General features: G+C 48.1%; 160 protein-coding genes and 1 other RNA gene (2 of these 161 running past the window's edge). 54 read left to right on the top strand and 107 right to left on the bottom strand.

The annotated features are described in order from the left end of the window. The 5 genes from eat to LQ567_RS09440 all read left to right on the top strand — a co-directional run. On the top strand, window positions 1-1,166 hold the 3' portion of the coding sequence (eat, locus tag LQ567_RS09420; protein WP_231004251.1) for an ethanolamine permease. Its footprint begins 148 nt before the window's first position; only the last 1,166 of its 1,314 coding nucleotides appear in the window; the start codon falls outside the window, past its left edge; its stop codon occupies window positions 1,164-1,166. Then, window positions 1,163-2,518: a glutamine synthetase family protein gene (locus LQ567_RS09425; RefSeq protein WP_231004252.1), complete on the top strand. Its 1,356-nt coding sequence runs from the start codon at window positions 1,163-1,165 to the stop codon at window positions 2,516-2,518. The genes eat and LQ567_RS09425 overlap by 4 nt, the downstream gene beginning before the upstream one ends. A gap of 221 nt (window positions 2,519-2,739) precedes the next feature. Continuing rightward, on the top strand, window positions 2,740-3,888 hold the full coding sequence (locus tag LQ567_RS09430) for an iron-containing alcohol dehydrogenase (protein WP_231004253.1): 1,149 nt from the start codon (window positions 2,740-2,742) through the stop codon (window positions 3,886-3,888). 3 nt (window positions 3,889-3,891) lie between these two features. Further along, window positions 3,892-4,587 carry a gamma-glutamyl-gamma-aminobutyrate hydrolase family protein gene (locus LQ567_RS09435; RefSeq protein WP_231004254.1) on the top strand — a complete coding sequence of 232 codons (696 nt, stop codon included), beginning with the start codon at window positions 3,892-3,894 and terminating at the stop codon, window positions 4,585-4,587. Between the two features lie 4 nt (window positions 4,588-4,591). Next, window positions 4,592-5,959, top strand: a complete 1,368-nt coding sequence (locus LQ567_RS09440; protein ID WP_231004255.1) for an aldehyde dehydrogenase family protein — start codon at window positions 4,592-4,594, stop codon at window positions 5,957-5,959. A 6-nt stretch (window positions 5,960-5,965) separates the two neighbouring features. Here the strand turns inward: LQ567_RS09440 and LQ567_RS09445 are convergent, their stop codons facing one another. Further along, complete coding sequence (locus LQ567_RS09445; RefSeq protein ID WP_231004256.1) at window positions 5,966-7,225, bottom strand: DUF445 domain-containing protein; 1,260 nt, start codon at window positions 7,223-7,225, stop codon at window positions 5,966-5,968. Between the two features lie 241 nt (window positions 7,226-7,466). Here LQ567_RS09445 and LQ567_RS09450 point away from each other — a divergent pair, with 241 nt between their 5' ends. After that, complete coding sequence (locus LQ567_RS09450; protein ID WP_231004257.1) at window positions 7,467-8,804, top strand: MATE family efflux transporter; 1,338 nt, start codon at window positions 7,467-7,469, stop codon at window positions 8,802-8,804. Between the two features lie 18 nt (window positions 8,805-8,822). Continuing rightward, window positions 8,823-9,326 (top strand): hypothetical protein, encoded by a 504-nt coding sequence (locus LQ567_RS09455; RefSeq protein WP_231004258.1) that lies wholly within the window; start codon window positions 8,823-8,825, stop codon window positions 9,324-9,326. A 351-nt stretch (window positions 9,327-9,677) separates the two neighbouring features. Here LQ567_RS09455 and LQ567_RS09460 read toward each other — a convergent pair whose 3' ends face one another. Continuing rightward, window positions 9,678-12,122 carry a bifunctional YncE family protein/alkaline phosphatase family protein gene (locus tag LQ567_RS09460; RefSeq protein ID WP_231004259.1) on the bottom strand — a complete coding sequence of 815 codons (2,445 nt, stop codon included), beginning with the start codon at window positions 12,120-12,122 and terminating at the stop codon, window positions 9,678-9,680. A gap of 330 nt (window positions 12,123-12,452) precedes the next feature. On the opposite strand from LQ567_RS09460, the gene htpG reads away from it, so the two are divergent. Next, complete coding sequence (gene htpG / locus LQ567_RS09465; protein WP_231004260.1) at window positions 12,453-14,339, top strand: molecular chaperone HtpG; 1,887 nt, start codon at window positions 12,453-12,455, stop codon at window positions 14,337-14,339. Between the two features lie 342 nt (window positions 14,340-14,681). Here htpG and LQ567_RS09470 read toward each other — a convergent pair whose 3' ends face one another. The 8 genes from LQ567_RS09470 to LQ567_RS09505 all read right to left on the bottom strand — a co-directional run bounded on the left by LQ567_RS09470 (window position 14,682) and on the right by LQ567_RS09505 (window position 25,725). After that, entirely contained in the window at window positions 14,682-15,875 is a 1,194-nt protein-coding gene (locus LQ567_RS09470; protein WP_231004261.1) for an FN3 domain-containing metallophosphoesterase family protein, read from the bottom strand. Window positions 15,876-15,936: 61 nt separating this feature from the next. After that, window positions 15,937-16,740 carry an endonuclease/exonuclease/phosphatase family protein gene (locus tag LQ567_RS09475; protein WP_231004262.1) on the bottom strand — a complete coding sequence of 268 codons (804 nt, stop codon included), beginning with the start codon at window positions 16,738-16,740 and terminating at the stop codon, window positions 15,937-15,939. Between the two features lie 295 nt (window positions 16,741-17,035). Next, the gene (locus LQ567_RS09480; RefSeq protein WP_231004263.1) at window positions 17,036-18,799 is read right to left on the bottom strand and encodes a RagB/SusD family nutrient uptake outer membrane protein; all 1,764 of its coding nucleotides are present in this window, start codon (window positions 18,797-18,799) and stop codon (window positions 17,036-17,038) included. Between the two features lie 13 nt (window positions 18,800-18,812). Continuing rightward, window positions 18,813-22,259: a SusC/RagA family TonB-linked outer membrane protein gene (locus LQ567_RS09485; RefSeq protein WP_231004264.1), complete on the bottom strand. Its 3,447-nt coding sequence runs from the start codon at window positions 22,257-22,259 to the stop codon at window positions 18,813-18,815. Window positions 22,260-22,772: 513 nt separating this feature from the next. Next, complete coding sequence (locus LQ567_RS09490; protein ID WP_231004265.1) at window positions 22,773-23,810, bottom strand: FecR family protein; 1,038 nt, start codon at window positions 23,808-23,810, stop codon at window positions 22,773-22,775. Window positions 23,811-23,876: 66 nt separating this feature from the next. Further along, complete coding sequence (locus LQ567_RS09495; protein ID WP_231004266.1) at window positions 23,877-24,464, bottom strand: RNA polymerase sigma-70 factor; 588 nt, start codon at window positions 24,462-24,464, stop codon at window positions 23,877-23,879. Between the two features lie 111 nt (window positions 24,465-24,575). Then, on the bottom strand, window positions 24,576-24,962 hold the full coding sequence (locus LQ567_RS09500; RefSeq protein ID WP_231004267.1) for a DUF3037 domain-containing protein: 387 nt from the start codon (window positions 24,960-24,962) through the stop codon (window positions 24,576-24,578). After that, window positions 24,940-25,725 carry a HipA family kinase gene (locus LQ567_RS09505; protein ID WP_231004268.1) on the bottom strand — a complete coding sequence of 262 codons (786 nt, stop codon included), beginning with the start codon at window positions 25,723-25,725 and terminating at the stop codon, window positions 24,940-24,942. Before LQ567_RS09505 ends, LQ567_RS09500 begins: the two co-directional genes overlap by 23 nt. A gap of 222 nt (window positions 25,726-25,947) precedes the next feature. Here LQ567_RS09505 and LQ567_RS09510 point away from each other — a divergent pair, with 222 nt between their 5' ends. From LQ567_RS09510 to yiaA, 4 genes are all read left to right on the top strand, one after another. Continuing rightward, window positions 25,948-26,688, top strand: coding sequence for a hypothetical protein (locus LQ567_RS09510; protein ID WP_231004269.1), 741 nt, complete (start codon window positions 25,948-25,950; stop codon window positions 26,686-26,688). 43 nt (window positions 26,689-26,731) lie between these two features. Further along, a complete protein-coding gene (locus tag LQ567_RS09515) occupies window positions 26,732-27,151 on the top strand; it encodes a hypothetical protein (RefSeq protein WP_231004270.1) in 420 nt (139 codons plus the stop codon). Window positions 27,152-27,418: 267 nt separating this feature from the next. Next, window positions 27,419-27,982: a Crp/Fnr family transcriptional regulator gene (locus tag LQ567_RS09520; RefSeq protein ID WP_231004271.1), complete on the top strand. Its 564-nt coding sequence runs from the start codon at window positions 27,419-27,421 to the stop codon at window positions 27,980-27,982. A gap of 81 nt (window positions 27,983-28,063) precedes the next feature. Further along, window positions 28,064-28,519, top strand: a complete 456-nt coding sequence (gene yiaA / locus LQ567_RS09525; protein WP_231004272.1) for an inner membrane protein YiaA — start codon at window positions 28,064-28,066, stop codon at window positions 28,517-28,519. A gap of 221 nt (window positions 28,520-28,740) precedes the next feature. Here the strand turns inward: yiaA and LQ567_RS09530 are convergent, their stop codons facing one another. Both LQ567_RS09530 and murB read right to left on the bottom strand, forming a co-directional pair. Then, window positions 28,741-29,421 carry a porin family protein gene (locus LQ567_RS09530; protein ID WP_231004273.1) on the bottom strand — a complete coding sequence of 227 codons (681 nt, stop codon included), beginning with the start codon at window positions 29,419-29,421 and terminating at the stop codon, window positions 28,741-28,743. 151 nt (window positions 29,422-29,572) lie between these two features. After that, window positions 29,573-30,589 carry a UDP-N-acetylmuramate dehydrogenase gene (gene murB, locus LQ567_RS09535; RefSeq protein WP_231004274.1) on the bottom strand — a complete coding sequence of 339 codons (1,017 nt, stop codon included), beginning with the start codon at window positions 30,587-30,589 and terminating at the stop codon, window positions 29,573-29,575. 35 nt (window positions 30,590-30,624) lie between these two features. On the opposite strand from murB, the gene LQ567_RS09540 reads away from it, so the two are divergent. After that, entirely contained in the window at window positions 30,625-31,311 is a 687-nt protein-coding gene (locus LQ567_RS09540; RefSeq protein ID WP_231004275.1) for an NAD(P)H-binding protein, read from the top strand. Here the strand turns inward: LQ567_RS09540 and LQ567_RS09545 are convergent. Then, a complete protein-coding gene (locus LQ567_RS09545; RefSeq protein ID WP_231004276.1) occupies window positions 31,300-32,511 on the bottom strand; it encodes an MFS transporter in 1,212 nt (403 codons plus the stop codon). The two genes, LQ567_RS09540 and LQ567_RS09545, sit on opposite strands and share 12 nt — an antisense overlap. A gap of 81 nt (window positions 32,512-32,592) precedes the next feature. After that, entirely contained in the window at window positions 32,593-33,513 is a 921-nt protein-coding gene (locus LQ567_RS09550; RefSeq protein ID WP_231004277.1) for a helix-turn-helix domain-containing protein, read from the bottom strand. Between the two features lie 163 nt (window positions 33,514-33,676). On the opposite strand from LQ567_RS09550, the gene LQ567_RS09555 reads away from it, so the two are divergent. Beyond that, window positions 33,677-34,267, top strand: coding sequence for a DUF4126 domain-containing protein (locus LQ567_RS09555; protein WP_231004278.1), 591 nt, complete (start codon window positions 33,677-33,679; stop codon window positions 34,265-34,267). On the opposite strand, the gene mnmD is transcribed toward LQ567_RS09555, so the two are convergent. From mnmD to LQ567_RS09570, 3 genes are all read right to left on the bottom strand, one after another. Beyond that, entirely contained in the window at window positions 34,247-34,939 is a 693-nt protein-coding gene (mnmD, locus tag LQ567_RS09560) for a tRNA (5-methylaminomethyl-2-thiouridine)(34)-methyltransferase MnmD (RefSeq protein WP_231004279.1), read from the bottom strand. The genes LQ567_RS09555 and mnmD overlap by 21 nt on opposite strands. Beyond that, the gene (locus tag LQ567_RS09565; RefSeq protein ID WP_231004280.1) at window positions 34,939-36,789 is read right to left on the bottom strand and encodes an outer membrane protein assembly factor BamB family protein; all 1,851 of its coding nucleotides are present in this window, start codon (window positions 36,787-36,789) and stop codon (window positions 34,939-34,941) included. Before LQ567_RS09565 ends, mnmD begins: the two co-directional genes overlap by 1 nt. A 61-nt stretch (window positions 36,790-36,850) precedes the next feature. Beyond that, window positions 36,851-37,570 (bottom strand): HAD family hydrolase, encoded by a 720-nt coding sequence (locus LQ567_RS09570; protein ID WP_231004281.1) that lies wholly within the window; start codon window positions 37,568-37,570, stop codon window positions 36,851-36,853. Between the two features lie 181 nt (window positions 37,571-37,751). On the opposite strand from LQ567_RS09570, the gene LQ567_RS09575 reads away from it, so the two are divergent. Then, window positions 37,752-38,375, top strand: a complete 624-nt coding sequence (locus tag LQ567_RS09575; RefSeq protein ID WP_231004282.1) for a hypothetical protein — start codon at window positions 37,752-37,754, stop codon at window positions 38,373-38,375. Window positions 38,376-38,490: 115 nt separating this feature from the next. Further along, window positions 38,491-38,868, top strand: a transfer-messenger RNA (tmRNA) gene (gene ssrA / locus LQ567_RS09580). A 219-nt stretch (window positions 38,869-39,087) separates the two neighbouring features. Here ssrA and LQ567_RS09585 read toward each other — a convergent pair. From LQ567_RS09585 to LQ567_RS09600, 4 genes are all read right to left on the bottom strand, one after another. Next, a complete protein-coding gene (locus tag LQ567_RS09585) occupies window positions 39,088-40,203 on the bottom strand; it encodes a hypothetical protein (protein ID WP_231004283.1) in 1,116 nt (371 codons plus the stop codon). A gap of 39 nt (window positions 40,204-40,242) precedes the next feature. Further along, a complete protein-coding gene (gene rseP, locus LQ567_RS09590; protein ID WP_231004284.1) occupies window positions 40,243-41,598 on the bottom strand; it encodes an RIP metalloprotease RseP in 1,356 nt (451 codons plus the stop codon). A gap of 236 nt (window positions 41,599-41,834) precedes the next feature. Continuing rightward, on the bottom strand, window positions 41,835-42,989 hold the full coding sequence (locus LQ567_RS09595; RefSeq protein WP_394800358.1) for a 1-deoxy-D-xylulose-5-phosphate reductoisomerase: 1,155 nt from the start codon (window positions 42,987-42,989) through the stop codon (window positions 41,835-41,837). Window positions 42,990-43,070: 81 nt separating this feature from the next. After that, entirely contained in the window at window positions 43,071-44,567 is a 1,497-nt protein-coding gene (locus tag LQ567_RS09600) for a GH3 family domain-containing protein (protein WP_231004286.1), read from the bottom strand. A gap of 154 nt (window positions 44,568-44,721) precedes the next feature. Between LQ567_RS09600 and rplU the strand changes: the two genes are divergently transcribed. The 4 genes from rplU to LQ567_RS09620 all read left to right on the top strand — a co-directional run bounded on the left by rplU (window position 44,722) and on the right by LQ567_RS09620 (window position 47,468). After that, window positions 44,722-45,021 carry a 50S ribosomal protein L21 gene (rplU, locus tag LQ567_RS09605; RefSeq protein WP_231004287.1) on the top strand — a complete coding sequence of 100 codons (300 nt, stop codon included), beginning with the start codon at window positions 44,722-44,724 and terminating at the stop codon, window positions 45,019-45,021. Between the two features lie 91 nt (window positions 45,022-45,112). Next, entirely contained in the window at window positions 45,113-45,373 is a 261-nt protein-coding gene (rpmA, locus tag LQ567_RS09610) for a 50S ribosomal protein L27 (RefSeq protein ID WP_018630198.1), read from the top strand. Between the two features lie 115 nt (window positions 45,374-45,488). Beyond that, window positions 45,489-45,704 (top strand): hypothetical protein, encoded by a 216-nt coding sequence (locus LQ567_RS09615; RefSeq protein WP_231004288.1) that lies wholly within the window; start codon window positions 45,489-45,491, stop codon window positions 45,702-45,704. 81 nt (window positions 45,705-45,785) lie between these two features. Continuing rightward, window positions 45,786-47,468: a helix-hairpin-helix domain-containing protein gene (locus LQ567_RS09620; RefSeq protein WP_231004289.1), complete on the top strand. Its 1,683-nt coding sequence runs from the start codon at window positions 45,786-45,788 to the stop codon at window positions 47,466-47,468. 154 nt (window positions 47,469-47,622) lie between these two features. Here LQ567_RS09620 and LQ567_RS09625 read toward each other — a convergent pair whose 3' ends face one another. From LQ567_RS09625 to LQ567_RS09720, 20 genes are all read right to left on the bottom strand, one after another. Beyond that, complete coding sequence (locus LQ567_RS09625; protein WP_231004290.1) at window positions 47,623-51,468, bottom strand: sensor histidine kinase; 3,846 nt, start codon at window positions 51,466-51,468, stop codon at window positions 47,623-47,625. A gap of 1 nt (window position 51,469) precedes the next feature. Beyond that, a complete protein-coding gene (gene mazG, locus LQ567_RS09630) occupies window positions 51,470-52,255 on the bottom strand; it encodes a nucleoside triphosphate pyrophosphohydrolase (RefSeq protein ID WP_231004291.1) in 786 nt (261 codons plus the stop codon). A 42-nt stretch (window positions 52,256-52,297) separates the two neighbouring features. Beyond that, window positions 52,298-53,119 carry an alpha/beta hydrolase gene (locus LQ567_RS09635; protein ID WP_231004292.1) on the bottom strand — a complete coding sequence of 274 codons (822 nt, stop codon included), beginning with the start codon at window positions 53,117-53,119 and terminating at the stop codon, window positions 52,298-52,300. A gap of 120 nt (window positions 53,120-53,239) precedes the next feature. Beyond that, a complete protein-coding gene (locus LQ567_RS09640; protein ID WP_231004293.1) occupies window positions 53,240-54,145 on the bottom strand; it encodes a polysaccharide deacetylase family protein in 906 nt (301 codons plus the stop codon). A 204-nt stretch (window positions 54,146-54,349) separates the two neighbouring features. Then, window positions 54,350-55,240 (bottom strand): YARHG domain-containing protein, encoded by an 891-nt coding sequence (locus LQ567_RS09645; RefSeq protein ID WP_231004294.1) that lies wholly within the window; start codon window positions 55,238-55,240, stop codon window positions 54,350-54,352. After that, complete coding sequence (locus LQ567_RS09650) at window positions 55,237-55,878, bottom strand: DUF2306 domain-containing protein (protein ID WP_231004295.1); 642 nt, start codon at window positions 55,876-55,878, stop codon at window positions 55,237-55,239. The genes LQ567_RS09645 and LQ567_RS09650 overlap by 4 nt, the downstream gene beginning before the upstream one ends. A gap of 28 nt (window positions 55,879-55,906) precedes the next feature. Beyond that, complete coding sequence (locus tag LQ567_RS09655; protein WP_231004296.1) at window positions 55,907-57,019, bottom strand: glycoside hydrolase family 76 protein; 1,113 nt, start codon at window positions 57,017-57,019, stop codon at window positions 55,907-55,909. Beyond that, window positions 57,009-57,425 (bottom strand): methylmalonyl-CoA epimerase, encoded by a 417-nt coding sequence (mce, locus tag LQ567_RS09660; RefSeq protein WP_231004297.1) that lies wholly within the window; start codon window positions 57,423-57,425, stop codon window positions 57,009-57,011. Before mce ends, LQ567_RS09655 begins: the two co-directional genes overlap by 11 nt. Before the next feature lie 31 nt (window positions 57,426-57,456). After that, window positions 57,457-58,263, bottom strand: coding sequence for a DUF4249 domain-containing protein (locus tag LQ567_RS09665; protein WP_231004298.1), 807 nt, complete (start codon window positions 58,261-58,263; stop codon window positions 57,457-57,459). A gap of 6 nt (window positions 58,264-58,269) precedes the next feature. After that, window positions 58,270-60,591: a TonB-dependent receptor gene (locus tag LQ567_RS09670; protein ID WP_231004299.1), complete on the bottom strand. Its 2,322-nt coding sequence runs from the start codon at window positions 60,589-60,591 to the stop codon at window positions 58,270-58,272. A gap of 53 nt (window positions 60,592-60,644) precedes the next feature. Then, window positions 60,645-62,660 carry a site-specific recombinase gene (locus tag LQ567_RS09675; RefSeq protein WP_231004300.1) on the bottom strand — a complete coding sequence of 672 codons (2,016 nt, stop codon included), beginning with the start codon at window positions 62,658-62,660 and terminating at the stop codon, window positions 60,645-60,647. Between the two features lie 88 nt (window positions 62,661-62,748). After that, window positions 62,749-63,630: an aldose 1-epimerase family protein gene (locus LQ567_RS09680; RefSeq protein ID WP_231004301.1), complete on the bottom strand. Its 882-nt coding sequence runs from the start codon at window positions 63,628-63,630 to the stop codon at window positions 62,749-62,751. A 103-nt stretch (window positions 63,631-63,733) separates the two neighbouring features. Then, window positions 63,734-65,164: an arylsulfatase B gene (locus LQ567_RS09685; protein WP_231004302.1), complete on the bottom strand. Its 1,431-nt coding sequence runs from the start codon at window positions 65,162-65,164 to the stop codon at window positions 63,734-63,736. Further along, the gene (locus LQ567_RS09690; RefSeq protein WP_231004303.1) at window positions 65,124-69,221 is read right to left on the bottom strand and encodes a hybrid sensor histidine kinase/response regulator transcription factor; all 4,098 of its coding nucleotides are present in this window, start codon (window positions 69,219-69,221) and stop codon (window positions 65,124-65,126) included. The genes LQ567_RS09685 and LQ567_RS09690 overlap by 41 nt, the downstream gene beginning before the upstream one ends. A 5-nt stretch (window positions 69,222-69,226) precedes the next feature. Beyond that, a complete protein-coding gene (locus tag LQ567_RS09695; RefSeq protein WP_231004304.1) occupies window positions 69,227-70,636 on the bottom strand; it encodes a sulfatase in 1,410 nt (469 codons plus the stop codon). Between the two features lie 52 nt (window positions 70,637-70,688). Continuing rightward, window positions 70,689-72,056 (bottom strand): sulfatase family protein, encoded by a 1,368-nt coding sequence (locus LQ567_RS09700; RefSeq protein ID WP_231004305.1) that lies wholly within the window; start codon window positions 72,054-72,056, stop codon window positions 70,689-70,691. 11 nt (window positions 72,057-72,067) lie between these two features. Then, on the bottom strand, window positions 72,068-73,393 hold the full coding sequence (locus tag LQ567_RS09705) for an alkaline phosphatase family protein (protein ID WP_231004306.1): 1,326 nt from the start codon (window positions 73,391-73,393) through the stop codon (window positions 72,068-72,070). Between the two features lie 3 nt (window positions 73,394-73,396). Next, entirely contained in the window at window positions 73,397-75,451 is a 2,055-nt protein-coding gene (locus tag LQ567_RS09710; RefSeq protein ID WP_231004307.1) for an arylsulfatase, read from the bottom strand. Between the two features lie 50 nt (window positions 75,452-75,501). Next, the gene (locus tag LQ567_RS09715; protein ID WP_231004308.1) at window positions 75,502-77,190 is read right to left on the bottom strand and encodes a RagB/SusD family nutrient uptake outer membrane protein; all 1,689 of its coding nucleotides are present in this window, start codon (window positions 77,188-77,190) and stop codon (window positions 75,502-75,504) included. A gap of 29 nt (window positions 77,191-77,219) precedes the next feature. Beyond that, window positions 77,220-80,378: a SusC/RagA family TonB-linked outer membrane protein gene (locus LQ567_RS09720; protein WP_231004309.1), complete on the bottom strand. Its 3,159-nt coding sequence runs from the start codon at window positions 80,376-80,378 to the stop codon at window positions 77,220-77,222. Between the two features lie 433 nt (window positions 80,379-80,811). Here LQ567_RS09720 and LQ567_RS09725 point away from each other — a divergent pair, with 433 nt between their 5' ends. Continuing rightward, entirely contained in the window at window positions 80,812-82,179 is a 1,368-nt protein-coding gene (locus LQ567_RS09725; protein WP_231004310.1) for a sulfatase, read from the top strand. A 12-nt stretch (window positions 82,180-82,191) separates the two neighbouring features. Continuing rightward, window positions 82,192-83,277, top strand: coding sequence for a glycoside hydrolase family 43 protein (locus tag LQ567_RS09730; protein WP_231004311.1), 1,086 nt, complete (start codon window positions 82,192-82,194; stop codon window positions 83,275-83,277). A 143-nt stretch (window positions 83,278-83,420) separates the two neighbouring features. Here LQ567_RS09730 and LQ567_RS09735 read toward each other — a convergent pair whose 3' ends face one another. The 4 genes from LQ567_RS09735 to LQ567_RS09750 all read right to left on the bottom strand — a co-directional run bounded on the left by LQ567_RS09735 (window position 83,421) and on the right by LQ567_RS09750 (window position 88,753). Beyond that, entirely contained in the window at window positions 83,421-84,830 is a 1,410-nt protein-coding gene (locus LQ567_RS09735) for a sulfatase (protein WP_231004312.1), read from the bottom strand. 78 nt (window positions 84,831-84,908) lie between these two features. After that, the gene (locus LQ567_RS09740) at window positions 84,909-86,939 is read right to left on the bottom strand and encodes a sulfatase-like hydrolase/transferase (RefSeq protein ID WP_231004313.1); all 2,031 of its coding nucleotides are present in this window, start codon (window positions 86,937-86,939) and stop codon (window positions 84,909-84,911) included. Window positions 86,940-87,023: 84 nt separating this feature from the next. Further along, a complete protein-coding gene (locus LQ567_RS09745; protein WP_231004314.1) occupies window positions 87,024-87,833 on the bottom strand; it encodes an endonuclease/exonuclease/phosphatase family protein in 810 nt (269 codons plus the stop codon). Between the two features lie 8 nt (window positions 87,834-87,841). Further along, window positions 87,842-88,753, bottom strand: a complete 912-nt coding sequence (locus tag LQ567_RS09750) for an AraC family transcriptional regulator (protein WP_231004315.1) — start codon at window positions 88,751-88,753, stop codon at window positions 87,842-87,844. Between the two features lie 217 nt (window positions 88,754-88,970). On the opposite strand from LQ567_RS09750, the gene LQ567_RS09755 reads away from it, so the two are divergent. Continuing rightward, a complete protein-coding gene (locus LQ567_RS09755; protein ID WP_231004316.1) occupies window positions 88,971-91,277 on the top strand; it encodes a DUF5703 domain-containing protein in 2,307 nt (768 codons plus the stop codon). A gap of 93 nt (window positions 91,278-91,370) precedes the next feature. On the opposite strand, the gene LQ567_RS09760 is transcribed toward LQ567_RS09755, so the two are convergent. The 10 genes from LQ567_RS09760 to LQ567_RS09805 all read right to left on the bottom strand — a co-directional run bounded on the left by LQ567_RS09760 (window position 91,371) and on the right by LQ567_RS09805 (window position 105,815). Next, window positions 91,371-94,196, bottom strand: coding sequence for a glycoside hydrolase family 95 protein (locus tag LQ567_RS09760; protein ID WP_231004317.1), 2,826 nt, complete (start codon window positions 94,194-94,196; stop codon window positions 91,371-91,373). A gap of 149 nt (window positions 94,197-94,345) precedes the next feature. Then, the gene (locus LQ567_RS09765) at window positions 94,346-95,896 is read right to left on the bottom strand and encodes a glycoside hydrolase family 28 protein (protein WP_231004318.1); all 1,551 of its coding nucleotides are present in this window, start codon (window positions 95,894-95,896) and stop codon (window positions 94,346-94,348) included. 129 nt (window positions 95,897-96,025) lie between these two features. Beyond that, window positions 96,026-98,734, bottom strand: coding sequence for an alpha-d-galacturonidase (locus LQ567_RS09770; protein WP_231004319.1), 2,709 nt, complete (start codon window positions 98,732-98,734; stop codon window positions 96,026-96,028). Between the two features lie 187 nt (window positions 98,735-98,921). Beyond that, on the bottom strand, window positions 98,922-99,995 hold the full coding sequence (locus LQ567_RS09775; RefSeq protein ID WP_231004320.1) for a Gfo/Idh/MocA family protein: 1,074 nt from the start codon (window positions 99,993-99,995) through the stop codon (window positions 98,922-98,924). After that, complete coding sequence (locus LQ567_RS09780; protein ID WP_231004321.1) at window positions 99,970-100,998, bottom strand: L-rhamnose/proton symporter RhaT; 1,029 nt, start codon at window positions 100,996-100,998, stop codon at window positions 99,970-99,972. The genes LQ567_RS09775 and LQ567_RS09780 overlap by 26 nt, the downstream gene beginning before the upstream one ends. Window positions 100,999-101,005: 7 nt before the next feature. After that, complete coding sequence (locus LQ567_RS09785; RefSeq protein ID WP_231004322.1) at window positions 101,006-101,857, bottom strand: amidohydrolase family protein; 852 nt, start codon at window positions 101,855-101,857, stop codon at window positions 101,006-101,008. Between the two features lie 43 nt (window positions 101,858-101,900). After that, window positions 101,901-103,076, bottom strand: a complete 1,176-nt coding sequence (locus LQ567_RS09790; RefSeq protein WP_231004323.1) for a CaiB/BaiF CoA transferase family protein — start codon at window positions 103,074-103,076, stop codon at window positions 101,901-101,903. Then, on the bottom strand, window positions 103,077-104,219 hold the full coding sequence (locus LQ567_RS09795) for a CaiB/BaiF CoA transferase family protein (protein ID WP_231004324.1): 1,143 nt from the start codon (window positions 104,217-104,219) through the stop codon (window positions 103,077-103,079). Then, window positions 104,216-105,373, bottom strand: coding sequence for an ABC transporter substrate-binding protein (locus tag LQ567_RS09800; protein WP_231004325.1), 1,158 nt, complete (start codon window positions 105,371-105,373; stop codon window positions 104,216-104,218). The genes LQ567_RS09795 and LQ567_RS09800 overlap by 4 nt, the downstream gene beginning before the upstream one ends. Beyond that, entirely contained in the window at window positions 105,366-105,815 is a 450-nt protein-coding gene (locus LQ567_RS09805) for a MaoC/PaaZ C-terminal domain-containing protein (RefSeq protein ID WP_231004326.1), read from the bottom strand. The genes LQ567_RS09800 and LQ567_RS09805 overlap by 8 nt, the downstream gene beginning before the upstream one ends. Window positions 105,816-106,136: 321 nt before the next feature. Here LQ567_RS09805 and LQ567_RS09810 point away from each other — a divergent pair, with 321 nt between their 5' ends. Beyond that, window positions 106,137-106,682, top strand: coding sequence for an ORF6N domain-containing protein (locus tag LQ567_RS09810; RefSeq protein ID WP_231004327.1), 546 nt, complete (start codon window positions 106,137-106,139; stop codon window positions 106,680-106,682). Between the two features lie 173 nt (window positions 106,683-106,855). Here LQ567_RS09810 and LQ567_RS09815 read toward each other — a convergent pair whose 3' ends face one another. From LQ567_RS09815 to LQ567_RS09935, 25 genes are all read right to left on the bottom strand, one after another. Next, window positions 106,856-109,141, bottom strand: a complete 2,286-nt coding sequence (locus tag LQ567_RS09815) for a GH92 family glycosyl hydrolase (protein WP_231004328.1) — start codon at window positions 109,139-109,141, stop codon at window positions 106,856-106,858. A gap of 387 nt (window positions 109,142-109,528) precedes the next feature. After that, the gene (locus LQ567_RS09820; protein ID WP_231004329.1) at window positions 109,529-110,686 is read right to left on the bottom strand and encodes an alpha-hydroxy acid oxidase; all 1,158 of its coding nucleotides are present in this window, start codon (window positions 110,684-110,686) and stop codon (window positions 109,529-109,531) included. 242 nt (window positions 110,687-110,928) lie between these two features. After that, entirely contained in the window at window positions 110,929-111,786 is an 858-nt protein-coding gene (locus tag LQ567_RS09825; protein WP_231004330.1) for a sugar phosphate isomerase/epimerase family protein, read from the bottom strand. 162 nt (window positions 111,787-111,948) lie between these two features. Continuing rightward, window positions 111,949-113,346, bottom strand: a complete 1,398-nt coding sequence (locus LQ567_RS09830) for a DUF4974 domain-containing protein (RefSeq protein ID WP_231004331.1) — start codon at window positions 113,344-113,346, stop codon at window positions 111,949-111,951. Window positions 113,347-113,424: 78 nt separating this feature from the next. Continuing rightward, on the bottom strand, window positions 113,425-114,366 hold the full coding sequence (locus tag LQ567_RS09835; RefSeq protein ID WP_231004332.1) for a dihydrodipicolinate synthase family protein: 942 nt from the start codon (window positions 114,364-114,366) through the stop codon (window positions 113,425-113,427). A gap of 301 nt (window positions 114,367-114,667) precedes the next feature. Further along, window positions 114,668-115,789, bottom strand: coding sequence for a sialidase family protein (locus LQ567_RS09840; protein WP_231004333.1), 1,122 nt, complete (start codon window positions 115,787-115,789; stop codon window positions 114,668-114,670). Window positions 115,790-115,977: 188 nt separating this feature from the next. After that, the gene (locus LQ567_RS09845; RefSeq protein ID WP_231004334.1) at window positions 115,978-116,628 is read right to left on the bottom strand and encodes a DUF3826 domain-containing protein; all 651 of its coding nucleotides are present in this window, start codon (window positions 116,626-116,628) and stop codon (window positions 115,978-115,980) included. 63 nt (window positions 116,629-116,691) lie between these two features. Next, window positions 116,692-119,421: an alpha-L-rhamnosidase gene (locus LQ567_RS09850; RefSeq protein ID WP_231004335.1), complete on the bottom strand. Its 2,730-nt coding sequence runs from the start codon at window positions 119,419-119,421 to the stop codon at window positions 116,692-116,694. After that, the gene (locus tag LQ567_RS09855; RefSeq protein ID WP_231004336.1) at window positions 119,418-122,195 is read right to left on the bottom strand and encodes a glycoside hydrolase family 2 protein; all 2,778 of its coding nucleotides are present in this window, start codon (window positions 122,193-122,195) and stop codon (window positions 119,418-119,420) included. Before LQ567_RS09855 ends, LQ567_RS09850 begins: the two co-directional genes overlap by 4 nt. A 205-nt stretch (window positions 122,196-122,400) precedes the next feature. Next, window positions 122,401-123,849, bottom strand: a complete 1,449-nt coding sequence (locus LQ567_RS09860; protein WP_231004337.1) for a sialate O-acetylesterase — start codon at window positions 123,847-123,849, stop codon at window positions 122,401-122,403. Then, on the bottom strand, window positions 123,849-125,372 hold the full coding sequence (locus tag LQ567_RS09865) for an MGH1-like glycoside hydrolase domain-containing protein (protein WP_231004338.1): 1,524 nt from the start codon (window positions 125,370-125,372) through the stop codon (window positions 123,849-123,851). Before LQ567_RS09865 ends, LQ567_RS09860 begins: the two co-directional genes overlap by 1 nt. Before the next feature lie 6 nt (window positions 125,373-125,378). After that, complete coding sequence (locus tag LQ567_RS09870; RefSeq protein ID WP_231004339.1) at window positions 125,379-127,217, bottom strand: exo-alpha-sialidase; 1,839 nt, start codon at window positions 127,215-127,217, stop codon at window positions 125,379-125,381. 44 nt (window positions 127,218-127,261) lie between these two features. Beyond that, complete coding sequence (locus tag LQ567_RS09875) at window positions 127,262-128,245, bottom strand: glycoside hydrolase family 43 protein (RefSeq protein ID WP_231004340.1); 984 nt, start codon at window positions 128,243-128,245, stop codon at window positions 127,262-127,264. A 681-nt stretch (window positions 128,246-128,926) separates the two neighbouring features. Beyond that, window positions 128,927-130,327: a glycoside hydrolase family 140 protein gene (locus tag LQ567_RS09880; RefSeq protein ID WP_231004341.1), complete on the bottom strand. Its 1,401-nt coding sequence runs from the start codon at window positions 130,325-130,327 to the stop codon at window positions 128,927-128,929. 559 nt (window positions 130,328-130,886) lie between these two features. Beyond that, window positions 130,887-133,991, bottom strand: coding sequence for a DUF6298 domain-containing protein (locus tag LQ567_RS09885; RefSeq protein ID WP_231004342.1), 3,105 nt, complete (start codon window positions 133,989-133,991; stop codon window positions 130,887-130,889). Between the two features lie 229 nt (window positions 133,992-134,220). Further along, window positions 134,221-135,882 (bottom strand): polysaccharide lyase domain-containing protein, encoded by a 1,662-nt coding sequence (locus LQ567_RS09890; protein WP_231004343.1) that lies wholly within the window; start codon window positions 135,880-135,882, stop codon window positions 134,221-134,223. A 530-nt stretch (window positions 135,883-136,412) separates the two neighbouring features. Next, window positions 136,413-138,044: a polysaccharide lyase gene (locus LQ567_RS09895; protein WP_231004344.1), complete on the bottom strand. Its 1,632-nt coding sequence runs from the start codon at window positions 138,042-138,044 to the stop codon at window positions 136,413-136,415. A 189-nt stretch (window positions 138,045-138,233) separates the two neighbouring features. After that, on the bottom strand, window positions 138,234-140,132 hold the full coding sequence (locus LQ567_RS09900) for a RagB/SusD family nutrient uptake outer membrane protein (RefSeq protein ID WP_231004345.1): 1,899 nt from the start codon (window positions 140,130-140,132) through the stop codon (window positions 138,234-138,236). Between the two features lie 112 nt (window positions 140,133-140,244). Then, window positions 140,245-143,580 (bottom strand): SusC/RagA family TonB-linked outer membrane protein, encoded by a 3,336-nt coding sequence (locus tag LQ567_RS09905; RefSeq protein ID WP_231004346.1) that lies wholly within the window; start codon window positions 143,578-143,580, stop codon window positions 140,245-140,247. 39 nt (window positions 143,581-143,619) lie between these two features. Next, window positions 143,620-144,312: a DUF3826 domain-containing protein gene (locus LQ567_RS09910; RefSeq protein ID WP_231004347.1), complete on the bottom strand. Its 693-nt coding sequence runs from the start codon at window positions 144,310-144,312 to the stop codon at window positions 143,620-143,622. 225 nt (window positions 144,313-144,537) lie between these two features. Further along, window positions 144,538-146,943, bottom strand: coding sequence for a glycoside hydrolase family 2 TIM barrel-domain containing protein (locus LQ567_RS09915; RefSeq protein WP_231004348.1), 2,406 nt, complete (start codon window positions 146,941-146,943; stop codon window positions 144,538-144,540). Between the two features lie 35 nt (window positions 146,944-146,978). Further along, complete coding sequence (locus LQ567_RS09920) at window positions 146,979-148,082, bottom strand: glycoside hydrolase family protein (protein WP_231004349.1); 1,104 nt, start codon at window positions 148,080-148,082, stop codon at window positions 146,979-146,981. Then, window positions 148,079-150,766: a family 78 glycoside hydrolase catalytic domain gene (locus LQ567_RS09925; RefSeq protein WP_231004350.1), complete on the bottom strand. Its 2,688-nt coding sequence runs from the start codon at window positions 150,764-150,766 to the stop codon at window positions 148,079-148,081. Before LQ567_RS09925 ends, LQ567_RS09920 begins: the two co-directional genes overlap by 4 nt. A gap of 12 nt (window positions 150,767-150,778) precedes the next feature. After that, the gene (locus LQ567_RS09930) at window positions 150,779-154,297 is read right to left on the bottom strand and encodes a malectin domain-containing carbohydrate-binding protein (RefSeq protein WP_231004351.1); all 3,519 of its coding nucleotides are present in this window, start codon (window positions 154,295-154,297) and stop codon (window positions 150,779-150,781) included. A gap of 182 nt (window positions 154,298-154,479) precedes the next feature. Further along, window positions 154,480-155,241, bottom strand: a complete 762-nt coding sequence (locus tag LQ567_RS09935; RefSeq protein ID WP_231004352.1) for a hypothetical protein — start codon at window positions 155,239-155,241, stop codon at window positions 154,480-154,482. 200 nt (window positions 155,242-155,441) lie between these two features. Between LQ567_RS09935 and LQ567_RS09940 the strand changes: the two genes are divergently transcribed. From LQ567_RS09940 to LQ567_RS09970, 7 genes are all read left to right on the top strand, one after another. Then, window positions 155,442-156,329, top strand: a complete 888-nt coding sequence (locus LQ567_RS09940) for a dienelactone hydrolase family protein (RefSeq protein WP_231004353.1) — start codon at window positions 155,442-155,444, stop codon at window positions 156,327-156,329. A 145-nt stretch (window positions 156,330-156,474) separates the two neighbouring features. Beyond that, window positions 156,475-157,359, top strand: a complete 885-nt coding sequence (locus LQ567_RS09945) for a glycoside hydrolase family 43 protein (RefSeq protein ID WP_231004354.1) — start codon at window positions 156,475-156,477, stop codon at window positions 157,357-157,359. Between the two features lie 556 nt (window positions 157,360-157,915). Continuing rightward, window positions 157,916-158,317, top strand: coding sequence for a helix-turn-helix domain-containing protein (locus LQ567_RS09950; RefSeq protein ID WP_231004355.1), 402 nt, complete (start codon window positions 157,916-157,918; stop codon window positions 158,315-158,317). A gap of 35 nt (window positions 158,318-158,352) precedes the next feature. Further along, entirely contained in the window at window positions 158,353-158,748 is a 396-nt protein-coding gene (locus LQ567_RS09955) for a VOC family protein (RefSeq protein ID WP_231004356.1), read from the top strand. Window positions 158,749-158,880: 132 nt separating this feature from the next. Next, entirely contained in the window at window positions 158,881-159,336 is a 456-nt protein-coding gene (locus LQ567_RS09960) for a helix-turn-helix domain-containing protein (protein WP_231004357.1), read from the top strand. Between the two features lie 47 nt (window positions 159,337-159,383). Next, a complete protein-coding gene (locus tag LQ567_RS09965; RefSeq protein ID WP_231004358.1) occupies window positions 159,384-159,812 on the top strand; it encodes a VOC family protein in 429 nt (142 codons plus the stop codon). A 70-nt stretch (window positions 159,813-159,882) separates the two neighbouring features. Beyond that, complete coding sequence (locus tag LQ567_RS09970) at window positions 159,883-160,341, top strand: DUF1569 domain-containing protein (protein WP_231004359.1); 459 nt, start codon at window positions 159,883-159,885, stop codon at window positions 160,339-160,341. A gap of 152 nt (window positions 160,342-160,493) precedes the next feature. On the opposite strand, the gene LQ567_RS09975 is transcribed toward LQ567_RS09970, so the two are convergent. After that, window positions 160,494-160,655 (bottom strand): hypothetical protein, encoded by a 162-nt coding sequence (locus LQ567_RS09975; protein ID WP_231007332.1) that lies wholly within the window; start codon window positions 160,653-160,655, stop codon window positions 160,494-160,496. On the opposite strand from LQ567_RS09975, the gene LQ567_RS09980 reads away from it, so the two are divergent. Genes LQ567_RS09980 through LQ567_RS09990 form a run of 3 tightly spaced genes read left to right on the top strand, consistent with a single transcriptional unit; the run spans window position 160,626 to window position 162,489 of the window. Continuing rightward, window positions 160,626-161,102, top strand: a complete 477-nt coding sequence (locus LQ567_RS09980; protein WP_231007318.1) for a Crp/Fnr family transcriptional regulator — start codon at window positions 160,626-160,628, stop codon at window positions 161,100-161,102. The two genes, LQ567_RS09975 and LQ567_RS09980, sit on opposite strands and share 30 nt — an antisense overlap. Next, entirely contained in the window at window positions 161,099-161,674 is a 576-nt protein-coding gene (locus tag LQ567_RS09985; RefSeq protein WP_231004360.1) for a Crp/Fnr family transcriptional regulator, read from the top strand. Before LQ567_RS09980 ends, LQ567_RS09985 begins: the two co-directional genes overlap by 4 nt. Before the next feature lie 59 nt (window positions 161,675-161,733). Continuing rightward, window positions 161,734-162,489: an SDR family oxidoreductase gene (locus LQ567_RS09990; protein WP_231004361.1), complete on the top strand. Its 756-nt coding sequence runs from the start codon at window positions 161,734-161,736 to the stop codon at window positions 162,487-162,489. 207 nt (window positions 162,490-162,696) lie between these two features. Here LQ567_RS09990 and LQ567_RS09995 read toward each other — a convergent pair whose 3' ends face one another. Next, entirely contained in the window at window positions 162,697-164,118 is a 1,422-nt protein-coding gene (locus LQ567_RS09995) for a glycoside hydrolase family 125 protein (RefSeq protein ID WP_231004362.1), read from the bottom strand. 242 nt (window positions 164,119-164,360) lie between these two features. On the opposite strand from LQ567_RS09995, the gene LQ567_RS10000 reads away from it, so the two are divergent. From LQ567_RS10000 to LQ567_RS10025, 6 genes are all read left to right on the top strand, one after another. After that, the gene (locus LQ567_RS10000; protein WP_231004363.1) at window positions 164,361-165,011 is read left to right on the top strand and encodes a TMEM175 family protein; all 651 of its coding nucleotides are present in this window, start codon (window positions 164,361-164,363) and stop codon (window positions 165,009-165,011) included. An 81-nt stretch (window positions 165,012-165,092) separates the two neighbouring features. Beyond that, window positions 165,093-165,302, top strand: coding sequence for a putative signal transducing protein (locus LQ567_RS10005; RefSeq protein WP_231004364.1), 210 nt, complete (start codon window positions 165,093-165,095; stop codon window positions 165,300-165,302). 226 nt (window positions 165,303-165,528) lie between these two features. Continuing rightward, window positions 165,529-165,879 (top strand): hypothetical protein, encoded by a 351-nt coding sequence (locus LQ567_RS10010; protein WP_231004365.1) that lies wholly within the window; start codon window positions 165,529-165,531, stop codon window positions 165,877-165,879. A gap of 134 nt (window positions 165,880-166,013) precedes the next feature. Further along, a complete protein-coding gene (locus tag LQ567_RS10015; protein WP_231004366.1) occupies window positions 166,014-167,099 on the top strand; it encodes an efflux RND transporter periplasmic adaptor subunit in 1,086 nt (361 codons plus the stop codon). A gap of 86 nt (window positions 167,100-167,185) precedes the next feature. Next, window positions 167,186-170,350 carry an efflux RND transporter permease subunit gene (locus tag LQ567_RS10020; protein ID WP_231004367.1) on the top strand — a complete coding sequence of 1,055 codons (3,165 nt, stop codon included), beginning with the start codon at window positions 167,186-167,188 and terminating at the stop codon, window positions 170,348-170,350. Further along, window positions 170,340-171,788 carry a TolC family protein gene (locus LQ567_RS10025; protein ID WP_231004368.1) on the top strand — a complete coding sequence of 483 codons (1,449 nt, stop codon included), beginning with the start codon at window positions 170,340-170,342 and terminating at the stop codon, window positions 171,786-171,788. Before LQ567_RS10020 ends, LQ567_RS10025 begins: the two co-directional genes overlap by 11 nt. A 5-nt stretch (window positions 171,789-171,793) precedes the next feature. Here LQ567_RS10025 and LQ567_RS10030 read toward each other — a convergent pair whose 3' ends face one another. The 7 genes from LQ567_RS10030 to LQ567_RS10060 form a co-directional block, all read right to left on the bottom strand. Beyond that, window positions 171,794-174,805 carry a glycosyl hydrolase gene (locus LQ567_RS10030; RefSeq protein ID WP_231004369.1) on the bottom strand — a complete coding sequence of 1,004 codons (3,012 nt, stop codon included), beginning with the start codon at window positions 174,803-174,805 and terminating at the stop codon, window positions 171,794-171,796. A gap of 127 nt (window positions 174,806-174,932) precedes the next feature. Then, a complete protein-coding gene (locus LQ567_RS10035) occupies window positions 174,933-176,123 on the bottom strand; it encodes a hypothetical protein (protein WP_231004370.1) in 1,191 nt (396 codons plus the stop codon). Window positions 176,124-176,299: 176 nt separating this feature from the next. Beyond that, complete coding sequence (locus LQ567_RS10040; RefSeq protein ID WP_231004371.1) at window positions 176,300-176,902, bottom strand: histidine phosphatase family protein; 603 nt, start codon at window positions 176,900-176,902, stop codon at window positions 176,300-176,302. A 105-nt stretch (window positions 176,903-177,007) separates the two neighbouring features. Then, window positions 177,008-178,450: an FGGY-family carbohydrate kinase gene (locus LQ567_RS10045; RefSeq protein WP_231004372.1), complete on the bottom strand. Its 1,443-nt coding sequence runs from the start codon at window positions 178,448-178,450 to the stop codon at window positions 177,008-177,010. Beyond that, window positions 178,451-179,893 carry an FGGY-family carbohydrate kinase gene (locus LQ567_RS10050; protein ID WP_231004373.1) on the bottom strand — a complete coding sequence of 481 codons (1,443 nt, stop codon included), beginning with the start codon at window positions 179,891-179,893 and terminating at the stop codon, window positions 178,451-178,453. 2 nt (window positions 179,894-179,895) lie between these two features. Continuing rightward, window positions 179,896-180,876 (bottom strand): 2-hydroxyacid dehydrogenase, encoded by a 981-nt coding sequence (locus LQ567_RS10055; protein WP_231004374.1) that lies wholly within the window; start codon window positions 180,874-180,876, stop codon window positions 179,896-179,898. Between the two features lie 73 nt (window positions 180,877-180,949). Beyond that, a complete protein-coding gene (locus tag LQ567_RS10060; protein WP_231004375.1) occupies window positions 180,950-182,230 on the bottom strand; it encodes an MFS transporter in 1,281 nt (426 codons plus the stop codon). A 148-nt stretch (window positions 182,231-182,378) separates the two neighbouring features. Between LQ567_RS10060 and LQ567_RS10065 the strand changes: the two genes are divergently transcribed. Beyond that, complete coding sequence (locus LQ567_RS10065; RefSeq protein ID WP_231004376.1) at window positions 182,379-183,143, top strand: DeoR/GlpR family DNA-binding transcription regulator; 765 nt, start codon at window positions 182,379-182,381, stop codon at window positions 183,141-183,143. Between the two features lie 163 nt (window positions 183,144-183,306). Here LQ567_RS10065 and acs read toward each other — a convergent pair whose 3' ends face one another. Further along, window positions 183,307-185,253: an acetate--CoA ligase gene (acs, locus tag LQ567_RS10070; protein ID WP_231004377.1), complete on the bottom strand. Its 1,947-nt coding sequence runs from the start codon at window positions 185,251-185,253 to the stop codon at window positions 183,307-183,309. A 154-nt stretch (window positions 185,254-185,407) separates the two neighbouring features. Here acs and LQ567_RS10075 point away from each other — a divergent pair, with 154 nt between their 5' ends. The 5 genes from LQ567_RS10075 (at window position 185,408) to LQ567_RS10095 (ending at window position 190,314) form a co-directional block, all read left to right on the top strand. Further along, window positions 185,408-186,934, top strand: a complete 1,527-nt coding sequence (locus LQ567_RS10075) for an MFS transporter (RefSeq protein WP_231004378.1) — start codon at window positions 185,408-185,410, stop codon at window positions 186,932-186,934. Window positions 186,935-186,959: 25 nt separating this feature from the next. Continuing rightward, window positions 186,960-187,196: a DUF6814 family protein gene (locus tag LQ567_RS10080; RefSeq protein WP_231004379.1), complete on the top strand. Its 237-nt coding sequence runs from the start codon at window positions 186,960-186,962 to the stop codon at window positions 187,194-187,196. Window positions 187,197-187,442: 246 nt separating this feature from the next. After that, window positions 187,443-187,799, top strand: a complete 357-nt coding sequence (locus LQ567_RS10085) for a hypothetical protein (RefSeq protein WP_231004380.1) — start codon at window positions 187,443-187,445, stop codon at window positions 187,797-187,799. Between the two features lie 149 nt (window positions 187,800-187,948). Then, window positions 187,949-189,637, top strand: a complete 1,689-nt coding sequence (locus tag LQ567_RS10090; protein ID WP_231004381.1) for a SulP family inorganic anion transporter — start codon at window positions 187,949-187,951, stop codon at window positions 189,635-189,637. Window positions 189,638-189,672: 35 nt separating this feature from the next. Beyond that, window positions 189,673-190,314, top strand: coding sequence for a carbonic anhydrase (locus LQ567_RS10095; protein ID WP_231004382.1), 642 nt, complete (start codon window positions 189,673-189,675; stop codon window positions 190,312-190,314). A 132-nt stretch (window positions 190,315-190,446) separates the two neighbouring features. On the opposite strand, the gene LQ567_RS10100 is transcribed toward LQ567_RS10095, so the two are convergent. Both LQ567_RS10100 and LQ567_RS10105 read right to left on the bottom strand, forming a co-directional pair. Beyond that, the gene (locus tag LQ567_RS10100; protein WP_231004383.1) at window positions 190,447-191,889 is read right to left on the bottom strand and encodes an AAA family ATPase; all 1,443 of its coding nucleotides are present in this window, start codon (window positions 191,887-191,889) and stop codon (window positions 190,447-190,449) included. Window positions 191,890-192,126: 237 nt separating this feature from the next. After that, window positions 192,127-194,397 (bottom strand): aconitate hydratase, encoded by a 2,271-nt coding sequence (locus LQ567_RS10105; RefSeq protein ID WP_231004384.1) that lies wholly within the window; start codon window positions 194,395-194,397, stop codon window positions 192,127-192,129. Between the two features lie 373 nt (window positions 194,398-194,770). On the opposite strand from LQ567_RS10105, the gene LQ567_RS10110 reads away from it, so the two are divergent. Continuing rightward, window positions 194,771-194,992, top strand: coding sequence for a PspC domain-containing protein (locus LQ567_RS10110; RefSeq protein ID WP_090393376.1), 222 nt, complete (start codon window positions 194,771-194,773; stop codon window positions 194,990-194,992). A gap of 38 nt (window positions 194,993-195,030) precedes the next feature. Here LQ567_RS10110 and LQ567_RS10115 read toward each other — a convergent pair whose 3' ends face one another. Continuing rightward, entirely contained in the window at window positions 195,031-196,461 is a 1,431-nt protein-coding gene (locus tag LQ567_RS10115) for a sensor histidine kinase (protein WP_231004385.1), read from the bottom strand. Window positions 196,462-196,568: 107 nt separating this feature from the next. Here LQ567_RS10115 and LQ567_RS10120 point away from each other — a divergent pair, with 107 nt between their 5' ends. The 3 genes from LQ567_RS10120 to LQ567_RS10130 are packed head-to-tail and all read left to right on the top strand — an operon-like array spanning window position 196,569 to window position 198,724. After that, window positions 196,569-197,126 (top strand): RNA polymerase sigma factor, encoded by a 558-nt coding sequence (locus LQ567_RS10120; protein WP_231004386.1) that lies wholly within the window; start codon window positions 196,569-196,571, stop codon window positions 197,124-197,126. Beyond that, window positions 197,119-197,850, top strand: coding sequence for an anti-sigma factor (locus tag LQ567_RS10125; protein ID WP_231004387.1), 732 nt, complete (start codon window positions 197,119-197,121; stop codon window positions 197,848-197,850). The genes LQ567_RS10120 and LQ567_RS10125 overlap by 8 nt, the downstream gene beginning before the upstream one ends. Further along, a complete protein-coding gene (locus LQ567_RS10130) occupies window positions 197,825-198,724 on the top strand; it encodes a DUF4097 family beta strand repeat-containing protein (RefSeq protein WP_231004388.1) in 900 nt (299 codons plus the stop codon). The genes LQ567_RS10125 and LQ567_RS10130 overlap by 26 nt, the downstream gene beginning before the upstream one ends. A 118-nt stretch (window positions 198,725-198,842) precedes the next feature. On the opposite strand, the gene LQ567_RS10135 is transcribed toward LQ567_RS10130, so the two are convergent. The 6 genes from LQ567_RS10135 to LQ567_RS10160 form a co-directional block, all read right to left on the bottom strand. Next, the gene (locus tag LQ567_RS10135) at window positions 198,843-199,463 is read right to left on the bottom strand and encodes a response regulator (RefSeq protein ID WP_231004389.1); all 621 of its coding nucleotides are present in this window, start codon (window positions 199,461-199,463) and stop codon (window positions 198,843-198,845) included. Window positions 199,464-199,489: 26 nt separating this feature from the next. Next, the gene (locus LQ567_RS10140) at window positions 199,490-202,333 is read right to left on the bottom strand and encodes a sensor histidine kinase (protein WP_231004390.1); all 2,844 of its coding nucleotides are present in this window, start codon (window positions 202,331-202,333) and stop codon (window positions 199,490-199,492) included. Between the two features lie 348 nt (window positions 202,334-202,681). Continuing rightward, window positions 202,682-206,023 carry a vitamin B12-dependent ribonucleotide reductase gene (locus tag LQ567_RS10145; RefSeq protein ID WP_231004391.1) on the bottom strand — a complete coding sequence of 1,114 codons (3,342 nt, stop codon included), beginning with the start codon at window positions 206,021-206,023 and terminating at the stop codon, window positions 202,682-202,684. Window positions 206,024-206,286: 263 nt separating this feature from the next. Beyond that, on the bottom strand, window positions 206,287-206,862 hold the full coding sequence (locus LQ567_RS10150; RefSeq protein WP_231004392.1) for a DUF1543 domain-containing protein: 576 nt from the start codon (window positions 206,860-206,862) through the stop codon (window positions 206,287-206,289). Next, window positions 206,849-208,912 carry a thioredoxin domain-containing protein gene (locus tag LQ567_RS10155; protein ID WP_231004393.1) on the bottom strand — a complete coding sequence of 688 codons (2,064 nt, stop codon included), beginning with the start codon at window positions 208,910-208,912 and terminating at the stop codon, window positions 206,849-206,851. The genes LQ567_RS10150 and LQ567_RS10155 overlap by 14 nt, the downstream gene beginning before the upstream one ends. Window positions 208,913-209,113: 201 nt before the next feature. Then, window positions 209,114-209,923 carry an alpha/beta hydrolase gene (locus tag LQ567_RS10160; RefSeq protein ID WP_231004394.1) on the bottom strand — a complete coding sequence of 270 codons (810 nt, stop codon included), beginning with the start codon at window positions 209,921-209,923 and terminating at the stop codon, window positions 209,114-209,116. 344 nt (window positions 209,924-210,267) lie between these two features. Here LQ567_RS10160 and LQ567_RS10165 point away from each other — a divergent pair, with 344 nt between their 5' ends. Then, window positions 210,268-211,206, top strand: a complete 939-nt coding sequence (locus tag LQ567_RS10165; RefSeq protein WP_231004395.1) for an ATP-grasp domain-containing protein — start codon at window positions 210,268-210,270, stop codon at window positions 211,204-211,206. Between the two features lie 138 nt (window positions 211,207-211,344). Then, window positions 211,345-212,454 carry a carboxylate-amine ligase gene (locus LQ567_RS10170; protein ID WP_231004396.1) on the top strand — a complete coding sequence of 370 codons (1,110 nt, stop codon included), beginning with the start codon at window positions 211,345-211,347 and terminating at the stop codon, window positions 212,452-212,454. 117 nt (window positions 212,455-212,571) lie between these two features. Here the strand turns inward: LQ567_RS10170 and LQ567_RS10175 are convergent, their stop codons facing one another. The 5 genes from LQ567_RS10175 to LQ567_RS10195 form a co-directional block, all read right to left on the bottom strand. Further along, window positions 212,572-214,011, bottom strand: coding sequence for a glycoside hydrolase family 10 protein (locus tag LQ567_RS10175; protein WP_231004397.1), 1,440 nt, complete (start codon window positions 214,009-214,011; stop codon window positions 212,572-212,574). A 62-nt stretch (window positions 214,012-214,073) separates the two neighbouring features. Next, on the bottom strand, window positions 214,074-215,528 hold the full coding sequence (locus tag LQ567_RS10180; RefSeq protein ID WP_231004398.1) for a DUF4623 domain-containing protein: 1,455 nt from the start codon (window positions 215,526-215,528) through the stop codon (window positions 214,074-214,076). Window positions 215,529-215,556: 28 nt separating this feature from the next. Then, complete coding sequence (locus LQ567_RS10185; protein ID WP_231004399.1) at window positions 215,557-217,356, bottom strand: RagB/SusD family nutrient uptake outer membrane protein; 1,800 nt, start codon at window positions 217,354-217,356, stop codon at window positions 215,557-215,559. A gap of 34 nt (window positions 217,357-217,390) precedes the next feature. Further along, window positions 217,391-220,807 carry a SusC/RagA family TonB-linked outer membrane protein gene (locus LQ567_RS10190; protein ID WP_231004400.1) on the bottom strand — a complete coding sequence of 1,139 codons (3,417 nt, stop codon included), beginning with the start codon at window positions 220,805-220,807 and terminating at the stop codon, window positions 217,391-217,393. Between the two features lie 20 nt (window positions 220,808-220,827). Then, the gene (locus LQ567_RS10195) at window positions 220,828-221,577 is read right to left on the bottom strand and encodes a DeoR/GlpR family DNA-binding transcription regulator (RefSeq protein ID WP_231004401.1); all 750 of its coding nucleotides are present in this window, start codon (window positions 221,575-221,577) and stop codon (window positions 220,828-220,830) included. Window positions 221,578-221,854: 277 nt separating this feature from the next. Between LQ567_RS10195 and LQ567_RS10200 the strand changes: the two genes are divergently transcribed. Together LQ567_RS10200 and LQ567_RS10205 are read left to right on the top strand one after the other, a co-directional pair. Further along, on the top strand, window positions 221,855-224,701 hold the full coding sequence (locus LQ567_RS10200) for a DEAD/DEAH box helicase (RefSeq protein WP_231004402.1): 2,847 nt from the start codon (window positions 221,855-221,857) through the stop codon (window positions 224,699-224,701). 324 nt (window positions 224,702-225,025) lie between these two features. Then, window positions 225,026-225,457, top strand: coding sequence for a hypothetical protein (locus LQ567_RS10205; protein WP_231004403.1), 432 nt, complete (start codon window positions 225,026-225,028; stop codon window positions 225,455-225,457). Window positions 225,458-225,690: 233 nt separating this feature from the next. On the opposite strand, the gene LQ567_RS10210 is transcribed toward LQ567_RS10205, so the two are convergent. The 3 genes in view from LQ567_RS10210 to LQ567_RS10220 are tightly spaced (at most 30 nt apart) and all read right to left on the bottom strand, a layout consistent with a single transcriptional unit that may run on beyond the window. Then, on the bottom strand, window positions 225,691-226,542 hold the full coding sequence (locus LQ567_RS10210; protein ID WP_231004404.1) for a hypothetical protein: 852 nt from the start codon (window positions 226,540-226,542) through the stop codon (window positions 225,691-225,693). 30 nt (window positions 226,543-226,572) lie between these two features. Then, window positions 226,573-228,435 (bottom strand): SusD/RagB family nutrient-binding outer membrane lipoprotein, encoded by a 1,863-nt coding sequence (locus LQ567_RS10215; RefSeq protein WP_231004405.1) that lies wholly within the window; start codon window positions 228,433-228,435, stop codon window positions 226,573-226,575. A gap of 10 nt (window positions 228,436-228,445) precedes the next feature. Beyond that, window positions 228,446-230,686, bottom strand: the 3' portion of a protein-coding gene (locus tag LQ567_RS10220) for a SusC/RagA family TonB-linked outer membrane protein (RefSeq protein WP_231004406.1). The gene runs 855 nt beyond the window's last position; 2,241 of the gene's 3,096 nt are visible here — the last part of the coding sequence; its start codon lies beyond the right edge, outside the window — the gene reads right to left on this strand; the stop codon is at window positions 228,446-228,448.

A 230,686-nucleotide genomic window follows, 5' to 3' on the forward strand; every position in this document is an offset into this window, starting at 1 on the left:
TGTTCATCGCACTTATGTATGTTGCCTTCACCTTTAGTTATACAGAACTTGCCTGTGCCATTCCAAAGGCCGGTGGCGCCTTTGATTATGCCGGCCGAACAATGGGAAAAGACCTGGCTTTTTTTGCCGGCATGGCCCAAAATATTGAATTCATCTTTGCACCTCCGGCTATCGCCTTTGCCATTGGCGCCTATTTTAATTTATTCTTTCCGCAGTTGCCGGTGCTGGGCATTGCCGTTGCCGTCTATATTATTTTTACAGCCCTGAATATTTCCGGTGTAAAAGCGGCCGCCACCTTTGAACTGGTGATCACTATTATGGCGGTGGGCGAGCTGTTATTATTTGCCGGTATTACGCTGCCGCATTTCGACACCGTGCATCTTAAAAAAAATGCACTGCCGGCAGGATGGACTGGTATCTTCCCCAGCATCCCGTTTGCCATCTGGTTTTTCCTGGGTATTGAAGGCATTGCAAATGTGGCGGAAGAAACCAAGAACCCGCAGCGTACCATTTTAAAAGGATTTGGTTCTGCGATCCTGACGCTGGTAGTGCTTTGCGCACTCACCTTTATCAGCTCGGTAGGTGTGGCCGGCTGGGAGGCAGTGGTATACACGAAGGAAGGCACCACATCAGACTCGCCGCTTCCGCTGGCCTTATCGCATATTGTTACCAATAACGCCTTCCTGTATCATATGCTGATTACCGTTGGGCTGTTCGGGCTGGTTGCCTCCTTCCACGGTATTATACTGGCTGCAGGCCGGTCTTCATTCGAATTCGGAAGGGCCCGCTTTGCACCGCAGTGGCTGGGAAAAGTAAACCGCCGGTTCCAGACACCTTCCAATGCCCTCATTGCAAATATGGTGATCGGTATCATTGCGCTGCTTACCGGCAAAACCGGGGAGATCATTATCCTCTCGGTATTTGGCGCATTAACCCTTTATATCATTTCCATGATTGCCGTGATCCGTCTCAGGCGGAAAGAACCTGCGCTGGAGCGGCCTTTTAAAGTGCCCTTCTATCCGTTGTTCCCTTTTATTGCATTGATCCTTGCCTGCATTTCATTTATTGCAGTGATCGTTTATAATTTCAAACTCGGATTGGTGTATCTGGGCCTGCTGCTCATCAGCTATATTTTATTCAGTCTTTTCTTCAAGAAATCGTTATGACCACCAAAGAAATTTTACAGTACGTTAAGAACCACGAATCGGGAAAAGTAAAAATCGCCTATGTGGATATTGACGGTATCCTTCGCGGAAAATACATTTCTGCAAAAAAATTCATGGGCATCGCAGAAAACGAAACCTCTTTTTGTGATGTGATCTTCGGCTGGGACTCCGGTGACGTGTCCTATACCAATTGCAACTATACCGGCTGGCATACAGGCTACCCGGATGCACCCGCGCGGATCGATCTCAGCACCTTTCGTAAGATCCCCTGGGAAAATGGCCTCCCTTTTTTCCTGGGAGAAATCATCGACAACAAAGGAGCCCCGGCCTATGTTTGCCCGCGGCAACTTTTAAAAAAAGTGCTTGCCGACGCATTACAGCAGGGACTTAAACCATATGCAGCGCAGGAATTTGAATGGTTCAATTTTGCCGAAACCCCGCAAACGGCCGCTGAAAAGGGCTTTCAGCAACTCACCCCACTTACACCGGGCATGTTTGGCTATTCCATTTTAAGAAGCTCACTCAACAACCGCTTCTTCACCGCGCTGTTTGACCAGCTCCGGGACTTTGACATTCCCATCGAAGGCATCCATACTGAAACAGGGCCCGGCACCTACGAAGCCGCCATCGAATATTCCGATATCCTTACCGCTGCCGACCGGGCCGTGTTGTTTAAGACCGCGGTAAAGGAGATCGCGTATCAGCATGGCATCATGGCTACGTTTATGGCAAAGATCCATGAAAGTCTGCCGGGTTGCGGCGGACATGTACATCAAAGTCTCCGCGATAAAACCGGGAAAAAAAATGTGTTTTATAATGGCAAAGACAAGCAGCAAATAAGCACCACCCTCCGGCATTATATAGCCGGGCAGCTGTATTGCCTGCCGCAGATCCTGCCGATGTTTGCCCCAACCATCAACAGCTATAAGCGCCTGGTAGAAGGCGCCTGGGCTCCAACGACCATCACCTGGGGCATCGATAACCGCACCGTAGCCCTGCGGGTATTGCAGCAAAGCGAAGCAGCCTGCCGGCTGGAAACAAGGGTGATCGGTGCCGACGCCAATCCCTACCTGGCTATCGCCGGCGCTATTGCATCCGGTCTTTACGGCATCCGGCATAAACTGGAGCTGCAGGACGCCGTAACCGGCAACGGGTATACGGACGAATCTCATGGTGTATTGCCGCGTACGCTGGAGCAGGCAACCGCCGCAATGAAAGCATCCGCAGTAGCCCGGGAATTATTTGGCGAAAAATTTACCGAGCATTTTGTAACCACCCGCGAATGGGAATGGAAACAACATTTAAAAACCGTAACAGACTGGGAGCTGAAGCGCTATTTTGAGATCATATAAAAGGAACCCGATCCATTGATGAGGGTCACAAATCCTCCCTAAAGACTCCAATAGTCACCGGAAGGATTTTAGAATTGTTCATGAATAACAATGCTTAGATGCTGAACTGTTCACCGCAGGCCGGCTGGTTCAGATTGACATTGTCCAACATGACGAAAAGATCATTGATCCGTCATCCACTTTACCTCATGATACAACTAATTTATAATTAATTTTACCAAATGGCATTTGACAAAATTTATCAATACAATTTTCCAACCACCATTCGTTTTGGTGCGGGATCCAGTAATGAACTGGGTGATTATTTAAAAAAACATGCGCTGGACCGCCCGTTGATTGTAACGGACCCGGTGATTGCACAACTGGACTTTTTTAAGAAAATTGTGGCTACACTCCGGGCGGGCGGGGCCTCGGTAGAAGTATTTCATGACATTCATAAAAATCCCGTAAAATCAGATGTATACCGGGGAACCGACCTGTATGATGCCACCGCACGGGATGCCATCATTGGCATTGGAGGCGGTGCTGCACTGGATGTGGCCCGGGCTGTTGTACTGCGGATACATCACCGGGAAGACCTGTTCAAATACGACGATCTTATCGGCGGAGACATTTATGTAACCAATGATGTGCCACATTTTATTACCATTCCTACCACGGCGGGAACGGGCAGCGAAGTTGGCCGCAGTGCCATTATTGCTGATGATGAAACCCATCAAAAGAAAATACTGTTTTCGCCCAAACTGCTGGCAAAGGTTGTTTTTGCAGATCCGTTGCTTACGATGGACATTCCACCCGCCATTACCGCCGCTACCGGCATGGATGCGCTTACCCATAATCTGGAAGCCTACCTGGTAAATATGGAACATCCCATGTGCGACGGTATTGCCCTGCAGGGTATTTCGCTGATCGGCGAATCAATCGCAACCGCCGTACATAAACCGGATCTTGAGTCACGGAGTAAAATGCTGATCGCCTCCCTGATGGGTGCGGTAGCTTTTCAGAAAGGATTGGGCGTGGTCCATTCGCTCGCGCATCCGCTTTCGTCCCTGCTGGATACCCATCATGGCCTGGCCAATGCGGTTAACCTGCCCTATGGCATGCGCTTCAACATAGAAGGGCAGGAACAGAAATTTAAAAAAATTGCCGCGGCTTTAAACCTGGCAGGATCAGACGGAAAAGACGTGGTGGATTACCTGTTTGAATTGAATACCACCATCCATATTCCGCATCATTTATCTGCGATCGGTGTGAAAGAGGAACATGTGGAAACCCTGGCCGATCTTGCCATTGCAGACTTTGCACATCCCAACAATCCCAAACCGGTATCGAGGGAGCATTTTAAACAACTTTACCTGGAGGCTTTATAAACAATGAAGATCGGATTAACATATACCGGGTCAGAACCCAAACACATCAACTATGTCAACTGGCTCAAAGGAGCGGATACCATTGAAGTGATTACCCTTTCAGCGGCCCTGGACAACCTGGATGCCGTAACCGGTTGCGACGGCATTGTACTTTCCGGCGGCGTGGATATTGCTCCGGAATATTACTCCGGCAAGGCCGGCTATGCCAACGCGCCGGATCATTTCCAGGAAGAACGGGATGCTTTTGAAACGGCCGTTTTCCGGAAAGCCCAGAACGAGCAGATACCTGTATTGGGTATCTGCAGAGGAATGCAGCTCATCAATTGCATTTATGGCGGCACCCTGGTACAGGACCTCGAAGTAAAAAATGAAGTACACAAAGTAGCCGACAACCTGGACAAGGTACATGGTATCCGTGTTAAGTCGGGCAGTATCTTACACGAGGCTATCGGCAGCGAACAATGTGCTGTAAACAGCGCGCACCACCAGGCGATCGGTAATCTTGGCCGGGGGTTACAGATCACCGCCACGGCACCGGATGGGGTTGCCGAAGCAATGGAACGTACGCAAACAGCCGGCCATCCGTTCCTCCTGTGCGTACAGTGGCACCCGGAGCGGATGTATCAGTTCGGACTGGCACAAACAGCATCATCCAACGGAATACGAGAAAAATTTTTAGCAGCCATACAAAGCAAATAATAACATGGAAGTCATTAACCCCGCTACAGAAGAGCGGATCGCAACACTTACAGAAGATAATACACAAACCCTCCAGGAAAAATGGCAGCAGTTGAAAGCCGCCCAGCCCGCCTGGCAGGCACGTCCGCTGGAAGAACGGATCACCGTGGTAAAACGGTTCAGCGAATTACTGGAAGCCAATACCACCAGGCTTTCGCAGGTATTGACCAGCGAAGTAGGAAAACCACTGAGCCAATCTGCAAACGAGATCCGGGGCGCTGTCGGCCGCATCAGCTGGCTTACCGGGAATGCCGTAAAATATCTTAGTGACGAGGTTATGAATGAAACGGCCGATATGGAAGAACGCATTGTATACGAGCCCCTGGGCGTAATTGCAAATATTTCTGCATGGAACTATCCCTACCTGGTAGGCGTTAATGTATTTGTGCCTGCCCTGCTGGCAGGTAATGCCGTTTTGTACAAGCCCTCTGAATATGCCACCCTTACCGGACTGGAAATTGAACGGCTGTGGAACGAAGCGGGACTGGATGCCGGATTGTTTTTGACGGCCATCGGTACCGGCAGTGTAGGAGCAACGCTTTTAGATATGCCTTTTGACGGTTATTATTTTACCGGCAGTTATAAAACCGGCAGTTTTATTTACAACAAAGTGGCGGCAAAAATGGTACCCTGCCAGTGCGAACTGGGCGGCAAGGACCCATTGTACGTTGCAGACGATGTAACGGATATTGCAGGAATAGCAGCAGCCACCGCAGACGGCGCGTTCTATAACAACGGACAGAGTTGTTGCTCCGTAGAGCGGATCTATGTACATGAAAACAAATACGACGCTTATGTGGAAGCATTTGTAAACGAAGTACGCTCCTGGAAAACCGGGGCACCTACAGATGAAGGCGTATATTTCGGTCCGCTTACACGTAAAGAACAAATTGCAACGCTGGAAGCACAGGTTGCAGATGCGCTTGAAAAGGGAGCCACGCTGCTTACCGGCGGGAAAAAGGCAGCCGGAAAAGGCTATTATTTCCAGCCTACGGTACTTACCGGTGTAACGGCCGACATGAAGGTGATGCGGGAAGAGTCCTTCGGACCGGTGATCGGCATCATGAAGGTACAGGATGATGCAGCAGCCGTTGCACAAATGAAGGATACGGAATACGGACTTACCGCATCTGTATACAGCAGTAACCAGGCAAGGGCCACCGGCATTCTGGAACAGGTAGATGCCGGAACGGGGTATTGGAATTGCTGCGACCGTGTTAGTGCCGCTCTCCCCTGGAGCGGCCGGCAACACTCGGGATTTGGAGCTACACTCTCCCACTCCGGGTTAAGGGCATTTACCAAACCCAAGGCGTATCATTTCAGAAAACCGTAATATGCTTTATAACAGTCTGCTTATCGTGTAGATGAGCAATCCTACAATACCACCCACCAGGGTGCCGTTGATGCGGATAAACTGAAGGTCTTTTCCCACTTCCAGTTCCAGTTTATTGCTCAGCTCCTTCCCTTCCCAGTTACCAACGGTATTGCTGATAAGGGTACCTGCCTGCTTTGTATTGCGCAGGATGTAGTAATACGCATTATAACGGATCCAGCGATCGATCTTTGCACGCATTTCGGCGTCCTGCTGCAAACTGGCTGCCAGTTCTTCTACCGTTTTTTTAAAATACCGGCCCAGTGCCGAATCCGTTGCAGAAAGATCCTGCAGCACCTGTGCCTGCAACCGCTTCCAGATATCTCCGGCATATTGCTCCAGCTTGGCGGGTGTAAGCAGGTCGTTCTTTAACCGTTCCAGGTCGCGTTGCCATTCAGGACTGGTTTTGAGCGTTTCTGTAAATACCAGCAGTTGCTTGTTAAAGTCTTTCCGGATCTTATGCTGCGGATCTTTTTCAATCTCCTGCAAATAGTTTGCAATACCGGCCGTAAGTTTAGTGGCAATATAATTATTTACAAATCCCGGAATCAGGAAATGGCTTCCCTCTTTTACCCGTTGCTTTACCAGGGCTTCATTTTCTACCACATAATGGCGTACTTTTCCCAGCACAAAGTCCAGTACGCGTTCATGGTCACCCCGTTCAACGATCAGTTCCAGGCCTTTGGCCACCACCTCATTCAAACGTACACCATCCAGCAGCTCGCCTGCTTTCCGGGCAATAAACCCCGTGATCATCGGGGCATCTGAAGTTTCAATCATCCGTTTCAGCAGCCTGGAAGCCTCGGTTACCAACAGCTGTACATTCTGGGGTTTAACCAGCCATGCAGCGGCTACCGAACTCAATTCAAGCCGTTCGATATAGGGCCGCAGCGTTTTCGCGTTCAAAAAATTGGTCACCACAAAATTCCCGAGGTTATCTCCGATGCTTTTCTTGCTGTTTTCAATAAGATTGGTATGAGGTATAGGCAGGCCCATGGGATGATGAAACAATGCCGTTACGGCAAACCAGTCGGCCAGTGCGCCCACCATCGCCGCTTCTGCAAACGCCTTTACATAGCCGATCCATACATCCGTCCGGGTCTTTAACAGCAACACACAACCCAGGAACACCAGGGTCATCAGTATAAACAAACCGGTAGCCAGCGCCTTATGTTTTTTAAGTTGCGCCGTTTTTACCGCATCCGCCGATTGTATTCCGTTATTCATTTTTATTTTATTGGGGGCATTGAGATATGAGATATAAGATGCCAGATTTGAGATTCCAGATACCAGACCTGCAATGCTGAATATCAAATCGGAATGCCGGATACCCGGCTCTGAGCACTGAATGTCCGATTCTCAAATCTCATATCTCGTATCTCAAATCTGAATCCCACTCCCCGAAAGTATAAAAAATTATGCCGTTTAAATGTGATCCCTCATTTATGAATGCTAATTTTGCCCGTCTATGAATTACAAGAAAGAAGCCAGAAATACATTACTGCTCGCATTCCCCATTATTCTCGGTGAAATTGCGCAGATTTCCCTGCACCTGGTAGATACCGCAATGATCGGTGCGCTGGGATACAAGGAGCTGGCGGCTGCTGCCCTGGTACTCAACGTGATCAATATCCCCTTTGTATTGGGCATCGGGGTAACGATTTCTGTGGCGCAGATGGTTTCACTGGCTCATGGAAAATATGACCGTCAGCTAATCTCGCATTACCTGTATAACGGTTTTATTCTTTGTACCCTTGCCGCCATCGTTATTGCGGCGGGCATCATTGCAGGCACCGAAGTGCTCTATCACCTGGATCAGGATCCCGAAGTGGTGGCCTATGCCGCGCCGCTGATGCGGGTTATGGGCATCTCCATTATACCGATGATCCTGTTTATGACCCTGAAACAATTTGCAGATGGCCTGCAGTATACCAAAACGGCCATGGTGCTTTCCATAGCCGCCATACCGCTGAATGCGCTGCTTAACTGGGTCTTTATTTACGGACATTGGGGCTTTCCGGAATTCGGACTCATCGGTGCGGGCTATGCCACACTCATTACCCGTACGGCCATTTTTGCAGCCCTGGCCCTCGTGATCCTCAATCACCGCGTGTTCCGGCCTTATATGGCCGTTGCCAGGAACCAGTGGAAACTGAATGGCGCCACCTTCCGGCAATTATTAAAGATCGGCATTCCCAGCAGCCTCCAGATCGGAATGGAAGCCGGGGCTTTTGCCGTTTCAGGTATCTTAATGGGTACCATTCATGCCACCACGCAGGCCGCGCACCAGATCGCGTTGAGCTGTGCTTCTTTTACGTTCATGGTATCCATGGGACTTTCGCAGGCCGGTTCCATCCGTGTAAGTACGGCCTTTGGGGCAAAGGATATGAGGCGTATTTCCGTGATTGGCAAAAGCACGATTGTGCTGGCGCTGATCTACGGATCCTTTTGTTGCCTGCTCTTCATCCTGCTGCGCAACCAGTTGCCGCAGCTCTTTAACAAGAATTCGGAAGTGCTTTCACTAGCAGCAACCTTCCTGTTGCTGGCGGCTGTTTTCCAGATATCCGATTCCATCCAGGCCATCAGCGCCGGTTTGCTGCGGGGTATTAAAGATGTAAACATCCCCACTATTTTTATTGCCATCGCTTACTGGGCACTGGGTATTCCCATCGGATGTCTGCTGGCCTTTCATTTTAATATGGGTGGTGTGGGCATCTGGCTGGGACTGATCGTAGGGCTTACCGTTTCAGCATTGTTTTTAACGCTGCGGTTTCTGAAGAAGGCAAAAAGCCAACTGATTGTGTAATTTTAGCTATACATCATATTGAAACGGGAACCTTTTGAAGCAAAACAGCAAACAACTCCTATCAGCTGGGCACATATCCTGATTTGCGCCATTCCCATTCTTGGTGTAACCTTAAGCATTATCCTGGATCCGGAGAATGAGCTGAAAACGGCGCGGGGAAGCCTCGCAGTCATCCTGCTATTAGCCCTTATGCTGTCTACAGTTGTCTTTCTTATTGTCCGGAAAATAAAGCCCCCGGTAACGGGTACCTATCTCTCTATTTCGTTCAAAGGCATCCGGTACCGGAGATTAAAACTGATTGACTGGGACAAGATCTGGTACTTATATATCGAGGAAATACGCGGAGAAACAAGCATGAAGCTACTCCGGATTAAAATCCTTGACCAGGAAAAAGAGGTCGATATTCCGATAGCCGGTCTTGATAAGAACGAAGATCAGATCATGGACGCCATCCGTTATTTTTCTGAAGGAAAACAGCTCCAGATCCTTCACAAGGAAATATTCACAGGCCCGCTGATATGATCCGTTTTTATTTTCACTGCATACTGAGGTTGTTTATAGCCACGAAGACTGGAATACACCAGGAAACACCAGGAATGACATATCATTAGTACATCTTCGTGCCTTAGCCTTTGTGGCGGACCGAGTCATTGCGCGAAAAGAACCTGTTTAGCCACAAAAAAACGGAGGCACTAAGGAACACAAAGGGTAATAATCATTATGAGAAGCAAACGCTTTATATGCATGAAGCTTTCGGAACCGAAATATTAGAACCGGCACTGCGTCGTTGCGCGCAATAAGAACCGTACTACTGCTCTCTGATGCTGCTTTATGTCTTCATGCCTTTGTGGCTGACTAATTATCCGCAGCTCATCAATCATCATCGTCGTCATCCCCTTTCTTCTTCTCCGGGAATTTTAAAAACGCAGCCCGCACCGGAGAAGGTGCCGGTGTGCCTTTGATGCCCATCCAAAGGATATCATTGAACACCAGGTCCGGAACAGCATCTTCCTTCGACCAGTCGAACTGTTCGCTCCAAGCGGCCAGTGTTCCTTTTGAGGGATTGCGTTCGGATAAATTCACGTTTGCGGAAAGGTGGTCAAAAGGTGTAAGATCCGGAGTGGCGGCAAAACAGCGCCACATAGGCGTTGCAGCAGCATCATATTGCGTCATCGGCGGCATACCCAGGATCAGCTCTATCGTACGCAGCATGCCGGAAGTGGAATACATCGTATGGTCTACCGAACGCCGTTTTACGTACGGGCTGATCACATAAGCGGTGCTCCGGTGGGCATCCACATGATCCGGTCCGTTTTGGGCATCATCCTCAAGGATAAAGATGGCACACTCCTTCCAGACAGGGCTCTTGCTGATATAATCTACAAACATGCCCACTGCCAGGTCATTGTCGGCCACATGGGCAAAGGGAGTTTTCCGGCCGGCACGCATGCCTTCGGTATGATCGTTACCAAAACGCAATGTTGTTAGCTGCGGAAGCGCATTGGCGGCTACTAATGAGTCAAAATCCTGCTTCCATTGCCGGAAACGGGTGGTATCGGCCACCCCCAGGTCATAACCGGAATAGCCCATGGCAAAATTACCTTTAAGCACATCCAGTTTTGCCTTCCCATTATCTACAAACTCCCCGTAGGTACGGAAAGACACGTTGTTCCGCGCAGCATGATCCCATATAAAGCCGTCGCGGTTGTTGGCAATCTTGCGCTCTCCTTCCCCGCCATAAGTGCCCCCCCTGCCGCCATAGCTCGAGGGCCATGTTTTTTCCAGGTAGTCAGTGGCATAAGCGCCCATACTCCAGTTATGTCCGTCTGCACTTACTTCCGCATCTACATAAAAGTTATCCAGCAATACAAAATTGTTTACGATCTTATGCTGGTTAGGTGTGATCTTTTCACCAAAAAGACAAAGACTGCTGTCGCCATTTCCCTGCGTCACATCTCCCAGCACCTGGTCATAAGTGCGGTTTTCCTTAATCACATAAAATACATGTTTGATGGGAGAAACTGCGCCAACCTTCATGGGTACCGGGTTCCCCGGTTCTCCCTGGGCCGTTAGCTCTTTATCTTTTGAATAAGGTGTATTCTGATAGACCGCATGCGAATAAACGGCCAGTTGCGCCGGTGTGGGAGTATTGATAAAACTTAAGGTACCTCGAAACAATCCCGCAATGTACTGTACCTGCGCCGGACGGCTGCTGTCGCCGGCGTGCCGCAATACCACTTCTTTTTTATTCACCGGGTTAGGGCCATAGGGATTGGCCATTGATGACATACCCTTGCCGTTGGTAACCAGGATCTGTTTTCCTACAACCTTTACATTGGTAGGATACCAGCCTACGGGGATAAATCCCCTGGAAACCGATTTTGAAGGCACGGATACATCAAATACCGCCAGGCAATTATTATCTGCGTTCGCCACGTACAAGACCTTCTCATCTGCTGAAAGCGCTACCCCGTTACTGGTAGAACCGCTGGGTGCGTTGGGATAAAGGGCAGCGTTTAATGTTTCGATAACCTTGTTTGTAGCCGTATTGATCACCGACACGGAATTATCATTGGCATTGGCTACATACAGCAGTTTGCCGCTTTTGCTGATACAGATCTCGTTCGGGTGGTTGCCCGTGGCAATAGTGGCCGTGATCTTTTGGCCGGCAACATCCCATACCAGTAGTTTACGATCGCCCCAGATGCTGATATATAATTTTTTCCGGTCGGGCGACAGTTTGCAGGTGTACGCCTCTGATCCCAGGCCCGTTTTACTTTTTATTTTTCGGGTAGCCAGGTCAAATATATACAGGCTGCTGTCTTCCCGGGTAACCACAAAAAGCTGGTTGCTGATTTTATCATCCACATCCAAACCTGCCGTGCCGATACGGTTCGGCCATTTTTCACCCAACACAAAGGAGTCTTTTAAAGCCAGGCGGTTATTTTGTACGTCATACCGTTTTACAACATTATCATGCCCGCCTGATGCATACAGGTAGCGGTCATTGCTGCTGAAGGCGAGTCCGTACCAGGATTTGGAGATTACGACACTATCGATCCTTTTTTTTGCCGCCACGTCAACCAGATCGATTGTCTGCGTGCTCTGCCCATTATTGGTTACGGCTGCCAAACGCCGGTTATGGCCTATTACCAGGTTCAGCGGCAAATCGCCCAGGGATACCTGTGCACCGGCAGGAGTCAGCGACCAGCCATTTGGGAGCAGTATTTTATCACGTTCAACCCGGGGCTGGGCAAAAGCGGGAACAATCATTATGGCAAGTGCTATTACAGCAATAAAGCGGGATAACAGGTTCATATTACAAATTAATCGTTTTTGGCTTTAACGGCTGCAGGTAATGGCGATAAATAAGGTAAAGTTAATATGGAATTTGAAGATGTGGAAATGCGGAAATGAAGACCAGTGTGTTTGATGATCTTTTCTTCGGCAAAAATCCCCAGTCCTCCTGGCCCCCAAAAAGCCCAACCGGAAACAGGCCTTCAGCATTTAGCTTTCAGACCAGACTAGCATCAAACAGACCTCACCTGGAACTTTAAACCTGGAACCTGCCCTGCCCAACTGACAAAATGACCTTACCGCCCGCGATGGTATTGCATTTGATGTACAAAGAAAAAATTTCTACGAACTATGATACAAGAAAAAGGCTCCATTTCCATTCATACGGAGAATATATTCCCTATTATTAAAAAATTCCTTTATTCAGACCATGAGATCTTTCTTCGCGAATTGGTTTCCAATGCGGTAGATGCCATTCAAAAAGCAAAGCGCCTGGCGTCCCTGGGCCAGTTCAACGGTGAGATTGGTGCGCCGCTGGTAGACGTAAAAGTAGACAAAGCGGCAAAGACCATCACCATTTCCGATAACGGGATTGGGATGACGGCTGAAGAGATCAAAAAATATATTAACCAGATCGCTTTCTCCGGCGCGGAGGAGTTCATGGAAAAATTCAAAGAAGCAAAGGATGCTTCGGAAATCATCGGCCGCTTCGGGCTTGGTTTCTATTCGGCATTTATGGTGGCCGATCGCGTAGAGATCCAGACCCTGAGTTTTCAGCCGGGTGCAACCCCGGCAAAATGGTCCTGCGATGGCAGCACGGAATTTGAGATCAGTGAGGGCAGCCGCACTACCAGAGGTACCGATGTGATCCTGTATGTAAATGATGAAAACCAGGATTTCCTGGAAAGCCACCGTATTGAAAGCATCCTGAACAAATATGCAAAATTCCTTCCCGTACCGGTTCAGTTTGGTACCAAAACAGAAAGTGAGCCCGATGGCGAAGATGAAGAAGGCAAACCCAAATATAAAAGCGTTGAGGTTCCCAATATTATCAATACAAGCGTGCCTATCTGGACAAAGGCACCCAGCGAACTGAAGGATGAAGACTATCTGAACTTTTACCGGGAGCTGTATCCGATGAGTGAAGACCCGCTGTTCTGGATCCACCTGAACGTGGATTACCCCTTCCATCTGACCGGGGTATTGTATTTCCCCAAGATCAAAAACGATATCGAACTGCAGCGTAACAAGATCAAGCTATACAGCCGCCAGGTATTTATTACCGACGAGGTAAAAGATATCGTGCCTGAATTCCTGATGCTGCTGCACGGGGTGATCGATTCACCGGATATCCCGCTGAACGTATCCCGCTCTTTCCTGCAATCGGATGGTAATGTAAAAAAGATCAACACCTATATCACCAAAAAAGTAGCGGATAAACTGGCGGAGCTCTTCAAGAACGACCGCAAGGGCTACGAAGAAAAATGGAACGATATCGGTGTGTTTGTAAAATACGGTGCCATCAGCGAGCCGAAGTTCTGGGAACGGGCAAAAGACTTCGTACTGCTGGTCAATACCAAGAAAGCGCATTACACGCTGAATGAATATAAAGATTATGTGGCTCCGGCCCAAACAGACAAGGACGACAACCTCGTATACCTGTATACGCCCAATGCGGAGAAACAGGATGGATATATACAGGCTGCCAACCGGAAAGGATATGATGTATTGCTGATGGACAGTCCGCTCGACAATCATTTTATCAGTCACCTGGAGCGCGACCTGGAAAAAACACAGATCAAGCGGGTGGATGCAGATGTGCTGGAGAAACTGATCGACAAAGGAGAAACGATCTCCAGCAATTTATCCGAAGAGCAGACCCAGGAAATCAAAGAAGTGTTTGAAAAAGCCATTACCAAACCAGGTATGGATATAACCGTGGAAACCCTTTCTGCGGAAGCCATGCCGGTAACCGTTACCATGGATGAGTTTATGCGCCGTATGAAAGATATGGCGGCCATGGGCGGAGGTATGAGTTTTTACGGAAGCCTTCCCGACAAATACAAAGTGGCCATCAATGCCAACCACCCGTTGGCAACAAAGATCCTGGCGGAAACCAATGCAGATGCCCGGCAGGCACTGGCACAACAGGCCTTTGACCTGGCGCTGCTGGCACAGGGTATGCTTACAGGCGCAGAGCTTACTTCTTTTGTGGAAAGAAGCGTGAAGATGATCTGAACCGGCTTCCGGGTGCAACCGGTTTAACTGAAAAAAGGCGGTCAGCGGCCGCAAGCAATAGATGCTATTTTTGCAGAACGTCATTTGTTCCTCCGGACCGAATGACGTTCTGCTTTTTTAAGCACACTGACACCTGCGGTATGCATGCACATACGATCCAAACAAATCGGAGCATCTGCAGCTATGAAATAATTATAAAGGGAAAACCAATACCCGGGTTTCAACGCCGCTGACGCTGGGCTTGTACACCTGATACCCTATTTCATCTCTCTATTTAAGAGCCCAACAAAACAACTGCGCATCTGCAGCTATACCCCGCCGGAAGGCTGGCTGCCGGGTCTTTTATTTAGGTTTTACAGAAAGCTCATCCACCAGCTTGCCCGCCGGATCAAAAATGCGGAAACGGGCTTCCTTATCATGAATGTTTGCCTTGATGATGTTGTTATTCGAATTCACGATAATGGGGAACCCTACAGCATCGGATACCTGCTGAATGCGGTGCCGATGTTCGTGCGCGCTCAGCATTACCTGGATACCGGCTTCGTTAAGAATGGGCAGCCACTTTTTAGTAATCTCCTGGTTGCCATGCCAGCCACTTGCCGGTGGAATATGACAAATTGCAATTTTGTACCTGGCTTTCCGGTAGACATCCGTTTGTACAATAGTGCGCAACCATTTTGCCTGCTCGGTCCGGTAGGCATCCATATCGGTAATACCGCTGTATTCAATATCCGAATCCGGTTTATCTTCGCCGCCGTCCAATACAATAAAACAGGCATCTCCCCGGGTAAACATATAATAGAGCGTTCCGGTGTTGCCCGGAAAGTATTCGGGGAACTGCGCGGCAAACGGGCCCCTGGTTTCATGATTCCCGCGCGCATAATACATCGGTATCTCACTGGCAAATAATAATGTGGCGGTATCCATAAAACCGCGGAACACCTGTTCTTCACTCAGAGAGCTGTTTACCATATCCCCGTTAAATACAACAAACGCCGTGTTTGAGAAATCGACCTGTCCCAGCAACTGCTTCAGCACCGGGTTCCGCTCGTGAATGTCGTTGACCACCGCAAACTCAAAAGGGCCGGGCTTTCCGTTGGTGCGGAAGGTAAGCGGCTTTTTCTGGTATACCGCCGTAGCCACTACTTCGCCGTACTGTACTTTCACCCATTCATGTTTCAATACTTCCTGGCTGTACACCCGGTAGCGGTAACGGGTATCGGGGGTTAAGCCGTTCAGCGTTACCCGGTGTATGGTGCCCTCTTTCTTCAACCCGTTGGCGGCACTAAAATATTTAGGCCGCTCCTTCTGGTAAAAATGACTGTCATCATCCGGTGCCAGCTCTACCCAAGCGGTTGCAGGTTTGTTCGTGGTCCATACAATGGATACACTGGAATCGGTCATTGCCTGCAGGTAAGGCCCATGTGTAATCTTTATTTTCTCCTGTGCGTTACCGCAAAATGAGGCTGCAAGAAAAAGTAAACAAAACCCCATTTTTACCGGGAGGGTCCATCCCCGGGATTGCGTCAATTTCATAAACATCTGTTGTTTGTTCAAAAATACCGGGAATATCCGCTGCAAGGAACCCGCAAGCGTATTATTTTACCAGCTCCAATGTAACCAATACCGGTTTATGATCCGAAGCATCTTCGTTACCGATCACCTCAACCTTTTTCACATTCCAGGTTTTTCCCTGGTTCAGAAAAATATAGTCTAACCGGATCTTTGGCTTGGTATAAGGAAACGTGAGTTGCGGATTTCCAAACCGTACCGCAGCATCGTCCATGGTTTTGGTAATGATGCCGTATGCTTTGGATTCCGGCGTGATATTAAAATCGCCGCCAACCGCTACCGGAAGGTTCATCCCCAACAGGATATCCGTAACGGCCTGCGCCTGTGCCTGCCGGTTTTCATCAAACTCATGGCAAAGATGCGTTCCCGCAAATATCACTTTTTTACCATTTGCAAACCGGTGCTCAATAGTGATCAGGGCTCTTCCTTCGCCTCCGGCGGGGGTAGGTAAATGATGTATTACCGGTTTGGCCGGGTAGCGCGATAACAATCCTTCTCCGTATCCGCCTTCACTGTAATCCATTGCCTTTCCAAAGTAGCCATACATACCGGTCATCTTCGCCAGTTCGGCTACCAGGTCTTTTTTTACACCGCCATTAAAAGAAGCGGTTCTTTGGGTCATACTGTCCACCTCCTGCATGGCTACAAAATCCGGTTTGTACCGGTTAATGACCGCGGCAATTTTTTTCAGGTTGCTTTTCCCGTTGGCGTAATGTTCTTCCCCATGATAAATATTATACGTGAGCACCTTTATGGTTTGTGTATGGCCGGCAGTACTGCCTATACAGCCCAACAAAAGCAATACGGCAAATAAATAATTTCTTTTCATCGTTATATTATTTTGTTTTTTTATAATCACTCTTTACGGGACGCTCCCGGTAAACATCCGTTTCCTTCAAAAAGCGAAGATGCCGAATAAAACGGAAACAGATCCGTCGGATATGGCTGCCAATAACCGGTGATATTGCCTGCTGAGATCCATCATACGTTCGTCATGCCGTTACCAATCAATAGGAACAACATGACGAACGCATAATGGAATGTCAATGCCTCTTTTTGGCGATCTGTTATTTGCTTTTCGAGATGCACCATCCTTCTGTGCGCGCAATCTGTACCACCCCTGTTTATTTCCAGTTGGGGTTTTGTACCAGGTTGGGATTTAACTGCATCTCCTGCACCGGGATCGGCTCCAGGTAGTCCCGGCTTTCGTTAAACACCTTCGCAACCTGGGGATTTACCAGGATGGATCCTCCGTTGGCATTATTCTCCAGGATAACCTCGCTGCCCAGTTTGAGGTATTGCGGGCCGCTTTCCGGAGGTCTTGTTCCGGTATAAATATACACATCCACTTTACCATCACCATCCAGGTCATAAGGTCCTACGCCCGGGAAATACATGCCCTTAAACTGCTCTGCAAACAAGTGCCCTTCCTTCCATCTCAACAGATCCCGGCGACGGAAACTTTCCATCACCAGTTCAATCCTTCTTTCACGGCGGATCTCCAGGATAATGCCCTTGTTGGCACCTGAAACCTGGGTATACTGCGCAGCCAAATAACTATCGGGAGTTGCGTTGGCCGCTACCAGGTTCATATTCGGCATGCTTACGCGGTCGCGCAATAGTTTTATGGACTTGTCAATATCCGCCTGTGTTAATGTGCCCAACTCAGCTTTCGCTTCTGCAAAATTCAACAGTACTTCCGCATAGCGTACCACAGGCATATCGTTGGTAGACCGGTTATAAAAATCTTCCGCCTCTGATGTAACGAATTTTATCAGCTGGTACCCGGTAACGGTTCCGGTAAAATCCGGAGGCAGTTTTTTTGTATTGCCGATGCGGGTATAGCCGGGGGTACGGATCGTTTGAGACAGCCGTGGATCACGGTTCTGCACTTCGTTAAAAAACGGCTGTGTACTATAATCTGCTTTGTCTGTAAACCGCGTGCCGTCCTTCATCAGATAACTGTTCACCAGTTTTTTTTCAAGGCCCGGACGGCCATAGGATGCCGTTATTGTATAGTAATTCACATTATGCCATATCTGCAAATCATTACTGAACCGGCGCGTAAGGATCACTTCCTTATCAATGGCGGCCTTCGACGAAAACAGCTCCTGGTAGGCTTTATCGGGCGTACTGGTGTTTAAACCGTAAGCACCGGAGTTAATCAATGTTTCTGCTGCCTTAGCCGCTTCCTGCAGGAATTTATCAGCACCCGGCAGGTTAAACTCAGGATGATACTTACGGAACGTTCCTTCAAAAAGGCAGATCCTCGACTTAAAGGCAAGCGCCGTCCACTTATGCACTTTCTCCACTTTATCCGGCATTCCTTTCGGTTCGCTCATCCAGCTGATCGCCGTATCAAGATCGGCCAGTACACTGTCCATCACCAGGGTACGCTTATCCCTGGGGCGGTTCAGCAGCGAAGAATCCTGGATATCGATCACGGCGCTGTACCAGGGCACATCTCCAAACGTTGCTACCTTATCAAAATAAAAAAGTGCCCGGAACAGGTGCGCTACACCGCCATAGTGTTTGGCTCCCGGCAGCTGTACCTTGTTATAGTTTGCGAGGAAATAGTTGATATTTCTTAAATGATACCAGTTCCAGCTTCCCCCCGAAACCGGAACCACCCGTTTGCCGGTTAAAAAATCACTTAGGCTGTTTTTTATCACATTATCATCATCTTCATTATAAACCCCTTCGGCGGTAGGTATCACCGCAGTATTGGCATAGAAGGAATTGGTATACAATTCCAGGTCTTTTTCCGTATTAAAAAAGATCCCGGGAATGATTTCACTTTGGGGCGTCCGGTCCAGGAATCCCTTTTTACATTGAACCAGGAATCCCGATAAAAAAATGAACAGAACGATTACCTTATATTGCTTCATATCATTTGAATTTTTAAAAAGAAAGATCCAGACCAAAAGAATAGATTTTGCTGATCGGATAAATCCGTCCGTTCGCTTCTGCTGCCGCCATTTCCGGATCAATGTATTTTGTTTTAAGCTTGGTAGCCGTAAAAATATTGTCGCCGCTTATGTAGATCCGGCACCTGGAGATCTTTGCTTTCGATAACAACCCCGCCGGCAGCGAGTACCCGATGTTCAGGTTCTTCAGCCGGATATAGGCCAGATCCTGCAGATAGCGATCGTTAGGTGCATTCAGCGACCCGCCCGCATTCAATGCTTCATATCCACGCAATTTTGGAAAATAAGCATCCGGATTGTCTTCACTCCAGATCTTTTCCTCGAAATCAATTGGCAAAAATGAATAATACGGCCGGGAATAAGGGCCCCAGAATTTATCGGCGTTCGCACCGGGATACCAGTGTTGTTTGGCAATTCCCTGAAGGAATACAGACACATCAAAGCCGTTCCAGTCGGCACCCAGGTTAACACCAAAAGTATACCGGGGTTGTTTATTTCCTATTTTTATAAGATCTCCGTGATCTTCCAAGGTATTCTTCCCATTGTTTACAATACCGTCACCGTTCACATCAATGAATTTCAGATCACCCGCCATCAGCTTTGACCAGTTACCCGGTGCCCCAAGTCGCTGCTTGTTTACAAAATCCTGGTTAACGGTTTTCTGGTATGCAGTAGCTTCCTCATCGGTTTTAAAGAAGCCTCCGGTTTTGTAGCCCCAGATCTCGCCCAGCTCCTGTCCTACATAGTAGTTGCTTAACAGGTTTTGCGGATTATCGAAACGCGTAATTTTTGCCTTATAATCGCCAACGCCCACGCTTACATTATAGTTGAACGGCTTGCCTGCTACTGATGCATGATCACTCCAGGCTACCAGCAATTCCCATCCTCTTGTTTGCATATCGCCGGCATTGGTCTTGGGAGATGCTTCTCCATAAACAGCCGCCAGGGTCTTTCCGGGAATGAGCATATCCAATGTATTCCGTACATACCAGTCGTAGGTGATCGTAAGCCGGTTATTTAATATGCCCAGGTCGGCACCAAAGTCAATCGACTTTGAACGCTCCCAGGTGAGGTTTTGCACAATCGGTTTGGGCACTGCAAGTGATTGGGCCTTTGCCCCGTTAAAGATATAGTTCAGGGTTTCGCGACGCATGGTAAGGATATACCCGTAAGGGTCTGCCTCCTGCTGGTTGCCGAGCGATCCGTACGAAGCCCTTAATTTAAATTCATTCACCGCTCCTTTTAATGCATTCCAGAAAGGCTCCTGGCTCACCCGCCATCCTCCGGATATAGAAGGGAAAAAGCCAAAGCGCTGGCCCTGGGGAAAGCGGGAAGACCCGTCATAGCGGCCATTAAATTCCAGCAGGTATTTTCCCTTGAAATCATAGTTCAGTCTTGAAAAATACCCCTGCAGGGCCCACTCTTCCGCCTGTCCGTCAAGCGTCGCCTGCCCGGTAGCCAACCTGAAATCATTCAGGTCTTCGGAAAGCAGGTCCGTATTCCTTGCGGAGATCATTTTGAACGTACGCAGCTCCTGGTTATAGCCGGCCATGATCTTCACGTTATGATCTCCCAGTTTTTTTCCATAACTGCCAAACAGGTTTACCGCCTGATATTGCACCAGGTTTACGGATTCTGCCAGGTAATCATTCCCCACAAAGCTGATCACCCCGGGGTTGATGGACCAGGGCGCCTTTGTTCTGCGCTGCATGGTAGAATACGGGTTAAACGTGTAGGAATAATTCCCGGTGATCTCCATTCCTTTAATGGGCTTAAAGGTGGCGCCAACCAGGTTGATCAGCTCCATCCGTTTTTCATCGCCCTTGGATTTCCCGTGCAACAGGTCTGCAAAGATGCCATCGCCGATGGAATAGCTGTTCAGCCCCGAGCTATAGGTGGCCATACCGTCCGGGTTCAACGGAACATAGGAAGGCAGGGCATGTACCGTAATGGACACAAAATTGCTGTTCCATCCCCAGCCCGGGTACGTATACTTGCTGGTATTGAAATAGGTATTGGTAAACAACTCCAGTTTGTCGGATAAACGGGCCGTGATCTTTGCCCGGAAATTATAGGAAGTATAATTATCCTGGTTGATCTGCATCATGCCATCTTTGCCATATGCCCTCCCGGAAATAAGAAAGTCGATTTTCTCCGAACCACCGGTAACCGTTAACGCATGTTCCCTGGACGGCTGCCAGTCGCGGAACATGGTATGCCACCAGTCTGTATTCCCGTAATACATATACTGATCCTTTCCGCTGCGATTCGTGATCACCACGCTGGGTAAGGATTTATCGGTCTGTCGTTTTTTTAACTCCTCATAATCTTCCTCTGTGTACCGGGTATAGGTATTGCCGGTAGCCCGCAAAAAAGCCTCGTCATTCAGCTTTGCCGAAGTGTAGCCATCAGTAATAAAATCGGTACGGGTGGTTAAACCGGCCCAGCCGAAGTTGTTGGAATAGTTCACCGTCATCTTTCCCCTTTTCGCCTTTTTGGTGGTCACCAGGATCACCCCAAACGATCCGCGGGCGCCGTAAATAGCTGCCGAGGCAGCATCTTTCAGCACGCTGATATTCTCTACATCCCGTGGGTTAATATTATTGAGGTTCCCGGGTACTCCGTCGATCAGGATGAGCGGCGCACCACCGCCGTTGATCGATGTATTGCCCCGGATATTGATGCTCCCCTCTGCCCCCGGCCTCCCGGTGTTAAAATTGATATTCACATTCGGGATGGCACCTTGCAACGCCTGTGAAATATTGGCCACCGGCCGGTTCTCCAGGGCTTCGGCTCCTACCTGGCTTACAGCCCCGGTAAGGTTCACTTTCTTTTGCGTACCATATCCCACCACGATCACTTCGTCCAGCTTATTTTCTTCCTTCTTCAGTACAATGCGAAAATCGCGTTGCGCCTTTACAGCAATTTCCTGGGCCACATACCCGATGGTAGATGCGATCAGTACCGCATTTTCATCCTTTACATTCAGGGAGAAACTTCCATCCTCCGCTGTTGAAGTACCATTGGCCGTGCCTTTTTCAATAATGCTGACCCCTGCCAGCGGGCTGCCATTTTCATCGGCCACATTACCCTTTACCTGCAATGCCGCAATACCTGTAGGCTGGCCAATGATCACCACAAGACCGTTATTCATTTTTTTGTATGAATAGCCGGTTAAACCCAGCAGCTGCTCCATCACATAATCGATGGTTGCATTTTTGGCCAGCAGATCAATCTTTTTATTATTAAGCCCCAGCTCATCCGTATAAAAAAACCGGTATTCATACCGGGATTGTATCCTATTCAGGATCGCCGATATCGAAGTATTTTTTACTTCCATAGTAATCCTGCTCTGGGATATGCCATTAATTGAAAACGCCTGGAAGGACGTGGCAAGCAGCACAACAAAACTGAGCTTCATCAACAATAGATATTTGATAATCAAATGCCCTGGCATAGCGCTCCCAGGGCAATCACTTTTTTTCATATTTTTGTTTTAAGGATGAGATAGAAAAAATGATTGCAGATCCTGCAATTATGTACTGTCTTTCGATGGGGAATGTTCCAGCATTTCCCATTTTTTATGGATTATGTTGTATGTATCATAGCATTCATTTTTATTAACGTTTGATTTAGTTTACAATGATATCCGGAGGTAAGTTTCAGGGATCCGAAACGGCTTTATTGGAGGTGTGCGGGCGAAGGTAATATGGAATACCTGAATTCACATCATCCGGAAGCGCGCTTAAAAATTATTTAATATGGACTCTCCTGCGCTTCCCCTATAACCCGTTCTGCATGCCATAGCAGCGCCCCGGAGCTGCTTAAAACCCCGTGCTGTCGTGCATTTCAGGCAAACGAACACGCTCATGTAATCAATATCGGACCGGCTTACACTGACCGGACTCCGCCAAACCTACCAGTTTTCAAAATACTAATAGAAGGTTACGACTTCTTTTTCGATTTTATATCTGATGCCTGCAGACAGTTGCAATGACTGTAATACGTCTTCAAGCTTATCGTTTTCAAATGTGCCACTAAACGTCTGAGTAACGGGCTTATTCCTGCACACTATTTTTATATTATACCATCGTTCCAGCACCGGGATGATCTGTTCCAGATGATCCTTGTCAAATACCAGTTTATTGTTGACCCATTCCGTTTCTGCCGAAAAAGAATCCACCGGGTTTGTCTTTATGGCCAGCAACTCAATCTGGGGAAGATGTTCCCGGCCTTCCTGTAACGGTTGTTCCGGATAGGCGTTCTGAACCACCAGCTTCTCCCCCGGCGCCAGCATGATCTTTTTATCCTTTGCATGCTTCAGGCTTACCTGAACCGAACCTCTTATCAATGTCGTTTGGGTGCTGGGCTCATCCGCATAACTCCTTACATTAAACACGGTACCCAAAACCCGTACATCAATATTGCTGGTGTGCACAATAAACGGACGCTTCGCGTCGTGTACCACATCAAAATAAGCTTCCCCCACCAGTTCTACTTCCCTTGTATCCTGGCCAAACGACGGAGCATAAACCAGCCGGCTATCTGCATTCACCCAAACCTTTGTGCCATCTGGAAGTACAATATTGGTTTTGTTCCCTTTTTTTGTAGCCACCAGGTTCGGCACGGTGTTACCGGCATCCCTGCTCCGGTAATAACCAATGCCGGCGAGTACCAGGATCAGCACTGCAGCCGCCACACGCCATCCCCAACGGTTCATCCGGAAATTCCGGGCACCTTTTCTTTTCCGTTCGATTTTCTGCTGCACCCGGCTGATAAAATCATCCACTGCTTTCTCAGAAACCGCCTCCGGATAAGAAGTGGGCACGGTCATCAACGCTTCCAGCACCTCAGCAAAAGACTGGTCACCCGGATGTTCTTTCAGCAGCTGACCCAGTTCGATCTGCTCCTTCAACGTGAGTTCACCCGCGCTCCTTCTACCCAATAGTTCCAATAACCGGTCGTTACGCATATAAAGCCTTCATCTTATATAGTGTGTTTTTTTTTGAGAAACCCCTAAACGGGCCGCACTTTTTTTTTAAGAAGATCCGGATTTTTTTGAAAAAAATTTATCCCGGTACTCAGGGAACACGGCCTTAAGGCTTTCGGAAAGTGCGCGCAGGGCAATCGTCATCTGCGCTTCCACGGTTTTTACGGAGATGTCCAGGATACTGGCTACCTCGCTGTATTTCAGACCTTCATCTTTTATAAGCCGGAAGATCAGTTGACAGCGGGGCGGCAATTTGTTGATAGCCGCTGTAATGTGTTTTAAGCTTTCTTCGCTAAGGATCTTTGAATCGGATTTTGTGTACGCCATTACAAGCGATTCACCCAGGTCGCCATAATGGATCCGCTTCTTTTTCGTTAACTCGGCAAAACAAGCATACTTTACCGCCCGGTACAGGTAATTGGATAAATTATTGATGGCCGGAAGTGTTTTTTTATTTTCCCAGATCTGTACAAAAATGTCCTGGATCACTTCTTCGGCAAGTGCCCGGTCGGCGAGGATAGAGTTGGCAAACGATAACAACCCGGGATAGTAATAGCGCATTAATTCATTGAATGCCGGCTCATCGCTTTCCCCCGAGATCCGTTTGATCAGATATGGCAACTTCTCTTTTTGCATCCGCGGGCTAAAATAGGTAAGTATACGGTAAAACCAAAAAAAGAAGCCGCAGCGATACCGGTTCACCCCGGCGGCGCTCACAAGCAGTTACCAGTTGCGGGGGGTATCTTCTTATAAAACAAACCTTTTGAGTAGCAGGTCCGCCACTCCATCCATAACCGCCGCCCTTCCCGGATGCACTTTTGAACATTGGATCATGGTGCTGCGGGTAGCCGTCAGCCAGCGAAAACGGGAAGGCGCATCCAGCTGTGCGATTCCGGAACCCGAGCTTTTATCCCCCGCTGCAATTTCCCTGAACGCTCTTAAGTTGGCCTCAATACTATCCATATCGATCTCCGGGTTCAGGCAGTGCAGCTTTTCACGGTTTACGACAACCAGCGTTTCCAGGAATCGCGTTTTTTTACAGAAAACGATCACGCCCACATTCACAAATTCCTCGCGTTCTACCCGCGGCACTACGCGGATCACCGCATACTCATATACCAGCCACTCTTGCATCCAGCGCCGTTTTTAAAAAGACAGAAGAATTGTTTAACCGCCAGGTGAGGAATTTCAGATACACTTCACGCGCCGCTTCCGGATCGCCGAGTGTTTCCTCGTACATCAGCCATTCCATCGGAATCCTGTTTACGATTTCATGCAACCGCTGCTCCGTAAGCAACCCTTTACAGTATGCATCCGCGGCTTCCAGTTCGGAAGCGCTTTTCAACAGGACATGATCTTTGATCAAAGGAAAGGCACTCTTCATTTGTGTGGGCCAATGCTCCCAGTTGTGATGAAAATAAAGACAGGCACCATGGTCGATGAGCCAAAGCTCGCGGTGCCACAACAGCATATTGGTATTTCTTACCGTACGATCCATATTTGTAAGAAATGCATCCAGCCATACGATCTTTGAAGCCAAGAGGGGTTCCACCTCGGTTACGGCAGGATCAAACGTCACCGATCCGCTGAGGTAGTGCAAGGCCAGGTTCCAGCCGTGGCTGGCCTTTAACAGGTCCTGGATCTCTTCATCGCCTTCGGTACGTCCAAACGACTCATCCAGGTAAGCGAATACCAACTCCGGAACCTTCAGCTGCAGCAGCCGGGCTACTTCGCCGCCGATAAATTCGGCTACCAGCGCCTTTACACCTTGTCCGGCGCCCCGGAATTTAAGCGCGTATAAAAAGCCATCATCGGCTTCCGCAATAGCGGGCAGTGAGCCGCCTTCCCGCAGCGGCGTCACGTATCTGGTTACCTGTACTGAACGGATATCGGGCATAAATATCGATCAAATTTGGATCAAATGTAGCCAATCTCGTCCATTTACGGCCATCACCTTCAAACGCCTATCCGTCTCCTCTCAGTGCTTTTAATGGTCAGCCCTTTGTATCTCCCGATCAGGACGCGCCGGAGCTCCCGCCAGGCGGCATATATATTTCAGGTACTGTTGCACCGGTGCCTTGTTTTACGTTATACCGGTGAACGCGCTTACTGACACATTATGAAAATGAAATATCCGGCTGTAATCATCCTTTGTTGTACGCTAATCGCCTGCCAGAAAAATGCAGGAAGTATTAAAAAAAACGGCCCGGCGGACCCCCCCGCATTAAGGCTATGGGCCGGGGCCGATTCAACCGTTGCACTCTCTACATGGGAACTGACGGGAAATTCCTTTACCATTTCCAATGATCATCCGGATATTGCACAGGTGACCACCGATCATAAAAACCTGAAGGTACACGCCTATAAACCCGGGAAAGCCACCATTACAATAACGAACGATCAGCAAAAACAGTTTAAGGTACTGGTGCAGCCGGTTGACATGCTCAGTAACAATCCGGGCAATTGGGTTTCGGCGGCAAAAGACGGCATGAAAAGCTATGTTACGGTGATCACAAACAACCAGAAACTTACCGATTCGTTGTACCAGGCCTTATGGAGAAAGCTGGACGACAAGGGAGCCAACGGAATATTCAGATATGCCTTTACCACGGGGCAGTTCTTTTTTACGGCCGCAACAACTCCCCGCGTCGACAAAGAGGGCAGCTGGACCTATGATCAGCTCCGGCTTACATTAACTTATGCCGATTCAAAAGAAATATATCAAATTATACCCCTGCAGTCGATCTATCTTATTGAACTGAGAAGAACATTAACCGCGGAACTGCAACAACAGTTTCCGGATGCCGGTATTACAGAGGTATCCACACATCAATATTTTGCGTACCACCGGTTCCTGTAAGAGTCTTTATTGTTTTGTACTGTTATCATATAAACCATCCTAAATGAATACCGATTCCATTTTTACCATGAAAAAACTGCAATTCACCTTCATGGCTCTCAGCCTCTCTTTTATTTGTATCCAGGCCTGTAACAAAAAGCACCATCCTACAAAAGAAACGGTTATTAAAGACAACGTGCCTACCCAATACCAGGGTTTATTAATGCCCGGTTCGCTGCATTTGAAAAACGATTCCGTTTCCATGGCCTTATACCCTTCGGCGGCACTGTATTACCTCGACTTAAGGCTAAAGGGCAGCAACCAGTATTATACGCTGCTTAAACAAGCCGTAAAAACCAATAAACCGGTGCGCGCCTGGGTTTTCAAGGAAAACAAAAGTCCGGTAGAAGTGGCGAAAATAGAACCCGCCTCAAAGGAAGAGCTTGAACAATGGAAGAAGATGTGGGTTACGCCGGATCAGTAGGTCTTTTGACCAAGCAGTACAGCAGCTTCTGTCATTTTGTTCCAGGTAACGTTCAACGTTCCAGGTCGGATTGCGTTTGATATTTGATTGTATTGGCTGAATGCTAAATGCTGAATGCCGAAAGCTGAATGCTGAACGCCTGCTCCAGGTTTAAGGCACCACGGCCCGGGTCAGATCCGGTTTTCATGTTCGCAATCAATTGCCCATTAACTATTAACTATTGCCTATTAACCACTACCGATTCTTTCCTATATTTATAAGCTCCAAATGAAACTTCTTTTTGATCATATTGAACAGTACTATCCGCTGAGCGCTGCTGCCCGTGAAGCCCTTGCGGAAAATTTCGAGGAACTGGTGCTGGCAAAGGGTAAATTCCTGATTACTGAAGGCAGGGTTTGCAAACAGCTGTACTTTCTGCAGCAAGGCGCGCTACGGGGTTATATCACCGTAGACGGGAAAGAGGTCACCAACTGGTTCGGGTTTGAAGAACACTTTATCACGTCTTTTCACAGCTTCATTACCCAGCAACCGAGTGTGGAAAATATCCAGCTTTTGGAAGGCTGTATTTTATGGCGTATATCGAAAGAGCAACTCACCCGCCTGTTCGACGCCCATCATGAAATAGAACGTCTTGTACGCATCATTTATGAACGATACTATATCCGGCTCGAAGAACGCTATGTGAATGCGCAACTTCGGACGGCGACCGAACGCTATGCACACCTGATTGAAGAAACACCGCACATCCTGGAACGGGTTCCGCTGGGACAGATTTCTTCTTACCTGGGCATCAGTGCCGAAACGCTGAGCAGGATCCGGAGCCGCTTTTAACAATTCAGGAAAAGCTTTTTGATAATTGTCAAAAAAAGGGGCTGTGTTGCCTTATAGATTTGTGTTCATAAAACAAGCATCATGAAACAAACGCAACAACCATCCAATGCTTTTATTGCAGCCTCCTGGTTCTCCTTATTAATCGGAGTAACCGCTTATCTCATCGGTTTATGGAATGCCGCCATGCAGCTAAATGAAAAAGGCTACTATTTTACCGTGCTGATGTTTGGCCTTTTTTCTGCCATATCCGTGCAGAAAGCAGTAAGGGATCAACTGGAAGGCATCCCCGTTACCAATCTTTATTATGGCATCGCCTGGTTTACAACGATCCTGTCTATTGTGCTGCTGGCGGTTGGCCTGTGGAATGCAACACTTGCAAAAAGTGAAAAAGGGTTCTATGCCATGTCCTTTACCCTTAGCATTTTTGCGGCCATTGCGGTGCAAAAAAATACCAGGGACAGCAGGGCAGCAATATCCGATGAATCGAAATTACATAGCCCGGACACACCGGCCGCTCCCAGGAATGATCCTTTTTAATCCTTCATTGAATACACCGCTCCGGCTTTTGTCCAGCTGTCCCGATCAATCGGGATTGTTTCAGTTTCTATTCAACATATCGATCATTCGCAGTTCCCTCCCCGTGTTTGCTGAAAAGAACGCCGGGAACCAACAGCGACCCGTTTTGTCACCGCATCATTTTATCCGCAATAAAAAAGGCCGTAACTGCGTTACGACCTTTTCTTTTATTTTCATCTTCACTAGAAAAACACACCCAGGCGCAATGCCCAGCGGTTCAGTGCTACCTTATCGTCATTCCAGTCCTTGTTTCGGGTGATATCTGTAAAGCCGTTCTCAAAACCCAATCCAAAATACAAGTCTGTTTTTTCAGCCAGCCGGTATTCTCCGCCGGCACCCACCAACAATCCCATATTTACTTTATTGGTTTTCTTCATGGCGTTCACATTGTCTTCAGATTTAGCGCCCGATGTATAATCAAGCCGGGAGCCGATCAGCGCGCCCATATAGGTACCAAATTGTCCCCACCACCGGAGTCCGTTGATGTCATTTGTTTTCAGTTTTACACTCAGGGGAATTTGCAGATACTGCAATTTCAACTTGTACTGTTGATTATCGCTGCCGGAGTACAATCCTTTTGAAGCATCCTTAATGAGGATGGAGGAGGATGCATGTGCTACTTCCAACCCGGTAGCAAAGGCTCCGCGTGTATCCGAAAACTGGATATCAGCCATTAAACCGTAGTTGACACCAAAACCGGAGCCATCTTTTTCCAGTCCGTTTTCCAGGGGGCGCAGGGTATTTACAAATACAGGGTCAACCTTAAATCCCAAACGTATAGGGCGACCATAAAAACTCCTTTGTGCAAACAGGGTTATTCCGGTAAGCATACAGGCCATTGTTAGCAATAACGATCTTTTCATTTTACAAAATTTGCGCAAAAGTAGGCATTTTGATGCGAATGGAAGGCGAAGGCGGCGGCAAGGACTAAATCTTAAGTTTTAAATACTAAATTCCAAACACGGAATCTGAATTTAAAATACTCCCCTATACCAATTACCGGTAACCGGTACTTCAGATAATATTCACTTCCGGATGCAGCTCTACCCCATACTTCTTTATTACGGTATCGATCACCTGGTTGCAAACTTCCAGGATTTCATGGCCCGTAGCCTTTCCATAATTCACCAATACCAGGGCCTGCTTTTCGTGCACTCCTGCGTCGCCCTTGCGGTACCCTTTCCAACCGGCCTGTTCAATCAGCCAGCCTGCCGCCAGTTTCATTGTTCCATCTTCGTTTTCATAAGCAACCATCTCCGGATACACCGCTTTCAGCGCCTCATATTGCTCCCGACTGACCGAGGGATTTTTAAAAAAACTCCCGGCATTTCCGATCACCGCCGGGTCCGGCAGTTTCGAAGAGCGGATATTTATAACCGCCTGCGCGATGGACTGTATCGAAAGTTCCGAAACGTGCAATCGCTCCAGCTCCTGCCGTATGGCTCCGTATTCAATGTGAAACACGGGTTTTGTGCGAAGACGATAGGTTACATCGGTGATTACAAACTGATCCCTGTATACATTTTTAAACACGCTTTCGCGGTATCCGAATGCGCATTCTGCATTGGTAAATGTGCGGGTATATCCTTCATACCGGTGCACGGCGGTCAGCTCCTCAAAAACATCCCGCAGCTCTACTCCGTAGGCACCAATATTCTGCATCGGCGAGGCGCCTACACAACCGGGGATCAATGCCAGGTTTTCGACTCCTGCATACTGATGCTCCAGGCAATGCATCACAAACTGATGCCATACTTCTCCCGCACATACTTTTACAAAAATAAAATCGTCATCCCGGCTTAACACTTCATAGCCCAGCAACTCATTTTTTATAACCAGCCCGTTATAGTTCTCGGTTAACAGTATATTACTGCCTCCCCCGATCACCAGGGTAGGCAGGGTTTGCTTTTGGGCCCATTCCAACGCTTCTTTCAGTTCGGCAACAGAAGTTGTTTGAACAAAATGCCGGGCCTCGGCTTCTATGCCAAAACTGTTATAGGGTTTTAAAGAAATATGATCTAAAATTTCCATAGCTTTAAACTATTGCAAAGTAACGTATTCTTTCTATGGGAAAAAAAACCACAGCAATCATCGGGTCCGGGGGCCTTATCGGATCGCATTTACTGGAGGAACTCATCCACGACCCCGAATATGGCACCGTAAAAACACTGGTGCGATGGCCCTCGGAACCGGTACACGCCAAACAGGAGGTAAAGCTGGTTGACTTCAGCGATGCGGAATCGCTGTTGCTGGCGCTCACGAATGTGGAAGTGGTATTCTGCGCTATTGGCACCACACTGAAAAAAATGGGAGGCGATAAGAAACGTTACTGGCAAATTGATCATGATATTCCGCTGCGGGTATGCCGGATGGCAAAGGAAACGGGATGCAGGAAAATGGTACTGGTATCTGCTATAGGTGCCAACAGCAGCAGCCGCAACTTTTATCTGCAACTGAAAGGAAAAACAGAAGAAGATCTTATCGCTACCGGCATACCGGCATTACATATTTTGCAACCCAGCTTATTGCTGGGGCACCGGAACGAAAAGCGGCGCATGGAAGCCATCAGCCAGCGGATCATGAAACCAGCCTCTGCGCTGCTATCCGGTTCCTGGACAAAATACAAAGCCATCGATGCCGGGGATGTGGCAAAAGCAATGATTGAAGCGGCCCGCAGCAGTGGTGAAGGTGTCTTCCGGTATACCTGGAAGGAGATGATGGACCTTTCGGACCGCTACACCTCAGACCGTTAAAGAACGGGGACTCCTGTTTGCGATAACCGGGTACACCAACAGGAGCATGATGCCTATTAAAAGCGAAAAGATAATATAGCTGGCCGACAAACCGCTCACATCGTAAACATTCAGTACACTTACCAGGCCGTAACTGGCAGTTGCCGTAACCATATAGCTCCCACCGCTGGTAACGCCGCCGGATATACCGGCCATTTGCGGGAACCTCGTCAGGCAGTAGGTAAAATAAGAGTTATAAATATATCCCATCTGAAAATGCAATAAGGCTACAAATACCATCATAAAAACAATATGATGGAAATATGGCGCAGCCAGGTACATCACCATCGCTATTCCCAGCTGTACCAGCAGCCCGTTGCGTAATTTTCGGAAAAAGGGTTTCCGTATCAGCCACTTGCCCAGCAATCCGCCGCCAAGCAGCGCAAGGCCCGATACCAGTGCGCTATACCCGGTTGCTACAGCCGTATAATGAAAGACATTTTCTATAATGAACGGCGCCGCCATGTTAAAAACAATCACCATCGAATAACTAAACCCCAATATAAGAATGCCGTAACTAAAGTCCCGCGCCGTCAGCAACTCCCGGTAGGTGTTTAAGATCAGCGGCAAGCGGAAAGGCCGTCGCTCTTTTAAGGTTTCACCGCTGAAAATGCCTTCCAGCACCAGCAATACCAGGGCATAAATACCCAGGAAATAGAAATTGGACTTCCAGCCCAAAAAGTGCTCCAGGTAACCGCCCAGGAAAGGCGCCAATATAGGGGCTGCGGACCATACGATGGAAAGCATACTGGTATAATGTTTTTGCTTTTCATCTTCATACACATCAATAAAAAATGAACGTTTGGCCACCATAATAAGTGCAATCAAAACCCCCTGGATGGCTCTTATTACCAGCAACCAATCGATGCTGTTTAAAGCCGTGATCACAAAATTGGTCAGCACAAAAAGCGCCAGTGCCGTCATCCCGATACGGTATCTTCCAAAACTATCTACCAGGCTGCCTACAAAAAGCTGGGAAACACCATAGCTGACGAGGTACACCGTCATTGTTAACCGGATAGCTGCCGGGGTCGTATGCAGCGCTTCTACCATCTTTGGAAAAGAGGGTATATACACATCCATGGCCAATCCTGATATGGGAATTAGCAAAAATGCCAGAATGGTCGGCATGCCTGTTTGCCCGTTATTGATTTTCCGCATAAACGATCCTTAATTGAAACGGTAAAACTACCAAATCTGCCGGCGTTCTATGTACCCGATTCAAAGCAATTTATACGAAAATCAAACATGAGCTACAGCGGGTTTCCGGTACTGGCCCGGGCTTTCTCCCCTATGTTTTCGAAAAAATTGCGAAAAATGCTGCACATATTCAAAGCCCAGGCTGTTGCCGATCTCAGAAATATTCCAGTCTGAATTTTTCAGCAGGTCCATCGCCTCCTCCAGTATCCGTTCCCGGATAATATGACTGGTAGATTTGCCGGTCAGTTTCCGTACCGTATGATTGAGATGATTTACATGTACATGCAGGAGGGCTGCAAAATCGCCCGGGTTCCTCAGCCGGATCACCGTATCCGGCGCATCAACAGGGAACTGGCCATTCAGTAACTGAAGAAAACCCGAGACCAGCCGGTCCGGGCGTTCCGATTTTTCATCGCTCATGTCGCGCGCTTTCCGATAGCGGATCGCAGTGTTCATGATCAGCCGCAAAAAACTCAACATCAGCTCCTTTTTGTACGGTAACGTGCTACAGTATTCCTTTTCCATCAACTGAAAATAACTGTAAAGCGTATTGTATTCATCACCGGATAATAACAGGAACGGAAACAGGCGGTCGCCCAGCACGGTTTGTACTTTTTTAAATTCACGTTTCAGATCGGGTGTGAGATACAATTCATTAAAAACGCTCAGGTATCCGCCCTGTGCCTCCCGGTAGGTATCAAAGCCCATTTTAATATCCGGATCTGTAAAACAGATCACCGGCTGGTCGATGGTTACTTCTCCTTCACAGGTACGGAATACGGCCCCTCCGGTAGAAAGGCAGATCTTGTAATAATCCCGCCGGTGAAAGGGCAGCGACCGCAGGCTGTTCTGCCGTTTCAGCACATTAATATGCTGCGATTTCCCGCCTGATTTTATAAGATCATCGGGCACTGCACGGCCGGTGGACCGGTAATATTGTACGATGGTTTCCAGGAATTCCATATTTCAAATGTACAAAATTCAAATATCAATAAAAAGCCCTGTAACCAACCGTTGGCTATTCATCCAACCAGATATTCAGAAGGCATGACTTCGGAGCGGTACATCTTCGTGCAGGCTGTTTCCGAAAAATTCGCCATATGGGCAGAATTTTGTAAATTACTATATGAACTGGGACATACAAACCTTCTCGGCTGCTGCCCTTGGTATTGCATTGGCCGCCTGCTGCGGTTTCAGGGTGTTTGTACCCATGCTGATAGCGGGCATAGCCGGACGGTTTAACCTCTTTCACTTCTCTGAAAGCTTTCTCTGGCTCTCTTCCACCCCGGCATTGATCGCATTAGGCATTGCCACCGCTTTCGAAATTGCCGGCTATTATATTCCGTTTATCGATAATATCCTGGATACCATTGCAACCCCGCTGGCTGCCGTTGCAGGCACCTTACTGGCCACCTCAGTGATCCCGGTTGATAACGACTGGATGAAATGGATCATTGGTATCATTGCAGGCGGTGGCGGCGCAGGGCTCATCGCTTCCGGAACCGGGTTATTGCGCCTTTTAAGCAGTAAAACAACAGCGGGTATGGGCAACAATGTGGTGGCCACCGGTGAGAATGCTGCTGCCGTGGGCGGATCTGTACTAAGCTTCCTGATGCCCGTTATCATGGCGGTATTGTTCATCCTGTTCTTTGTCTGGATCATCAAAAAAATGATCCGGAAAATCCGCGGTAAGCCACTAGTATCCAGAAGATCCTGATACGGCGGTAGCCCGCACTACTTCCCGTTTACCGGGCGGCCCTTTGAGTTTTTCCACTGCAAAACCCGACTCTATGAGTGTTTTGCGTACCATGGATTTGGAGCAATAGGTCACCAACACTCCGCCCTCACTCATATGACTTCGTATTTTCCGGAAAACGCCGGGTGTCCACAGTTCGGGTTGATCATCCGGGGCAAACGCATCAAAATAACAGATATCGTACACCCCTTCCGGCTGGTATGCAACCAGATCAGCCTCGATCTTTTGCAGTAGTAACCCTCCGGAAAGCTGCACTTCCCGGTTCCAGGGCGCCTTCATCAATGGCTTATATAAACCGGTAGCCCGGGTAAATGCATCATAATTGAGCCGGTCGAAAATCTCCTCCGGAAGTGGATACCGGTCTATACCCGTGTAGCGGGCAGGAAGCTCCTGCCCGCTTAACACCTGCGCTGTCAGCAGGGCATTGAGGCCGGTACCAAAACCAATCTCAAGGATGTTGAGCTGCACCGGCCGGTGCCGTTCGATATAATGTTTCAGTCCGTTTTCAATAAACACCTGCATCGACTCTGTGAAAGCACCCCGGGTTGAATGAAAACTGATCGTTGTTCCATGGATTCCCACGCTATCCGAGCCGTCACCGGAATGAATGATATGGTAGGCCGGGTGCTCCATTAATTGCTGACTTGAAGAATCACCACTTTCCCGTCCATGGTGGTTACCGCTATTTTACGGTCGTTTATAAACTGAAGATCGTGTACCAGGCAATTGGCTACTTTATGCATCCATAAAGTAGCACCGGTTTTACGGTCAAAAGCGGCAATTACGCCTTTATCACTGAAAGCATATACACGTCCCTTCCGTTCGGTAATCGTTGAGGGATTCAATTCATAGTTAAACACATTATCGGTTTTCCAGGCTACAACCGCGCTATCGGATCTTGTGTCGATACCCACCAGGTGCCCCTGCATGGTTTTGGCAAATACCAGTTTTTTATCGGCCGAAAGCCCCATCGACTCGCGCACCCAGTGCTCACTCCAGCGGTGTTTCCAGATCAGCTTACCGCTGGCGGCATCCAATACCGTCATATACCGGTCTGGCGCTACTATAAAAATGCGGCCAAAAGCGGCAACCGGCAAACAGGATGCCGGCGAGAGCATGCGGTTGCCGTATCCATCATGAAAAACCCATTCCGCTTTCCCGGTTTTACTATTGAGGGCATACAACTCATTTCCCCAGCTGCCAAAGATCAGCTTGCCTTCGGTATAAAGTGGTACTGCTTTTACAAAGTTTTTTACTGCATCATATTCCCATATGGCTTTTCCATCTGACAACCGGAATGCCCTGAACGCTCCTTCGGAAGAGCCCACAAAAACGGTTCCGTTCTTTATAACCGGTGTGGCAACGATCGATTTCCCTGTGGCCGCAGACCAACGTAAGGAGCCGTTGTCTGCATTTAAACAATAAACGGTGCCATCCGTTGAAGGGATCACCACACTGTTTTTTTCAATAGCAGGTGCTGCATAGATCTTTCCACCTGTTACAAACCGCCATACCACCCGGTTTGCACCGGGATCAATGGCCAGCACCCGTCCGCGACTGTCGGGGGTGATGATCCGGTTCTTATACAATACAAACCCATTGCCGATATCCGAAGAATCCTGGTAACGCCAGATTTCTTTTACCTGCGGGTAACGCTCGTTCACGGCATAGGACGGCCGGGGCCAACGCCGGGTATCCGTATCCAGGTGATGATCTTTTAATGCTACGGTTGCCCATGCTTTTTTTGTTTCCAGGCCCGGTTTCCGCTCGCGGTAAGTGGCAGTTCCGTTTTCAATGGTAATGATATTGTACCCGCCGATGCTGTCTTTTGCCCGGAGGTTCGAACGCCCCATGATACCTGGGATGCCTTCAAAATCATACTTGTGGTTCTGATGCCCGTGCCCGCACATGTACAATTGAATATTGTGTTTCTTTAAGCGGTCTGCGATCTCATACCAGTTATTTAATGAAGAGTCCAGGGGATAATGATCCACAAATATAATCGGTTCCCTTGCCGGAATGGTAGCCAGTACAGAATCTAACCATACGATATTCCCGTAAGGCACCTGGCCCGGACTCATTTTCATATTGGGACCGCAGTTGGCGCCCAAAAAATGAATGCCCCCATAACTGAAGGCAAATACTTCATTGCCAAAGATGCGGTTAAAAGTATTGGTGCCGCTCTCGGACCAGTTATCGTCATGATTACCCGGAACGATATACCAGGGCTTGTTCAGCGAATCCAGTATTTGCTTTGCAAGCTTTATTTCCGCGTCTGCTCCAAATTCGGTGATATCGCCGGAAGCGATCACAAACCGGATGTCCGGATTCGCATTGATATCTTTTACAGTTCTCCGTAGATCTTCATCGGCGTTATTGGAGCCAATATGCAGATCGGAGATCTGTGCAAACTGAAAGGACGACTGAGCTGCAACCAGTTCTACAAAAAAGCAGCAGAAGGCAAAACAAAGAATTCGTTTCATTGGGGCAAGATAGGTAAGATCTGCTTACCGGCAAATCCATCCGTCAAAAAATCAATATCAATTATTCGTTAAGCAGGAACCGGCCGAGGTCTTCTACCGTCTTTAGCAAATGATCTGCCCTATGCTCCAGCAATTCGGCTTCGGTACCGTACCCGTAAAGCACCCCTACGGCTCTTACTTTATTGTTCCGTGCGCCGATGATATCGTATTTCCGGTCGCCCACCATCGTTGTTTTCTCCGCATGCAGCCCCTGTACTTCCAGTGTATACCGGATCAATTCCGTTTTATCCGTCATGGTATGATCCAGCCGGCTACCCGTAATCCGTTCAAAAAAAGGATCCAGGTTAAAATGCGTCAGGATCCTCCGGGCAAATACCTCCGGTTTTGAAGTAACCACAAACAGGCGGTGCCTGCTTCCCAGTTGCTCCAGCATCGTGTTGATACCGGGATAAACCTGGTTTTCGGCCCATCCTATTTCGCTGAAATATTCCCGGTAAAAACCTACGGCCCTGTCCGTATCCTCGTTTGTCAGCCCATAACGGGTACTGAACGTATGATGCAGCGGCGGCCCGATGAAGCCGGACAGTTCACCGGGATATGGTTCCTCTATTGCCATTTTCTCCAGCGCATATAACACGGAATTGATGATCCCGGTTCCGGAATCGGTAAGGGTACCATCCAGGTCAAAGAAAATATTTTGCCGGCCGGTGTGCTCCAAAACCGCACCTACCGCAGTATCACGCGGCTGCTCCTGTCGTTCGTCTGTAAGTGTATGCTGCATCCCTGGTCTGTTTCAATATCGATCGTAAGAGCGCTAAGATAATAAATGACGCGCACCGGCACACCGGCCTGCCATTTTAAAAAATAGTTAGCCCGAGTCCACACTTCTTACTACCTTACAGCGGCTGATCGTATCCTGCTAAGGTATACAACGGCACCTGATAAAACCCAAAAACAACACAATGAGCATTATCGCACAACTGGCTACATCCCTGGGCCGCAAAGATGAAACGCCCAACCTGGAACTGGCCGCACAGATTGCAAAAATCAATAATAAAAAAGCCATCCAGGAACTTGTGGCCAATCTGTCTAACAAAAGCAAAGACCTTCAGCACGATTGCATCAAAACCCTGTATGAGACTGCCAACCTGAAGCCCGCTTTAATTGCAGCCTATTTTAATGATTTTATCAGCCTCCTGGGCAGCAAGAACAACCGGCTGCAATGGGGTGCCATGACTGCTCTGAATTACATTGCTGCAGAAAATTTTGATGCCGCCTTCCACGCGCTTCCGGCAATGGCCGCCGCGGCTGAGGCGGGATCTGTTATTACGCGGGACCATTTTGTAGCCATCCTGATCCGATTGTGTGCGAACAGGCAGTATGCGGCGGATGCTTTTACTCTGTTAAACGAACAATTGCGGCACTGCCCTGCCAATCAATTGCCGATGTATGCCGAAAATGCATTGCCCATTATTAATGAAAGCAATAAAACAGCCATTACCCAAACACTTACCGCACGGCTTAACGATTTTGAAAAAGAAAGCAAGCGGAAGCGGGTAGAAAAAGTATTGAAAAAAATCAGGTAGGCGGCAGATGCTATAAAAAGAAAAAACACCGTTCTACAGCAAACACATTTGAATGCTATAAATCTATTAATTAATCCGTATCTTTGTATGCTGATTTTTGAATGAACAATCGCCAGGGGGCGTTTGGTTTTGACAGCGTAGATCTTTGAAGGTATAAGCATGCCGGGCGTTGTGTAATTAGCCCGTAAATCTGAATACTCAAACTTTAAATGGCAATACTCAGTATGCCATGGCTGCCTAATCAGTGATTAAGTAGTCATTAGGGCCGCGTTGAGCAGGTTGTTCTGTTACCATGCTCCGCCGCCGACTCAACAAACAAAAACAGGATGCTGCTGCAATAGGCTGTGCCTGCAGCAAAAGACCCATACAGCTAAGCGTTCCATTGGTTTGTCCTTTCCCGGTGTTGCGCCGACAATTAATATAAGGAATAAGCATGTAGAAGGCCTTTGGAGGATATGTTTGGACAGGGGTTCGACTCCCCTCGCCTCCACAAGAGACCCAAGTTTTTGAAAACAAATAACTTGGGTCTCTTTTTTATTATATACAGATCCCTTCTGACCGATCATGTGAAACATCTGCACTGAAATTCGCAGATTCCGCCTTATCATAGCTGCTATTGGTGAAATTGGGTAACGGGCTGATATGACGCTATCATACATAACACCCGATTGCAATAGAACAGAAGCTGTTCATCTGTGGTATTCTCAGCCAGTTATTTCACCCGGTTCAGCACCTCCCAGTTATCGCCCTGCTTTTCATTTTCGGTAATAAGCATGCCAATGCGGATCATCAGCACTCCATCGGCCTGCTTCCGGATCCAAACCGAACCCGAAAGCCGGTTATCTACCGTTACCCCCGCATCCTGGTAGCCGTGTGCCCGATAATATTGCGCCAGCTGTGTAAGTTCCTTTCTAAAGCTGGTACTACTTTCAAGGGATTGCAATATTTCCAGTAATAATTCTTTTTTTGCGGCAACACTGCCGGTATCTGTATTGCTATGGGTAATGCCCACTTCAAAATCGAGACGGGTATTATCGCAACCCGATAAACCTGCGATGATACTGGTATCTCCCGCACGCCTTTTCTCTTCCAGTGTTTCGGTAAAATTATGCTCGTCGATGCTGCGTTTCCGTATCACGGTTACCGGTCCCGCATTGAAAATCCGTTTATCCTTCTGTTTCCCAAGCGTGCAGTTGCTGAGATAGCTTGTTTCATAAAGATTGCTATCCTGGTATACAAAACTGAAATCGCGGGATGGCGTTTCATTGGCATCCGGGTAGGCCCTGAAATTTTTTGACAATGAAACGGTTAATACACCTTTATCAAACCGGTAATCTGAAATGATGTTATAAGAAAATGGTGCGTACGTCAATATGGAATGCAGTTGCGCATACTGCAGGCTGTCTTTCATAATGTAATAATCCAGCTGGCTGTTGGTTTGTGCGCTTCCGCCCAGCATTCCTTCCGATTCCCTTCGGATGATATAATCCGGGATCCGGTCCCCGTTCAGGTCTTCGTTTGCAACGATGGAATAATAAACGGTATAAGGCATTCCCTCTTCCTCTAATGCAATATAAAACGGCAGGCTATCCAGGTTGCGCTCCTTGTATGTTCCATCCGGCGCCTCACCCATTACCAATGCCTTTAAAAAACGATAGGATGCAGTGTTGGTATCCGGTACCTGTTGCGATAACCGGGGGGATGATGGCATTGCAACGGCGGTATCCTGGTTGTTGGCTGCCGGCGCTGCCTCCTGCTCCGCCGTATTACAGGCAAAGAGGAATACGGCCATGCAATGGGCCATCGCTTTTCCCAGGTTTGATCGCATATATTGCAGGATTATGATCCTCCAGGAAGGATGCGGCTTCTATTTAAAAAGCCGGAAAATATCAAGTCCCAGTGCATAGGCCATCAGTCCCAGCAACAGTACCATTCCTACCATCTGCGCATACTCCATAAACTTGTCGCCCGGTTTACGCCCCGTGATCATTTCATACAGGGTAAACAGGGCATGACCGCCATCAAGCGCCGGTATCGGCAGCACATTCATAAAGGCCAGGATGATGGAAAACAAGCCGGTCATGGTCCAGAACCGTTCCCAGTCCCAGGATCCGCCAAATGTTTTGCCAATGCTGATGACACTGCCCAGGTTATCACTTACGGCATGTTCCTTTGAAGTGAACAGCAGTTTGATACCTTCAATATATTCCAGCAGCCGGTTTACGCCATATCTAACTCCGGCAGGGATGGACTCCAGGAAGCCGTACTCCTTTTTCTCAAACGTAATAAACTTTAACGGAGACTGGGTGCTGTATCCCACTTTTCCGGCATCACTGAGTTTAGCGCCCACCTGTACCGTATCTGTATTATTACGAAGCACCGTAAGGGTCACGGCCTGGCTCTTGTAGTTTTTTGCCTGCTTTGCAAAATCACTGTAGTATAACGCCGGCGTTCCGTTCAGGCCGATGATCCGGTCGCCTTTCAGCAGCTGGCCGGAAGTAAATTTAGCAATGGACCCATCCACACTGTCTACCACATTCGGAAACCGCACCGAAACAAAATTCTTAAGCTGGTTCCGGCTCAGTTCTTTCAAAAATCCGGGAGGAAAATTGATCACCGTATCCTTGCCGTTTCTTGTTACACTGAGCGCATTTTTTTCATTCAGCAGCAGCCGTTTGGGAAGCTCGTCGAAATATTTCAGTTCCTGATTGTTCACTTTGGTAATAACATCTCCATCGCGCAGCCCTACTTTCAGCGCCATTGAATCTGCAGTAATACCATATTTCATATTGGCCACCGGCAGTTTCTCCTCTCCCCATACAAAAAGGATCATGGCAAAGATGATGAGGGCCAGTACAAAGTTGATGATCACCCCTGCCAGCATAATGATCAGGCGCTGCCAGGCCGGCTTTGAGCGAAACTCCCAGGGCTGGGCGGGTTGTTTCATGGCCTCTTTGTCCATGCTTTCATCGATCATACCGCTGATCTTTACATAGCCCCCCAGGGGTACCCAGCCGATACCATATTCGGTTTCTCCTATTTTCTTTTTCCAGAGGGAGAACCAGGGATTAAAGAACAGGTAAAATTTTTCAACGCGGCAGCCAAACCATTTGGCCGTAATAAAGTGTCCAAACTCGTGTAAAGCAATCAGGATGGAGAATGACAATATAAACTGACCTACATTGGCTCCGAAGGCCGACCAGTTAAATGCTAATAAAACCATGTATTATTAAGATATATCATTTATTAAGATGGCAAAGATAGGATGATAAAACCCTAAATGCTAAATATCAAATTCTAAATTTTAAGCCCTGAGTTTCAAATCCCAAGCCCCAAATTCTAAATTCGAAGCTCTAAATACTAAATTTCTAACGTCTGGACACTATATACTAATTCTGGGCCTCAAATATCCCGTATCCATTCCAAAATACCCGGTGCGTGGCTACAATTAACAATTGCTTATAACCGGATGATGTCGGCCGCCAGGGTGCGGGCTTCGGCATCGCTTTCGAAATAATCGGACAGTGTTGGCTTTTGTACATGTGTTACCTGTGCCATCACCTTTTCGATCACATCGGTCATTTCAAGAAACCCGATCCGGTTTTTTAAGAATGCGTACACCGCAATCTCATTTGCAGCGTTCATGATACAGGGCAGGTTTCCACCGGTTTCCAGCGCTTCTATGGCCAGGGCCAGGTTGCGGAATGTTTTCAGATCGGGTTCTTCAAACGTAAACGTGTTCATGCGTTTAAAATCAAACCGCGGATGATCATTCAGGATCCGCGATGGGAACCCCATGGCATACTGAATGGGCAGCCGCATATCCGGAAGGCCAATCTGCGCTTTAATGCTGCCGTCCTCAAACTGCACCATACTATGAATGGCGCTTTGAGGATGAATGAGTACATCGATCTGATCGGGCTTCAGGTTAAAAAGCCATTTTGCCTCGATCATTTCCAGTCCTTTATTCATCAGGGTGGCAGAGTCGATGGAGATCTTGGCGCCCATTTCCCAGTTGGGGTGTTGCAGGGCATGTTCTCTTTTAACGTTAACGAGGTAGTTGGGCTTCCGTCCGATAAATGGTCCGCCGGAAGCAGTAAGGTATACTTTTTCGATCTTATTGCGGGTTTCCCCGATCAGGCATTGGAAGATAGCCGAGTGTTCCGAATCTACCGGGATAATAGGCACGCGGTTATCCACCGCCATTTGCATTACGATATCCCCCGCCACTACCAGGGTTTCTTTATTAGCCAGGGCAATGGCCTTGCCGTTCTCAATGGCTTTAATGGTCGGCTTAAAACCGGCAAAACCCACAATGGCGGCCAACATCAGGTCGTATACATCCATACCCGCCACTTCTTCCAGCGCATCTTCACCGGCAAAGACCTTGATATCGGTTTTAGCCAATGCATCTTTTACAGAACCGTATTTGTTTTCATCGCCGATGACAACAATATTCGGGTTATACATCAGTGCCTGTTCAATCAGCAACTGATCATTTGAAAACGCCGTTAATACTTCTACAGAAAACTGATCCGGGTTCTTTTCTATGACATCCAAAGCCTGCTTTCCGATAGAACCGGTTGAGCCAAAAATGGCGATTCGTTTTATCATACGTTCGTCTCCCATTACTTTTGTAGTGTTCTTTTCTTAATCGCGGCTAAGATAGGGGCTGTTTCAGGAATAAAAAAATGCTTAATTCCTCAGCCATTGTGCCAGGCCTTCGGCGATCTTCCGGTCGTTGCTCAACCGGGGCACTTTATTCTGGCCACCCAGTTTTCCGATGGAGCGCATATAATCGATAAACCCGTTTTTCTTTACAGGCGTAATGACCAGCTGCTGCAGGATATTTCCTGATATAAGATCATCATAATACGAATTCTTCTCCCGGAGATACCGGTCTACCTTTTGCGAAAAATCGCGCAGGTCTTCGGGGTCATGTTCAAATTCAACAAACCACTGATGATACGATTTGCCGGCATCCGCACTCACATACGGAGCTACTGTAAACTCCGTAATGTGTATATTCTGTTCTTTGGCAGCCCGCAACAAGCTGTATTCCACTTCTTCTCCGATCACATGTTCCCCAAAAGCGGAGATAAAATGCTTGGTACGTCCGGTAACCACCAGCCGGTAAGGGTTCACCGACACAAATTTCACCATGTCCCCGATATCGTATCCCCACAACCCCGCATTGCTGTTGATGATCAGCGCATAGTTCACACCTGTTTCCACCTCTCCCAGCGACAGGCGCCGGGGATTTTCCCTGCCGATTTCCTCAGCAGGAATAAACTCAAAAAAGATGCCGCTGTTGGTATTGAGCAGCAGACCTGGTTCTGTTTGTGTATCCTGGAAAGCAAAAAAGCCTTCAGAAGCGGGGAAGGTTTCGATGCCATCCACTTTCCGGCCGATGCTTTGAAATAATTTTGCCTGATAGGGTTCAAAGTTCACGCCGCCATAAACCATTACTGAAAAATGCGGGAACAACTCTCCCACCGGTTTACCCGACCGGCGGATGAGCTCGTCAAAATACATCTGCATCCACGGCGGAATACCGCTGATCAACGTCATATCCTGCTGGATGGTTTCGTCTACGATCTTTCCTAATTTGGTTTCCCAGTCTTCAATACAATTGGTTTCGTATTCCGGAAGCTGGTTCTTGCGGAGATAGCGGGGTACGTGGTGGTTTACAATACCGCTTAAACGGCCTGTTGGAATGCCCCCCACCCGTTCCAGAACCGGCGAGCCGCTTAAAAAAATAAGCTTTCCATCCGCAAAAGCCGTATTGCCGGTTTCGGCCATATAGCACAATAAAGCATTCCGTGCTCCATTGATGTGGTTATTGATCGATTCTTTGGAAATTGGTATATACTTGGTACCACTTACCGTGCCCGAGGTTTTGGCAAAATAAAGTGGCTGCCCTTTCCAGAGCACATTGTGTTTACCTGCCTTTATTTCTTCTATATACGACTTCAGCTCCTCGTAGTTGCGGACCGGAACAGCCTGTCTAAACTGTTTGTAATCATTTAGTTCCGAAAATTTATGTTCTTTGCCAAACTGGGTGGCCCTCGCCGTCTTAATCAGGTATTTCAGAATATTTTCCTGATCTTCAACCGCCGTTTGCATTCCTTTTTTGATATTTTTGGAAACAATCGATGCAAAGGGCTTGGCCAGGAACGATTTGAATTTCATTGCATTAATTCATTTTTTCGATGCTACCGGAGTAGCGGAACTACAAATATAATGCTTGTTATGGGAGAAGGGATATATATAAGAAGATATATTTAAAGGTTCTGTTTGCAAAATTAAAAAATCTCCTTACCTTTGCCGTCCTAATTTTTAGACAATGATAGCAATTATTAAGGTGGCTGGTCAACAATTTAAAGTTGAAAAAGATCAAACCCTGTTTGTGCCACATATTGAGGGCAATTCCGGTGACGCTGTGAACCTGGAAGTTTTACTGGCGCACGTAGACGGAAACTTATCTGTCGGCGGTAATGTTGCCACAAAAGTAAGCGCGGAAATTGTAGACCATGTAAAAGGGGATACAGTGATCGCTTACAAAACCAAAAGAAGAAAGGGCTTTCACAAAAAGAAAGGACACCGTACGGCATATACAAAAATCAGAGTAACGAATATCGCTTAATAAAAGCGTTCTTTAAATTGAAAGGTAAACGGGCTGACGCATGATCATCCTGTAAGCCTTTTAATAGTATCAACTTTTAAACTTATACAAAATGGCACATAAGAAAGGAGAAGGTAGCGTTAAAAACGGCCGTGATTCAGAAAGCAAGCGTCTTGGAGTGAAAATCTTCGGAGGTCAGCCTGCTATTGCCGGTAATGTTATCATTCGTCAGCGTGGCACGGTTTACCATCCTGGTAAAAACGTAGGCGTTGGAAAAGATTTCACCCTGTTTGCGTTGTCTGATGGCATCGTTGAATTCAGAAAAGGAAGAAAGAACAGAACCTTTGTTTCTGTAAGCGAAGCCCAGGCATAATGATGCTTTTTGCTGTGACTGAATAAATTGTGGAAAAAAAATTTGGCGGCATTAAATAATTGTATAATTTTACCGCCGATAATCCATTATTTACTAATCATTAAATTCAAAAAAAATGGCAGTTAAAAAAGCAGCAGCAAAAAAAGCAGCTCCTAAGAAAGCAGCAGCAAAAAAAGCAGCTCCTAAAAAAGCAGCAGTAAAGAAAGCAGCTCCTAAAAAAGCAGCAGCAAAAAAAGCAGCTCCTAAAAAAGCAGCAGCAAAAAAAGCAGCTCCTAAAAAAGCAGCAGCAAAAAAAGCAGCTCCTAAAAAGGCAGCAGCAAAGAAAAAATAAGAATCTCTTTTCTAAAAGAAATTCAAAAGTCTTCCGAATGGAAGGCTTTTTTTATTGCCCCTCCTTTCCTACTTTGCAGTCATGAATAACAGTACCATTGCCGATCATTTTGAATTGCTTGCCAAATTAATGGACATCCATGGCGAAAATGCGTTTAAGGCAAAAACCTACTCTATTGCCGCGTTCCATATTGAAAGGCTGGAAGAACAGCTAACGGCATTGGACCGCAGCAGTTATGCGGGCATCAAGGGATTGGGCGCTTCAGTGGCTGCAAAGATCATTGAGCTGATGGACACGGGAAAAATGAAGGCCCTGGAAGATCTGCTGACTGACACGCCCCCGGGGATTATCGAAATGCTGGAGCTGAAAGGCATCGGCCCCAAGAAGATCCATATCATCTGGAAGGAAATGGGTCTGGTATCCGTTGGAGAGCTGGAATATGCCTGCATTGAAAACCGGTTGACCCGTTATAAAGGTTTTGGAGAAAAGACCCAGGTAAAAATATTAGAATCGATTCAATTTTATACCCAAAATAAGGGACATTTTCTTTATGCCCAGATCCACGAGATCTTTCCTTCTATTCAAAACTATCTCGAAAAGATCTTCGGAGCGGATAAGGTGTGGAATACGGGTAACTATTACCGGCAGCTGCCCACCCTGCATGAACTGGAATTTATTATCGCCGAAAAGCCAGACACCATTAAGCAAAAATTTCAAACCGCCTATCCTCCGGAACTGCTGGAAGAAACAACCAACAGTATCCTTTATAAATTAAACAACGGACTCCGGCTACGGGTTTATTCGGTATTGGAACAGATCCCCCAGTTTTTATTCAACACTTCCTCGGCTCCGGAATTTTCAGCGGCCTTCCTCCAGCGGTTCTACCCCGGCAACTTTGATACAACCGCTTTTGAAAGTGAATCCGAGATCTTCGAAAAAGCAACACTCCCCTATATCCCGGCCTGTTTACGCGAGTCCGTTTCCATTATCGACCGTGCTGAAAGGAATGAGCTGCCGCAATTGATACAGGTGAGCGACATCAAGGGCATCGTGCACAATCACAGTACCTGGTCCGACGGACTTTTTACAATAGAGGAAATGGCCAAGGCGCTGATCGATAAAAAAATGGAATACCTGGTCATCTCCGACCATTCCAAATCGGCCGCTTATGCAAACGGACTTACAGAAGAACGTATTGTTCAGCAGCAGCAGGCTATTGATGCACTGAATGAAAAACTGGCGCCCTTCAAAATTTATAAGAGTATTGAATGCGATATTCTTGGTGATGGCAGCCTGGATTACAGCAATGAGATCCTTGCAACGTTTGACCTGGTGATCGCCTCAGTACACAGCAACCTGTATATGAACGAAACAAAAGCCATGGAACGGCTGATGCGGGCCATAGAGAACCCTTACACTACCATCCTGGGCCATCTTACCGGACGCCTGCTGCTAAGCCGTAATGGCTACCCTATTGATCATAAAAAGATCATCGACGCTTGTGTAGCAAATCATGTAGTCATTGAGATCAACGCGAACCCGCACCGGCTCGACCTGGACTGGAGCTGGGTTGCCTACGCGATGGATAAGGGCGCCCTGTTGTCTATTAACCCCGATGCACATACCATTGACGGGTTTGATGATATCCGGTATGGGGTGATTGCCGCACAGAAAGGAGGACTGACGCCAGCCTACAACCTGAGCAGTTTTACCCTGGAGCAGTTTGATACCTTTATCCGCGAAAGGAAGGCGGCGATTGGATGAGTTTTGTTTAAGGTTTAAGGCTCCAGGTTGGATACCGTTTGATATTCGATATTGGTTCCGGATATTCAATTCCAGCTATCACGGAGCCATAATGGCATTCACTTTTACATTTAGCATGCCTTATTGGTTGTTCTAAATTCGAAGGTGGGCCTTATTAATATTCGGCGATTACCGGCAGTTTTACAAAGAAGGTGGTACCTACACCCAGCTCTGTTTCAAACCAGATCGCTCCGTTCGCTTTTTCTACAATGCCTTTACACATGGCCAGTCCCAGGCCGGTACCGGAACTTTTAGTTGTAAAATTAGGGGTGAAGATCCGGCCGCGCATAGCCTCAGCGATGCCGGAGCCGTTATCCGTAATACTGATGATAACGGCTTTACCTTCTACCGATTCCTTAACCGTAATAATTCCTTTAGTATTCTTTTCGCAGGCATCGATAGCGTTTACAAAAAGATTGGTAAACAACCGGTTCATCTGGGTTTTATCGGCCCTTACCGTTATTGCTCCCGGCAGCAGGTGCCAACGGAATTCAACATCCGGGTTTTTGCTGTAAATGCTGGCCAGCGGCTGCAATACCTCATGCAAATCAAAGATCATTTCATTTACATGGTTGATATTGGCAAACTGCGAAAAGTCTGCCGCAATCTTTGAAAGATAATCGATCTGTTCTACAAGGGTTTTGGCTACACTGGAAGTGAGCTGCTGTACATTGGAACTATTTTCAGTAATAGCCTTCTGAAGGTACTGAAGGCTCAGCTTCATCGGTGTCAGCGGGTTCTTGATCTCATGTGCCACCTGCCGTGCCATTTCCCGCCAGGCCTCCTCGCGTTCCGACTTTGCCAGGATGTCGGCACTTTTCTGCAACTGCGAAACCATTTTATTGTATTCTTTTACCAGCTGCCCAATCTCATCATTGCGCTCCCAAACGATTTCCTCATTGACCCGTGAAAGACTGATCTCCTTCATTTTGTTGCTGATCACCGTAAAGGATCCCGTAATACGGTTGGTAATCAGCAGGGCCAGTAACCCGGTCAAAAGGAAGATGAATGCATACAGGTTGATCAGCGTTATCAGGAAGTTGGAGATCTCCTGGTTGAGCTCCTGCTGCGAGGCAAAATACGGAATACTGAGATAGGCGTATGGAGCGGCGCTGCTTGCGCCTACCGGTGCATAGATGGTATTATACGATAGTTCAGAGACCTGCTCGTTCTGAATATACTGGGCTCTTCGCAATCGCAATAAACTATAAAAGGCACGGGGCGACATCCGGGTACTTAAAACACCCTGGCTGTATACATCTGACTGGCTGGTAGCCCGCAACTCGCCGGTAAAATCATATACATTCACATCCAGTCCGTGAATATCGGATACCCTTTTTATAACCGCATTGAAGGCATTGGCTTCAAACAAATCCTCGTTGGAGTTATAGTGCCCGCTCTCCAGTATCGTTCTCAGACTGTCGTGCAAAATGATTTCATTCAGCATGATATTCATGGTCCTGCTCAAGCGGTCATTGTTCGACTCTTCAAACCTGTTTACAAAGAAGGAAATGGTTGCCGCTCCTACTACTACAAAGGCCAGCACGTTGATCAGGATAAACGTACCATGGATCTGGCTCCGGATCGTTGGAAAAAAGGCAGAGTTACGCAGCAGTTTCTTATTCATAAATGCGCCCAGCACGATCATTAAAACATTGATCAGCGCCACCAGGAACAGGAAGGAGCAAAAGAGATAAGAAAACAGCGTGGTGGCCTCCAGGAACATTTCGCTCTTACGCGCCATAATGATCACCTTGGAGGCACTGGCGCGGTACCAGACTTCATTATACCCCGCCCGTTCCCGCAGCTCTACTTTTTTTTGTGGAAACTGGCTCTGTGTAAGGGTTGTTGTAAACGGATACTTTTTGGAAACTGAGGAAGAAGTAAGCTGGTTATTGTGATAAATGGCAAACTGGTACACTGCCGAATTCGAAAACTCGCCCTGCTTGAATTGCTTAAACAGCTCCGGCTTTATGTTGGCTACCGCAAACCGGCGGGGATTGGAAACAATATAGACTGTACCGATGAGCCGGCCGGTTTCGGCATTCCGGATGATCCGCCGCGTGATATAAGCAAAATTATCGAAGGCCTCCGACTCATAAAAATACATATCAGACAGAGAGGTGGATCTGGACCGGTTGGCAATGGTGGTATTGAGAGAGGCTACCGTTTGCGGAAACGGGTTGTATAACGGATTATCCAGGCTGTCGAAAATGTACAGGTTAGTTACATAGTTGTTCAGGTACCCGATGTAATTGCGCTGGCGGATGCTGTCTCTTAAATAAGCATTCTGCTCTTCATCATACAGCCGGTAAAAATTATTGCGAAAATAATTACTGTCCAGGTACTTGTTTGCTATGCTGATGAGGCGTTCGCTGGCCGGATCGGTTTGCGTGGCCAATTTCTGGCAATACAATACCCGCAGGTTCATTTCTGCCTTTGTAATTTCATTCAGCATTAACAAACAAAGACTGATGGAAAATATAAAGATCCAGAGTACGGTTCCGGACACACTGAATTTAATAAACCGGTTAATGCGCTCTTCTTTGGTAAAGATAAAGGTATACACCAGCAGCCATAACAACACCGGCAGGCAAAAAGTAACATCCCTGCTGCTTACAAATACGGAAACAGACAGTAACCCCAATACTGCCGTCCAGAGATATACCTGCCAGATATGCGCCCGGAAAACCGCAAAAATGTACTTGTAAAGCGTTCGGCTCAGGTAGTAAAAGCCCAAACAAAGACAGGCCAGGATCAGGAATCCAACAATCGTAAATATGCTCAGGCTGTCGATATTGGTTACATCAAATGAGATCTTCGATTTGGAAATGCAGTCTTTGATCACCCCAGCAATACTGAACGTAGCTGCAATCAGGATTACGAGGCAGCTCACGCCCGCCACCCGGAGCACTTTCCTGGGGTACTTTTCCGTATAAAACGGGCGCGCAGAAAGGCGGTTCCATACAAATACGGCGATCCAGCAGAAAAGCAGGCTATTGATCAGCAAATCCCCAAAAGTGGGCAGCAGAAAACCGGAACTGTACAAATCCGGGTCAAACAATTTGAATTCGGAAAAATTCCAGATATAACCCATTATATATGTTCCCACCCGGAATGCCAGCAGGCAGGCCAGGAGGAACCAGATCTGCAGCCGGTAGCTGGAAGCGGCAAACCGTTTTGCCAGCAGCAGGTAGCAGGAAAGAAAAATGAGGAAAAGGCCAACGATCTTCAACACCACAGAAAGTACCGAATCTTTCGACAGCCTTGCATGGGGGTACGATCCCTGTATATCGGTTGTTACCACATGCTCGGCTCCATCAAGCTTCCGGGCAAACTTTTCATCCGGCTTCATTTTTAAATAAAATACCGGTGTGCCCTTTATTCCCCGGATCGCGTGTGCAGTAGGCGTGGTATCAATATCCATCACATGATCCATGGCCTTGTCGAAAGGATAGGAATCACGCAGGTAATCGGTTTCCACAAAAAAAGACGACTTCATCAGCACCAGGCAAAATGCCGTAAAATCGGGGTGATTGGGCACCGGCTTCCGGATCGCATAATAATAGCCATTCGCTAATTTCACACCCTGCTCCTCCTGTTCGCTATATAAAAGCTCATCTGAAGGCACCACGATCCCGGTATTCCAGAACCGCAGGAACCGTTTGTCCTGATCATTTTTATACAGGTAGAAATAAAAGCGGCTGTCGGGCAAATTCGCAAGGTCCCGGAGCGATTCTCTCGACTGGGTCAGCCGGTCCATCAAGGCAGTATTGGCCAGTACCTGTTCAAACTGATGCACGTTTTTCTTAATCTCCTTCTCAAAGATCTTTGTTTGTGCATCCAGCGATGTGCTTTTGAGGTAGCTGGAGCTTAGTAAAAGTGCTCCCGCAAAAATAACCAGGGCCGCAGATAAAAGCAGCAGCTCCCATAAATACTTATTTCTGCTGCGCCGTTTCATTTTAATGAGGTTCTGTTTTTATCCGGTTCCATAAAGCGTCCATTTCTCCCAGCGTTAGCGCAGAAAGCGCGCTGCCGTTTGCGGCGGCCAGCTGCTCCATGCGGGTAAACCGATGGATAAACTTTTTATTGGTGCGTTCCAGCGCAGCCTCCGCATCTATCTTCAAAAACCGTGCGTAGTTGATGAGGGAAAACAATAAGTCACCAAATTCCTCCTCTATTTTACCGGGAGCTCCCTCTTCCACGGCTTCCAGCAGTTCTTCTGTTTCCTCGGTTACCTTCTCCCAAACCTGCGGGGCTGATTCCCACTCAAATCCTACCTGCCGGGCCTTTTCCTGCAGCCGCATGGCTTTTACCACGGCCGGCAATGAACGCGGCACCCCGCTTAACACGGACGTTTTTCCCTCCTTTAGCTTCAGCTGCTCCCAGTTCTTTTTAACGTCGTCCTCCGAGCGTACCTCTTTTAAACCATCAATCGCCTCCAGTGGCGGATAAATATGCGGGTGCCGTTTGATGAGTTTTTCTGCTATACCGTTGAGCACATCCTCAATAGTAAACTGCTCCTGTTCGGTTGCAATTTTTGAATAAAAAACAATGTGCAGCAGCAGGTCTCCCAGCTCTTCCCGGATATCCTTCCAGTTTTCATCACTAATGGCATCGCCCAGTTCATAGGTTTCTTCTATCGTCATTTGCCGTAACGAATGAATGGTTTGCTTACGATCCCAAGGGCACTGTTCTCTAAGCTCATTCATGATCTGCACCAACCGGTTAAATGCTTCCTGACTCATATTGATAATTTATATTTCGGTTACCGACTGCTATACACCAGCTTATTTCCCTGCATCTGGTTCTAAAAAGAACCGGTTCATAAACAACAACTGATAATAAATGGCGTTTTGCCAGTATGTTGACGTATGTCCGCCCGGCCGGGTAATATAGTCGTGCGGAATATTGCGCAACAATAACTCCTGGTGCAGGTTTTCATTTACCTTGTAAAAAAAGTCTTCGGTACCGCAGTCTATAATTATTTTTAATGTTTTGGGCTCGATCAGATGCAGCATATTGATAACGGTGTTTTTCTCCCAGCGCTCGGGGTTATCCTTGTATTTGCCCAACCGTTTGGCCATATCCCAGTTATTGGGGAAGGGCCGGATATCCACGCCTCCGCTCATGCTTCCGGTGGCACCAAATACATCCGGATGTTTTATGGCAAGATATAAAGCTCCATGTCCGCCCATGCTGAGCCCGGCAATGCCCCGGCCCCTGGAGGACGCAATGGTGGCATAATGCTTATCCACCCAGGCTACCAGCTCACCGGAAACAAAGGTTTCATATTGAAAGGAAGGATCTACAGGACTATCCCAGTACCAGCTGCCATATCCGCCGTCCGGGCATACCAGGATCATCTGGTATAGGTCTGCACCGGCTTGCGCGCCCTTTACACCGGGCCAGTATGCGTAACTGCCGCTGTACCCATGCAGCAGGTACACCACGGGGTATTTTTTTGCCTTTGAATAATCGTCCGGCAGTATCACCGAGGTTTTAATACTTTTTTTCATAGCAGGGCTATACACTTCCAGCGTATCTACTTTTGCCGCCCACAGATTCAAACTCACTAACAGGACGAATCCAATAATCAAACACTTTTTCATTGTTCCGGATGCATTTCGTTTAATACGGACGAATTTATACAAAAAATAGTAAGTACTGCCAACAAATCAAAAAGGCAGGTGGAACTGCCACCTGCCTTTGTCTATATACTTTTTTTATAATCAGAAACGTTTTTGATTAACCAGCGCTTCTTTTACACCGGGATATTCGGTAATTACAGCCAGCTCATAGCCGGGTTTTGCTTTTAACTTCCGGATAAATTCATGCAGTTTCAACGAGTCTGCAGAGGACTTCCACATTTGATCGTGCGCCAGGATAACCAGGTTATCCGGCTTCAGCGTTTTATTCGATGCAAACAGATGATCTACCTGTGCCATCAGCTGATCAGGGCTTTGCAGGGCCTGCGAGTTCTTATGATTAAACTGCCACTCCAGGTCCCAGCCAATAAGTACATAACCGCCTTTGCGCTGAAGTGAGTCAATAACCGATTTGTTCTTTAAAAGATCGGTGCGGCTGATGCTATCGATACGCCAGGCATTGCGGCCGGGCGTGCGGGCGATGGGCTCTTTCAGCATCATCATCGCCTGGGCACGGTTAAAATCGGAAATAACCGAATCCGGATTTTTATAAAACCCGGTAAACCGGTTTCTCCAGGCATGCGAATAGCTGTGATTAAAAAGTTCGATACCCGGGAAGGTTTGCAGCTGTTCCCACATGAGTTTCTGCTCCGGGCTGGCCTTGGTATGTAAGCCGATCAAAAACATGGTAGCCGGTACCTGTTCTTCTTTCAGGATAGTTAACAGGTTGCGGGTGCCCAGGTTCGGACCATCATCGAAGGTCATAAAGATCCGTTTCTTTTTCTCCTGTGTTTTTTCTTTTTGGGGATCCTTCAGATTGATTTCAACGGAATCCGGAATATGAAGATCTGCTCCCAGTTTTTGCCCTTTAGTATCGGAGTCATTACAGGAAAAAAGCAGCGCCGCAGCCAGGAAACCCAATAAGCAATAGCATTTCCTCATAAAAACAGGGTGGCCGTTTTGGGCGGTCCCTTTTGTCAATAGTTTCATATTTATTAAAATCAAAAGAGATTGTAAAACCTTGGGTGCCAGTGGATGGGTCAGCTAAAAGTCAAAAGTCTCCGGAAAAACACCGGCAGAACTTTCCAAATGTGCATTCCATATTATTTTACAATTCGAATGTAAAACTAATCAAAGCACCTATGATTTCAAAAAAATCTTCCAATGATCCTGATCAAGATCTTACGATACCGGTTACCGGCCAAAAGTGTCGTAATTGTCCTGGGCATATTTTTCAAACCGCTTCAGCAAGGTCACATTCTTCTGTTCTACTTCAGTAAGCGCACCGTCAATGGTGTTGGTTACCGGAACATACCAGTCTACCTGGTCAAAGAACTGCCGTACGCCCTTACTTTTAAACGAGTACCCATGCCGTGCAAAAATGGTGTTACGGATGATTTCCAGATCCAGTTTTTTCAGGTTTTTGAGCTGCTTTTCGGTAAGTTCATTTGCAGATCCGTTCAGCTTGTACACTTCTTCGGAAGCCGCCCGGTAAACGTTGTTTATGGACGTATCTACAGTTCCGTCTTCATTCGTGTACAGTTCGGTTTGGGTGCGCCCGTTTTCATAATCCACGTATTCCCAATCTTCCGGAAGCATCAGGTTTGCACTGTACAGAAAGGGTTTTTTCACCAGCGTAAATTCTTTAACCGGGTGCGTTACAGCCGTTGCCTTATACGCCTTCCACCGGCCTTTGAGTGTGTCGCCCACAATGGAAAATTCAAACCGGCCGTCGTGCCGGTCGCTACCGGGTTCATCCATCACAAAGGAGTAGGTGTTACCGGCAAGGGCCAATGTTCCTTTCATTGGCCGGGCATTCCCTTTTACCACGCTCCTGCCCTCCACGCCTTCGGCGGTGATCCGGCTTAACCGGATATTGATCCGGGCCACATCTTCATAATCCGGCGCTCCGTCTGTGATGCTTACAAAGTCGCCCACCCAGTTACCATAAAGCTCCGTATGCAGTTCGGGTGGCAGTTCCTGCGCCGTTGCCGCAGGTTTGCCCGCTGCGACCGGTTTCTTTTTTGAATTACATGCAAAAAGCAGGATCACACAAAACAGGATAAATGGATACGTGTATTTCATCTTGACTTGATTTTATAGACTATATATTCTGCAACCAACCAGTTGGGGATCCATCCCAATCCGGCTACAATTACGTACACATCCATCGGCGCGGGATGAAAGAGCTGTACCAGGATCCACTTCCACAACCGCAGGGTAATGGCCGATAATGTGAGCGCATAACTCCGGATCATTAGGTACCGGTGCTGCCTGAAATCCTTTTTTTTTATGGCCCGCACGGCCTGCAGGGTGAAACTCCACCACAACACCGACAGGATGGTAAAAAACAGCACGGCGATCCATCCGCCATTGGCGTGCATCCCCATTACAAAACCGGTTGGAGCCGAAAAAAGCAGCACGACTATTACATACAGGTATCCCATAGCCCGGTGTACATTCCGCTGTTTCTGGAGCAGGTACGTACTAAACTGGGTGAACCCTGCCACCAGGCAACATATGGAAGTATATACATGTGTGTAAAATACCGGTATGTAATACCAGCGCCCTTCTACCTCAGTCTGTTTTATCTGCAGAAAAGAAGCCGTACTGCTAAACGGGATGTAGCGCAACGTGATCTCCAGCATTAAAAAGCTAAAAAAGCCCAGTAATACCAGGGCAAGGAGCTGTGCAGTTGTTTTATGTTTTTTTGTTAGCTGCAACGCGGAAATTTGACGTAAAAATAGCACATTATTTCAGCACGCCCTGCTTTTGCAGTACTGCCATCTGCGCCAGCAGTTCCAGCATGCCTCCCTGGGGTACCAGGTTCTGGGATTTACCCTCCCTGCCGGCTAAACCTTGTGCTGTTTTATGCGCGATGGCGTGGTCCACAGCGACCCGGAAGGCTTCCAGGTAGCGTGTATTTCCGTCTATGCGCCACAGCCGCAGGAATCCCCTCAGCAATACGGCGTTGAACCAGAAATTATCTTTCAGCTCCTGATTCTTCAGGAAATACGTATCGGCCGCCGCCGCCATTTTTTGAGCGCTGGTAAGATAGGTTGTGTCCCGGGTAATTTCATAAAAAAGCACGCTGGCTTCCAACATGGTTCCGGTGTTATACGAATAAACCCGTTTATCGACCCGGTGTGTTTTTACATTCAGATGGTCATAATACAATCCCTGAGGTGTACGGAGCCACTGGTTCACCCACCGGTACAATGCCGTTGCCGTTTTTAAATAGGTACTGTTGCCGGTTGCCTTATATAGCTGAAGGGCCAGCAGGATGCCGGGGCCGTTGCTACAGGTATTCTTGGTGCGTTTATCCCCTTCCTGCCAGTACAGCCCGCCCCCTGAAACCGTATCCAGTCCGGTCATCATAAAACGGTAAATACCGGTTGATGTCTGTAGCCAATGAGGCTCTTTTGTAGCTTCATACTGACGCATGGCGGTAATGCCGATCCACTGATTGTCGTCATAAAAACGGTCGCCACCTCCCAGCTCCGGAGGATAAGACGCATAACCGGCTGCCGGCGCCCGGTGATCCTCATATTTCCGGATGATCCCGAATGTATGTTCAAAATCCTTTGCCCTGTTTTCCAGAACGGCACCTGCCTGATAGGCTTCAAACAGTGCACAAAGCGGCCAGAGGTAGGAAACCTTCCGGTCGTTGGGTTGTGCCGGAACCTGTTCAATATAATACTTCAGTCCCGGTTTGTAATACTGTTTTACGATCTGTTCTTTAAGCAGGGCATACTCCTTTGCATAGTTGCGCTGCTGGGCGATGGTACCATTTGCAACAAAGAAAAAAGCAATAAGCATCCATCCGCCGCTGTACCGGAGCAGGACATTCCATTTACTTTTCATCGGCTGATTTTGAGCATAGTTCCGTTAGCACCCCGTGCGTGGATTTTGGATGTAAAAATGCAATCTGCAATCCTTCTGCGCCCGGTCGTGGTGCGGCATCAATAAGGTCGATGCCTTTTTCCTCGGCATCCCGTAAGGCCTTGTTGATATTGTCAACAGCAAATGCGATATGGTGTACCCCTTCTCCCTTTTTTTCAATAAACCGCGCCACCGGTCCTTCGGCATCCATCGATTCCAACAATTCGATCTTGGTATCCCCGATCTTAAAAAATGCCGTCCGCACTTTCTGGTCGGCTACTTCCTCTACCCGGTAGCATTGCAGTCCGAATACATCCTCCCAATAGCGGATGCTTTCCTCCAGGTTCCGTACCGCCAAACCAATGTGTTCAATATGTGAAGGCTTCATGGTTTATCGTTTTTATACAGCAATCAAATCGTTATTTAACATAGATCTCTTTTTTATCAAAGGTATTGGCGCTGAAATATCCCAACGCACCACCGCGGATATTTGAGACCGGATTTCCCGGTGAGGCGCTCTGGTTCTGGCCCAAACCGCTTTGGGTTAAGCTGTACCAGAAGTCGTAGTTATCCTTATTGATGCAGCGCATTTCCACCCGCAGGTTATCCCCGCTCTTCAGATCTGACGCCTCATCGCCCGCAAAGATCAGCAATTCATACACCACGTTCCGGCCATCAATCAGTTTATCATTGGTTAAAAAAATCGTGTTCTCTTTACGTCCGTCTACAAACTGCGTAAACCGGTATGCGTTCCCTTCACCCGGCGGATCTTTGAACTCCACGGTTGCAATCAATCGCTGCCGCCCTACAAATACCCGGCTGGTGGTGTACAGGGAATCCAGCTTTACTTTCAGCGGCATCGTGGAACTAGCCGTAAACACTTCACCGCCTATTTTTACCGATAGCTGATACGTAGCCCCGGGTTTTCCCGAAGCATTGGCCCGGTAAAGCCCGTTGCCTTTATGCTGTAGCAACACCGGCACTTTGCCATCTTCAGAAATGGTTACAAGGGCATTTCCCACACCTTTAAAAACATTCGTATCTGATATATTGAGTGTTTGGGAAATGATCACGTTGTACGAATCGTTATTATCCGTAACCGTGCCTTCAATAACATATCGCTTATCAACGCTGTTAATATCTACCTGGATCACTTTCTGGCAGCCTGTTGTAATGAAGAGCAGGAAGCCCAGTAAACCGTAAATAAAAAAGATATTCCGACGCATGTTGCTTTAAAATTTAAAATGCCAGGAAATAGAGGGCACAAAACGGAAAAGGGAGGTTTGTACCGCCTCTGTTATGTCGGTATCCTTATCGTTCTGCTGAAAAGAGATCAGGTACGCATTTTCCCGCCCGTAGGCATTAAAGAGGCTGAAGGCCAGTTCTGAGGAGGTGTTCTTTTTCCTGGTACGCAGCTGCCTCGTAGCGCCCAGGTCCAGCCGGTGATAGGCCGGCATCCGGTAGGCATTGCGCTTTGTATAATAAAAAACGACCTGCTTATCGATCACATATTTTCCGCTGGGAAACGTAACGGCATCGCCGGTATAATAGACCCAGTTGGCAGAAAGATTCCATTTTTTATTGAGCTGGTAATTGGTTACAATCGCCACGTCATGGGTACGGTCCTGCCGGGCATTGTACCATTCCCCGTCATTAATGCCGGCAATCTTCCGTTCGGTTTTGGAAAGTGTATAGCCCAGCCAGCCGGTAAGTCGTCCCTGTTTTTTCTTCAGCAGCAATTCCAGGCCGTAAGCCCTTCCGATACCGGAGAGCAGCTGTGTTTCAATAGCATCGTTGGTATATACATCTGCCCCGGTGCGGTAATCGATCTGGTTCTGAAACGCCTTATAATAGGCCTCGGCGGTAAGTTCATACCGGTTGCCGGAAAGATTCTTATACCAGCCCATCGAATAAATATCTACCAGCTCCGGCTTAATGCTATTGGTACTGGCCACCCATTTATCGGTGGGAAAATTGGCCGCCGAATTGGAGATCAGATGCAGGTTCTGGGCGTTACGTGCATAGGATGCTTTCAGCGATGTGCTGCTATTTAAGATAAAGCTGGCAGCGATCCGGGGTTCCATGTTCCAGTAATTTTTTACAAGCGCGCCTTTCCGGTAGCTTAAGGTGTCGGTGATGGTTCCGTTGCCATCTACTTCATAAAAATCACCGGGTCCAAAAATGGCAAAGGAAGACAGGCGCATACCAAAGGTCAGGTTCAACCAGGAAGCGGCGCTCCAGGTATCGGTGGCAAAAACAGCCGTTTCCCAGGAATACCGGTCCTGCAGGTAGAGATCGTTGTAGCTTGTTTTGCCGGAGCTGGTGATCTCACCCGGAGTGATCGTATGATAAATGGAATTAAATCCAAAGCGGAGCGAATGGCGGGATCCGGCATACCATTGTATTTCCTCCTTCAGATTCAGATCACGGATCTGCGAAAAAATGTTCAGATCATTGTTGGCATTATTGATGGCGATATTGTAATTAAAATCGCTGTAGATAAAGGAGGTATTGGAGAAGAGCCGGTCGTTAAAAATATGGTTCCAGCGTAGCGTTCCGGTCTTGTTTCCCCAGTCCATCCCAAATTGTTTCTCCAGCTTCAGTACATCGCGCCCCAGGTAACCGGAAAGATACAACCGGTCCTTTTCCCCAAGCGTATAATTCATTTTGGCATTGATATCATAAAAAAACAGGCGGGTATTCTTATTCGTAGAATCGCCAAACACGGGCAGAAACAGGTCTGCATAGGTACGTCTGCCGGATACCAGGAAGGAGGACCGGTCTTCCTGTATGGGCCCTTCCACATTGAGTTTTGCCGAAATCAATCCCACACCACCGCTTACCGCATACCGCTGATTATTGCCCTCATTCATTTTCACGTCCAACACCGATGAAAGCCTGCCGCCGTACTGGGCCGGCATGCCGCCTTTATACACCGTTACATCTTTTACAATATCCGAATTAAAGGTAGAAAAGAAACCCATGAGGTGCGAGGCGTTGTATACATTGGCTTCATCCAGGAGGATCAGGTTCTGATCCGTAGAACCGCCTCTTACATAAAAACCGCTGTTGCCATCACCAGCAGATTTGATCCCCGGCAGTAACTGAATGGCTTTTAAAATATCCCGCTCGCCCAGCAACATCGGGATGGTATTGATTTCCTTCATGGTCAGCCGCTCTACACCCATCTGTGTGCCCCGGATGGTACGGCCCTTTGTATTGGCCGTCACCTGCACATCATCCAGGTTTACAACCTGGTCCGGCAGCAATACATTTTGTACTTTATTACCGTTCAGCTGAATGGTTTCCGTTACCGTTTCGTAGCCAACGGCCGAATACGAAACCGTATAACTCCCTTTTGAAAGGGTGAGGGAATAGAAGCCGTACTCGTTGGAAGTGGTACCGGCGGCACCGCCCTGTACCTCCACACTTGCATTGATCAATGTTTCCCCGCTGGCGGCTGATTTTACGGTACCGCTAAGAGTAACTTTTTCCTGCGCAAAGGAAACCAGTGCGAATAATATGGCAATAAAAAGAATACCTGTCTTCTTCATAAATGATGTCATAAACAACCTCAATTCAACAAAAATAGCCGAACTGCGGCAGATTATTGCTGTCCGGCTCCACGGGGCGGAACGATAAAGGATAAGGGCTTTTTAAAGAAATGCCGGATAATGATCCGGATCAATTCCGGATAACGCCGCAATTGAATGCCTCTTGATTTTACGGCTACAAAAAACGCCAGCGAAAAACTCACCAGGAAATTAAAGAACCCGATCCCCAAAACGCCCAGGAATACTGTTAACAGGTAATGCCCAGGCACCGCGCGTATACCCAAACCGTAAACACCAATAGCCATATTGCCCGATGAGATGGTAATATGCCGGATATCGAAGGGCACCCCGAATATTTTACCCACATTGGCGGCCATTCCTAAAAAAAATCCCAGGCTGATGTTTCCGGCATAGGCGCCTGCATTCTTTTCTATAAAACCGGCCCACCATCCTCTTTTTTGGGCAGAAGTACTGCCGTATAATCCCGGGTGATGTGCCAGCCGGCCAGCGATATTGCTAAAGCGGATCTTATTTTGTACATACCCTGCAATGATCCCGCTTAAAAACAAAAACACACCGGTATTGCAGGCATACAACAGCGAAAGACTTTGAAAGGGATGCTGCTCCTGCAACAGCCTGAAGGCCGCTTCTCCGGATACCAGCTTTCGCCCTATTATTTGATGATAGGCCCAGGCAAGCAGGTAGGTGCCCGGAAATACGATGATCAGGTTTCCCACGAAAGAGGCCGTTTGGCTCCGGATCACTTTAGCCACCGTAAAGGCCATGCTTTGAAGATCGGGCTGGCCCAGGCTCTTTTTCGAATCCAGCGAAACGGCCACAGCATTGGCCGTAAAGGCCGGCTGTTTGGTAGCCAGTGTGGATCCGGTTTGGTCGATCAGCACAAACCCGGCACTGTAGTTTACACTGTACCAGAAGCCCTGCCAGAAATAGGCATAATGCAGTTTGCTCAGGATGTTTTTAACAATAGCTACAAAGCAGATGATGAGCCCACCCCACATGGCACTTACCAGCATATTCAGGTAATCCCTGCGGGTAGTGGTAATGTACTTGCCACCCTTTTGCCCTTTATGCTCCGCAATCTGATATGCGATATAACCGACGCCCTGTGAAATAAACTGGCGGATGCTGTTCTTGAGATTTTCATTGCGCACCAGCAGTTTAAAAAGATCTACAAACCGTCCGATATCGAAATGATCATCGTTATCAATTGTGTCCAGCAGGATCTGCATGCGTTCAATACGCGCGGTCAGGATCAGCAGGAGATAGCTCTGGCGGATGCTGGTACCCCGCTGGTCCTGGTGTTCACGGATATGAAGGATCTCATTTTCTATTTCAAAAAGTACGAGTTTCAGCCGGTTCACCACTTCACGGATATGATACGGATCGTTCTTTTCCTGCTGCAGTTCATGTAACAGGCGGCTCTGCAACAGAAAAGGATTTTCCTGTATCGGGTGGATGGGTGCAATATAACCGGCAATCTCCTTTTCCAGCCCATTGTTGGCCACCTGAAACGACAATACCGTCAGCGCATCGATGAGGTGCTCCGTCAAACGTGGATCTTTGGCCTGCAGCGTAAATTGCAGCAATTCAAAAAAACTGATCCAGGTAGCCCGCCGGATCGCTTCGATCCAAACATGATCGTTTTTCCGGTAAAAGACGCGGTCGAGCACATATACAAAATCATTGGTATCCTGCTCCCGGGGAAGCATTTTATGCTTCAGTTTACCCATCAGCTCATCCCAAAAGCCACTGCTGACCGGGATGCCGCTTTCTGTAAACGCCCCTTCCAGCCGGGTATTGATCAATTGTACCAGTATCGCCTGCTGCAACCGGGAAACAAAGGATGGATGTGCTTCCAGGAAAAGGATCATATCCTTCATACGGGCATCTGCCAGGTGTTGTTCATTTTTTGGCGGCCGCAGATCCCCGAAAAAAGCGATCAGGAAATGAAGACTTTCTTCTTTTGTGGTAACATCATAGGCCGATTCATTTTCCAGAACCTTTTCACAAAAGCTTTTTTCTTTTTTTTTCCTTTTAAATAAATGCATCCGCTTTTTTTAACCGGCACCCGGAGGTATCCGGATTAAACTTCTGCTTAAAAATAGCAAAACAACGCTTGTATTCCTGCCGGGTAACCTATGAAATTATTGTTACGGACCAGGTTCGTTCAAAATGCGCACCCGGCTCAAGGATATGGATACCCTCTTTTGTTGTAAGGTCCTGACTGGTTCCTACCGTATCCGCAATACCGCACCAGGGTTCAATACACACAAAATCCGCCCCGGGTGCCGCCCATATGCCCAGGTAGGGAAATCCCTCCCAACTGAAAGCAAATCCCTTGCCGTTCTTATCGGAGCGCAGTGCCAGCTTCCGTGATTTCAGGTCTTTCAATACCACCGCGTCTTTTGCAAACAATCCTTTATTTAAACGCAATATGTTGGTATTGTTAAAAAAGGGAATGGGTTCCTGCGCCAGCAGGCCGCCTTCTTCAATGGGCCATCTTCCGGCATCTTCTTTTTCATCAAATTCGAGGTAGTACTCTACGTAAGCATCTCCTTTAAACAGCGGTAATTTAAATGCAGGATGTCCGCCAACAGAAAACCACATGGTCTTATCACCGGTATTTAGCACGTCATAGGTTACGTTCAGCGTTCTTCCTTCAAGCTGGTATCTGATTTTGAAATCAAATTCAAACGGATATGATTTCAATGTTTCTGCGGTACTTTTCAGCGAAAATACCAGTTCATCGGCCAGCTGTCCTACCGGTGAAAAATCCATTTCCCGCGCAAAGCCATGCCGGTTCAGCTGGTAGCGCTGCCCTTGATACTGATAGGTATTGTCCTTGAGCGCGCCCACTATCGGAAATAACACAGGCGAATGCTTGCCCCATATTTCCGGGTTGCCACCCCACATATATTCCTGCCCGGTACTTCTGTCAATCAGACTTTGCAGTTCTGCACCTTTTTCCGAAACCGCAATCTTCACTACACTGTTTTCTATCTGGTATATTTTTGCCATAGCATGCCAATTTGAACATTAAACGGAAAATATACCATTTTAGTATCTGTTTTTGCAATAAATTCCTGTTTTTCAATGTCTGACAATTGTAAAAAATTCCAGATCATTCCCGGATATCCCAGTCCGCAGGTGCTTTGAATGTTGCCCTTCCCTGCTCATAGGGCGGTACTTTTTCCGCGGGAGTGATTGCCTGGTATTTTTTTGATAGTTCCAGCAGCGCCTTTACCTGCTCCGGATACCGGTCACCCAGGTTTTCTTTTTCATAGGGATCTTTATCCATTGCAAAAAGTTGCGGTACCGTTGCCGCACCTGCAGCCCTGGGCAGTACCAGTTTCCATTCGCCTTTGATCAGCGTGCCGTTTCCAAGATAGAAGGTGCGCGTATCGTTTTTCTGTTCTTTCAGACTTTTTAAAACAGAGATCCCGTCATACGGCTGCGGAGGAGGCGCCTTTATCCCGGCGATCTCCCGGAGCGTGGGCGCAATATCGATATACCCCATTACCTGGTTGGAGGTCCAGCCGCCTTTAAACCCGGCCGGCCAACGGATTACGGCGGGCACCCGCACCCCGCCTTCCCACTCCTGGAATTTAAAGCCCCGCAAGGGCTGATTCCGGCCGCCCTCCTTTTGAGCGGCACCGTTATCGCTCTGGAACAATACCAGGGTGTTTTCATCGATACCTGCCTTTTGGAGCGCCTCCAGGATACGGCCGATACCCGCATCCATTGCCGTAACCATCGCCGCATAGGTTTGCCGGCGCGTATTGCCTCTTCCCATTACACCTTCGGAGCCGGCCTGCTCTTTTCCAAAAACAGGTTTTGATGGATCAAACCCATACGGCATGAGATCGGTTTCTTTGGCCTGTAAAGGGCCGTGCGGTGCGTTGTACGCTACATATAAAAAGAAAGGCCCCTGCTTATTATAATTGTTGATGCATTGTACCGCTTCTTTTGTGATGAGGTCTGTAGTATAGCCGGTGTCTTTTGATGTTTTCCAGTCGTTATGCCAGTCCAGCGCCCCCTCGCGCATATGCGTAAAATAATCAATGGCTCCGTTATAATGCCCGTAAAAATGCGTAAATCCCCGGCTCAGGGGCAGGTATTTCCGCCGGGAATGTCCCAGGTGCCATTTACCGATGGCCGCCCGGTTCTTATAGCCGGCCGGTGCCAGCATTTGCGGCAGGAATTCGGCCGCTGTATCTACGCCGAAATCCAGCCAGGGCGCAATCACGTTCTCCCGTAATCCATAGCGCTCCGGCAGCCGCCCCGTCATAATGCCGGTGCGGGTGGGGGAACAGATGGGGCTTACATAATACCGGTTCAGGACCACACCTTCCCGTGCCAGCTGATCTATATGCGGTGTGCGGATCTCACTGCCATGAAAACCTACATCCCCCCAACCCATATCATCTGCTACAATGATGATTATATTGGGCGGTGCCTGCTGGGCGCAGGACTGACGCAACCAAAAAGAACACAGGAGCAGGAGGCAGGCGCTATGCCTGATCTTTCCGGAAAACGGAATCTTTATATGCATGGTCTGACAGATATTTTTCTACAAATTCACTGGGTGTTACGCCAAACTGAAGCGTAAAACATTTGGTAAAATACGAGGGTGAATTAAACCCGGTACGGTACCCAGCTTCGGAAACATTACACTTGCCGGATAATAATAATTTGGCGGATTCTTTTAAACGGATCACCCGGATGAATTCATTCGGGCTGTTCCCCGAAATCGCCTTTAGTTTCTTATGCAAGGTGGAACGGCTCATGGCTACGGCCTTGCTGAGCTCCTCTACCGACAACTGATAATCATCCAGGCGCTCCTCAATGATCGCAGTGATCTTTTCAATAAACACCTGGTCGCTAGGGTTATTATACAGGGTATCGGCTTCCACAAAGGGATGGGCGCTGAATTTCTCTTTCAGGCGAGCCCTTGTTTCCAGCAGGTTTTTTATCGTTGCCCGCACCTGTTTCCATTTAAAGGGCTTCATGATATATGCATCGGCGCCGCTTTCCAGCGCCTGCAACTCCGCGTCCGTGGTACTCCTGGCTGTAAGCAGCACTACCGGTACATGACTGCTGCTGATCTGTTCCCTGATCCTCCGGCATAGCGTAATGCCATCCATTTCGGGCATCATCACATCCGACAGTACCAGTTCGATCTGCCGGGCCTGCAAAATGCCCAGCGCTTCTTTTCCATTGATCGCACAACAGGTATGATAGCCCTCGGCCTTGAGGCTAGCCGAAATAAAATCCAGCATATTCAGATCATCCTCCACCACAAGAATGGTAGGGCCTCCGGTGTCGCCATCCATTACTGCGTCTGCTTCCCCGGCCGGCAACGCGGACACTTCATCCTTTAAAACGGTTTCAAAAGGGAGAATGAGCACAAACGTCGTAAAGCCATCTTTTCCGTTCACGGCGGTTAATGCCCCCGAATGTTTCTCCGCCAGCGCTTTTGCCAGTGAAAGTCCGATACCCGTACCACCGATATTGTTCAGTTGTCCGCCGGTGCCCGCCACTTTGTAAAAGGGTTTAAACACCGCAGTAAGCTCCGCTTCGGGTATGCCGATGCCATCGTCTTTTATCTGAACGGATACCGAGCCCTGGCCCCTCGCATCCGGTTTCTGCTGGCATACCCGGAGCTCGACAGTTGTGGCCGCGAATTTAAAGGCATTCATCAAAAGGTTATTGAGGATCTTCTGCAGCGCCTCGGGATCTGCATCAATGGTAAGCCGGTCTACATCTGTTGTTAACAGGAACTGCAGTTTCTTTTGCACAGCAATGGCATTAAAACGGGCATACAACGCCTGTACAAAAGAGATCAGCTCTACCGGCTCCTTGCGTATGGTATAGATATCGCTCTCGATCCTGCGAAAATCGAGCAACTGGTTCACCAGCGACTGGAGGCGTTCACTGTTTTCCTCCATCACCTTCAGTTGTTTACGCTGCTCGCTCTGAAGTGCTGCATCCTTCAGGTTCTCCAGGGGCGCCATGATCAGCGAAAGCGGGGTACGTATTTCATGCGCCATGGTGGTAAAGAAATCCATTTTCTGCTGATAGAATTCCTTTTCCCGCTGCACTTTCATTTTTTCCAGCCGCACTTCATTTTTCCGGATCTCGCGCCGTTTATAATAGTTGCGCAATAAGAAAACGGCCGCCACCAGCAATGCTGCGTACAGGATATAGGCCAGATTGGTTCTGTAAAACGGAGGCCGTACCCGCACTCCTACCGATATCTCCTTATCATTCCAGTTACCGTAGATATCGGTGGCTTTTACTTTAAATGTATAGGTTCCGGGGGGCAGGTTGGTATACGTAGCTATCCGCTGCGTGCCTACATTATTCCACTGGTTATCGAAGCCCTCCATTTTGTAGGCATATTTTATTTTGCCTGGATCTTTGAAATCCAAAAGTGCATATTCAAAACTGATGACCGACTGCCTGTACGATAACTGGATTTTATTCGTAAACCCTATTAGCTGTTGCAGAACACTTTTTTTATCATCCAGATCCGGCTCATGATCAAAGATCTTAAAACTGATGAGGATCAGGTTGCTGCCGGATGTTGCTGTGCGGATCTTTTCCGGGTAAAAGGCGTTAAACCCATTGATTCCTCCCAGGAAAATGCGGCCATCCCGTGCACGGTAATAGGCGTTGTAATTATAGAGTTTTCCCTGAAGACTATTGAGCCCGGTATAAGACCATACCTTCCCCTCTTTCTCCGAAAAGCGGAGCAACCCGTTATTGGTAGAAAGCCATAAATAGCCCCGGTCATCCGGCACAATGCCAAACACCACATTACTTATGCCTTGTTCCTGTCCGTACCGTTTAAATTTGCCGGTCCGTTTATCCAGCCTGTTCAGCCCGCCGCCATCGGTACCAGCCCATAATCTTCCTTCCGGATCATCGTATAGCGAAATGATCTTGTTTGAACTGATCGATTCCGTATCACGCACAGTACGGAACTGCTGCCATTTCCCGGTTTTAAAATCTTTCTTTAAAAGCCCGTTTTCATAAGTTGCGATCCACAGGCAGCGGTCGGTATCTTCCCACACTTTATAGATACAGCTGTTGTGCAGGTCCATATCCGTAACCTTTGTAAATTGCTGCTTTGCCGGATCAAAAATATTCAAACCCTTTACGGTTCCGATCCAAACCACCCCACTGCGGTCTTCATAAATGCTGTAGATACTGTTGGAGCTGATACTGCCTGGATCAGCCGGATTGTGATGATACTGGGTAACCACGCCGGTGTTGAGATCTACCCGGTTCAATCCCCCGGAAAATGTGCCCACCCAAAGCCGGTTGCCCCGGTCCTTGTATAAAGCATGGATATTGGAATAGGAAAGCGGTTGCGTGTACGGTGGGAACGGATACTTATAGAATTTACCGGTGGCTGTTTCGAAATAATTTAATCCGCCGTTTTCCGTGCCCACCCAGAAATTGCCCGGGCGGTCCTCCAGGAAACAGCTTACTGCGCTGCCGGAAAGCCCATCCGCACTGCCGTTGGGATAGTACAGCTCAAACGAGGCATCGCCCGGTGAAAAATAGTTCACACCTCCAAAATACGTACCCACCCAAATTCCTCCCTGCCGGTCTTCATAAATAGAATAGATCGCATTGTCACTGATGGTATAGGGATCACCGCGATCGTTTTTATAATTTGTAAAGGTGCCCGTAGCGGTGTTCAATACGTTCAATCCTTTCTCCGTGGCTACATATACCTGGCCCGGCATTGGCTGGTATATGGCGCGCACGATATCGTCGCTGATCGACCCGTTGCCCCCTGCACGAAATACCTGGAAGCGTTGCTCTTTAACGATCCATTGATTCAATCCACCGGAAAGCGTGCCGGCCCATATATTGCCCTGGGGGTCTTTATAAAGCGAAAGGATGAAGTTGCTGGATAATGTTCCTGTTGCGGCCTTATGATGCACAAACCGGTTGGTGGCAGGGTCCAGCACATCAATCCCCTCCCCGAAGGTACCCATCCAGATGTGACCGCTGGCGTCTTCCACCAGTTTCCGTACCTGGTTCAACGAAAGGCCACCAGCAACGGCGCGGTAGTTGAGCACCGTTTTCGTACGGGGATCAAACCGGTATACACCATTGCTGCGGGTAGCCACCCAGGTTTCTCCCCTGGAGGATTTCAGGATATCGAAGATCAGATCCTGCTTAGCAAAGGCGATCCGCGTAAATTTTTCACGGGTCAGGTCAAAGGAATAAAGCCCCTCTTCCGTTCCCACCCAGAAAGTGGTACTGCTGATCTTGCAAACAGAATGGATCAGGCTATTGTCTGCATGATCCTTATCTTCCCGTACCTGGTATATTTTAAAGCTGTATCCGTCAAACCGGTTCAACCCGTTCTTGGTACCGAACCAGATGTAGCCCTGATCATCCTGCAGGATATTCCAGACGGTATTGGAAGACATGCCGTTCCGGACACTGTAATTTTTAAACAGCAACTGCTGAGCACGCAACAAGGGAGACCATAATAACAGCAATAACGCTAAAGCACACAGGCCGCCGTGCTTTATGAAAAGACTGCAAAAGCCATTGCTGCTGGTATTATGTGATACGCCCTTCAATCCATTTATTTTTTTGCTTTCTTTTTCACTACGGTGTCCGGCACTTCTGCATCAACTTCCTTCAGCCACTGATCCAGTTTCTTTTTAAGGTCCGCCGCTTTTCCGGGCATCTGCGCTGCAAGATCTGTTTGTTCTGACGGATCTTTTTTCAGGTTATATAATTCTGTACGATTCGCTTTATAGAAATACAGCAACTTATAGTCTCCGTCCCGTACCGCACTGCACATGCGGTTTACCCAGCGCCCGGTTTCAGATGGATAATGCCAGAAAAACGGTTCGCGTTCCGCAATAGCCTTTCCTTTCAGCAGGGGCACCAAACTTTTGCCATCCAGCAGGTTGTCCTTCCGTTTTTTTGTTTTTGCGAGCTCCAGGAAAGTTGGATAAAAATCAGTAGCCATTACCCGTGTATTAACAGTGGTCTGCGGCCGGATGGTTTCCGGCCAGCGCGCAATCAGGTTTTCACGGATACCGCCTTCATACAGCCACGACTTCCCGGCTCGCAGCGTACCATTGTTCCCCAGGTGCCATACACCGCCATTATCGGAGAAAAAGATCACCAGTGTATTTTTATCGATCCCTGCTTTTTTCAACGTTTCCATTACCGTTCCCACACCGGCATCGATCCGTTCGATCATGGCGGCGAGATACGGATTATCCAGGTGATCGGCCTCATGTCGTTCATTCTGCGGACCAAACAAGGCTTCTGCTTTTCCTGCACCATATTTCGCATCAAACTTCATCTTGTATTTTTTTACCAGGGCCTCAGGGGCATCCAATTTGGTATGTACGCTGTAAAAGGTAAGATAAAGAAAGAATGGCTTAGCCTTGTTCCGCAGGATAAATTCAGACGCTTCACTGCATTGCCGGTCGGTAAGATATTCGCCTGCACTACCGGTATCGAAAGTACTGATTTTGTCATAGGGGTAAAAATAATCTCCGTCGGCAATGTATTTTGTTTCGGAACCGATCACCTCGTTAAAGCCATGCTGCTGCGGGTTTCCCTTTGGATCATTAAATTTTGTATCCAGGTGCCATTTGCCAATAATGCCGGTATGATATCCGGCGGCAGCCAGGGCGCGGTTGACGGTATAGGACTTTGCAGGATCCAGGTAGCGGTCTGCGTTGTTATCCAGGAAATCCGTGATCCGTACCCGGGCCGGGTATTGCCCGGTCATGATACCTGCACGCGAGGGCGAACAAATGGGCGCGGCTGAATAGGCTTGTGTAAACCGCGCGCCTTCCCCGGCCAGCTTGTCCAGGTTTGGTGTTTCGTTAAACGTATTGCCATAGCAACCCAGCTCGGCCGACCCTAGGTCGTCGGCCATAATAAAAATAATATTCGGCCGTTGCTGCGCATCCGCAACTGCGGTCCACAGGCTTACAACCATTAAAACGAGCCATCTTGTTTTTTTCATCTGTTTATGTTCAGGGGTTAAATTTTAAATCTGTTCAGGGATTACGATGGGGTTATTTTCGCTCAAACGGGATATCCAGTGTTGCACCCGGATCTCCCTGTTGTTTCATCCAGCCTTCCAGCTTTTGGCGGTACGCGGCTATCTGTGCTGCATATTTTTTATCGCCGGCCAGATTGTGCAATTCATAGGGGTCGTTTTTAAGGTCATAAAATTCTACGGCAGGCCGGTGAATATTGCGTTCTACCAGTATTTTATCCTTTGGAGATGTTTCCGCTTTTTCCTTCCAGCTCACCCAATACGCATTTTTAGGATTCATCATATACTTAATGTGATAATTTTTACCGGGTGTGAGATTCAGCAATAACTTATACCGGCCGTCGCGAATGCTGCGGATCGGATACGGCGGACCTTCCGGCAGGTTATTGTGAATGCCAAAAGCCACTTCTCTTGCCTGCTGCGTTTTACCCTGCAGTACTCCCAGGAAGCTGCGCCCGTCCAGGTGTGCAACAGGATTACCGCCTGCGATATTAATAAATGTAGGCGTAATATCTTCATACTGTACAATGGCACCGGTAGCCGATTTGGGTTGTACCACGCCGGGCCAGCGCACGATCATGGAGCTTTTTTGTCCTGCATCCCAAAGCGTCCATTTGGCGCCGGGAAACTGGGCGCCCTGTTCTCCAAGAAAGATGAACACGGTATTGTTCTCCTTCCCGGTTTCTTTTACCGCCTGCATCAGCTCTCCTACCTGGTTATCCAGCCTGCGCACTTCCGCCAGGTATTTCTGAAATTGTTTTCTTGTGGGTTTGGTATCTACCCAGTGCGGCGGCAGGATCAGTTGCTCCGGATCAAACTCGGTGGTATCCCCCATCGTCCAGGGTGCATGCGGGTTGATGCTCATTACAAAAAGACAAAAGGGCTTCTGTTGTCCGCTCATAAAAGCTTTTACATCGGTTAGCGAATAATCGTCTGTTGGGGATACGCAATTGGGCTCAAAGCCTTTAATGATTTCGAAGGGAAACACCGTCCGGGGCTTTGTGCTATGGTCTTTGCCGGTTAAGGCAACCGTGTATCCCAAACCGGAAAGGTAATGCCCGATACTTTTTAAAGTATCATATACTGGTTTATGATTCTGGTAAGAGCCATGCCGTACCGGGTACAAACCGGTGAACAGGGAGGCACGGGTAGGCACACACATTGCCTCCGATGCAATCATGTTATTGAATTGCATGCCCTGATCTGCCAGCCGGTCGATATTGGTGGTTTTAAGATTGCGGCCACCATAGCAGCTGAGCTGCCGCGAATCGAGGTCATCGGCCATGATCACTACGATATTGGGCTGTTTGCTGCGCTGCGCCTGGCTTTTAATACCAAAACCTGCTAACAGCAGTACGAACAACAACCCGGTTCTTTTTGTCATATTATCATCTTTTATCGGTTTGAAAAAATATCTGGCAATGCAACGGTACCATTGCCGATGGGGGGAATGCCCAGCAAGCGGCAGATCACGGGTGCAATATCCAGCATGCGCAGCCGCGCCAGCGTACTGCCTTTTTTGATACCATTGCCCGCAGCAATAAACCCGGTATAGATCTCATCAAAATCCGGATAATAGCCATGTGCACCGCCAAGTGGTTTTGTACGGATCAACGGACCTTTTATGGCATTACTGGCCACAAACCCTTTTTTCATGGCCAATGCCAGTTCCACTTCAGGGTTGGCTCCTATCGCTTCAAGCTCTTTCTTTGTAACGATACGGAACCATTGATCGCCGTGGGGCAGCTGACGCAGCAATTGTTCTACCTGTTGGGTCGTGGCCGCATCACCGGCTTTTTTTGTATATAGAAAGGCTGACCCGCCTGTTGTATAAAATTTTGCCTTCCAGTCATCGCCGCTGATCAGCCCATTCTTTTCCAGCAGCACATTCGGAGCTACGCTTTGCGTGGCATCTACAAATCCATGATCCCCGGTTACGATGATTGTTGTATTTGAAGTCTGTCCGGATTCTTCAACGGCAGCAATCACCCGGCCGATCATGCTATCGATCACGGCCACCGCTGTTTTTACTTCCGGCGCATCTCTCCCATGTTCATGCTGGGCATGGTCTGCCTGTATGAAATGAATGGCCAGCAATGCCGGCTGGTACTGCTTAAATATAAAGGCCCCCATCCGGCCAATGGTACGATCCACATCCCTGTATTTAAAGTCATCCGCCGTAACCGTTCCGTTACCGGCGGCCGCCATCTGATCCAGCATGCCAGCCGGAGTAATATACGGCCTGGTTACAGAGAGCTGGTCCGTTTTTTCATCACCGTCGGCACGACGTACCGGAAAATTATAGTCGATCGGTGCACCAACCGTTACCGGCCACATCACCGCTCCGGATGTAAGACCCGCATGCTTAACCGCCTTCCAGAGGGTGGGTGTTTTTATGGAACTGTCTTCCCAGTACCATCGGCCCTTTGGTGCTTCAAAGGGGGTATTGTAATAAATACCATGCTTCCCCGGCGGCTGACCGGTAACAATGGATGTATGCGAAGGATAGGTTACCGTAGGAAACACCCCCACCACCTGGCGGGCATAAACACCCTGTTGTTTTAACTGCCTCAGATGAGGGGCAGGCCAGGCGGGATCCAGGTAAAATTCCGGGCGAAGCCCATCGATACTGATCAGCACCACATGTTTTGCAGACTGCGCCCTTACCTGCAACATTCCACCAAGCGCAAATGCAACAAAAAGTATTCGTTTAACTAACATCATCTATTTTTTTATGGCAACCAGTTCCACATCATCAACCCATAATTCCGAACCGGGTGCCGCTGTTCCAAAATAAAGCCCAACACGGTACATGCCGTTTTCAGGAATGGCTGCTGAAGTAAATTCAAAATCCTTTATACCTGGTTTGATCTGCAATTCCCGGTCAATGATCTTTGAAGCGTCTGCACCGGTACTTTCAAGCCGTACAAAGAAGCGGGTATCCCGGTTGGCTGTTGCTTTCATTTTTATTAAAAACCGTTCTCCCTGCTGTGCTTTAAAAGGCCAGAGCATGGACAGCGCTGCGGGCTTTGCCGCCGGTTGTACCACGGAAATGAGTGCCGATTTTTTCCCGGAGATACGGCTATGGTCATCGATCCTTATCGAGCCATTCATCGCTGCTGCCTGGTGTACATTCCAGCCACCCAGGTTGTCATCGAAATTTCCGTTGATGTTTCTCCGGTAGGCCTGCATCCGCACCCCATACTCCCGTGTGTCGAGGGGAAACGCGCCTATTTTCCGGGCCCATTGCTCCCAGTCGGCATACAATGACTTTACGCGCTCGGGTTCTTTCCGGCTCAGGTCGTTCATTTCTGTAGGATCTGCATCCATATCATATAATTGCAGCGTGTTCATTGAAAACGATGCATCTTCCGGTGTTTTGGCCACCAGCTTCCACTTGCCGTCACGCAGGGCGATATTGGCCTCGTGCTCCCAATAGATCCGCCCCCGGTTATTTGACTGCCCCGAAAAATGAGGCAGCAGGCTTTTGCCTTCCATGGGATGAATGTTATGGCCTTGAAATACCGAAGGGTACTGTGCTCCGGACACCGCCACACAGGTGGCCATAATATCGGTGATATGCCCGTAGCCGGAAACAAACTGGTTATTCAGGCGGGCGGCAATGCCCTTTGGCCAATGCACGATCAGCGGAGTGGCAATGCCTCCTTCATGGGTAAAATGTTTATACTGCTGAAAGGGTGTGTTGCTTACATTTGCCCAGGGCAGCCGGTAGCTTTCAAATGTGGCTTCTGTTCCGTCCACGGCTTTGCTTTTGCCACTGCTGATAAACTCTGCACAGGCGCCGTTGTCGCTGAGAAAAAAGATCAGGGTATTATCCAGTTCATTGTTGGCGCTGAGTGTTTGTATGATCTTCCCGATCCCCTCATCCATGATATCGATCTGTGCCGCATAGATGGCCATGCGACTGCTCATTTCTTCCTGCTCTTTATCCGTAAGCCCGTCCCATGCCGGAACCGTGGCATCCCTCGGCGTACATACAGCCGAAGCCGCAAACAAGCCGATCGCTTTTTGTTTTTTAAAACGGGCGGCCCGTATGGCATCCCAGCCTTTTTTATATTCTGCTGTATATTTTTCAATGGTGGCCTTTAATGCATGCAGGGGCCAGTGGGGCGCCGTATAGGCTACATACATAAAGAAAGGGTCCTGTTTTTGGCTGCGGAAATGATCCTTTAAAAAACGCACGCTGGTATCGGAGATCGCATTGGTTAAATAAAAATGATCGGGGGCCTTATATTTCCGGTTATCACTGTAAAGCACCGGTGTAAAATAATTAGCCCCACCGGGAATAATACCGAAATAACGGTCGAACCCGCGCTGCCGCGGCCAGTTATCCGTTACTTCACCATCGATCTTCCGCTCATTGGTCACGTGCCATTTGCCGGTCATATAAGTACGGTAGCCGGCTGTCTTTAATACTTCGGCGATCGTTACGCACTCGTTGTTCAGGTTGTCCTGGTAAGCAGGGCCGGTGCCCAGGTCCGCTGCTGCCATCCAGCCCATTCCGGCCTGATGCGGGTACAGTCCCGTAAGCAAGGAAGCCCGCGTTGGGCAACACCTTGCCGCATTGTAAAACTGCCGGTAACGGATGCCTTCCTTTGCCAGCTGATCAAGATGCGGCGTCCGGATCTCTCCGCCATAAGCACCGATATCGGAATAGCCCATATCATCTGCCATTATGAGCAGGATATTGGGTTTCGACTGCGCAGCGGCAAATAGTGAAACGCCTAATAAAAATATAAGAACAGAAAAGCGGAACATTCGTTATTTAAATTTAAAGTTAGACCTTCTTTTGATGCATGGGTTTAAAATTACCATCCGGGATTCTGATTGGCCGTTCCGATATTCGGATTTTGCGTAATCTCATCGGCGGGTAACGGGTATAACAGGTTCTTGGGAATCTCAATACTCATTTGTGGCGCGTTAACAGCAAATTCATTGGAATACTTTTTGGTGGTCGTATTATACGTCGGCATCTTCTGCGGGTATTTTAACAGCACTTCTTTGAACTGGTATTCGAACATGGTTTGTGCCGGGCTCAGCGGGCTGCGCATACGAACAAGATCAAACCAGCGCTGTCCTTCCCCCACCAGTTCAAGACCCCGATCGTCAAAGATCTTCATCCGGAATGCATCCCTGGATAACCCAGGTACAATATCGGCCGGTACGGCCCGCTGGGTTCCATTCGCATTCCTTGCCCTTGCTCTTACCTTGTTGAAGGCTTCCAGTGCCGTTGCAGTAGGCCCGTTCAATTCGTTTTCCGCTTCTGCTTTTATCAGGTAGACCTCCGCAAAGCGGATCACAAAAAAATCATTCCCGTTATTGCGACCGTCTTTACCATTGGGATCAATGTATTTGCTGATCAATGGCGTGGTAATATTGCCTTCATCCGCCGCAGGGAGATTGGGGTAAACGGCATAATATTTTTTTTGTGTAACGTTATACCCTTTCTGAAAAAAGGCCCCCTCATTCCGGTAATCGATTACCTTTATCCCATTGATCACCGAATCATAATCGCCGGTGCGGTAATAATCCGCTACCCAGGGCATCACCCGCATAGAGCCATCCCCCGCTCCGTTGGGCGGATTGCCGCAAACCTGGTGCGTATTGGGTGCACCAAAGCGCAGTGCAAACTCTGAACCCGCCGCAGGCTGGGCACGGTCCTGCTGATCTACCATGAACCGCACGCCAAAGATCACTTCGTTATAGGCATCGCTTTCCCGGTTGATATCAAACAGGTCTTTATAATTACCCACCAGCTGGTACTGGTTACTTTGTATCACGGAATCGGCATAGGTGATCGTTTTCCGGTAGTACGCGTTTCCATCCTGCCCTTTTAACGCCAGTTGATTGCCGCACGTTAGTGCCGCCTGGGCATGAATAGCCTGTGCCGCACCTTTGGAAGCACGGCCCAGCTCCGCCGCCGGTATATTTTTTGCCAGGGGCAACAGCGCTGCCGCTTTTTCCAGATCCGAAAAGATCTGGGTATACACCGCCTCCACCGGACTTCGGGGCAGGTAAAAATCGGAACTTACATCGGTGGCATTCAGCCGCAATGGTACGCCGCCATATAAACGAACCAGGTAATAATAACAGAACGCTCTTATAAAATACGCATCGCCGTAGGCACGCTGCTCTGCTGCGGCATCCAGTTCCTTTGTATCGAGCTGGGCGATCAGATCATTGGCACTGCCGATGGTAAAATATAAAACACTCCAAAAGCCGGACACATTTACCGAGGTAAGAGTGCGGTCCGAAAAAGGCAGCAACTCACCGGATGCAGCTGCATACAGATCATCTGCAGAAAGAAACAACATGGCCATTCCTCTGAACTTAAAGGCATTGGAGTTATTCAGGCGGGCGTACAATCCTTTAACCACCACTTCCAGGTCCCGTTCGCTGTTGATGGTAGCCGGCGTGGGTACATCGAGCAGGTCTTCCTTTAAACTGCAGCCTCCCAGTACAACAGCTGTCAGCAGTAATGCAATAATATATTTCATGAATTCTTTTTTATACTATGAATGAATGATCATAAGCCCAGTTCCAATCCTGCCGAGAACGTACGGGGCAGTGGCAACGTACCATAATCCATACCACTGCCGAGCGCATCGCTGTCGAACGCATTGATGTTCGGATCATACCAGGAATAATTGGTAAACGTGTAGAGGTTTGTGGCAGACACAAATACCCGCAGTCCCTGGATGGGCGCCTTCTTTTTCAAATTGAAAGCATAACCCAGGCGTACCGTCTGGATCCGCAGGAAGGAAGCATCCTCCACCATCCAATCGGGGAACCGCTGGGAAAAGCGGATGGTATTGTTGGTAGGCCTTGTATACCGATTGCTGGTCCCGGGGCCCGTCCAGCGCTGATCCCAGGCTTCCTGTGTGGCATTGAAATTACCACTGGTATTGTTGGCGCCCACCATCCACTGGTTCAGGTTGATGAGTTGGTTGCCTTTACTTCCGATGATATTAAAACCAAAGGAAAAATTCTTATACGTAAACTCATGACTCATTCCATAGGTAAAATCAGGCGCCGGGTTCCCTATAATCGTCTTATCATCCTCGGTGATCTGCCCGTCTCCGTTCACATCCACAAACCGCGTCATGCCGGGTTTTGCCTTTCCTTTTTCAGGTCCGGCGTCCACTTCTTCCTGTGTTTGGTAAATGCCGTCGGTCTTATAGCCCCAGAAGGAGGAAATGGGATCACCCACCTTTGCTACCTGCAGAGGCTGACTCAGGATAATGGCCCCGGCCACCACATAAACGCGGCCATAAGTAATGCCCAGCGATCCCATATCCAATACCTTATTGGAATATTTGGAGAAATTAGCGGAGATATTCCAGGTAAACGGTCCTTTGTTGAATACATTGTAACTGGCTTCCACATCCACCCCCTTGTTAAGCACCTCCCCGATATTGGTAAACATATCGCTGTAACCGGAGGAACTGGGCAGGGCGAGGTTGATGAGCAGGTCCGTCGTATTCTTTTTATAGTAATCGATCGAAAGGCTCAGGCGGTCTTTTAAAAATGAAAGATCCATCCCGATATTCAGTTGTTTTGTATTCTCCCAGCCCAGGTTGGGGTTCTGAAAATCGCTGAGCACATAACCAGGCGCAATGCCGCTTCCCAGTACTACATAGTCGATCCCGTACTTGGCCTGCGTGGCACCGATGGCCACGTTCTCATTACCGCTGACGCCATAACTGGCACGGAACTTCAGTGTAGACACTGTTTTTTTCCAGGGTTCAAAAAAGGCCTCATTGGAAGCATTCCATCCCAATCCTACTGCCGGGAAGAAATTCCACTTATTACCGGGTGCCAAACGGGATGATCCATCCGCCCTTCCGGTAAGCATTATCACATACCGCTGGTCATACGTATAATTGACCCGGCCGAGGAAGGACTGGAGCACCTTGTTCCGCGGACCATTGGTGAGGAATCTTCCGGGCGATAATGCACTGTTAAAATTGTAGTAGGTCATCTGGTCCGAAGGAAAATTCATATTGGTTACACTCGTCGATTTATTGACCCAGCGCTGGTAGGAATAACCGGCCACAATATTCAGCGAGTGTTTTTGATCCAGCACCTTCCGGTAGGTAAACAGGTGATCAGCCAGGTAGTTGGTATTGGAATTATCGGCACGCGTAGCATATCCATTGGGAGCCGTATTACCCACAAACGTACCACGCGGATAATATACATTCCGCAGCGAATACATATCGTTCAAACCGGCGCGAAGGGTATATTTCAGGCCTTTTGTAATTTCATAATCCACACTCAGGTTGCTGATCAGCGTGCGGATCTGCGTTTTATCCTTTACCAGGGTGGTTACCAGTACCGGGTTGTTTGCAAAGGTTTCATCCAGATCCCCATCCGCTTCAAAAGGCTCCTGCAGCGGATTGGTAACCAATGCGCCCATCACAGCAGAGGAGCCCATGATGCCCGTCCAGTTCGATTGCTGTCCGTAGTACCGGTCTGCCATTGAAAAATAGTTCTTAATGCTGATCTTCAGTTTATCATTTACCTGCCGCGAAAAATTAGCCCGGAAACCATAACGTTTATACTGGGCATTTTTAATGATCCCCCGCTGGTCTGAATAATTGCCGCTTACCAGGTAGTCATTACGCCCATCCCGGCCGGATAAGGAGATCTGGTGGTCCTGGGACAATGCCGTTTCATAAATTGCGTCCTGCCAGTTCATGCTAACGCCTGCGGCCAGTATCGAGTCCATTACATGTTGTGTATACACCGAATCCTTGCCGTCATTCAGGTTTGCTTCGTTTTTATAGGTCATAAAATCACGGGCACCCAGCATTTTTATCTGTTTGGGCAGGCTGCTCCAATCAAATCGGGTGGTATAGGTGAGTTTATCCCGGCCGTTATTGCCGGCCTTGCCAGACTTGGTGGTGATCAATACCACTCCGTTGGCACCCCTTGAACCATAAATAGCCGTTGAAGATGCGTCCTTCAGCACATCCACGGAGGCAATGTCATTCGGATTCAGGGAGGCCAGCGGATTTGCGGCCGATATATCCAGTCCGCCGTCTACTCCCATACCGGCTTTCGTAGATCCGTAGCTCGATTCCACCGGCTGCCCGTCAATTACGATCAGCGGCTGGTTATCACCGGTCACAGAGGTTTTTCCCCGGATATTGAAGGTAACGCCCCCACCAGGTTCACCGGTATTGTTAATGATCTGTACGCCGGCCATACGCCCCTGCAAGGCCTCCGTCACCGATACAAAGCGGTTGTCCATTTCCTTGTCCAGGTCCAGTTTGCTGATGGCACCCGTCACATCGCTTTTTTTAAGCTGCCCGTATCCCACCACCACCACTTCATCCATATCCGATATGGTGGAATCGAGGGTAATAAACAATTGTGTTTTATTGCGCACTGCTACTTCCACCCGCTTGTACTGTGCATGCGAAATAACCAATACTGCGTTCCCGGGCATATTGAGCGAAAACGTTCCGTCTGGTTTGGAGGTGGTGCCCGCACTGCGGCCCTTCACAACAATGGAAGCATCCGGTACCGGGTCTCCCAATAAATTTTTTATGGTTCCGGTTACCCGGATCCGGTTATCCTGTGCCATTGTACTAATACCTGTAAGCATAACGGCCAACAGGATCAGCAACTGTTTCCGGCATTCTGAAACCCTGCATTTTAATAATCCTACAATTCTCATAATGACATTTTAGCAATTCAATAAAAAGATGGGGTGCGGTGTACCAGCGATATGTGCTGCAATCGTAGCTGCAATATAACAACAGCCGTTGCCGCATACTGTCATTATTGTAGGCATTGCTGTAATAATTGTCTTATCGTTCTCCGGCGGCCAAACAGCCGCGGAACATCCTTTTAGAACAAGAGTCTTCATGTCCGTTTAAAATTGTTTGGTGAAAAATAAAAGTCCACAAATTTAGTAGACTTTTATTTTTTCCACCAAGAAACCAGCCGTCAAAATTGTTTTTTCCACATTTGTTACAGCAGTTGCGACATTTGTTACAGCGGTATGCCCTGTTTACGGAGCCCAGATCAGAAAGAGTTGTTTATATTGCGGGAAGGAATACAGTACGTGCATGCGCTTTTGCCGGTTGAAATATCATATAATCCTTTTTTTGCTTTTGTTGGCCTTTTATTCCAGGGCACAGCAACAGCCCAATATTATCTTTATCCTTGCAGACGACCTGGGCTACAGTGAGCTGGGTTGTTATGGCAACAGCTTTAACGAAACGCCCGCACTGGACCGGCTTGCCCGGGAAGGGATGCGGTTCACCAGCTTTTATGCGGCCGCACCGGTTTGTTCGCCCTACCGCGCGGCATTGATGACGGGGCAATACCCGGCACGCATCGGTATTACAGATTATCTGCGTCCCAGGGCCGCCCGGCACCTGGATACCAGTTATGTAACGCTCGCCGAGCTGTTGAAAGCACAGGGTTATCGTACCGGTATCGTGGGCAAATGGCATTTGTCGGGCTATATCAAAGAAGGTGCCCCGGAAGAAACGCTTCCGGATCAGCATGGTTTTGATGAAGTGCTGGTTAGCGAAAACCGCGGTATCGGCGAAGGAACCTATTTTTACCCGTATGATTTCAACCGTGAGATCCGGAAGCAGCTGCCCGGGCCACAGGAGTTTATTACCGACCGGCAGAACGAGGAAGCGCTCGGATTCATCAGGCGGAACGGGAAGCAGCCCTTCTTTCTCTTCCTTAGTCATTATGCTGTACATACAACGGTACACGGTAAACCCGGGCTGGTGCGGCATTTTCAGCAAAAAAAGAATGCAGGCAGCAGCCCTCCCACCCAACAAAACCCCGGAAATGATCCTTATAACAAATGGCCGGCCGGATCAAAGGCTTCCGGGAACAACCCGCACCTGGCTGCACAGCTGAAAACAATTGATGACGGTGTAGCCGCTATTGTAAGCTTGCTTAAGGAATTAGGACTGGATCAGAACACACTCCTTATTTTTACCAGCGACAATGGCGGGGAAACCACCATCACTACCAATGCGCCGTTGCGCGGCGGTAAAAGTACGTTATACGAGGGGGGCGTTCGCGAGCCCTTTATTGCCTGGTGGCCCGGGAACATAAAAGCAAATGCCGTTTGTAAACAACCACTGGCCAATTATGATATTTATCCCACGTTGATGGCATTAACGGGCGGCGCAGGCAATCATCAGCCGTTGGACGGTATTTCATTCGTGCCCTTGTTCGGGAACCCGCAGGCTGCGTTACCTCCGAGGAATTTTTACTGGCATTATCCGCTGGACCAACCGCATTTTTTAGGCGGACGTTCTGCCGGAAGTATCCGCAGCGGGGCCTGGAAACTGATCTCCTTTTTTGATGACGGGCATAAAGAATTATATAACCTGGACGAGGATCCCGGTGAGCAAACCGATCTGTCTGCAAAATATCCTTCAAGAGTGGCCGGTTTGGACACTGCATTACGCAACTGGCAAAAAAATGTACAGGCATCCCATTAAATTTATTTTATTATGAAACGACTATTCTCCTTTTTCCTCTTGCTCCTGTTCTTCCAGGTAGCGCCGGCACAAAGTAAACCCGGGTTATCCCATAATCCATTGCCCGTGCAATTTGGAGATCCTTATGTATTGCATGTAAAAGGAGATAAATATTATATGTATGGCACCGGCGGTGGTGCAAAAAAAGGATTCAGTGCGTATTCTTCAACCGACCTGGTTAACTGGAAAGCGGAAGGCCAGGTCTATTCCGGCGATAATAAAAACGGTTGGGGCATTCATTCATTCTGGGCGCCGGAGGTTTATGAACGCAATGGAAAATTCTATTTGTTCTACAGCGCGCAATGGAAGGAAAACCCTGCCAATGAGCTGGAAAATTTTAAAATCGGGGTTGCCGTTGCAGACAAGCCAACAGGCCCATTTGTCGATCTGCATAACCGTCCCGTTTTTGATCCTGGGTATCCCATTATCGACGCCAATGTTTTGTTTGAACCTGACGGGAAAATATACCTTTATTATTCCCGTTGCTGTTATAAACACCCGGTAAAAAGTGAGATCGCCGATTGGGCGCGCAAGAAGGGCTGGTTTAACGAGGTTGAAGAGAGCTGGGTATATGGTGTGGAATTGAGGCCGGATTTCAGCGGGGTCATTGGCGAACCTGTGCTGTTGCTGCGCCCGCCCGTTAAAATGAACGACCGGCAGTCGGAATGGGAAAGCCGTTCCGTTACTTCAAAGGAAGTGAACCGCCGCTGGACAGAAGGCTCCTTTATTTTTAAGCACCGGAATCTTTATTATATGATGTATTCCGCCAATTATTTTGGTGGTAAGAATTATGCGGTGGGCTACGCTACTTCCAAAAGCCCGCTGGGGCCTTTTAAAAAAGCAGCCAACAACCCGGTGTTGCAGAAGAATGTGGAATCGGGCGGAATCGTTACCGGAACGGGCCATAACAGCATTACGTTTTCGCCCGATGGTCAACAAATGTATTGCGTATATCATGCCCGCACCAGCAAAACGGGCGATGAGCGGGTGGTGTTTATCGACCCGATGAACATTGATAAAAACGGGGTGCTGAGAGTAGCTGGCCCTACAACAAAGTAGCCGCCGCGAGGTACGGTCTGCTCACGGAACTTCACGGATGCCCACAGCATTTCCAATGCCTCCTATGGAAGTTGTTATACAGCCGCCGTGTAAATCGATGCAGCCTGTGCGAAAATATCCAGCTCCCATTTGCGGAAAAAACTTTATTCCCCCTCTTCGCTGCCTTGTTGATTCAGCTGTTTACGGTCTTTTAGCCGCTGTGGCAGGGGCGCCTTTGTGGTCTGCATCCATTGCAACAGATCATCAAGCAGTTCGTTCCGTTTGGCTTTATTGACCCCGGCCAGGTTCTCATGTTCCCCCTCATCGGTTTTCAAATTGTATAATTCGATAGCGTTGTTCTGGTCCATTGCCGCCCGGCCACCATCCAGCAGCCATTCTTCATGATACAGGTGCAGCTTCCAGTCGCCCTTCCGGATCACGGTAACAGGTCTTGAGCGAAACACCTGATCTCTTCCGCGGATCACCGGCTGATCCAGATAACCGGGGAAATGCCAGAACAGGGCCGGCCGCCGGGTATGGGTTGCGTTCCCTGTCAGCAACGGTAAAAGGCTCTCCCCATCCAGGTTTGAAGCAGGTCCTCCGGCCAGTTCAAGAAAAGTGGGATACAGATCGATATTGATCACCGGTGCAGCATTAGTGCCCGGTTTTATTTTCCCCGGCCAGTATGCGATAAAAGGTTCCCGGATCCCCCCTTCATAATAACATCCCTTATTCCCCCGCAGCGGCTCCTGCGAAGATTCCGGTGTGGCCCCGTTATCGCTGGTAAAGATCACCAGTGTGTTTGACGCCAATCCTGCCGTTTCCAGGTATTGTTTCACGTTTCCGATACTTTCATCCAGGTCATACACACAGGCAGCATACAGCGCCTGCCGCCCGGTTAGCCCCAGGTTCCGGAATCGCTCAATGCTTGCGGGACGGGCTTCCTGTGCCGAATGAATGGCATGATGCGATAGAAAAACAAAGAACGGCTGTTGCCTGTTTTTTTCGATGAAATTTAAAGCGGCCGCCGTCAGGGAAAAGATCCCCTTCGGATCCTCCGGTTCATTTCTTCGTTTATTGGGGTTGGGCAGCCGCGTATCTACATATGCATCAAAACCCTGGGCTTGCGGACCGGTAGCCGTTTCCTTTCCCAGGTGCCATTTGCCAAATAAGCCCGTTGCATATCCTTTTGCCTTTAATGCCTCAGCCATGGTAGTGATACCCGGCCGGAGACTGTTGTTATTAGGAACCGGCAACAAACGCATCTGGTCCTTTGGCCCGCGGACGGTGCTGCCTACCGCATACACACCATGCCGGGGTGTATAAAGCCCGCTCATTAAACAGGCCCGCGACGGAGCGCAGTTTCCCGCAGCCGCATACGCCTGGGTAAATACCATTCCACTGCGGGACAATCCATCGATCACCGGGGTTTGAAAAATCTTACTGCCGGTAAAGCCACAATCCATATACCCCAGGTCATCTGCAAGGATCAGTATGATATTCGGCCGGGTCTGCGCGCCTGCTCCAAGGCAAATGCCTGCAAGCAGCAGCAGTCCGATGGTTCTGCAAAACATATATCGTTGTGTATTTTTAAAAAAGGTTTACCAAATGCACTGGCAATGCAGCCGGAGCACCGTTAATACCACCGCTGTCTAATAAAAATCCGCGGAGGTTAACAACCGCTTTTCAAATCCCGGTCCACTCCAGTATAATTCAGCCTTTGCATTTTGGCCTGCTCTTTTAAACAACAGGCGAATGGGATGAAGTCCGGCTTTAAGTAAAAGTGTTTTGTTTACTTCTGTTCCGGGGGCATAGCCATAATCCGCATCTAACAGGGCAATATCATGTAGCCGCACAAACGCTTTTCCCGTTGTTTTCAGATAAAAAGTATAGGCACCATCAGCCGGTACACGGATATACCCACCGAAGGTACCGGCATCAACATTGGATAAAACATTTTGAATGGTCTTCAGATCACCTGTACCCGATTTTACCGTTTTCAGTACAGCAGTTTTAGGCACCCATAAAAACCTTCCCTTATAAAGTTCGTATCGGAGCCCTTTTTTTACCCCTTTTTCAGAAACGGAAGGAATGGCTACACTGTCATAGGGACGCGGGGCTTCATCAGAGCGCAGCCGCATCTGTAGCACTTTCTCCTTTAATGCTTTTTGCAATTCCGGAAGTTCCGTTGCCAGGTTTTGCTTTTCCTTCGGATCCTTTACTACATTATAAATCTCAAAATCATCATCGCTGCTCCTGATATCATAGCGTACGCCTACATAATCACCCTCCCGGATGAATTGCATCTGGTTCCGCATCCGGTTCCGGTGATTTTGTTCAAAATCGGTATAGCCGGGTGTTTTCCCATCAAAAAAATATTCCGAATAAAGTGTTTGTTGTTGCTGTATGCCTTTACCCGTAAGAGCCGGTAGCAGCGATACGCCGTCCGTTCTCGCAGGAGCTGCCAAACCGGCTGCATCGAGCAGTGTGGGCATCCAGTCTGACAAGAAAGAAGGCTGCAGCACTGTTTTGCCACCATTTATGGTTCCCTTCCACTGTACAATCGTTGGCGTACGCATGCCTCCCTCCCATTGGTCCCGTTTAATACCGTCAAAGGGTCCGTAACCCTGGAAGAACTCGGGCGTATAGTCCTCTTTCAGATACGATTCCTGTGAAGGCCCATTGTCGGAAGTAAAGACTACAATGGTATTTTCATCGATCTTCAGATCCTTCAGCAATTGCAGCAAGTCGCCCACCTGCGCATCTAAACGCTGTATTACCGTAGCATAACGTTTATTCACATCCCGCCAGGGCGTCATTTTACCCGTAGCTTTATCCAGGTATTGCGCATTTTTAAACTCAGGCGCCATCCAGGAATCAATTTCCCCGGAAGCCGTGTTGATCATATGCCCCGGCTTCCCCGTCCACTTCAATCCTCCGGTAAGTCCACCGCCCGCCGGATATGCCTGTGTAGGCAGCTCGATCACTGCATGTGGTGTATCATACGCCAGGTACATAAAGAACGGTGCGCCTTTTTTTCCCTTTTTATAATCAATGATCCATTGCTTGGCACGGGCCGTCCAGAGATCACCTGTGTAACATTTATCCAGTCCTTCCGTAACATTTACCGTGTTATCATACACTTCTTTTGTTTTCCGGTACAACCCTTCTTTGGGATAATGCTCATGCCCGTCACTATGCCGTATGTAACCGTAGTAATTGTCAAAGCCTCTTTTCAGCGGATGTCCCGGCCAGTCATTCTTACCGGTTCCCTGCAATCCCCATTTTCCAATAGCCACGGTGCTGTATCCCACCGCTTTCAGCGTGGATGCGATGGTATAGTTATCCTCAAGTGCCCGGTCAAACTGATTGTTGCGTATCACGGCATGCCCCTGCGTAACACCGGTCAACAACGATGACCGGGATGATACACACACCGGGGCATTGGCATATTGCTGTGTAAATACCGCCCCGCCGGACGCCATCCTGTCCAGGGATGGCGTTACCATAAAAGGCACCGCCGGATCTTTCAATGCCTTCCGCGCATTCTGATGAAAAACACCCACATCTCCGTAGCCCAGGTCATCTACCAGGATAAAAATAATATTGGGCCGCTGTTTAGCAGGTTGTGCCCAAACGCCGAACACCCACAACAGACAGGAAAAAAGAAGTATTTTACGCATAAGAACCGGTTTCATTCCAGACGGGATTGATTTGTACCCATCCTGTATTTTGACGTTGCCCGGGGCAAGTCGTTTAATGATGATTTAAAAACCTATTTTAAGTACGGCCTGTACGGGGCGATGATCCGAAGCATAATCCTCCTCCACTACACGATGAGAAAGCACTGAAAATGCCGTACCGGGTTTATATGCGATAAAGTCGATAGCCTGTTTTTCTTTACCTTCTTCTATTGTGAACGCACAGTTTTTACAGGTGCGGGTAAATGCCTTGTCCAACAGTTGAATAGTCTCACTTTTCTCGGTAGCATTAAAATCGCCGCCAATAATCACCGGCAGCGTTTCATCCGCAAGGATCCGGTTTACTTCCGTCATCTGTAATTTACCATTTGTTTTACCATGAAAATCCAGGTGTGTTGAGGCTACTCTTATTTTTTTTCCGCCCGGCAATGTTACTACCGCCAAGGATAACACTCTTGGTTCTCCACCGGTTGCAGGATCTGTAGGCAATTTATGGGTTGACATATCTGATAACGGATATTTCGAAAGGATCATGATCCCATAATCCCCACCGTCATGATCGATCGATTTTGAAAAGTGAAAGGCATGATACCCGGTCTTCTGCGATAACAGGGCCGCCTGGTTGATCTTGCCGGAACGCCCGGTGTTTACATCAATCTCCTGCAGGGCTACCACATCCGGATTTTCCTTTTTGATTACCCGCACAATCGCATCCAGATCGATAATACCTGGCTTTGACGGTGGATTACAATGATGCACATTATACGACATAAAAGTGATGGCATCCATACCAGCACTCTTTGCAGGCGCACTTTTCCGGGCGCATGATAACATTACCAATACAATAAAGAGTCCGACTACGTTCAATTTTCTCATAACCTTTTTTAATCTTTTTTAATTGCCCTGTATTTTAAAGGGGGCATTCCAATAACCTGTTTAAATCGTTTTGAAAAATAATAAGGGTCGTCAAAACCCATAGTGATAGCAACATCTTTAATCGCCTTATCCGTAAAGTCGAGCAATTGGCAGGCTTGCTGAATTTTCATCTGCATAAAGTAATCCATGGGAGCATACCCCGTCTTTTGCTTGAACAAATTGGAGAAGCGGGACACGGAGTAATTGGAGTGCCGGCTCAGGTCTTTTAGGGTAATGCTTTCCTGCAGGCGTTCCTGCATATATAAAATGGCACTGTCCACGGCGTCCAGCTCTTTTTTTTCCACAACGGGATAATGCCGGCTGTTGTATATAAAATAGGAAAGGAACTGTCGTAGCCCGAGGTTTGCAAAATACAGGTTGTCTGCGCTATAACCCAACTCCAGTGCCTCATACATTTTATTGAAAAGTGCGGGGATCTCCCCGTTGTCTTTTACCCGCGTAGGTTTAAAGCTGTCCTTTACGGCATTCATCTCGTTAAAATAGGGCAGGTTCATTCCGCCGATATGCATCCAGTAAATGCTCCAGGGATCTTTATCAGCAGACCCGTACGCATGGGCTTCATTACAGGGGAGCATAAAAAATTCGTTAGGACCCACATCAAAATGTGCGCCGCCATATTCAAAAAAACCATGGCCATCCACACAATAAAACAACATATTTCCGGGCAGCCCTTTCTTCCGTTTAGTAAAATGCGCCTTGGCATTGGGATAAAATCCCAGGCTGTAGATATATAAGCTATTCAGCAATGGGTCCTTCAGCATTTTATCGCGGAGCACCGGAAACGGGATTTCGATCCGTTTACGTCCGATGCCGTACCAGATATTCTTAAAAGATCCCTGCTTCTTTTCTGCTTGTTCCATATTTGTAGGCAAAAAACCGGGTCAATAATAATAAACTTTTAGCTTACCGTCAACTTTAACGCCGTATTTGTGACAACCGGCAGCAATCGCAATATGATGCGGCTCCGGATGATGAACATCCGGAGCCGGTATCTATCCGCAAAAATAAAGACTAAAAACCGGTATCAAAAGGATATTTGATTTACTTTTATAATTGTATCAATAACAATTATCCATCATGTTTCGCTTTCTCCTCTGTATCAGCCTCTTTACGCTGGCAAACGCCACTACTGCACAGTTAGGGATACAGGATTATGCGGTAGTGTGGAATACACAAAGCAGGAATGCATCGGAGTCTATGCCCGTTGGCGGAGGATCTATCGGCACCAATTTGTGGGTAGAAAATAATGAGGCACTCCTCTACTTTTCGCGCAGCGGTGCCTTTGATGAAAACAATACCTTTTTAAAAGGTGGTCGCCTGCGGATCCGGTTATACCCCGATCTTTTTGCAAATGGATCCTTTCAGCAGCAACTGGACCTGCAAAAGGGATACGCAGTTATCCGGACAAAAAATGTAAAGGGAACTGCAGAACTGAAGGTTTGGGTCTCTGTTTTTCAACCGGTGATCCATATTACCATCAATAGTTCGGTTCCCGTTACAACGGAAGCGGTTTATGAGAACTGGCGGTTTGCCGACCGGCTGCAAAAAGGGAAAGAGAACAATGCCAATTCCTGGAAATGGGCAGGTCATGTAAATGTAATCACTAAAAAAGATACCGTTCGTTTTGATGGAAACCACGTTCTCTTTTTTCACCGTAACGCCGATTCAACCATATTCGATGCGGCGATAACGCAGCAACAACTGAATACTGAAAAACAGGCCTTATTCAATCCGCTCAAAAATCTTACCTCCGGTGGTATCATTGAAGGCCCCGGTTTTATTGCCGCAAAAACGGGTGATGGCATCTACAGTCATACGCCTTTTAAAAGCTGGATGCTGAAAAGCAGCATTGCTAAAAAACAACATGAACTGCGGGTGGTGCTGCACAATGAACAAACCGGTAATATCAATACCTGGTTTAATGCATTACAGCAACTGGTGCAGAAAAGCCGTATGGAGGCAGAAGACCAGGCAGCTACACGGAAATGGTGGCAGCAATTCTGGAACCGCAGTTATATCTGCATCAACCCGGATAAAAAGGGTCCGGCAGATACGGCCTGGCAAATCGGACGTAACTATCAGCTTTTCCGGTATATGCTGGCCGCCAATGCCTATGGTTCCTACCCTACAAAATTCAATGGCGGACTGTTTACTGTAGACCCGGTTTTTACCGATAGCACGATCAACGGCACACCCGATCACCGTAACTGGGGCGGCGGTACCTTTACGGCACAGAACCAGCGCCTGGTATACTGGCCGATGCTTAAAAGCGGGGATGCGGACCTGATGCAGCCACAATTTGATTTTTATAACCGGTTATTGCATACGGCCGAGCTGCGCACCCAACATTACTGGAATCATAAAGGCGCTTATTTTAATGAACAGATCGAAAATTTCGGCCTGCCCAATCCTACAGAATACGGGTGGAAGCGGCCGGAGGGGTTTGATCCAGGCATGGAATACAATGCCTGGCTGGAATATGAGTGGGACACGGTGTTAGAATTTTGCATGATGTTGCTGGAAGCACAGGATTACGAGGGAACACCTGTTGAAGCATACCTGCCATTGATCAAAAGCTGCCTTGTGTTTTTTAACGAACATTACCAGTACCTGGCCAGGCAAAGAGGCAATAAAGCGCTTGACCAGCAGGGCCACCTGGTACTCTATCCCGGTTCCGGAGCCGAAACGTTTAAAATGGCCTATAATGCCAGCTCCACCATTGCCGCCTTAAGCACCGTGACTCAAAAATTACTAAACGCCCCGGTTCATCTCAGCGATGAAGAGCGGCGTTATTTCGAATCCTTTAGGAAAAGGATTCCGCCCATCCCTTATATGCAGTACGGGGGAAAAACCACCATTGCACCGGCCCAGGCTTGGGCACGGGTAAACAATACCGAGTCTCCCATGCTCTATCCCGTTTTTCCCTGGGGCATTTTTGGCGTAGGCCGGCCGGGGCTGGATACGGCGGTTAACACGTATCAGCTGGATACTTTTGCCCTGAAGTTCCGAAGCGCTGCGGGGTGGAAACAGGATAATATTTTTGCAGCCCGGCTGGGGTTAACAGCAGAGGCCAAACGTTTAACGATTTTAAAGCTGAAAGACAGCGGCCGCCGTTTCCCGGCGTTCTGGGGGCCAGGCTATGATTGGGTGCCGGATCATAACTGGGGCGGCTCCGGTATGATTGGTCTGCAGGAAATGCTGTTGCAGGCCGTTGATGATACACTTTATTTGTTCCCGGCATGGCCAAAAGAATGGGATGTATCATTCAAACTTCATGCACCCCGGAAAACAACCGTAGAAGGAATTTTTAAAAACGGAAAACTGGCCACACTTAAAGTAACACCGCAAAGCCGGGAAAAAGACGTGGTAAATCTGCTGCAATGATCATGGCAACGCGCCATATTACCAGGCTACCCGCCGGATGGCATCTGAGATCACAAGGAATTCTTAGACGGTATTGCCGGAACAAATGGATGGTTATAACGCTTCAACAGTTTTAAAACCAGGACTCACTTTATAACTTTCTCCCTTTTTAAAAGCAAAAGGCAATACAACGCCATTATAACGCAAAGTAACGCTTCCATCTGCAATGGCCTTTATGACAAGTGCCGTAAGCTGCATGTTTTCCCATTGCAGATCCAGCACCAATCCGCCACGGGCATGAATGCCATTGATGCGGCCACCGGGTAGTGCATCGGGCAGGGCGGGCAGGATATCTATAAACCCGGTATGCGACTGCACCAGCATTTCGCCGATACCCGCAGCACCACCAAAGTTTCCGTCGATCTGGAAAGGTGGATGTGCATCAAACAAATTGGGATAACTTCCGGCACCTCTGCCTGCCGGGCTCAGCAGCATCTGTATGAGTTTATAAGTATGATTGCCATCCTTGAAACGTGCCCAGAGATTGATCTTCCAGCCCAGGCTCCAGCCGGTGGCGGCATCACCGCGATAGATCAGCGATTGACGGGCAGCTTTCATCAGGTCAGGAGTGGTTTCCCAGTTGATCTCATTTCCCGGGTATACACCCCAGAGATGGGATACATGCCGATGCTTATTTGTAGTGTCATCCACATCCTGCATCCATTCCTGCAGCTGGCCGTACCGACCGATCTTATTGGGTGCAATACGGGAATATTTATCTTCCAGCTCTTTTCGGAAGGCACCATCCCGCTTCAGGATCTTTGATGCTTCAATGGTGTTTTTAAACAGGGCCCGGATGATCTGGTGGTCCATAGTGGGGCCGGCAACCAGTCCACCCTGCTCCGGAGAATTGGAGGGCGTACTGATCAGATAACCGCTTACCGGGTCTTTAACCAGGAAGCTATTAAAGAACAAGGCAGCGTCCTTCATTATGGGATAGGCGGTGTCCCGTAAAAAACGCTCGTCTTTTGTAAATAGGTAACGCTCCCAAAGATGTTCACAAAACCAGGCACCACCGGTAACCCAGATGCCATGATCGGAGGCATTGATAGGAGCCGTTCCCCGCCACAGGTCTGTATTGTGGTGGAGTACCCATCCCGGCGCATGATAATATTCCTTTGCGGTTTCCCGGCCGGATGCAGCTACTTCCTGCGTCATCTTGAAGAAGGCACTGTGCAGGGGCGAAAGCCCCAGCAATTCAGCCGGCCAGTAGTTCATCTCCGCATTGATATTAGTGGTGTATTTGCTTCCCCAGGGTGGTGATAACAGGTCGTTCCAGATCCCCTGCAAATTTGCCGGATAGGTTCCCGGCCTTGAACTGCTGATCAGCAGGTATCGCCCGTATTGCAGGTACAATGCAACAAATTCCGGATCCCCGGAACGTGAAAACTGCGCCAGCCGCCGGTCTGTAGGCAATGCAGCACTGGCATTCTGTACCTGCGATGGGTTAAAGAAATCTACAGAAAGCGTATTAAAATATTGCCGGTACTCTTTTATATGATCATTTAGCACCGAGGTAAATGACTTTTTTCCTATTTTTTGCAATGCTGCTTTACAAAGCGCCGCCGGTTGCCCGGATACATCTTTATAGTTGCGGTAATTGGTTGCCGCCGTTATCCATACAGTAGCTTCATCGGCACCCTTTACAATAATGCGATTATCTTTTATGTCAATACTTCCTTTTCTTGTAGCTACACGCACATAACTTTCGCCGAATAAGGCTCCGTCTTTAACCTGTATGTGCAACGCCACCGTTTGCGGGTCTATTTTTTTGAGTATAAAATTCCGGTGCGGACTGGAAAGTGCCGTTTCAAAATTAATTGCTCCGGCTTTGTCTGCCTGAAAGTTTACCGCAATAACCTGGTCGGGAACACTCGCAATATAAGTACGTGTAAATGTAGTGCCACCACTCTTGTATGAAGTAGTTAATGCAGCATCTTTGAGGTTGAGCGTACGCCGGTATTGTGTCACCAAAGCGGTATCCACATCAAAATGAAAATGGATATCCCCAAAAGGCTGATAGCGCGCCTGGTATTCGCCTACGGGTGGTACGTTTTCGGATTGAATCCAATACTTCCACCGGCCATTTAATGGCAATTTAGCATCCGGTTTTCCGACCGGATATATACCAATTGCTTTACCAGCATCTTTATACCCGAGGATTCCGCCCTTACCGGCAACGTTTAGTACCAGTATGGCGATGCTGTTCTTACCTGCCTTCACCACAGAAGCAGGTACCTTATAGATCCGTGCCTCTCCATTGTTCTGTGCACCTACTTTTATACCATTGACAAATGTGATGTCCTGTTCGGCGATCTTGTTCAGATCCAGTTCCAGTGTTTTACCCTTCCAGTCTGCCGGCAGCTCAAAGCTAGTTCTAAACCAAACAGCACCATCCAGCTCTCCAAGCCCCTCCTTTTCCCAGCCATCGTAATTGGGCACGTGGATTGTTTTCCAGCTCCGGTCGTTATAGATAGCCGCAGCAGGATTATTCTTTTGTTGCAGTATACTTTTTATCTGTGTAGCCCAGGCATTGCGGTCGCCTTCGGCTGATTTCAACCCCAGGAACTCGCGGCCGGCCAGGTTTTCCGCTTCCTGTTGTTTACCGGCAAACAACAACCCTCGTATAGAATCGAGGTATTTATAGGCCCCCTTCCGGTTATAATCCCTCGGACCACCGGACCAGAGCGTTTCTTCGTTAAACTGGATCCGGTCATCCGATACGCCTCCAAAAACCATCGCGCCCAGGCGACCGTTCCCGATGGGCAATGCTTCTACCCACTCGGTTGCAGGCCGGTCGTACCAAAGCTTCAGATGTTGTGCGTTGCCCGGTTGCATGATCGCGACAAAGGCCAATACCAAACAAAAATATTTTTTCATACTTATTCGCCAGCGGACACCAGCATGCCATTTTTTTCCAGTTTTGGCGATCTGGTGACGGTTTTACGTTAAAAACTTTGTTTTCGGTTGCTAATATATGAATAGGTTTTTTCTTCCCCTTATGTTTTTGTTTCTTTATGTCCATGCGCTCAACGCTTAATAACTTCCCCGGCTTTTACTTCCGGATCGATTTGAATAGCTGCATCTTCAACAAGATTGTCCTTTACAACGATTTTTTCTGTAGCCGGTCCTGTGATTCTGGTAAACAATCCCGCTTTTGTAAACGGCCAGCAATCCTGGATCCGTGCACCTTTTACATCATTCAGCCATATCATTGGCGCATCCGCCGGCAATTGTTTGGCCTCCAAATTAATGACTGAAAGCCGCTTCGCAACGTCGGCCTTTAATGCCGGTCCCAGCTGCGTATTCACCCGCACGTTGTTCAACGAAATATCTTCAGCGTTTTTCAGGGTAATACCCCGCTCCGCCTCAAACACCACGTCGTTCAGACTAATTTCGGAAACGGGCATTTCCTTAAGCCCGTTTATATACAATGCCTCTTTGGTATACGCGGTGATATTGCTTAACCGGATATTCCTGAAACGGGGCGTTCGTTCCGACACGGGTTCTTCCGGCACTTTTGCATATTCCATATCCAGCACGATCGCCTGCTCCTTGATGTTTTTCATCACAATATTGCTTACCCTTATATCTTCCACCACACCGCCTCTGCCGCGTGTTGTTTTGATACGGATGCCGCGGTCGGTGCCATCAAAAATACAATTGCTGATCACGATCTTTTTAACACCACCGCTCATTTCGCTGCCGATTACCACTCCTCCATGCCCGCTGAGCATGGTGCAATTGGTGATGGTATAATTTTCCGCGGGACGGGCTTTTGCGCGTCCAGGAGCATCTTTCCCGGATTTAATCGTAATACAGTCGTCCCCTACACTGATATGACAATCGCTGATATGTACATTCCTGCAGCTTTCGGGGTTAATGCCGTCCGTATTGGGAGCATGCTGGCCCGGGTTAATGATCGTAACTGCATGCACCGTTACATTGTCGCAAAATTGCGGATTGATGGTCCAGAAGGGTGAGTTACGGATAGTGATCCCCTGGATAAGGATATTTTTGCAATGCATGAACTGGATAAACGGAGGGCGTAAAAAACCGCGCTTCATTTGCTTTGGATCATCCGGCAATAAGATGTCCTTATTCAAGCGGTCAAATTCCAGTTGCCATTTGGAGCGTGGCTGCCCCTCTTTATAACCCTCTACAAAATCCCACCATTTTTTGCCATGGCCATAAATGGTACCGCTGCCTGTAATTGCGATATGCTCCACCCCGTTTGCATAAAATAACGGCGAAAAACTGGTCACATCCACACCCTCATACCGGCTTTCCACCATGGGCAGGTAGTCATCAAAATGATCACTGAAATGCAGTTCGGCACCCGCATCGATCAGTATCGTGATATTGCTTTTCAAGTGAATGGGACCGGTAAGGTATTTTCCTGCGGGAAAATAAACGGTGCCCCCACCTGCTGCAGCCGCAGCCTTCACGGCCCTGGCAATAGCTGCTGTTGCCTTCGCGCTACTGTCTTTTTTTGCGCCGAATTTAGTAACATCATAATACTGTTGGGCATCGGTGAGCGCGCACACAAAAAAGGCGATAACAACAAAAAAAAACCGCATAAAAGTCTATTATTAAATGATAGAATCAGGTTGCAAACCGCAATGAACAGGGGCTTCCCGGCTGTATGCGAACTACCATCCATTACTGCGATATCGCTGGTGCCTGTACATCATGGCAAAAGACATCCTTTACTCAAACAACCAATCCACCTGCTTTTTATTTCCGCTTTCATACAAACCTGCGTCATACACCTTCACCGGCTGATTGCCGTCGATAAACCCCAATACAACGGCCACCCCTTTTTCGAGTTTAAGCGTATTGATGCCCGGCTTAAATTCGTACATGTGTACATTTAGCTGTGGCATACCCGGTATCACCAGTGCATTGGCGATCTTCGTTTCGGCCTGGCCATAATCATTGGCCAGTGCATTTGTTTCCAGTTCGGGCGCTTTCAGATAAAATGTATCTCTCGAAAAAGCCGACTTCTGCGGTTGAAAAAAGCCTACAAGTACTTTTACAGGCCGGGTATTGCTAAATGTATAAAACGTTCCCCGCTGCAATTGCGCTTTATAAGAAAGTTTCAAACCTTTCAGCCCTTTCAGTTCAGGCGCAAACAACCGGATAGATAATGTGGTATCTGAAAAAGGTTGTGCAAGACTATCTATAAAAAATGACGCCACCGGCTTGTCTTTATTCATTGTTGCCGCCGCAGTGTACGCTTTTGTTTGCACCGTATTCGTCCCCGGATGGTTTTTTAGAGAATCCAGCCTATGTTGAAATACTCCCAGTTCTTTTTCAAACGGGCCCAACACTTCCTTCCATGTTTTAAAAGTGCCGTCTACCCCACGAATGGGGATCTTCCGCTGCTGTGTCTGCATACTGTTGGCATACAGGTAGGTTCCCTCCGTTAGGCGCACCAGTTTTTTGTACCAGTCCACACTTTCTTTTAGCAGCGGCAGCGCTTTTTCCAGGTCCTTTATATCATCCGAATATTTGTACCGCAATATCCACAATGCGGCTTCGGCCTTTGCTGCATAATGATAGGCCAGGGCCCGGTAACAGTCGGCGTCATTTTTAATGCGTGCAAATTCATCCTTGTTTTTTGTCACGCTCCCGATCGCTTTTAAAGCGGCCACTGCAGCATCGCCATGCGCCCGCACTTCAGTAGCCACCTGCACCGGCGTTTCCCCGTGATGGGCGATCTTCTTCCATTCCTTATCGGCATAATCGATCAACATTTCCCCTTCGGGACTCTCTCCTTCATACAACAGGGTAAACAAGCCATAGCGATAGGGATTAATAAGCTGTGTCATCAGCATGCCCAATGTAAGCGTTTGACGATTGCCATCTGTAATGCCAAACCGCCGCAATAATTTGGGAGCAATTTCCCCCATCGCTTCATATGCCTGCAAAACAGCGGCTCCTTTTTCCGGGCCGATTCCAAACTGGTCACCCATCAAACCGCTCCAAAAGCCGATCTCTTCCTGCCGGTTGCGCTTCGATCGCCAGGCATACCGGCTCCAGGCCTTGTACCAGATCCAATCCCTTTCAATCTGCAACAACCGCTTTCCCCCCCCGGTGCTGTCGGCGCTGTAGGGCCAATCCCAGTAGGATGATTCAGGATACAGATGCAACCCGTGCGCGCCCAATACTTCCTGCATTCCTGTTACACTTTGCTGAATAAAATCCGGCGATCCATAACGGAAGGGCTCCAGGTTAGCCAGGATATGTACGTTGGCAATATGCACGCTTCCCAGGCCGCTCAATGTCTGGTGCAGTTTGGCCCATTCGCCCCTCGGCCTTGGAACTGTTAATGCTTCTCCGTTAAATTTCGCTTCCGTATATAAATTCTTATATAAAGGTAATGCGGCCTTCATTACAGCAGGCGCATCGGTATCATGCGCCCGCAATACGATCGGCGGTTCCTCTTTGATGCCCAGAGCTTTCATACCATCCTGTACCCCCGGAATGATGGTCTTTGTAAACCATTCGATATCGTCATTCCCCACGCCTTCCATGGCCTCGCCCAGGCATACCATCAGTCCCACATTCGGATATTTTTCCACAAAGGCAGCGATCGACTTCCGGGTATAGTCCGCAATAATGGGAATGATGGGCCGTTCGCGCTCCTGTGTTTTGAGGTGATGCTTTTCTGCAAAAGGTTTTGATACGATGATATTGTAAAACATCTGTATCACCCAGATCCCCCGCTTATCGGCCTCTGTCGTCAGGAAGCGGTACATTTCTTCATTCTTCTTAAAGGTTGCTGCATCCACTTCCACGGCATAGGGATACTCTTTTAGTTTTACCAGGGAAGCAAAGGGATGCCCGTTCCAGAGATATAGCGAATTCATCCGGTTGTGCACCATGGAATCCAATACCTGTATCCATAGCTTTTTGTCATAAAGCCAGGGAAATGTTTGAGGGGTGTAGGGGTATTCATACACATTGTGCCCGGGCAGATAATAGGGTTTCTGAATGCCGATGCATGCTCCGCGCAGCACCATTTCCGGAACATCGGAAAAGGACAATATTTCCGGCAGGATGCCACTTGCCCTGACACGATCGGATAGTTCCAGGCAGCCGTACAGGACTCCTGAAGCATCTGCGCCTTTTATAATCACCCGTTTATTCCTGGTTTCAATGGAGAAACTTTCTTTCTTTCCTCCAACACCGGTATACAAGCCGATAAAGATTCCGCCAGTATTTTCAGCAGCCGCCGGTGTTACACGAACGGTATAGCCCGCAGCTATCAGCGTATTCTTTAACTGCTCCGCACCATACCTCACCCGTTCCACTGCATCTGCCGGCAGCGCAATGATCACGCTTTCCCTCACCGGCAATGCAACCAACTTCATGGTGATCACCAGCAACATACCTGTTAATAATCCCTTCATGCTTCTATAAATTCAATGATCAATCGTTTGTATAATGTATCGTCATCATTCCCGCAGATGCCCGCCCTGAGCCAATAATGCCGCAGGCTCCCGATACGGCGCTTCCAAGCCTATATAGAATCCGTTAGTATCCCTATAAAACATACCCGAACGAGCAGCCGATCTATCATACCATAACGGTCTGGCTTTATACCGGTGGCAGTTGAACGCCTCCCTGCGCGCTGCTGAGATAGGCCGCCTCCACACATCGCATCGTATCAAAAGCATCATCGATATTATTCTCCGGCTCGGCAATAAAGCCTTTTTTTGCAAGGATCATCTGTTCCATCGTACCCATAAAAGCATGTGGAAACCATGACCCGGCGATCTTCTTCGATCTCCATTCCGGAACTTCACCCGCAGCGGTTGTGATATACTCAAATGTATCGGGGATACCTGTAGGATAATTGATCAGTACACCCAGATTCATTTTAACGGCGCCACTGGTACCTTCAATTTTTATATACGCTTCCTGGTGCTGATACCCAAAATTGTGATGGTGATTGGTATGGATAGTAGCACGTATTAAATCACCATAATCCATGATAATGCTGCTCTTAACAGAAGCCAGCTGTAATGAATCCGGGTGTTTATATGTTTTAGCATATACTCCGGAAGGGTTCCCCAGGAAGGACCGAACCAGATCGATGTAATGGATACTGTGGTAATTGATCTCCATACGTGGCTTTTCAAACAGGAACGACCAGCGGTTCCATGGTGTATGTACATTCACATAAATCTCAATATCAGTAAGCGTGCCGAGCTGCCCGTTACCGATCATTTTTTTTGCTTCCTGGATAAAGGGTGCAAACCGAAGCTGAAAATTAACTCCCGCTCTTATATTTTTTGAATGTGCGATCTCCAATATAGTCCTTGCCTCCTCAATGCTTTCACCCAGCGGTTTCTGAATCAGCACGGTTGCTTCCTCGGGTAACTGCCGCAGTACGCCAATGATTTCAGATGCAGGCAAGGCACAGTCGTAAATAACGTTTTCAGACCGGTCTGCCACCATCGCTTCCAGTGAATCATATACCTGCGGAATGGCAAACTTGTCTGCAATTTCCCGGGCCCGCTGACGATTTCGATCTACAATACCTTTTACACTAAAGCCGGCCATACGGTAAGCCGGCAGGTGCGCATCGTTTACAATACCACCGGCGCCAATCATACATATGTCGATCGCGTAATCATTCATATCAGGCTCCTCCTTTATAATTGCCATATGTTAACAGTATTACCGAAAGCAGTAATACCAGTAATGCACCTATCAGTACCTGTTTTGTACGTCTTTTTGTAAACTTCCATTCTTTCAGCACCACACCCACTATTGCACTGAACAGTACCAGCAGGATCATGTGTATGGCCCAACTGGAAAACTCATACTTACCCAGGTTTACATGACCCAGTCCATAAAAGAAAAACTGTCCGTACCAGAAGATACCGGTAAGCGCCGCCATAAGATAATTAGTGGTCAAGGCGCCGGTTACCGCTGCCCGCCTATATTCTCCAAATGTCCGGTGTTTCCGGTGCAGGTAAGCCGTATAAAACAACGTTGTTAAAAACGCCCCTGAATTAGAAAAAATATAAACAGCATTCACCCGAAAATTCCCGGCACCATGTGTGGCTGCAAGATCAGAAATGGGCTTGCCCGCATTAATAGCAAAACCATAAAAAGCAGAAAGGATACCTGCCAGGATACACAGGGGCAATCCCTTTTTAAACGAATATCCCCGCAGACTACCGCTAAGCTCCTTTTCTTTCATCCACCCGGCAATGCCGCAACATGCGATTCCTATTGCACCAAGAAAAATTCCGGCAAGTATCCAGTTGCCACCGCTGCCTGCGATTACATTACGGATGGAACCATCCATTATGGGTGGAATTAAGGTGCCCAGTACGCATGACAGTCCCACAGAAACAGCGTAGGCTAATGAAAAACCGATGTAGCGGATCGCCATTCCAAAAGCCGTTCCTCCAATCCCATAAGCCATGCCCAGCAGAAAGGATTGCATCATAGCGGTACGTGGCGCTTCCCTTAAAACATCGTCCAGGGATGGCACGGTGATTATTGCTACCACCACCGGCAGAATCAGCCAGCAAACGGCGGCTTGTGCCAGCCAATAGGTTTGCCAGGACCAGCCCCTTACTTTTTTTTCCGGGGTATAACACAGGGCCGCAGATGAAGCACCTACCCCGTGAAAAAATATACCGTTGAATAATTGCATATTAAAATTAATCCAGCTTCAGATCATAAAATCGGATCGCATTGCCTGCGTATACGTTTTGCAGTGCTTCGGCTGAAAGCAACGATGACAGTACCGTTTTGTATACGTCCCAGGTGTATACATAATCTTTTGCCAGCAAGGATACCGGCCAGTCGCCACCGCAAAAGCAACGGTCTGCTCCAAAATGTTCCAGCACAAATCCAATGTAGGGCGTAAGCGCTTCTGCTGTAAACATTGCTGCACCTGCCACTGTTCCCAGGCCGGAGATCTTCGCGTAAATATTCTTATTTTTTGCCACCGCCTGCATTAAATTACCCCATTGGCCGTAGTGCTCCCCCGTGCTGATGGGCGGTGCATTCAGATGATCAAAAACCATCCGCAGTTCCGGAACGAGTTCAGCTACCTTTAAAATGGTTTCAATATGCTCCGGCAGCACCCCCACCACATCATAAGGAATATGGTGAGCCGCAAGTAGTTTCAAACTTTCAATTGCCGCAGGTTGCAATAACCATTGCGGATCTTTTTCATCATGAATCAGGTGCCGCACACCCACAAAATATGCGTCTTTCAGCAGCCGCTGTTCCAGCAACGTTGCCGTACGCTCCGTATCTGCCAGCGGCAGCCAGCTTACCACTCCTTTGATCCAATCGGTGTTCCGGGCCACATCAAGCATATGAAATGAATCTTCCATCTGCACATCTGCCTGTACAAAAATACCAGCATCAATGCCCGCCGCTTTTCTTGCGGTGTCCAGCTCATCTATGGCATACGTTCGTTTTAAGAGCTCCGGAGCTCCTGATAGCCAACTATACGATGATTTGTTCGTGTCCCAGATATGTATATGCGTATCGATGATCATTTTGCTGTTGTTTATTTATATTAATTGCTTTGTTTACAACCAACTAAGATACTACAGCTCCTTCTTTTTGCAATTGATTTAATCCAAATTCTTTATCGATGGCAGCAGTATGTTCACCCAGCAACGGAGCGCCGGTTGTACTGGTGAGCAACTGGCCATCAATTTTAAACGGACAGCGCGTGGTGGTAATGGCTGTTCCATTGCTGTTTTTTACGGTCATTTCCATTTCCAGCGCCCTATAAGCCGGATGTTTCCTCAACGCTTCATAATCCAGTACTTCCGAACACCAGATATCGGCCGGCTCCAGTACCGCCAGCCATTCCCTGGTGGATCGCTGTTGCAAATGCGCCGCCAATACCTGTTTGATCGCATCCCGTTGAGTAAACCATTCATCACTGTTGGTATAGGCCAATAACGCATAGCAATCTGTTAATTGCCCCAGCTGTACAATATCTGTCATCGCCAGCGCCATCCAGGAGTCTGCCGTTTTATAAATACCATAGGGCGCTCCTACATAAGGATGCCCGCCGTTGACCTCGCTGCGTTGCGGCAACTCATGCCCATCGTTATAATAGCAGGTTAACAATTCAAACTGAAAATCGAGTGCACTTTCCAACATGCTTACCTGTACTTCGCCGCCTTCGCCTGAAACCATTTTCTGATACAGCAAGGATAAAATCCCCTGGGCAAGGTGTGCCCCGGATAAAATATCCACAATAGAAACACCCAGCGGAGTGGGATTTTCATGCGCTGTATTGTTTAACAGTGTAATACCGGTTGCCGATTGCAGCAGCAGATCCTGACCGGGCAAATGTTTCCAGGGCCCAGCCGCTCCATAACCACTGATACTCCCATACACAACAGACGGATTGAGTTTTTTAATCGTTTCATAATCCAGGCCCAGCCGTTCCATAACGCCTGGTCGGAAGTTATGAATCACTACATCCGCACGCTTCAGCAGTTTTTTAACTTTAAGGAGATCGATTGCATCCTTCAGATCTGCTGTATAACTTTCCTTGCTACGGTTGATTGCCTGGAAAATCGAAGATTCTCCATCGATAACGATGTCCGATACATACAGTTCGCGGCAGATGTCGCCGGTAACCGGACGCTCGATCTTTATCACCCGCGCACCCAGGTCTGCAAGCGTCAGAGACGCCGATGGCCCCGAAAGGAACTGGCTGAAGTCAACCACCAGAATATCGTTTAGAAAACTCATTTATTCTTCCATTAACTGTTTAATGATCGCCTCCCTGTTGGCTCCCAGTGTCGGCGCCGCTTTTGATGAAACCAATCTTTTCCCGTTTAGCGTAATCGGACACCTGGTTGTAAAGATCCTCTTATCGCCAGCCTGCAATTCCTGCTCCATTTCTAAGATCTTATAACCCTCGGTTTGATCAAGGTCCTTCCAGCTATACACAGCCGCCGCCCATAACCCACTCCGGCGCAGCCGCTCCAGCCAGTACCGGGTTGTATTTGTTTTCAATTTCTTTGCGATCAAGGCTTTTATTTCATCCCGCTTTTGAAAAACATCCCGTTGATCAAAAACGTTCAATTCCTCCCAGTCCAGCGCGGTGGCCAGCTGCTGCAGCTCCATCATGGCCAGGGAAAGAAAATGATCAGCAGTTTTATAAACGCCATAGGGGGCGCCGAGCAACGGGTTGCCATTATTGATCTTACTGCGTTGAATCCCCTTTTTACTATGGAAAAAAGTGGTAAATAACTCAAACTGCATACCGATGGCGGATTCGATCAGGCTCAATTCAATATATGCGCCTTTCTCCTCCCGTTGTCTGCGGATCAGGGCTCCCAGCACAGCTTGCACCAGGTGTATACCGCTGATGGCATCCACTGCAGACAAACCAAAGGGAACCGGGGCGCTGCCGCCATTACCCGTGGTATACGTAAGCCCCGATAATGACTGTACCAGCAGGTCCTGCCCTGGTTTTTGCGCCCAGGGCCCTTTACGTCCAAAACCACTGATCTCCGCATAGATGATCTTTTCATTTATACCCTTGACATCCTTATAAGCAAGACCGATCTTTTCCATTACGCCCGGCCGGAAATTATGCGTGACCACATCCGCCCTGCGGATCAGCTTCTTCACCAGTTCAAGGTCTTCTTTATTTTTCAGATCCGCCGTAAAACTCTCCTTGTTTCGATTGATGGCATGAAAATTCAAGGCATCCCCCTCTACCCATAAATTCTTTACGGCCAGTTTCCGGCAGGGGTCACCTCCCTGCGGCCGCTCTATTTTAATAACCCGTGCTCCAAGATCTGCCAATCGCAGGCCGGCTGAAGGGCCGGAAAGATACTGGCTAAACTCCAGCACAATTAATCCGTTTAATGGTAGTTGGTTCATAAGGGCCTTACCGGTTTTAAGCTTTCCGCATAAAGCGTATTTAATTTAGCAAGTACCGATTGGGGAGAAAGCATATTCCCCTTTAAATATTCCTGGATATAAAAGCCGCCGGCATCCTGAAAATGAAGGTACCCATGATAACGCGGGCGCACATATGCATGTTCCAGCGTGTTGCGGGTATTTTTAAAAAATCCGTTACACACCTGGTCATTCACCGTATCATCATAACCAAAATCATATCCAGGTTGTCCACCGGTAAGCACATACGCTGTTCCCTGCCATTCCGGCGCACATACGAACTGTGCAAAATCCAACGCAACCGACTGATGATTGCCATATGCAGAAACAGCGATACCCGTGCCGCCCAATGTGGTTTGTAAGCGCCGGCCGTTAAATGTAACAGCATTTGTATAGATCAACAAATGCCGGCTGTAATGCTTTCGCGCATAATTGGAGTACCCATACGCAAAGGGGCAATACCAATAATTATTAGTGTTGCTCATTGCTTCCGCAACCGCGATGGGATTCATCAAGAAAAAACGCCGATCCAGCAAGTCGTAAAATTCCTTCATTGTAGTCAATGCCGCCATACCTGTTGCCGCATCAATCACTGCTTCGTCCTGAAATGGATCACCGCCATGTGCCCGGCAAAAGGTATAAAAATTCATCAGCAGGTCGATCGGAATGGCGGGCGCAGCTGCTTTTCCTTTAGCAGCGATCGTCATCACCTCTTCCCAGGTTTGCGGCGCGGATACCTGCTGTTGTTGCAACAGGTCCATACGCATACTGGCTACAGGCGTTGCCGCATCAATGGCCAGGGCCCATTGTTTGCCATCGTATGCATAGCTGTCATGAGAAGCACCTGCTGAGTGTTGTTGCAACTCTTTTAAAAAAGCTTCCGGAAGGTAATCGTTCAACGGTAATACACAATTGGTAACCGAAGCACTCCCTACCCAGGGATGATCGATAATCAGCAGATCATAGGCTTCCGTCAGCTTTTCAATAGAGTAATCGGCAAACGCCTGTAAGCTGCGCTTTTCCCAAAGAATCTGTACATTCGGGTGCAACTCGCTAAAACGTTGCGCCGCCGCCTGCAAGGGCACTATTCCCCTGCTATGATCCCAGGTAATGCCTTTTAAGACTATCTTATCCATGCAGCGCTTTTTTTTCAACCAGTAAAAGATGTTCGCAGACCAGCACCAGCTGTTCCTGCTGATTGTGCACTTCCAGCAATTCCGACACAATACCATACCCCGGCTTTTTATGCGCTTTTTTTTCTTTGATGGTAAGGGTTGTTTTTATCGTATCGTTAATAAACACCGGCGCAATAAACCGCAGCCGTTCATAACCATAGGTCATGGCCGCTTCATTGATTACTCCTGCAGTCAACCCAACTGCTACACTAAAGATCAGGGTACCGTGTGCGATCCGTTGCTTAAAGGGTTGTGTTTTGCACCATTCGGCGTCCATGTGGTGGGGATAAAAATCACCGGTTTGTCCGGCGTGTAAAACAATATCAGCCTCCGTAATGGTTCGTCCCGTGGTAACTCTTCTTTCCCCGGGCATAAAATCTTCAAAGTATATCTTTACAGCCATATGACAGCATTTAAGCGGCTACCGGGCGCAATACTACCTTTTGCCAACAGATCGAAAATAGATCGAATCGCTTTGCCGGAAAATGTTAGGATTCACTAAGCTAATGGAAGATTTTACTATAGATAACAGGGTGCGGGATCGCTATTTGAGGGATAAAAAACCGCCTTTTGTTTTCCTCGCTATTCTTGTTTAACTTTATTACAGGAACCGCTTCCTGACCCGGTTCAATACAAGATGACCGGGATATATCAGAGGCATCATTAACACCTGTAACTGGAACACCTGTAACAAATAGTATCATAACCTTGAAAAACAACATCTATGGCAAAAAAAGAGCTGCGACTCCTGGTAGCCGAACAGAAAATACTAAACCGGATCTATGTTGTCCGCGGCCAAAAAGTAATGCTGGACCAGGATCTGGCAGAAATGTACAAAGTAGAAACCAGACGTCTGAATGAGCAGGTAAAACGTAACCTGAGCCGGTTTCCAAAAGACTTTATGTTCACCCTTAAACAAAAAGAGTTCGATAACTTGATGTCGCAAATTGCGACATCAAGTTTATCACCAGGATGGGGAGGGAGACGGAAATTACCATACGTCTTTACGGAGCAAGGAGTAGCAATGTTATCAAGTATCCTAAACAGCGAAATTGCCATCGAAGTCAACATCCGTATTATCCGGGTATTTTCAAAACTTCGGGAATATGCCTTGAGTCAAAAGGATATAATGGTACAACTTGCGCGGCTTGAGAAAGAAGTAAAGGGAAATTCACGGGATATTGAAAACATCTTTGCGGTGCTGAAAGAGCTAATTGAAAGGCAAAGAAATCCCATACCAAGAAACAAGATAGGATTCAAGCTGGATTAGCCCACAAGCATGATGCTTTCCCTTAAATTAAATATAAGTTAGCAACTTGATGTCGCAAATTGCGACATCAAGTTTATCCGATAACCAGATGAAAGATGTCTTTCATAAAGTAAAGCGTAAAAAAATCCGGCTCCCTCAACGAAAGCCGGATATCTGAATCATTCTCGATTTGATTATTTGTCGTCACGGCTCATAGAAAAAGGCACATCCGTATCCGCTGTACCGCGGGCTTTATTGGGCTGTGCGCCCATATTAAAGTTGATAACGGCTCCCCTCTGCAGCATGCTAAAGCTCAACCAGTTTTTGGTATAGGCCTGGCCATTAAAAGTAGCGGATTGCACATAACGGTTCTTATCACTATTAGCAGGTGCGTTGATGACGATCTTTTTGCCGTTCTCCAGATGTACCGTCGCTTTCTTAAACAACGGGGCTCCCACCACATACTGATCTACCCCTGGTGTTACGGGATAGAAGCCCAGGGCCGAAAACACATACCAGGCACTGGTTTGCCCGTTATCCTCATCACCGCAATAACCATCCGGCGTTGGCTTATACATGCGGTTCATGGTCTCCCTTACCCAATATTGTGCTTTCCAGGGTGTGCCGGCATAGTTATACAGATAGATCATGTGTTGTATCGGCTGGTTGCCATGCGCATATTGTCCCATATTAGCGATCTGCATTTCCCGGATTTCGTGGATCACACCGCCGTAATAACTATCATCAAAAACCGGGGGCAGACTGAACACATTGTCTAGCTGTTTTACAAAATTAGACTTGCCACCCATCAGGTCGATCAAACCCTGAATATCATGAAACACGCTCCAGGAGTAATGCCAGCTATTGCCTTCGGTAAAAGCATCGCCCCATTTATACGGGTTGAACGGGCTTTGAAATTTACCATCCTTGTTCTTGCCGCGCATCAGATTGTGCTCCGGATCAAAAAGATTTTTATAGTTCTGGGAACGTTTCTTATACAGATCCAATTCGGCCTTTGGCCGGCCCAGCGCCTTCCCCAACTGATAAATGGTAAAGTCGTCATAGGCATATTCCAGCGTGCGCGCCGCATTCTCATTGATCTTCACATCATAGGGTACATAACCCAGTTCATTATAATAGGTTACGCCTCTCCGGCCGGTAGCCCTTGGTCCTTCGTTGTTGGCTCCATGCAACAGCGCTTCGTACAGCGTGTTGATATCATACCCCCTCAGCCCCTTTAAATAAGCATCGGATACTACCGATGCAGAGTTATTACCCACCATTACATCTGAATATCCCGGGCTGCTCCATTCCGGCAGCCAGCCGCCTTCTTTGTAATCGTTAACCAAACCCGCCTGCATTTCTTTATTGATAGATGGATACAGGAAATTCAGGAAGGGATACAATGCCCGGAAGGTGTCCCAGAAACCGGTACCAGCGAAACGGTAACCCGAAACGATCTTGCCATTGTGCGGACTGTAGTGCACCACCTGGTTAGCAGCATCCAGTTCATACATTTTTTGCGGAAAGAACAGCGTGCGGTACATAGCCGAATAAAAGGTCCGCTGCTGGTCGATAGAAGCCCCTTCAATCTCGACCCGCCCCAGGCGGTCGTTCCAGGCTTTCTTAGCCTTCGCCATGGTTTGCTCAAAACCATCGGCAGCCAGCTCGCGTTTCAGATTCAGTTCCGCCTGCTCAAAGCTGATAAAGGAGGTACCGATCTTCATATGTACTTTTTCACCCTTTGCGGTTTTAAACCCTACGATGGCGCCACTGTGATCGGAAGTAATTTCCAGTGCCGACGCATTGAGCTTGTTGTCCTCCCAGGTATGCATATTGGCAAACGGCTTATCAAAATAGATTACAAAATAGTTCTTAAAATCCGGCAGCGGTCCGCGGGCATGTTTGGTGGAATAACCGATGATCTTTTTTTCAGCTGGAATAATCTTAATATAAGATCCCTTATCAAACGCGTCGATCACCACAAAAGAACTATCGGTTTTGGGGAATGTAAACCGGAATTGTGCCGCCCGCTCAGTAGGTGTAAGTTCGGTTGTTACATCATGATCGGCCAGGTACACGCTATAATAATAAGGTTTTGAAACTTCCGCTTTGTGCGAGAACCAGCTGGCACGTGCATCCTGATCAAATGCCATTTTCCCTGTTACCGGCATAATGGAGATCTGGCCATAGTCATTCATCCAGGGTGAAGGCTGGTGCGTTTGCTTAAATCCCCGGATCTTGTCGGCATCATAAGTATACATCCATCCATCGCCCATTTTCCCGGTCTGCGCGCTCCAAAGGTTCATGCCCCAGGGCACTCCCACTGCAGGATAGGTATTCCCATTTGAAAGACTGGGTTTGGACTGGGTGCCCATCAGGGGATTCACCAGTTCTGCAGGATCATTTTTCTGAGCATGTAAGAGGAGCGAAAAGCCTCCGGCCAATAATAATAAGGCGTAGCGTGCAATCTTCTTCATGAGCAATAATACTATTTTTAAATAACAAAATCGTTTTTGCAATGCCTTACAAAAATAGCTGCTTTGTGTTAATTTTGCTGTTTTTTACCAATTTCAGGTTTGGCTTGCCGTTTCAGCGGTAATTTGAACAGCCCCATTGCATCGGTCCACTCTCTGAAAAAGCCCGCCAATTCTATTACCATACGGTTTTCGGTCGCGTTTCATCTCTGATATCGATGATCGCATCTCGCTGCGCCTTCATACCGGTTACTTCTTCACTGTATGCTGATCAACCATTGTTACAAAAAAACTCCGGAGTAGCTCCGGAGTTCTATGCACTCATTATCGCATGGCGTCAGTACATTGAATGGTCTAACTATCGTTAACGAGTTGCTCCAAAAATGAACCTTACTGTATCAATGCTTGTGGAAAATCGTGGATCGTCTCGCAGCAAAGCTGCTCCATCACCTGTTTCAATTGAGCTTTGAACATAGCAATGGTGTGATCCCCGCCAGCTTTGCCCAGCGCACCCACCCCATACATAAAGGGCCGGCCCATAAACGTAAAATCGGCACCGCAGGCCAGCGACCGGCCAATATCCGGTCCAGAGCGAAGCCCGCTGTCGATCATTACCTTATATTTATCTTTATATTTTTCTGCCAATCCTTTTAGCGGACGAATGGTCGACTCCCCTGCGTCGATCTGGCGGCCACCGTGGTTGGAAACAATAATCCCATCCACCCCGATCGTTGCACACAGCTCTGCATCCTGTTCGCTTACCACTCCTTTTATGACCAATTTTCCTTTCCATTTCTCCCTTATAGCCGCCACTTTATCCGCATCTACCCTACCAGTAAAAGTAGCATTCATAAACTTGCCCAGTTGCTTCATGTCCATTCCCTTCTTCATATAAGGCTTTAGTGTGGCAAAAGAAGGAATACCCACCCGCAGCGTTTCCAGTCCCCATACGGGGTGCATGGCGGCCTGGACAAAATTGCTGATCGTATTTTTGGGAGGCATAGACAGCCCGGCCTTTATTTCCCGATAGCGTAACCCAAAGGAAGGCACATCGATGAGCACCACCAGTACGGGACAATTCACCGCTTCCAACCGGCGCAGGATATCATCCCGCAATTCGTTTTCCGTAGGATGGTACAACTGGAACCAGAACTTACTTTCCGTAACTTCCGCAATTCGTTCAATGCTGCTGGTAGAAACCGTACTTAAAATGTAGGGAATATTATGTTTCAATGCCGCTTTGGCCAGGATCTCCGGGGCATTGGGCCACATCAGGCCTTGTAACCCTACCGGAGCAATCCCAAACGGAGCGTCGTACATATGCCCGAATAATTCCGTTCGCATATCCACACCCCTGTGCTTTTTAAGATACTGGGGCATCAGGAAAATATGCTTAAAATCTTCCTCGTTCCGCCACACGTTCAGCTCATCATTACATCCTCCTTCCAGGTAGTCGAAAGCAAATTTCGGAATCCTCTTTTTTGCCTTTCTTTTGAGGTCCGCCACGGAAGGATATTGAGGATTATATTGCAGTAAATTTGTACTCATAATTCTGTTCGCAAAGAAAACCGTTTATCAAAAGCACAAGATTAACAAATAAAATCCAGATCCCTATCCTGTGCCATCCGGTAGCGGCCTTTCATGAATAAATTGTTTTATAATTGGTAAAAATGGTTTATTGGAGGGGGACAGAGTAGTAGCAACAGGGGCCTTAATCTCATTATTGTTGCCTGCTTTATGGTTGGGGTGACGGGAGACCTGGGAGACAAGGATTAATGCTTTGCGGTTTGTTATTGAAATACTTTTTTAAGATAGGCTACATTGGCGCCATAATTATACTTTACCTCACGGGGGTGTTGGGCATCGCGGGAACGCTCCACCACCAGCCAGCCGCTCCATTTCATTTGATCCAGGGTCTTTTTCACCTTGTAAAGATCCAGCTGCGGATCGTTCTGCAACCATACACTGTCCTTATTGGTACAATGGATCATGGCGATGTTCTTAGCGCCCAATATGCGAAGTTCTCTATGCAAATCCCGCCCTTCCTTCAAGGGATTAGAGAAATTAAAATAGATCCTGATGGCCGGCGAGCCGATCTCTTTCAGCAGCGCTGCTTCTTCTTTTGCCGGCAGGGCTGTTTCAATAGCAATAACGACTCCGGCATCCTGTGCCATTCTGCCTGCCTCTCTTAATCGACTTACAACCGCAGGTCGTTTCTCTGGATATTTTCTCAGATCGCATTCAGTGCCAAGTGGCAAAAAAGCCGTTTTGATATGCATCTGTTTCATCGTTGCAATACAATCGGCGATCGATTCTTTATAATGCGCCCGGCCGCAGAAGGATTGCGCATAGTAGCCCGTCATAGCGAGGGACGGGATTTCCAACTTCAGCTCTTTTGCCTTCTGAAGGTATTGCTTTCTTATGGAATCAATTGCCAGCTTGTTATCAAAGGTTTCCCGGTTGCCCAGTCCGCCCATATCGATCTCAATTCCATCTGCGTTCAGCTCCTTTGCCAGCGGCAGCGCGCTGAGCTTCTGGCGCTTTAGCAGCATCAGGTCGATCAATGCGATTTTGTAACGTTGTGGTTTTTGGGCCATGCCGGCAAGCGGTAATGCAAGGATTAAGAGATATAAGAATATTTTTTTCATGTTTACAAACTTTATTGGAAAACGCGCGGTCGTTTCCAGCGCAGCCCAGAAACCTTTATGCAGATCATATCAACCAGATAAATCCTAAATTATACATGCCGGGCAACATCCGTAGAAACCCGCTTCGGTCGCCATGAAGATGATGCACAGTGTAACACTGCATTATTTTATTGCCGCTTCAAAAATGGCTGACAGGTTATCAAATCCTTTTACCGCATGCGCCGGTAAGCGTTCGCCATGATCACCAAAGACATACATTTTCTTTTCTTCTTCGATCGTGATTTTTGATTCATCAATTGCGCCCTGACCATCTTCGATGGCGTTGATATCCAGTCCCAGGTATTGGGCCATAAAACGGTATACTGCTGTTCTTTTGCTGATCCCGAAATCGTGTTTTTCAGAAGGCAGGTGTACATTTTGCACATCGCCTTTCTTTCCATACCAGCTGTACATTTTTTGCAGGTAGGGAAAATCATGTTCGGGCATTTTATCCGTCCAGTCGCCCCCATCGCTTACGACCAACTGCGGGCGCGGTGCCGCCATAGCGGCAATCTCCACGTTATCGGTACCACCGGCGCAACTATGAATGTCCATCCCGCTTTCACAAGGGCAGCCGCCATAGAAATAAGAGGATAGCGAAACCACCGGGGCCGACACTTTTATACGATCATCAATAGCTGTCATTAGCACCGTATGGCTTCCACCACCAGAACCTCCGGTAATACCCACCCGGCTGGTATCTGCATCTTTTAATGCTAACAGGTAATCCAGGATGCGGATAGCACCCAATGCCTGTATGGTCATGGCCAGACCGCGGCGATGATCTTCGGTTTTAAACTGCAGCAACGATTCACCCCATGCAAAGAGGTCATAGCTAAAGGCCATGGCCCCCATCTTTGCAAGCGCCGCGCAGCGTAGCTGGCAATCTGCACGGTACCGCTGCTGCGGCCAGTGCCCATCCGGGTTCAGGATCACCGGGATCTTCCCTTTATATTTTGACGGTTTATATAAGGAGCCGTTCACCCATACCCCGGGCAGTATTGCCAAAGCAATATTCGCCACGGTATAGCCATTGTATGTTCTTAACGGGGTTATAATGGGTTTACTGATGGGCCAGGAAGGCAATTTTGCCAGCTGCAATTTTTCAAGAATGCATTGTTTTAATGTCCTTTTCCGCGCTTCCCACTCCGGTGCATTTTTATATTGTGCCGCAATACGATCCAGTTCTGCCCATCCATCTTCCACCGCCCAGCGGTAATATTCATAATCGCCGATCTTGTATTTTTTATCACCGTCTTTTTTTGCTGTCAGATCAAAGGGAGCCAGCACGTTCTTCAGAGTTTCCTCCACATCCGGACGAAAACGCCAGCGGGCATAGTTGAGCAGCTTCCCCTTCACCAATGTATCTGCATAGCGGATGGTAACGCCGTAACGCGTTTCTATTTTCTTTAATACCTGATCCAACGGCTCCGCATACCGGTTATCCGTATTTTCCTGGGCCCGCGCAAAAAAGCCAAGCAAGGTTACCCAAAGTACAAGAGTGCGACGCAAGTAAAGCATAATAGTAGTACTGAAGCTGGCAAAATAATAACAAAATTAATTTATGAAGCGGTACCTGCGGACACGCACCGCGGCAAATTACATTCCCACGGGCTGAATCCCCAACCGGTTGCACCAACCCAGGAACCGGTCATGCAGCGCATCCAACTCCTTTTTCTGATCCGGGGTAAGATGTAGCGCATAGGCCCGGCTGATGGTACGCACCGGCAAACCACGTTTTTCCAGAAAATATTTAGCGCTCATGGGATAGGCCCGATGGATCATGGGATCTACACTTGTGAGCTCAGCCTGCAACCATTTTGCCAGCTCCTGTTGCTCCGGATTATTGGCATTTTTCACCATCCACACCAATACCTCGGGATAAAAATTTCCGGATATGGATGACATGCCCACGGCGCCCTGTTGCATGCTGAACAAGGCATTGGGGGTATGCGCATCATAAAACTCAAGTGTACTGCCGGCGGCGTTTAATACATCCAGCTTGGCTTTTACATTTTCATGCTTGATGGACGTATCCTTGTGATAGACCAACCGGTTGAACTCTACGAGCTGCTTAAAAACATCCGCGCCCAATATGCGTTTGTAAGGTGCCGGGCATTCATAAATACCTAAAGGAATATCACCGGTAAGCGCAAACAGTTTTTCAAAATTGCGCAGCAATACCGCATCGTCTTCCGCTACTTTTGCAAAATGACCGCTGATCATGATCACCGCATCCACACCGACATCATAGATCTTTTTTGTAAACAGCGCCTTGTCTTCCACTGTAAGGCCAAAAGAACCCGTAGCCACTACCGGTACACGACCATTCACACAGTTCACCACATGCCGGGTCAATGCCAACCGTTCTTCCTCTGTGATGCTGAACATTTCACTGCTGAGACAGTTCGCAAAAAAACCTTCTACCCCGGCCTCCAGGTAGAATGCCACCAGCTCCGTTACCGCGTCATAATCGATGCCGGCTTTCAGATCAAAGGGCGTGATCATTACCGGTACAAACTTTCCTGCAATCGCTTTCATGGATCTATTTTTTGAGACCGATAAAGTTTGTATATTTTTTTATTTACAGACTGTAGGATACTACTAACCAGATGTAGGATTTTGCTATTTTTTGAGTGTAGGCAGATGGAGCGACGTGTGCCTGGCCGGCCCAGTTTCCGAAATGAATTCTGGAATTGGGAGATGAAATCGACTGACGACCTTGGGCATTGCGGACCAGAGGCATCGCCCCGGCCAATCATCAATTGCAAACTTCAGTTCGCTGTACAGCGGAGTATCACCGGGCATAGCGCTATAGGATCGGCGCATATAAAACATCGCACTAATCATCCGTCACTACTCCCTTCGCGCTGATGGCGCCCGGCCATTGCTTGTTCTTTATAGCACTCAGCTTCAGTTTTGACGGATCGATCTTTACATATTTTATTTTCTGCCGGCGCCAGGTATATACAATATGCACCATACCATCCTTACCCTGGATTACGGAGGGATAGGAATATTGACTGATGGGCGAATCTTCCAGCACCAGGGCCGCCATCCAGTGTCTCCCATCTTTTGAAAGCGCCACATTCAGGGGTGTACGCGGTCCCTTTCCCTTCTTCCAGGTAGAGTCCGGCAGCACATGATTATACACCAGCAATTGCCGGCCGTCCTTTAATGTAACGGCATCTGTGCCGGAATTATTATTGGGCAGATCCAATGCAGTCATCGGCGACCAGGTTATTCCGTTGTCCTTGCTTCGGCTTTGATAAATCACCGTGTTGCGCGTGCGACCTACAACCTGCAGATCGCCATTTTTGTATTTTAAAATAGATGGTTGTATGGCGGAGAACCGCACGCCATCATTGACGGGGGCTGACTTGGTCCAGGTGCGGCCCCAGTCCTTAGTATATTCAAAATGCACTTTCCATCCGTTCTGTTCGGTACTAGAAGGACAGATCAAAACACCGTTGATCAGCTCGGGTTTGTTCTTTATCGGTCCCAGGAAGCCTTCTGGTAGTGCTTCCCGCTGACTCCAGGTTTTACCATTATCGCGGGAGCGCTTCAGCCAGCCTGTCCACCCGGCTACATTAGGCCCTATTTTGTAAAACAACAACAACTCTCCCGTAGGCGCATAATATAACACCGGGTTATAACAGGCATAGCGGATGGAATCACTCAACACACCATCGGCCACCATTTCAGGCACTGTCCATTTGTTGTTCACCAAACGACTCGTCCAGATGCAAACATCTTTATTCCCCTCCTTTGTGCCACCAAACCAGGCGGCGATCAGTCCATCAGGTGTTTCGGCAATAGTGGAAGCATGCGCCTGTGGGAAGGACGCCGTATCATAAATAAATTCATCCACCAGGATGCCTTGTTTCCAGCGGTTAGTCTGTGCTGTAACCAGCGTTGTCACTAACAGCAAACAAATGGTCAACAGATTTAGTTTTTTTATCATTATTATTTGTTCTTTATCCGTTAATATTTTTAGCCCGGCAAAGGTGCAGATGGCGGCTTTACTTGCGCCTGTCCGCCGTGGCGGATCGCACTTTTGTGCTGTAGTGCAGATGGCATCAGTGCATTGTAAACAAATGCGATTCGCCTGTCATACTTTGTCTGACTCAGCAGGACAAAGACGTTTCCTGCTCACAAAGCTCCGCTTTTTTCCTTTTCTTTTTCGGCTTTTACTTTATCTACGTAATGCTTAAATAACTGCCGCCAGTTCCTGCCATTGTTATTGAGGTATTGTTCGCATTTTGTTTTATAGATTTCAAAGATCGCTGATATCTCTTTCATATTTTTATAGTCGATCGCCTGCTCTCGCGCCTGTTCCAGGTTTTTACGGATCTCGGCACGCTCCTTTTCCGTCAGGTCGGGTACAATGGCTTCATAGCCTTTTAAGGTAAATGCTACTTTCCCGATCGTATACTGGTCCAGGATAAAAGCGGCCTGATCCGCATTCAATTCTGTGTTTAGCACCTGCATGAGTGCTATATGAATCGATGCCGGCTTTGATGAACAGACGATCAGCTGCCGGTCGAGGTCAGACAATTTATTTCCGGTAGCCGGGTTTAGCCCCGCCGGAACCTGTGTAAACGGATGGCTGTTGTGCCAGTCCCTTACCGCTGTAAGATGCGTCGCTATTGCCTGTTCAACCTTCGTTGCCTTAGTTTTATCATCCAGCTTTAAGTCGCCTACCCAGCGCTGCGCTTTTTGTTGCAATTCATTCGCATCCCCATCCTGGGCGTTTACAGCGTAAAATAATAATAACAAACAAAAACACAATACCCGTTTCATCTTTTTGCTTTAATATTCGAAAATCGATTTTTAATAATTTGCCGGTTGTTCTTACAAAAGGTTTTATTCCTTATTATGCAGCGCCAATTTCATATTATATACACCACTTCCTAATTTAAACTCAAGCTCCCCGCGCCGTAGCGTTGCCGCTCCATTTATGGGCGCATCTATTTCGTTCAGCACTGCATCGGCAAGCGTAATAATTGCGGTACTATTAGCCGGAATCTCCAACTGCCAGGCCACGTTGTTGGCATTTCGTTTCCAGCTGCTTTTAATACATCCATAAGGTGACTGGTAAGTGGCTTTAAGTGTGTCAAGACCTCGCACAAAAATAGGGTTGACTACAATTTGTTTAAATCCCGGCTCTTCAGCAACCGGCTTAATCCCTGCTAAGCTTTCAAAGCTCCAGGTGATCAGGTCGCCCAGTAACATGACATGGTTTTGCGAGTTCATCTGCGGATTGGCCGTGTTGCCATTCCATAATTCCCAGATAGTGGTGGCTCCCTGCCCCACCATATACCCCCAGCCGGGATAGGTTGTATTCGTGGCCAAGGTGAACGCCGCATCCTGGAAACCATACTTCGTCAGTCCGCGCATCAGCCACTGGGTACCAATCACCCCGGTGCTGATATGCAGGCCATTTTGTCGCAACTTCTGTATCAGCCGCGCGCCGACCTTCGCTATACGGTCCTCCGGCACCATTCCAAAATACAGCGGCAGCAGGTTGGCGGTTACCGTATTGTTATCATAATGGTCGCCGTTCTTTAAGAATGTTTTATTAAATGCTGTTTTTATGCGTGTGGCCAGCCGGTCATAGCCTGCAATATCCCCGGACCTTCCGGCGAGCGCTGCAAAGCGTTTCATCGTTTGTAATAAATGATAATAATAGGCCGTAGCCATCAGCGTTCCATCGGTATTCCGCAACGGGTCTTTTGAGCGGATCAGCTCCAGGCTTTCCGGTGGCACACACCAGTCACCATATTTATCCTTTGTGATCAGCTCCCCCTTCATGTACTTGCGCTGCATATAATCCATCCATTTTTTCATAGAGGGATAATGCTTCACCACCGACTGCCGGTCGCCATATTGTTGATACAGCATATCTGCCACCAGTATATAGGCCGCAGGCCAGGTAACATTATCGCTGTAATAATTCCAGAAAGCCGGTGCTACATCCGGGATGGCGCCTTCCTCCGTCTGCGACTCGCGGATATCATCCAGCCATTTGGCATATAAGGTGGCATTATTAAATAAATAACTTTCGCCCAACGCTCCCTGCGTACGATCACCCAGCCAGGGCTGCCGCTCATTGCGTTGCGGACAATCCACCGGCATGCCTTTGTAATTGGAGGCAATACTCCACCAGGCATTTTTCAATACCTGGTTCAAGGTTGCATTGGAGGTTTCCAGTTTACCGTTTGTCGCCATCTGATCATATACCAACATTCCGGTAAAATCATCCAGGGACGGCGTGCCTGGATACCCGGTAATTTCTACATAGCGGAATCCATGATACACAAAAGAAGGCTGCCATTGTTCTTCATCGCCGCCCTTTAAGGTATAAATATCGGTAACCCGCGCATCCCGCAGGTTGGCCGTATACAGGGAGCCGTCTGGTTGCAGACTCTCCGCGAAACGCAATGTCACTTTTTGTCCGCGCATGCCTTTTACCTTCATACGCAGCCATCCCGCAAAGTTCTGACCAAGATCAAGGATAAAAACGCTGTCCCTTAAATGGCTGATCTTTTTCGCCCGAATGGAATCCATGACCCGCATCCCCGGCGTAAGCTGTGTCCGCAGCGTTCCTTCCGGTGCGGCTACCAGCTGTGGTCCGCTCCATTTTGAATCATCAAAGGAAGCGGTCGTCCACCCCGGAAATGCTTTGGTGGCATCGTATTCCTCCCCATCGTACTCATTATTGGTACGGATGGGGCCATCTGCCGTAAACTTCCAGGTATCATCCGAAAGCAATTGCTCGCTGCTTCCGTCGGTATACGTAATGTCCAGTTGCAGCAAAAGTTTTGGATAACCAAAGGTGTTGATCTTTTTGAGCTTGTAATTTTGCCGCATCGTAAAAAAACGGCCATTGCCCAGCACCACACCGATGGCATTTTTTCCGCCGTTCAACGCTCCAGATACATCAAAGCTATTATACAGTACCGACTTCCGGTAATCCGTAGACACGGGCGCCAGCACCTGGTCGCCGATCCTTTTCCCGTTCAGGTAGCATTCATACAAACCCAGACCTGCAATGTGCAGTACGGCCGTTTTTATCTTTTGTTGTACGGAGAATCCTTTCCGGAAATATCTCGCGGAAAGCCGCGACCATTGCGTAACACTATCCCAGGGCGATGCCTCGTCGTAGCCGATCCACTTTGCCTTCCAATCGCCAGGGTGCAGCAGTCCCATACTCCATTGATCCGTATTGCTCCAGGCGCTGTCGTTCTTATTGGAAAACACCTGCACTTTCCAGAAACAGTTGCCATTGGTGATAAGCAGCCTCCCTTTATAGTTTACAAGTACCGACTGGTCCGAAGCTACCTTACCGCTGTTCCAGAGATCCGGCCTGCCCGCATCCAGCAAAGCTTTTGAGGAAGCTACCCAGATCTGATAGGCGGTTTGTGTTACATTTTTCTGATCGCTTTTTAATTGCCAGCTCAGCCGCGGTTGCAGCACATCAATACCAACCGGACTTTTCAGCTGTTCGCACTTAAGCTCCTGCACCGCCAGTTGCGCCTGCACTGCCGCCGGCAGTACTATTAACAGTCCTATGATCATCTGCCACCGTTTCATTTGGCTTCCGGGTTTGATGAAAAATCAAAATACAATACCATTTTCAACGCCCTGCCGGGATCTTTCTCATAATCATAAAATATATTCTTTTGTCCCATTGGGCCCGTCGTTTCGCTGGTCTGTGTTTTATTGCCGATAGCAGGGATCCCCTGCATAAATGAAATAGCGCCATCCGGGAAAAGCGGTTCATAATTATGCCAGGGGTCAGTCTTTGGCGCTGCAGAGAACAACCGCAAAAACAAATCTTCTGTTTCCGTAGCTACGACAAAGCGCTGATCCGCTCCATTAAAATAGCCCCCGTAAAAATTGGAATAATACCCTTTAAACTCAGGATATACCCATTGTTCACCGGTTTCCGTACTATTATACTGTTTGTCCCAGACACCAAACGCAGTGCCCTTCATCCGGTTCTTCCAGACCCGGTAAGGACCGTTACCCATATAGGTTACCGAGCGCATCTGCGATTCCGGGTAATCAAAATTCACGCCCAGCATGTTGGTATGCAATGCGAGCGGAAAATAATGCACCTCCATCCGCACCCAGCCACTGGGATAAATGGTCCACTGCAACGTATTGAAGCTTTCTTTTTTATCAAATGCCGATGCAATAATGAGGTTCTTTCCCTCAAAGCGATGCGAAAACTTTTTGAAGTTGGTGACGCCTTCCTGGATCCGCGGTCCGTTCGTAAGCGGTATGCTCCGGTTCCCATTTTTTACGGACACCAGCAATCCCGTATTTTTATTGATGCTGATCTGCAATTCTTTTACCCGGATCTGATATAACGAGTCCACTGTGTTGATCTGTACCGCGCCTGCGCCCTCTTTCTTTACGATCTCGGCAGCCTTCTTACCAGGCAAACTGATCGGAAAACTCCAGGTAAAAAGCTCCATCTGGTTTCGGTCCTTAACCCTTACGTACAATGCATCACAGGTGTTCCAGTCTTCAGGCAACTTCAACTCCAGCACTCCTTTAGCACCCGGCGCAATGGATGGCGCTACAGCCCCTCCTTTTTTATTCGTTAAGGTAGTGAGACCAAACCGTTTCAGTTCCCAGCTGAAACTACATTGATCCAGGTTGGTATACAGGTAGCGGTTCTCTATCGTTAACCGGCCATCAAAATCCGGGGTCATCTCCCTCCGCTCAAAATATACCGGGCTCCAGATCTGCTTCACTGCATAAAAACTTCCTTCCTTTTCATGATGCGGTCCCACAATGCCATCCGCCCCCCGGTGCTTATCGGTATCCAGCGAATCATTCAGGTCTTTCCGTACCACCGCCTGGTCGGCAAAATCCCATAAAAAACCGCCGGCATGCAGCGGATCCCGCCACATTTTATCCCAGTAGTCTTCCAGCCCGGCACCATGCCCGCCGTCATATTGCCCGTGTAAAAATTCGGTGGGCAGTACGATATCATGTCCGTTATCATAATTACCGATCCCGTAATTGTATTGCCGGTAATGCTGTGTTTCGATGCCGTTGAACAATTGCCAGGGGTGTACCACCGGCCGTTCTTGCAGATCAAACTCCCTAAACAGGGAATCCAGATCAACATTATGCCCGCCTTCATTGCCGTTTGACCAAAGTACAACTGAAGGATGATTGGAATCATGATCGATCATTTCCTTTAGCAGCTTTTTCCCCGTAGGCGTATCATAATGGCCATGCCAGCCCGCCAGCTCATCCATTACAAACAATCCCAGTGAATCGCATACATCCAGGAAATGAGCATCCGGCGGGTAATGGCTCATGCGTACGGCATTCATGTTCATTTCTTTTATCAGTAATACATCTTCAATGCTGTTCTGCTTACTCAGCGTGCGCCCCGTCTCCGGCCGGAAGGAATGCCGGTTGATGCCTTTGAATTTCACCTTCACCCCATTTACATAAATCCCATCCCGCTTGCGGAGTTCCACTGTACGGAAACCAATTTTTTGGGATACCCGGTGAACCGGTTGGTTATTCTTATACAAGGTAAAAACGGCGGTATACAATTCCGGTGTTTCCGGTGTCCAGGCTTTAATATTATTTACCTGCCAATAGGCAACAAAAGCACCCTTTCGCATATCCGAAGCGTTGGGCGCGCCAAATCCTGCGATGCTGTCTCCTTTGCTATTGTAGATTGTAAACTCCATGCGCTCCTTTTTCGATGCATTGGTATTGATTAAAGCAGTGAACAACCCATCCGCCCCGGCATCGATGAATACCTGGCTGATATGCGGCTGTGGCAACGCTTCCAGCCATACGGGGCGGAAGATACCGCCAAAGATCCAGAAGTCGCCTTCACGCTCCGCTGCATTTACAGAGCGATTGGCCGAATGCTTTGCCACCGTTACTTCCAGCAGATTTTCGGCTCCGTATTTTAGGAACTTACTGATATCATACCGGAAGGCATAGAAGGCTCCCTGGTGCATGGGGCCCGCCGGTTTGCCATTTACTTTTACGTCGGCATCGGTCATCACGCCTTCAAAAACAATATTCACCGTTTTACCTTTCCAATCCGCAGGAACGGTAAAGCGGTGTTTGTACAACCCTTGTTCTTTTCCCTTTGCACTGTCTTTGGCAAAGCCGTAATTGTATTTTCCAAAGCCCTGTAACTCCCAGCAGGAGGGTACGCCAATGGTGGTCCATTTATTGGCATTCATTCCGCCGGTGCAATAGAATTCCCATTGCACCATATCATCACTGCCCTTACCAGAGAGGTACCGCACTTCCGTTTGCTGGGCATTGGCGCTCACAAAGAGGAATAAGAAAAATATATAAATAAGTCTGTGCATGTTTTTATTTTGTCATCGCCAACGCTGCTATCGGCTTCCTTGTGTCACTCACTTCGGCTTCAGTGCTCGACCCGGCTCTATTTATATTTCTGCCGAGGCTGACCAAAAAGTTTACCCAAAACGTATTGTCGTTCTGTCCCGATCAATCGGGACAGCATAATAAGTGAAGACTTTTTAGTCAGCTCAAATAACTCCATCTAATTTCTTACTGTTCCTTAAATGTTTCTTTCAATTCATCATCTGTCCGGAACGGCAATGCCGGCAAGCCATCCTTGTTGTACAATGCAGGTGGGGCATCCTCCCGCCAGGCATAACGCACGGCCTGCGGCGCTGTTACTCCTGCTGCATGTACCCAAACCTTATTATCTTTGATGAAGGCAGCTGCTTTTGTATACACTCCCTTTTCGTTCTCCACTTCAAAGCCCTGTAATGTCGTTCCATCTTTACTCATCAGCCCTTTTCCTTTATGGTCAAAATCGATCACAAATGTATTTCCTTTTTTTACAGCGCTTTTAAATACCGGGCCCATGGCGGCCACTGTGCTCACTTTATAGGTGGCACTGAGCGCCGTGCCTGCCAGTCGTTTTCCCAGATCCCATTTGTTTACCGGGTGCAGGTCAGCCGGATCATCGTTAAGGTCCAGGGTACTGATCATGGCCGTATGGGGCATCTTTAATACTGCCGCCTGTGCCTCCCAGAACTCCGGCTCGCTGTACACCGTATAAGGCCGGTCGGTGGCTTTGGAGTAATAATAGGGTGCGATCTGCACATAGTAAAAAGGCAGCTGCTTATTGTTCCACTGTTTACGCCAGTAGTTGATCAGCGCTTTCATTTTATAGCTGTATTGCAGCCGCTCATTTAGAAAACAGTTGGACTCACCCTGGTACCATAAAAATCCCTTCAGGGCAAACGGGATCAATGGCTCAATCATCGTAGTATAGAACTTACCGGGGTCGCCGTCTATTTTGTGCGTGCTGTCTTTTTGTTCCCGAAAAAATTCCAATGTGATAAAGGCCTCCCGCGGCATCCAGGGTTCAATGCGGCTACCGGGTATAGCCGCAGAGATCACGCCCACTGGTACTTTCAGCTTTGCCTGTAATTCCTTTGCAAAAAAATAACCAGCAGCTGAAAAGCTGCGCAGCGCCGTTCCTTCCGCCACATTCCATCCGGAGTGGGTGGAATCGGGCGCCATTTTCTTACGCTCGACCAAAAAAATGCGGATATGGGCATTATGTGCCGTTTCCAACTCGTCAACCGGCCAATGTGCACCCGGCGGCGGCTGCAGTTTGCCGATCTTCCGCATGGCAAATTCCATATTCGATTGCCCCGAGCAAAGCCATACTTCTCCTACCAGGATGTTTTGTAATCTTATTGTTTCATGACCTGACCGGATGTCGAGAACAGCCGGTTCAAAAGATGCTTTCTCCGGCTTCAGCACAATCTTCCAGTTTCCGGATCCATCGGCGGTGGTTTCCTGCTGCTGTTTTTTAAACCGTACGGTTATAACTCCGCCGGCTTTAGCCTGTCCCCATACCGGTAATGGCTGTCCCTGCTGCAATACCATATCATGCCCGATGATCTTTGCAACGGTCAATTGTGCATTCAGCTTTGTCAGCAGCACTGTCATCACTATTATCGTCAGTCCGTATCTCATTATAATGTTCCTGTGATCTTTGTCAGCCGCTTTGACCGTTGTACCAGCTTGCCATCCGCCCACACAGATAAGCCTTTCCCTTTATGATATTTTTTCCCGGTCTTATCCCAGATGATTGTAATGATCTTACCGTGATACAATATATTGTCCAGGGAAAACCAATCCCATTCGCCGGCAGGAAGCAGCGGATTGACTTCGATCCGGTTATCCGCCCGGGGGCGTAATCCCGCCAGCCCGGTGATCACCAGGTCGTTAAAGGTGGAATGATTATAATACCGTCCGCGTTCATCGGCGGTAAGCCATTTGCCTGTTTTCTCATCCATGTACTCGCCGATATAAGGTTGACCATTCGCATACTGGGAAAGGGCATATTTCCGCAGCTGCTGATAGTAATCTTTTTTGCTGACAACCTTTTGCTGATAATGGTTCAGCAGGTTGGCCATGGCCGTTAATGTTTGCGCCGTGGCGAAGGGCCATACGGCGCCGTCCCACTCGCATTTGCAACACCCATGGGTGCGGAATCCGGGGTGACTGCGATCGGCTGTGGTGATGCCCGCCGGTGCATTAAAATGGGCCGCATCCATCAACCGGCTCCAGGCTTTGCTGTATTGCGCATCCGGCAGATTAAAATACCAGGGAATAAACCCGATCTCCTCCATCACATTCGCCAGCGTATCTGCCGGTTGTTTCCGTACCTCAAAAAACTGCGTTTTATCATTCCACAATTCCTGTTGCACCAGTCTTTTTATGGTGTCGGCCTTGGCCTTATACAACTGCTGCAAAACATGATCTCCGGCTAAAGCTGCAATGCCAGATAAGGCCTTCGCATTTCCATACATATACCCGTTAATGGAAGGACGCGGATTCTTTTCCTTACGTCCGCCGCTGATGGTCTCCTCCATGGCGTCCCGCACATCATATTGCCAGAACAGGCCACCGGGGTATCTTTTCTCCGCCTCCCACGCCTCGTAATCGGCCTGCAGATCCGGGAACATTTTTTTTACAAAGGCTGTATCCCCGTTTACCAGGTACCGGTTGTATATCGCATCTGTATTCCAGCTGCTGTAAAACCGCAGTTTCTTTAAGGGCTTACCATCATTGCCACGGTACCAGGTTAGTAAATCCTCTTCCAGGTATCGCTGGTCATGCAGCCAGCGGCTTTCATAAATATGATGCCCCAATGCACTGCTGATCAAATTGTATTTATCTGCATAAGACCGCTGGATCAGAAATTCGGTGAATGCAAAGCCCTGCGGAGTTTGTTTAATATGCTTGCGAAGGGTCCACCAACGGAAATAGTAGATCTCCTCCATCTTTTTGTCGGGGCATTGGAACAAGGGAATATTTTGCTGCATCCAGTTCCAGGAATCTGCATTGGGTATGGCCTGTATCAACGGTTCCTGCTCCATGGTATTAAAATAATCCACGTAGTGTTTAAAAGTTGCCGGTTGCAACACCTGCGCCCGGGCTGCAGCGGCTGCCATCAGCAAAAAGAAAATACTATTGAACAATTTTATACGCATGGGCCGCTATTGTTTTGCTGTTCTGAAATACCCGATCCGGTAAACGGCCTTCTTATCTTTTTCTCCTGCCCCGGGCAGATCGTAATCCTGGTCCGTGGGTGTATCGGCATCAGGAAATCTTCGCACCGGTCCTGTTCTGAAGGTAACGTGATGGATTTTATGTACCGGCGCAAAGAAAATACCGTTCACCGGTTTACCTCCATTGACCGACACGGTATAAAATCGTTTTTCCGCATCCAGTTCAATCACAAAATCATAGGTCTTTCCGGCTTCATAACTTGCCAGCCCCCGGTCCCGGTAGCCCGCCTTTGTAATGATGGCTCCGGTCGAATCAAAGGAGATCCGCACAGCGGCCGTATTTTTTGCATCCTGCAATTCAATATCCAGCCGGCCATTTGTAGTTTGCCCCGGCGTTACACTAAACTCCAGTTTCATTTTTGCAGCTTCCGGCACTACCCGTTCGGCTTTCGCCACATCAAACGGATCATAATCCATAAGCGCCAATACTTTTTTGCCATTCAGCATTTCGATGGCAACCGGCGCCCATAGCGGGCTGTACACATTCCAGCGCTGCAATTCATCGCCCGGCTTCAATGCATCAAAATCGTCCGCCACATCAGCTGTCACTTCACTTGTTACCGGAACCGGGATTTTTGCCACCCAGATATCTTCTTTATTCATGCTATAGCTCACCCATATACGATCTTCCGGGGCTTTGCCGTTTATTTCCTGTATGCCCCGTACATATTGCGGTCCATAGCTTTTATAGGCTCCGCCATACCGGAGCGATGTGATCTCGCCATTCACCAGCAGCAGGTTCTTATAATGCAGGCCATCATCACTCACCGATAACGCCAGGGGCCAGCGAAATTCCGAAGGATTGTATACCGTTATGTATTTACCATCGCCTGTTCTTTGTCCCCAGATCTTTGCATTGGCATTTACAAATCCGGGTGCGCGTGTAGGCATGTATTCCCAGGTCTTCCCTTCATTGCTGCTGATGCTGGTCAATGCATACTTCCAAAGCCCTACCACGCGTCCGTCCTGCAGATGATAGTAGTTGAAGGCTTTATAATCTTTTTTCAACGGGATCAGCGGATCGTTACGGTCGGCTTCCTCCACCATCTGCTGCATCAGCAGCGGTGTAGCCAGGATCTCTTCACAAGCCGCGATCAATCCCTTATCCTTTGCCTTTTTATAAAACGGGAAATTGGTATTCTTTTCGCTGAAACGGTGGTTGTATCGCAGAAAATAGATGGAACCAAAGCTGCCGTCTTTCTTTATTTCCCGGATCACCCTTCCTACGCCATTGCCGTCGTTGGGATCATCTTTTGGCCCCAGGGCGATCCCGTAAAAGCCGAGTGCAAACAACCGTTGTTCTTTGGAAACATAAAAGCCGATCCGCTGGTGCATTACGGCAAAACTGTTGTGTGCCACTTCGGTACGACCTTCCTTTACAAAGCCTTCGGGCAGCTTGTATTCCGGGAAAAGCGTTACCGGAGCCGACCACTGATAACCATCTTTTGAGGTAACCAGGAAGGTAGCTCCCGGAGCCACATGTTCCCCTACCGGATCGCTTAAAAAATGAAGATAGAAGGTGTTGTTCCAGCTCACCAGCATGGGCTGGTGATTGTAGGTCCAGTTCATGCCGCCCGCCCATTCCGGGTGCTGCCGGTTGGCACGAAACACCTGTATATTGTGCACACCCACGGCCGGTGTCAACTGCCCGTGATGATAATCCACATTGGATAAGGTTTCGCCCGTATAACGGATCGTGTCCTGTTGTGCCTGCAGGAGGCATCCGGTTAATACGAAAAACGCTGTTATATAATGTTTCAATTGCATGCTACTCTTTGTTCCGCAGGATTAAAATCCTGGGTTATATGTTTTCACTTTTTAAATTGTTTAACTAATTGCCGTACTATCTTTTTCTTTACCGGCACAATTGTGCCATGCTTATGCCCTTCCGGCACATGTACATGGGCGGTAACATCTTCAAAATAATGAAAATCCTTTGTTGCTTTTACCTCGTAGATCTTTTTACGATATGAATCATAATAGATGAGCCACCGGTCCTTTACTTTCACTACCGAAGGCCCCTCGGTAAAGTTGCCGGAGAACGGCTTGGATACATTTTGCCAGGGCCCTTCTGAAGTATTTGAAAAAGCTACCTTCAGGTTCCGTTCTGGCCTTGTATTGTCCTTTAACACCAGTACGTAATCCTTCTTCTGTTTTTTAACGATCACTGCATCGATCACGCTAAAACCTGGATCCAGGAACAGTTTTGAAGGCGTAAATGTTTTAAAGTCCTTTGTGGTGGTCATATACATCCGGTGGTTATTACTATCCTCCTCTGCTCCCCGCTCAAAACGACCGGGAATGGTGCTGGCCCAGATGATTTTGTAATTTTTTGCGGCATCATCATAAAACAATTCCGGTGCCCATACATTCACGGTTGTGGGTTCCTGTTCCATCACCGGAACGAATTGTTGCGGGCTCCAATGCACCAGGTCTTTGGAGGAAGCATATCCAAATCCTTTATCGCCCCTCCAACTGCTCGTCCAAACCAGGTGAAAGACGCCATCCGGTCCCTGCACCATTGAGGGGTCGCGCATTACTTTTTGCTGACCTATGACGGGCTTCAGAAAAACCGTATCAAAATCCATCCAGTGATAACCATCATAACTGTACAGCATCCGCAGACCGGCATCCGCAGGCTCATGAAAGGACGTGAAGAGGTAGGCCCGGTTGGAGCAGGAGCCTAGCATAATGATTACAATAAGTATGAATAACGATCTTTTCAATTCTTTTATTTTGCCTCCCGCATTAAATGCTTTTTTCTTTTTGATTCTTTTATTTTTTTTCTTTTCCACTTTTCCAGTCGATGAAAAGTGGAGCAAATCCCGATTTATCGGGATCGTCCGCCAGGAGGTGAATCCCGCCTGTTTATTCTTCGCCAGGGGGCAGGACCAGGTAAACCGGCACTTCAGGCATTGGCGACGGGCCACACACCTGCCTGGCTATCCGCCGCCGCCATTCCGTTTGATTTCCCTTTTCACTGCCCGGCGGACAACCTTCTAAGAAAGAACAGGCTCACCTTTTTGTTTCGTTTTCATCGGGTAGGCTTTTTCTATCATTACTCCGGAACGGAATAGCAGCAGCTGCTGCCATCAAAAAGTTTCGCAGCGCCTCTTTTTTACGTAATGGATCTTTTTTCAACGAGTAACCCTGCCCGTAAAAAAGCAGCGCAATAACGGCTGCACAACAATCAGGCATCAAGATCTTCAACCAACTCCTTCGGGGTAGAAGAGATGTTGCTTTTCGATTCGGGTCTGCTGTGCGTGGCCGGTCAAACGGCGGAGCATTCGTTTGACCTTGACTTTTGCTCCACTTTTTGTCCAAGAAAAAGTGGAAAAAGAAAAAAAGAACTTGATCAATTACCCGTACTTCATATCATTTGTCATTGGCAACTTGCTTCAAGGTCAAATGATTGATAAAATATTAGATGCTGAAATAAATTCAGCACGACCTCGAAAATAGAATTCACTTCTATACTACTCCTCCAATACCAGCACCCGGTCTGTACCTTCTGCATCTGTCTTTGCCCCGGGGGGGGCAAATGATACCACACCGGCCGGCCGGCTTAACTTTACCGGCGCATATTCCCCGTTTGCCGGATAAAACCATTTTGCTTTTGCCGGTTTAAAACCCAGTTTTGAAAGATTTACCTTGAATGGTTTCCCGCTGTATGTGTATACCATCGCATACCCCTTTCCTTTTGTAGCCAGCAAACGATCATAACGCGGTCCCTTATTATCAACAAGAATTTCCTGTGCCGGAACACGACTATAATAATCATACGCCAATAGCAGCGCTTTGACAAACTGCATCTGTTCTGCGCCGGGGGCATGAACGGCTTGTGCCCAGTCTTGCGTTACCCCGTAGTTTGCTCCCTTAAATCCCTTTCTATTGAACTGCATCACGGCATTCTCACCATAAGTAAAGCCTGCTCCTCCAGCAAAAACGCTCCAGTAAGCATACCGACGCAAATCGGCTGCCTTCCATCGTGGTTGCAGACTGTCGTGCAATCCGTGCGGAATATTTTCATAAGAAGGTTCTCCATCCAGTGTGGGCTTTACCGGCTTCAGCCGATAATCTACATCAACGTATTTCCAGTTATCCTCTCCAAAATGATGCATCTCACTCACACTGGTATCCTGTGCATAGGTGCGGTGGCCGCTTTGAAACATATTAAAGTCGAGCCAGGCGGCCTGATGAAACCAATCCGACGAAGTATAGCGCCCACGGGGATGGAAGGTCATCAAATGGCCGGGATCCTGTTTTTTAATGGTTGATCCGATCGTATTCCAAACATCCAGGCCATCGGTACCTTTTATATCGCCCCCATTCAGCCAGATAATATTCGATTGGTGTTTATACCGCTCCGCCAGAAACCTTGCAAATACGGATGCCTGCGCAGCAGTAACCCGCCCCTCTTTTACATTGCTGCCCCAAACCGGCACCAGTGCCATATAGAGTCCGCGCCTGGCTGCCTCACGGATCACAAAATCTACATGATCCCAAAAATCGTAGGCCGTAGCATCGGCTGGATCTGCACCCGGCGTTGTAACGGGTTTGGATACATTCCCATCTTCAATGGCATCATCTCCATACACATTCCGGGCATTTTTTACATCATGCAACACCATTACCTGGATCACATTAAAACCTTGCTGCTTCCGTGCATCTAAATAAGCGATCGCCTCTTCACGGGTTAAGCGTACAAACAGTAACCATCCCGTATCACCTAACCAGAAGAAAGGCTTCCCGTCTGCGGTTTGAAAAAAACGGTGATTATCCGATAGCTTCAGCGGCGGCAACGCCTGTGCATATACACCAGTCGGAAAACCCCATCCAGTCAAAAGAAAAACCAACATGTAAAATAATCTACTCATAACAACAAGGCATTCGATGATACCAGCTGTTAAACATTGCAATCAAAAAAGACAAACATTTATGGTGCTTAACAGCGACCTAATAAAGATAGACCGGATGACGGATAAAACCGGACGGCCGGTAAATATTTCCAGTAGTTTAGAAAGATATTCCATCCTGTAAGTATGCTATGTAATAAAGCTGTTTGCTGCAACCACAGCGAGCATTGCGCAGCACTTGCCTGCTCTGGTTACTCTTATAGTATGAGCATGGGGGAAAGGGAGACTGGTGGAACATGCAGGTATCCCAATGGGCCGTGCCGATGGCACTCCTGGGCGCTGCAGGATGTTATAACTCCTCCGAATAAATTCCGGAATTGTAAGAATGCCCAGCCGATGGCCTTTACCGAGTGCATTTCGCTAGCCTGGAAAAACTGAATGGTGTTTTTTGGTGGCGGGGATGACGCAAGTGACAGGTAAGCTTAAGGCAGCGCTCGTCCTGACATCTTGATAGTAAACCTCAATTGTTGATCAGCGCCAAAAAAAACAGCCAATTGAAGCAATAAGCGCTTTGTCCTGATCACTTACTGATCCAAAGCAATGCGGCCCCTTCCGGAAGCTCAAACGATTGGACGGTTCCTGTTGCGGTGAAGGGTTCCGTTTTTATGACCTGCCCGGTCTTTGCGCTGAAATAATGAAGTGTTACTTTTCCGATGATGCCCTTCAGATCCACCGGAACTTTATTACCCTGTGTTGCATAAACGATCATCCCCTTTGCGCTCTGCAATACAAACCCGTCCGAAGCAGTAGGATGCATTGCTGCCGCAGCCTTCAGTAATTCTCTATCAGCTGTAGCGGGCAGTAATGGCAATGAACCACCGGCCATAAACACGGCCCAGCCAAATTTATCGGCACCATCGGCAGAATACATGACCGCCTTGTCCGGATAGCTCAACCGGTATTCTTTTACCGCGCGGTACACCTGCTCAAAAGAGCTGGCCTTCGGTTTTAGTAAGCGCGCCCACTGACGCGGCGCCAGGTTTTTCCCGCCCTCCGGTGCATACACAGATCCGTCTGCCTGATAATGCCAGTATTTGATATCGATCACATTTATCGCCGATGCATATTTCGGATCCTTTAAAATGGCGTCCTGTACATCTTTTGTTACACTGAGGCCGATTTTATTTTGATACATTTTTTTGTCGGGCATTTCCTGAATACAATCCAGCCAGAATTTTACAAAATGCAAGGGTCCTGTAAACTCCTCCCCAATAAACTGGATCACATTGGCATTATCTGCAAAGTTCCGGAAGCATTGCTGGATGTAGCGTTTGTGCAGCGCTCGTCTCTCCGGGTTCGACAGATCATAAAACTGTTCCGCATAAAAAATACGTTTGTCGCCCGCAAAGTTTACAGGTTCGTTGAAGCCCGTATTATTGATATTATTGGCTGTACGCCAGGGAAAATCGGCATAGTGGGCGCCCGCTTCAATAATATTATGCTGAAAATAGTTCTGATGAATCAGCACCAATCCATTCAACCCCGCCAATGTTGCAAATTCACGCAACCGGCTCCAGTACCAGGAGTTGTATGCCGTAAGATCGTATTTACTTAAACCATCCCAGGCCGTATCAATGCCGCTCCGCGCAAAAGGCAGTTCATAAAACGGTGGCCATACTTCCCCATCCATTCTCCGGATCCGCTCGTGGTCGTCCCTGCGTCGCTCGTACCATAAACCATAATGCTGGTTCAAACCCACAATATTCCCGGCTTTCATCGAATCGACTACGGCTTCGAGATCATCGGTAAGCCCCGGCCCTACGCGTCCTGGTACAAAGCGGGTGATCGCCAGTTTTTTTGCCGCCTGCTCCAGGTCCTTACCTTCCACACCACCATTCCACCAGGGTACTTCCTGTATCGCTCCTGTAAGTATGTTACCGGATATTCCCACCAGCCAGCCATTCTTCATCTGAACGGCAGGAGGAAAAACAGACCAGCCGCCTGTTGAAGCCTTGTTGATGATCTTTGCTCCTTTTGCATCCGCAACGATCGGATGGTGTTTTGAGGCAGCTCTGATCCAGTCGATCAGTTGCACCTTTGGCTGCGTGGCCTCTTTGGTGAGTGCCTGCGCTACATCAACCGAAGGACTGCTGGAGGCCTCTGTTCCGATTTCTAAAATAAACGATTGCTGCGGGCTGGGTTTGCCCAGACGTTCCTGCAATTGTGTATAATAAAAGCTTCTTGGTGTGAGATGGTTATTCGATTCGCCCCAGTAGCCATCGCCGGCAAACTGGCTCCAGGAGCCCAACGCCCAGTTTTGTGCTGTTGGCGGTTTGTAACAGTCGATGCGTGCTGCCGAGCAGTTCCATAACAAACTATTTGCTGTCGCCCATCCCGCACCCTGACCGTCCTGGCCACGGTTACCAAACCGGATCGCATTCCCGTCCACCGACACCACATCAAACAACACTCCGGAAGCCCATTTATCGATTGCACCGGAGAAATTATATGGCCGTTCCGACATGCATTGCACAAACGCATTAGGGCCTGCTACGGTATGTCCTACTGAAAAATCATGATACCCATTGGCCGCATAACAGCGCTGGAACAGGGTTTGCTGACCGCGTGTAAAAAATGTATACCGCCGTTGTCCGCCGATCTCCGAAACCGGTTCGGTTGAAATACAATCTTCCACGGTAATGCGTCGTGCCGACTCCAGCAGGTACACAGCAGAACCCGCAAAATGTGTAAAGGAAACCTGGCGGACCCAGGCATCTTCTACGTGCTCCATAGTAATGGCCATCCAGCGATGGTCTTCATCCTTGGGTTTCTTTTTATTAAACGCAGAAACGAGAGACAGGTTCTCGATTCCAACATGGCTGATCCTTCCCGGCCAGGAGGCAACAGTTACTGTACCGGCTCCGTATTTTTTATCGAGGGAATTTGTCAATGGCACGTCCAGGGTGAGCGTATTTCTTTTAACGGCAGTAATCGTTCTTTCAAATACCAGGTCCGCGTCGCCGGGTTTCCACCCCAGGGCCGACAGGCCACCTCCAAAGCTACGCGTGCCCAGCGCATCGATCCATTCTGTGGTGGAAGGACGCCGGATCTCCACACGATTACCTGCTTTAAAACTATTTCCATCAGCAACCGTAAGTACCGTGGCATTTACCGGTACATAATCCTGGGTAACGGGTATTGTTGCCCCGGATATCTTATCATTCTTGCCCGCCACACGTATCAGCGCATCACGACTAAAGCCTGTTCCCAGCAAAACCGTTTCGCCGGCAGATCCTGTGCCACGCAGTATTATACCCGGTTGACGGATGACCAGCTGTCCGGCTACTTCATATGTTCCTTTTTGAAGTAATACGGTTCCCCGGAACCCATCTTTATCCGGACGAAGCGTAGCTACATAATCAATGGCGGCCTGGATAAGCCCCGTGGCATCACCTGTTGCAACCGGAACCGTAGCCTTAACCGGAACCAGGGGAATAGCTGCTTCTGATGCCTTGTAACCACAATACGAATAATCCGGGATACGATCTCCTGTTGTGGAATCTGCATTATAAATGAGTTGGCCTTTTTCTATGGACACCGGCAATACCGGTTTTGGCGGCTTCGGCTTCTGAGCGTTTGCTGCAACAAATACACAACTCAATAAAACAGATAAGCAAAATCTCATTTTTGTAAATTTATCGTCACTCCACAAAACTACTATATACAGAGAAGAATTGCAGAACGTCTAAAAAGTCTCTTTTTTCATACTGAATTTATTTCAGCATCCAAAATAAAACCAGGGTGCCAATAGATTCTGAAACAAGTTCAGAATGACAATACGTTATAAAAGGACTTTTTAGATCATCCCTATTTCAGGTACCCGATTACATCCATGAATCCTATCCCCTATTTTTCTATTTAAACGAAGACAGGGGTTTCCCGTTCTCCGGCGTTACCGTTTTCAATGCCACAATACCGTTCAGATAGTTTTCAATATTGCTGTAACCATTCTTTGTAATGGCAGTGGCATCAGCCGGATTCCGCGGGTTCAGCCCCAGCTTTTTTTCAACGGCATCCGGTATGCCATCGTTATCTGAATCTTTATAAGGTGCTCCTTTATAGTCAGGATAACCGCCTACCTGGGCGATATCGGAAATAATACCGTTCTTATAAGAATCCGCAGGCAGCCGGCGTTTGAGATATTTTGATACGGGGGCCATGTGCGCGTCCGGGCTATACGTAATCGTTCCGGTACGCACGTCTTCTACGATCCGTTTGTCCACGGCATCCCGTACCGGCAGCAGTGCGCCCGCATTTTGCAATACATAACCGTATGCGTCTGCAGCTGGCAGTACCGGAAATTCAGCAATGGGAAAAGGCCGGTCAACCTTAATCTGCTGCAGGTATGTTGCGGCGTCTTTTACATCTTCCAGTTGCACACCACCATCCCAGTTATCCTTTGTTACCCGCTCATTGCCGTCAACAATATTTCCATTCACGTAGGCTTTACCAAACACCAGGCTATCTTTGAATGCCCTGCCCGATTCGGGTTTCAGAATCCGGTAGCCGATCGGCCGGTCTTTCGGAGTAATGGGACCCGGTTTGTAATAGTTGTTGATAAAATTATACAGCGATTTATTATCACCGCCGTCCGCACTGCGGTTCCACCAGTTAAAGATCACATTATTGACAAAACCAAAATCGCCATCCATGCCTACCGATGGATTTCTGGCTACATTATTGGCCCAAAGGTTGCGCATAAACGTGCTGTTACGCCCGCCGATGGTGCTGCCAAACGCATGGTTATACGTGTCCAGTGCTTCCGAAAAAATCGAATTCTGAATGGTTACATTTACCGTGGGCAGCTTCTCTCCTTTGCCATCGGCCTTCCGATCATATACATGCCGGTAGATGCTCATATTTTCATCCAGCCCCCAGCTGGCAGACACATGATCAATGATGATATTCCCCACGGGATTGCCCCCCAGTCCGTCATCGCGGCGGGTCACTTCTGTGGCACCCCGCCGGAATCGCATAAAGCGGATGATGACATCATGTGTATCGATGAGTAGCGATTCGCCGGCAATACAAACCCCGTCGCCCGGTGCGCTTTGTCCCATGATGGTAATATACGGCGCGCGGATATTTACAGGGCTTTTCAACCGGATGATACCGGCCACGTTAAATACAATGATCCGCGCACCACCCTGCTCACAAGCCCAGCGGAAACTGCCGGGGCCGCTATCATTCAGGTTGGTTACTACGAATACGTTACCTCCCCGTCCGCCAGGAGTATAAGCACCACCTCCTTCAGCGCCCGGAAAAGCAGGTAGTGTTGCTTTTATCAGGTCTGTGGATGTTGATGCCCAGGGTACAAAGGGCTTGCCTTGTTTTGCATCGGCTTCAACAACCGGTAGTGCCTTTTGCCAGGCGGCATCGGATAATTTGCGGTACCCGGCCATCACCGCTTCCGCGGAATCTTCCATAGATTTCGGAATAACGGGGTATTGGGCGACTGCCTGTTGCAAGCCAAATGCATTTATAAAACCCAACAGATAGATCCACTTTTTTTTCATGTAATGATTTATTTGAATAACCGGTTCGCGGAAACATGAACCATGTGCCTGGAAGCAGAATGATGGTTCATCCAGCTGCCAATGATAGATTACGTTGTAAATGAAAACTGCAAATATTCTAATTGTGCCGGCCACTTCAGGCGGATCAGCACTATTCAGCCTCTATAAGGATGCATTTGGCAGCCCCTGAAACAAGTTACCAATGACAGGTTGCCTGTATATTGGGAATAAATCACACGTTAGTCATGCCGAACTTGTTTCGGCATCTATGTAAGATTTACTCGGATCCTGAAACAATCCCGACTTGTCGGGACAGGATGACCAAAAACAGGTTTGTCATGGCCCTATTGATTTTGCAACGCAAATGATATACTCAGGGTACCGAAAAGATCTGTCATCGCTTCATCGCTCAGGCCTAAAAACGCGCCATGACCTCACTTCTATACTGGCCTCCGGACAGCGCACTCCCCTTATTTCGCTTGCCCAACCAGGAGTTCATTTGTTCAAACATTATGCGATCCTCAGAACCGCTATTTCGCAGGCACCACATTCTTAATATTCACCACACTGTTCAGGTAGTTTTCAATATTGCTATAGCCGTTCTTGGCAATGATCTGCGCATCGGAAGCGTTATTGGGATTCAGCCCTGCCTTTCTTTCATAATCATCGGGCATGCCATCATTGTCGGAATCCTTATACGCTGTTCCTTTATATTCCGGATATCCGCCGGCCTGACAGGGATCGGTAATAATTCCGATCTTGTAAGAGTCGATGGGAAGTCTTCTATGCTCAAACTGTGTTGTAGGTAGCGGGCAGGTGGGCACATTATTGATCTTACCCGTCTCCACCTGTTTTACAATCCGTGCATCCACCGCATCGCGCTTCGGCAATGTAGCACCGGCATTGGCCAGTACATAGTTCTTGGCGGTTTGCGCATCCAGGATAGTGAGCGCCGGCATGATCAGTGGTTTTGACTGCCTGATATAATCGGTGTATGCGCCGGTATTCTTTTCTTCTTCCACCTGAACACCGCCATTCCAGTTGTCTTTGGTTACCTCCGGATAGCCTTCCATCACGTTCCCGTTCACATAGGCGCGCCCATATACTTTATACGCTAATTTGCTGCGGCCGCTTTCCGGTTTTAAGATCCGGTGACCCACGTTATTATCCTTTGGTGTAGCCGGACCCGGTTTAAAATAGTTGTTGATAATATTGAACTGCGCGCGGTAATCACCCCCGTCAATAGAACGGTGCACCCAGTTAAACACCACATTGTTTACAAAATTGAAGATCCCGTTCCAGCCTACTGAAGGATTGCGCCCCGTATTGTTGGCCCAAAGGTTCCGCATAAAACTGCAATTCTCTCCTCCCAGCGTACTTCCGAATGCATGATTCCAGGTATCCAGTGATTCCCCGAAGATGGAGTTTTGAATGGTGATATTCACTGTTCCAAACTTATCCTCGATCTTGCCGGTGCTATCGTTGTACATGTGACGGTACATACTCATGTTTTCATCCAATCCCCAGGTAGCGGATACGTGATCGATCATGATATTGCCAATAGGGTTGCCTCCGATGGCATCATCCCTTCTGCCCACCCAGGTTTCCCCACGCCGGAAACGCATGTAACGGATGATCACATCATGGGTATTGATCCACACCGTTTCTCCGGCTATACAAATTCCATCACCCGGAGCCGTTTGACCATAGATGCTGATATAGGGAGCTCTTACAATAACGGGAGACTTCAGGCGAATGATACCCGCCACATTAAACACCACTACCCGGGCCCCACCCTGTTCGCAGGCCCAGCGGAAACTTCCGGGACCGTCGTCATTGAGATTTGTAACCACAATGACACGACCGCCACGACCGCCTCTTACAAACTTGCCTCCTCCCTCGGCTCCCGGAAATGCGGGAAGCTCCGCATGCGGCAATTCATCATACCGGGATGCCCACGGAATATAAGGCCGGCCTTCCCGCGCTTCTTTTTGTATAATGGGATAGGCCATTGCCCACATAGAATCCGAATGCTTTTCGGCTCCTTCCAGCAATGCCTTGGAGCGTGCCTGGTCTTCCTGCGGTATTTTGGGGTACTGAGCATACGTTACTGAAGCCATACAGCAGGCCACCAACACACTTGCTAAATTTATAAATTTCATCCTCCTGTTTTTAAGATCCTGGTTATCGATTATTTATTTATCAGACGTTTTTTTATAAAAATACTTATGGAACCCTTTAAAATAATTGTATAAAATACTTTTAAAAATACGGCCGCCTGCTGAACGCACATCGTGTGAGAACCTGGCATCCATTTCAAACAGATGCCGGTCCTGCAAAGCCGCTTTCCGTTACTCTCTATAATCAAATGTTCCCGCAGCATTATTATAATCTTTCCAGCCTATGGTTTGTTTCAGCCAGGGGTTATTGCTTAAAATAGTTGCTGTTAACCCGGATATATAATAGTTAGACCGAAAATTAATAGACAACGGATTATTGGATGCGTCTTTATCCATGGGCTGATCGGTGCTTACCACCTGCAGATTATTATCAAAAAATGTTTTCAAATTGTTCAACTGTGTTGTAAAGTTGGCAGCATCCGGATCACAAAGTATGGCCGTACGGGTACCCAGCAAGGGGTCCGCTGTATTGGACAACACAGTCTTATACTGCCACAGCCTGCCGGTACGCGCCGTTCCGTTAATGGGATTGATGCCCAGCTTGACACAGGTATTTTCACCCAGCGGTGTACCCCCATCATATAGTAACCAACGCTGCGCATCCCAGAAACGTTTGCCTTCGTAGGCCAGTTCTACCCGGCGCTCGTACAAGCAGGCTTCAATAGCCGCATATTTACCGGCGGGTGTGCCTAATCCAAAATTATTTGCGGATGGTATTCCTACCCGTTCCCTTATTTTGCCCAGGTATATGACCGCGTTGCCAACATCGCCTTTTGCGGCGTAACATTCGGCAATGTTGAGTAATAGTTCTGCATACCGGTATTCAAAAATATCCGTACCGGAATACGCCAACCCGGCTGCGGTGCTCGCTCCTGTAAGGTTCGACATTTTACGGACGATTGCCGGGCTGGATACCTGGTTGCCGTCGCTGTATGTTTGCTTATTGCCGGTAGACAGCCAACGGTACAGCCAGATCGTATCATTACCGGCCTCTTTTAACGGCCACCGGCTGCCTGAAAATGCAAACGTCCGGTAAAAACGGGGATCCCTGTTTAAGAAGAAATGCAAAGAGTCATACCCATTTGCGATCGTTGGACGTGAGCCATCTGCCAGCGGGAATAAATCGATCATTTCCTTAGGAGCCGAAACACCACCGGCACCGGTTTGTTTAACAACGCGGATGCTTCGCTCCCAGCCGTTATTCTCCACACCCGAGGAGGCCACTGAGTTTGAAAGTAACCGGATAATAATGGCTTCCTTATCATTCAGCTTCGTATCATTGATGTACCACATATCGCTCCACTCTTTAGCGGTTTTTCCATACAAGCCTTTACCTGCAGCAGTTAAAGCGGTTTCGGCTGCCAATCCGGCATCAAGCGCCTTCTGCCAGCGATCACTACCCGTGTTATCCCAGTCTTTATTAAATAAGGGGCTGGCATAAGCTAACAACACCCGGCTCTTCATTGCCAGGGCCGCGCCGCTTGTAAAACGTCCGTAATCAGTGGCTCCCCATGCAGCAGGTAACAGTGCTGCCGCAGAATCAAAATCGGAAATGATCTGCGTTACCAATTCGCTGGTTGTGGCGCGGGGATGTTTTATTGAAGAATCCAGCGCCGACGCGTTTTCAGTAGTGGTTACAATCGGTACGCCGCCATATACACGCATGAGTTCAAAATACTGCAGCCCCCTCATAAACAGCATCTGGCCTCTCGCCTTCTTCTTAAAATCATCGGATAAAGCCTGCCCCTTTTCCCCGATCTTCTCCAGCAGGAAATTTGCATTCTTAATACGCGTATAAGGTACGTTGGCCGGGTTTACGCCCAGCTGGCTTCCATAATATGCATCGGCCTGTGCGGCATCTGTAAGCTGTTTTTGCGGATTGGTATAATCGGTTACAGTACCGCCCATTTCTTCGGTAGACCGCGTCCTGGTGTCGTTGTATAACCCCACCACACTGAGCACGGGCGATTTGTAGGCCGAAAAGAAATCATAATAAAGCCGGTCAATATACCACCCCGTCAATGTTTCGTTGGCGAAAATATTTTCATCATACTTATCATAGCTTTTCATGTCTTCCAGAAAGCTTTTCTTACAACCCGCTGCAAGAACAAAAGCTGCGATTAGGAAACAGAAGATTTTTATACTTTTCATGATCTTATAAATCTAAAGTGAATATTATCTGTTAAAAGGAGGCATTAATTCCAAACGACCAGGTGCGCAATGTAGGATATGAAACCTTGGGGTCATCATACATATTCCGGTATTTGTCCGGATAAGGGTTGTAAAAATCCCAAAGGTTGAATCCTGCCAGGCTTACCCGGAGCGCACTCATTTTCAGCTTCCGGGCAAAGTCTTTCGGAAGTGTATATCCTATCACCAGGCTGCGTACAAAACTCCGGAAATTGGATATTTGCCAGAAGTTAGACTGAACACCGTTATAGCTGTAGTAGGCTACGTTCGGCCATCTGCCGTTGGCATTATCGGTACTGTCATACATGTTGTTCAAATAGGATTCTTTTGCCCAAAATACCTGCCCGGAACTGGTGGGTTGTTTTATGTAATCAATGCTGTTATACCCTCCCCAGGAAGTAGCAATCTGCGTGCTCAGGCTAAGATCCTTCCATGAAAAACTCAGGTTTGCAACAAATCCCTGTGTCCTGTTTCTGCTTACCAATTTCGTTTTGTCCTGTCCATCGTCCTTGATCTGGCCATTGGGCCCTGCTATTGTTTGGGCATTGGCATCCAGGGGGCCGCCCAGGTCCTGGTAAGCAAGCATTCCCTTTTTCAGCCCCGCTTTCGTGATGATATCAAAATACGCCGGAGTAGTACCGGCGGCCGTTGCACGATCGGTCAGGTATTGCCAGTAAGCATCGATATCTCCATCGGTGCGCAACAGACCATCTCCGGCAGATGTACCTTTCCAAACAAGGTATCCCCAGGACGGAAGAATCGTAGATCCGCCCTCTATACTTGTAATATTTGCAGGGTACCCAAAAGCAACCGGCGTCCATTTCTTTATTTTATTATCACTGGTTCCGAAATTAATACCAATCGAATAGCCAAAGTCGCCCACATGATCCTTCCAGGTGGCACTTAGTTCAGAACCCCACGACTTTATAATCCCATAATTCTGCTCTGCAAAACCACCACCAACGGAAATAGGCACTCCCACCATTCCGGCCATCGACATCAATAAATCATAGTTATAATCCCAGTAGCGGTCATAGGTCAGTGATAACCGGTTTCTAAGCACATTCACATCCACCCCGATATTCTTTTTGATATCGCCATCCCATCTTACATCCCTGTTGGGCGTTGCATCCGGTGTTAACCCGTTGGTTAAGGTACCGCCATTTGACCCAAATACCATTCCCTTGTCCGATGCGTACGTGAATGTTTGCATCCAGCGCCAGGCTTTCAGGTTATCCTTACCGGACTTACCGATAGAACCCCGGATCTTCAAAAAGTCGATCCAACGAACCGCATCAGCAAACCAGTTTTCGCGCGATATGATCCAGCCCGCGGACGCACTGGGGAAAAAGGCCCAGTAATTCTCGGGGGCAAATTTTACAGATGCATCTTGACGGAATGCAAACTGCAACAGATACTTGTTATCATAATCATAGTTCACACGGCCTAAATAACCCAGGCTTCCCAGATCCGTTTTGTATACATAGCTGTTCGAAATATTCAATGTTCCGGCAGAGGGCGACGAGCCGTTATATGCACCATAAATGGGCACATCGTAAATCATAAACTTCTTTACATAGTTCTGCACGCCTTTTTCTGCCGACACCATTGCCGAAATGCTGTGCTTTCCGAACTTCCGGTCGTAATTAATAAAAAAGTTTGCCTGCTGCACTTTACCGATCACATCAGAATAACGCACGGTAGAGCGATTGTTATTGATTCCGGTAAACCAGTTTGCAGCTGAATCGGCGTATAAATGCGTTCCGGCTTTATCGGTATTTTTCTGAAGCCCCAGCAACAAGCCCAGCATTGCCTGGTCATTATTATAGGTAGAATAGTTCAGGCCATAGGTTCCCTTCAATGACAGCCCTTTAATAAAGGGCACATCATATTGTAACGAAAAATTCGCCGCATAAGACTGGTTATCGTCCTTCGTAAAGGAGCCGTTATCAAGCATCGCAAAATAGTTCCAACCTGAAATGTTATTCTGCCCTACTGGTGTGGATGATGCTTTTGCGGGACCGAGGGCCGGGGAAACAAAGTAGTTTTGTCCGCCAACGCTGTATTCCCAGGGAATGTATTTAGGCATATGCGCTAAAATCGCATAATCCGTTTGTTCCGCTCCCGATGTATACGCTCCGTCGTTGATACTGATCTTTGTAAATGATTTCTCTACCACCGAACTATTGGCAGACACCGTAGCCGAGAGCTTCAGATTATTGGCCACTTTAACGTCTACACCCGTTCTGAAGGACCATTTATTATAATCCTGACTGCCTAAATTCGGCTGCTGTGTATAATAGCTTGCTCCGGCAAAATAAGTAGCTCTTTCCGAGCCGCCGCTTACATCCACTGAATGCTGCATGGCTCCGCCCGCCTTCCAGGCCTCCTTCAGCCAATCGTAATTCAGCGTTTTTAATTGCTCCAGTTCCGAGGGATCGAAAAAATTATTTGGAGCCCAGCCTGCAGAGCGTCCAAACCGGTTCGCAAAAATACCATACTCATAGGCACTCATCGTTTTGCCAAAACTTACGGCATCATTGTATTCGAATTTTCCGGCATAAGATATTTTCGGCGCACCAATTTTACCCCTTTTTGTTTTCACAAGAATAGCACCCTGCGAAGCCCGCGAGCCATAAATAGAGGCCGCCGCGTCCCGCAGCACGGTGATACTTTCCACTTGTGAAGGATCCAGGTTATTAAACTGATCGAGGGTTGGCAAACCTGTATTGGGATCCAGCTGGATAATATCATCAATGATCACCAGTGGGATCGGGCTGTTACCATCCTTACTGAAACCAAAGTTCTGCCGGATACTTAATGTGGCATTCTCCCCCGGCCGCTGACTACCACCGGTTACATTTAACCCGGGTATCTGACCCTTGAGTGCTTCGGCGATACTGCTTACCGGAAAATCCGCAATTTTTCCCATGTCAACAGTGGCTACAGAACCGGTAAGGTTTTCCCGCTTTTGACTCCCATAACCGATCACCACTACTTCATCCAGTTTATTCTCCTGACGCCTCAGAAGAATTTTTACGGGTGTCTGTGTTGAAGGATCTACATAAAGCTCTCCATATTCATACCCGATATGCGAATACTGCAGGGTTGCACCACCCGCGGGTATATTCATGGTAAAGCCTCCCTGGCTGTTGGATACGGCGGATTGCGGCGCATTCTTCACCTTTATGGTTACGCCCGCCACCGCCTCCCGGGTAGAGTCATCTACCACCTGGCCGGTTATTGTTTTTGTTTGGGCACTAGCATATAGCCCCCAACAACTAATCGTGCATACAAATACGACTCTTAAAATAGTCTGATAAAACATATGGCTTTGCTGTTTTTATTTTATGGTTCTGGTTGCTGTTTACTGCTTTTGCCCGGCCTTTACCCGTTCCTGCCAGGCCTTGCTTTCTTTATTTACATCGTAACCTCTGGAAGAAAGATAGTTATTGATACGGCCCTTATATTTTCCGAACCAGGCATGTTTCTTTTCGGAAGACCCGGCATCCATGGCATGCTCTCGTGCTTCTGTAAGTGCCTCCATTATAAATTTTTGTTCTTCCGTTGTAAGCCGGGGAATCATCTCCAGATATCCTTTGTAGGTAATGGGAAGCACATTATAGGTCATCCCGTTTTTTATAACATCGATCTGCTCTTTTGTGAGCAGGGCAGCGAGGTTTTGAATGTACTGCCTGTGCAACTGAGTGCGGTCCGCCTCTGTTTTAGCCGCTGCTTCATTGATTTTTTGTGTAACTGCCGCCTTATCAGCCGTGGCCTCCTTAATAATCCGGACTGCCGCCTCCTGCTTTTCGTCGAGTTTGCTTAAGGCAATGTATTGCGCCGCAACCGTTTCCTTCACTTTATAAAACAGGGTCGAATCTTTCAGTGCCAGCGGTGCCACAATCTTATATGCCCGCTGCCCGATTGCCTGCCGGTAGGCCATATCCCCACTTCCATCCTGCCCGCATACAACCGATAAATTAAAAATTGTAAAAACAACAATTAATACACTTTTCGTAAAGGTGCCCTTGTTTTTTCTGTAAAAAAAATACTTCATGACAATCGCTATTTGGCTGAAATCCTTATCCTTGAAATCTGACATTAAAAGTAAAACGCCTGAAGGCCCTGTGCAATGTACGGTTTCACTAATAAACTGGAAAATATTCCTATTCTCCGCAACGGTTTGCGTAACCGGAACCGCCTAAACTGTATGATCCTCAACAGCGCAGGCCCCGGAAAACACCGGGGCCTGCTGTATATATTCCTTTAAATCAGCGGGCGTTTACTTTACCCATACCCGGACCGAAGCCGGCTTCAGTCCGGGCGATGTTACAGTAATAAGGGCCGTGCCCTTTTTCAGTCCTTTCAATATTGCCAGCCCCAAACCATTGTATACCCGGTGCTGATTGGTTTGAAAGGAGCGCAACTCCGCCTGGTAGCCATTGTCCATCGCCACCACTGTTGCAACGGCTGTACCGGCCACCCGTACTTCATCCTGTGCATCCGGAACCAGGTTTCCGTTGTTATCCAATACGCGGATGGTTATAAATGCGCGATCGTCTTTATTGAGCTGCAACCCCTGGTTTTCTATTTCCAATGCGATCTGAGCCGGAGCACCAGCGGTACGAACGGCACGTTCCAGAACGGTTTTCCCGTTCTTCCGTGATATCACTTTCAATTCCCCGGGTTCAAATGGTACCCGCCAAAGCACATGGAAGGCCGTATCGCTCTTGTGTTGTATACCCAGGGAACGGCCGTTCAGAAACAACTCCGCCTCATCGGCCTGGCTATAATACACTTTTACATCAACCGTTTGCCCCGCTTTCCAGTTCCAGTGCGGAGCCATATGCAGTACCGGCTTGCTGGTCCACTCGCTCTGGTACATATAGTATACATCTTTGGGAAAACCAGCCAGGTCCACAATACCATAATAAGCGCTTCTTGCGGGGTAGGGATACGGTACCGGCTCCCCCAGGAAATCAAACCCCGACCAAACAAACAGGCCGGATAGATAATCGTGCTTTTTTATAATGCGCCAGGTTTGTTCGTGTGTAGATCCCCAGTAAGCTGCTACATTGTCGTAGGCCGAAACCGTATAATCCGCGTTTCCATTTTCAACAAATTTAAATTTTGAACCGGAGGGCCAGAGCCGCAGCGAATCGGCCGGTCCGTCATAATGCCCGCGGGTAGCCAGACCGGATACATTTTCGGTGGCAATGAATTTTTCGCCGGGATAGTTTTTTGGAAAATCCTCATAGGCTTCGATGTGATAATTTAATCCCACCACATCCAGGGCCTTTGACTGGTAAATAAAATTTTTATCCGGCCTGTTCTCACTCAGGGCACAGGTAACCGGCCGGGTGGTATCCAGCGCCTTTACAATATGCACTAATTCTTTTGCCAGCGCGATACCCGTTGAATCAAACTGCTCCCGTATTTCGTTACCGATGCTCCACATAAACACGCTTGGATGATTGCGATCGCGTTTTACCATATGCTCCAGATCCCGCCGGTGCCATTCCGGGAAATCGCTGTAATAATCATACTTGTTCTTCTTCTTTGCCCACATGTCAAAAGATTCATCCATTACCAGGAAACCCATTTCATCACAGAGGTCCAGGAACTGCGGATCCGGCGGGTTGTGCGCGGTACGGATCGCATTCACTCCCATCTCCTGCATCATGCGCAGCTGCCGGCGCGCCGCCGACCGGTTAAAGGCTGCACCCAGTGCACCCAGATCATGATGCATGCATACTCCCTTTATTTTTAAAGGAATACCGTTCAATGAAAAACCCTTTTGCGCGTCAAACGAAAAATAGCGTACGCCGAAAGCGGTGGCCCACTCATCTGTTTGCCGCAGGCCATCAAAGATTTTAAACACTGCTTGATACAGTTTGGGTGTTGCTACCGCCCATAATGCAGGATCCTTCAATATTGTTTTAAAACGGAAACCGCCGGTTGCGGCCTCCGGTACACCATCAAGCAGGGCAACCTGCCTGCCGGAGGGATCCACGAGCGTACAGGTCACTTTTACATTTGCTTTCCGGGTTGCAAGATTTAAAACTTCGGATGTGGCATTGAATTCCATCTGCCCCCTGGCATTCCGGGTAGTATACACAAAAGTGCCCCAACGTTCAAAGGCTATTTTTTCGGTGATCACCAGCCGGGTATCCCTGTAAATCCCCGATCCTGTATACCATCTGGAATTGGGCTGGCGACTGTTATCGACTCTTACAGCAATGGTATTTTTTTGGCGGCCCCGCCGGATATAAGGAGTCAGATCATAATCAAAGGAAGTATACCCATACGGCCATTTGCCAAGATAGTGATCATTGATCCACACTTCGGCATCTCGGTAAACGCCGTCAAATTCTATACGGATATGCTTCCCAACCGTACCACCGTCCAGCGTAAACGTTTTCCGGTACCACCCCGTTCCTCCGGGCAATGCTCCACCGGCATTACCTGCGGGATGGGTGGAATCGAACCCGCCTTCTATGCTCCAGTCGTGGGGAAGGTCCAGCTGCCGCCATCCTTTGTCATCAAATGCATTGTCCTTCCAGGAGGTGGCATCACCTAAACGGAAACGCCATCCCTTGTTAAAATCGATCACCCTGCGGGGATGCTGCTGAGCCATTGCTACCCCGGCCAATAACAAACAAATACTTAGTTGTAATAAATACTTCATTGCTTCTCTGAATAAACCTGTGCGGTTTGCAACACTCACCGGTTTGTAAAATGTATCGTGCTTTTCCCTTTATCCACCGATGTAGCCACCGCAATCCCCCGCTGGTATTTATCGTTTACCGCGCAGTAAAAATGATAGACCACTCCCTTGTATGTTACCACACAGGGTTTGTGTGCATATTTCTGATCAAAAGGTTCCGAAGAACGGATCAGGTCATCCCCTTCCCAATCGGTCCAGTTCACCAGGTCGTACGAACAGGCAAAGCGGTTAAAGGTTTCATTCTTCCGGTCTTCCCAGAATGCGCCAAAATAAAACATTACCCAAAGATTATCCATTTTCTGTAACACTCCGTCACCGGTAATCCCTATGCGATGATGTACCACGGGATCGGGCTGGTAGCGTTTCCAGTGTACCATATCGTTCGACACTGCCATGCCGATGCGTTCAAACCAGCGCCATTTGGGCGTATTCCGACTGGTGTCGCCATTGGCATTGTAGTACATCACAAAGGGATAGCCCAGCGTCTTTTTTTTATCCCATATCACGGAGCTCTTATACAGTTTTTTATTCTCCCACCAGCGTACATCCGGGTCGGTAGCTTTCAACACCGGCTGGTTCAGCGTACGCCATTCATGCGGGGCTGCCACATCACCCGGCGTATACGCCATACCCACAGACAGTAATCCGGCTTCATAGCCCGGAGTATGTCCGCCGATATAGCTCATCCAATAATTGCCATTGTACTTTTCTGCACGATAACTTCCGCCCCAGGCAGGATCAATCAACGACACATAACCTGCTTTCTGATAGCCATCCCACCTTAATGAGTCACCTGCTTTGGACAACATTTTTCCCAGGGTTGTCCAGTGTAGCAGGTCGCTGCTTTGCGCCAGCCAGGTCTCGTACCCATCGCCATCAAACTCGATATAGGACATATACCATTTTCCGTTTTTGCGAAACACGGTAGGACAGTCCAGCTTTTTTGACGCACTGCCCGGAGCCAGTACCAACCCATACTTGTAGGGTGTTTTTACGGTTTCATATACTTTTTGCATTACGGCCTGCGGCACTTCTTTTTTTTGGGCGCCGGCGGCATAGCTTAATAAGAAACATCCAATCAATAGAAATGCTTTCATCATTTTTTCTTTGCGGTAAAGCTGTAGCTGCCCGATCCTGTTTTTACGGGCGCTTTATCATATTCCTGCGGAAAATAAACCGTAGCCGTGGCATTGGCCGGGATGACCACATTGATCGTAAGTTGATCGCCATCCTTCTGCCAGCGCGCCTTTATCAACCCGCGTACAGAATGATAGCTGGCTTCGGCGTGGTCAATGGCCCCTACCGGATGCGGTTTTATTTCAATGTCTTTAAACCCAACGGAACCCGCTGCCTGCCGGATGCCGCAGAGGCCGGAATAGAACCATTCCATCAGGTGCCCCAGCATAAAGTGATTATTGGATACCGAAGACAAGGCCGCCCAGGATTCGGTAAGCGCGGTGGCACCCTGGGCCAGCTGGTAGCCATATCCCGGAACATCGTTGCGGTTGTTCATATCATAGATCACATCGCTGTAGCCGGCATCTTCCAGGGCACGCAATACATACCGGTAGCCCACATCGCCCCCCGTAAGTGCATTATTCCGGCTGCGGATATCCTTTACCAGGTTTTGTACCACGGCATCCCGGTATTCCGGTTCCACCAGGTTCATGTACAGCGCCATGGCATTGGCCGCCTGGCTGCCGGTGGCATATTGTTTGGTTTGCCGGTTAAAGAATTTTTCATTAAAGGCGGTCTTCACTTCGCCGGCCCAATTGTCAAACAACGGCGCATCCGTATCCATTCCCAGCAATGCCGCCACTTTGGAAAGGATGGTGAGGTTATAATAATAGGTGGCGGTGGCCGTAACACCCATCGGCGTCAGCTGCGAAACACCGGGATGCGCCGGGCCAATATCGTACCAGTCGCTGAGCCCGAATTCGAGAATGTGATTTTTAGATTTCGCTTTTAAGTAGGAAACATATTTTTTCATCATGGGATATGCCTCCTTCAGCAAGGCAGTATCTCCATACCATTGGAAGGCATACCAGGTAAAAATGATACCCGCGCTGCCCCATTCCGGAGAATCACGAAAGCCGCCATCAAAGTGTACATACTCAGGCGCAATATCCGGGATCAGCCCTTCTGCTGTTTGGGCATGGATCATATCCCTTACCACTTTTTTACAAAGTGCTGCAATATCATAATTGTATTGTACGGAGCTGCCCATCAGGTGCGTTTCTTCCAGCCAGCCCAGTTTTTCGCGGTGCGGACAATCGGTAAATACGCTTACCATATTGCTGCGGATCGCCCAGCGGATCAGGTCGCTTGTTTTATTGAACAACGTGTTGGAACTGCTGAATGCGCCGATCTCCGGAGCGCTGTTACGGATGTGCAATCCTTTCAGCTCCTTTATTACCGGCAGCCCGGCGGTATTCTCCCCTGGTGTGGCCCCTTCCACCTGCACATAACGGAACCCATAGTAGGTAAAGCGGGGTTGCCATTCCTCCACACCATCACCTTTAAGCACATAGGTATAAATATGCGGCGACCCGGTGGCTTTTTGATTTGCAGTACCGTCTTTATTGACCAGCTCTGCCGGCCGCAGCCGGATGGTGTCGCCTTTTTTACCGGTAACTTTTATTGCCGGGATGCCCGAAAAATTCTGTCCCAGGTCATAAACGCAGGTATCTGCTGCTATTTGCTTTTGAGCAACCGGCAGCAAGGTTTGCAGGATCCGCACCGGTTCTGCCGGCTGGGCCTGTAGCTGTGGCGGACCGCTGGTTACCACGGCTTCCGTCCAGTCTGCATCGTTAAACTGCGAACGGTTCCAGCCGGCCTGTTCCCGGTTGGCATCATAATCTTCCCCGCCATAGATACTGGAAAAATAGATAGGCGATTCCGCGGTTTTCCAGCTATTGTCGGAAACAACAATCGCTGAGGAGCCATCCTTATATTCGATCAGTAATTTGGCGATCATCTTCGGGAAGCCGTACGCTCCCGTCAGCTTCCGGTAACGTTCCCCGGGAATATAGTAAAACCCATTTCCCAGCATCACACCTACTGCGTTCTCCCCGTTTTGTAACTGGGCGGTAATATCGAAGGTTACATACTGTGCATGTTTCGCATATTGTGTCCACCCCGGGTCCAGGAAATGATCTCCCGTTTTTTTGCCATTCACATACATTTCAAAATGTCCCAATCCACTGATAAACGCGGTAGCCTGTTTTACCGGTTTGGTTACGCTGAAACGTTTACGCAACAATGGTAATACATCCGGACGCTTACCCCAGGTCTTTTTGCCATTGCCATGTGCAAAGGGCACAATGATGCCGGAGTCGGCCACCACTTCGCGGGCGATCCACCGGGCGTTCGACCAGTCTGCAATATCCAGCAACCCCATCTGCCACTGTGCGGGTTCGCTGAAGGCCGCAGGCCGTCCGTTTGCATCCCAGGTCATCACTTTCCAGTAGTATTTTTTACCGGAGATCAGTGGCTTACCCGCGTAGCGGATCTGGATGGAAGCATCGGAATATACCTTCCGCGAATCCCATACATTACCCCTGTTTTTTTTCAGCAGCAACGGGTCATCGGCTACCAAAATGCGATAGGCCGACTGTGCCGCATTTTGCCGGGCACTTTGCAACTCCCAGCTGAACCGGGGATGCGGATCCTCCACGCCCAGCGGGTTCTGCAGGTATTCGCAACGCAGGTATCCCGCCGTTAGCTGGGCCTTACCCAAAAAACTGATCAGAAGAAGCCAACCAAAAACAAACCATTTTTTCATACGTCAATCGTTTTACTGAATGTCAATGCCGGATACCAAAAGCCCCTTTGCGTTTTTTAATGAGAGCCGCACGGTATAGTGCCCGGCATTGATCATGCTCCCGGTAGTTACCGTGGCCAGATTCCATTTGCCGGACCGGGTAAATTTAAGCGGAATCTGCTGTTCCACCATCCTGTTGCCTCCTGCATCATGGAGCACCAGGGTTGCTTCGTTTGCTTTGTTGTTGGGTTCATAATATTTTACCGTAATGTTATACCGGTCCGCCACGCCTGTTTTTACCGTCCACTCAATAAAGGTTTCCGCATCTGTGTCAACAACCGACCTTGGCGCCCCGGCAATCACTTCCGTACGAACGCCACCACCGTATTGCGCATCGGCAGCTTTGTAGGATGTTACCGGTTTCAGATCGAAGGCCGGCTGCATATTCACCGAAGGGGTAACCGCCACCAGCAGGTCAGTTGTTTGCGGCAGCATGGTAATGGTTCCAGCCACAACCCGTTTTTTGTAAACCCGGTAAACGTTTCCTCCCTGCTCATCCGTGATCATTTCGGTGCCCGTTACCTCAAAATCCCTGAGCAGTAACGTATCCGGGGCGTCACCGGCAATGGCTACATACACATCAGAGGCCAGCTGCACCCGGAACGACAGCGCAACGCCGGTGTTGCGGCGCGCCCGTATCCAGTCTGCACCAAACAGGTCCGGCGGCAGCCGGCTGATCTGAACAGCCTCACCGGTAAAAGGACGATCACCGATATCCAGCCAGGATACCGACGCCGCCTCTTTTCCATGGATTGCTGTTATATTTTCAAAAGCCGGTGCCGCGGTAACGCCTTGTTTTTTTGTAGCAACAGCGATGGCTGCTATCAGTGCCTCGCCGGCGGCCGTATGCGGGAAGGATATTTCCAGAAGCCCCTTTGTTACCGTAACGGGAATGACTTTTTTAAGTGCCCCGTTGGTACCGGCCTCCTTCCAGATATCCAGGTTGTGCAATACGGTTTGACCGTTGAATGCCACATCAAACAACCGCATACCGGTAGCATCCAAACCACCGCCAACGCCCAGCCAGGGTTCTGCAAAATAGAGCTCTACCTGGTAGGTTCCGTTGGGCAACGGGAACGTATAGCGCAGGTCCTGCCTTCCGTAGCGGAATGCCTGAAACAGCGGCCAGTCGCGCGTTCCCCTGACAGGAGCAAAAGTCCGGCGCTGACTGGCAAACGCAGCCGGCATCCCCGGGAACCGATCGGCCCAGGAGGCGGTACCCCGAAAAACTGTTTGCGGTTTAAGGTTGATCATTTTCCGCTGGACCTCCGATGGCATTGCCTTGTCGGCCTTCCAGGTGTTTCCGTGGCTATCCGTATACTCCGGACCGCCACAATTGATGCGGTAGATATAATGATATCCCGCAGCGGGCTTTGTATCCGCCGCCGTACCCGTAAATAATTGTTCAAAATGCGGTGCCTCCGGCAAATGGTATAGCACCATTGTATCCCTTGCAACCGGCTTGCCACCCACAAATCCCACTGCGTATAAAACATTGTACCGGATATCTGCGCCATCCCACTGAAAGTGGAAACCCCGGCCCCTGCTTTTTTGCCGTCCCAGTGGTACTGCTGCCACATCATTGTACAATGCCACTTCCTCACAATTGGAATACACGCAGATCGAATCTTTCAAACCCGGTTTCATCCAGCGGTTGGGCCAGGTATGCGAAGCGATATATACCATTGGGCCAGCGGTTGCAGGAACATAGTTGGCGCGGTACATATAATATACATCTGCGGGTTCTTCCCAGGGTGTCAGCATGCCTTTATAATTGACCGGTCCAATGCGGTCCAGGGCGCGGTAGCCTTCTCCTCCCTGCACCCGGCCGGGATTATCGTGCGATGCCAGTAGCCAGAAAAAATGTCCCGCCGTACTGTCTTTTACCTGTTCCGCCAGGCGCAGTTTCTTTTCCATCAGCAAGGTCATGCGGTCTTCGCTATAAGCTCCGTCCTGTACAAAGCCGCCTTCTGTATGCAGGTCCAGCATCCGCCAGGCGCCGTACTCGCCTACCAGTACCTGTTTTTTTAAATCATCGCCATAGGCATCCGGATCTCCACCATAAGTACCCGTCCAGTTCTGCGGTACATCCCAGTCCGTGCCCTTGCCACCATTGCAGGTGGTTACCAATCGTTCTTTTGAAGCCGTTGGGTCCAGGCTGCGGATAAGCTCCGTACATTCCTTTGCAAAATCCTCCGGCAGTTTGCTTTCATTCTGAATGCCCCAGAGGATCAGGGACGGATCATTGCGGCGCTCAATCACCCATTCGCGCAGCAGTGTTTTAAACCGTTGGCGGAATGCAGGCGTATCATACCAGATATGCGCCGATAGCTGCGACCACCATAAGATCCCTTTCTGATTAAACAGGGTTCCATACAACAGATTGTGCGGCTGGTGGGCATCGCGGAAGGCATTAAAACCTGCGGCCTGCAGCCATTTTACGCGGGCAATTACCTGTTCCTCGGAAAACGCATGGCTCTGTCCCAGCAGATGTTCATACTCTGCAATACCGTTGATCAGCAACGGCCTTCCGTTTAAAAAGAACCGGTGTGTATCGGAATCCCAGAAAATAGTGCGGAATCCAACGCTGGTAGTAACACGGTCCGCTTCCTTTCCATTTATTGTAACAATGGTTTCCAGCTTGTAGAGATAGGGCTGCTCCACCGACCATCGCACCGGGTTGGTGACTGCTAAAACCGGTTGTGTGAACGTGAGGGAATCATCTTTCTTTAAACGTACGGTTTGTTGCGTTCCTGCCGCAATGCGGCCCGCCGCATCCCTGAGCCGGGTAACCAGTTGCACTGCCGGTTCCCCGTTCCCGCTGTTTTGCAGGGTAATATTTACATGCAACAGCGATCGTTGATCCTGCACATCAGCCCAGGTATGCACGCCAAAAGCGGGCACATGCACCGCATTGGTTGTAATCAGCCGTACGGGACGGAAGATCCCCGTAGGTTGCGATCCTTCCGAAAAACCCCGTTCCTCACTGCATCCGCCGCATACCCAGGGCAGGTCCTGTATGTTTGCCGGGTGCTCCGCCATTACTGCAAGATCGTTCCCGCTCCCGCTATGCACGACATCCGTTACATCCAGTGTAAAAGAAGTGCGTCCGCCCGCATGGCTGCCTGCTTTCTTTCCGTTTATCCAAACCGTTGCATAAGCACCCACCCCTTCAAAAAAAAGGAAGTAGCGTTTGCCCGCCTGCCTATGCACTGTAAACTTTCGCTTATACCAGGCCGTACCATGCAGGTTTCCGTGGAGCAGCCTCCGGTATCCGTAATAGTCATCCCAATTATGCGGAACCGTAACCGGCTTCCATTGAGCGGTATTATAGGCAGGTTGTTCAAACCCGGTATACATTCCGGTGTTGGGTCCGGCAACGGATACCCAGTTATCATTTAAAGATACCGTATCGCGCAACGGCTGTGCCACTGATCCCAATGTCAACAATAACAATCCGGTCATCAAAAAGGACAGCAGTGCCGTACGCATAAGAGCTATTACAGTGCAACGGCATTTATGGCGCTGAACTGCGGCTGCTGTTATTATAAAAAAAATACAGGATCTTGCAATCGCTTTCATACACGGTTTCTTAACCAACCCTAAAGATTCGCTTTTTTCCTTAGGAACGGCTGTAGAATTCGACTATAATGATGTAGGATTTTGTTACCGTATTAATTCCTGGTTATTTTTCCGGGATCATTCAACAAAACTGTTGCTTCCTTAAATACGGTTAGTACCGCCTCCGGTGTTTCCCGGGTGCCCAGCCTGTTTATAGAAACCACATACCGGTACAACCCGTTTGCAAACGTAATGGTATGATTTCCGCCGCTTCCCTGTGCTTCAAAAACGCCGTTATATAATACCAGGTCCGCATCTTTCTTTGCGCTCTTCAAACTCCAGCATGCATAGCGCCACTGACCACCGGCCAGCTCATCGATCCGGATCCGGTAGTGCTTTGTAATGATCCTATACAGGGGTGTAGCCAATTGTTGCAGGGAAGACGGAAGCTGTTGTTTATCTTTTTGTATGGCCCTTTCCAGGAGTACCTTTTCTTTTTCTGACTGGTAGTTAATGGCGGTAATACCGCCTGCATCATCCATCCAGAGTGCCCCATTATCCAGCATCAGGCCTCTCCAGCCCACGACCGACCAATCATCCGTTTTTGACCGCGCAATCCGGCGCAGCAATTCCCCGTCAAAGATCGTATCAAAACGGGCCAGCATTTCCGCCTTGTTTTTTACATCGGACAGCGGATAGGTTCTTCTTAAGGGATACACAACCATAGCGGCAATCTGCCGTTTATCACCGGCGCTGGCTGCCCGGATCAATTTATCTACAATCAACCGCTGCCCATCACTCAATCCGTTCGACTGCGCATACAGTGCCTGCGATACCATTGTAAACAGCCATAAAAGAATGATGTGGTATTTCATATGGTCAAGTTAAAAAAAATCAGCGGAAGACCGGCGCATAAAGCCGCCTGTTTGCGAAAATGCATAATACCCGAGTCTTTTGCGCGTTTCCGGCCACTGCAGCTTAAAACAGCAGGCCCTGCGGAGCGTAAAAAAAAACAACTAAATTTGGAAAGCGTCTGTATCTGCAATATTCATTTTCCCACTTCAAAAACAGCAATATGAACCCCATCAAAAAAGAAGATATCCGCCAGGAAGTATTTGATCTTTATGATGATTATGCGCATAACCGGCTCGACCGGAGAAGCTTTGTGCAACGCCTCTCCGCCTATGCCATTGGCGGGCTCACGGTTCCGGCGCTTATGAGTTTTTTAATGCCGGATTATGTAACCACCGCAGAGGTAAAACCGGAGGATAACCGGGTAAAAACAACCTACATCCATTACCCTTCGCCTAAGGGCGGCGGCTCTATAAAGGCCTTGCTGGCATGGCCGGAGGGATTGAAAAAGAAAACCGGTGGTATTGTAGTGGTACACGAAAACCGCGGCCTGAACCCGTATATAGAAGACGTGGCGCGGAGAGCGGCCCTGGAGGGTTTTATAGCCCTTGCGCCCGATGCGCTAACTCCGCTTGGTGGCTATCCCGGCAATGATGACGAGGGACGTACGCTTCAGGCCAGGCGCAATAAAGAGGAGATGCTGGAAGACTTTATTGCTGCCGCAGCTTATTTAAAAACACAACCGGATTGTAACGGAAAAGTGGGCGTAGTGGGGTTTTGTTTTGGCGGATGGGTTGCCAATATGATGGCGGTACGGATGCCCGGTTTATCAGCCGCTGTTCCCTTCTATGGCACGCAGCCCGCTGCGGATGAGGTATCCCATATACAAGCCCCCCTGCTATTACATTTTGGCGCACTGGATACCCGTGTTAACGAGGGATGGCCCGCTTATGAAGCAGCGCTGAAAAGCCATCATAAAAAGTATACGGCGTATATCTATGCCAACGCCAATCATGGGTTTCATAACAATACCACCCCGCGTTTTGATAAAGCAGCGGCGGATCTGGCCTGGCAACGAACGATCGATTTTTTTAAGAAGCAGTTGCTATGAGCTAAATAAACCCTGCCTGGGCACTCCTGCGCCCGGTAGCAGGCTTTGTCTGCCGGAATAAATTCCGGAGTTGTAAAAAGTGGGTCCGGCCGGTGGCAGGCCATCATTGGTATTACTTTTGAGGGATTACCGGAAAGCAGGCACTATGCAACATTCCGGCAATCCCATTATCCGGCATAAATTTACCGCAGATCCCACTGCACTGGTATTTAACGACAGGATCTATTTATACACCGGACACGATGAAGCGCCGCCCGGTACCGAAGCCTATGTTATGCACGACTGGTGTTGTTTTTCTTCTGATGATCTGCTGCACTGGGAAGAGCACACGGATGTATTAAAAGCAACCGACTTCAGCTGGGCCTCCGGCGGAGCCTATGCCACCAGCATTATTCAACGGAATGGCCGTTTTTACTGGTATGCAGCGGTAAACCATAAAACCATCAGCGGTTCGGCCATTGGCGTAGCGGTATCATCCACTCCAACCGGAAAATTTGAAGACCCGCTGCAGGCCGCACTCATTACCCGCGATATGCTGCCGCCAACAGATAATGAAAAGATCAACCTGGATCCTTCCGTAATCGTTGACGATGATGGTATGGCATACATCTTTTGGGGTAATAAAACCTGCCACTATGCAGCACTGCAGGACAACCTGCTGGGTATCGCCGGTACCATAAAAACGCTGCCCCTCCCCGGTTTTGAAGAAGGCGCCCATATCCATAAGCGAAACGGGTGGTATTATTTATCTTACGGCTACGGGATGCCGGAAAAAGTAGCCTATGCGATGAGCCGCAGTATCCACGGCCCATGGGATTTTAAAGGCATCCTTAACGAGCTGGCCGGCAATTGTGCCACCAACCGGCCCTGCATCATTGACTTTAGGGAGTGTTCCTATTTTTTTTATCACAACGGCGGATTGAAGGATGGCGGCAGTCACCGCAGGTCGGTTTGTGTGAACGAGCTGTTTTACAACGAGAACGGTACGATGCAGCGGGTTATTATGACTTCTGAAGGGGTAATGGTTTAGACCGGGCGTCCTGTTCCTTTGTAAACTTGTAACAGGACTAACACCACCCAGCTGTCAACTTTTTTCAGGACGAAGCAATCTGTGGCATCATTTTTTGTTGCAAAAAAAAATGCCACAGATAATTATGTTACAAATTTGTTGCAACTTTCAAAATAACAAGCAATACTGCAACAGACAGTAGCGGCAGGTTCTCCAAGCTATCAGTGGAACAAGGCAGCATCCAATAAGCCGTTCCTACGGCACTCTGTACTCCCATAACATGGGCCTGCCTCCGGAATAAATTCAGGATTTTTAAAGCATGATCAGGCCGATGGCCTTATGCAAATAAATGGTGATATGCAGGTTCATAAAGTGTGCGTGCCGTATCCGGCCATGGATGCAGCATGCATGTATTGAGAGACCTGGGAGACCGATGCGGCAAGGGAGTACTGTATAAACCGTTCCTATAGCCCTTTCCGCTCCATAGCATGGGCTGTACCCCGGACTCATCTGCGGTCTTACACAGAAAGCCGCGGCCGGTAACATCAAATTTGATGAATCATCTTAATTTTACCCCATGACCTTTTATCAACAGGAGATCAACCGGATCCGGGAAAACTGTTATTCAAACGAGACACACCTGATGGCGGTGATACGTACCCGGCGTTTTATCAATGCCCATTTTGAAAAAGAGCTGAACCTGCAACAACTGGCGCAGGCCGGCCTTACTTCAAAATTTCACCTGCTGCGGCTTTTTAAAAGGTATTACGGCCAAACGCCCAAGCAATACCTCACGCATAAGCGCATTGCACAATCCATCATCTGTCTTAAAAAAGGCATGACAGTGACCGATACCTGCTTTTCGGTGGGCTTTGAATGCCCCAGCTCCTTCAGCACCCTGTTTAAACAGAAAACAGGACTGCCGCCGGCGGCATTTCAAAAAAAGCAATTTCTACAAAGTACGCCGGACGGCGTTTAAGGAATTTGCTGCTTTAATTTTAAACCGCAAAAAAAATGAGAGTAAAAGTGATCAGCATCCCCGTGCAGGACCAGCAAACAGCGCTGGATTTTTATACCGGCAAACTGGGCTTCGTAAAAAAGCATGATGTGCCCCTTACCGGCAACGACCGCTGGCTTACAGTGGTATCTAAAGAAGAACCGGACGGCGCGGAAATATTGCTGGAACCCAGTCCTAACCACCTGGAAGCGGCCGGTACCTACCAGAAAGCATTGTACAACGCCGGTATTCCCTATACCCAGTTTGATGTAGACGACGTGGACGAAACCTACCGGCAACTGACCGCGCTCGGTGTTGCGTTCAGCGTAACGCCTACCGAAATGGGCACCGTAAAGATTGCCGTGCTTGATGATACCTGCGGCAATCATATACAACTGGTGGAAATGCTGTAGCCGTACTCATTCCTTTGCCTGTGAAGGCTTCGTGCAAAAAGGAACACGCTGCCGGGTTGGTTTGTGCCGGGCAACTGCGGTAAATTGAGCCGATACCCGTAATTTTAAGGTGCAAACACCGGTTTACACAAAATGAGCACAACACAGGAATATCCAAAGGTTTATTTGTATCGCAGGATCGTACAGGCAAAATTATTTATCGATGCCCACTATGCCGATAAGATCGACCTGGACAATATTTCCGACGAGGCATTTTTCTCGAAGTTTCATTTTATACGTCTTTTTAAAACCGTATATGGCAAAACACCGCATCAGTATTTAAAAGCCACCCGCATCGAAAAAGCCAAGCAATTACTGCGGGAAGGCCAATCCGTATCGGATGCCTGTTTTGGGGTGGGGTTCGACAGCCTGAGCTCTTTCAGCGGATTGTTTAAACGGGCCGTGGGGCAATCCGCCTCCGTCTATGCGGCACACCACCAGCTCAACAGGGAGCAAAAAGCCCATACCCCCCTGGCTTTTGTACCCGGTTGTTATGCGTACCAGCACGGCTGGACAGAAAATAGCAATTTTGAAGAAACAGACCCGTAACGGACTCGCTAATTTTACTTTCGTTAATAACCACTAAAACGAAAGATATGATTACAAAAATGACCGTTACCAACATCCACGTCCTGGACCAGGACAGTGCCTATGACTTTTATGTAAATAAACTGGGCTTTACCCTGGTGGATGATATCCCCATGGGACCAGACACCAGATGGCTTACCGTATCGCCGCCGGAACAGCCAGACCTGCAGCTGGTGCTCTTTCCTGTTAAAGTAAGCAAGATGTTTCCGAAAGAAACCGCGGATGCGCTGATCAAACTGATCAAACAGGGCATCTTTGGCTGTGGTGTGCTTACCTGCAACGACATCTTTGCCACGTACGAGGAACTGAAGGCCAAGGGCGTTGAATTTATAAAGCCGCCCACCAAAGAGTTTTATGGAACCGAAGCCCTTTTTAAAGACGACTCCGGCAACTATTTTTCGCTTCAGCCCCTGAATAATTTTGACGCGCAGCCATAGCCGCCCATTTTCCACGCGGGATCTTCATCACCTATTAAACAACCTTATTATAAACATAAAAACGAGCACAATGAAAACCGTATTTGATCAAAAAGTAAGAGACGAGCTGCTGAGCCGTATTCAGGAGCTGCATGAAAACAGCAAGGCCCAATGGGGCAAAATGGATGTGGTGCAAATGGCCAGGCACTGCAACAAATGGAACAACTGGGTACTGGGCAAAGGAAGCTATAGCAATCATGTATACAAACAGGGCCTTTTGGGAAAGATCTTTGGTAAAATGGCGCTGCGCAGCAATACCAAAAATGAAAAACCCATGGGTAAGAATATGCCGGCGGGTGCGTTTGTAATAAAGGAAACAGGGGGCAATCTGGAAACGGAGAAAGCCCAGTGGGCCCAGTTGGTGGGTGCATACGCCCACCATTCGAACGACCGCTTTATACATGACTTTTTTGGAAAAATGACCAGGGAACAGATCGGGATCTTTGTGTATAAACACCTCGATCATCACCTGCGGCAATTCAGTGCCTAGCGCTAAGGGAAAACAGCTTATCCAAGCCTCTGTTATCCTTCCGGTTTCAGGTATTTGAATAACACCGGCCCGTTCTCCCCGGCAACATCTGCCACTCCTACTCCTGCCAGCCTTGCTGCAACGATCCGGATCCATATATTCTCCCCGTTTTTTTATATATTGCTGCTTTCTTCTGCCCCATGCATCCATTGATACAGCATATCCAGAAAATAACGGAACATCAAGCGGTTGATGCAATACCGATCCTGTCTTTTTTTGAAGAACGTTCTTTTCCCAAAAAGGCGATGCTGCAGGAAGAAGACAAGTACTGCCATTCGTATTTTTTTGTTATCCGGGGCTGTCTGCGCTTATTTTTCACGGATCGCAACGGGATCGAACAAACAATGCAATTTGCTTTGGAGAACTGGTGGATGACCGACCTGGACGCGTTCCGCCTTGGGCGAACATCCGCTTATACCATCCAGGCGCTGGAACCAACCGAGGTATTGACCATCGATGCAAAGAACTACGTCCGGCTGCTGGAAGAAATTCCGCTGATGGAAAACTATTTCCGCCGGGTATATGAGCGGGCTTATGCAGCATCACTGCTCCGGGTGCAGATGATTTCACGGATGCCCAAGAATGAGTTTTATGCACTGTTTGAATCTAAATATCCGGACTTTATGCAGCGGGTACCCCAAAAGATCCTGGCTTCATTTCTCGGTTTTACACCAGAATACCTGAGCGAACTGCGTAAAAAGAGAATTGAAAAAAAACAATGATGACCGATCAGTTATTTCTTCACATCCGGCGGTTACTTCCGGAAGCCGTAATACCGCAGACCGAAATTGCTTCCTTTTTTCAAGCCCGCCTCATAAAAAAAGAACAATTACTTTTAAAAGAAGCGGAACCCTGTACGCATATTTATTTTGTGAATAAGGGTTGCCTGTATCTTTTTTATCACCAGCAAAACCGGAAGGCCGTCATTCATTTTGCACTGGAGCATTGGTGGCTCACGGATTATAAAAGCTTTTGTGATGAACAACCCGCGGTATATTCGATAGCGGCTGTTGAAGACACCGAGGTCCTCAGCATCAGCCGTAAGGATTACGAAACGCTTTTACAATCCTTCCCGGTGATGGCGCTGTATTTTAATAAAATTCATGAACGGGCATACGGTGCAGCACTGTTCAAACAAAAGACCTATGCCACGTTATCCAAAGAAGCTTTCTACCGGTACTTCCGCACTACCTACCCTGCGGTTATAGCACGTATCCCAAACGAGCTGTTTGCATCCTATATGGGAGTGTCACCGGAAGAATTGCGTGTGTTACAGGAGGCCTTCATTTCTTAAACCAGCTTAAGTTTTCCGGTACAGACATCTTTCATCTTTGCAATACAAAAAAACACAAGATGAAAATAGTTGTAATCGGCGGTACCGGCCTTATTGGTAGTCAGTTAGTGCAACAATTGCAAAAAGCGGGACATGAAGCAATTCCCGCATCACCCAACACGGGTGTAAATACCCTTACGGGCGAAGGATTGAACGAAGTGCTGCAGGGCGCACAGGTGGTTGTAGATGTGTCCAATTCCCCGTCCTTCGCTGATGAACCCGTAATGCATTTTTTCAAAACCTCTAATGAGCACCTGCTCCCGGCGGAAAAAGCAGCCGGCGTACAACATCATATTGCGCTATCGGTAGTGGGCACCCAAAAACTGCAGGCCAGCGGCTATTTCCGTGCTAAGCAGGTACAGGAAGACCTGATCAAAACATCGGGCATTCCTTATACCATTGTGCATGCCACCCAGTTTTTTGAATTTGCAGGAGGCATTACACAAATGAGCCTGGCCGGCGATCAGGTGGTTTTACCGGATGCTCATATACAGCCCATTGCCAGCAAGGATGTAGCCACATTCTTGGCTTCGGTAGCATTGGCCGCCCCTGCCAACAAGATCCTGGAAATTGGTGGTCCGGAGCAATTCGATATGAACGCATGGATTCAACAATACCTGCAGGCCTCTCATAAAAACAACGAGGTAGTTACCAGTAGCACGGCTTTATACTCGGGCGCACCACTGGAAACCGACACCCTGGTTCCGGAAGCGGCCGCATACCTGGGCCCTACAACATATGCAGACTGGATCGCCCAGCCCGGAAATCTGCGGTAGTTCCGCATTTGCAGATGTACGTCTGTAAGAAGGGCCGTATCAAAAGTCTTACGTTGTATTGCCGGGCAATGTCAAACCAAATTTGCTCCAGCTTCTGTTCCGCATCTAAAAACGGAACAGGACGACAATACACCTGAAGGTCGTTTTGATACGGCCTTTTGTTATGTACAGCTTACGCTCCTTATGATGCACCACCCGGAAACGGGATCAGCCCAATAAGGCCGGCCGTTCCTTAAACGTTTTCCAAAGCAGCTCGCCAAACAATGTATTGGACCACGCGAACCATTTGCGGGTAAACTTCTTCGGATCATCCTTATGAAAGGATTCATGCATAAAACCGGTACCTCCATGTGTTTTCCGGAGCGTATCAATACACCAGCGGATCTCCCTGTCGTCATTGGAGGTGAGCGCTTTCATGGTAATGCTCATGGGCCAGATCATATCTTTACCGATATGCGGCCCGCCAATACCTTCCGCCACTGATCCCCTGAAGAAGAAGGGGTTTTCCAATGACCATACATAACTACGCGTAGCCTTATACAAAGGATCCGTATGTGGTATGGCCCCCAGGTAAGGAAGGCCCAGCAAACTGGGTACATTGGCGTCGTCCATCAATACGTGGCTGCCGTACCCGTTTACTTCGTATGCATACATTTTTCCTAATTGCGGATGGGTAACAACCGCGTACTTTTTTATTGCAGCTTCTACTTCATTTGCCAGCTGCACCAGCCCGTTTGCCAGCGCCGTATCGCCTGAAATTTTACCCACCATTTCCGATGCCTGCCGCAGACTTACCACCGCAAAAAGATTGGATGGAACCAGGTAGGCAAAGATCGTAGCATCGTCGCTTGGCCGGAACATAGAACAGATGAGCCCTACAGGCTTCACCGGGTAACCATACCCTCCCATAGGAATACCATCTGTGGCCCAGGAGGTTTTTCGTTCAAATTTATACGGGCCGGGGCCATCCTTCCGTTGCTGCTCTTTAAAGGTTTTTAACGTAAGTGCAATCCCTTCCTTCCAGGAAGTATCAAAAGGAAGCGTATCGCCGGTTTCTTTCCAGAAGCGGTAGGCCAGCCGGATGGGATAACAAAGAGAATCGATCTCCCATTTCCGCTCATGGATACCGGGCTTCATGTCGGTGCTATCGGTTTCCTTCCATTCACTTACCTTGCTATCGTCGTTATAGAACGCGTTTGCATAAGGATCCTTTAAAATAAAATGGGTTTGTTTACGGATCACCCCGGCTATCAGCCGGTGCAGCCCCTGATCCTGTTTAGTAAATGCCAGATAGGGATATACCTGTGCAGAACTATCCCGCAGCCACATCGCATCGATATCGCCGGTAATGACATAGGTATCCGGCTTCCCGTCCGTTTCCTTATAGTAAACCGTGGTATCCAATGTATTGGGAAAGCAGTTATTAAAGAGCCAACCCAGCTCCCGGTTCTTTACTTTCGACTGGAATGCTTTTATTGCCTGTTCTATTGCAGCACTCTTAAAATGCCGCTCCCCTTCCGGAACCCGCACCAGGGGAAAATCGTTTTTGCCCTGAGCGAAAGAAAAAGGACCCAATGTTAGCCCGGCCCCTAACACACCTGTATGCTGTAGAAATGTTTTACGGTTCATGGTTTACCTGCTTAGGATGAAGCAAAATTTATTATTCCCGGTAAAGCTACTTGATTTTTCAAAAATCCGGCGGGCCAACCTTAAAAGCAATAAAAAAACACCGGCCGGTTAAAAGTTCCGGAAAGTTCACCACAAATGATACTTTTGATATGGCCAAATTTGAGGCTTTATAAGATGTTCAAAACAACATCCCGGAGAACGATCAGTAAGATTAACGATTGAACGCTGGCAAAGTATATACAATGAACAAAGAAACCTACAACAAAATTGCCGGGCAGGACACCGGCCGTATCATTGCCATCAGCGATGGCGTTTTTGGTGTTGCCCTTACCCTGCTGGTATTGGAGATCCGGGTGCCTGTCCTGGAATCCATCCGTTCCGAACAGGACTTAATACACGCTTTTGTGGCATTGAAGTCTAAATTCCTGGTATACTTTCTTGCCTTTATGACCACCGGCATTTTTTGGGTGGGCCACTCTTCGCAATACAAATACATTCAGGAGAGCGACCGGAATTTAAACTGGATCAACCTGCTGTTCCTGCTATCGGTAACCATGCTACCCTTTACCACCGCTTTTTTGGGCGACTATGTACACTTCAAATTTCCGGTTGCCGTGTATTGGCTGAATATTTTTCTGATGGGAGCCATGTTATACATTAATTGGGTGTATGCCTGCAGGCATCATTTTGTGCATGAAGAAACAAGGCAGTTGGTCGATATCCCGCTGCGCAGGCGTATTATCACCGCCCAGTCGTTGTACTTTTTAGGAGCGCTGCTCTGCTTTATAAGCCCCGTGTTAAGTATTGCGTTCATCATCCTGGTACAGCTCAATTATGCTTTTGCCTTCCTTTCGCAAAGAAAAAAAACGCCGGCACTGAAGACTGAAAGCTGAACGCTGAATGCTAAAGGCCGAAGGCCGAATGCTAAAGGTTAAGTCCGCTATTTGTTGTAACTTTAGGTAAAATCTTTTCTTATGACCGATCATAACCAGGATACCATTATTGTTATAAGAACATATAGTGATATAGCAGCTGCCGTTTCTGCAAAAGAAAAACTGGAAGAAGCCGGTATCACCGCAACCATCGATGATATGGACGTGGTGGGTATGACGCCCCTCGCCGGTATAGAGGTAAAGATCTTTTCAAAAGACCTCGAAAAAGCCAACCAGGTGCTGGAAGACTGATACTGATTCTTGTTACCCCCACCTATCCACCAGCTATTTTTTTTTATTTTTCCCAAACCTTTTTCATGCTTTGTTGTTTTAACGTACTTAACAACGAAGTGTTGAAAGGTGCGGTCATTTAATATTTTTTTAAACTGCTTTTGTTGCATTTTATTTAAATATTTCTTTACTTCGCCCCTTCTGCAAGCTTTTACTGAAAATTTAAATTGTTACGAACCCCGGGGAAATGAAGAAATTCGCCCATATACTTGCTTTAATCATACTGTTCCTTGGCAGCAGTTCTGATACGCTGGAGGCACTTGCCCCTGTTAAAAGCAATATCTGTAACTCCGCAGTAAAGGACCGGCAGCAACAAAAAAACAGCAATGCGCAGGATGCCGGTGATCATATTATCATTAACCGGCTTTGCAATCATTTCATCAACCGGGCAGACCAGCTTTCACAACGTACTTTTTCCAGCATACTGTCGCTCCCTCTTTTTCATTTTAATGTGCTGCTTCCTGCATGGAAGCGTCTGAACTCCGTACCACTGCAACAACCCGGCTACGGGCACCTTTTCCTCTACTACCTTTTTTAGCCCGCATTCCCTCTCCTTTTCTTAAGTCAATACCTGTCTGCGCAATCAGCGATGCGCAGCACGTGCATGCTGTTACCATCATGCAGCACTGAGCTGCTCAGGTATCCATCCTATTGTTTTTAAATTAACTGATCATGATAAAAAATTATATTTTTTACGGGTTCCTCATTACAACCATCGTAGCCTGCCATAGCAATTCCCAGGAAAACAGTATTTCCGGCAACAAAGAATATCCGGTAGTTACCCTCCGGCCAAGAGATACCACCCTCGCCATTCCCTATGTAGCCAATATACAGGCAGGCCGTAACATCGAGATCCATCCGCGTATGGATGGATTACTGGACAAGATCTATATTAAGGAAGGACAGCAGGTGCGTAAAGGACAGCCCCTGTTTAAGATCAATGACAGCGAGCTTCGGATCGAACTTAATAAAGCAGCTGCTGCTTATAAGAGTGCTATCGCCGATGCAAAAGTAGCCCAGGTGGAAGTAGAGCGGGTACAGATGCTGGTGGATAAAAAAGTGATCACCAAAACCGAACTGGACCTGGTTAATGCAAAATACAAAGCCCTCCTGGCCAAAGCCGATGTTGCCCTGGCAGATAAAAACGCCGTACAGCAGCGGATCTCCTATACCAACATTACAGCCCCCTTTGATGGCGTTGTAGACCGGATCCCGCTTAAAGAAGGCAGCCTGGTTACAACCGCATCCCTGCTGACCACGATATCCGATGTAAGCACTGTATTTGCTTATTTTAATATTTCCGAGAACGAATATTTTCAAACCCCGCTGAGCGGAAACAGTGCCCAGCAAATCACCTCGATCAACCTGGTATTACCCGACGGCACCCGCTATCCTTATGAGGGGCACCTAGAAAGTGCCGAAAGTGAAATTGACGAAAACACGGGTAATATCGCCTATAAGGCCCGTTTCAGCAATCCAGAAAAAACATTACGGCACGGCGCTTCCGGAAAACTGCTGATCACACGCCCCTTACAAAATGTGATCCTGCTTCCCCAGAAAACGGTTTTCGAAATACAGGACAAGAACTATGTATTTGTAGTAGATCAAAATAATATTGTGCGGATGAAAAGCATCCGGGTAGACCAGCGCCTGGCAGATTATTATGTGATCTCTGAAGGGTTGAACGCGGATGACCGTATCGTGTACGAAGGCATAAAGACCATCCGCGAAGGCGAAAAGATTACGCCAAAAGGATAACCGCTCATCCTGTTCTTTCATTGCCGGCCGGATTAAAAATCCTGCCGGGCGAAACTTTATTTATACCATCTGCATAATAAAAAAATATGGTTGAAACTTTTATCCGGAGGCCGGTCCTTTCGCTCGTGCTTTCCATTTTTATCACCCTCATTGGCGTACTGGCCTTATTCAGTTTGCCCATTACACAATTTCCCGATATTGTACCGCCTTCCGTGGCAGTAACCGCCCGGTATACCGGCGCCAATGCCGAAGTGTCTGTAGACGCGGTGGCCGTTCCGCTGGAACGCGCCATCAACGGGGTTCCCGGCATGACGTATATGTCTACTGTATCCGGTAACGACGGCGTCACCATGATCACCGTTTATTTTAAAGTGGGCACCGATCCGGATGTGGCAGCGGTGAACGTACAAAACCGCGTAACCACCGTACTGGACGAGCTTCCCGAAGAAGTGATCAAGGCCGGTGTTACCACCGAAAAGGAAGTGAACAGTATGCTGATGTACCTGAACATCACCAGCACGGATGAAGCCGCCGATGAGGATTTTATTTACAATTTTACCGATATCAATATCCTGAAGGAGCTAAAGCGCATCGATGGGGTGGGTCGCGCCGAGATCATGGGTTATAAGGACTACGCCATGCGGGTATGGCTGAACCCCGAAAAACTATTTGCGTACAATGTATCTGCCGATGAAGTAATTGCGGCACTGCGGAACCAGAACGTTTCCGCGGCCCCGGGCAAAACCGGGGAAAGCTCCGGTAAAACAAAGAATGCACTGCAATACGTATTGCGTTATACCGGAAAATTCTCGGAGCCCAAACAATACGAAAATATTGCCATCCGCTCCAACAGCGACGGTTCCATCCTTAAATTAAAAGATGTGGCCGATGTGGAATTTGGTGCCATGAGCTATAGCATGGTTTCAAAAAGCGACGGTAAACCGGCGGCCTCCATCATGATCAAACAACGCCCCGGCTCCAATGCCAGTGAAGTAATCGACAACATCAAACAAAAAATGGGGGAACTTAAAAGCAGCACCTTCCCTCCCGGTATGCACTACAGCATGGCCTATGATGTATCGCGTTTTCTCGACGCTTCCATCAGCGCCGTGCTTACCACCCTGGTAGAAGCATTTATATTGGTGGCTATCGTTGTATTCATCTTCCTGCAGGACTGGAGGTCTACGCTGATCCCTGTACTGGCGGTTCCTGTGGCACTGGTAGGCACCCTGGCATTTATGCTGCTGCTGGGCTTTTCCATTAACCTGCTTACGCTGTTTGCCCTGGTGCTCGCTATTGGTATCGTGGTAGATAACGCCATCGTCGTTGTTGAAGCCGTCCATGTAAAAATGACGGAAGAACAGCTGCCGCCCCTGGAAGCCACGATTGCTGCCATGAAAGAAATCACCGGGGCGATCATTGCCATTACCCTGGTGATGTCGGCCGTGTTTGTGCCGGTTGCTTTTTTAAGTGGCCCGGTGGGTGTATTCTATCGCCAGTTTTCCCTCACACTTGCCTTTTCCATCGTTATTTCCGGCATCAATGCCCTTACCCTTACACCGGCGCTTTGCGCCCTGATGCTGAAGCATACAGAACCACGCAAAAAAGGCTGGATGGGCCGTTTCTTTAATGCCTTCAATACCGGGTTTGATAAAACCACGCACAAATACCGGGGCGTACTTGGTAAAATAGCAGGCCGGCGTATCGTTACGCTGGGCATGCTGGTGCTTTTTTTTCTGGCCACCTGGGGTACCGCGGCCATACTGCCCGGAGGCTTTATCCCAACGGAAGACCAGGGCATGATTTATGTAAATGTAACCACCCCGCAGGGTGCCACCGTTGAACGTACGGAAACGGTACTGGATGAACTGAACGCCATAACAAGAGACATCGAGGGTGTGGAAAGCGTAACCACCCTTGCCGGTTATAGTCTTACCAATGAAATTGCCGGCGCCTCTTACGGCATGGGTATGATCAACCTGAAATCCTGGAAAGAACGGAAGAAAAACGTGGATGCGATCATCGATGAAATTGAAGCGCGCACCGCGAAACTGACAGATGCAAAGATTGAAGTATTTGCCCCCCCTACGGTTCCCGGGTTTGGAAATACCAGCGGCTTTGAGCTGCGCCTGCTCAATAAAGGCGGAGATGATATCGCGGAAACCTCGGAGATCACCAAGGCCTTTGTTGCCGCTATCGACAGTACCAGGGAGGTAACCAATGTTTTTACCAGTTTTGATGCTTCCTTTCCCCAGTACCTGATCCATGTGGATTATGATATGGCTGCGAAAAAAAATGTAACCGTCGACAATGCGATGAATACCCTGCAAACCCTGCTGGGCAGCTATTATGCCACCAACTTCATCCGCTTTAACCAGATGTATAAAGTAATGGTGCAGGCCAGTCCGCAGTTCCGCGCCGAACCTGCAGACGTACTGCATCAGTATGTTAAAAACAGCAACGGCGAAATGGTGCCGTTCTCTTCTTTTATCCGTATGGAACGGGTATATGGGCCGGAACAGCTGACCCGCTATAACATGTATACATCTGCCATGATCAACGGCGAAGCAGCGCCGGGCTACAGCAGTAGCGACGCGATCAGGGCAGTGGAAAAGATAGCTGCTGAAAAGCTGCCCCGTGGTTATGATTTCGACTGGAGCGGGATGACGCGTGAGGAGATCCTCTCCGGCAACCAGGCGGTATACATTTTTGCACTTTGCTTATTGTTTGTATACCTGCTGCTGGCCGCACAATACGAGAGCTTTCTACTGCCCTTACCGGTGATCCTAAGCCTGCCTGCAGGAATCTTCGGGTCCTTTCTTTTCCTGAAGCTGGCAGGGTTGGACAACAATATTTATGCGCAGGTAGCGTTAGTGATGCTGATCGGACTATTGGGTAAGAATGCCATCCTCATCATTGAGTTTGCCATTCAGCGCCGTAAGGAAGGCTATTCCATACTTCAGTCGGCTATTGAGGGAGCTACCCAACGACTGCGCCCGATCCTGATGACTTCCTTTGCATTTATCGCCGGACTGATCCCGCTGTGTATCGCCACGGGAGCCGGGGCGATCGGCAACCGTTCCATCGGTGTTGCAGCCGCCGGCGGTATGCTGATCGGCACTGTGTTTGGTCTGCTGATCATCCCAGGGCTTTATGTGCTTTTTGCCTCCCTGTCGGAACGCGGAAAGAAAAAATCCACCGACGTTCCCCTCCAGATTTCTGACATCAAAATCATTGAGAATGAAAATTAATATCCATCATCAACTCCTGGCAGCGGGAGCGGCATCCCTGCTGGCCATTGGCTGTGCTGTTCCTAAAACAACGGCGATCAAGCAGGCGGCACCGCTTCCGGAACATTATACAACCAACACCGGAGACAGCCTATCTGTTGCCCGGCTGCAATTCAGGGATTTCTTCAGCGACAAACCCCTGGCAACGCTCATTGATCAGGTACTGGCCAGTAATATCGACGGACAGATCGCCGCCGCACAGATAAAAATTGCAGAGGCCTACCTGGAAGCCCGGAGAGCCGCCCTGCTTCCTTCCGTTACGGCCGGCCTGCGTGCCTCCGGCACACATTATGGCAAGCATACCATGGAAGGTGTGGGCAACTTCGACACCAATCTGTCGCCCAATATCGACAACAGCCAGCGTATTCCTACCGTTATCACTCCCGATTACTGGCTGGGATTAAGCGCCTCCTGGGAGATTGACCTCTGGGGCAAACTCGGCAACCTGCAACACGCAGCCCGGGAACGGTTCCTCGCCACCCGGCAGGGCCGGGACCTGTTAACAGCCGCGCTGATCACACATACGGCCACCCTTTATTATGAATTGATCATGCTGGATAAAGAAGTGGCCATCCTGATTGAAAATATCGCCTTGCAGGAACGCGCACTTGAAATCGTAAAGATCCATAAAGAGGTAGGACGGGCAACGGAACTTGCAGTACAGCAATTTGATGCCCAGCTTGCCAATACGAGGGCAGCGCTTTACAGCGTACAGCAGCAAACCACCGCCACCGAAAATCAATTGCTGGAGCTTACGGGCAGTTATACCGGCACCATTGAACGCAGTGCATCCATTGATATAAAGGCCATTCATTACCTGGCAGCGCACGGCCATCCGCAGCAGTTACTGCAATACCGTCCTGATATCCGCGCTGCCTATCATGAACTTCAGGCAAGTCATGCGGATGCACAGGCCGCGCGTGCCGCATTTTTCCCTTCCGTAACCCTGGCAGCTACCGCCGGGTTGCAATCGTTCAATGCAGCAAAGCTGTTGAACCCCACATCGATCGCTACCCAGCTGCTGGGGGGCATCACAGCACCCGTATTCCAGAAAAAACAATTAAAGGCTTCATTCAACATTGCCACAGCCGAGCAGGAGATCGCCTTTCTGAATTACCAGAAAACCATCAACAAGGCCTTCCAGGAAGTAAGAACGTTATTGAATTATATAGACCAGAATAAAAAGATTCTGGCCGAAAAAAACAAGGAGGTGGAAGCACTCGACAAAGGCATCGAAGTTTCAAATGACCTGTATGTAACCGCCTATGCCTCTTACCTGGAGATCATTGCTGCACAGAAAAGCAAGATCACCGCAGACCTCGACCTGATCAAAGCAGAAAGGGATCAGGCGCATGTGCTCATCCAACTATATAAGGCATTGGGAGGAGGTGCCGGGTAAACACATCAGGTAAACGCGGTAATTGCTACCGGTCCTAACAACCCGGAAGGCAACAGCGGATCTTCTTTTTTAAACGCGATATTGGTCTTGGTTCTCCGCTGTTCGGGTGCCAGCGCCACATCCCCGATCAGCCGGTTGGGCCAGAGATTGATCACTTCAATACGGAGATCATTGACACCGCGTTTCAATTTACCGGTCACTTCCACCCGCCAGGGCGCTGTCCATACAATGCCCAGGTCTGCACCGTTCAGCCAAACCCGGCAGATGTTTTTTACAACACCCAGTTCCAGGAATACGGATCCGGCGGGCAGAACATCATGAAAAGAAAACGGTTTACGATAAACCGCTTTTCCCGAGTAATAGCGAATGCCGGGATCCGGGTGCGTGCTCCAATCCTGCAGGGTATCAAAACGAATGGCCGCAGGTCCGCCCCATTCGGGGTTAAACTGCAGTTCCCAGGGACCCGTAAGCTCCTGAACCCGCCGAAAGGATCCGGTCGGCTGCCATACATTGGGCGAGCTCGCCAAAAGTCCTTTAGCCTTTACCTTCGGGAACACAACAAATACAGACTGGAACACATCCAGGCTCAGCGCTATTCTGGTACGCCCGTTTTCCTGCCGGTACAACGGGATGCATCGCTTTCCTGATACCGGATCCCAGAGTTCCGGCTGACGCCCGCTTACACGGAACAGGCAATCGCTTTGTATGCTTTCTTTTTTCCGGTTGGTGATAAAATAGATCTCGGCGTCTTCCGTGGTACGATGGATAAAATCGATCCAGGCATTATTATTGGCAGCCTCAAAATCCGGCATACAGCCGGTATCTTTTAATACCGTGCGTATGGATCCGGGATAAAACAGGCGTCCTTTGCCAATGCCTATACCCTTATCGCCTGCAGGTGTTTTCCATAATTCTTTTGACAGCTGTTGAATTAGGTTATCGCATTGCGGATAATTAGTTAAACCGGTGTCGGTTTCCGGTGGTGCTCCCATTACCAGAGCGCCTTGTTCCAGAAGCGTCTTTATTTTTTTCAAAACGGCTACCGGCATACGGCTACTTTCCGGCAATACGAGCATGCGGTATTGCATCCCATCGGGCAGTACCAGGTTGCCACCGCGCACCCGCAACCGCTCCAGCAATACTTCGGTATTGCACACATCATAATCATATCCCTTGCCCAGTGCAGCAGGTATATGTTTTTGCGCCACAAGATTGGGAGCAATATCCCCGTTATAGAACAACACGTCGGCTACAAAATGCCCCGCCCGCAATAAATGCTGACTGCGTGCCACATATGAAAAGAAGGGCGCGGAAAATTCCCACCAGGTTACATTGGGATTAAAATGCGTACCGGCACCATACTCGTAACCCGGCAATCCATCCCTGGGTCTGGTGGCCGTAGACGTATGGATCATAATGCGGTTGATGCCCTCACAAAAAGCCCGGTCCAGTGCCTGCTTCAGGGAGCCGGGGTAATCCGTCCAGTGCCGGAAACTGGTAAAAGCCTCTGCAGACACTAGTTTCCGGCCATAGATATGGGCGGCGGAGGCCACCATCTTTGTTACCTTATTCTGTCCGAAATCCAACCGCGATACCCCATAGGATTTATCATCGGTAAGATTCTCCTGGTCTTCATGTTTCGGTGCCAGCCAGAATTCACCTGCAGGCAGATCGCTGCGGCCCAGGTTTTTTAATCCGTCGATACAAATTGTTCCCGACCGGCTGGGACCGGCGGCTTCGTTTTGTACCAGCATACCCTGCTGGTGGCAAAGCGCTGCAAAATACCCATAATGTTCATCGGCCATGCAGTCGGCAATGGTACGGCGGTAATCATTTAAAAACCGGTCAGATATATCAGCGCTGCCGATCAGATAACCCGATAATACCGGCAGGTAGGGCGTGGCATCGTAGCCGCGATAGTGCCGGAATTTTTCAAGGATCTGCGGGGTCCAGTTAGGGAATCCGTCCTCAAAACTATCATCGCAAAAATAGGCCGGCTTCGCCCCCACTTTTGCGGCCTCCTCAATGAATATTTTTCCCAGGTGTGCAAACTGAAGCTCCACTCCTTTTTTATCAAACCAGTCAATGGACAATCCGTCCGCCTCCGGCTGCGCAATCATCAGCTTCGATCCCGTCATCCGGTGTCCCGTACGTACAACCGTCCAGGTGCCCGGCGGCACCTCCCAACGCAATTGGCCGGTTGCGTCCATCTTTCCTGTAAGATCAATGACATCTGATAAAGGAACAGCGGCATCGTTCGTGTTGTTGCTCCAGGGTGTTTGAACAGGATCTGTGATCTCGAATGATTTTGCAAAATTACTGGCGTCTTTCCGGTTGGTTTTTGCTTCCAGTAACGTTGCATGGCTGCCCGTTATTTTGTGTTCCTTTCCTGAAGTACGGATGGCCACAACCGACGTATCCCGGTAATCCAGCCGGGTTAAAGGAAGATCAATATACTCCTTATACCCGGGCGGGTTAAATACTTTATCATACCCCACCCGGTTGCCCGGCAGCGGCACCTTTCCATTAAATTGCTGTGGACCTTTGAGTTCCATGGTGGATTGCAGGTACCAGCGTCCGGAATTTTCCGGTTGGATCCAGGGACCGCCCATACACCAGCCTGAGCTGAGATTAATACCTACTTCGATATTGAGGCGTTTGGCCTCTTTCATGGCAAAGCGATAGAGCGCCTTCCATTCTTCTGAAAGGAATGCAGCCCCTTTCGGGATGCGCGCACCACCAAGTCCGTCAGACGAATTCACCATTAGTACACCACCCATACCCTTTGCCTTAAATGCTTCCAGGTCTCTCCGGATCCCCTCCTCGTCCACCAACCCGTTAAACCACCACCAGTAGCAGGAAGAACGGGCCGTTTCAGGTGGGTGCACAAAACTTTTAAACAAAGCATCGTCTGTACTGGTACCGCTCATGGCAACCAGTGGCAGCGGATGTACGAACACCGTGTGAAAACCTGCCAGCCCGCTGATCTTTAGAAAACTTCTTCTTTTTAAAGACATTGTTATTTAGATTGAGGCGTATAAACGAATACCGGGTATCGGTTCCCGGATGCCTGATACAGGTACGCTGCACGGCATACCGGATACCAGATCTGTACAGATCCTTTAGGATTGCATAAAACAACTGTTATTTCACTTCTTCAAACGGAGCGGCATCCTGCCCCGTCCAGCGATACAACCGGAGATCACAATATTGTTTTTTGCCCTTAGTGATCCCGTTTTGAGAAATATAAAAATACCCATTACCCAATGCATGCAAACCGGTAGCCCCCCAGGGGTAGTACCAGCCATACACACCCGTTTTTTGATCATAGTTGCCGGCCGTGGCCAATTGCAGCACCCGGCCCTTTTCCCCGCTGTCAAATCCCTTTAGTACCTGTAACACCGGGCCTTTAGTGCCATCTATTGCAAACAGGCTGTAATTGGGAAACGCTGCCTTTTTCCCGGCATAAACAGCCGCAAACCAATACCCTGTGTTTGCATCGTATTCTAAATTCTGAATTCCATAAGAACTGTTCCCCGTATAAATAAAATACTTGTTCAGCGGTTGCGCCGGTCCTGTTTTATTAAATCCATTTTGCAACAGCGGGCGTTCGTACTGTCGGAGGCTGTTGGCATCGTATTGCAGGATCACCTGGTAATCATTGTCGGTGCGGGCAGTGTCGCCGTATATGCCATACGCCAGGTTCAAAAAGTTCCTGCCCTGTTTTTGTCCAAACTGAGGACCAAATGCAATACCATCGATTCCACTGCATCCGTACCGGTGTTCCACCTGCTTACCCCGGTTCATTACGGTTGCCTTATAATCATCGGCCACTTCTTTCAGATATACCGTATGAATGATATCATCTTTTTCTGCGCTCATACCCGGCCGGGTGATCTTTTCCCCGTCGAAAATGGCAATATAAAAAGAGCTTTCTTCACCCGGATTTTTTGCAGCGGTTCCAAGCCCCTTTAAGATCCCTTTACCGATGTTGTCATTTTTGTACTCCAGCGAAGCATAGATCCGTCCGTCGTCGGGGTTCACATCCAAACAGCCAAGATGCCCGATAAACCCGTCTACACTTCCAATAACCTCACCTTTTAGATTGGTCTTTACCAGGCTTGTTGTAAATGAAAAATATACATAGCCCCTTTTAATATCAACCACCACACCCTGTACATGGAAGTTGCCTTCCTCCCGGTAAATGCGGCGGGGAAGATCCTTTATTGAAAATGCTTCCTTTCCGCTTTCGGAGGACTGCGTTTTCTGAACCGTTTTACAACTCCATAAAACAAAAATGACGAAGCAGAGTGGCCATGCATTCCGGATATTCATTGCTATATTGATTATTATTTCGAATCTGAAAATTAAAAGTACTTCCCGGAATCCGCGTCCGGAATACAACTACAATTCAAAAGGCCATCCGTTTTTCCAAAGTACGCTTCCTGCCGGTGACTATGTGCCTGCGTGATCGCTCCGGTATCAGCCGTGAAGCTCATTTCGGGTAACGGCTATAATGCCGTTGCATTTAATTTTTTAAGCGTCAATACATCCTTATCATCCAGTTCAAAATAAGATAAGGCGGAATTTTCCATATCGAAGCGACGGTAGTTCGATAACGGCATGCCCAGTTTTGCCGCCAGGTATAACCGGTTAATACCATTATGCGCCACCACCATTACCAGTTGCCCGTTATGTTTGCGGTGCAGCTCTTCAAAAAAATCACTCACCCGTCTTACAATTTCACCGCCGGTTTCACCCGTACCGCCGGCTCTTGCCGTTTCAGGGTTGTCCATCCATTGTGTCCAGAATGCAGGATTTTCCGCATTGAATTCCTCTTTCGTTTTCCCCTCCCACAAGCCGAAATCTGCTTCTATTAACCGTTCGTCGGTGACAACATCCTGATTACCGGAGGCGATGGCTGCCGTTGTGCGGGCACGTTGCAAAGGCGACGCGTAAACCGCATCCACCGTTACTCCTCTTAGTGCCTCAGACACCTTGGTTGCCTGTGCTATTCCTTTTTCTGTAAGTCCGATATCCGTTCTGCCGCAATACCGGTTCCCATCAGCATTATATGCCGTTTCACCATGCCGCAATAAAATCACTTTTAGCATCTTTTTTTATTTATACGATCTGAAGTTAGTTTATTTTTTTGCAGAAAATTTCCCGGGAATCATGAAGCCGTTACAGGAACCGGATGGTTCAAAACCGCTTCACGGTTATGCTCCTATAAATTTCCGTTCCTCCATTGCATTCAGGAACCGGCCATATTGATCATCATACGGCTGTTTCAGGCCGGCTCTTGGTGTTACCCATTTTTCTGCCTGCGTGAGCGCGGCCGTTGCCTCCGTAATATCATTGAAACAGGTAGTGGACGCCGCAACGATGGCGGCACCTACGGCACCCGATATATATTTCATTTTACAAACCGGCTTTTGCAACACATCACTGCGGATCTGTAACCAGGTATCGCTGTTGCTGGCGCCTCCCGCCGTATAAATGGCTTCCACGCCTTCTCCCGAAAGCGCCTGGATCATTTCATAGGCATACCGTTCCGCAAATGCCACCCCCTCCATGTTGGCAGTGTATAGTATTTCCTTCGTTACAGCATCCGGCCCAAAGCCCTGCGCTTCCGGCGCCACAAAGGGGAACCGCTCTCCCTTCTGGATCAACGGGTAGGCAATTTGTCCTGTTGGTGTTAAAGCCGCTGCCGCTTCATTGTAATGTACCAGGTCCGCCTTAAACCCCGCTGAAACCCAGTCTGCACCAATATTTCCTGCGCCGCCTGGCATCCAGTAACCGGCCGGATGCCGGTGGTTATATAACCGGTTTAACGGATCGTTTATTTCTTTTACAGATACGCCTTTTATAACAAGGGTGGTACCAATGGTCGTATTCCACTGCCCCGGCTTCATAGCACCCGACGCCACCTGCGACGCACAGCCATCCGTGATACCGGTAGTAACTGCCACCTGATCCGGAAGCCCCAAACTACGGACCAAACCCGCCGTCAGTTTTCCGATCACCGTTCCGGATGGCTGTACTTCCTGCAACCATTCTTTTTTTATACCGAGTATATCGCTGATGTAATCCGGCCATTTCAGCAACGACAGATCATATCCCGATTTGAGTACATTGGTATAGTCCGTAACATTCCATACATCACACAGCTTACCGGTAATAAAATCTGCGGCATGGATCCATTGAAAAATATGCGCGGCTTTTTCCGGGAAGGTTTCAGCAAACCAAACCATTTTGGCCAACCCGGTGGAGGTGCTGAAGCCGGTAAATCCCTGCGGATGGTATTGCTGCGCCGCAGCCGTACATTTTTTTGCCTGCATACCGGAACGCTGATCACTGTACATAATGGCAGAGTGTAGTGGCCGGTACGCATTGTCCATGGGAACAACCGTACCCGAGGTAGAATCAACGGCTATTGCAAGTACCCGGGCCCGTTGTTCCGGCAGCAGCTGACCAACAGCTTTCGCCAGGCACGCCTGGCAGATCGTCCACCATTCATCCGGATCCTGCTCCATGCGCAATTGCGGTGACAACGCGAATCCTTGTTCTGCACTGGCCACAATAGTGCCCTTCGTATCCAGCACTACCACACGCAACCCCTGCGTACCCAGATCAATTCCAATAAAAAATGCACTACTCATCTAAAAAATCTTCTTTAATAACTCCCGGTGCGCTTTCCAGCTATCATAAAAATGCGTATGCGTTGTTCCTGTAGGCAGCACCTGTTCATATACATCCGTTTGTGCTGTAGCAATGCCCAGCGCCGAATTACAGATCATCATGCCTCCCACAACCGAAGCATGCCGGTAATGATCGCGGATACGGACCTCCTTGCCGGTTAAGTCTGCGATAAACTGCCGGAGCATTTTGCTTTCCATACCACCACCGCAGGTCCAGATATACGATTGCTCATTGGGCGTAACCGAAACCAATGTTTTGTAATTTTCAAAAATACTGCAGGCGATATCCCACAGTGTAGCCCAAACCATACCGGCCCTGGACAGCTCATGGTTTACCGGTGTGTTGAAAATAAAACCGCCCTTAACCAGGGGCTTTTTTTCATCCGCTACCAACGATCCCAATGAGGCCACACATTGAAAATCCGTAACGGACCGTAGCTCTTCTTCAATGACCTCATAGCCTTCGTTGGGGTAAAATATTTTTTTCAGCCGCTGATAGTTCAACCCGGTCACCCCCGCATTCGCTTCCACCATATAGCTATCCGCGTCAATATATCTTCCGGTCCAGGTGCGTTGTTGCGCATCCAGATCATAGGATGCAGACAATTTTATGATCGGGGTTGTGGTACCGGACACAATCACCGTATCGCCTGCATGTGCACGGGTGCTAAGTACCGCCAGCTGTGTATCGGCACCACCTACGATCACTTTTGCCTCCGGATCGATCGACAGGGCTTCAGCAAGCGGCTGTCGGATCTTTCCGAGTATGGTTCCGGAATGCATCAATGGTGGCAATAATGAAAGCGGGAATGAAAATAATGTGCACAGCGATTCCGACCAGGCCTTTTGGTCCACATCATAGAGTAGGGTTTCGGATGCCTGCGAATGTTCATAGTGCTCCACACCGCAGAACATATATTCGATCCAGTCGCTGATGCTGAGAAACGTATCCAGTTGCTGCCACCATTCCTTTCTGCCTTCCCGCAGTCCAACCAACTTGAATGCAGAAAATAAAGAAGTGGGATAACGTCCCGCTAACCGGTACACCTGTTCTTTATCGGCAATAAGCGATTCCCAGTCTCGTCCGCGATGATCAATATTCGGCATCCCCACAACCGGCTCACCTGCAGGATCCAGTACAACGATCCCCTCGCGCTGGCTGGTTGCCGTAATCGCCAGAATGTGTACGGACCCGGCCTGTTTCAGCGCGGTTGTGGTCAATTCCAGGATCCGCTCCCATAATACCTGCGGATCAAAATAAATGGAATCCGCGTACCGGGTATCCCGTATGTAGGGAATATCCTCGCGGGCCACTCCTAAAACGGCGCCGTTAACGGAGATCACTGCCGCGCGCAGGTTGCCGGTGCCGAAGTCGATGATAAGATGTGCGTTTGTTAAAGCCATTGTTACTGATTGGATAAATGTAATGATTTGGCCGAATGGTTCTTTGCCCAGTTCAATAATTTTTCATTAAGGATCGTAACATGATGATCTTCCACTTCATCCGTTGCTCCGGCAGTATGCGGTGTAGCCAGTACGTTCGGATGATCGATCAGCCGGTAATCGATCGCATCCGGAGGCTCATGATCAAACACATCCAGGATGGCCCCACGGATCCTTTTATTTTCGATTGCATCCAGCAACGCGTTGCGATCTACCACACTGGCCCTTGCTGTATTGATAAAGATAGCCCCCGGCTTCATTTTGTCGATCAGCTTTTTGCCGATCATGCCAATCGTAGAAGCATTTACCGGCAGGTGTATGGAAACGATATCGCAGGTTTCAAAAACCGTTTCAAGACTGGTACGCTCATATGCCGGTTCCGGTGCGTCCTGATAAGGATCATAAAATTTTATCGCACAGGGAAATGCCTGTACCAGGGCCGCGATCCGCTGCCCTACCGCTCCAAAGCCCACCATACCGATGGTTTTGCCTGCCAGCTCATTACCTTTGAACTGTAAATAGGAGGCATGCGCACCTTTTTGCCAGTTCCGTTGTTTTAACCATTCTACGGCGGGCAGGGTCTTCCGCAAAAACGTAATTACGTTGGCTATAAATAATTCTGCCACCGCCTGTGCGTTCCTGGCCGGTGTGTGAAATACTTCAATTCCCAACTCTGCAGCCGTTTTCACGGCAACATTAGAGGGGGTTCCGCGACATACACCAATAAACTTCAGCTGCGGATGCTGGCGGATCACGGCTTCCGTTACTTCGTCGTGCTCGGTGATCAACGCATCCGCCTGTGTTTCGTTCAGTAACCGGTTCAGCTCTTCGGCATTAAACGCGCGCCCGTTCTCTTTCCAAACCTTGTAAATAACCGTTCCGAGGCAGGACTCCAGTTCCCTGCGTCCAGCCTCGTTATACGGCGCTGTAATTAAAATATTCATATATCAATTTAGTACTTGTTAAATAGTTGATGAGCGGCTGTTGCTATAGCCCGTATCCATGCCGGGGCATGGGCTAGCGCTTAGACAATTCCGTTTCCAATGCCGGATCAAGCTGCGGCGATGCCTCCTTTTTCGGCAGGGTTATAAATTTTGTAAGTATGGCGCTGATAAAGTACAGGATCGCCAGTATCCAGATCACACCGGCGTTTCCGGCCGGGCCGATAAAGAGCCGAACAATGAAAGGACCTGCAAATACGGAAAGGCCGGCACCAAGGTTCAGGAATGCCATGGCGGCACCCTTTCCCTTAGGCACTAATGAAGGTACCAATGCCGAAAGCGGTACATAGCCCGCCAGCAGCGCGCCCCACAACACACCGCAGAGCAACACCATGGCAAAGCTGCCATTAAATAGTTGCGGGGAATAATAGAACAACAGGGTGGTGATACCACAACCAACGCCTCCGAAAAGCGAAATGGTCCGGCGCCATCCAAACCGGTCGCCTACAAACCCGAATATGAGATTGAAAATAATATTGGCCGTAAAAATGGTGCCCCAGATCTTTAACCAATCGGCAGTGGTGAAACCATATTTTTCAAAATAAATAGGCATAAACACGGGAAACGCAAACTGGGCCGTAGTATTGATGGTACGCACGATACCGCCTAAAAAAACCTTTGGTTCGTTAACAGCTATCTTGATGCTATCCGCCAGTTCCCGAAGTTTATCCTGTGTTCCTGTTTTTTTGATCCGGTCGCCGTTGATCAGCAATGCAAACAAGGCGCCCAGCGATACCCAGAAAAGTGAGGTCCACAGGGTATTGATATGCCCCAGCCGGTTAATGGCCCAGCTGGAATAATAAGCGCCAAAAACATTGAGCCCCCCGGTAAACACAAACCAGAACCATCCAACGGCAGTGCCGAGCTTATTTTGCGGCGTCCGGTACGTAATCCACACCAGAAACGTGTAAGCAAACAGCGGGTAACCAAATCCGCGGATGGCGTAGGTCAACAACATCATGCTAAAATCCAGGTCTTTAAGACCCAATCCTACAAATCCGAACGTGCCTGCCACAAAAAGCAAAAAGCCTGTCCACATGGCCTTACGTACCCCCATACCCTCTGCGAGTATGCCGGATAGAAAAGAGGAAACGGCCACGGTAAGGCCGTACACGCTGAAAAGCGTTGCCGACTGTTCGATTGTCAGCCCACGGTCATGGATCAGATAAGGGCTCAGCCAGCCCTGCTCCACACCATCGCCCATCATAAAGATGAGGATACCCAGGTACCCCCATACCAGGTTGGGGGGAAGCCCCATTTTTCCGATGAAATTCGTTTCATCTTTCAATTGATTCATATAGCAATAATTTGAAACGAATTTAAATAAAATAAAACACAATTAAACTAAATTAAATCAAAAAAAATTAAGAAGTTAAATAAAACATCAACGAAAACGTTTTATATACACTTCTTTTTCATTTCTTTGCATTACAGAATCCTTGGATATGAAGAATATTACGGAACGACACGAGTTTATCCTCAATAAACTCAAAAAAGAGGGGAAAGTGAGCATTTTAGACCTGGCAGAAGAAATTCATATATCCAGCGTAACAATCCGGAAGGACCTTAAAATGCTGGAAGATAAAAACCTGCTATTCCGCACCAAGGGCGGAGGATCGCTTTCCAATCCCTATGCCATCGACAAACCGATCAATGAAAAAGAGCAGATCAACGCGGATGCCAAAAGGCGGATCGCCAAAGCAGCCCTGCCGCTGATCGGGCAAACCGATTCCATTATGATCGGCTCCGGATCCACGGTTTTTGAACTGGCCCGGGTGTTATACCCCGATCATAAAATGACCGCCATTACACCGGCCCTGAAGGTGGGATTGGAACTGAATAACCGGCCGAATATCGAGGTATTGCAGCTGGGCGGACTGATTCGCCCCAACTCCTCATCGGTGGCCGGTACCCAGGCGCTGCAGGTACTGGAAGAAATATCCTGCGATCTTTTATTCCTGGGTGTGGATGGTATTGATCTGGAACATGGTGTTTCCATTTCCAATATTTCGGAGGCCTCGTTAAACCGGAAGATGATCGAAGTTTCTCAGCGGCTGATCCTGCTTGCTGACAGCTCCAAATTTAACCGGCGGGGATTGGGCAAGATCTGCAACCTGGACCAGGTTGAATATATCGTAACCGACAAAAAAATTTCCGAAAAAACACTGCTCTCCCTGCAGGAAAAAGGAATCAAGGTGGTTCTGGCCTGATCAAACATTCTTTTTTGTGATCCGGGATGCATCCCGGGACGGCCGCTAAGGATACGGGGTGTCCTCCGCGCAGGCTATTGTATACATCCGGCCAAATAAAACGGGGCCGTTTCTGCATTGGTTTGCAAAAACAGCCCCGGAAAAAAAATCGGGAACCCCGGCCTTAGAGCCGCCCATCCCGGATCTCGTCTACAATCGCCGGATCCAGTAATGTAGTTGTATCCCCCAGGTTAGAAAGTTCACCTTCTGCTACTTTGCGCAGGATGCGCCGCATGATCTTGCCGCTTCTTGTTTTGGGAAGCCCGCTTACAAACTGGATCTTATCCGGTTTGGCAATCGGGCCGATGATGCGGCTTACAGTAGCCAGTATATCTTTTCTTGTAAGATCATCTTCATCTTTGTGTCGCTTTTCATCCAGCACCACGTAGGCATATACACCCTGCCCTTTTACCTCATGCGGATATCCTACCACCGCGCTCTCAATTACACTTGCATGCATATTGATCGCATTCTCTACCTCCGCAGTACCCAGCCGGTGGCCGCTTACATTTAACACATCGTCTACACGGCCGGTAATCTTATAATTTCCCTGCTCATCTTTCCAGGCGCCATCGCCGGTAAAGTAAAGATCTTTATAAGTACTGAAATAGGTTTGCCGGCAACGTTCATGATCACCATAGGTGGTTCTTAAAATACCCGGCCATGGAGCGCGCATACATAAGTTGCCGCTCATTACTTCATCTGTAAATTCGGTGATCTCCACTCCTTTTTCATCTACCAGCAATGGCTGCACACCGGGAAGCGGCAGAGTAGCCCAGCTGGGCCGCGCGGGTGTAACACCTGCCAGGTTTGAGATCAGGATACCACCGGTTTCGGTTTGCCACCAGGTATCTACGATCGGACATTTCTTTTTGCCGATATGCTCATCATACCAATGCCAGGCTTCTTCATTGATGGGCTCTCCCACAGTACCCAGCACTTTCAGGGATGAAAGATCCTTGTCCTTCAGCGGATCCAGTCCATAACTCATCAGCGACCGGATGGCAGTGGGCGCCGTATACAAAATATTTACTTTATGCTTGTCTACGATTTCCCAGAACCGGCCCGCATCCGGCCAGGTAGGCACGCCTTCAAACATCAGGCAGGTGGCTCCGGATAATAAGGGTCCGTATGCGATGTAACTGTGCCCGGTGATCCAGCCGATATCCGCTGTACAAAAGAATACATCCCGGGGCTGATACTGGAATACGTTTACAAACGTATAGGTGGTCCAAAGCATATAACCGGCACAGGTATGTACCACGCCCTTTGGCTTGCCGGTACTTCCGGAAGTATACAGGATGAATAACGGATCTTCCGCATCCATTTCTTCTGCCGGTATGGCCAGCACTTCATCATGCATGGTTTCAATTACGTCTTCCACTTCATCGCGCCACCATACATCACGTCCTTTGATCATACTTACCGGGGTGCGCGTACGGGTATGTACAATAACCCGTTTTACCACTTTGTTGCCCACCAGGGCGTCGTCAATGATCGATTTTAACGGTATATCTTTTGCCCCCCTGTAGGCTCCATCACACGTAATAATATATTCTGCTCCTGCATCATCCAGCCGGTCTGCAATACTCTGTGCAGAAAATCCGCCGAAGATCACAGAGTGGATAGCCCCGATACGGGCACAGGCCAGCACGGCAATAACCAGCTCGGGAATCATTCCCATATAGATACAAACACGGTCGCCTTTCCGTACGCCGTTATTACGCAGCACCTGCGCAAATTCACATACTTTGCGATGCAATACTTTATAGGTAAGGGTTCTTACTTTTTCATTCGGATCGTTGGGCTCCCAGATGATGGCCGGGGTATCCCCTGATGTTTTCAGATGGCGGTCGAGACAATTTTCAGTAATGTTCAGTTTTGCACCTTCAAACCACTTGATTTTTGGTTCATCAAAATTCCAGTCCAGCACACGGCTGCTGAAGGGTTGCTTCTTTCTCCATTCAAACGTATCGGCCACTTCGGACCAAAATCCCTCGGGATCCTCCACACTTCTTTTATACGCTTCCTGGTACTGCTCAATCGTCTTTATCTGAAATGAATATGACATAACTTAAAACGTTTTTTTTTCGGGCAATAAAAATAGGCAATAAAAATTATTCAAAATTATTAATATTTTATTGAAAGAAATATTATCTTGACAGCTGTTACCGGTAGCGTTACCGAACGATTGTATTTATTTCATTGCACAAAACAAAAATTACATGAAACAAATGAGTGAAGCAGGCGTGCTTCGTAAAGTCATTGGCGCCTCGTCATTGGGTACGATGATCGAATGGTATGACTTTTACATTTTCGGCATGCTGGCCAAAACCATTTCTACTGAATTTTTCCCCGAAGGCAATAGTACTGCAGCCCTGCTAAGCACCCTGGCCATTTTTGCCGCCGGCTTTATCGTGCGGCCCTTCGGTGCCCTGTTTTTTGGACGGCTGGGTGATCTCCTGGGAAGGAAATCCACCTTCCTGCTGACACTTGTTTTAATGGGAGGCTCTACATTCCTTATCGGATTGGTACCCGGATACCAGACTATTGGCATTGCCGCGCCGCTGATCGTACTGTTGTTGCGGTTGCTGCAGGGCCTGGCCCTTGGCGGCGAATATGGCGGTGCCGCTACCTATGTAGCAGAACATGCGCCTCCGGGCAAACGGGGTTTTTATACCAGCTGGATTCAAACGACCGCAACACTGGGATTATTTCTGGCATTGGGTGTAATTATGGTTGTAAAAATGAACATGAGTGATCAGCGCTTTAATGCCGAATGGGGCGGATGGCGTTACCCGTTCTGGTTCTCCATTATACTGGTAGTGGTATCGGTTTATATCCGTTTAAAAATGGAAGAGTCGCCTTTGTTTGCCCGTTTAAAAAGCGAAGGAAAAGTGGCTAAAAATCCGCTAAGGGAAAGCTTCCGGAAAAAAGCCAATTTTAAAATGGTGCTGCTGGCCTTGTTTGGTGCTGCCATGGGTCAGGGGGTTATCTGGTATACCGGGCAGTTTTATGCACAAAGCTTCCTTGAAACAAAAGTGGCGCTTAATTTTGAGCAAAGCCGCTCTATTTTACTCTGGGCCATCCTGCTGGCAACACCCTTCTTTATTGTTTTTGGATGGTTAAGCGACAGGATCGGCCGCAAGTGGATCATGCTTGCAGGAATGCTGCTGGGCATCCTCACCTATCGCCCGATCTTTAATACATTGCTGAACGATGCCGGCACCGATCAATGGAAAACGGAGCTCAGCAACAGCAAGGTTCAGAAAGAATCGAAGCTGCTGGCCAACACTTCAGATTCGCTTATACATACCATTACCCATATTGAAGTAGCCAATGGAGCAAAATATATAAAGGAACAGACCGACACCCTGAAAGTAGCCACCGGAACCATTTCCGAAGGGAAACCACTTATCAAGGACAAGGTATTGCCCAGGCCTGTTTACTGGAAATTTGTAGGCCTGGTATTTTTGCTGATCTTTTATGTAACCATGGTATACGGTCCTATTGCGGCCTTCCTGGTGGAATTATTTCCCGTGCATATCCGGTACACATCGATGTCGCTACCGTATCATATCGGCAACGGGGTATTTGGAGGACTGGTCCCTTTTATCGGGGTTTTACTTCAAACCACTTTTACTACAGATCCCTTGGTAGGATTGTGGTATCCCATCGGGATCGCTGCCTTAAGCTTTGCGATCGGGCTGATCTATCTCTCCAATAAGATCGATAAAGATGTAACCGATTAATATTCTTTTTTTTCAAAACAATACAATGAACTCAATAAGAAAAATATTAGGCGTCGTATGGTTATTACTGGGCCCGGTAGTTATTTATTTTCTGATAGCCGGAGCCATCCATAATGTAGATCCGAACGGTAAAAAGGATATCAACAACCCGGTAATCTGGGTGATTATTATCACGATCTTTTTACCGATTGCCATTGGGTTGATGATCTTTGGCTGGTATGCCCTCAAAGGCGAATACTCCAGGAACACTTCGGACCGGTAGTGCGCCATAGATGTGCGGCCTGCATGCCGGTCATCAATAACGGTGAAGCGGCAGCACATGAAAACGGCAGGGCTCCGGGTACTCCTGGGCACATTGGTGCGTATGAGCAGGCCAGTACTTAGATCTTTTGTACAACCCGCTTACGTTGCTAACACTCAGTACATTAGCCATACCGTTTCGTTAAAGAATTGTAATATTCTCCGGATTTCTTGTCTGGGAAAAGGCAATCAACTACTTTTGCACTACATGATATCTGGCTTACTATACAATAAAACAATATCCAAAGCCCTGGCGGTTATGCTGGGCATTGCGTTATTGTGGCTTACGGTAAGCCTTCCTTTTGTGTATGAGGCCAAGCTTCATTTAACTGAGCAAACCGAGGTTAAGGGTAAAAATCAAAGTAATCCCTTTGCCGGAACCACCGAGGAAAAAGTACCCGGCAATCCTACCGTAACGATTACGGAAGAATACCTGCATCACGGGGCTTACGACTTCTCCCTGACTGAATTTCAAAAAGACATCGCTTACCTACACGCGCATGAAGGCACGTATATTGCGTTCCATGCGGAATTACACGCCCCCCCTCCCAACACACAACTTTAAGCATTTGGACTCCGGTATTTTTTGCCGGAAGCTGATCTGTGCTGCAATCATCCGTTGATTCCGGCAGGTCTCTTTTGTACATTCCTTTTCCGATCTCCTGTTGCCTGCTATCGCAATAGCATGCCGGGTCATTCTTTAATGATAATTTTATGAATACAAATTCAAAATCAAAAAATATATTTTCGAGCCTGGCCGCTGATATCCCATCATCTGTTGTTGTGTTCCTGGTAGCCCTGCCCCTTTGCCTGGGCGTTGCATTAGCCTCGAATGCACCGCTGTTCAGCGGCATCATTGCAGGTGTTTGTGGTGGTATCATTGTAGGTATCCTGAGCGGTTCACAGCTCAGTGTAAGCGGACCTGCTGCAGGACTTACGGCCATCGTTGCTTCCGCCATTATTACGCTTCAGTCGTTTGAAGCTTTCCTGGTGGTAGTGGTATTAGCGGGTGTTATGCAGGTGATCCTTGGTTTTGCAAAAGCCGGCATCATCGGCGATTATATTCCCAACAGCGTTATCAAAGGTATGCTGGCGGCCATTGGCCTGATCCTCATCATCAACCAGGTACCGCAGTTGCTTGGCGATAAATCAGCATTGCCCGCCAATGATGAAGAGTCCATTGCTTCTACAGGAAATATTTTCATCAACTTCTTCAAAGCCTTTGCGCATATTACCCCGGCAGCGTTGCTGATCGGTGCCATCTGCCTGGCCTTTCATTTTATATGGGAGAAACTGGTAGCAGGCAAAAAAGGATTCGTCAAACTGATTCCGGCCCCCTTGCTCATCGTTTTTATTGGTGTAGGCTTAAATGCATTATTTGCCAGCACCGGGCTGATGCCTGCATTAACAGATAGTTACCTCGTAAAGATCCCGATGGCCAATTCGGCCAGCGAGTTTGTGTCGTTCTTTACAAGTCCCGACTGGAGCTCGATCTGGAATTCGCAGGTGTGGATGCTGGCCCTTACTATTGCGCTGGTTGCCAGCCTGGAAAGCCTGTTAAGCCTGGAGGCCATTGACGACATGGATCCTTATCAGCGTGCCAGCCCTACCAACCGGGAATTAAAAGCCCAGGGAGTGGGTAATATTGTGTCCGGATTACTTGGTGGTATTCCCGTTACCAGCGTTATTGTACGCTCTTCGGCAAACGTAAACTCAGGTGCCAGAACAAAAATGTCTACCATTTTACATGGCTTGTTGCTGTTGGGATCCGTGGCTTTTATCCCCTTCCTGCTCAACATGATTCCTAAGACAGCATTGGCAGCCATCCTGATTTTTACCGGATATAAACTGGCTAAACCGGCGTTGTTTAAGCTATACTATAAAAAAGGATGGGACCAGTTTTTGCCGTTTGTGATCACCATTGTAGCCATCCTGGCAACCGACCTGCTGAAGGGTGTGATCGTTGGAATTGGTGTGGGGCTGTTCTTTGCGTTCCGCTCGAACTTCAGAAAAGCGGTATTTGTAGTAAAGGATGATACCCGGTATCTTTTCCGTCTGCGAAAAGACGTTTCCTTCCTGAATAAGGCCATTATTAAACAAAACCTGGAGAAGGTACCCGATGGTGCCCAGGTGATTATTGATGCCATGCGCGCCGATTATATCGACAAGGACATTGTTGAAGTGATTGAAGACTTTATCATTCATGCTCCGTTAAAAAACATTAGTGTACAACTGGAAACCAGTGGTTTTATTGATCATGGTTTTTCCTATAAAATACTGGCGAACGACAATAAGGATGGGCATTTAAGAAGAACGTATACTAAAGTGGTCACCAGCACAAAACAAGATGCGATACCGGAAGCAACGCCGGAATTGGCTAACTTAGCATCTCAACCGCAGTAACTTTAAACAAAAGACATTCAAAATATAGATAGATTATGAACTCATACGAAAAATTATTACAGAATAATAAAGAGTGGGCTTCCTCAAAACTAGATATTGATCCGCATTTTTTTGATAACCTGGCGGAAACGCAGAAACCGGAATTTCTTTGGATCGGCTGCAGCGACAGCCGGGTACCGGCAAACGAAGTAACCGGTACCACATCCGGCGAGATCTTTGTGCATCGCAATATTGCCAACCTGGTAGTACATACGGATATTAACCTGATCAGCGTTTTGGAATACGCCGTGGCACATCTGAAAGTGAAGCACGTAATTGTATGCGGCCACTATGGATGCGGCGGTGTAAAAGCGGCCATGGGCAACGGAGATTTTCACCAGGTGCTGAATATGTGGCTCCGTGTTATCAAAGATGTTTATTACAAGCATAAAGAAGAGCTCAATGGCATCGAAGACGAAACAGCAAGGGCCAACCGGCTGGTGGAACTGAATGTAAAAGAGCAGGTAGAAAAACTGGCAAAGACCTCCATCATTCAAAAAGCCTGGCAGGAACGGCAGGCGCCCATGCTGCATGGCTGGGTTTATGGCCTGGCCGACGGGCAGCTGCATTCCCTGCACACCATTGCACCAGGCAGTAACCCGGTAGATCCGATTTACGTATACGAGAATCTGCAATAAAATGCCCCCATCCTTATTTAGGCCCCGCACTATTGCGGGGCTTTTTTTGCCGGATACCGGTCCCCATCGCTTTTGGCTCTGTTACGCTTCATGGAGCAGGCTATTACCTCAGGAGGCGTACCGCATCATCGTTTACAGGAACAACGCATCCATTGTTACTTCCGCCATTACGCGGCCGGTGGTATGAACGTTGGGTTGCACGCCATAAGTTGTAATCAACGTAAGGAACAGGGTTTTTCGGGTACGGGTTATCCGCCGGAACGTATTCACTTTGTGATCTAAGTCGCCTGCATAGTTTTTATCAATAACAAATACATCTTCCGAAAATTTCATCTCGCAGATATTAATACAATGATCCTGCCGGTCAATGAGCAGGTCGATCTGTGTTCCTTTTTCCGCATTTCCTTTCAGCGGCTGATACCGCCATCCGGATGCTTCTGTAAACACGCCCTCTATCCCCAATGCTTTTTTAACCTGCGCAACGTGCTTCAGGCAAACCGCTTCAAAGGCAAACCCGCTCCAGCTTTTATATGCCGGCGTGTGTCCTTTTCTTAACCAGGATCCGGAACCTGTTGCTTTTGCACCTTCTATAAATTTCAGATAAAACATCGAATACTCATCCGACAGTTTATAGATGCTATCATTGGTATTTTTTCCAAATGGCACATAGGGTGTAATAAAACCCGATTCCTCCAGCTCCCGCAGCAGCTTGCTGGTGGTGCCGCCGCTTGTAAGGCCGCAGGTGGCAATGATTTCATCCCGGGTAAGTCCTTTTCCTTTCTGCGACAACGCACGTACCACTTTTTCATGCTGCTGTGCATTTACAAACAGCGATTGGTACAGGTTGTCAAATTCCTTGCGCAGGACCCCATCTTTGTCAAAGCAAAGCCGGTCAATGATCTGAACAGCGCTTTCCCCCGGTAACACCGTTTGAAGATAATACGGGATGCCGCCCACCGCCATATAAAGCTGAAGTAATTGATAAGGATCCAATGCAGCCCCCAGATAATGCAGGTAAGCCCTGGTTTCCCCCAGCGTAAAAGGAAGCAACCGGATCCGTTGAGTAACCCGGTTGTGCAATCCACTCTTGTTGTTAATGATCTTATCGATCATCCAGGAAGCAGCGGATCCGCAGATAATGACTTTCAGGTTCGGCCGTTTTGTGGCACTGCTGTTCCACCAATGATCGAAGGCCTGAAGAAAGTTAGATCTTGGTGTATGGATCCACGGGAATTCATCAAAAAAAAGTACCGCAGGCCGGCTCCCGTCAAGCAGATCCAGCAGGTATTGATCCAGGTAGGCAAATGCCTGTATCCAATTATCGGGAGGTGCCAGCGGAGCCGGGCTGGCAATGGCTTTTCCCAAAGCGATACTAAAATTCCTTAGCTGATCCGTTAAGGCTGCGTCGTGAATGCCCGACATTTCAAACACCATTTCTTTTTTGAACAATGCCCGGATCAGGTAGGTCTTTCCCACTCTCCGGCGGCCATACACGGCAATCAGCTCCGGTCTTCCGGAAGCGAGTAACCGGTTAAGGATCTTTTGTTCTTCCGATCTGCCGATGATCGTATTCATGAATCAATGTTTTAACCCAATAAAATTAGTATAATTATGGCTGACTATAAAAAATATAATCAGCCAAAGTTTGAAAAATTATTATACTTTGGACAATTATAAAGGATATAACCAGCCAAAACTTGAAAATATATTGTAAAATGGACCGATATAAACTCAAAGGCAACGTAGCTTTTAACACTAAAAAAGCCTGTAAGGATTGATCCCTTACAGGCTTTTGTTATGTATGCAATTTATTTACTGCTTATTAGCAAATTCTCTGCGGATGATGTTCAATGCGGCCCCCGCTTTAAACCATTCGATCTGCTGCGCATTGTACGAATGATTTACCGTGATCGCATCGGATGTACCGTCTTTATGATGCAATACCAGCGTAAGCGGTGTATCGGGTGCAAACGTGGTAAGTCCCAGGATATCGATAGTGTCATCTTCCTGGATCTTATCATAATCATCTTTATCGGCAAAGGTCAGTGCCAGCATTCCCTGCTTTTTCAGGTTGGTTTCGTGGATCCTTGCAAAGGATTTTACCAGTACCGCACGGGCGCCCAGGTGACGGGGCTCCATGGCCGCATGTTCCCGGCTGCTGCCTTCTCCGTAGTTTTCATCGCCCACGATGAGGGTACCGATTCCCGCTGCTTTATATGCCCGCTGTGTAGCAGGTACCGCACCATACTCCCCAGTTAACTGGTTCTTTACATTATCGGTCTTATCATTAAAATAGTTAACCGCACCAATCAACAGATTGTTGGAAATATTATCCAGGTGACCGCGGAATTTCAACCAGGGGCCGGCCATCGAAATATGATCGGTTGTACATTTTCCTTTTGCCTTGATCAGCAATTTCAGTCCTTTCAGATCTGTACCTTCCCACTCAGGAAACGGATCCAGCAGCTGAAGGCGTTTGCTATCCGGTGCTACTTTTACTTCCACTCCGGAACCATCTGCAGCAGGTGCCTGGTAACCCGGGTCATCTACCGCAAAACCTTTTGCCGGCAGCTCTTCACCACTTGGAGGATCCAGTTTTACCGTTTCTCCTTTTTCATTTACCAGGGTATCTGTAATCGGGTTAAACGTGAGGTCGCCCGCAATGGCCAGCGCCGTTACCAGTTCCGGAGACGCTACAAATGCGTAGGTATTCGGGTTACCGTCGGCTCTTTTAGCAAAGTTCCGGTTAAACGAATGTACAATGGTATTTTTCTCCTGTTTGTCTGCACCCAAACGGTTCCACATACCAATACAGGGACCGCAGGCATTGGCGAATACGGTAGCCCCGATACTGGCAAAAGTATCCAGGAATCCGTCCCGCTCGATGGTATAGCGTACCTGTTCGGATCCGGGTGTGATCGTAAATTCGGCCTTTGTTTTCAATCCTTTTTCATTCACCTGTTTTGCCAGGGATACGGCGCGGCTGATATCTTCATAAGACGAGTTAGTACAGCTTCCGATCAAACCCACTTCTACTTTTGTAGGCCATTCGTTTGCGGCAGCCGCTTCTTTCATTTTTGAAATGGGTGTTGCCAGGTCCGGCGTAAAGGGTCCGTTCAGATGCGGCTCCAGTTCATCCAGGTTGATTTCAATTACCTGGTCGAAATATTGTTCCGGGTTAGCATATACTTCCGGATCGGCAGTCAGTTGTTCCTTAACAGCATCTGCAGCCGCTGCCACATCTTCGCGTCCGGTTGCTTTCAGATAACGGCTCATGCTGTCATCATAAGCAAAGGTAGAGGTGGTAGCCCCGATCTCAGCACCCATGTTACAAATGGTGCCCTTACCGGTGCAGCTCAATGCCTGTGCACCTTCTCCAAAATATTCTACGATACAACCGGTTCCTCCTTTTACGGTAAGAATTCCGGCTACCTTCAAAATCACATCCTTTGGCGCTGCCCATCCGTTCAATTTCCCGGTGAGTTTTACGCCGATTAGTTTGGGCATTTTCAATTCCCAGGGAAGGCCCGACATTACATCGCAGGCATCTGCCCCGCCTACGCCGATCGCAATCATTCCCAATCCGCCCGCATTTACCGTATGGCTATCTGTTCCGATCATCATCCCGCCAGGAAACGCATAGTTTTCCAATACTACCTGGTGAATGATCCCGGCACCTGGTTTCCAGAAGCCAATGCCGTATTTATTAGAAACCGAAGCCAGGAAATCAAACACTTCACTGCTGTCTTGCTTGGCCACCGCCAGATCCTGCGCCGCACCGGTTTGTGCCATAATGAGGTGATCGCAATGCACTGTAGAAGGAACCGCTACCTTATCGCGGCCCGCTTGCATAAACTGCAGCAGCGCCATTTGCGCAGTTGCATCCTGCATCGCTACCCTGTCCGGAGCAAAATCCACATAATCCACGCCTCTCTGGTAAGCCCTTTGAGCGGGTGTGGTTAAGTGCGCATACAGTACTTTTTCGGTAAAAGTCAAAGGCTTGTTCACGAGTTTACGCGCCTCAGCTACTTTTCCTTCAAATTCGGCGTAAACCTTCTTTATCAGGTCAATATCAAATGCCATAAAAAAATCATTTAATTGGATGTGAATGAATTGCCGCGAATTTACAAAATTTTGACGGTTTTACCGATTAAAATCACAGGATTAGGAGGATATTCCTGTCCGTAATATTGATTTAACCCCGGCCGTTCAAAGGGGCGCCGCGGGCCGTCAGCCGGCGAGCTGCGGATTGCTGAAAATAATCTTACGATTGCCCCGCATTCCGGGCCGGTTTACACCGGATTGCTTCGTCATTCCCCTAATTCAATACTCAAAAAATTCGTAATCAGCCTATTGAAATAAAAATATCGGACTATCTCTAATATCCGGCCCAAAAAACATCCAGAATTCAGAAAGAATAAATATTTTTGCGTTGTCTATTTTGATAGTACTAACTATGAATCGTCTGAAAAGTTTTGTTGAATGGAACGCATTCGGCGTTTGCTCTTCCATCGGGAACCGGATGAACATTTCTCCCAGCCGTATCCGGCAGTACTTTATTTATACTTCTGTTTTAACGATGGGGTCGCCCATCCTGATCTATATGATCCTGGCGTTCTTTAAGAATGTTAAAAACTACATTCACTCTTCCAAAAGAAATCCCTGGTATTATCTGTAAAAACCGGAATCAGCCGGCAGTACGTAGCCGCAGGTTGATCAGGCATTGCTGCCTTTCGGCAGCCATACGGTAAAGCGGGTTCCTTTTCCGGGAGCACTTTCCACGTCGATCATCCCTTTATTCTGGCGAACAAATTCAGTACAGAGCAACAAGCCAACTCCCGCCCCCCGTTCCCCAACAGTGCCGTAAGCCGGATCCTGCGGACCATGGAACATTTTTTTTAACCGTTCCGCATCCATCCCCATCCCATGATCGGTAATGATAATGGCTACCTGATCATCCTGTTCTTCAGCGGTAATGTTCACGCTCCCACCGGAAAAACTGAACTTAACTGCGTTGCTAAACAGGTTGCGTAGTACTACGGAAATCTGATCCCTGTCTGCATATAGCACTGTATCCGCCCCAATCCGGATATCAGTCTGGATCTTTTTCTGTTGTGTAACTGGCTCAAAGAAACGCGTTACTTCTCCCAGCAGCGGTAATAACAGAAAATTTCGGGGCGTCATTTGTATGCCTTGCATCCCGCGGGCGCTCCAGCGCAACAGGTTATCCAGTGTGCCGCTCAACTGCGAAACCCGGTCGTGGAGCACTGCAGTGGCCGCCTGCATCTCTTCGCCGTTCAGCAAACCGCTCCTGAACTGCTCCAGCAGCGCATCAAGCGTTGCAATCGGGCTGCGTATATCGTGTGCCACCACGGAAAACAGCCGCTCCTTATCCCGGTTCATAACCGTTAATGCATGTCGCTGCCCTTCAATTTCGCGTTCATAATCAGACTGTATAGACTTAAAAAAGAAAAGGGCCAGTATTACAAAAAGCAAGGCGGTGGCAACATTACTCCAAACTCTTTCCTCCGGGACAGGAGCACCAAAAATAGCAGGTTGTGGAAAAAATAAAATGAACAGGTGTGCAGCAATGATCACCAGGCTCAGCCCTATCACCACCCGGACGTTATCATTTACCAGAATGGCAATAACGAGTATGTTCAGCAGGAAATACTGCGCACCGTTGTGAAAAAACATGCCGGTAAATGTATAAATCAACAGATTTGCTCCAATCAGCACCAGCCGTGCGCCCAGGTACATGCGCCATCGGTGCATGGCAAATACCATCAGGGCCGAAAGGGCATTTGCCAGGTTTAATATGGCTAAAACGGGCCGGTCCTGTATAAAATTAACAATGGCATAGAAAATCATAAAAGGAATACAGGGCAGCGCCAGCAGATTTAATAATTTGGTCCGCCTGGACTCTACATAGGGCATAGCAGGCAGCACTCCAACATTTACAACACCATTCCAAACCTTATTTACATACTTCAGCAATAATTGTTTCGCTCTTGTGGCCATAAGGAACAAAGATAAACCAATGATTTTTATCTGTTCATCCCATATCCGGTAATAAAACAGCCGTTGTTTAAAAACCAACAGCACCGCACTGCCCGGTGTATGGCAAAAGCAGCAATACCGGAACATTAAATATTGTTTATCAATAAATTATACCATTTTTCGAAAATTTACCAGATGTATGTGTAACATTTTAAAACTTTTTGCTATTATTAGGTAAAGGGTAAATTACTTCGTTGGACCAAACCATAGAAATAGCGAGAGATGAGCAGGTTGAACTTTGCAAAAAGGGAGACAATAATGCGTATTTCTGCATCTATGAACGGTATGCCAAGCCCATGTTGAACAGCAGCATGCGGATCCTGAATAATATTGCAGATGCGGAAGATATGGTACAGGAGGCATTTATCGACGCGTTCAATAACCTGGAGTCTTTTACCTATAAAAGCTCATTTGAGGCCTGGTTGCGGCGAATTGTTATTAACAAATCCATCAGCCTGCTCCGGAAGCGGAAGATTTCCTGGACGGACATCGATGTTTCAGGCGCAGCAACTCCGGATGAGCCGGATGATATCAATGAAGCGCAATTTGAATTTGATATACAAAGGGTAAAAGCAGCAATCCGTGCGCTCCCCGAAAACTACAGGGTCATTTTTAATTTGTTTGTTATCGATGAACTGAAGCAGGACGAAATTGCTTCACTTCTTAATATTTCTCATAATAATGTCCGGACGATTTATCACCGCGCAAAGAAAAAGGTGCTGGACATATTAAATGCGAATGATCATGGATAATCGGTTAGAAAATTTTATTCAAAAGCATAAAGCCTCCTTTGACGACCAGGAGCCCTCTGCGGCTCTATGGAAACGTCTGGAAAAAAAAATACAGGACCAGCAGGGGCAGCAACCGGCATTGGCCGAGAGACCCTCCGGTGCCAAAGTGGTTAAGATCAACTGGTGGAAATGGGCCGCCGCGGCCATGATCGTGATCACGGCCGGTGTTTTAAGCAAACCATACTGGAAGCCAGGTGCTTCCGATCCTACCCCCGCCCTGCATGCTTACCGCGATTCCGGAAGCCGGCATCACGGCTCCGGCGACAGCAACGAAAATGCAGCCGATGACAACGGACTTGTTTATAAAGATAAACAAACCCCGCACACCCCTGAAAAGAGTGGTTCGCCGAAAGATCCGCTCCACTCGGAAGACGTGCAAGCCGGCAGTGAAGTAAAAGAAGAGCTCTTTCATTATACCCGTTTAATCGAGATCAAACAAAAAGAAATTGCTACGTTAAAAAACAATTACCCTGAATTATTTGAACAGTTTTCAAAAGATCTTACCACACTCGACAATTCCTTTGCAACACTGAAACACAAGTATGATGAAGGTTTAAACAGTGAGCAGTTACTGGGCGCGATGATCGAAAACCTGAAGTTGCAAACCGAATTGCTGAACCGCCAGCTGGAGATCACCAAGAAACTTAAACAACAAAAAAATGAACCGACGTATAAAAATATTTAGTCTCCTTTTCCTGCTTTTGGCGGTTTACAGCAGTACCCGGGCCGAAAACAACGAATGGGATGCGGAAAAACGGAAATCCATTTCACGGTCGTATCCTTTAACCGACCATTCCCGGGTTGCCATTAAAAACTCTTTTGGAAATGTAACCGTTTCCAGCTGGAATAAAAATGAGGTTAAGGTGGATGTAACGATTACGGTAAAAGCATCCAGCGACCAGATAGCGGCAGACATCCTGGATGCTATCTCCATCGAAGAAAGCGGTGGAACCAATATTTCCTTTGAAACAAAGATCCGCTCCAAAAGTAACGGGGGCCGTGGTAAAAGCTCATCAATGCAGATTGATTACATGGTGTACCTGCCGGCGGCGACCAACCTTAAGGTTACCAACTCTTTTGGGAATACGCATATTCCTGACCGCACGGGCAGCACCGAGCTTTCCCAATCGTATGGCAACCTTACCACGGGCAATCTGGCTAATATCGACCGGCTGTCGGTTGAATTTGGGAAACTGATCGCCAAGGAGCTGGAAAACACAAAGGTATTTGTAAAGTTTTCGCAGGTTGATATCGACCGGCTCTCGGGTAATTTCGATGGTAATTTCCAGTTTTGCACCCGTCCAGCCATCGGGCTTACGCTTGCTGTGCAGCGCGTGAAGATTGAATCAAAATATTCTGATCTTACCTTAACCCTTCCGAAGTCTTTTGAAGCTAATGTGGACATCACCACCAATTTTGGCCGTTTAACCAACAACAGCGACCTGAAGCTAACGGATAAGGACGGTAGCAGGATGACTGAAACCCGGTATTCAACTTCTTCAAGGACCGACCGGAAGATCTCGATCCGGAGCGAATTTGGCAAGATCCAGCTTAAATAGAAACGCCTTTTATTTCAGATCCTGGTAGCAGGTTAGCGGAAAAGAAAAAAGGCCATTGGATGATGGCCTCCTGGGGTGTAGTAGTTACATAAAGGTATTTTCCATTATCCGGTTATTCTCATTTAAGATGTTTATAATAAAATGATATGGCTTCTCCCAGTGAAGCCACATGCAATTTCTCGTAAATTCTTCTAGTATAGGTTCCAACGGTGTTAAAGGTAATCTGCAGCTTTTCCGCGATCATTTTATAACTCAGCCCGTCTGCCAGCAGTTGCAATACCTCAGCTTCCCGTTCGCTTAATGAGGAAGCAACTACCGGCGGTTTAAAATAATCCAGCACCTTTAGCGCAATTCCGGGGTTCATTACTGCTCCACCTTGATGAACATCATGAATGGCTTGCAGTAATTTCTGAGAAGAATCGTTTTTCAATACGTACCCGCTGGCGCCGTTGCGGATACTGGTAAAAATCTTCTCACTGTCATCAAAGACCGTCTGCATAAGTACTTTGATCCCGGGACGTGTTGTTTTGATTGTTTTTAAGCCCTCAAGTCCATTTACCTCTGGCATATTGATATCCATCAGTACTACATCAGGCTGGGTGTTGTCCATGTCTGCAACGGCATCTTTACAATTCTCTGCCTCACCAACATACTCCAGATCGTCTGTTAGTTGAATCAGGTTCTTGAGACTGTCTCTCCTGGCTATATTATCATCATATATAAAAACCCTGATTGGCATTGCTCACGCAAAGATAGAAGAGTTGGCTAAATGCCTTTGTCACGAATATTAGTGACAGGGATTTCCACGCTGATTTTGGTTCCTTTTTGAGGAAAACTGGCGATCTGAAAAACGCCGCCCAGTTCTTCGGTCCTTTTTTTCATATTCCGCAGCCCGTTTCCGGTTAATTTGGTATCCTCCTGGAAACCAACCCCGTTGTCTACCACTTCAATCCGGAGCCGGTCATTTTTGGCATATACCCGGATTGACACGAGGGTTGCCTTGCTATATTTCACAATATTATTTACCGCTTCCTTTATGATGAGCACCACGTTCTTCCGGGCGGTGATATGCTGTACGATATCATTGATTGCCGGGGCAATATGAATCTGATAATGGATCTCCCTGCTTCCCAACACCTCGCTTACGAAGTTTTTGATACGACTGTCTACGGTAAGCATATTTTGCTTATCGGTGCGCATACTCCAGATAATATCCCCGATATCCTCCAGGATCTTGGAGGAATTGACAGAGATCTGCTCCAACAGGTACTTTGCTTTGGAAACATCCCGTTCCATCATATTAACAGCTACGTCGCTGTACACCTTCAGGCTGCTCAATGTGGAACCAATATCATCGTGCAGGTCTTCCGTGATCCGGTTGCGTTCCATATCGATCCGCTTTTTTTGCGCATATTTTCTTTTTTGTTTCAGTGTTTTTAACCGGTTCACGCCCAGGAAAATGATACCGGTTACCAGGGAGGCCATTACTACTATAAACCAGGCGCTCCGGTAAAAAGGCACCCGGATATTGAAATACAGGGTCCGCACATGCTGGCTCATCAGTCCGTTGATGTTTACAGCTCTTACCTTAAGTATATGACGCCCCGGCTCCAGGCTCAGGTTCAGGGTATTTCCCACAATTTCCGGCATTGTTGTATCCTGGTTGAGCGAATACACAAAGTGATCAAAATATCCTGAAAGATTTACGCCCGAAAAAGTAAGTGTAATGGTTCGGTCATCACTGGGAAGATCATAAGATGCGGAAACCGGCAGTTGTTTCTGATTCACCCGGATATCCGTAAGGTATGTTTTGATATCAAACCGGGGGATGCTGATATTTGCCGGAAAGATGGCGATACCGCCTTCTGCGGCCAGGTAAATGGAATCATTCCGATAGGCGATATCCGTAATTACATTATTGGAAACACCCTCTTCATGATTCAGGTTGGTAATGGTATAACTGAACCGTCCCTGATCGATGCTATAATTGATATAGGCCGCGCCACGCCGGGTGGTAGCCCACAATAACCCGGGTTTATCAGTACTCTGAAGCTTTACTACCGAAAAATTCAGGAACCGCGGATCGGACACCTGATATACGATCTGCGTATCCTTGATAACAAAGAGGCCGTTATTCATGGTTGCAACCCATATCATGCCATCGGGAGTTGCCACTGTAGACAATATCCGGGAACCTCTGAGCGGCGTTTCACTACCGATCTCCGACAAGGTATTTAAGGTATAATGATACCTGAAGAGCCCTTGTGTGGTTCCCAGATAGATGTATTTACCCTGTGCGGCCATGTTTGAAACGCGCAGCAGTGGTATATTCAGCCGCGTGGCCCGCTCCGTTATCGTATTGATCTTATATAAGCCTCCTTTGGGGTCCACGCCGGAAACAATAATAATACTATCGTTGTAAACAGTTCCTTTTTTCAACTGTCGGATCGTTTCCGATGTTTCCAGCCGCACGAGCCGGTTGTAGTCGACAAAACAGCCCCATTCAGACAGTACAAACGTTTTCTTTTGGGATCTCAGCAGTCCCACAATACGCGTGGTGTTACCTTTTTCATTGATACTGCGGATGCGTACCGGGCCATTCCGGGGCTTTTCAATAATGTCTCCATAATTGTTTCCCCCATATATGGTTCCGTCCTTGTCTACGCAAACAGATCTGAAATTATTTCTTGTTGGAGGAGGAGGCAATGGCCGGAGGATATTCAGCGAGCCTTTTCTGAAAAGCAGCAGGCCCTTATCCATGGTCGACACCCAGATATCCCCGTTCTTATCTCTGAAAGAAGAGTTGGCAAAAAAATTGCCCGAGATCTTAAACTTCAGCGAATCCGTCAGATAATCAAACACGTAGATGGCGCCTTTGGCGGTAGATACATTGATCTCATTGCCATTTTCCCGGATCATCAGCGGATTTTCATCAATCTCTTTTTCTACCACGTGGAGCGGATTTCCATGGCCCGATTTCTGTACAATATAGATCTTTTCAACGCCGCGCAACACATACAACTTGCTTTTCAGCTGGGTATTGATTTCATAAAACCGCATCTTCTCCTCTTTTTCAAACAAGAGTACGCTATCCAGGTGGCCCTGGCTTTTCAGGTATGCGTAATACTGAAGCCCGTTTTTACTAAGACCTGAATACATCCAATTCGGTTTGCCATCCTGAAAAAAACGGTACGCCGTCCGGCCATCTGACTGCTGTAGTTTTCTATTTTTAAACACCAGCTCGCCGCCTGTATTGAAAAATACCACACCGCCTTCTTCGAGGCGCCTGCTCCATAGTACCAGTCGTACAAAATCCTTGCGAACATTTACATTTTTCAGAGGGTCAACAAAACGATCTGTAGCCTCATCATAATAAGAGGGCCCCTGTTTAAAGGTGTTGATCCAGATAGTGCCATCCTTTTCCTTAAGCACCTCCAGCACGTCCATATCCGGCACTCCCTCCGGCATGGCATACCGTTTAAAATACTTGCCGTCAAAACGGCAGACCCCATTGTCTGTAGCCACCCACAAAAAGCCTCTATCATCCTCAGCACAGGAGTACACCAAATTGCTCGCTAACCCTTCATTTACGGTAAAGGCTTTTGCCATTCTCAGGTTTTGAGCAACAGCGGTTGTTGCAATCAGGCAAATCATCAATAAAAAAGCCCCAGCCCCAACATAACGGTTATAATTTTTCGCCATCCTCATAGCGGACTTCCGGGTTTATTTTGAATCTGCATGACCAAACAAAAATATACATTTTTAATACATCAATCTGCCGGCAGGAGCTACCGGGCTCATGAATACCGGACCGGCCGGAACCGCTGGCATGCGCCGCTGATGCCAAACTTTACCAAATTAAAAGTCATACCGCCGCAGGATTTTTACCGGGTGGGCATACGCATTAAAAAAGGATGTTCCTTGCGGTAACATCCTTTATCTATTGATTACTGGTTCCTAGCTGCATCCAAGGCTGTTGCCGCAATTCAGGCATTTATAACAGGTTCCGCTGCGAATGGTAATATGCCCGCATACATTACAGGCGGGCGCATCGCCCTGCATATTTTTTGCCGCTGCATTTACCGCATCGAGCCCGGCCTCATATTTAAAACTGACTGTACCTGTAGCCGGCTGGGGGGCCGTTTTACCCACCACCCGTACTTCACTCAGTTCCGGTTTCCGTTCCCCAATAGTGGGCGTTTCCAATTCCCAGTCTTCGTCGGCGCCGGGTTTATTCGTTCCGTCCAGAACATGCACCAGGTCTGCACGTCCAAGATATTCATAGGCCAGCGCCCGGAACATAAAATCAATAATCGACGTGGTTGATTTTATATTGGGGTGTTGCACCATTCCGGATGGTTCAAACCTGGTGAACACAAATTTTTCTACAAATTCCTCCAGGGGTACTCCGTATTGTAACCCTATGGAAACGGCAATGGCAAAGCAGTTGAGCATACTGCGCATGGTAGCACCTTCCTTTGCCATATCGATAAAGATCTCACCCAGGGTACCGTCTCCATATTCGCCGGTACGCAAAAAGAGTGTTTGCCCGTTGATCTTTGCTTTTTGCGTAAACCCTCTTCGTTTTGCCGGAAGCGATCGGCGCTCCACAATCATTGCTAACTGGCGTTTCAGCGAAGTATCTGCGCTATCCTGTACACGACGATTCACTTCTTCAAGCAATTCATCAATGGTTAATTTACCCAGGTCGATGATCGCCGCTTCCTGCGATGCTTCTTCGGTGGTTTCCTGCTCTTCTTCTGTTTTTGATTTGGTATCGGCCTTATTGCTCAGCGGCTGGCTTAGTTTAGAACCGTCCCGATACAGGGCGCAGGCCTTCAAGCCCAGTTCCCAGCTCAGTTTGTACGCATCTTCAATTTCCACAACGGCCGCTTCATTCGGCAGGTTAATGGTTTTACTGATGGCACCGCTCAGGAAGGGTTGTGCCGCAGCCATCATGCGTATATGCCCGTGTGCATGAATGTAACGTTGTCCGGAAGGGCCGCATTTATTGGCACAGTCAAAAATGGGTAAATGGGCATCCTGCAAATGCGGGGCGCCTTCCACCGTCATCGTACCACATACATAGATATTGGCCGCCTCTATTTCCTTTTCCGTAAAGCCCAGTGCTTCGAGCATATTCCAGCTGAAATCATTGTACTCCTCCGGTTTAAAGCCCAGGCGCTGCAGGCAGGCCTCTCCCAGTGTAAATATGTTAAACGCAAACCGGATCTCAAAAGCCGTAACCATTGCGGCATCGAGCTGCTGTATTTCCGCAGCGGTGAATCCTTTTGCCGCAAGCGTTTCATTGTTGATATAAGGTGCTCCTTTTAAAGTAGCATGGCCTTTTGCGTAGTTTACAATTTCCTGTATCTCCGTTTCTGTATATTTTAATGTGCGCAAGGCCTGGGGCACGCTCTGGTTAATGATCTTAAAATACCCGCCACCACTGAGTTTTTTAAACTTAACCAGTGCAAAATCCGGTTCCACACCCGTAGTATCGCAATCCATTACCAGTCCGATGGTACCCGTGGGGGCAATAACCGTTGTTTGCGCATTGCGATAACCATGCTGCCCTCCCAGCTGTACGGCCGTATCCCAGGCCCTGGTAGCTGCTTTTAAGAGATATTCCGGACAATGGGCGGCGCGAATCCCCTGCGGTTTGATCTGCAATCCTTCATAGGCATCCTCTGCGTCATAAGCGGCCGCACGGTGATTGCGCATCACCCGCAGCATATGCTCTTTATTCTCGGCATACCGGGGGAATGCGCCCAGGTTGCCCGCCATTTCTGCGGACGTGGAATAGGCCACACCCGTCATGATCGCTGTAATAGCACCCGCTATTCCGCGGGCAGCGTCGCTGTCATAAGGGATGCCACTCACCATCAGCATCGATCCGATATTGGCGTAGCCCAATCCCAGGGTACGGTAATCATAACTCAGCTGTGCTACTTCTTTTGAAGGAAATTGTGCCATCAGCATCGATATTTCCAGTACTACCGTCCACAAGCGGCAGGTATATTCAAACCCCGAAACATCAAACAGGTTTTGCTGCTCGTTGAAAAATTTACGCAGGTTCACGCTGGCCAGGTTACAGGCCGTATTGTCGAGGAACATGTATTCGCTGCAGGGATTGCTGGCGCGGATGGACCCGCCTTCCGGGCAGGTATGCCATTCGTTAATGGTGGTATCATATTGTGTTCCGGGATCCGCACAACGCCAGGCCGCATAATTGATCTGGTTCCATAGGTCTTTTGCTTTCACCGTGCGCATGGTTTTGCCCGTGCTTCTCGCCTTTAATTCCCAATCACCATCTGCCGCCAGAGCCTTAAAAAAAGCATTTGGGATCCGTACCGAATTATTGCTGTTTTGTCCGCTTACAGTTCTGTACGCTTCTCCTTCATAATCGCTGGAATAGCCTGCGGCGATCAATGCGGCTACCTTTTTTTCCTCTTCCACCTTCCAGTTTACAAATTCCACGATCTCGGGATGATCCAGGTCCAGGCAAACCATTTTTGCAGCCCGCCTGGTTGTTCCGCCGCTTTTAATGGCACCTGCTGCACGGTCGCCGATCTTTAAAAAACTCATCAGCCCGCTGGAAGTACCACCACCGCTTAACTTTTCGCCCTCCCCGCGGATACTGCTGAAATTGGTGCCCACGCCGCTGCCATATTTAAAGATACGGGCCTCACGCACCCAAAGATCCATCAAGCCTCCGTCATTCACCAGATCATCTTCCACACTCAATATAAAACAGGCATGCGGCTGAGGCCGCTCATATGCCGATGTAGATTTTTTTAATTGCCCGTCCTTTTGATCTACGTAGTAATGCCCCTGGGGCTTACCTGTAATTCCATATACTTCATGCAGCCCGGTATTGAACCATTGGGGGCTGTTGGGTGCGCAGGACTGGTTCAGGATAGAATACACCAGTTCATCATAGAAGACCTGTGCATCTCCGTTTGAAGCAAAATAGTTATACCGCTCGCCCCACATACGCCAGCAATGCGCCAACCGGTGCGCCACCTGTTTTACGCTGGTTTCACGCCCCAGGCTGCCGTCCGGTTGCGGAACACCTGCCTTTCGAAAATATTTCTGGGCCAGTATATCGGTTGCAATCTGGCTCCATTGCCGGGGAACCTCCACATCATCCAGCTGAAATACCACTTCCCCCGTAGGATTCTTAATTACAGAGCTCCGATAATCATATTGGAACATGTCGAAAGGGCTTATTCCATCCTGAGTGAATTTCCGGGTAAAACTCAGGCCTTTCCGGTTTTGCTTTTTCGTTGGCGCCATTTTATAAAAGTTTGGTTAAGGTTAAAAACATTGAAGCGTGAATAACGAATTTACTTTTACAAAACGGGGTTTCCCAGTGCTAAATATGCACAGTTGTGGATAAACCGATTTGGAAAACCTACAGATGGGAAGGGACGGACGTTTGGCCTCCCTGGGGATCGGCCACCCGCCTATAACCGGAGTAAGCAATAGATTTTTAAAGAAGCAGGAAGTCCTGGGAGGAAATAGCATTGAAGCAGGGCCCACGCCTGCGCCAACGTCTTTTAAAGCAATCCTTCACGCAATTGATCCAGTTTCAGGTAGCCAATGCCAACCGGATCTTCGTTTATGCCTTCTTCTTTTGTAATGGTGAGCATAAACCGCTCTTTCTGATAAGCAGGCAGGATGTCTTCCACATTGAATACATCATCAACATCCACGCCGTACTTGTTGTCGATATGACTAACCGCCTTTGCTGCAGCATTATAATCTTTATAAAAAGCCGTCTGCTTTGCCCGTTGAACAGCAGCGCCCATGCTACCGGCTACGGTTATCAGCTTATGGTGATATTCCTCAAAGCTTCCCGGCAGGTACCCCCCGAGATTGATAAAAAATAATAGTTCGGGTTGTACGCTCCTGTGCGTCCGCTCCTCTATCCGGATCCGGTAATCATCAACGGCGGTTACTTCGCGCCAGGCGTCGATATGAATTTTCCCGTCGGCTTCCGGCCAAAAGTTTTGTATGTCCGGAATGATCGCTTCCAGCGTTTTCCCGATACAGAAAAAAACGTCATGCTGCTCCGTATGTCGCCCCTGGGGTGTACACCCCAGCAAAAGATAAAACAGTTTATATGAGTCCATGGTCATTTACATTGATCAGTGATAACAATTCATCCAAGGTCTGAACCGGTCTTTGGCAGGCATAGTTTTCGCAAAGATAGATCAGCAGCGGGTTTCCGGCCTCCTTACCGGTCAGCATCGGAAAACGGTCATCCGCTTCCGTTGCCGCCATAACGATGCTGTTCGGCAGCAACTGGCTCAACAGCTTCCGATGGGCGTCTTTATGTTCGCCCAGCAGCACAATTTCCTTAAATCCTTTTTGTACCAGGTAAAAATCAAGCATCCAGGCTCCAAAGGAGGTGGGATACTTAAGTATGGCATTGCTCAACTGCGCAATCATCCGTTCGCCCTGTAGCCGCCACGCTGGCTTGTTAAATAAAACAGCCAGTGTCAACAGGTTCCTGGCCATTACAGCGTTGCCGGAAGGCGTTGCTCCATCATATACCTCCCTCTTACGGAGGATCACATCTTCCTGGTTGCGGGGCGTATAATAAAAATAGCCGGTGTCTTCCTCGGCAAAATCGGTCTGAACATTTTCACAGACCGTATTTGCCTTCAACAGCCAATTTAGATCCGTTGTAATACGATACAGTTGCAGCAAAGCCTCTATTAAAAAAGCATAATCATCCAGGAATGCCGGGTATTTGGCAGTTCCTTCTTTCCATACATGCAAAAAGCGTCCGTCCCCCCCTTCAAAAGCGTCCAGAAGAAATTGCATCCCGGTAATGGCTTTCGCCTTGTAGGCTTCATTGCCGGTTACTTCAAAGGCCTTGCTATACGCGGTATTCATCAGTGCATTCCAGCCAAGGATCACTTTATCATCCAGCCCCGGCCGCACTCTTTTAGACCGCTCCTTCAAAAGCCGAGAGCGGCCGTTTTCCAACAAGGTATCCAGTTCCGGCATGGTTATTCCCAACCGGGTAGCTACTGTTTCCTTCGGCTGCAATATCCGGGGAATGTTTTTCCCTTCCCAGTTTCCTTTTTCCGTGATGTCATAATATGCGACAAACGACGCCGCTTCATCTCCCAAAACTTCCTCAATTTCGCGTTTGCTCCATACATAGAATTTGCCTTCAACACCTTCGCTATCGGCATCCAGCGCTGCATAAAAACCACCCGCCGGATGCTGCAGCTCCCGTTCAATAAATGCAAGCGTTTGCTCCACACAACTTTTATACCGGGCGGCACCGGTTACCTGGTAGGCTTCGCAAAGCGTGGTTACCAGCAGTGCGTTATCATAGAGCATCTTTTCAAAATGGGGTATCAGCCATTCGGTATCGGTTGCATACCGGGCAAAGCCACCCCCTACCTGGTCATAGATCCCGCCCTCCATCATTTTATCAAGACTCAGCAATGCCTGCGTCTGCGCCCCGGCGGCCAGGCTTTCCGGTCGTGTAGCTTCTACCGCGGCATAATACAGCAGGTAACGGATCGTTTGCGTTTGCGGAAACTTCGGCGCCCTGCCAAATCCGCCCCAGGTCGTATCCGATTGTTTCAGGATATTGGAGCAGGCGGTATCCGCATCATCAGTTGTAAAAGCCATGGTACCGGCATCCTGGATGCCGAACGTATTGGCCTCCACCAAATGCCGGGTCAGATTTTCAGCCTGCTGCTCAATGTCAGGTCTTTTTTGCGCAAACGCATCTGCTACAGCCGCCAGTACCTCTTTCCAGGATGGACGGTTGGCATACGCCTGCGGCGGATAGTACGTGCCGCCATAAAAGGGCTTTTTACCGGGCGTCAAAAACACATTCAGGGGCCAGCCGCCACTGCCGGTCATTGTTTGAACCGCGTCCATATAAATATGATCAAGATCCGGACGTTCTTCCCGGTCGATTTTTATATTGATAAAATGCGTATTCATCAGCGCAGCTGTTTCTGCATCTTCAAAGCTTTCCCGCTCCATTACATGACACCAATGGCAGGCAGCGTAACCAATGCTTACCAGGATCGGTTTGTCTTCCACTATTGCCTTTTGCAGCGCCTCTTCCCCCCAGGGATACCAATTTACCGGGTTATGGGCATGTTGTAATAGATATGGACTGGTTTCGCTTATGAGATGATTGGACATGAGAAAGGTTTCAAGTTTGAGGTTTAATGTTGCGGGTTGGATTTCGTGTGCCTGGTGCGGAGCGCTCCTTATCCAAACGCACCCACCGCTCAATACTGAAAGCCGAAGGCTGACGGCAAATCAGCTCCAGATTGAATTTGATTCTGGAAGAAGCACTTCGAAGCTGTAACGCGATCTGTATTCTTTCATCATTTTGCATTTCTACCGGCCCCATCCCCATTTGAGAAATACGGGCATGGCTTTCCCCCAGGTGGCCACGTCATGTTTGCCGTCGTCCAGCTCGAGGTAAGACAGGTCTTCGGGGTGATACCCTTTTTTTAGCAATTCTTTTACAATATCCCGCGTATCATCCACCGCGTCAATTACACCATTATTATTGCGGTCGTGCGCTTCGTCCATCAGACCGCATTGCAAAAAGAACTTCAGGCCCGGTTTATATATCCCGTTCCGGATCTGCTGTTGCATGATACGGTCCTGGTCATCGTTATAGGTGACATCATCCTGGTCCTTGCTCCGCCACCAGAGCGAGCCGGAAAACACACCGGTTTTGGAAAACACTTCCGGATGATTCCACACGATATCCAGGGCACTTAATCCACCCAGTGAAAAACCGGCAAATGCGCGATCTTTAAAACCCGGTACGTTGTATCGGTTCTGAATGAACGGCATCAGCTCTTCAAGAATAAAACGGGTATAAGCTGCTGCCCGGTCACCGCGGCCGAGATAATCTGCTGCTGCCGCTACCCCGTATTCCCTCTTCCGGTCGGGCCCGGCCGTAATGCCTACGCAAAGCACTGGGGAGATCCGGCCGTCGACATACAGGCCGGTCAGCAATTGCTGCAGCTCCATTACGGGAAGGTCCTGGCCATCATTAATCAGCAGCAGGCTGAGACCGTACGGGTCATCCAACACCGTAGGCAGGTAAAAATCAATCATTACCTCCCTTTTCAGAAATGCTGATAAAACGGTGGCCCGTTCAGTTACATAGTCCAGTTCCTTTACCATATTCATTCGCTCAAAAGTAATGAAATACCCTGTTCCCGTACCGAAATATTAAGACCAGTAATAATTTTTTGTGAGGAATTAGAGAATAACTTAAATTCAATCTCAAATTAAACAAAACAAATATGGAGCCTGTAAAAAGCGGTATGAAGCCAGGTTCGACAGGAACTGCATTCGTCCCTTTGCCGGGTTATGAAATCACCTTTAAAACAAGGCGTATGCGATAACAACAAACTACAGAGGATCTTTCACCTCATTCCCGGATCATCATTTACAGACACCGGCCTGCAGCCACAATGCGGCCATTGATCATTAAACCGGTTCTGCACGGCAGAACAATAAACAATAAGAAAATGAAAAAAATCGGAATTCTATTTGGTAAAGAGCGCTCTTTCCCGGAAGCATTTGTGCAGCGGGTAAACAGCAAGGGGATCGACGGGATCGTTGCAGAACCTGTGCGGATCGACAAAGCCCTGCAGGGACAACCCTCCGGCTACGCGGTGATCATTGACCGTATCAGCCAGGACGTTCCGTTTTACCGTACCTGGCTGAAGAATGCGGCTGTAACCGGCACGGCGGTGATCAATAATCCCTTCTGGTGGAGCGCCGATGATAAATATTTTAATAACTGCCTGATGACGCAGATCGGGGTGCCCGTGCCCAAAACAGCGATTCTTCCTTCGCATGACCGGCCAGACGACACTTCCGATGAGTCGTTCAGCAACCTTGCCTACCCGCTCGACTGGGAAGGTATCTTCCAGGAAGTAGGCTTTCCGGCGTACATGAAACCCTTTGCCGGAGGCGGGTGGAAAAATGTGTACAAACTACATGACAAAGAAGAGTTCTTTGAAAAACACCGCGAAACCGGCCAGCTGGTAATGCTCTTGCAGGAAGAAATTGTTTTTGAAGAATACTACCGCTGTTATTGCATCGGCGGAAAACATGTTCGCATTATGCCGTATGAGCCCCGCAACCCGCACCACCTGCGTTATGTGGCTGATTTTGCGCCTTCCGCTGAAAAGTTGCAGGAGATGACGGATATTGTGCTGAAAATAAACCGGTACCTGGGCTACGACTTTAATACAGTGGAACTGGCGTTGAGGGACGGCGTTCCTTATGCGATCGACTTTTGCAACCCCGCCCCTGACGCGGATATAAAAAGCGTGGGTGCCGAAAATTTCGAGTGGGTGGTGGAAACAGCCGCCAATTACGCGATCGAAAAAGCGCAGGCCAATAATGGAGGCGACAACCTGACCTGGGGCGAATATGTAAAGAGAAGTGCGGGGAAATGAATTTGAAAATTTGAAAATGCGGGAATGTAATAAATAGTTGGTTCGGGTTAGGCCCACTCCAAATTTAAAAGACGCCATTCATTTTCAAATTTTCAAATCACCACTCCCGATAGTCCTCGGGATTCACATTAATAAAAAATGAGCATCAATTATAAAACATTCACGCTTGGCGTGGAAGAGGAATACATGGTTTTAGACAACCAGACCTTTGAATTAAAGAGCCATGAGCAAAAGATAGTACAAGAGGGGCAGAAGATCATTAAGGACAAGGTAAAAGCAGAGATGCACCAGGCGGTGGTGGAAGTAGGCACCGATATCTGCCAGGACATTGATGAGGCTTATAATGACGTGGCCCTGCTGCGTAAGACCATATCGGATATTGCCGGCACCCTCGATCTCACCCTTGGTGCTTCAGGCACGCACCCCTTCAGTCATTGGGAAAAGCAACTGATTACCGATCATATCCGGTATAACGAAATTGTAGCCGAGCTGCAGGAAGCCGCGCGCAGTAATCTCATCTTCGGACTACACGTGCATGTGGGCATGGAAAGCCGGGAGCTGGCCAATCATATTGCCAACTCTACACGGTACTTCCTTCCGCATATTTTTGCATTGAGCACCAACTCTCCTTTCTGGGAAGGAAGAACTACCGGTTATAAATCCTACCGCACCAAAGTGTTTGACAAGTTTCCCCGTACCGGCATCCCTGATGCATTTGAAAGCATTGAAGCTTACGACAACTATGTAAAAATGCTGATCAAAACCAACTGCATCGATAATGCCAAGAAGATCTGGTGGGATCTGCGGGTGCACCCCTTTTTTAACACCGTAGAATTCCGTATTTGCGATATCCCGATGACGGTAGATGAAACCATTACTATTGCCGCCCTGTTCCAGGCCATTTGCGCCCGCATCTATATGCTGCGCAGCAAAAATCTGAATTTCATCCAGTACTCACGTCCCCTCATTAATGAAAATAAATGGCGTGCCAGCCGTTATGGCATCGATGGGTACCTGATCGATTTCGGAAAGGAAGAAGAGGTGAATACCCGCGCGCTGATTTACGAATTACTGGATTTCCTGGACCCTGTTATCGACCACCTGGGCAGCCGGCATCGTATTGAGCATGTACATAAGATCCTGGAACGCGGTACCGGGGCCGACCGGCAGCTGGCCCTGTTTGAGCAGACAAAAAATCTTACGGACGTAGGCCGGTATATCAGCGAAAGTTTTTTGGAAGGATTGTAAACCAAACTTCCGGAGCAGCTTGGCGCGTTGTTAAAAAACGGCCTTACAGCTTTCAAAGAAAATGCCCGCAACCTTTATGAGATAAGGTTTGCGGGCATTTATATAAGCCGTGAGTTATTACTTTTTGATCACTTTAGAAGCCTTGCTTTCTTTATTGTCGCTGTTGATCGTGGTTACACAATAATAGCCCGCCGCAGTAGCATCGGCGGTATGCTCACCTATAATAGCCAATACTTTTGCTTCCTGCTTCAGATCGGCCGTAAAATAAACGACAGACCGTGTATTTCCACCCGCATCCCATTTCAGGCTGTTGCCTTCAATACGAACATTTTGCGGCTCCGCCGGGTCGGCAGCAACGCTCCGTCCTAAAAACGGTATCACCGTAGGAGTAGTCCAAAGCGTGGCTAACTTATCGGTAATACCGATGGGGTTGGTCATAATATACTTGGCACTATACAACAAATGCCCTACAGAAGCCCGGTATTTTTTTGTCATGGCCAATTGCTTTTCCAGCTCATTTACCGACTGAAAAGCAGCGGGTGCCGCAGGATCCCCAAACCGGTAATATCCATAGCCTACCATCATTGCTGCCTGGTAGCGGAACTGGTGCCACCATTGCAGGCGCTCTTTAAAGTCGTTGGATGCAGCGCCTATCTGCTGGTAGAGCTGTGGAATGATGATATCCAGCCAGCCTTCCCGGTTCCATTTCAGCACATCCGCGTATAAGGTATTGTAATTGTAGGTATCGCTGGCCGCAGGCGATATGGAAAACACCACTTCCGGCCGGGTAGCTACAATTATATCATGTACGCCCTTTATGGCTTTATTCACATTCTCTCTTCTGAAATTTTCAATGGAAGCAATGCCCGCACCATACTTTACGTAGTCTGCATTATCCGAAACCATGGTACCGGCAGTGGAAGGATCCGGATAAAAATAATCATCGAAATGGATACCATCCACATCATACTTGGTAATGATATCCTTTACAATATCCGCCAGTCGTTGCCGTACTTCAGGAACCGCAGGGTTGTAGATCTGGATCTTTTCATGGCTTACCACCCATTCTGGCTGAACTGACGGATGCAGGGCCGGATAGGCTGTGGTACTGCTTGCGCGTGTGGCAATACGATACGGATTTAACCAGGCATGAAATTCCATACCCCGGGCATGTGCCTCATCCAGCATAAATTTAAGCACATCATAACCGGGATCTTTTCCTCTTGTACCGGTAATGACTGCGCTCCAGGGTTCATAAGGCGAATTATAGAATGCATCGCCCATACCTTTTATCTGCACAAAAACGGCATTGATGTTTAACTGCTGAAACCGGTTCAGGTAATCGATATACTGCTGCTTCTGCACAGCCATATTATACTGATCCTGTGGCCAATCCAGTCCCCAGGCAGTGGTAACCCACACGGCCCGCATTTCCTTTTTGGGGATGGTAAATGCATCTTCCTGGGGTTCGGGGCCCACACTATCATCATCTTTTTTACATGCGTTCAGCCCTAATATGAACGCTGCAATTATAAAAAGCCAGATATTCTTTTTCATATCCTAAATTTAATTATTCCGCCCCCGGCGGGATGTATGAATGTTCTTCAATAACCGTTACATTAATCGTCCAGTGCTTTTTTCGGAAAATCGATCATTACAAAACCGGCATCTGCAGAAGCAGCAAAAAGCGTAAGTTTATCATCAGTACCATTTACATCTTTTGTAATGTACCAACCGGATTGTGTACCGGGCGCACCATTAGCCGGCCCCATCAGCGGAAACTTAAATAGTTCAGTCTTATCTGCTTTGTTGTTGAAAATTTCCAATGCTTCTTTGGTCGTAGCCCCCTTTGTAATATCGTATACAAACAAAACTGTAGCCCCGTTGGCATCCCGGGCAGCGCCTGTCATGATCAAATAACGTTCCCGGTTGAATGTAAAAATACGGGCATCCGTTCCATAGATGGGAACCGCGTTGTTGGCCAGTGTATAAGACAGTGCGCCGGACTCGTTTACCAGGTTAATGGGAGCAGCATACCCCGTCAATACATATTCATTGGTATTTGGCACGCCAGTCATGGTCATCCATGCTGTAACGCCGGGTTGTGCAGGAATGGACACAGGCTCAGACAATGTAGTATAATTGGTTACCTTTACTCTTAATATATCTCTTATATTAACGGAGCCGCCATTATTATCGCCAAAAAACATATAGCCATTACCATTCGCATCAAGACTTACCGACATATTATCGCCATAACGAGAACCCAAGGTTGGTATAGATGTATAAGGGATACTTCCAATAATATCTGGGGCTTTTGCAGGATCAGTCCAATGATATATTTTTAATGGTGGCGCTGATGCCAAATTACAAATATAAGTATGCCCGTTAATTTGAGCCCCACTACTGTACGCAAAGGTACCTCCGGTTACGCCGGTAAGATTGAGCGGAATTTTATTGATGACATTTTGTTTCAGATCACTTACATTCAGCAAATGCGGATTGCTGGCGGTTCTGGCTACTATTAACACCTTGTTTCCATCAAATCCTGTCCACCGAGTACTTTGGGAAACAAAATCGGGATAGGTAGGATTACCAACACTGTTATTGGAATAATCATAGATCTGCGGCTTTGCAAAATCAGCTCCAAAGGGAGGAATTTTTAAAACCAACGTAGCAAAGTACTCCCGAAAATGCATATTGTTTTTTACTTTAACAACTTTGGTAAGCGTTGATCTACCATCAATAAAATAATTGCTGCCATCTTTGAAGTCCAGCTGGAACGAAGTCGTTTCCAGCGCCGCTCCGTCTGACATCACTGCTTCAATCCTTAAATTACTGAAATCGCTCATTGTATCCAAACGAGGAAAGGAAATGCTCTTGCTGTTCTCGTCTATCGTACCTTCTAAAGTTGTATTCCTGTTTGCGCCTGCATTTACAATTTTTATGGACTTCAATACCACTTCATCCGTAGAGTCTACATTCGCCGGATATTTTTTCTGACATGACATCATCAATAACGTGACCAATAACGTCATCATCACTGTTGTGTACTTTGAAATATTCTTTATCATTTTATTCAATTTTTCATTGACTAATCGATTATTGATATACCGGCCATCCCTCTGTTTGCGACAACATATAGCCCATACTTTTATAGTCATCCATCTGGGTTTTACCCACCGGCGACAGATAAGGGTTTACTCCGGTTTGGTTCAGGAACGGCAGCCGGCCATTGGTATTGACACCCCGGTAAAATCCTTTTAAGGCGACCCCATTGTTACCATTGTAAACAATTGCGGAACCTGTAAGCGGTACTACCGAGATCTGCCCCACTTTGGCCGGAACCAGCTCGGTAGGCAACTCGGCGGAGAAGTTTACCCAACCGCCGGATAACAGGTCTGGTTTGGCATCTGTATCCATATAATCCAATTTTTTCCAGCGTTTCAGATCCTGGTAACGGGAATACTCAAAAACAAATTCCATCCGGCGTTCTCTCCGGATCTCCCATAACAAAGCAGGCACTGAAGGGTCTTTTAACGGATCATCGGGCAGGCCAGACAGGTTTAGGGGTGCTGTTTTGGTCACCCCTTTTGCAATGGCTTCCGGAGCCAACGGCCGGTTTCGTATCCTGTTAATCGAAACATCAATATCTGATTGCGTGGCAACACCTAATTCAGCCCGCGCTTCAATCCAGTTTAACAATACTTCCGCATACCGAAAAACAGGATAGTCCGTTTGATTTTTATTGGAAGTAAATTCTACCGGTACGGATCCTCCGGCATCAACTGTTGCCACCACGCTTCTGGGCAGAAATTTATTGATATACCAGTAAGAAGCCCGGTTTCTGACATTGGGCTTATCGTAAAACGTAGCTTCCAGGCGTGCATCTCTTGTTTTAACCATATTCGACAAGGTAAAGTCACCGGCATTAACTACTCCTGAACTTTGATACGGTTTCCCATCCACACATATAAAGGATTTAATCAGGTCCGTAGTGGGTCCAAAAGCAACAGACTCCGACAAATTGTTATTGGTTGCAACGGCATGTGTTACCCCAACGGCCGGATCGTAGTGCCGGTACATGATAACGTCTTTATTTCCCGCCAGTGTATTGGAGGTAAACAGCGTTCTAAAGTCAGTAGCAATATCATATTTTCCGCTATTCATCACCAGTGCCGCAGCATCCTGGGCCAGCTGGAAAAATTTGTTGGACTGAGCTGCATTATTGTAGTAATATTTTTGCCAAGCACCTTCAGCAAGTGCAATCCTGGATGCAAAGGCCGCTACGATATACCGGTTCACCTGCTGATCGCCATCAGATGTTCTTACATTGCTCATGGCAAATTTCAAATCCTCATATACCGCATCCATTACCTGGTTGCGTGGAGTACGTGGCTTGTACAGGTCGGCCAGATCTGTTTCTACAGGTACATAATCGAAATAAGGCACATCCCCGTAGGTAGAAACCAGTTCTGCGTATTCCATTGCTCTGAAAAAACGGCCAATACCCGTCCAATGGTTATACGCTTCTTCGGGCAAAACATCCTTCATCCTCGTTTTAACCCGGTCAAGCATAATATTGATCGAACGCAGGGTACTCATGCCCCAGATCCCACTATTGGGCACGGCCCTTGTAAAATTGCCCTGGTTGCCCATAATAAATACATCATCACTAAACGTAAAGCCAAGCAATGCCGCACCGGATTCGGCGCTGAACTGAGTACCGTATCCTACAAAGTAGCCTGTATAAAATTTATTAGCGTATAGTCTTACATTATCTTCAGAACTCCATGCCGTTTCATCCGGTTGGTTGGTCAATGGAGGTCTGTCCAAAAACTTTTTACAACCGGTGGCTGCGGTTATTAAAAGAATCAATATAAATGTATATTTCTGTCTCATTTTTATTTGTTTTAAAGCAGGAGATGAAAGAGCATTACAATCCAATGTTTATACCCACAGAAGCAATCTTAAATGTGGGGTTCGATGTACCAGTACGGCCCAGGTTATAGGTACCATCGCCTTTTAGCATGGAAACACCCGAGATCGCCTCGGGATCAATGGGCAGTCCCCGCAATTTGTCAAAGGTGATAAAGTTTTCCATGGACATATAGAGCCGGGCTTGCTTCATCCTTGCCCGCCGGAGTATACGTTCTGCTACATTATATCCCAAGGTGATATTCTTTACCCGGAAATAGGCCATGTTCAATAAATAACGTGTTTGCGGCACCATCACAAAACCGGAGTTTGAGCCGCCCATATCCCAGGCCCGCGGATAGAATGCGTCTGTACGATCAGCTCTCCAGTAGTTTCCGGCAATTGCCTGGGGCATGGCCCCTTCCTTTGCAAAATAGCCCGGGATGGCCAGCTGACCGGATCCCCAGATGCTTCTTTTGCCTACCCCCTGTCCCATTACAGAGAAATCAAAGGATTTATAATCAAGTGCAATGCGAAAACCATACTCATATCTTGGCAACATATTTCCAATCACTACCCGGTCACCCGGATCTCCAAAGGTGCTTTTACCCGGAGTGATATACCCATCACCGTTTACATCCACAAACTTTACATCACCGGGGCTAACGAGTAAGATCTGGTTACCATCCTCAAAGAAGGTTTGGTATACTGGGTTATTTCCTGCCAGTTTATTGGTGCGCTTAGCGGTTCCCTGCCAAATAATCGTTTCCTGTACAAACTTGCCATTGGCATCATATACAAAATCTTCTTTTTGATACAGCCGGTCGGTTACATAGCCGTAGATATCACCATACCGCTTTCCGGTAACAAACGTATTGTCAATTTTCCGGTCTTCCCATTTAAGATTCCAATCCGCAGCCTTGGTTACCACAGTAATCGCATCTGATAAGTTGGCTGTAAGGTTTAGGCCAAGACCACTTTGAAAACGGTGATTGAAGTCCAAAGCAATTTCCCATCCATTTGTCCGCAAATTACCGTAATTGCCCAGTGGGGCAGCAGCGCCGAATGTTGCAGGTAATGATTGCCCGCTGATGATCATGTTCTGTGTTTCCCTGCTATACCAGTCGAATACAACGCCAAACTTATTGCGAAAGAACCGCAGATCAGCGCCCAGATCAAGCGTTTGAATATTCTGCCAGGTGATTCCCTGAGAAACCGGGCCTGGTGTACTTAATTGTACAAATTGCTTGCCGGCGCTAGTCAGCCATGAATTTTTGGAGATATCCATGGTCGATGTATAAAGCGTATTCGGTACTGACTGATCACCAATCGCACCCCAGGAGCCCCGGAATTTTGCAAAACTGAGTATGGGTTTAAGTTCCTTCATAAATGCCTCGTCGCTCAATACCCATCCTGCAGAGAACGAAGGATACCATTTCCAGCGCAAATCAGCAGGAAACTTGGAGGTGGCATCATAACGCAGGTTTCCTTCAAGAAGGTATTTACCGTTAAACGCATAATTCAACCTGCCGAAATAGCCCAGTTGAGAATCCCAGTTGGCGTCTCCTCCAGTTGTTTCCGTACCCACAGCAAAATCGAACTGCGGATTATCTTTATTGATCAGATCGGTTTTCCTGGACCAATGGCTGTTCCACTTATTGGCCACGATATTGGTTCCAAGGGTAAATTTAAGATCATGGAGTGTGTTTAGTTTCAGGTTATACACCGAATAGGCATTTACGGTGTGCCGTTGTGCCGCCCATGTAGACTGGTACACATAACTCTGATCCTTGGTTACATAATTTACCAGCGGGAACCGGTAACCGGGCATACCGGCAGAATCTGTTATGTTCCCTCCGTCATCCACGTATACCCGATCGCCATCGGCATCTATCCAGGGAACAGCGGCATACCAGGGTTCCCGTAAACTAAGTGTAGGCAGAGAATTGTTGAGTGTTTCTCCACGGTAATCATAGGTATAGTCTGCGATAACCTGCCAGTTCTTTGTAACATCAATGGTAGTTCCGAAGTTAAGATTTACATATTTATTCTTTAGCGTAGCCGTGTTCGCATTTTTTGCATCCCAATAAGGGTCCCTGATCTCTTCACCCAATTCTTTTACGCCTGTAGGGAACAACAGGCTCCAGCGATATAAATACAGCCAGGGATCTGCTCCAAAACCGGAGGTATTGGTTGAATTGGGATAACGTTTAGCCCGATCGGAATACATAGCGCCCCCCCTTACGGTAACATAGTCATTTACTTTTGTAGAAACTTTAAGATTGGCTGTGTACCGGGTAAAATCATCGTACTTGGCCGGCTTCATCATTCCCTCCTGGCCCAGGTATCCAAAACCAACATTATACGTGGTGTTATTGGATCTTCCGTTTAAAGAAATATTATGATTTTGCGTAAAGCTGTATTTCTTGATCATGGCATCAATCGGATCATAGATCCGGTAACCATATTTATCAGTACCATTAAAGTACCAATCCCGGCCATATACAACGGGGTCTGTTGGTTTTACCGTACTACCATACAGGCGTTGCCACTCCCGGGCTTTTTCCACACTGGCACTATCCAGCCGCCAAAACCCACCGGCCGGTCCGGATCCTTTCATATTCTTTTGGGCATCCAGGGTATATTGCAGTCCATCAATCCCTGCCAGTTCCAGTTCCTTAAAAGGCGTTTGCCAGGAAAAGTTAGAACTATAAGTAAGCGTATTCCCCTGCGTTTTTGTACCCTTTTTCATCGTGATCAGGATCACCCCAAATGCTGCTTTTGCCCCGTAGATCGATGCAGAGGCCGCATCTTTCAGTACTGTAACACTTTCCACATCATTGGGATTCAGATCCTGGATGCTGGGCACTTCCACATTGTCTACAAGAATGAGGGGTTGGCTGGAGCCCTGAATGGAACCGATGAATCCGCGTATATTGATCAGCGGGTCTGAACCTACTTCCCCACTGGGAATGCGTATGGATAGGCCGGGAACAACACCCTGCAGGCCCCTGCCTACGTCGGCTATCGGACGGCTCTTCAGGTTGTCCATATCCACATTGGTTACCGCCCCCGTAATATTACCCCGCCGTTGTTTACCATAACCCACCACAATAATTTCATCCAGCGAATTAGACGCCGGCTGCAGCATTGCCGTTACCGGCCCTTCACCGGAGATCTTTAACTCCAACGGTTGATAGCCTACATAGCTAAACTGCAATGTTTGGGCTTCCGCTGCCTGGATTGAAAATGTACCGGCTTCATCTGTAACCGCAGAAATGCTTGTTCCCTTTATGGTAACCGTTACGCCGGGCATGGGGTTATTGGCCTCCGAAACCACCGTTCCGGATACCCGGCTGTTCTGCGCCCATAAGCTACAAGGTGCAGAAAAAGCAAGCACTGCAATCAGCAGCACATAGATTCGTAATCTTCTCATAACTTTCTATTGTTTATTTTCTACAAAACAGTAACACCGGCTGCTGCGTATGGCCGCAGTATTTCATGGTCCGGATCCAATTCTGTTATTAAATAGTCTATTTGTTTTAATGCACATACCTGCAATGCCTCAAAAGAGTTGAGCTTTTCGGAAATTGCAAGACATACGGTTTTGGCAGAAGCAGCAATCATGGCTTTTTTCAATTCCACCACTTCCCAGTCGTTATCGGTAATACCCCGCTGCAAATCGATGGCGTTGGTTCCAAGAAAGCAGAGGTCCGCATTCACTTCCTGTATTTTTGACAATGCGCTGGCCCCGGTGGTGATGCGTGCCGCCTTGTTTACTTTGTCTCCAACTACCACCACATTGATATTGGGATGGGTAATGTATACGTTTAATGCGGGGATACTACCGGTGATAAACGTAGCCCGGAGCTGCGGCGGCAACTGTTTTGCCATTTCCAGAATGGTGGTGCCTCCGCTGGTAAGCACATACATATTGTTCTGGATCAGCCGGATCGCTTTTTCAGCAATCGTTACCTTCTTTGATTGGGAATAAACAACGGTAGGCTCAAACTTCACTTCGTTAAAAGCCAGTGATAATGCACCGCCATGTACCTTGATCAGTTTTCCCGCCTGCGATAATTCGTACAGATCTCTCCGTACCGTGTCTTCAGACACACCCATATCAGTACATAAGCTTGCATTCACTACTTTATTGTGCAGGTCCAGTCTGTGCAGTATATAAGCTTGTCGTTCTTTTTTTAGCAAGTCAATCAGTTTTAATATAGAAATGAAGATAGGGAGTTTTTCGCAAAAACCTGCAACTTTTTATAAAAAACCGCAAATAACACCATACTATAAAACATAAAAGTTGCAAAAAGATGCATTTTAAAGCATAATGATCAGTCGTTAGTATTTTAAGGACCCGTGCCTAAAATTGTTTTACGAAGCTGGAACAACTACCGGTTATACACATTAAAAACAGAAAACAAAAAAATATTCAGCTCCGTTTTTGCCTATCTTGCGCGGCCCTATATCAACAACAATGACGGCGCAACGTACCACGGCAATATTGCTCACCGCACATAAAGCGGGAGAAAAGCAGGGACTACTGCAGATCCTTTCGGTAGATAAAAGCAGTAGGCCGCCCGTTTATGAAAAAGCAGCCATCGATTCCCGTTCGGTAGTGGGGCATTTTGGCCGCCTGCCCGATCCACTCATCAAGGCATTGGCCGCTTTCAGTGAAAGCAATTTGTCCAAGACGATCGCTGCCATCAAACAGTACTTTGAGGTCCAGAACAGTCCGCTTGCTTATCGCGATTTCCAGGAAAAAGAAGTTGTAAAACATCATTATGAGCTTTTCCGCCAGGTAAAACCCTGGTTTGAAAAAATTAAATGGTATCATAGCTATAAAGGCACCGGAGACCGCTGGATCACCGGCCCGTGCCGCATCAGTGCCCAACGGCCCTATTTAAAATTTGAAGTCGCCGAATCCGCAAGTGGTTACCAGCTTCAGGCGATTGCCGAAATTGCGGGAACCGATCATCTGCTGAGTAACCTGGAACGGCATCACTTCTTTTTGCGTAAGGACGAAGAATATTTCCTGATGCCGCTTGCCGATCAGCAAACCCTTGACGGACTTGAAAAAGAAGCGGCTTTTCGTTCGGCCACCGCTGATGTGCTGCGACCGGTTCTTTCAAGGCTGGAAGAGCGGTACCCTGTAAAGCCTCATGCCCTCCAGGACAGCCAAACGGTGGAAACACCGCCGGTACCTGGTGTACTGCTCAGTGAGCTGAGCGATACCTTTTTAATGTTAACACCCCAATGGACCTATGACGGGTATACTGTAGAAAACCCCTGGGAAGCGGCAACAGAAATCCGGCAAAACGGAGAACGCGTGGTCATCCACCGCAACCGGGAGCAGGAGCAGGAACTGAAAACATTGCTGGAATCATTACACCCGCGCTTTCCGGATCAGCATAAGGGCTACTATTACCTGCCTTTTGCTGAAGCTCAAAAGCGGCAGTGGTTCCCAAAAGTATATCACCAGTTATTATTATCCGGGGTAGACCTGAAGGGCATGGATATGCTGCGGCACTTCCGGTATTCATCGCACCTGCCGGAAACCGATATTGAATGGCTGCAGGAAAAAGACAACCAGCTTACCTGTCGTTTTGCTGTGCGCTTCGGAAAAGAAAATGTTCCGTTACAGGAATTACAGAAAATTTTATGGGCGGGTCAAAGCACCGTGCTGCTCAAAGGTGGCACACTGGGGTTACTGAACGACGCATGGATGAAACAGTATGCAACCCTGGTGAAGCATGCAAAAATTCATAAACAGGAGCTAACCATTGCCCGCTGGCTCTCCTTCTCCCTGCAGGAACCAGGAAATGAAAACGCTGTATTTGCTAATAAGAGTGCAGGAAACTGGTGGCAACAATGGCAGCAATGGCAAAGCGATGCCGAGGTATACCCGTTACCATCCACATTGCAAGCTACCCTCCGGCCCTATCAGCAAAAAGGCTATGAGTGGATGTGCCTGATGGCGGATGCAGGTGCCGGCGGTTGCCTGGCAGACGATATGGGATTGGGTAAAACCTTACAGGCCATCTCATTTTTAGCCCGCGCCATAGAAAACAGACCGGGAATGCAAAGCCTGGTCGTATGCCCCGCATCCCTGATCTATAACTGGGAACAGGAATTAAAGAAATTTGCACCGGGCCTGACTGTTACTGTTTTCCATGGCCCGCAGCGCGATGCCTCGGTTATCGGTAACCCCGCTCAACAGGTGCTGATCACCAGCTATGGTACGTTCCGAACGGAAGCCGCACAACTTTGTGACCAATCTTACCTGTCTGTTTTCATTGATGAAAGTCAGAATATAAAAAATCCCTTTGCCAAAATCACCCGGGCAGTCGGCGAGCTTCGGTCTGTTTATTGTTTTACCCTCAGCGGAACCCCTGTTGTAAATAATACCTTTGATCTTTATGCACAGCTCCATACGGCATTGCCAGGATTACTGGGCTCCCGGGAATTTTTCAAACGGGAATATGCGGATCCCATCGACCGCAACGGGGACGATGTTAAAAAACAACTGCTGCAAAAACTCATTGCGCCCTTTGTACTGCGGCGTACCAAGGAGCAGGTAGCTCCTGACCTGCCGGAAAAAACAGAGATCACGTTGTGGTGTGACATGGACGATAAACAACGGGCGCTGTATGATGAAGTGAAAGAACAGATCCGCAGCAGCCTCTTCCTCGATATAGAGAAAAAGGGAATGGCCAAGGCCAAGCTGGATGTACTACAGGGCATTTTAAAACTGCGCCAGGTTTGCAACGCACCGCAACTCCTGCCGGAGGCCGGGGAGCAGGGAAATGCTTCCGTAAAAATGGAACGGCTTTTTGAAGAACTGGAACTGGTACTCCCCAGGCACAAGGTGCTGGTGTTTTCACAATTCACCGGGGTGCTGAACCTGATCGCCGGAATCTGCAGGGAGAAGCAGATCAACTATTTTCATTTTGACGGCCAAACACCGGCCGCACAACGTATGGAAATGGTACGGGCCTTCCAGGAAACAGACAATACAACCGGTTTGTTCCTGATCAGTCTGAAAGCGGGTAATGCCGGTATTACCTTAACGGCTGCAGACTATGTGTTCTTATTCGATCCCTGGTGGAATGAAGCCGTTCAACAGCAGGCCATCGACCGTACGCACCGGATCGGTCAAACCAAGAATGTATTTGCCTATAAACTCATCTGCAAGGATACTATTGAAGAAAAGATCCTGCAACTGCAGCAGCGTAAAAAACAATTGTCCGCCGACCTGATTTCTACAGATGAAGGTTTTATCAAGAACCTGGCACAGGAGGATGTGGAGTGGCTGTTTGGGTAGGCCCATCTAAACCCGGCGGCTTACCGGATTCCAGGACGCCAGCCACTGCCAGTCACCGTATACTATATCGGTCTACAAAGGGATCGTATTCCTTTTATCGATCGTACTGCTGCACCGGTTCTCCGCTATTCATACGTTGCATTTGCAATGGCGGATAAGATTGTTTGCAACAAACCGAATGAAGCCCTAAATAAACTTGGGCATCCTTTATATTTTGTTTATTTTTAAAGAGCAGAACAATTGTTACTACGCCAGGCCTTTTGAATACAGACCAACAGATCAGCCCAAATCACTTCTTTTTTTCAACACCTAAATAATAAAGCCATGAAAAGAAAACTGCTCAGTTTATCATTTGCCCTTTTTGCATTGCAACTATGTTCCCAAGCCCAAACCGAATATTGCGAGGGTGTATCGGTAGATGTTTACGCACCCAACCCGCAACTGGGAATGTATAATTACTTTGGTGCAAAAGCTACGCTTGCTGCGCCCTCCTGTGACGGAGATGTTACCATAACCGGTTATATCCGGGAAGAAGGCGGAGGCAGCACGCCCAATGTACCGTTTACACTTGTTGTTCCCAAAGGGGATACGGAGGCCTACACCGGGTTTATTTTCCAAACAGGGCCGGCATCTTCCGGTGAGGTAAGAGTGACCGACATCAGTCCCTGCCCTTACTCCTCCTGTTTCGTAAGTATTAGGAATAGCAACAATTTCTATTGGTCCTACGAAAAAGCAATGCGCCTTTTCTGGGCCTAGTCCATCCACAGGATTGATTGCTGAAGCCGGCTTGTTCAAAATCATCTTAAAAGGCCAGTTCCGGTAAAACCGGCCTCCGGTTGTACAGGCCGTTTGCAATCATTCAAATCCATTAACAGCAAAATGGTTCACCTCTTCAGTGAACCATTTTGCTGTTGGCATACCAGGAACCGGCCGTTTTATGTTGAACAAGCTTTCAATGGCGAATGTCCTTCCTGGCTTTCAATCCTGTATTACAATGCCGTAAATACCCGCACGGCGGATACCGGTGTGGCAGCACGCATACCGGCAAACACGTGATGATAGGCCCGTCCTACGGATGCATTCCACCAGTCGGCATAATCCACAAAATTCCCTGCCGAATTGCGTACCTGCAGCGCTCCCACATCCGCCCCGCTTCCATTGATCAGCCGGATCCGGTAGTCAATACGCGCAGATGATGATGAGATCTGTACTTCTTTTATTACTGTAACAGGCTCCCACCCGGTAGCCTCACCAAAAGCCACCGGCTTGCCTACATTAATCCAATCGCTTTTTTCCTTTGTTATAATATTCTTGGTATACTGGTACTGGTATTGCAGTTTCAGGTCCGTTGGTACCCCGCTGGTCTCAAACAGAAAATTGTAGAACTTTATCCATGCCGTCGATCCGGTGGTATCGGTTACAATTTTGGGATAAGGAAATCCATTGCTAAAAACAATCGGCGGTTTACTAAAGTCATAAACAAATATGTTCTGCTTCCCTGCCTGCAGATTGCAATTTTGATCATAGACCAGCTGTGTACCTCCCTTATAAAGTTTTATATTGGTGGTACCAACGGCCGTAGTATAAAACCGGCCTACGGCTCCGCTGGGGATGGCGTTATAGGTAGTCAACGGCGACTTATCATTTGCAACTAACTTACTGTTTACTTCAACCCTGTTTATATCATTTGCAGCTCCGCTTGTTACAGGAACAAAATAATGCAACTGGAACTCGGCCGTATTTTCCGGCACCGGAACGGTATCATACTCTACCACATGCTTTTTACAGGAAGCAGCAAGCAGTAGCATGATTAAAAAATATATCAACGTATTCTTTTTCATATCCGTATATTTTACAGTTTATGCATTTAATTAATTTGGAAGTTCACCCGGATATGCAAACCAGGGAATGGATGTATGATAATTATCCGCAGTGCCCGGTATGGGCTTCAAAGCTCCCAGCGATTTGAGATTCCACATATATTCCGAATTATACCGGGGACGGAGCCGGTAACAGGGTGCACCCTCATTTTTAGTTGCATAACTTCCTTTACGGCTTTGTACCTGTGCGGGCGCCAGGTACAAACCTTTATAAACCTTGGCCGGATCCGTATCCCACTTCTGACTGATAATGGCGGTAGTCCATCCATTACCCTTTGCAGGATAAGCACCGGAGTAAGCAATATCATAATGATATTTACGCATATCCACCCATGCTTCCGGTGCGCCCCATGGATACAAAGCAACCCATTTTTGCATCATGATATGGGATAGCGAAAAATCGGTAACACCTGCTACAAACGGACCTTGCAGGTAAAGCGCAGATAAGCTATTAAACACCGCTGTTGTTAATTTATCACCGCCGGTAGGAGATCCGGAAGTACCGGGATAAATATACTTACCGGTAAAATCCATATCGGATTTTACGCCGCTTTTAAACGCTTCAAACGCCTGGGAAGTCTGTCCCAATTTCCAATAGGCCTCTGCCAGGCAAAATTGTATTTCGGCACAGGTGGTTAAAATATACGGTGCATTATCACGGTAAATCCACCGCCCGATTCCGTCGTTCACAGCGCCCGAAAATTGCGACACATTATTTCTTCCGTAATAAGAAGGCGCCGTTCCGATAGGGCCTGCCGTTCCGGTAAATGAACCGCCATAATACTTATACGCCTTTACGCTATCTGCATTGCCCAGGTTCAGAAAATTAGGATTACTTGTTGTTCCCAGCTTCACCGCCATCCGCGGATCATAGTGCCCGGCAACGTTGGATAAGGTATCGGTTATGATTTGTTTCGCCGCCAGCTTATACGGATAATACGGGTTACCGACCAGGGAAGTTTTATTACCGGTGGCTTCATCATATTCCGGCACGGTTCCGGTAAGCACCTGTACTGCATATTCATGCTGAAAATAAGTCCAGCTAAGATTTCCGCGGGCCGTTCCCCAATAGTTATTAAACTCGGCGTAAGGTGCCTGTTGCGATCCGCCTGCTATTTTCAAGGTAGCATCATCATCTGAACTTTGAAAAGACTTACCTGCAGCGGTGATCAGCTCCTGCGCATAATCGGCCGCAAAATTGGTTTTATTAGACAAAGAAGACAGGTTGCGCACAATAACGGCATAGGCGAATTTGATCCATTTTGCTTTATTGCCTCCATAAATAAAATCATTGGCGCTTATTTTCGCGCCATAGTCATGCGGATCCGGTTTCTCAAGCAGCTCAATGGCTTTGTATGCCCATTCACGTATCTGCGGATAAATGTCTTTCTGATAATCATAATCGTGCGCCAGCAGTCCGGCTACAAATGCCTGCTTCATGGGGGCATCTACATTGAGCTTCGTCATCAGATCCCACGAAAATGCTTTTATTGCATAACCGATACCGGCCAGCGTCCAGTCTTCAGCGGCGATCGACTGATTGATCATATTTTCCAGGTTCATGCCCTGGTTCCAGTATACGATCCGCCATGCTTCGGCGGCAGCATCACTTCCGGGAATAAAATTATGACCTGCATAGGTGGCATAATCTCCGGAAGCGCCCATCATTTGCGTTAAGGGCCCTACGGCACGCACATCCCAATAAATGCCCTGGTACTGTTGAAGAATACCTGCCAGATACAGATACCCATCTATATGGTCCGGAGCGTCGATATTTTTATTTACATCCAGCCATTTCTTACATCCCCCTGTCAACAGCAGGAACGGTACTAAAAAAAATATTATCCTTCTCATAATTTCTTTTTTAATTTAATGTTAAGCTAAGCCCTACTGTTATTCCGCGTGGATTCGGAAGCGACCATACATCATAGCCTTCCCCTCCTGTACCACCGGCAGCGGCAGAAACCGTATTGCCCACCGCATCAATGCCCGAATAATTTGTCCAGGTAAACAGATCGTTCCCTATAACATATACATTCATACCGGATATGAGCCTTGTTCTTCCCAGTAATTTCTTAGGCAATGAATAGGACAGGCGTAATTCCTGCAAACGCAAATAATTAACATCCTTTTCCAGCCAGTCTTCATCACCCCCGGCGAAAATGCTGCTGCTATATAACCGGTAATCCACGGATATATTGTTAACTGTTGGGTTATCGGAGTTCTCATTCCCATCTCTCAACACCCCGCCAAAAATCACCGGCCCTCTTTCACGCAGGTTTACCGACTCCCAGCTGGTACCATTGCTCATCATCAGTCGTTTGGTACCGTTAACAACGGTTGCACCATACCGGCCGGCAAACAGCCCCGATAAACGCAGGCCTTTATAGTCAACACTCGAGAGGAATCCAAACCGCACTTTTGGTTCCCGGTCTCCGATCACGCTCCAAACCGCGCTTGTAATGGGGATACCTGTTACCGGATCGATCAGCACCTCTCCTTTATTATTGCGCTCGTAAGCCCGTCCTGTTAAAGTGGTAATGGGCTTTCCCTTCATAATCCCGTTACGGATGTTTCCAGAATTCCAGGTATATGCATCATAATATTCGGATACATTATCCGGCAGGTATACCACCTTTGATCCGCCGTGAGAAGCGTTCACCCCCACGTTCCAGGTTACACCGGAACGGCTGCGGATAATATCGCCGTCGATATGTGCTTCCCATCCCCAGGTTTTAAAAGAACCAACATTCATTGTATTCAATACAAATCCGGTTGCATAACTCAGCCGGAATCCTTTAACGATCTGGTCATCGTTATTGGTGGTAAAATAAGTGAACATGGTATTCAGCCGGTTTTGCAACAGGCGCATATCAAAACCCACTTCACGGGCCGTGGTCATTTCCGGCCGGAGGTTGGGGTTCGGACCAGTAAAATCATATTTAAATCCGCCGCCGGTTAAATTGGTCGCGATCAGCTGCGGATCTATTTCCAGGGGGCCTGCATCTTTACCTACCTGCGCAATAGAACCTCTTAATTTTATAAAATTGAGCACCTTGTTGTCTTTCAGGTTTAGCAGATCCGTGAGGATCAGCGAACCTTCAATCGCCGGGTAGAAATACGCATTGTTATTGATGGGCAACGTAGATGACCAGTCGTTACGTCCTCTTAATGTAACAAAGGCCAGGTTATTGTATCCAAACTCGAATTGACCGGACAACGCCTGTATCCGCCGTTTGGTATTGCGTTGCGAAGCCGTTTGCGTTAACGGGTCGGTATTATTGATGGACTGAAAATCAGCAATAATGAACTTGGTACCTATATTCGATACCCGGGTTACCCCGTTTTCAAGCTGATGATACCCCACCTGTGCAGATAATGAAAATTTATCGTTGAAGAATTTATTGTTATACCCCGCAAGCACATTGACAGTAGGATCCGAAAAATTGGAATGTACCAGGTCATAGCGTCCCAGGCCGGCGTTGTTATTGGCGTAATAGGGATGCCAGGACGACTCAAAGGTTTGCATGCCTACATCCCATCCCAGTTGCGCCCGTACAAATGTATTTTTAACCGGAGTTGCGGTAAGCGCTACATTCGAAAGGAACCGGTCTGATTTGTCGTAATTTTTATTCTTGTACATCGCAAATAAAGGATTCAGCAAATCGACATCGATATAATAATCCGGCTTCCGCATATGAATACCATCTGCTGCCAGGTAGTTGGCCATATTGTCTACCATGGGCCATAACATCGCCCTGTACAGGGGTCCGTCTGTTCCACGCAATATCTTTGCATTACCCGTTTTGGTATATTGCATGGATCCCTCAAACTTCAACCACTCGGTTACTTTGGCCTGCCCAGACAGGCTCAGGCTCGTACGGTTATAATCCGTGGTCTTTACCACACCGGCCTGGTCCAGGTAAGAGAATCCGGCCCTGATGGTTGCCTTATCCGATCCGGCTTCTACGGAAACATTGTGCTTTTGCGAATTTCCTGTTTGCAGTAACGCCGCTATATTATCATATTGCGTTATTCCCTCGGGATACAATCCGCCAAACTTTGCCGTGTAATAATAGTTGGTGGTGCCATACGCTCCATTTGC

The sequence above is a fragment of the Niabella pedocola genome (assembly GCF_021044425.1).
Classification (GTDB): domain Bacteria; phylum Bacteroidota; class Bacteroidia; order Chitinophagales; family Chitinophagaceae; genus Niabella; species Niabella pedocola.

Coding starts and splice junctions, on each gene's coding strand:
- LQ567_RS09695 (WP_231004304.1), bottom strand. CDS start 70,636: ATGAAAAAAACAAGATGGCTCGTTTTAATGGTTGTAAGCCTGTGGACC.
- LQ567_RS09840 (WP_231004333.1), bottom strand. CDS start 115,789: ATGATAAAAAAACTAAATCTGTTGACCATTTGTTTGCTGTTAGTGACA.
- LQ567_RS09975 (WP_231007332.1), bottom strand. CDS start 160,655: ATGGCAGTACTTGTCTTCTTCCTGCAGCATCGCCTTTTTGGGAAAAGA.
- LQ567_RS09430 (WP_231004253.1), top strand. CDS start 2,740: ATGGCATTTGACAAAATTTATCAATACAATTTTCCAACCACCATTCGT.
- LQ567_RS09955 (WP_231004356.1), top strand. CDS start 158,353: ATGAGAGTAAAAGTGATCAGCATCCCCGTGCAGGACCAGCAAACAGCG.
- LQ567_RS09800 (WP_231004325.1), bottom strand. CDS start 105,373: ATGGATAAGATAGTCTTAAAAGGCATTACCTGGGATCATAGCAGGGGA.
- LQ567_RS09505 (WP_231004268.1), bottom strand. CDS start 25,725: ATGCCCGATATCCGTTCAGTACAGGTAACCAGATACGTGACGCCGCTG.
- LQ567_RS10130 (WP_231004388.1), top strand. CDS start 197,825: ATGAACCGACGTATAAAAATATTTAGTCTCCTTTTCCTGCTTTTGGCG.
- LQ567_RS09835 (WP_231004332.1), bottom strand. CDS start 114,366: ATGAAAGCGATTGCAGGAAAGTTTGTACCGGTAATGATCACGCCCTTT.
- murB (WP_231004274.1), bottom strand. CDS start 30,589: ATGGAAATTTTAGATCATATTTCTTTAAAACCCTATAACAGTTTTGGC.
- mce (WP_231004297.1), bottom strand. CDS start 57,425: ATGAAGCCTTCACATATTGAACACATTGGTTTGGCGGTACGGAACCTG.
- LQ567_RS09740 (WP_231004313.1), bottom strand. CDS start 86,939: ATGCGTAAAATACTTCTTTTTTCCTGTCTGTTGTGGGTGTTCGGCGTT.
- LQ567_RS10190 (WP_231004400.1), bottom strand. CDS start 220,807: ATGAGAAGATTACGAATCTATGTGCTGCTGATTGCAGTGCTTGCTTTT.
- LQ567_RS09440 (WP_231004255.1), top strand. CDS start 4,592: ATGGAAGTCATTAACCCCGCTACAGAAGAGCGGATCGCAACACTTACA.
- yiaA (WP_231004272.1), top strand. CDS start 28,064: ATGAAACAAACGCAACAACCATCCAATGCTTTTATTGCAGCCTCCTGG.
- rseP (WP_231004284.1), bottom strand. CDS start 41,598: ATGGTTTTATTAGCATTTAACTGGTCGGCCTTCGGAGCCAATGTAGGT.
- LQ567_RS09925 (WP_231004350.1), bottom strand. CDS start 150,766: ATGAAAAAATGGTTTGTTTTTGGTTGGCTTCTTCTGATCAGTTTTTTG.
- LQ567_RS09635 (WP_231004292.1), bottom strand. CDS start 53,119: ATGAAAAAGTGTTTGATTATTGGATTCGTCCTGTTAGTGAGTTTGAAT.
- LQ567_RS09830 (WP_231004331.1), bottom strand. CDS start 113,346: ATGCTTTACTTGCGTCGCACTCTTGTACTTTGGGTAACCTTGCTTGGC.
- mnmD (WP_231004279.1), bottom strand. CDS start 34,939: ATGGAGCACCCGGCCTACCATATCATTCATTCCGGTGACGGCTCGGAT.
- LQ567_RS09600 (WP_231004286.1), bottom strand. CDS start 44,567: ATGAAATTCAAATCGTTCCTGGCCAAGCCCTTTGCATCGATTGTTTCC.
- LQ567_RS09545 (WP_231004276.1), bottom strand. CDS start 32,511: ATGCGGAAAATCAATAACGGGCAAACAGGCATGCCGACCATTCTGGCA.
- LQ567_RS09990 (WP_231004361.1), top strand. CDS start 161,734: ATGAAAATAGTTGTAATCGGCGGTACCGGCCTTATTGGTAGTCAGTTA.
- LQ567_RS09730 (WP_231004311.1), top strand. CDS start 82,192: ATGAAACGACTATTCTCCTTTTTCCTCTTGCTCCTGTTCTTCCAGGTA.
- LQ567_RS09700 (WP_231004305.1), bottom strand. CDS start 72,056: ATGACAAAAAGAACCGGGTTGTTGTTCGTACTGCTGTTAGCAGGTTTT.
- LQ567_RS09685 (WP_231004302.1), bottom strand. CDS start 65,164: ATGCATATAAAGATTCCGTTTTCCGGAAAGATCAGGCATAGCGCCTGC.
- rpmA (WP_018630198.1), top strand. CDS start 45,113: ATGGCACATAAGAAAGGAGAAGGTAGCGTTAAAAACGGCCGTGATTCA.
- rplU (WP_231004287.1), top strand. CDS start 44,722: ATGATAGCAATTATTAAGGTGGCTGGTCAACAATTTAAAGTTGAAAAA.
- LQ567_RS09500 (WP_231004267.1), bottom strand. CDS start 24,962: ATGCAAGAGTGGCTGGTATATGAGTATGCGGTGATCCGCGTAGTGCCG.
- LQ567_RS09905 (WP_231004346.1), bottom strand. CDS start 143,580: ATGTTTTATCAGACTATTTTAAGAGTCGTATTTGTATGCACGATTAGT.
- LQ567_RS09640 (WP_231004293.1), bottom strand. CDS start 54,145: ATGAAACTATTGACAAAAGGGACCGCCCAAAACGGCCACCCTGTTTTT.
- LQ567_RS10175 (WP_231004397.1), bottom strand. CDS start 214,011: ATGAAAAAGAATATCTGGCTTTTTATAATTGCAGCGTTCATATTAGGG.
- LQ567_RS09980 (WP_231007318.1), top strand. CDS start 160,626: ATGCTGCAGGAAGAAGACAAGTACTGCCATTCGTATTTTTTTGTTATC.
- LQ567_RS09825 (WP_231004330.1), bottom strand. CDS start 111,786: ATGAAAAAAATATTCTTATATCTCTTAATCCTTGCATTACCGCTTGCC.
- LQ567_RS09655 (WP_231004296.1), bottom strand. CDS start 57,019: ATGAAAAGTAAATGGAATGTCCTGCTCCGGTACAGCGGCGGATGGATG.
- LQ567_RS09965 (WP_231004358.1), top strand. CDS start 159,384: ATGATTACAAAAATGACCGTTACCAACATCCACGTCCTGGACCAGGAC.
- LQ567_RS09715 (WP_231004308.1), bottom strand. CDS start 77,190: ATGAAATATATTATTGCATTACTGCTGACAGCTGTTGTACTGGGAGGC.
- LQ567_RS09460 (WP_231004259.1), bottom strand. CDS start 12,122: ATGAACCTGTTATCCCGCTTTATTGCTGTAATAGCACTTGCCATAATG.
- acs (WP_231004377.1), bottom strand. CDS start 185,253: ATGTCATATTCATTTCAGATAAAGACGATTGAGCAGTACCAGGAAGCG.
- htpG (WP_231004260.1), top strand. CDS start 12,453: ATGATACAAGAAAAAGGCTCCATTTCCATTCATACGGAGAATATATTC.
- LQ567_RS09865 (WP_231004338.1), bottom strand. CDS start 125,372: ATGCGTATAAAATTGTTCAATAGTATTTTCTTTTTGCTGATGGCAGCC.
- LQ567_RS09670 (WP_231004299.1), bottom strand. CDS start 60,591: ATGAAGAAGACAGGTATTCTTTTTATTGCCATATTATTCGCACTGGTT.
- LQ567_RS09480 (WP_231004263.1), bottom strand. CDS start 18,799: ATGAAGCAATATAAGGTAATCGTTCTGTTCATTTTTTTATCGGGATTC.
- LQ567_RS09995 (WP_231004362.1), bottom strand. CDS start 164,118: ATGAACCGTAAAACATTTCTACAGCATACAGGTGTGTTAGGGGCCGGG.
- LQ567_RS09910 (WP_231004347.1), bottom strand. CDS start 144,312: ATGAAGTATTTTTTTTACAGAAAAAACAAGGGCACCTTTACGAAAAGT.
- LQ567_RS10065 (WP_231004376.1), top strand. CDS start 182,379: ATGAAGAATATTACGGAACGACACGAGTTTATCCTCAATAAACTCAAA.
- LQ567_RS09820 (WP_231004329.1), bottom strand. CDS start 110,686: ATGAGTACAAATTTACTGCAATATAATCCTCAATATCCTTCCGTGGCG.
- LQ567_RS09595 (WP_394800358.1), bottom strand. CDS start 42,989: ATGATAAAACGAATCGCCATTTTTGGCTCAACCGGTTCTATCGGAAAG.
- LQ567_RS09520 (WP_231004271.1), top strand. CDS start 27,419: ATGAAACTTCTTTTTGATCATATTGAACAGTACTATCCGCTGAGCGCT.
- LQ567_RS09780 (WP_231004321.1), bottom strand. CDS start 100,998: ATGCAATTATTCAACGGTATATTTTTTCACGGGGTAGGTGCTTCATCT.
- LQ567_RS09775 (WP_231004320.1), bottom strand. CDS start 99,995: ATGGCAATTATAAAGGAGGAGCCTGATATGAATGATTACGCGATCGAC.
- LQ567_RS09790 (WP_231004323.1), bottom strand. CDS start 103,076: ATGAGTTTTCTAAACGATATTCTGGTGGTTGACTTCAGCCAGTTCCTT.
- LQ567_RS09940 (WP_231004353.1), top strand. CDS start 155,442: ATGAACCCCATCAAAAAAGAAGATATCCGCCAGGAAGTATTTGATCTT.
- LQ567_RS09550 (WP_231004277.1), bottom strand. CDS start 33,513: ATGGAATTCCTGGAAACCATCGTACAATATTACCGGTCCACCGGCCGT.
- LQ567_RS09935 (WP_231004352.1), bottom strand. CDS start 155,241: ATGAAATACCACATCATTCTTTTATGGCTGTTTACAATGGTATCGCAG.
- LQ567_RS09570 (WP_231004281.1), bottom strand. CDS start 37,570: ATGCAGCATACACTTACAGACGAACGACAGGAGCAGCCGCGTGATACT.
- LQ567_RS10215 (WP_231004405.1), bottom strand. CDS start 228,435: ATGAGAAGGATAATATTTTTTTTAGTACCGTTCCTGCTGTTGACAGGG.
- LQ567_RS09665 (WP_231004298.1), bottom strand. CDS start 58,263: ATGCGTCGGAATATCTTTTTTATTTACGGTTTACTGGGCTTCCTGCTC.
- LQ567_RS09625 (WP_231004290.1), bottom strand. CDS start 51,468: ATGAAACGGCGCAGCAGAAATAAGTATTTATGGGAGCTGCTGCTTTTA.
- LQ567_RS09425 (WP_231004252.1), top strand. CDS start 1,163: ATGACCACCAAAGAAATTTTACAGTACGTTAAGAACCACGAATCGGGA.
- LQ567_RS10010 (WP_231004365.1), top strand. CDS start 165,529: ATGAAGAAATTCGCCCATATACTTGCTTTAATCATACTGTTCCTTGGC.
- LQ567_RS09615 (WP_231004288.1), top strand. CDS start 45,489: ATGGCAGTTAAAAAAGCAGCAGCAAAAAAAGCAGCTCCTAAGAAAGCA.
- LQ567_RS09435 (WP_231004254.1), top strand. CDS start 3,892: ATGAAGATCGGATTAACATATACCGGGTCAGAACCCAAACACATCAAC.
- LQ567_RS09815 (WP_231004328.1), bottom strand. CDS start 109,141: ATGAAGAAGATTGCACGCTACGCCTTATTATTATTGGCCGGAGGCTTT.
- LQ567_RS10095 (WP_231004382.1), top strand. CDS start 189,673: ATGAACTCATACGAAAAATTATTACAGAATAATAAAGAGTGGGCTTCC.
- LQ567_RS09675 (WP_231004300.1), bottom strand. CDS start 62,660: ATGCATTTATTTAAAAGGAAAAAAAAAGAAAAAAGCTTTTGTGAAAAG.
- LQ567_RS10170 (WP_231004396.1), top strand. CDS start 211,345: ATGAGCATCAATTATAAAACATTCACGCTTGGCGTGGAAGAGGAATAC.
- LQ567_RS10160 (WP_231004394.1), bottom strand. CDS start 209,923: ATGAATATGGTAAAGGAACTGGACTATGTAACTGAACGGGCCACCGTT.
- LQ567_RS09620 (WP_231004289.1), top strand. CDS start 45,786: ATGAATAACAGTACCATTGCCGATCATTTTGAATTGCTTGCCAAATTA.
- LQ567_RS09735 (WP_231004312.1), bottom strand. CDS start 84,830: ATGTTTTGCAGAACCATCGGACTGCTGCTGCTTGCAGGCATTTGCCTT.
- LQ567_RS09810 (WP_231004327.1), top strand. CDS start 106,137: ATGGCAAAAAAAGAGCTGCGACTCCTGGTAGCCGAACAGAAAATACTA.
- LQ567_RS09880 (WP_231004341.1), bottom strand. CDS start 130,327: ATGAGTAGATTATTTTACATGTTGGTTTTTCTTTTGACTGGATGGGGT.
- LQ567_RS09515 (WP_231004270.1), top strand. CDS start 26,732: ATGAATACCGATTCCATTTTTACCATGAAAAAACTGCAATTCACCTTC.
- LQ567_RS10125 (WP_231004387.1), top strand. CDS start 197,119: ATGGATAATCGGTTAGAAAATTTTATTCAAAAGCATAAAGCCTCCTTT.
- LQ567_RS09710 (WP_231004307.1), bottom strand. CDS start 75,451: ATGTTCCGCTTTTCTGTTCTTATATTTTTATTAGGCGTTTCACTATTT.
- mazG (WP_231004291.1), bottom strand. CDS start 52,255: ATGAGTCAGGAAGCATTTAACCGGTTGGTGCAGATCATGAATGAGCTT.
- LQ567_RS09915 (WP_231004348.1), bottom strand. CDS start 146,943: ATGAAGTATTTATTACAACTAAGTATTTGTTTGTTATTGGCCGGGGTA.
- LQ567_RS09760 (WP_231004317.1), bottom strand. CDS start 94,196: ATGAAAAAATATTTTTGTTTGGTATTGGCCTTTGTCGCGATCATGCAA.
- LQ567_RS09445 (WP_231004256.1), bottom strand. CDS start 7,225: ATGAATAACGGAATACAATCGGCGGATGCGGTAAAAACGGCGCAACTT.
- LQ567_RS10050 (WP_231004373.1), bottom strand. CDS start 179,893: ATGGCTTTAACAAACGCACATCTTATCATCGACTTCGGCACCGGCAAC.
- LQ567_RS09475 (WP_231004262.1), bottom strand. CDS start 16,740: ATGAAAAGAAATTATTTATTTGCCGTATTGCTTTTGTTGGGCTGTATA.
- LQ567_RS09565 (WP_231004280.1), bottom strand. CDS start 36,789: ATGAAACGAATTCTTTGTTTTGCCTTCTGCTGCTTTTTTGTAGAACTG.
- LQ567_RS09895 (WP_231004344.1), bottom strand. CDS start 138,044: ATGAAATTTATAAATTTAGCAAGTGTGTTGGTGGCCTGCTGTATGGCT.
- LQ567_RS09870 (WP_231004339.1), bottom strand. CDS start 127,217: ATGCAATTGAAACATTATATAACAGCGTTTTTCGTATTAACCGGATGC.
- LQ567_RS10105 (WP_231004384.1), bottom strand. CDS start 194,397: ATGGCATTTGATATTGACCTGATAAAGAAGGTTTACGCCGAATTTGAA.
- LQ567_RS10140 (WP_231004390.1), bottom strand. CDS start 202,333: ATGGCAAAAGCCTTTACCGTAAATGAAGGGTTAGCGAGCAATTTGGTG.
- LQ567_RS10000 (WP_231004363.1), top strand. CDS start 164,361: ATGAACAAAGAAACCTACAACAAAATTGCCGGGCAGGACACCGGCCGT.
- LQ567_RS10060 (WP_231004375.1), bottom strand. CDS start 182,230: ATGAATCAATTGAAAGATGAAACGAATTTCATCGGAAAAATGGGGCTT.
- LQ567_RS10210 (WP_231004404.1), bottom strand. CDS start 226,542: ATGAAAAAGAATACGTTGATATATTTTTTAATCATGCTACTGCTTGCT.
- LQ567_RS10045 (WP_231004372.1), bottom strand. CDS start 178,450: ATGAGTAGTGCATTTTTTATTGGAATTGATCTGGGTACGCAGGGGTTG.
- LQ567_RS10080 (WP_231004379.1), top strand. CDS start 186,960: ATGAACTCAATAAGAAAAATATTAGGCGTCGTATGGTTATTACTGGGC.
- LQ567_RS10030 (WP_231004369.1), bottom strand. CDS start 174,805: ATGTCTTTAAAAAGAAGAAGTTTTCTAAAGATCAGCGGGCTGGCAGGT.
- LQ567_RS09555 (WP_231004278.1), top strand. CDS start 33,677: ATGAACTGGGACATACAAACCTTCTCGGCTGCTGCCCTTGGTATTGCA.
- LQ567_RS10020 (WP_231004367.1), top strand. CDS start 167,186: ATGGTTGAAACTTTTATCCGGAGGCCGGTCCTTTCGCTCGTGCTTTCC.
- LQ567_RS10035 (WP_231004370.1), bottom strand. CDS start 176,123: ATGAATATCCGGAATGCATGGCCACTCTGCTTCGTCATTTTTGTTTTA.
- LQ567_RS09485 (WP_231004264.1), bottom strand. CDS start 22,259: ATGAAGCTCAGTTTTGTTGTGCTGCTTGCCACGTCCTTCCAGGCGTTT.
- LQ567_RS10005 (WP_231004364.1), top strand. CDS start 165,093: ATGACCGATCATAACCAGGATACCATTATTGTTATAAGAACATATAGT.
- LQ567_RS09805 (WP_231004326.1), bottom strand. CDS start 105,815: ATGGCTGTAAAGATATACTTTGAAGATTTTATGCCCGGGGAAAGAAGA.
- LQ567_RS09450 (WP_231004257.1), top strand. CDS start 7,467: ATGAATTACAAGAAAGAAGCCAGAAATACATTACTGCTCGCATTCCCC.
- LQ567_RS10200 (WP_231004402.1), top strand. CDS start 221,855: ATGACGGCGCAACGTACCACGGCAATATTGCTCACCGCACATAAAGCG.
- LQ567_RS09785 (WP_231004322.1), bottom strand. CDS start 101,857: ATGATCATCGATACGCATATACATATCTGGGACACGAACAAATCATCG.
- LQ567_RS09855 (WP_231004336.1), bottom strand. CDS start 122,195: ATGCACAGACTTATTTATATATTTTTCTTATTCCTCTTTGTGAGCGCC.
- LQ567_RS10100 (WP_231004383.1), bottom strand. CDS start 191,889: ATGAATACGATCATCGGCAGATCGGAAGAACAAAAGATCCTTAACCGG.
- LQ567_RS09490 (WP_231004265.1), bottom strand. CDS start 23,810: ATGCGTAACGACCGGTTATTGGAACTATTGGGTAGAAGGAGCGCGGGT.
- LQ567_RS09885 (WP_231004342.1), bottom strand. CDS start 133,991: ATGAGATTTTGCTTATCTGTTTTATTGAGTTGTGTATTTGTTGCAGCA.
- LQ567_RS09540 (WP_231004275.1), top strand. CDS start 30,625: ATGGGAAAAAAAACCACAGCAATCATCGGGTCCGGGGGCCTTATCGGA.
- LQ567_RS09765 (WP_231004318.1), bottom strand. CDS start 95,896: ATGCGGTTTTTTTTTGTTGTTATCGCCTTTTTTGTGTGCGCGCTCACC.
- LQ567_RS10205 (WP_231004403.1), top strand. CDS start 225,026: ATGAAAAGAAAACTGCTCAGTTTATCATTTGCCCTTTTTGCATTGCAA.
- LQ567_RS09705 (WP_231004306.1), bottom strand. CDS start 73,393: ATGTTAGTTAAACGAATACTTTTTGTTGCATTTGCGCTTGGTGGAATG.
- LQ567_RS09745 (WP_231004314.1), bottom strand. CDS start 87,833: ATGAGAAAATTGAACGTAGTCGGACTCTTTATTGTATTGGTAATGTTA.
- LQ567_RS09530 (WP_231004273.1), bottom strand. CDS start 29,421: ATGAAAAGATCGTTATTGCTAACAATGGCCTGTATGCTTACCGGAATA.
- LQ567_RS10025 (WP_231004368.1), top strand. CDS start 170,340: ATGAAAATTAATATCCATCATCAACTCCTGGCAGCGGGAGCGGCATCC.
- LQ567_RS09680 (WP_231004301.1), bottom strand. CDS start 63,630: ATGGCAAAAATATACCAGATAGAAAACAGTGTAGTGAAGATTGCGGTT.
- LQ567_RS09930 (WP_231004351.1), bottom strand. CDS start 154,297: ATGCGTACGGCACTGCTGTCCTTTTTGATGACCGGATTGTTATTGTTG.
- LQ567_RS09960 (WP_231004357.1), top strand. CDS start 158,881: ATGAGCACAACACAGGAATATCCAAAGGTTTATTTGTATCGCAGGATC.
- LQ567_RS10090 (WP_231004381.1), top strand. CDS start 187,949: ATGAATACAAATTCAAAATCAAAAAATATATTTTCGAGCCTGGCCGCT.
- LQ567_RS09575 (WP_231004282.1), top strand. CDS start 37,752: ATGAGCATTATCGCACAACTGGCTACATCCCTGGGCCGCAAAGATGAA.
- LQ567_RS10015 (WP_231004366.1), top strand. CDS start 166,014: ATGATAAAAAATTATATTTTTTACGGGTTCCTCATTACAACCATCGTA.
- LQ567_RS10150 (WP_231004392.1), bottom strand. CDS start 206,862: ATGGACTCATATAAACTGTTTTATCTTTTGCTGGGGTGTACACCCCAG.
- LQ567_RS09755 (WP_231004316.1), top strand. CDS start 88,971: ATGTTTCGCTTTCTCCTCTGTATCAGCCTCTTTACGCTGGCAAACGCC.
- LQ567_RS10115 (WP_231004385.1), bottom strand. CDS start 196,461: ATGTTCCGGTATTGCTGCTTTTGCCATACACCGGGCAGTGCGGTGCTG.
- LQ567_RS09750 (WP_231004315.1), bottom strand. CDS start 88,753: ATGGAACAAGCAGAAAAGAAGCAGGGATCTTTTAAGAATATCTGGTAC.
- LQ567_RS10155 (WP_231004393.1), bottom strand. CDS start 208,912: ATGTCCAATCATCTCATAAGCGAAACCAGTCCATATCTATTACAACAT.
- LQ567_RS09470 (WP_231004261.1), bottom strand. CDS start 15,875: ATGAAATTGACGCAATCCCGGGGATGGACCCTCCCGGTAAAAATGGGG.
- LQ567_RS09920 (WP_231004349.1), bottom strand. CDS start 148,082: ATGATGAAAGCATTTCTATTGATTGGATGTTTCTTATTAAGCTATGCC.
- LQ567_RS09845 (WP_231004334.1), bottom strand. CDS start 116,628: ATGAAACGGGTATTGTGTTTTTGTTTGTTATTATTATTTTACGCTGTA.
- LQ567_RS09795 (WP_231004324.1), bottom strand. CDS start 104,219: ATGAACCAACTACCATTAAACGGATTAATTGTGCTGGAGTTTAGCCAG.
- LQ567_RS10135 (WP_231004389.1), bottom strand. CDS start 199,463: ATGCCAATCAGGGTTTTTATATATGATGATAATATAGCCAGGAGAGAC.
- LQ567_RS10110 (WP_090393376.1), top strand. CDS start 194,771: ATGAATCGTCTGAAAAGTTTTGTTGAATGGAACGCATTCGGCGTTTGC.
- LQ567_RS10185 (WP_231004399.1), bottom strand. CDS start 217,356: ATGAGACAGAAATATACATTTATATTGATTCTTTTAATAACCGCAGCC.
- LQ567_RS10165 (WP_231004395.1), top strand. CDS start 210,268: ATGAAAAAAATCGGAATTCTATTTGGTAAAGAGCGCTCTTTCCCGGAA.
- LQ567_RS10075 (WP_231004378.1), top strand. CDS start 185,408: ATGAAACAAATGAGTGAAGCAGGCGTGCTTCGTAAAGTCATTGGCGCC.
- LQ567_RS10180 (WP_231004398.1), bottom strand. CDS start 215,528: ATGATAAAGAATATTTCAAAGTACACAACAGTGATGATGACGTTATTG.
- LQ567_RS09860 (WP_231004337.1), bottom strand. CDS start 123,849: ATGAGATACGGACTGACGATAATAGTGATGACAGTGCTGCTGACAAAG.
- LQ567_RS09645 (WP_231004294.1), bottom strand. CDS start 55,240: ATGAAATACACGTATCCATTTATCCTGTTTTGTGTGATCCTGCTTTTT.
- LQ567_RS10055 (WP_231004374.1), bottom strand. CDS start 180,876: ATGAATATTTTAATTACAGCGCCGTATAACGAGGCTGGACGCAGGGAA.
- LQ567_RS09985 (WP_231004360.1), top strand. CDS start 161,099: ATGATGACCGATCAGTTATTTCTTCACATCCGGCGGTTACTTCCGGAA.
- LQ567_RS10145 (WP_231004391.1), bottom strand. CDS start 206,023: ATGGCGCCAACGAAAAAGCAAAACCGGAAAGGCCTGAGTTTTACCCGG.
- LQ567_RS09950 (WP_231004355.1), top strand. CDS start 157,916: ATGACCTTTTATCAACAGGAGATCAACCGGATCCGGGAAAACTGTTAT.
- LQ567_RS09970 (WP_231004359.1), top strand. CDS start 159,883: ATGAAAACCGTATTTGATCAAAAAGTAAGAGACGAGCTGCTGAGCCGT.
- LQ567_RS09850 (WP_231004335.1), bottom strand. CDS start 119,421: ATGAAACGGTGGCAGATGATCATAGGACTGTTAATAGTACTGCCGGCG.
- LQ567_RS09770 (WP_231004319.1), bottom strand. CDS start 98,734: ATGAAGGGATTATTAACAGGTATGTTGCTGGTGATCACCATGAAGTTG.
- LQ567_RS09585 (WP_231004283.1), bottom strand. CDS start 40,203: ATGCGATCAAACCTGGGAAAAGCGATGGCCCATTGCATGGCCGTATTC.
- LQ567_RS09495 (WP_231004266.1), bottom strand. CDS start 24,464: ATGCAAAAAGAGAAGTTGCCATATCTGATCAAACGGATCTCGGGGGAA.
- LQ567_RS09945 (WP_231004354.1), top strand. CDS start 156,475: ATGCAACATTCCGGCAATCCCATTATCCGGCATAAATTTACCGCAGAT.
- LQ567_RS09890 (WP_231004343.1), bottom strand. CDS start 135,882: ATGAAAAAAAAGTGGATCTATCTGTTGGGTTTTATAAATGCATTTGGC.
- LQ567_RS09900 (WP_231004345.1), bottom strand. CDS start 140,132: ATGAAAAGCTATGATAAGTATGATGAAAATATTTTCGCCAACGAAACA.
- LQ567_RS09510 (WP_231004269.1), top strand. CDS start 25,948: ATGAAAATGAAATATCCGGCTGTAATCATCCTTTGTTGTACGCTAATC.
- LQ567_RS10085 (WP_231004380.1), top strand. CDS start 187,443: ATGATATCTGGCTTACTATACAATAAAACAATATCCAAAGCCCTGGCG.
- LQ567_RS10040 (WP_231004371.1), bottom strand. CDS start 176,902: ATGCTAAAAGTGATTTTATTGCGGCATGGTGAAACGGCATATAATGCT.
- LQ567_RS09720 (WP_231004309.1), bottom strand. CDS start 80,378: ATGAGAATTGTAGGATTATTAAAATGCAGGGTTTCAGAATGCCGGAAA.